The organism is Vitreoscilla sp. C1, assembly GCF_002951955.2.
GTDB classification, from domain to species: Bacteria; Pseudomonadota; Gammaproteobacteria; order Burkholderiales; family Neisseriaceae; genus Vitreoscilla; species Vitreoscilla stercoraria.
On the sequence record NZ_CP019644.2, the window covers coordinates 2,069,478 to 2,300,163 of the forward strand.

The 230,686-nt window shown below is 44.4% G+C and carries 199 protein-coding genes, 6 tRNA genes, 6 rRNA genes, 1 other RNA gene and 5 pseudogenes (2 of these 217 only partly in view); 93 read left to right on the forward strand and 124 right to left on the reverse strand.

Features of this window, described 5'->3' with window-relative positions:
* A protein-coding gene (locus tag ADP71_RS10155; protein WP_019957995.1) for a class I SAM-dependent methyltransferase crosses the window boundary here: on the forward strand, positions 1 to 637 show its 3' portion. 20 nt of this gene lie to the left of the window's left edge; 637 of the gene's 657 nt are visible here — the last part of the coding sequence; its start codon lies off the left edge, out of view; the stop codon is at positions 635 to 637.
* A gap of 56 nt (positions 638 to 693) precedes the next feature.
* On the opposite strand, the gene cysI is transcribed toward ADP71_RS10155, so the two are convergent.
* From cysI to ADP71_RS10190, 7 genes are all read right to left on the reverse strand, one after another.
* On the reverse strand, positions 694 to 2,439 hold the full coding sequence (cysI, locus tag ADP71_RS10160; protein ID WP_019957994.1) for an assimilatory sulfite reductase (NADPH) hemoprotein subunit: 1,746 nt from the start codon (positions 2,437 to 2,439) through the stop codon (positions 694 to 696).
* A 71-nt stretch (positions 2,440 to 2,510) separates the two neighbouring features.
* Positions 2,511 to 4,325 (reverse strand): assimilatory sulfite reductase (NADPH) flavoprotein subunit, encoded by a 1,815-nt coding sequence (locus tag ADP71_RS10165; RefSeq protein ID WP_019957993.1) that lies wholly within the window; start codon positions 4,323 to 4,325, stop codon positions 2,511 to 2,513.
* 79 nt (positions 4,326 to 4,404) lie between these two features.
* Positions 4,405 to 5,715 (reverse strand): sulfate adenylyltransferase subunit 1, encoded by a 1,311-nt coding sequence (locus ADP71_RS10170; RefSeq protein WP_104932129.1) that lies wholly within the window; start codon positions 5,713 to 5,715, stop codon positions 4,405 to 4,407.
* A gap of 76 nt (positions 5,716 to 5,791) precedes the next feature.
* A complete protein-coding gene (gene cysD / locus ADP71_RS10175) occupies positions 5,792 to 6,712 on the reverse strand; it encodes a sulfate adenylyltransferase subunit CysD (RefSeq protein WP_019957991.1) in 921 nt (306 codons plus the stop codon).
* Positions 6,713 to 6,785: 73 nt separating this feature from the next.
* Positions 6,786 to 7,511: a phosphoadenylyl-sulfate reductase gene (locus tag ADP71_RS10180; RefSeq protein WP_019957990.1), complete on the reverse strand. Its 726-nt coding sequence runs from the start codon at positions 7,509 to 7,511 to the stop codon at positions 6,786 to 6,788.
* A gap of 121 nt (positions 7,512 to 7,632) precedes the next feature.
* A complete protein-coding gene (locus ADP71_RS10185) occupies positions 7,633 to 7,992 on the reverse strand; it encodes a hypothetical protein (RefSeq protein ID WP_019957989.1) in 360 nt (119 codons plus the stop codon).
* Positions 7,993 to 8,033: 41 nt separating this feature from the next.
* Positions 8,034 to 8,522 (reverse strand): hypothetical protein, encoded by a 489-nt coding sequence (locus ADP71_RS10190; protein WP_155970418.1) that lies wholly within the window; start codon positions 8,520 to 8,522, stop codon positions 8,034 to 8,036.
* Positions 8,523 to 8,621: 99 nt separating this feature from the next.
* Between ADP71_RS10190 and cysG the strand changes: the two genes are divergently transcribed.
* A complete protein-coding gene (gene cysG / locus ADP71_RS10195) occupies positions 8,622 to 9,998 on the forward strand; it encodes a siroheme synthase CysG (RefSeq protein ID WP_019957987.1) in 1,377 nt (458 codons plus the stop codon).
* Between the two features lie 59 nt (positions 9,999 to 10,057).
* On the opposite strand, the gene ADP71_RS10200 is transcribed toward cysG, so the two are convergent.
* The 17 genes from ADP71_RS10200 to mnmG all read right to left on the reverse strand — a co-directional run bounded on the left by ADP71_RS10200 (position 10,058) and on the right by mnmG (position 24,526).
* Entirely contained in the window at positions 10,058 to 11,491 is a 1,434-nt protein-coding gene (locus ADP71_RS10200; protein WP_019957986.1) for an amino acid permease, read from the reverse strand.
* Between the two features lie 455 nt (positions 11,492 to 11,946).
* A complete protein-coding gene (locus tag ADP71_RS10205) occupies positions 11,947 to 12,279 on the reverse strand; it encodes an AzlD domain-containing protein (RefSeq protein ID WP_019957985.1) in 333 nt (110 codons plus the stop codon).
* Positions 12,276 to 12,974: an AzlC family ABC transporter permease gene (locus ADP71_RS10210; RefSeq protein WP_104932130.1), complete on the reverse strand. Its 699-nt coding sequence runs from the start codon at positions 12,972 to 12,974 to the stop codon at positions 12,276 to 12,278. Before ADP71_RS10210 ends, ADP71_RS10205 begins: the two co-directional genes overlap by 4 nt.
* 12 nt (positions 12,975 to 12,986) lie before the next feature.
* Complete coding sequence (locus ADP71_RS10215; protein ID WP_104932131.1) at positions 12,987 to 13,202, reverse strand: SlyX family protein; 216 nt, start codon at positions 13,200 to 13,202, stop codon at positions 12,987 to 12,989.
* Positions 13,203 to 13,277: 75 nt separating this feature from the next.
* A complete protein-coding gene (locus ADP71_RS10220; RefSeq protein WP_104932132.1) occupies positions 13,278 to 13,697 on the reverse strand; it encodes a F0F1 ATP synthase subunit epsilon in 420 nt (139 codons plus the stop codon).
* Positions 13,698 to 13,707: 10 nt separating this feature from the next.
* On the reverse strand, positions 13,708 to 15,105 hold the full coding sequence (gene atpD / locus ADP71_RS10225; RefSeq protein WP_019957981.1) for a F0F1 ATP synthase subunit beta: 1,398 nt from the start codon (positions 15,103 to 15,105) through the stop codon (positions 13,708 to 13,710).
* Positions 15,106 to 15,139: 34 nt separating this feature from the next.
* The gene (gene atpG / locus ADP71_RS10230) at positions 15,140 to 16,012 is read right to left on the reverse strand and encodes a F0F1 ATP synthase subunit gamma (RefSeq protein WP_019957980.1); all 873 of its coding nucleotides are present in this window, start codon (positions 16,010 to 16,012) and stop codon (positions 15,140 to 15,142) included.
* 21 nt (positions 16,013 to 16,033) lie between these two features.
* On the reverse strand, positions 16,034 to 17,584 hold the full coding sequence (gene atpA, locus ADP71_RS10235) for a F0F1 ATP synthase subunit alpha (protein WP_019957979.1): 1,551 nt from the start codon (positions 17,582 to 17,584) through the stop codon (positions 16,034 to 16,036).
* Between the two features lie 10 nt (positions 17,585 to 17,594).
* Positions 17,595 to 18,134, reverse strand: a complete 540-nt coding sequence (locus tag ADP71_RS10240; protein ID WP_104932133.1) for a F0F1 ATP synthase subunit delta — start codon at positions 18,132 to 18,134, stop codon at positions 17,595 to 17,597.
* 4 nt (positions 18,135 to 18,138) lie between these two features.
* The gene (locus tag ADP71_RS10245; RefSeq protein ID WP_026353493.1) at positions 18,139 to 18,609 is read right to left on the reverse strand and encodes a F0F1 ATP synthase subunit B; all 471 of its coding nucleotides are present in this window, start codon (positions 18,607 to 18,609) and stop codon (positions 18,139 to 18,141) included.
* Between the two features lie 58 nt (positions 18,610 to 18,667).
* Positions 18,668 to 18,901 carry a F0F1 ATP synthase subunit C gene (gene atpE / locus ADP71_RS10250; RefSeq protein WP_019957976.1) on the reverse strand — a complete coding sequence of 78 codons (234 nt, stop codon included), beginning with the start codon at positions 18,899 to 18,901 and terminating at the stop codon, positions 18,668 to 18,670.
* A 104-nt stretch (positions 18,902 to 19,005) separates the two neighbouring features.
* Positions 19,006 to 19,863, reverse strand: a complete 858-nt coding sequence (gene atpB, locus ADP71_RS10255; protein ID WP_171461138.1) for a F0F1 ATP synthase subunit A — start codon at positions 19,861 to 19,863, stop codon at positions 19,006 to 19,008.
* The gene (locus ADP71_RS10260; RefSeq protein WP_019957974.1) at positions 19,853 to 20,203 is read right to left on the reverse strand and encodes an ATP synthase subunit I; all 351 of its coding nucleotides are present in this window, start codon (positions 20,201 to 20,203) and stop codon (positions 19,853 to 19,855) included. The genes atpB and ADP71_RS10260 overlap by 11 nt, the downstream gene beginning before the upstream one ends.
* A gap of 173 nt (positions 20,204 to 20,376) precedes the next feature.
* Positions 20,377 to 21,234, reverse strand: a complete 858-nt coding sequence (locus ADP71_RS10265) for a ParB/RepB/Spo0J family partition protein (protein ID WP_104932135.1) — start codon at positions 21,232 to 21,234, stop codon at positions 20,377 to 20,379.
* Complete coding sequence (locus tag ADP71_RS10270; RefSeq protein ID WP_019957972.1) at positions 21,235 to 22,005, reverse strand: ParA family protein; 771 nt, start codon at positions 22,003 to 22,005, stop codon at positions 21,235 to 21,237.
* Positions 22,002 to 22,637, reverse strand: coding sequence for a 16S rRNA (guanine(527)-N(7))-methyltransferase RsmG (gene rsmG / locus ADP71_RS10275; protein WP_104932136.1), 636 nt, complete (start codon positions 22,635 to 22,637; stop codon positions 22,002 to 22,004). Before rsmG ends, ADP71_RS10270 begins: the two co-directional genes overlap by 4 nt.
* Positions 22,634 to 24,526: a tRNA uridine-5-carboxymethylaminomethyl(34) synthesis enzyme MnmG gene (mnmG, locus tag ADP71_RS10280; RefSeq protein WP_171461139.1), complete on the reverse strand. Its 1,893-nt coding sequence runs from the start codon at positions 24,524 to 24,526 to the stop codon at positions 22,634 to 22,636. The genes rsmG and mnmG overlap by 4 nt, the downstream gene beginning before the upstream one ends.
* Positions 24,527 to 25,021: 495 nt before the next feature.
* Here mnmG and ADP71_RS10285 point away from each other — a divergent pair, with 495 nt between their 5' ends.
* Entirely contained in the window at positions 25,022 to 25,840 is an 819-nt protein-coding gene (locus tag ADP71_RS10285; RefSeq protein ID WP_019957968.1) for an undecaprenyl-diphosphate phosphatase, read from the forward strand.
* A 75-nt stretch (positions 25,841 to 25,915) separates the two neighbouring features.
* Positions 25,916 to 26,359, forward strand: coding sequence for a GNAT family N-acetyltransferase (locus ADP71_RS10290; protein ID WP_019957967.1), 444 nt, complete (start codon positions 25,916 to 25,918; stop codon positions 26,357 to 26,359).
* A gap of 132 nt (positions 26,360 to 26,491) precedes the next feature.
* Here the strand turns inward: ADP71_RS10290 and katG are convergent, their stop codons facing one another.
* Positions 26,492 to 28,675 carry a catalase/peroxidase HPI gene (katG, locus tag ADP71_RS10295; RefSeq protein ID WP_019957966.1) on the reverse strand — a complete coding sequence of 728 codons (2,184 nt, stop codon included), beginning with the start codon at positions 28,673 to 28,675 and terminating at the stop codon, positions 26,492 to 26,494.
* A 500-nt stretch (positions 28,676 to 29,175) separates the two neighbouring features.
* Between katG and ADP71_RS10300 the strand changes: the two genes are divergently transcribed.
* Complete coding sequence (locus ADP71_RS10300) at positions 29,176 to 29,628, forward strand: hypothetical protein (RefSeq protein ID WP_019957965.1); 453 nt, start codon at positions 29,176 to 29,178, stop codon at positions 29,626 to 29,628.
* Between the two features lie 74 nt (positions 29,629 to 29,702).
* Here ADP71_RS10300 and pip read toward each other — a convergent pair whose 3' ends face one another.
* The 5 genes and pseudogenes from pip to ADP71_RS10325 form a co-directional block, all read right to left on the reverse strand.
* Complete coding sequence (gene pip / locus ADP71_RS10305; RefSeq protein WP_026353490.1) at positions 29,703 to 30,638, reverse strand: prolyl aminopeptidase; 936 nt, start codon at positions 30,636 to 30,638, stop codon at positions 29,703 to 29,705.
* A gap of 78 nt (positions 30,639 to 30,716) precedes the next feature.
* Positions 30,717 to 30,947: pseudogene (locus ADP71_RS10310) on the reverse strand (GIY-YIG nuclease family protein); the annotation flags it as partial.
* Between the two features lie 72 nt (positions 30,948 to 31,019).
* Positions 31,020 to 32,597, reverse strand: a complete 1,578-nt coding sequence (locus tag ADP71_RS10315) for a TerC family protein (protein WP_019957963.1) — start codon at positions 32,595 to 32,597, stop codon at positions 31,020 to 31,022.
* Between the two features lie 224 nt (positions 32,598 to 32,821).
* Positions 32,822 to 34,003 carry a c-type cytochrome biogenesis protein CcsB gene (gene ccsB / locus ADP71_RS10320; RefSeq protein WP_019957962.1) on the reverse strand — a complete coding sequence of 394 codons (1,182 nt, stop codon included), beginning with the start codon at positions 34,001 to 34,003 and terminating at the stop codon, positions 32,822 to 32,824.
* Positions 34,000 to 35,991 carry a cytochrome c biogenesis protein ResB gene (locus tag ADP71_RS10325; RefSeq protein WP_104932411.1) on the reverse strand — a complete coding sequence of 664 codons (1,992 nt, stop codon included), beginning with the start codon at positions 35,989 to 35,991 and terminating at the stop codon, positions 34,000 to 34,002. Before ADP71_RS10325 ends, ccsB begins: the two co-directional genes overlap by 4 nt.
* Before the next feature lie 222 nt (positions 35,992 to 36,213).
* Here ADP71_RS10325 and yihA point away from each other — a divergent pair, with 222 nt between their 5' ends.
* Complete coding sequence (gene yihA / locus ADP71_RS10330; RefSeq protein WP_019957960.1) at positions 36,214 to 36,870, forward strand: ribosome biogenesis GTP-binding protein YihA/YsxC; 657 nt, start codon at positions 36,214 to 36,216, stop codon at positions 36,868 to 36,870.
* Positions 36,871 to 36,945: 75 nt separating this feature from the next.
* Here yihA and ADP71_RS10335 read toward each other — a convergent pair whose 3' ends face one another.
* Positions 36,946 to 37,143 carry a hypothetical protein gene (locus ADP71_RS10335; RefSeq protein WP_019957959.1) on the reverse strand — a complete coding sequence of 66 codons (198 nt, stop codon included), beginning with the start codon at positions 37,141 to 37,143 and terminating at the stop codon, positions 36,946 to 36,948.
* Positions 37,144 to 37,283: 140 nt separating this feature from the next.
* Between ADP71_RS10335 and rlmF the strand changes: the two genes are divergently transcribed.
* Positions 37,284 to 38,213: a 23S rRNA (adenine(1618)-N(6))-methyltransferase RlmF gene (gene rlmF / locus ADP71_RS10340; RefSeq protein ID WP_019957958.1), complete on the forward strand. Its 930-nt coding sequence runs from the start codon at positions 37,284 to 37,286 to the stop codon at positions 38,211 to 38,213.
* A gap of 75 nt (positions 38,214 to 38,288) precedes the next feature.
* Here rlmF and ADP71_RS10345 read toward each other — a convergent pair whose 3' ends face one another.
* Entirely contained in the window at positions 38,289 to 39,251 is a 963-nt protein-coding gene (locus ADP71_RS10345; protein WP_237343010.1) for an AEC family transporter, read from the reverse strand.
* Positions 39,252 to 39,417: 166 nt separating this feature from the next.
* Entirely contained in the window at positions 39,418 to 40,311 is an 894-nt protein-coding gene (locus ADP71_RS10350; protein ID WP_026353486.1) for a LysR family transcriptional regulator, read from the reverse strand.
* Between the two features lie 188 nt (positions 40,312 to 40,499).
* Here ADP71_RS10350 and ADP71_RS10355 point away from each other — a divergent pair, with 188 nt between their 5' ends.
* The 4 genes from ADP71_RS10355 (at position 40,500) to ADP71_RS10370 (ending at position 44,204) form a co-directional block, all read left to right on the forward strand.
* The gene (locus ADP71_RS10355) at positions 40,500 to 41,603 is read left to right on the forward strand and encodes a 4-oxalomesaconate tautomerase (protein WP_019957954.1); all 1,104 of its coding nucleotides are present in this window, start codon (positions 40,500 to 40,502) and stop codon (positions 41,601 to 41,603) included.
* A 278-nt stretch (positions 41,604 to 41,881) separates the two neighbouring features.
* Positions 41,882 to 42,913: an amidohydrolase family protein gene (locus ADP71_RS10360; RefSeq protein WP_019957953.1), complete on the forward strand. Its 1,032-nt coding sequence runs from the start codon at positions 41,882 to 41,884 to the stop codon at positions 42,911 to 42,913.
* A gap of 2 nt (positions 42,914 to 42,915) precedes the next feature.
* Positions 42,916 to 43,611 (forward strand): 4-carboxy-4-hydroxy-2-oxoadipate aldolase/oxaloacetate decarboxylase, encoded by a 696-nt coding sequence (ligK, locus tag ADP71_RS10365; RefSeq protein WP_104932139.1) that lies wholly within the window; start codon positions 42,916 to 42,918, stop codon positions 43,609 to 43,611.
* A gap of 14 nt (positions 43,612 to 43,625) precedes the next feature.
* A complete protein-coding gene (locus ADP71_RS10370; protein WP_216604002.1) occupies positions 43,626 to 44,204 on the forward strand; it encodes an amidohydrolase family protein in 579 nt (192 codons plus the stop codon).
* On the opposite strand, the gene ADP71_RS10375 is transcribed toward ADP71_RS10370, so the two are convergent.
* Positions 44,155 to 45,408 (reverse strand): IS256 family transposase, encoded by a 1,254-nt coding sequence (locus ADP71_RS10375; RefSeq protein WP_104931213.1) that lies wholly within the window; start codon positions 45,406 to 45,408, stop codon positions 44,155 to 44,157. The genes ADP71_RS10370 and ADP71_RS10375 overlap by 50 nt on opposite strands.
* 100 nt (positions 45,409 to 45,508) lie before the next feature.
* On the opposite strand from ADP71_RS10375, the gene ADP71_RS10380 reads away from it, so the two are divergent.
* The 5 genes from ADP71_RS10380 (at position 45,509) to ADP71_RS10400 (ending at position 49,282) form a co-directional block, all read left to right on the forward strand.
* Positions 45,509 to 45,940: an amidohydrolase family protein gene (locus ADP71_RS10380; protein WP_237343011.1), complete on the forward strand. Its 432-nt coding sequence runs from the start codon at positions 45,509 to 45,511 to the stop codon at positions 45,938 to 45,940.
* 31 nt (positions 45,941 to 45,971) lie between these two features.
* Positions 45,972 to 46,382, forward strand: a complete 411-nt coding sequence (ligA, locus tag ADP71_RS10385; protein ID WP_019957950.1) for a protocatechuate 4,5-dioxygenase subunit alpha — start codon at positions 45,972 to 45,974, stop codon at positions 46,380 to 46,382.
* Positions 46,382 to 47,227, forward strand: coding sequence for a class III extradiol dioxygenase subunit beta (locus ADP71_RS10390; protein WP_019957949.1), 846 nt, complete (start codon positions 46,382 to 46,384; stop codon positions 47,225 to 47,227). Before ligA (ADP71_RS10385) ends, ADP71_RS10390 begins: the two co-directional genes overlap by 1 nt.
* Positions 47,228 to 47,242: 15 nt before the next feature.
* Positions 47,243 to 48,199, forward strand: coding sequence for a Gfo/Idh/MocA family oxidoreductase (locus ADP71_RS10395; protein ID WP_019957948.1), 957 nt, complete (start codon positions 47,243 to 47,245; stop codon positions 48,197 to 48,199).
* Between the two features lie 93 nt (positions 48,200 to 48,292).
* Positions 48,293 to 49,282 (forward strand): aldo/keto reductase, encoded by a 990-nt coding sequence (locus ADP71_RS10400; RefSeq protein WP_019957947.1) that lies wholly within the window; start codon positions 48,293 to 48,295, stop codon positions 49,280 to 49,282.
* 60 nt (positions 49,283 to 49,342) lie between these two features.
* On the opposite strand, the gene ADP71_RS10405 is transcribed toward ADP71_RS10400, so the two are convergent.
* The 4 genes from ADP71_RS10405 to pobA form a co-directional block, all read right to left on the reverse strand.
* Positions 49,343 to 49,735 carry a hypothetical protein gene (locus ADP71_RS10405; RefSeq protein ID WP_019957946.1) on the reverse strand — a complete coding sequence of 131 codons (393 nt, stop codon included), beginning with the start codon at positions 49,733 to 49,735 and terminating at the stop codon, positions 49,343 to 49,345.
* A gap of 189 nt (positions 49,736 to 49,924) precedes the next feature.
* Positions 49,925 to 51,994 carry a tetratricopeptide repeat protein gene (locus ADP71_RS10410; protein ID WP_019957945.1) on the reverse strand — a complete coding sequence of 690 codons (2,070 nt, stop codon included), beginning with the start codon at positions 51,992 to 51,994 and terminating at the stop codon, positions 49,925 to 49,927.
* 133 nt (positions 51,995 to 52,127) lie between these two features.
* Positions 52,128 to 52,829 carry a tRNA (adenine(22)-N(1))-methyltransferase gene (locus ADP71_RS10415; protein ID WP_158667253.1) on the reverse strand — a complete coding sequence of 234 codons (702 nt, stop codon included), beginning with the start codon at positions 52,827 to 52,829 and terminating at the stop codon, positions 52,128 to 52,130.
* A gap of 139 nt (positions 52,830 to 52,968) precedes the next feature.
* Positions 52,969 to 54,138: a 4-hydroxybenzoate 3-monooxygenase gene (pobA, locus tag ADP71_RS10420; protein ID WP_019957943.1), complete on the reverse strand. Its 1,170-nt coding sequence runs from the start codon at positions 54,136 to 54,138 to the stop codon at positions 52,969 to 52,971.
* 211 nt (positions 54,139 to 54,349) lie between these two features.
* Between pobA and ADP71_RS10425 the strand changes: the two genes are divergently transcribed.
* The 6 genes from ADP71_RS10425 to ADP71_RS10450 all read left to right on the forward strand — a co-directional run bounded on the left by ADP71_RS10425 (position 54,350) and on the right by ADP71_RS10450 (position 62,063).
* Complete coding sequence (locus tag ADP71_RS10425; RefSeq protein WP_019957942.1) at positions 54,350 to 54,604, forward strand: hypothetical protein; 255 nt, start codon at positions 54,350 to 54,352, stop codon at positions 54,602 to 54,604.
* Between the two features lie 300 nt (positions 54,605 to 54,904).
* A complete protein-coding gene (polA, locus tag ADP71_RS10430) occupies positions 54,905 to 57,697 on the forward strand; it encodes a DNA polymerase I (protein WP_104932141.1) in 2,793 nt (930 codons plus the stop codon).
* 316 nt (positions 57,698 to 58,013) lie between these two features.
* The gene (locus ADP71_RS10435) at positions 58,014 to 59,267 is read left to right on the forward strand and encodes an IS256 family transposase (protein ID WP_104931213.1); all 1,254 of its coding nucleotides are present in this window, start codon (positions 58,014 to 58,016) and stop codon (positions 59,265 to 59,267) included.
* 185 nt (positions 59,268 to 59,452) lie between these two features.
* Positions 59,453 to 60,982, forward strand: a complete 1,530-nt coding sequence (adh, locus tag ADP71_RS10440) for an aldehyde dehydrogenase (RefSeq protein ID WP_019957939.1) — start codon at positions 59,453 to 59,455, stop codon at positions 60,980 to 60,982.
* A gap of 121 nt (positions 60,983 to 61,103) precedes the next feature.
* Positions 61,104 to 61,652 (forward strand): hypothetical protein, encoded by a 549-nt coding sequence (locus ADP71_RS10445; protein ID WP_019957938.1) that lies wholly within the window; start codon positions 61,104 to 61,106, stop codon positions 61,650 to 61,652.
* A gap of 21 nt (positions 61,653 to 61,673) precedes the next feature.
* Positions 61,674 to 62,063 (forward strand): DUF779 domain-containing protein, encoded by a 390-nt coding sequence (locus ADP71_RS10450; RefSeq protein WP_019957937.1) that lies wholly within the window; start codon positions 61,674 to 61,676, stop codon positions 62,061 to 62,063.
* A gap of 236 nt (positions 62,064 to 62,299) precedes the next feature.
* Here ADP71_RS10450 and ADP71_RS10455 read toward each other — a convergent pair whose 3' ends face one another.
* From ADP71_RS10455 to metK, 4 genes are all read right to left on the reverse strand, one after another.
* Positions 62,300 to 62,989 carry a hypothetical protein gene (locus ADP71_RS10455; protein WP_171461140.1) on the reverse strand — a complete coding sequence of 230 codons (690 nt, stop codon included), beginning with the start codon at positions 62,987 to 62,989 and terminating at the stop codon, positions 62,300 to 62,302.
* Between the two features lie 59 nt (positions 62,990 to 63,048).
* Positions 63,049 to 63,744 (reverse strand): hypothetical protein, encoded by a 696-nt coding sequence (locus tag ADP71_RS10460; RefSeq protein ID WP_104932144.1) that lies wholly within the window; start codon positions 63,742 to 63,744, stop codon positions 63,049 to 63,051.
* 151 nt (positions 63,745 to 63,895) lie between these two features.
* Positions 63,896 to 65,212: an MFS transporter gene (locus ADP71_RS10465; RefSeq protein WP_026353484.1), complete on the reverse strand. Its 1,317-nt coding sequence runs from the start codon at positions 65,210 to 65,212 to the stop codon at positions 63,896 to 63,898.
* Between the two features lie 307 nt (positions 65,213 to 65,519).
* The gene (gene metK / locus ADP71_RS10470) at positions 65,520 to 66,689 is read right to left on the reverse strand and encodes a methionine adenosyltransferase (RefSeq protein WP_019957933.1); all 1,170 of its coding nucleotides are present in this window, start codon (positions 66,687 to 66,689) and stop codon (positions 65,520 to 65,522) included.
* Positions 66,690 to 66,768: 79 nt separating this feature from the next.
* Between metK and ADP71_RS10475 the strand changes: the two genes are divergently transcribed.
* On the forward strand, positions 66,769 to 67,662 hold the full coding sequence (locus tag ADP71_RS10475; RefSeq protein WP_104932145.1) for a lysophospholipid acyltransferase family protein: 894 nt from the start codon (positions 66,769 to 66,771) through the stop codon (positions 67,660 to 67,662).
* A 2-nt stretch (positions 67,663 to 67,664) separates the two neighbouring features.
* Entirely contained in the window at positions 67,665 to 68,537 is an 873-nt protein-coding gene (locus ADP71_RS10480) for a lipid A biosynthesis lauroyl acyltransferase (RefSeq protein ID WP_104932146.1), read from the forward strand.
* Positions 68,538 to 68,641: 104 nt separating this feature from the next.
* Here the strand turns inward: ADP71_RS10480 and ADP71_RS10485 are convergent, their stop codons facing one another.
* The 18 genes from ADP71_RS10485 to tpiA form a co-directional block, all read right to left on the reverse strand.
* Positions 68,642 to 68,941, reverse strand: coding sequence for a DUF2818 family protein (locus ADP71_RS10485; protein ID WP_019957930.1), 300 nt, complete (start codon positions 68,939 to 68,941; stop codon positions 68,642 to 68,644).
* Positions 68,942 to 69,006: 65 nt separating this feature from the next.
* The gene (nuoN, locus tag ADP71_RS10490; protein WP_171461141.1) at positions 69,007 to 70,461 is read right to left on the reverse strand and encodes an NADH-quinone oxidoreductase subunit NuoN; all 1,455 of its coding nucleotides are present in this window, start codon (positions 70,459 to 70,461) and stop codon (positions 69,007 to 69,009) included.
* An 11-nt stretch (positions 70,462 to 70,472) separates the two neighbouring features.
* Positions 70,473 to 71,969 carry an NADH-quinone oxidoreductase subunit M gene (locus ADP71_RS10495; protein ID WP_019957928.1) on the reverse strand — a complete coding sequence of 499 codons (1,497 nt, stop codon included), beginning with the start codon at positions 71,967 to 71,969 and terminating at the stop codon, positions 70,473 to 70,475.
* A gap of 32 nt (positions 71,970 to 72,001) precedes the next feature.
* Positions 72,002 to 74,029 (reverse strand): NADH-quinone oxidoreductase subunit L, encoded by a 2,028-nt coding sequence (nuoL, locus tag ADP71_RS10500; protein WP_171461142.1) that lies wholly within the window; start codon positions 74,027 to 74,029, stop codon positions 72,002 to 72,004.
* A gap of 27 nt (positions 74,030 to 74,056) precedes the next feature.
* Entirely contained in the window at positions 74,057 to 74,362 is a 306-nt protein-coding gene (nuoK, locus tag ADP71_RS10505) for an NADH-quinone oxidoreductase subunit NuoK (RefSeq protein WP_019957926.1), read from the reverse strand.
* Complete coding sequence (locus ADP71_RS10510; protein WP_019957925.1) at positions 74,359 to 75,000, reverse strand: NADH-quinone oxidoreductase subunit J; 642 nt, start codon at positions 74,998 to 75,000, stop codon at positions 74,359 to 74,361. Before ADP71_RS10510 ends, nuoK begins: the two co-directional genes overlap by 4 nt.
* Positions 75,001 to 75,009: 9 nt before the next feature.
* The gene (gene nuoI / locus ADP71_RS10515) at positions 75,010 to 75,489 is read right to left on the reverse strand and encodes an NADH-quinone oxidoreductase subunit NuoI (protein ID WP_019957924.1); all 480 of its coding nucleotides are present in this window, start codon (positions 75,487 to 75,489) and stop codon (positions 75,010 to 75,012) included.
* A 19-nt stretch (positions 75,490 to 75,508) separates the two neighbouring features.
* A complete protein-coding gene (gene nuoH / locus ADP71_RS10520; protein WP_019957923.1) occupies positions 75,509 to 76,555 on the reverse strand; it encodes an NADH-quinone oxidoreductase subunit NuoH in 1,047 nt (348 codons plus the stop codon).
* Between the two features lie 2 nt (positions 76,556 to 76,557).
* Positions 76,558 to 78,846, reverse strand: a complete 2,289-nt coding sequence (gene nuoG, locus ADP71_RS10525) for an NADH-quinone oxidoreductase subunit NuoG (protein ID WP_019957922.1) — start codon at positions 78,844 to 78,846, stop codon at positions 76,558 to 76,560.
* Positions 78,847 to 78,875: 29 nt separating this feature from the next.
* On the reverse strand, positions 78,876 to 80,171 hold the full coding sequence (nuoF, locus tag ADP71_RS10530; RefSeq protein WP_019957921.1) for an NADH-quinone oxidoreductase subunit NuoF: 1,296 nt from the start codon (positions 80,169 to 80,171) through the stop codon (positions 78,876 to 78,878).
* Positions 80,171 to 80,650, reverse strand: a complete 480-nt coding sequence (gene nuoE, locus ADP71_RS10535; protein ID WP_019957920.1) for an NADH-quinone oxidoreductase subunit NuoE — start codon at positions 80,648 to 80,650, stop codon at positions 80,171 to 80,173. Before nuoE ends, nuoF begins: the two co-directional genes overlap by 1 nt.
* Positions 80,650 to 81,903, reverse strand: a complete 1,254-nt coding sequence (locus tag ADP71_RS10540; RefSeq protein ID WP_019957919.1) for an NADH-quinone oxidoreductase subunit D — start codon at positions 81,901 to 81,903, stop codon at positions 80,650 to 80,652. Before ADP71_RS10540 ends, nuoE begins: the two co-directional genes overlap by 1 nt.
* Entirely contained in the window at positions 81,896 to 82,486 is a 591-nt protein-coding gene (locus ADP71_RS10545; protein ID WP_019957918.1) for an NADH-quinone oxidoreductase subunit C, read from the reverse strand. Before ADP71_RS10545 ends, ADP71_RS10540 begins: the two co-directional genes overlap by 8 nt.
* Positions 82,487 to 82,497: 11 nt before the next feature.
* Positions 82,498 to 82,977, reverse strand: a complete 480-nt coding sequence (locus tag ADP71_RS10550; RefSeq protein WP_019957917.1) for a NuoB/complex I 20 kDa subunit family protein — start codon at positions 82,975 to 82,977, stop codon at positions 82,498 to 82,500.
* Positions 82,968 to 83,324: an NADH-quinone oxidoreductase subunit A gene (locus tag ADP71_RS10555; RefSeq protein ID WP_019957916.1), complete on the reverse strand. Its 357-nt coding sequence runs from the start codon at positions 83,322 to 83,324 to the stop codon at positions 82,968 to 82,970. The genes ADP71_RS10550 and ADP71_RS10555 overlap by 10 nt, the downstream gene beginning before the upstream one ends.
* Positions 83,325 to 83,681: 357 nt before the next feature.
* Positions 83,682 to 83,768: transfer RNA gene (locus ADP71_RS10560), tRNA-Leu, on the reverse strand.
* Between the two features lie 9 nt (positions 83,769 to 83,777).
* The gene (gene secG / locus ADP71_RS10565; RefSeq protein ID WP_019957915.1) at positions 83,778 to 84,113 is read right to left on the reverse strand and encodes a preprotein translocase subunit SecG; all 336 of its coding nucleotides are present in this window, start codon (positions 84,111 to 84,113) and stop codon (positions 83,778 to 83,780) included.
* Between the two features lie 4 nt (positions 84,114 to 84,117).
* Positions 84,118 to 84,870, reverse strand: a complete 753-nt coding sequence (tpiA, locus tag ADP71_RS10570; protein WP_019957914.1) for a triose-phosphate isomerase — start codon at positions 84,868 to 84,870, stop codon at positions 84,118 to 84,120.
* A gap of 265 nt (positions 84,871 to 85,135) precedes the next feature.
* Between tpiA and pstS the strand changes: the two genes are divergently transcribed.
* The 11 genes and pseudogenes from pstS to ADP71_RS10625 all read left to right on the forward strand — a co-directional run bounded on the left by pstS (position 85,136) and on the right by ADP71_RS10625 (position 97,147).
* Complete coding sequence (gene pstS / locus ADP71_RS10575) at positions 85,136 to 86,242, forward strand: phosphate ABC transporter substrate-binding protein PstS (RefSeq protein WP_019957913.1); 1,107 nt, start codon at positions 85,136 to 85,138, stop codon at positions 86,240 to 86,242.
* 100 nt (positions 86,243 to 86,342) lie between these two features.
* On the forward strand, positions 86,343 to 87,293 hold the full coding sequence (gene pstC, locus ADP71_RS10580) for a phosphate ABC transporter permease subunit PstC (protein ID WP_019957912.1): 951 nt from the start codon (positions 86,343 to 86,345) through the stop codon (positions 87,291 to 87,293).
* Positions 87,294 to 87,307: 14 nt separating this feature from the next.
* Positions 87,308 to 88,159, forward strand: coding sequence for a phosphate ABC transporter permease PstA (gene pstA / locus ADP71_RS10585; RefSeq protein WP_104932148.1), 852 nt, complete (start codon positions 87,308 to 87,310; stop codon positions 88,157 to 88,159).
* Positions 88,160 to 88,177: 18 nt separating this feature from the next.
* Positions 88,178 to 88,366: pseudogene (locus tag ADP71_RS10590) on the forward strand (ATP-binding cassette domain-containing protein); the annotation flags it as partial.
* A gap of 98 nt (positions 88,367 to 88,464) precedes the next feature.
* Entirely contained in the window at positions 88,465 to 89,718 is a 1,254-nt protein-coding gene (locus tag ADP71_RS10595; protein ID WP_104931213.1) for an IS256 family transposase, read from the forward strand.
* A 26-nt stretch (positions 89,719 to 89,744) separates the two neighbouring features.
* A pseudogene (locus tag ADP71_RS10600) lies at positions 89,745 to 90,323 on the forward strand (phosphate ABC transporter ATP-binding protein); the annotation flags it as partial.
* A gap of 168 nt (positions 90,324 to 90,491) precedes the next feature.
* Positions 90,492 to 91,955 (forward strand): inorganic phosphate transporter, encoded by a 1,464-nt coding sequence (locus tag ADP71_RS10605; RefSeq protein WP_104932149.1) that lies wholly within the window; start codon positions 90,492 to 90,494, stop codon positions 91,953 to 91,955.
* A 410-nt stretch (positions 91,956 to 92,365) separates the two neighbouring features.
* Positions 92,366 to 95,194 (forward strand): ESPR-type extended signal peptide-containing protein, encoded by a 2,829-nt coding sequence (locus ADP71_RS13060; RefSeq protein ID WP_158667255.1) that lies wholly within the window; start codon positions 92,366 to 92,368, stop codon positions 95,192 to 95,194.
* Entirely contained in the window at positions 95,163 to 96,023 is an 861-nt protein-coding gene (locus ADP71_RS13155; protein WP_158667256.1) for a YadA-like family protein, read from the forward strand. Before ADP71_RS13060 ends, ADP71_RS13155 begins: the two co-directional genes overlap by 32 nt.
* Before the next feature lie 144 nt (positions 96,024 to 96,167).
* The gene (locus tag ADP71_RS10620; RefSeq protein WP_019957906.1) at positions 96,168 to 96,821 is read left to right on the forward strand and encodes a protein-L-isoaspartate O-methyltransferase family protein; all 654 of its coding nucleotides are present in this window, start codon (positions 96,168 to 96,170) and stop codon (positions 96,819 to 96,821) included.
* A 2-nt stretch (positions 96,822 to 96,823) separates the two neighbouring features.
* Positions 96,824 to 97,147 (forward strand): rhodanese-like domain-containing protein, encoded by a 324-nt coding sequence (locus tag ADP71_RS10625; RefSeq protein ID WP_104932152.1) that lies wholly within the window; start codon positions 96,824 to 96,826, stop codon positions 97,145 to 97,147.
* A 68-nt stretch (positions 97,148 to 97,215) separates the two neighbouring features.
* Here ADP71_RS10625 and ADP71_RS10630 read toward each other — a convergent pair whose 3' ends face one another.
* From ADP71_RS10630 to ampD, 5 genes are all read right to left on the reverse strand, one after another.
* Positions 97,216 to 98,676, reverse strand: coding sequence for an aldehyde dehydrogenase family protein (locus tag ADP71_RS10630; protein WP_171461143.1), 1,461 nt, complete (start codon positions 98,674 to 98,676; stop codon positions 97,216 to 97,218).
* A gap of 18 nt (positions 98,677 to 98,694) precedes the next feature.
* Positions 98,695 to 99,573: a UTP--glucose-1-phosphate uridylyltransferase GalU gene (galU, locus tag ADP71_RS10635; protein ID WP_171461144.1), complete on the reverse strand. Its 879-nt coding sequence runs from the start codon at positions 99,571 to 99,573 to the stop codon at positions 98,695 to 98,697.
* Positions 99,560 to 101,968, reverse strand: coding sequence for an NAD-dependent DNA ligase LigA (gene ligA / locus ADP71_RS10640; RefSeq protein ID WP_171461145.1), 2,409 nt, complete (start codon positions 101,966 to 101,968; stop codon positions 99,560 to 99,562). Before ligA (ADP71_RS10640) ends, galU begins: the two co-directional genes overlap by 14 nt.
* A gap of 15 nt (positions 101,969 to 101,983) precedes the next feature.
* Positions 101,984 to 103,234 (reverse strand): cell division protein ZipA C-terminal FtsZ-binding domain-containing protein, encoded by a 1,251-nt coding sequence (locus ADP71_RS10645; protein WP_171461146.1) that lies wholly within the window; start codon positions 103,232 to 103,234, stop codon positions 101,984 to 101,986.
* An 86-nt stretch (positions 103,235 to 103,320) separates the two neighbouring features.
* A complete protein-coding gene (ampD, locus tag ADP71_RS10650) occupies positions 103,321 to 103,884 on the reverse strand; it encodes a 1,6-anhydro-N-acetylmuramyl-L-alanine amidase AmpD (RefSeq protein ID WP_019957900.1) in 564 nt (187 codons plus the stop codon).
* A 205-nt stretch (positions 103,885 to 104,089) separates the two neighbouring features.
* Between ampD and ADP71_RS10655 the strand changes: the two genes are divergently transcribed.
* The 14 genes from ADP71_RS10655 (at position 104,090) to hpaR (ending at position 122,509) form a co-directional block, all read left to right on the forward strand.
* Positions 104,090 to 105,877: an acyl-CoA dehydrogenase gene (locus tag ADP71_RS10655; RefSeq protein ID WP_104932155.1), complete on the forward strand. Its 1,788-nt coding sequence runs from the start codon at positions 104,090 to 104,092 to the stop codon at positions 105,875 to 105,877.
* A 208-nt stretch (positions 105,878 to 106,085) separates the two neighbouring features.
* A complete protein-coding gene (locus tag ADP71_RS10660; RefSeq protein WP_216604006.1) occupies positions 106,086 to 107,069 on the forward strand; it encodes a TerC family protein in 984 nt (327 codons plus the stop codon).
* Between the two features lie 119 nt (positions 107,070 to 107,188).
* Complete coding sequence (gene parC, locus ADP71_RS10665; RefSeq protein ID WP_019957897.1) at positions 107,189 to 109,471, forward strand: DNA topoisomerase IV subunit A; 2,283 nt, start codon at positions 107,189 to 107,191, stop codon at positions 109,469 to 109,471.
* Between the two features lies 1 nt (position 109,472).
* The gene (locus ADP71_RS10670; RefSeq protein ID WP_019957896.1) at positions 109,473 to 111,071 is read left to right on the forward strand and encodes a two-component system sensor histidine kinase NtrB; all 1,599 of its coding nucleotides are present in this window, start codon (positions 109,473 to 109,475) and stop codon (positions 111,069 to 111,071) included.
* Positions 111,055 to 112,527, forward strand: a complete 1,473-nt coding sequence (locus ADP71_RS10675) for a sigma-54-dependent transcriptional regulator (RefSeq protein WP_171461147.1) — start codon at positions 111,055 to 111,057, stop codon at positions 112,525 to 112,527. The genes ADP71_RS10670 and ADP71_RS10675 overlap by 17 nt, the downstream gene beginning before the upstream one ends.
* Positions 112,528 to 112,667: 140 nt before the next feature.
* Positions 112,668 to 113,423, forward strand: a complete 756-nt coding sequence (locus ADP71_RS10680; protein WP_051082993.1) for an RDD family protein — start codon at positions 112,668 to 112,670, stop codon at positions 113,421 to 113,423.
* Positions 113,420 to 114,412 (forward strand): stage II sporulation protein M, encoded by a 993-nt coding sequence (locus ADP71_RS10685; RefSeq protein WP_019957893.1) that lies wholly within the window; start codon positions 113,420 to 113,422, stop codon positions 114,410 to 114,412. Before ADP71_RS10680 ends, ADP71_RS10685 begins: the two co-directional genes overlap by 4 nt.
* The gene (locus tag ADP71_RS10690; protein WP_171461148.1) at positions 114,409 to 115,917 is read left to right on the forward strand and encodes a DUF4129 domain-containing protein; all 1,509 of its coding nucleotides are present in this window, start codon (positions 114,409 to 114,411) and stop codon (positions 115,915 to 115,917) included. Before ADP71_RS10685 ends, ADP71_RS10690 begins: the two co-directional genes overlap by 4 nt.
* Positions 115,914 to 117,308 carry a DUF4350 domain-containing protein gene (locus tag ADP71_RS10695; protein WP_104932158.1) on the forward strand — a complete coding sequence of 465 codons (1,395 nt, stop codon included), beginning with the start codon at positions 115,914 to 115,916 and terminating at the stop codon, positions 117,306 to 117,308. Before ADP71_RS10690 ends, ADP71_RS10695 begins: the two co-directional genes overlap by 4 nt.
* The gene (locus ADP71_RS10700) at positions 117,305 to 118,309 is read left to right on the forward strand and encodes an AAA family ATPase (protein ID WP_104932159.1); all 1,005 of its coding nucleotides are present in this window, start codon (positions 117,305 to 117,307) and stop codon (positions 118,307 to 118,309) included. The genes ADP71_RS10695 and ADP71_RS10700 overlap by 4 nt, the downstream gene beginning before the upstream one ends.
* Positions 118,306 to 119,643, forward strand: coding sequence for a DUF58 domain-containing protein (locus ADP71_RS10705; RefSeq protein ID WP_104932160.1), 1,338 nt, complete (start codon positions 118,306 to 118,308; stop codon positions 119,641 to 119,643). Before ADP71_RS10700 ends, ADP71_RS10705 begins: the two co-directional genes overlap by 4 nt.
* Complete coding sequence (locus ADP71_RS10710) at positions 119,630 to 120,409, forward strand: class I SAM-dependent methyltransferase (RefSeq protein WP_019957888.1); 780 nt, start codon at positions 119,630 to 119,632, stop codon at positions 120,407 to 120,409. Before ADP71_RS10705 ends, ADP71_RS10710 begins: the two co-directional genes overlap by 14 nt.
* Positions 120,406 to 121,275: an NUDIX hydrolase gene (locus tag ADP71_RS10715; RefSeq protein ID WP_237343012.1), complete on the forward strand. Its 870-nt coding sequence runs from the start codon at positions 120,406 to 120,408 to the stop codon at positions 121,273 to 121,275. Before ADP71_RS10710 ends, ADP71_RS10715 begins: the two co-directional genes overlap by 4 nt.
* Positions 121,276 to 122,050: 775 nt before the next feature.
* Positions 122,051 to 122,509: a homoprotocatechuate degradation operon regulator HpaR gene (gene hpaR, locus ADP71_RS10720; RefSeq protein WP_026353474.1), complete on the forward strand. Its 459-nt coding sequence runs from the start codon at positions 122,051 to 122,053 to the stop codon at positions 122,507 to 122,509.
* Positions 122,510 to 122,569: 60 nt separating this feature from the next.
* On the opposite strand, the gene fba is transcribed toward hpaR, so the two are convergent.
* From fba to ADP71_RS10750, 6 genes are all read right to left on the reverse strand, one after another.
* Positions 122,570 to 123,634: a class II fructose-bisphosphate aldolase gene (gene fba / locus ADP71_RS10725; RefSeq protein WP_019957885.1), complete on the reverse strand. Its 1,065-nt coding sequence runs from the start codon at positions 123,632 to 123,634 to the stop codon at positions 122,570 to 122,572.
* A gap of 92 nt (positions 123,635 to 123,726) precedes the next feature.
* Positions 123,727 to 124,773, reverse strand: a complete 1,047-nt coding sequence (locus ADP71_RS10730; RefSeq protein WP_104932161.1) for a glycosyltransferase — start codon at positions 124,771 to 124,773, stop codon at positions 123,727 to 123,729.
* Positions 124,766 to 125,959 carry a glycosyltransferase family 4 protein gene (locus tag ADP71_RS10735; protein ID WP_019957883.1) on the reverse strand — a complete coding sequence of 398 codons (1,194 nt, stop codon included), beginning with the start codon at positions 125,957 to 125,959 and terminating at the stop codon, positions 124,766 to 124,768. Before ADP71_RS10735 ends, ADP71_RS10730 begins: the two co-directional genes overlap by 8 nt.
* 15 nt (positions 125,960 to 125,974) lie before the next feature.
* On the reverse strand, positions 125,975 to 126,907 hold the full coding sequence (locus ADP71_RS10740; RefSeq protein WP_019957882.1) for a hypothetical protein: 933 nt from the start codon (positions 126,905 to 126,907) through the stop codon (positions 125,975 to 125,977).
* Between the two features lie 221 nt (positions 126,908 to 127,128).
* Entirely contained in the window at positions 127,129 to 128,052 is a 924-nt protein-coding gene (locus ADP71_RS10745; protein ID WP_019957881.1) for a hypothetical protein, read from the reverse strand.
* Positions 128,053 to 128,217: 165 nt separating this feature from the next.
* Positions 128,218 to 128,742, reverse strand: a complete 525-nt coding sequence (locus ADP71_RS10750) for an ankyrin repeat domain-containing protein (protein ID WP_104932162.1) — start codon at positions 128,740 to 128,742, stop codon at positions 128,218 to 128,220.
* Between the two features lie 545 nt (positions 128,743 to 129,287).
* On the opposite strand from ADP71_RS10750, the gene hisD reads away from it, so the two are divergent.
* Entirely contained in the window at positions 129,288 to 130,586 is a 1,299-nt protein-coding gene (gene hisD, locus ADP71_RS10755; protein ID WP_104932163.1) for a histidinol dehydrogenase, read from the forward strand.
* A 70-nt stretch (positions 130,587 to 130,656) separates the two neighbouring features.
* Here hisD and ADP71_RS10760 read toward each other — a convergent pair whose 3' ends face one another.
* The 4 genes from ADP71_RS10760 to ADP71_RS10775 form a co-directional block, all read right to left on the reverse strand.
* Positions 130,657 to 131,478 (reverse strand): HNH endonuclease, encoded by an 822-nt coding sequence (locus ADP71_RS10760; protein WP_019957878.1) that lies wholly within the window; start codon positions 131,476 to 131,478, stop codon positions 130,657 to 130,659.
* Positions 131,479 to 131,483: 5 nt separating this feature from the next.
* Positions 131,484 to 132,197: an OmpA family protein gene (locus ADP71_RS10765; RefSeq protein ID WP_211206670.1), complete on the reverse strand. Its 714-nt coding sequence runs from the start codon at positions 132,195 to 132,197 to the stop codon at positions 131,484 to 131,486.
* A gap of 7 nt (positions 132,198 to 132,204) precedes the next feature.
* Entirely contained in the window at positions 132,205 to 133,617 is a 1,413-nt protein-coding gene (locus ADP71_RS10770; protein WP_155970415.1) for a hypothetical protein, read from the reverse strand.
* A 213-nt stretch (positions 133,618 to 133,830) separates the two neighbouring features.
* Entirely contained in the window at positions 133,831 to 134,625 is a 795-nt protein-coding gene (locus tag ADP71_RS10775; protein ID WP_019957875.1) for a thioesterase family protein, read from the reverse strand.
* Between the two features lie 185 nt (positions 134,626 to 134,810).
* On the opposite strand from ADP71_RS10775, the gene ADP71_RS10780 reads away from it, so the two are divergent.
* Positions 134,811 to 136,097 (forward strand): NAD(P)/FAD-dependent oxidoreductase, encoded by a 1,287-nt coding sequence (locus ADP71_RS10780; RefSeq protein ID WP_104932164.1) that lies wholly within the window; start codon positions 134,811 to 134,813, stop codon positions 136,095 to 136,097.
* 79 nt (positions 136,098 to 136,176) lie between these two features.
* Here the strand turns inward: ADP71_RS10780 and ADP71_RS10785 are convergent, their stop codons facing one another.
* Positions 136,177 to 137,169 carry an ABC transporter substrate-binding protein gene (locus tag ADP71_RS10785; protein WP_104932165.1) on the reverse strand — a complete coding sequence of 331 codons (993 nt, stop codon included), beginning with the start codon at positions 137,167 to 137,169 and terminating at the stop codon, positions 136,177 to 136,179.
* Positions 137,170 to 137,323: 154 nt separating this feature from the next.
* Here ADP71_RS10785 and ADP71_RS10790 point away from each other — a divergent pair, with 154 nt between their 5' ends.
* Together ADP71_RS10790 and ADP71_RS10795 are read left to right on the forward strand one after the other, a co-directional pair.
* Complete coding sequence (locus ADP71_RS10790; RefSeq protein ID WP_171461149.1) at positions 137,324 to 138,967, forward strand: FAD-binding protein; 1,644 nt, start codon at positions 137,324 to 137,326, stop codon at positions 138,965 to 138,967.
* Between the two features lie 129 nt (positions 138,968 to 139,096).
* A pseudogene (locus tag ADP71_RS10795) lies at positions 139,097 to 140,231 on the forward strand (IS30 family transposase).
* 90 nt (positions 140,232 to 140,321) lie between these two features.
* Here ADP71_RS10795 and ADP71_RS10800 read toward each other — a convergent pair.
* Positions 140,322 to 140,397: transfer RNA gene (locus ADP71_RS10800), tRNA-Arg, on the reverse strand.
* A gap of 256 nt (positions 140,398 to 140,653) precedes the next feature.
* Here ADP71_RS10800 and ADP71_RS10805 point away from each other — a divergent pair.
* From ADP71_RS10805 to ADP71_RS10825, 5 genes are all read left to right on the forward strand, one after another.
* Entirely contained in the window at positions 140,654 to 141,739 is a 1,086-nt protein-coding gene (locus tag ADP71_RS10805) for an anhydro-N-acetylmuramic acid kinase (protein WP_019957870.1), read from the forward strand.
* A gap of 24 nt (positions 141,740 to 141,763) precedes the next feature.
* A complete protein-coding gene (locus ADP71_RS10810; RefSeq protein ID WP_104932167.1) occupies positions 141,764 to 144,190 on the forward strand; it encodes a DNA translocase FtsK in 2,427 nt (808 codons plus the stop codon).
* Positions 144,191 to 144,192: 2 nt separating this feature from the next.
* Positions 144,193 to 145,209, forward strand: a complete 1,017-nt coding sequence (gene hemH, locus ADP71_RS10815; RefSeq protein WP_019957868.1) for a ferrochelatase — start codon at positions 144,193 to 144,195, stop codon at positions 145,207 to 145,209.
* Positions 145,210 to 145,283: 74 nt separating this feature from the next.
* Complete coding sequence (locus ADP71_RS10820; protein WP_171461150.1) at positions 145,284 to 146,453, forward strand: phosphoglycerate kinase; 1,170 nt, start codon at positions 145,284 to 145,286, stop codon at positions 146,451 to 146,453.
* A gap of 149 nt (positions 146,454 to 146,602) precedes the next feature.
* Complete coding sequence (locus tag ADP71_RS10825; protein WP_171461151.1) at positions 146,603 to 146,812, forward strand: hypothetical protein; 210 nt, start codon at positions 146,603 to 146,605, stop codon at positions 146,810 to 146,812.
* A gap of 191 nt (positions 146,813 to 147,003) precedes the next feature.
* Here ADP71_RS10825 and rrf (ADP71_RS10830) read toward each other — a convergent pair.
* From rrf (ADP71_RS10830) to ADP71_RS10850, 5 genes are all read right to left on the reverse strand, one after another.
* Positions 147,004 to 147,117: ribosomal RNA gene (rrf, locus tag ADP71_RS10830) — 5S ribosomal RNA — on the reverse strand.
* Between the two features lie 144 nt (positions 147,118 to 147,261).
* Positions 147,262 to 150,152, reverse strand: a 23S ribosomal RNA gene (locus tag ADP71_RS10835).
* Between the two features lie 400 nt (positions 150,153 to 150,552).
* Positions 150,553 to 150,628: transfer RNA gene (locus ADP71_RS10840), tRNA-Ala, on the reverse strand.
* A gap of 34 nt (positions 150,629 to 150,662) precedes the next feature.
* Positions 150,663 to 150,739: transfer RNA gene (locus ADP71_RS10845), tRNA-Ile, on the reverse strand.
* Between the two features lie 74 nt (positions 150,740 to 150,813).
* A 16S ribosomal RNA gene (locus ADP71_RS10850) occupies positions 150,814 to 152,355 on the reverse strand.
* Together the 16S, 23S and 5S rRNA genes with 2 tRNA genes alongside form the textbook arrangement of a ribosomal RNA operon.
* A 527-nt stretch (positions 152,356 to 152,882) precedes the next feature.
* Between ADP71_RS10850 and ADP71_RS10855 the strand changes: the two genes are divergently transcribed.
* Together ADP71_RS10855 and ADP71_RS10860 are read left to right on the forward strand one after the other, a co-directional pair.
* On the forward strand, positions 152,883 to 153,230 hold the full coding sequence (locus ADP71_RS10855) for a DUF7225 domain-containing protein (protein WP_104932168.1): 348 nt from the start codon (positions 152,883 to 152,885) through the stop codon (positions 153,228 to 153,230).
* Positions 153,231 to 153,336: 106 nt separating this feature from the next.
* A complete protein-coding gene (locus ADP71_RS10860) occupies positions 153,337 to 153,975 on the forward strand; it encodes a hypothetical protein (RefSeq protein ID WP_104932169.1) in 639 nt (212 codons plus the stop codon).
* Between the two features lie 96 nt (positions 153,976 to 154,071).
* On the opposite strand, the gene prfB is transcribed toward ADP71_RS10860, so the two are convergent.
* Positions 154,072 to 155,176 (reverse strand): peptide chain release factor 2 gene (gene prfB, locus ADP71_RS10865; protein ID WP_104932170.1). Its coding sequence is split into 2 segments (ribosomal slippage): positions 154,072 to 155,094 and positions 155,096 to 155,176, totalling 1,104 coding nucleotides; the frame shifts between segments, so codons are not numbered across the junction.
* A gap of 80 nt (positions 155,177 to 155,256) precedes the next feature.
* The gene (locus ADP71_RS10870) at positions 155,257 to 155,808 is read right to left on the reverse strand and encodes a hypothetical protein (RefSeq protein ID WP_019959154.1); all 552 of its coding nucleotides are present in this window, start codon (positions 155,806 to 155,808) and stop codon (positions 155,257 to 155,259) included.
* Positions 155,809 to 156,288: 480 nt separating this feature from the next.
* Between ADP71_RS10870 and ADP71_RS10875 the strand changes: the two genes are divergently transcribed.
* Entirely contained in the window at positions 156,289 to 157,752 is a 1,464-nt protein-coding gene (locus ADP71_RS10875; protein ID WP_019959156.1) for an alanine/glycine:cation symporter family protein, read from the forward strand.
* 62 nt (positions 157,753 to 157,814) lie between these two features.
* Here the strand turns inward: ADP71_RS10875 and ADP71_RS10880 are convergent, their stop codons facing one another.
* From ADP71_RS10880 to ADP71_RS10890, 3 genes are all read right to left on the reverse strand, one after another.
* On the reverse strand, positions 157,815 to 158,555 hold the full coding sequence (locus ADP71_RS10880; RefSeq protein ID WP_019959157.1) for a GntR family transcriptional regulator: 741 nt from the start codon (positions 158,553 to 158,555) through the stop codon (positions 157,815 to 157,817).
* 13 nt (positions 158,556 to 158,568) lie between these two features.
* Positions 158,569 to 159,300: an alpha/beta fold hydrolase gene (locus tag ADP71_RS10885; RefSeq protein WP_019959158.1), complete on the reverse strand. Its 732-nt coding sequence runs from the start codon at positions 159,298 to 159,300 to the stop codon at positions 158,569 to 158,571.
* Positions 159,301 to 159,361: 61 nt separating this feature from the next.
* Positions 159,362 to 160,699 (reverse strand): MFS transporter, encoded by a 1,338-nt coding sequence (locus tag ADP71_RS10890; protein WP_104932171.1) that lies wholly within the window; start codon positions 160,697 to 160,699, stop codon positions 159,362 to 159,364.
* Between the two features lie 296 nt (positions 160,700 to 160,995).
* Between ADP71_RS10890 and ADP71_RS10895 the strand changes: the two genes are divergently transcribed.
* Positions 160,996 to 162,048 (forward strand): aromatic ring-hydroxylating oxygenase subunit alpha, encoded by a 1,053-nt coding sequence (locus ADP71_RS10895; RefSeq protein ID WP_104932172.1) that lies wholly within the window; start codon positions 160,996 to 160,998, stop codon positions 162,046 to 162,048.
* Between the two features lie 3 nt (positions 162,049 to 162,051).
* Positions 162,052 to 163,002, forward strand: a complete 951-nt coding sequence (locus ADP71_RS10900) for a PDR/VanB family oxidoreductase (protein WP_104932173.1) — start codon at positions 162,052 to 162,054, stop codon at positions 163,000 to 163,002.
* Between the two features lie 70 nt (positions 163,003 to 163,072).
* Here the strand turns inward: ADP71_RS10900 and ADP71_RS10905 are convergent, their stop codons facing one another.
* Positions 163,073 to 164,641, reverse strand: a complete 1,569-nt coding sequence (locus tag ADP71_RS10905; protein WP_019959162.1) for a phospholipase D family protein — start codon at positions 164,639 to 164,641, stop codon at positions 163,073 to 163,075.
* Positions 164,642 to 165,141: 500 nt separating this feature from the next.
* Between ADP71_RS10905 and ADP71_RS10910 the strand changes: the two genes are divergently transcribed.
* From ADP71_RS10910 to ADP71_RS10920, 3 genes are read left to right on the forward strand one after another with little or no spacing between them, the layout of a single operon-like run.
* Positions 165,142 to 166,305 (forward strand): LLM class flavin-dependent oxidoreductase, encoded by a 1,164-nt coding sequence (locus ADP71_RS10910; protein ID WP_171461152.1) that lies wholly within the window; start codon positions 165,142 to 165,144, stop codon positions 166,303 to 166,305.
* On the forward strand, positions 166,302 to 167,126 hold the full coding sequence (locus ADP71_RS10915; RefSeq protein WP_104932174.1) for an ABC transporter substrate-binding protein: 825 nt from the start codon (positions 166,302 to 166,304) through the stop codon (positions 167,124 to 167,126). Before ADP71_RS10910 ends, ADP71_RS10915 begins: the two co-directional genes overlap by 4 nt.
* A 33-nt stretch (positions 167,127 to 167,159) precedes the next feature.
* Complete coding sequence (locus ADP71_RS10920) at positions 167,160 to 168,158, forward strand: aliphatic sulfonate ABC transporter substrate-binding protein (protein WP_104932175.1); 999 nt, start codon at positions 167,160 to 167,162, stop codon at positions 168,156 to 168,158.
* Positions 168,159 to 168,228: 70 nt separating this feature from the next.
* Here ADP71_RS10920 and ADP71_RS10925 read toward each other — a convergent pair whose 3' ends face one another.
* From ADP71_RS10925 to ADP71_RS10990, 14 genes are all read right to left on the reverse strand, one after another.
* Positions 168,229 to 170,094 (reverse strand): ATP-dependent nuclease, encoded by a 1,866-nt coding sequence (locus tag ADP71_RS10925; protein ID WP_104932176.1) that lies wholly within the window; start codon positions 170,092 to 170,094, stop codon positions 168,229 to 168,231.
* A gap of 134 nt (positions 170,095 to 170,228) precedes the next feature.
* Positions 170,229 to 172,295, reverse strand: a complete 2,067-nt coding sequence (metG, locus tag ADP71_RS10930; RefSeq protein WP_104932177.1) for a methionine--tRNA ligase — start codon at positions 172,293 to 172,295, stop codon at positions 170,229 to 170,231.
* 192 nt (positions 172,296 to 172,487) lie between these two features.
* Positions 172,488 to 172,979: a TlpA disulfide reductase family protein gene (locus ADP71_RS10935; RefSeq protein WP_026353668.1), complete on the reverse strand. Its 492-nt coding sequence runs from the start codon at positions 172,977 to 172,979 to the stop codon at positions 172,488 to 172,490.
* A complete protein-coding gene (locus ADP71_RS10940) occupies positions 172,979 to 173,392 on the reverse strand; it encodes an acyl-CoA thioesterase (protein WP_019959169.1) in 414 nt (137 codons plus the stop codon). The genes ADP71_RS10935 and ADP71_RS10940 overlap by 1 nt, the downstream gene beginning before the upstream one ends.
* Positions 173,389 to 173,769: a hypothetical protein gene (locus ADP71_RS10945; protein ID WP_019959170.1), complete on the reverse strand. Its 381-nt coding sequence runs from the start codon at positions 173,767 to 173,769 to the stop codon at positions 173,389 to 173,391. Before ADP71_RS10945 ends, ADP71_RS10940 begins: the two co-directional genes overlap by 4 nt.
* Before the next feature lie 35 nt (positions 173,770 to 173,804).
* Positions 173,805 to 174,716: an MlaA family lipoprotein gene (locus ADP71_RS10950; RefSeq protein WP_237343013.1), complete on the reverse strand. Its 912-nt coding sequence runs from the start codon at positions 174,714 to 174,716 to the stop codon at positions 173,805 to 173,807.
* On the reverse strand, positions 174,713 to 174,985 hold the full coding sequence (locus ADP71_RS10955; protein WP_019959172.1) for an STAS domain-containing protein: 273 nt from the start codon (positions 174,983 to 174,985) through the stop codon (positions 174,713 to 174,715). Before ADP71_RS10955 ends, ADP71_RS10950 begins: the two co-directional genes overlap by 4 nt.
* Before the next feature lie 3 nt (positions 174,986 to 174,988).
* Positions 174,989 to 175,585 (reverse strand): MlaC/ttg2D family ABC transporter substrate-binding protein, encoded by a 597-nt coding sequence (locus tag ADP71_RS10960; RefSeq protein WP_019959173.1) that lies wholly within the window; start codon positions 175,583 to 175,585, stop codon positions 174,989 to 174,991.
* A 69-nt stretch (positions 175,586 to 175,654) separates the two neighbouring features.
* Entirely contained in the window at positions 175,655 to 176,125 is a 471-nt protein-coding gene (gene mlaD, locus ADP71_RS10965; protein ID WP_026353669.1) for an outer membrane lipid asymmetry maintenance protein MlaD, read from the reverse strand.
* Positions 176,126 to 176,130: 5 nt separating this feature from the next.
* Positions 176,131 to 176,907 (reverse strand): lipid asymmetry maintenance ABC transporter permease subunit MlaE, encoded by a 777-nt coding sequence (gene mlaE, locus ADP71_RS10970; protein WP_019959175.1) that lies wholly within the window; start codon positions 176,905 to 176,907, stop codon positions 176,131 to 176,133.
* Positions 176,904 to 177,710 (reverse strand): ABC transporter ATP-binding protein, encoded by an 807-nt coding sequence (locus tag ADP71_RS10975; protein WP_019959176.1) that lies wholly within the window; start codon positions 177,708 to 177,710, stop codon positions 176,904 to 176,906. Before ADP71_RS10975 ends, mlaE begins: the two co-directional genes overlap by 4 nt.
* A 91-nt stretch (positions 177,711 to 177,801) precedes the next feature.
* Positions 177,802 to 178,782, reverse strand: a complete 981-nt coding sequence (pdxA, locus tag ADP71_RS10980) for a 4-hydroxythreonine-4-phosphate dehydrogenase PdxA (protein ID WP_171461153.1) — start codon at positions 178,780 to 178,782, stop codon at positions 177,802 to 177,804.
* Positions 178,783 to 178,848: 66 nt separating this feature from the next.
* Positions 178,849 to 179,766 (reverse strand): peptidylprolyl isomerase, encoded by a 918-nt coding sequence (locus ADP71_RS10985; protein WP_019959178.1) that lies wholly within the window; start codon positions 179,764 to 179,766, stop codon positions 178,849 to 178,851.
* Positions 179,763 to 182,132, reverse strand: a complete 2,370-nt coding sequence (locus ADP71_RS10990; RefSeq protein ID WP_104932179.1) for an LPS-assembly protein LptD — start codon at positions 182,130 to 182,132, stop codon at positions 179,763 to 179,765. Before ADP71_RS10990 ends, ADP71_RS10985 begins: the two co-directional genes overlap by 4 nt.
* Before the next feature lie 74 nt (positions 182,133 to 182,206).
* Here ADP71_RS10990 and amgK point away from each other — a divergent pair, with 74 nt between their 5' ends.
* The gene (gene amgK / locus ADP71_RS10995; protein WP_019959180.1) at positions 182,207 to 183,211 is read left to right on the forward strand and encodes an N-acetylmuramate/N-acetylglucosamine kinase AmgK; all 1,005 of its coding nucleotides are present in this window, start codon (positions 182,207 to 182,209) and stop codon (positions 183,209 to 183,211) included.
* Between the two features lie 68 nt (positions 183,212 to 183,279).
* Here the strand turns inward: amgK and ADP71_RS11000 are convergent, their stop codons facing one another.
* Positions 183,280 to 184,599, reverse strand: a complete 1,320-nt coding sequence (locus ADP71_RS11000; RefSeq protein ID WP_019959181.1) for an NCS2 family permease — start codon at positions 184,597 to 184,599, stop codon at positions 183,280 to 183,282.
* Between the two features lie 472 nt (positions 184,600 to 185,071).
* Here ADP71_RS11000 and ADP71_RS11005 point away from each other — a divergent pair, with 472 nt between their 5' ends.
* The 9 genes from ADP71_RS11005 to ADP71_RS11045 all read left to right on the forward strand — a co-directional run bounded on the left by ADP71_RS11005 (position 185,072) and on the right by ADP71_RS11045 (position 192,478).
* A complete protein-coding gene (locus tag ADP71_RS11005; RefSeq protein WP_019959182.1) occupies positions 185,072 to 186,004 on the forward strand; it encodes an ABC transporter ATP-binding protein in 933 nt (310 codons plus the stop codon).
* Positions 185,998 to 186,756: an ABC transporter permease gene (locus tag ADP71_RS11010; RefSeq protein ID WP_019959183.1), complete on the forward strand. Its 759-nt coding sequence runs from the start codon at positions 185,998 to 186,000 to the stop codon at positions 186,754 to 186,756. Before ADP71_RS11005 ends, ADP71_RS11010 begins: the two co-directional genes overlap by 7 nt.
* A 20-nt stretch (positions 186,757 to 186,776) precedes the next feature.
* Positions 186,777 to 187,025, forward strand: coding sequence for a BolA family protein (locus tag ADP71_RS11015; RefSeq protein WP_019959184.1), 249 nt, complete (start codon positions 186,777 to 186,779; stop codon positions 187,023 to 187,025).
* Between the two features lie 66 nt (positions 187,026 to 187,091).
* Positions 187,092 to 188,354 (forward strand): UDP-N-acetylglucosamine 1-carboxyvinyltransferase, encoded by a 1,263-nt coding sequence (gene murA, locus ADP71_RS11020; protein ID WP_019959185.1) that lies wholly within the window; start codon positions 187,092 to 187,094, stop codon positions 188,352 to 188,354.
* Between the two features lie 58 nt (positions 188,355 to 188,412).
* Positions 188,413 to 189,027 carry an SCO family protein gene (locus ADP71_RS11025; protein ID WP_237343014.1) on the forward strand — a complete coding sequence of 205 codons (615 nt, stop codon included), beginning with the start codon at positions 188,413 to 188,415 and terminating at the stop codon, positions 189,025 to 189,027.
* Between the two features lie 4 nt (positions 189,028 to 189,031).
* Positions 189,032 to 189,898, forward strand: coding sequence for a 1-aminocyclopropane-1-carboxylate deaminase/D-cysteine desulfhydrase (locus ADP71_RS11030; protein WP_104932180.1), 867 nt, complete (start codon positions 189,032 to 189,034; stop codon positions 189,896 to 189,898).
* 308 nt (positions 189,899 to 190,206) lie between these two features.
* Positions 190,207 to 190,863 (forward strand): ATP phosphoribosyltransferase, encoded by a 657-nt coding sequence (gene hisG / locus ADP71_RS11035; RefSeq protein WP_104932181.1) that lies wholly within the window; start codon positions 190,207 to 190,209, stop codon positions 190,861 to 190,863.
* 182 nt (positions 190,864 to 191,045) lie between these two features.
* A complete protein-coding gene (locus tag ADP71_RS11040; protein ID WP_019959191.1) occupies positions 191,046 to 191,375 on the forward strand; it encodes a lysozyme inhibitor LprI family protein in 330 nt (109 codons plus the stop codon).
* Between the two features lie 152 nt (positions 191,376 to 191,527).
* Entirely contained in the window at positions 191,528 to 192,478 is a 951-nt protein-coding gene (locus ADP71_RS11045) for an ABC transporter substrate-binding protein (RefSeq protein ID WP_104932182.1), read from the forward strand.
* Positions 192,479 to 192,598: 120 nt separating this feature from the next.
* On the opposite strand, the gene ADP71_RS11050 is transcribed toward ADP71_RS11045, so the two are convergent.
* Both ADP71_RS11050 and ADP71_RS11055 read right to left on the reverse strand, forming a co-directional pair.
* Entirely contained in the window at positions 192,599 to 193,288 is a 690-nt protein-coding gene (locus tag ADP71_RS11050; RefSeq protein ID WP_019959193.1) for an aspartate/glutamate racemase family protein, read from the reverse strand.
* Positions 193,289 to 193,317: 29 nt separating this feature from the next.
* Positions 193,318 to 193,695, reverse strand: coding sequence for a winged helix-turn-helix transcriptional regulator (locus ADP71_RS11055; RefSeq protein WP_019959194.1), 378 nt, complete (start codon positions 193,693 to 193,695; stop codon positions 193,318 to 193,320).
* 143 nt (positions 193,696 to 193,838) lie between these two features.
* Here ADP71_RS11055 and ADP71_RS11060 point away from each other — a divergent pair, with 143 nt between their 5' ends.
* The 6 genes from ADP71_RS11060 (at position 193,839) to ADP71_RS11085 (ending at position 198,673) form a co-directional block, all read left to right on the forward strand.
* Positions 193,839 to 194,075: a DUF896 domain-containing protein gene (locus tag ADP71_RS11060; protein ID WP_019959195.1), complete on the forward strand. Its 237-nt coding sequence runs from the start codon at positions 193,839 to 193,841 to the stop codon at positions 194,073 to 194,075.
* 75 nt (positions 194,076 to 194,150) lie between these two features.
* The gene (locus ADP71_RS11065) at positions 194,151 to 195,020 is read left to right on the forward strand and encodes a pirin family protein (protein WP_019959196.1); all 870 of its coding nucleotides are present in this window, start codon (positions 194,151 to 194,153) and stop codon (positions 195,018 to 195,020) included.
* 265 nt (positions 195,021 to 195,285) lie between these two features.
* Positions 195,286 to 196,113, forward strand: coding sequence for a glycosyltransferase family 2 protein (locus tag ADP71_RS11070; RefSeq protein WP_019959197.1), 828 nt, complete (start codon positions 195,286 to 195,288; stop codon positions 196,111 to 196,113).
* Between the two features lie 78 nt (positions 196,114 to 196,191).
* Positions 196,192 to 197,556 (forward strand): adenylosuccinate lyase, encoded by a 1,365-nt coding sequence (gene purB / locus ADP71_RS11075; RefSeq protein WP_104932184.1) that lies wholly within the window; start codon positions 196,192 to 196,194, stop codon positions 197,554 to 197,556.
* A 9-nt stretch (positions 197,557 to 197,565) separates the two neighbouring features.
* Positions 197,566 to 197,793: an exodeoxyribonuclease VII small subunit gene (locus ADP71_RS11080; RefSeq protein ID WP_019959199.1), complete on the forward strand. Its 228-nt coding sequence runs from the start codon at positions 197,566 to 197,568 to the stop codon at positions 197,791 to 197,793.
* Positions 197,777 to 198,673, forward strand: a complete 897-nt coding sequence (locus tag ADP71_RS11085; RefSeq protein WP_425316057.1) for a polyprenyl synthetase family protein — start codon at positions 197,777 to 197,779, stop codon at positions 198,671 to 198,673. The genes ADP71_RS11080 and ADP71_RS11085 overlap by 17 nt, the downstream gene beginning before the upstream one ends.
* Positions 198,674 to 198,742: 69 nt before the next feature.
* On the opposite strand, the gene ADP71_RS11090 is transcribed toward ADP71_RS11085, so the two are convergent.
* A complete protein-coding gene (locus ADP71_RS11090) occupies positions 198,743 to 199,882 on the reverse strand; it encodes an ABC transporter substrate-binding protein (RefSeq protein ID WP_019959201.1) in 1,140 nt (379 codons plus the stop codon).
* Between the two features lie 483 nt (positions 199,883 to 200,365).
* Entirely contained in the window at positions 200,366 to 201,478 is a 1,113-nt protein-coding gene (locus ADP71_RS11095; protein WP_104932185.1) for an ABC transporter substrate-binding protein, read from the reverse strand.
* 1,074 nt (positions 201,479 to 202,552) lie between these two features.
* On the opposite strand from ADP71_RS11095, the gene ADP71_RS11100 reads away from it, so the two are divergent.
* Complete coding sequence (locus ADP71_RS11100) at positions 202,553 to 203,050, forward strand: hypothetical protein (RefSeq protein ID WP_155970595.1); 498 nt, start codon at positions 202,553 to 202,555, stop codon at positions 203,048 to 203,050.
* Positions 203,051 to 203,205: 155 nt separating this feature from the next.
* The gene (locus tag ADP71_RS11105) at positions 203,206 to 203,658 is read left to right on the forward strand and encodes a hypothetical protein (RefSeq protein ID WP_158667265.1); all 453 of its coding nucleotides are present in this window, start codon (positions 203,206 to 203,208) and stop codon (positions 203,656 to 203,658) included.
* A gap of 147 nt (positions 203,659 to 203,805) precedes the next feature.
* Here ADP71_RS11105 and ADP71_RS11110 read toward each other — a convergent pair whose 3' ends face one another.
* Positions 203,806 to 204,645: an SDR family oxidoreductase gene (locus ADP71_RS11110; RefSeq protein WP_019959206.1), complete on the reverse strand. Its 840-nt coding sequence runs from the start codon at positions 204,643 to 204,645 to the stop codon at positions 203,806 to 203,808.
* Between the two features lie 176 nt (positions 204,646 to 204,821).
* On the opposite strand from ADP71_RS11110, the gene ffs reads away from it, so the two are divergent.
* Together ffs and ADP71_RS11120 are read left to right on the forward strand one after the other, a co-directional pair.
* Positions 204,822 to 204,919, forward strand: an RNA gene (ffs, locus tag ADP71_RS11115) — signal recognition particle sRNA small type.
* A gap of 172 nt (positions 204,920 to 205,091) precedes the next feature.
* On the forward strand, positions 205,092 to 206,186 hold the full coding sequence (locus tag ADP71_RS11120) for an NAD(P)-dependent alcohol dehydrogenase (RefSeq protein ID WP_019959209.1): 1,095 nt from the start codon (positions 205,092 to 205,094) through the stop codon (positions 206,184 to 206,186).
* Positions 206,187 to 206,252: 66 nt separating this feature from the next.
* Here the strand turns inward: ADP71_RS11120 and ADP71_RS11125 are convergent, their stop codons facing one another.
* Positions 206,253 to 206,999, reverse strand: a complete 747-nt coding sequence (locus ADP71_RS11125; protein WP_019959210.1) for an IclR family transcriptional regulator — start codon at positions 206,997 to 206,999, stop codon at positions 206,253 to 206,255.
* 130 nt (positions 207,000 to 207,129) lie between these two features.
* Between ADP71_RS11125 and fahA the strand changes: the two genes are divergently transcribed.
* From fahA to ADP71_RS11145, 4 genes are all read left to right on the forward strand, one after another.
* On the forward strand, positions 207,130 to 208,389 hold the full coding sequence (fahA, locus tag ADP71_RS11130; RefSeq protein WP_104932416.1) for a fumarylacetoacetase: 1,260 nt from the start codon (positions 207,130 to 207,132) through the stop codon (positions 208,387 to 208,389).
* A 50-nt stretch (positions 208,390 to 208,439) separates the two neighbouring features.
* Positions 208,440 to 208,988 carry a VOC family protein gene (locus tag ADP71_RS11135; protein ID WP_019959212.1) on the forward strand — a complete coding sequence of 183 codons (549 nt, stop codon included), beginning with the start codon at positions 208,440 to 208,442 and terminating at the stop codon, positions 208,986 to 208,988.
* 164 nt (positions 208,989 to 209,152) lie between these two features.
* The gene (locus ADP71_RS11140) at positions 209,153 to 209,725 is read left to right on the forward strand and encodes a DUF6036 family nucleotidyltransferase (protein ID WP_171461155.1); all 573 of its coding nucleotides are present in this window, start codon (positions 209,153 to 209,155) and stop codon (positions 209,723 to 209,725) included.
* A 133-nt stretch (positions 209,726 to 209,858) separates the two neighbouring features.
* Positions 209,859 to 211,748: a ribonuclease catalytic domain-containing protein gene (locus ADP71_RS11145; RefSeq protein ID WP_019959214.1), complete on the forward strand. Its 1,890-nt coding sequence runs from the start codon at positions 209,859 to 209,861 to the stop codon at positions 211,746 to 211,748.
* 142 nt (positions 211,749 to 211,890) lie between these two features.
* Here the strand turns inward: ADP71_RS11145 and rrf (ADP71_RS11150) are convergent.
* The 7 genes from rrf (ADP71_RS11150) to aroG all read right to left on the reverse strand — a co-directional run bounded on the left by rrf (ADP71_RS11150) (position 211,891) and on the right by aroG (position 219,274).
* Positions 211,891 to 212,004: ribosomal RNA gene (rrf, locus tag ADP71_RS11150) — 5S ribosomal RNA — on the reverse strand.
* A gap of 144 nt (positions 212,005 to 212,148) precedes the next feature.
* A 23S ribosomal RNA gene (locus ADP71_RS11155) occupies positions 212,149 to 215,039 on the reverse strand.
* 400 nt (positions 215,040 to 215,439) lie between these two features.
* Positions 215,440 to 215,515: transfer RNA gene (locus tag ADP71_RS11160), tRNA-Ala, on the reverse strand.
* A gap of 34 nt (positions 215,516 to 215,549) precedes the next feature.
* Positions 215,550 to 215,626: transfer RNA gene (locus tag ADP71_RS11165), tRNA-Ile, on the reverse strand.
* 74 nt (positions 215,627 to 215,700) lie between these two features.
* Positions 215,701 to 217,242 (reverse strand): 16S ribosomal RNA (locus tag ADP71_RS11170).
* A gap of 437 nt (positions 217,243 to 217,679) precedes the next feature.
* Entirely contained in the window at positions 217,680 to 218,111 is a 432-nt protein-coding gene (locus ADP71_RS11175) for a GNAT family N-acetyltransferase (RefSeq protein ID WP_216604009.1), read from the reverse strand.
* A gap of 98 nt (positions 218,112 to 218,209) precedes the next feature.
* Positions 218,210 to 219,274, reverse strand: coding sequence for a 3-deoxy-7-phosphoheptulonate synthase AroG (gene aroG / locus ADP71_RS11180; RefSeq protein WP_269467703.1), 1,065 nt, complete (start codon positions 219,272 to 219,274; stop codon positions 218,210 to 218,212).
* Positions 219,275 to 219,598: 324 nt separating this feature from the next.
* On the opposite strand from aroG, the gene murU reads away from it, so the two are divergent.
* Positions 219,599 to 220,291 carry an N-acetylmuramate alpha-1-phosphate uridylyltransferase MurU gene (gene murU, locus ADP71_RS11185; RefSeq protein WP_019958618.1) on the forward strand — a complete coding sequence of 231 codons (693 nt, stop codon included), beginning with the start codon at positions 219,599 to 219,601 and terminating at the stop codon, positions 220,289 to 220,291.
* Between the two features lie 73 nt (positions 220,292 to 220,364).
* Here murU and ADP71_RS11190 read toward each other — a convergent pair whose 3' ends face one another.
* From ADP71_RS11190 to ADP71_RS13080, 3 genes and pseudogenes are all read right to left on the reverse strand, one after another.
* Positions 220,365 to 221,135 (reverse strand): MBL fold metallo-hydrolase, encoded by a 771-nt coding sequence (locus ADP71_RS11190; RefSeq protein ID WP_019958617.1) that lies wholly within the window; start codon positions 221,133 to 221,135, stop codon positions 220,365 to 220,367.
* 587 nt (positions 221,136 to 221,722) lie between these two features.
* Positions 221,723 to 222,046, reverse strand: a complete 324-nt coding sequence (locus ADP71_RS11195) for an FKBP-type peptidyl-prolyl cis-trans isomerase (RefSeq protein WP_019958616.1) — start codon at positions 222,044 to 222,046, stop codon at positions 221,723 to 221,725.
* Between the two features lie 172 nt (positions 222,047 to 222,218).
* Positions 222,219 to 222,404: pseudogene (locus ADP71_RS13080) on the reverse strand (DUF2061 domain-containing protein); the annotation flags it as partial.
* A 121-nt stretch (positions 222,405 to 222,525) separates the two neighbouring features.
* Here ADP71_RS13080 and ADP71_RS11205 point away from each other — a divergent pair.
* Complete coding sequence (locus ADP71_RS11205) at positions 222,526 to 223,485, forward strand: D-2-hydroxyacid dehydrogenase (RefSeq protein ID WP_019958614.1); 960 nt, start codon at positions 222,526 to 222,528, stop codon at positions 223,483 to 223,485.
* Positions 223,486 to 223,560: 75 nt separating this feature from the next.
* On the opposite strand, the gene ADP71_RS11210 is transcribed toward ADP71_RS11205, so the two are convergent.
* The 3 genes from ADP71_RS11210 to ADP71_RS11220 form a co-directional block, all read right to left on the reverse strand.
* Positions 223,561 to 224,043 (reverse strand): GNAT family N-acetyltransferase, encoded by a 483-nt coding sequence (locus ADP71_RS11210; protein ID WP_216604010.1) that lies wholly within the window; start codon positions 224,041 to 224,043, stop codon positions 223,561 to 223,563.
* Positions 224,044 to 224,060: 17 nt separating this feature from the next.
* Positions 224,061 to 225,449 carry an NAD(P)/FAD-dependent oxidoreductase gene (locus ADP71_RS11215; protein WP_171461157.1) on the reverse strand — a complete coding sequence of 463 codons (1,389 nt, stop codon included), beginning with the start codon at positions 225,447 to 225,449 and terminating at the stop codon, positions 224,061 to 224,063.
* Between the two features lie 127 nt (positions 225,450 to 225,576).
* A complete protein-coding gene (locus ADP71_RS11220; RefSeq protein ID WP_019958611.1) occupies positions 225,577 to 227,046 on the reverse strand; it encodes an aldehyde dehydrogenase family protein in 1,470 nt (489 codons plus the stop codon).
* Positions 227,047 to 227,178: 132 nt separating this feature from the next.
* On the opposite strand from ADP71_RS11220, the gene ADP71_RS11225 reads away from it, so the two are divergent.
* Positions 227,179 to 228,201, forward strand: a complete 1,023-nt coding sequence (locus ADP71_RS11225) for an isopenicillin N synthase family dioxygenase (RefSeq protein WP_104932189.1) — start codon at positions 227,179 to 227,181, stop codon at positions 228,199 to 228,201.
* A gap of 218 nt (positions 228,202 to 228,419) precedes the next feature.
* Here the strand turns inward: ADP71_RS11225 and ADP71_RS11230 are convergent, their stop codons facing one another.
* Both ADP71_RS11230 and ADP71_RS11235 read right to left on the reverse strand, forming a co-directional pair.
* Complete coding sequence (locus ADP71_RS11230) at positions 228,420 to 229,958, reverse strand: class I SAM-dependent methyltransferase (protein WP_171461158.1); 1,539 nt, start codon at positions 229,956 to 229,958, stop codon at positions 228,420 to 228,422.
* Between the two features lie 37 nt (positions 229,959 to 229,995).
* On the reverse strand, positions 229,996 to 230,686 hold the final stretch of the coding sequence (locus tag ADP71_RS11235) for a class I SAM-dependent methyltransferase (protein ID WP_171461159.1). It continues 854 nt past the right edge of the window; the window shows 691 of its 1,545 coding nt (coding positions 855–1,545); the start codon falls outside the window, past its right edge; the stop codon is at positions 229,996 to 229,998.

Consider the following 230,686-nt stretch of genomic DNA (forward strand, 5'->3'; position numbering starts at 1 on the left):
ACAAGCCATCGAACAACAATTAGCCTGCCCTCAAGGCGAACAAGGTTTAGACATCGCCGACATGATGCACGCCACCAACATCAATATGACCTTAAATGGTTGGCAATGCATGCGTTTGGCGCCCAATGGGCGTGTCTTAGAACTCGGACATGGCAATGCTGCCCATGTCACGCCTTTATTAAAAAAACGCAGCGACATCCATTACACAGGCTTGGAAATTTCCGAATTGATGTGCGAACAAGCGCATCTGCTCAATCAAGAAATGGTCAACCATTACCGCGCCACGTTTTGGCATTACGATGGTCAATATATTCCTTCGTTCATACAAGCATTCGATGGCATTTTGAGCGTCAATACCATTTATTTTTGGGATCAACCCCAATTTTTGCTGCTCCAGCTCAAACAACAATTGAGCGCTTTAGGTCGCTTGGCTTTGGTGTATATGGATCCTGAATTTTTGCAAACCTTGCCATTTGTCGGTCATCAATTTAAGCCTTATGCACCCAACAAATTAGAAGCATTGCTTACGCAAACAGGCTTTCAAAATATCACCACCAAAAGCTTTCACGACGAAGTCACACGCAAAGACCAAAGCGTTGCCACACGTTTGTTTCATGTCACCACAGCGCAACGCTAAAAAAACAAGCGTCCTGTAAATACTTACAGGACGCTTGTGACACATCATCAAATGGCTTACACCGTCACTTGGCTGACATCCCAAAAATCTACGGGTGCATTCACCACAGGTTTCACAATGCCACTGCGAATGGCAAAATCACCAAAACATTCACCATCTAAACGCTCTTTTGCCCACGCGCCAATCCACGCATCCAAAATCAACAAAATTTCATCAGGCGTGATGTTTTCTTTGTACAAACGTGGAATGCGTGTACCCGCTGTGTTGCCGCCCACATGCAAATTGTAACGACCTTGCGCTTTGCCAACCAAACCCACTTCCGCGAGCATGGCTCGACCACAACCATTTGGGCAACCGGTGATGCGCAAAATAATCGCTTCGTCCGCCACACCGTGTTTGCTCAATAATTGCTCAATCGCTGTGGTAAAGTCAGGCAAGAAACGCTCCGCTTCGGCCATCGCCAATGGGCAAGTCGGATAAGACACACACGCCATCGACGCTTCACGCTGGCGGCTGATGTTGTCCGCCATCAAGCCGTGTTCACGCGCCAATTTTTCGATTTTGGCTTTGTCTTTTTTCGCCACGCCCGCCACGATTAAATTTTGGTTGGCAGTCAAACGGAAATCGCCTGTGTGAATTTTGGCGATTTCACGCATGCCTGTTTTCAATGGTTTGTTTGGATAATCGAGCAAACGACCGTTTTCAATGAACAAAGTCAAATGCCATTTTTTGTCTTCGCCTTCAACCCAACCTATGCGATCGCCACGATGCGTGAATTCGTATGGGCGTGTTGGCTCAAATTTCACGCCCATGCGGTTTTCCACTTCCTCACGGAATACATCCACACCCACACGTTCTAAAGTATAGCGGGTTTTGGCATTTTTACGGTCAGAGCGATTGCCCCAATCACGCTGTACCGACACCACGCCTTCAGCGGCCTTCAAAGTGTATTCCAAAGGCACATAACCCAAATCGCGCGCGGTGTTAGGGTACGTTTTGGTATTGCCATGTTCCATCGACAAACCGCCGCCGACCAACACATTGAAGCCGATCAATTTGCCATTTTCAGCAATCGCCACAAAGTTCAAATCGTTGGCGTGTACATCAATGTCATTGGTCGGTGGTACCACCACGGTGGTTTTGAATTTGCGTGGCAAATAGGTTTCGCCCAAAATCGGCTCACGCTCCACACCGTCTTCGCTGGACGCAAATTTTTCGCCATCGAGCCAAATTTCCGCATACGCATGCGTGCGAGGCAGCAAATGTTCCGAAATTTTCTTCGCCCATTCATACGCCTCTTGGTGCAAAGACGATTCCACAGGATTGGATGTACACAACACATTGCGATTCACATCGCCTGCGGTAGCAATCGAATCCAAGCCCAATTGGTTAAGCCATTGGTGCATTGGTTTGATGTCTTGTTTCAGGACGCCATGAAATTGAAATGTTTGACGGTTGGTCAAACGAATCGAACCATACATCGTGTGTTCGGTAGCAAACGCATCAATGCCCAACCATTGTTGTGGCTGAATGATGCCGCCGGGCAAACGGCAACGCAACATCACGTTTTTCAACGGCTCTAATTTTTGCTCAACACGCTCGGCACGAATGTCACGGTCATCTTGTTCGTACATGCCATGAAAACGAATCAATTGGAAATTGTCGCCATTAAAGCCGCCTGTCAATTCATCGCCCAAATCTTCTTTGATGGTGCCACGCAACAAATGGCTTTGACTTTTCAAACGTTCATTGTCAGACAACGGTGCATCGGGCAATTTGGCGCGAGGGTCTTTTGTGCTCATTTTGTGTTCCTTGTGTTTACAGGACGCTGACATTACAAGCGTCCTGTAAAATCTTCATTTTTTATTCAAATTTAATAAACATCACGTTGGTAACGCTTGTCTTCACGCAATTGGCTCAAATATTCGTCCGCGTCGTCCAAACTCATTTGACCTTGCTCACTGATGATGTCGAGCAATGCTTGTTCCACGTCTTTTGCCATGCGCAAAGCATCACCACACACATACACATGCGCGCCTTGCTGCAACCATTGCCATACCGCTGCCGCATTTTCACGCAATTTGTGTTGCACATACACTTTCTCAGAACCTTGACGGCTCCAAGCAGTCGATACAGCCGTCAACAAACCACTCTTGCGGTATTGCAACCATTCGGCTTGGTACAAAAAGTCGTCGGTGAATTTTTGATTGCCAAACACCAACCAGTTGGCACCGGTATCACCATTGTTATCACGCTGTTGCATGAAGGCGCGAAACGGTGCCACACCTGTGCCTGCACCAATCATGATAATCGGCGTGTCACCATTTTCAGGCAAACGGAAGTTTTTATTCGGTTCAACAAATACTTTGACATCACCGCCCTCTTGCAAGCGGTCAGACAAAAAGCCCGATGCACCACCTGTGTACGCATTGCCATGGTGCTCATACGCCACACGCCCGACCGTCAAATGCACTTCGCCATCGACTTCAGCTTGAGCAGATGCAATCGAATACATGCGTGGTGTCAATGGACGGAGCAAGCCGTGCAATTGTTCGGCAGTCAATGGATGTGGATAATCATTCAAAATGCCCACAATCGGTGTGCAATCGACAGCGGCCTGTAAAGCTTTATTGTCTTCAATCAAAGCCAATAAATCGGCATTTTGGCTGATTTGTGCAAAACCTTTGATAAATTGTGGCGTGTTTTGTGTCAATTCATCTTGATGAAGCAAAGCTTCACGAATGCTGACACTTTCACCATTGCTCAACACCACGTTTTCGCTGCCTTCTAACACCGACAAACGCAATACTTCATCGACCAAAGCCTCATCATTGCCAAACCACACACCCAAAGCATCGCCTGCGGTGTATTGAATACCAGAATCGCCCAAATCAATTTCAATGTGGCGCACATCTTTGTTCGCTTCATTGGCCGTGATTTTTTGGCTCACAGACAAAGTCGCTGTGAATGGATTTTCTTTGGTGTAATGCTGCTCAGTGACGGCTACAGCGACCGCGGCACTGCTGGCAACTGCGGCTGAAACCGATGTTTGCTGCGCCAAAGCGACCACGGTTTGCGCCACATCGTTGCGCCATGCATCTGCGGCAGCTTGAAAATCCAAATCACAATCTACACGAGGCGCCAAACGGGTTGCGCCCAATTTCTCTAGCACAGCATCAAAATCTTTGCCTGCTTGGCAAAAATTCGGATACGAGCTGTCACCCAAGCCCAACACTGCAAACGACACACCATTCAATTGTGGCGCTTTTTTGCCATGCAAGAATTTGTGCAAGCTCACGCCTTCTTCAGGCGCTTCGCCTTCGCCTTGAGTCGACGTCACCATCAAAACAATGTCTTCAGAGGCAATGTTTTTGGCTTTGTAGTCGCCCGCAGCAATGATTTGTGCATCCAACTGCGCTTCTTGCAATTGCACCAATAATTGTTCTGCCACACGGCGCGCATTGCCTGTTTGCGACACAGACAAAACAGTGATTTTGCGAGCAGGTGCAGCCGCAGTAGCTTCCACAGCAGTCGCAATGGCGTTTGGCGCTACGCCTGTGGCAGCGGCTACGGCATTGCTGTCTTGGCTTTTTGCCCAGCAATAACCTGACAACCATGCCAATTGCGTTGGCGAAAATTGCTCGAGTTGTTGCTGCCACTCAGGTGTCAACGGTAATACAGTTTGCATCGTGCGTTCCTTAATTCAAACTTTTTTATTTTGAAGCGTCCTGTAAACATTTACAGGACGCTCTTGGTTCATCAAGCAATCAAATCGCCCAATCATCTTGGTCTTGTGTCGCCACAATCATGCCCGCAGCCACGGTGTGATTGGTAGCATCATCAATCAAAATGAAAGCACCTGCCGCACGATTGTTGGCATATTCTAAAGCGGCAATCGGTTTCATCAAACTCAAACGCACATGACCGATGTCATTCATTTTCAAATCATTCGCTTCAGTCGTTTGACCCAAAGTTTGCATGTCCCAAACATAATCAATCGCTTTGACTTTGGCATAAACCGTTTGCGTACCATGTTTAAGCCAATATTTGCGCGCAGTATTGAGTGGACGCTCATCCAACCAGCTCAATGTAGCGGATAAGAATTTGGTTGGCACAACGATACTGTCCGATGCTACCAACACATCACCACGAGAAATGTCTACGTCATCGGTTAAAGTGATGGTCACCACATCGCCACGACTGGCTCGTGCGACTTCACCTTGCACACCATAAATGGCACTGATGGTTGAGGTGCGTGCGCTAGGTTCCACTCGCACCGCTTGACCCACACTGAACACGCCCGCCTCAATGCGACCTTGATAACCACGGAAATCATCTGCTGCGCTGCCATCTTGGCGTGCCACACGTTGCACAGGCAAATAAGCTTCTTCAGGCATATCGCTAATTTGTTCATCCGCTGCCGCAGGCAAGCCTTCGAGCAAAGTCAACAAAGGCGCACCTTCAAACCAAGGCATGTGCTCAGATGAATTGACAATATTGTCACCATTCAAAGCCGAGATGGGCACGTAATACACATCTTTTAAACCAATAGTATCAGCCAATTGACGGTAAGCTGTGACAATTTGTTTGAATTTTTCTTGGCTGTAATCAAGCAAATCCAATTTGTTCACCGCGACAATAATATGGCGGCAACCGATTTGCTTAAGCAAAGTAGAATGGCGTTTGGTTTGTGACAACAATTGCAATGGCGATTGCTCAAAATCCAAACGGGTGGCATCGACCAATACAATCGCAGCGTCCGCAGTCGATGCACCTGTAACCATGTTGCGCGTGTATTGTTCGTGTCCGGGTGTGTCGGCAATGATGAATTTGCGTTTTGGCGTGCTGAAATAACGATACGCCACATCAATGGTAATGCCTTGCTCACGCTCGGCTTCCAAGCCATCGGTGAGGCTGGCCAAATCCAACGTGCCACCAGCGCTGCGTTTGTTCAATTGTGCCACTTGGTCGGCAAGTAAGGCTTGGCTGTCGTAAAGCAAGCGACCGATCAAAGTCGATTTGCCATCGTCCACGCTACCTGCGGTGATAAAACGCAATACAGAAACAGGGGTTGTCATGCTGTGTCATCCTTTGTTCAGGGCGCTTAATGATGGATAGAAGCGTCCTGAAAAACATTCATATTCAGTGCAATAATCAGAAATAACCGGCTTTTTTGCGCTCTTCCATCGCAGACTCAGACACTTGGTCGTCCATGCGCGTGGCGCTGCGTTCTGAAATCGTGGTTTGGGCGGTTTCGGCGATAATGTCGACAGGATTTGCCGCAGTCGATGCCACAGGACAAGTACACGAAATATCGCCCACAGTACGGAAACGCACCGAACGAATCTCGCTCACGTCACCGTCTTTTTTCGGTGTCAAACGTGTCACAGGCACGAGCAAACCATTTTTTTCCACCACTTCACGTTCATGCGCAAAGTAAATCGGTGGCAAAGCCAAACCTTCACGCTCGATGTATTGCCAAATGTCCATTTCCGTCCAATTGGAAATCGGGAACACACGCATGTTTTCGCCTTTGAATAAACGCGTGTTGTACAAACTCCACAATTCAGGACGCTGAGCTTTGGGATCCCACTGACCAAACTCATCACGGAACGAAAAAATACGCTCTTTGGCACGTGCTTTTTCTTCGTCACGACGTGCGCCGCCCATCAAAGCGTCAAATTCATGTTCTTCGATTGCTTCAAGCAAAGTCACCGCTTGCGCTGCATTGCGTGAATCCAATTCACTGCGCAACACCACCGTACCCTTGGCAATCGAATCTTCCACATGTCCGACCACCAATTCCACACCCAAACGTGCCACGGTTTGATCACGAAAATCAATCACTTCTTGGTAATTGTGACCTGTGTCCACATGCAATAATTTGAATGGCAATTGCAACGCACGCTCACCATATGTGAACGCTTTGCATGCCAATGCGAGCAACACCACCGAATCTTTGCCGCCTGAAAACAACAAGGCAGGATTTTTCGATTCGGCAATCACCTCACGGATGATATAAATGGACTCCGCTTCGAGCCAATCCAAATGTTTGTTACTGATTGCATCACTCATGTTTGCTTCTTTATTCAAGTTAAATCGGTTGTGAAGCGCGTCCTGTAAAGCTTACAGGACGCTTAAAATGGTTTTATTTATGCAAACCACATTCTTTGGTGTCTTTGTTTTCCCACCACCAACGTCCTGCACGAATGTCTTCGCCCAAACGCACAGGTTTGGTGCATGGCTCGCAGCCTATGCTTGGATAATGTTGATGGTATAAATCATTGACAGGCACATCATAAGCGGCCACATACGCCCATACGTCTAATTCCGTCCAATCAAAAATCGGGTTGAATTTGGCAATATTGTGGTTGGCATCGTGTTGTTCCAATGGCAATTCTTCACGCGTGGCAGATTGCTCACGACGTTGACCGGTGAGCCACGCATCAGCGCCGACGATGGCACGATTCAAAGGCTCAATTTTGCGAATGCGACAACATTCACGGCGCAAATCTACGCTTTCATAAAACGCATCACGACCGTGTGTGTGCTCATATTCACTCACCGCCTCAGCCACAGGTTCCATCACTTTTAATGCAATGCCATAACGCTGTTCGGTTTGTGGAATCAAGGCTGAAGTTTCCACATTCAAGCGGCCTGTTTGTAAAGTGAAAATTTGAATGGGCAATTGCAAGCGGGCAATGACATCGGTAATGACCATATCTTCTACTGCCAAGCTAGAGGCAAAACGTGCCTCATCAAAACGTTGGGCAATGTCTTGTAGACGTTGTTCTAAAACAGCCGTTTTAGACAACACATTTTGGCGTGTAGCATCATCCACTTGTGGAATGACCCAACCTTGAAAAAAAGACATGACAAAGCCCCATATGTACAGATGGGGCTCAGTGTAACAATGTGCTCAGAAATTACGAAAGAATATCTGCTTATGTCTTTATAGCCAATTTATCTAAGCGACACAGAATATTACAGGACGCTTAACATTGGGTTTCGGGAATTTGTGCGCTTTGGCGATTGCTTTCGCTACAAGCTTGATCCAAAGCTTGGGCATCGGTACCGCTGCTGATTTGCCCACGCAATTGTTCCAACTCAGTGCGCAAAGCCAAACCTTCGGCAGGATTTTCTTTCTCGTATTTGACCACACATTTTTCAATATTGGCGATCATTTGTTGGCACGATGCAGGCAACGCCACCACAGGCGCGCTGGCCACCGCAACAGGTGTCGATGCTGCCACACCAGAAGCAGCTTGCTTGGCATTGGTTTTCGCTGCTTCATCGGCACCGCTACAAGCTGCCAACATCAAGCTCACACACACCCAGCTGATTGATTTCATCATTTGTTTTCCTTACTTTTTCGCTGTCCTTGTTTACAGGACGCTTAACAGCCCAAATCCTGCAAGACAGGCTCTACGTCTAGCAAAGCCAATTTGCAGGTTTGGTTCAATGCATTGCTATCAGATGTATTGAGCCAAGACGCTTGCATTTCTGACAATTGCATTTGCATGCTCGCCGTGCCTTCCATGCCCGCTTGATCCATCACCTTAATACATTGCAACACTTCATCAATATAGTCGTTACACGCATCGGGAAAATCAGCAGGATTGAATTCACGCACGCTCACATTGCGCGACTCTTCCGTCTGTATATTGGCAACAGCACTGCTGGACAAAATCTCAGCAGAAACTTGTGTAGCGTTCGGTTCTGACACTTGTGACAAAGGCGTTGATGCTGACGCTGTCACTTGGCTGCTATGGGAAGGCGCTTGAGCCGTCACTTCACTGCTGTCGGCGCAAGCACTCAACACCAAACCGCTCACCAAACACCAAACCATTGTTTTAAACGCCCGAGAAACAGGAAGTGATTTCACAGGCTTTATAACCATTCTGACTAAGTTCACAAATATTGCTTCTTTCCATTTCTCAAGGTGCATCACTTACAATGCCCGTCATGCTCTAAAGGATGATTTATGGATTACTACCCATTGTTTGCTCGTTTACAACAACGCCCTGTTTTGGTAGTGGGCGCAGGTCAAGTCGCTGAACGCAAGGTCGACAGTTTACTACAAAGCGGTGCCATCGTACGCCTCGTTGCGCCTGAACTCAATGCGGTGTTGCAACAATGGCTAGATGCAGGACGCATTGAACACATTGCAACCGAATTTGCACCAGAACACATTCAAAACGTGTTTTTGGTCGTTGCGGCAACCAATGATGCAGCATTAAACCAACAGATTTTCGCAGCAGCGGAAGCGGCGCATACTTTGTGCAATGTGGTGGATGATTTACAAAACTGCAATTTTATTGTCCCTGCGTTGATTGACCGAGGCGCATTGCAAATCGCGATTTCAACAGGTGGCAAAGCGCCTGTTTTGGCACGCATTTGGCGTCAAAAAATCGAAGCTTTATTGCCTGAACATTTGTCTGATGCAGCCAATATTGCAGGTCGTTGGCGTGGCAAAGTCAAAGAGCGCATTCATTCAATGAGCGCACGCCGCCAATTTTGGGAACGCTTGTTTCACAGCCGTTTTGATACCTTGACGGCACAAGGCAAACTCACTGAAGCGGAAAACGAAATCGAAACGCAATTGCAAAATCCACCGCAACAAAATGGTCAAGTGGTGTTGGTGGGCGCAGGTCCGGGTGATGTGGGTTTGATGACGCTCAAAGGCTTACAAGCTTTACAGGACGCTGACATTGTTTTGTATGACGCTTTGGTCAGCGATGACATTTTGAATTTAATACGCAAAGATGCGCAGCGCATCAGCGTGGGCAAACGTGCAGGCAATCACAGCGTGATGCAAGAAAAAACCAACGAATTGTTGGTGCAGTACGCCCTTGAAGGCAAACGCGTGGTGCGTCTTAAAGGCGGCGACCCATTTGTATTTGGTCGTGGTGGCGAAGAATTGCAAGTATTGCAGCAAGCAGGCATCGCTTACCGCGTCATTCCGGGCATCACCGCAGGCTTGGGTGCGACGGCTTACGCAGGCATTCCATTAACACATCGAAAATTGGCACAAACTGCAACCTTCATCACAGGTCACTGCCAAGCCGATGGTTCGGATATCGATTGGCAAAGTTTGGCTTTGAGCCGCCACACTTTGGTCGTATACATGGGCACGATTAATGCAGCGACTATTGCCGAACAATTACAACAACACGGACGCAGCAGCGATACACCTGTCGCAGTGATTAGCAATGGCACGCGCGAAAATCAAAGCACCAACAAAGGCGTCCTGAAAGATTTGCCGCAATTGACAAGCAACGCGCCATCACCTGCTTTGATTGTGATTGGTGAAGTGGTGTCTTTGCATGAACAATTGGCTTGGTTTGGCGAACACATTTGAACATCGATAAACATTAAAAAAGCCCGCTTCAAGCGGGCTTTGGTTTGGATGGTATTCGATTAAGACTCTTGTTTAGCGGCCTGTAAACGAACTTGCGCTTGCTCGTGTTCTAATTTCTCACGTTGCTCACGACCCCAGCCGTATTTTTGTGCCAACGCACCAATCACAATCAAGATGCCGCCAAAAATACTGGTGTAAACCACTTCAGTGCGGTACGTGCCCTCTACCACCATCGTAATCAAAGATGCAATGATGACAAAAATCACCGCATAAGTTAACCATGGGAACAACCACATTTTCAAAACCACCTCTTTGCCAGAAGCATCCAATTTGCGGCGCATGTTCAATTGCGATACGGCAATGCACAAATAAACCAACAAAGCGATAGAACCCGTAGCCGCCATCAATACATCGAATACATCCATACGGTCGGTTGCAGTCAATACGATGGTGATGAATGCCAAAACGGTTGATGCCAATACGCCAATATACGGTGCTTTTGAACTTTGACCCAAGATTTGGAAAGCTTTTGGTGCGTCTCCTCGGCGAGACAAAGAAAACAACATACGACTAGAAGTATACAAAGCTGAATTAAAGCAACTGCAAACCGAAGTCAATACCACAAAATTTACAATCGTATTGGCATATGGAATGCCCAAAGCTTTCAAGGTCACCGCATATGTACCTTCAGTCGACAATTTCAAACCAGGATCGGTGTAAGGAATCAAACATACCACGATGAAAATCGAGCCTACATAAAACAAAGAAATGCGCCATACCACTGAACGGGTGGTACGAATGATTTCTTTGCTTGGATTTTGAGATTCTGCAGCAGCCACAGTCACAATCTCAGCGCCAATAAACGCAAACATCGCACCGAGCAAAGCGACGACGACAGCATCAAAACCATTAGGCATAAAGCCTTGGCTGGTCAAATGGGTAAAACCACCAACTGCATCGCCCAAAGGCCACAAATTCACAATCGCCAAAGAACCGATGATGATGAAAGCGACAATCGCCACCACTTTGACCAATGCAAACCAAAATTCAAACTCACCATAGCTTTTAACAGGTAAGAAATTCACACACATCAAAGCCACAGTAACGATGGTCATATAACCCCAAAGCGGGATAATCGGGAACCACTGATTCAAAATTGCGCCTGCAACATATGCCTCCCAGCCCATGAGCAAAGACCAAAAGCTCCAATACAACCAACCGATGGTAAAACCAGCCCAACGACCAATCGCACGGTCGGCATACGTTGAAAACGAACCACTATCAGGTTGCGCGACAGCCATCTCGCCCAGCATGCGCATCACCAATACCACCAAAATACCACCACCCAAATAAGCCAAAATAGCAGCAGGGCCTGCATTGGCAATCACCTTGCCAGAACCAACAAACAAACCTGCACCGATTACGCCTGCAATCGACAACATGGTTAAATGGCGAGATTTCAATCCGCCTTGTAATTGACTAGAACCGCTCATACCGAAACTCCTAAAACGTGTGTCTGAAGCCTTGCTTAAAATACATATTTCTTAAAAAATCTATTTCAAAACCAACTGGTAGTGCCATTTACTGTCTCAAATTTGAGAAGCCAATATACGTACCAATAAAAAAACACGCAATATCAATATGATATGAAAAATCCCTTATTAATATATTCCGAAATACAAAATATCATTTCGCAAAGCGAAACGAGATTGATTTCATTGAACAATATTTTTCAGTCTATTTGTCCTATTTCCGCACAGCGAAATTTTCATAAAATTTTTATTAATATAAAAATAACTCAAAAATAAAACTTTTCTCATATTGAGAAAAAATGGGATTTTTAAGTAAAAAAAAGTCAATTTATGCAATTTTCATTAATAAAATGGTTTAAATTTCGCAAAAAAAGCGTCCGGAAGCCTTCAGGACGCTTGTCTCTTATTTCATCAATCTAAGTTAATAAATATAGCAAGCCATTCAAAGAAGCCACGCCCACAACCATCGCGACCAAAACATTGCGGCTGCGCATATAAATCAACAAAACCAATACCAAAGCCATGATTTGTGAGATTAAAAAAGTCCATTCTTGAGTCTTAATGGCGTTATTAAATGACAAAGAAGCCAAAATCAACACCACCATCACGCTCAAAGGCAGGGCAAAATTCAACGCACTTAACCAACGTGATTCGAGAATTTTTCTAGGCAATAAAGTTGGTGCGGCACGCAAAAAAAACGTCAACGCACTCATACACAATAAAGCGATTAAAAACGTGGTATCGTTCATGCCACTCCACCTTTATCAGAGGTTTTTAAGCGTCCTGAAGCTTCCCACAGCAAAATACAGGCCGCACATCCTGCCACCGCCAAAAGCAGCAAATAATTCACCGTCAACAAGCTGACAAACACAAATGCCGCTGCCGCAATCACGCAAGGCCACCACACTTTTTTAGCTTGATATTGCTCGTATGCCAACACCACAAACAAGCATGGCAATGCAAAATCCAAATGAGGAATCAATTGATTGAGTCCTGCACCCAAACCGATGCCCACTACCGTTCCTAAAATCCAATACGATTGATTGAGCAAAACGATTTTCACAAACAAACGTTTGGCTTGCTCGGGCAAAATCGTGGTTAAAACCGAAAAACTTTCATCGGTCAGCGCAAACAAAGCATACCAACGACGCAAACTGTTTTTAGGCAAAGCCTCTAGCAAAGGCAATGCATAAAAAATATGACGCAAATTAATCACCAAGGTATTGACGCTCAATGACACCGTCGGCGCACCAGCTGCCAACATCGGAATGGCGGCATATTGCGCGGCACCTGCATACAAACACACGCTCAGCAAAACCGACCACCACCAAGGCAAACCAGCCGCGCTGCTCAACACACCAAAAGCCATGCCTGCGGGAATGTAGCCCATAGCCACAGGCATGCTTAATCGAAACGCTTCCTTCCAACTGCTTGTTTGTACCATGTCTTGCCCTTTTTAATAATGCGGTGGTGGTTCATGACCACTGGTAGACATATTGTTTTCTGAGGCTTCGCTCATTTTTCGATACAACAATTGCAATTGCAGTTGCTGTGATTCCAATTGTTGGTATAACTCACTCACTTGCTTACTCAAGACATCAATGGTGTCGTCTTGTAAAGCCAAGCGGATTTCCAATTCCATAATATGGTCGTGTAAATCTTGTTCTGACATGGGATTACTCCAATTTTGATGGTGTGACACATAGCAAAAAACCGCCCGAAGGCGGTTTTTTCAAGCAACACAGTCTTAACGACGATTGCGCAAGTATTCCAAGGTTTTCAACTCAGCGATTGCTGCGGCCAAAGCGGCACGCGCTGCAGCAGTTGACTTGTCATCTGTTGCGGCTTTCAATTGTTGCTGAGCGATGTCCAAAGCTTTCTTCGCACGTTCGGCATCTAAGTTTTCACTGCGCACAGCCACGTCTGCCAAAACAGTCAATTTAGAAGGTTGAACTTCTAACAAACCGCCAGCAATCGCTACTGTCGTTTCTCCAGCTTGACCAGGCACTTGCATGCGCAAAACACCTGGACGAACCATACTCAAAATCGGCACGTGTTGTGGATAAATACCTAACTCACCGTTTTCGGTTGGAACCACCACAAAGCTGGCTTCACCCGAATAAATGGTGGCTTCGTTACTCACCACTTCAACTTGCATGGTTTTCATGCTTGCCTCCTTAGTTTAAGGTTTCAGCTTTAGCTGCAGCCTCTTCAATGCCACCTACCATGTAGAATGCTTGTTCTGGCAAATGGTCGTATTCACCAGACAAAATAGCTTTAAAGCCTTTGATGGTGTCACGCAATGATACATATTTGCCTGGAGAACCAGTAAACACTTCTGCAACGTGGAAAGGTTGAGACAAGAAACGTTGGATCTTACGAGCACGCATCACAGTCAATTTGTCTTCTTCAGACAACTCGTCCATACCCAAAATCGCGATAATATCACGCAATTCTTTGTATTTTTGCAACGTAGCTTGTACGCCACGAGCCACTGCATAGTGTTCGTCACCCAAAATTGCTGGGTCCAATTGACGTGAAGTTGAGTCCAATGGATCCACTGCTGGGTAAATACCCAAAGAAGCGATGTCACGGCTCAATACGACAGTTGCATCCAAGTGAGCAAACGTAGTAGCTGGAGACGGGTCAGTCAAGTCATCGGCAGGTACGTAAACGGCTTGAATCGAAGTAATAGAACCTGTTTGTGTAGAAGCAATACGCTCTTGCAAACGACCCATTTCTTCGGCCAAAGTCGGTTGGTAACCCACTGCAGAAGGCATACGACCCAACAATGCAGATACTTCAGTACCAGCCAATGTGTAACGGTAAATGTTGTCGATGAACAACAATACGTCACGGCCTTTACCTTCAGCATCTTTTTGATCACGGAAGTATTCAGCCATGGTCAAACCAGTCAAAGCAACGCGCAAGCGGTTACCAGGAGGTTCGTTCATCTGACCGTAAACCATCGCCACTTTGTCCAAGACGTTAGAGTCTTTCATCTCGTGGTAGAAGTCGTTACCCTCACGAGTACGCTCACCTACACCAGCGAACACAGACAAACCACTGTGAGCTTTAGCGATGTTGTTAATCAATTCCATCATGTTTACGGTTTTGCCTACACCGGCACCACCGAACAAGCCTACTTTACCGCCTTTTGCAAATGGGCAAAGCAAGTCAATCACTTTAATACCAGTTTCCAACAATTCAGATGCGCTAGACAACTCATCGAATTTTGGCGCAGAACGGTGAATAGCCCAATCAGCCTCAGCACCAATAGGGCCAGCCTCATCAATTGGGTTACCCAATACGTCCATAATACGACCCAAGGTTTTTACACCTACAGGTACGCTGATTGGGTTACCGGTATTGGTTACTGTCAAACCACGTTTCAAACCATCTGAACTACCCATGGCAATGGTACGTACCACGCCGTCACCCAACAACTGTTGGACTTCAAGGGTCAGATCAGTTTCAACCAATTTCAGGGCGTCAAATACATTTGGAATTGAGTCGCGTGGAAATTCCACGTCAACTACAGGACCAATGATCTGAACGATTTTGCCTTGGCTCATTATCGTATCCTAATTTAATGCGTTTACAGGCCGCTTATACAGCAGCTGCACCCGCCACAATTTCTGACAACTCTGTGGTAATAGCCGCTTGACGCGACTTGTTGTATACCAAACGCAAAGATTTGATGGCATTGCCTGCGTTGTCGGTTGCAGCTTTCATCGCAACCATACGCGCAGCTTGTTCAGATGCCATGTTTTCACTTACAGATTGATACACCACAGACTCTACATATCGACGTACTAAGAATTCAAGTACAGACAAAGGGTCAGGTTCGTAGTTATAGTCCCAGTTGTGAGAAGCTGTATCGCCCTCTTCCAACACATCGTCAGACAAAGGCAACAACTGTTCTACACGAGGCTCTTGGCGCATGGTGTTCACAAATTTTGAATACACCAAGTGAATTGAATCCAACTCACCTTTTTTATAACGCTCGAACAACACACCAATGGCGCCCAACAAAGGCTCCATACGAGGCGTATCACCCAAAGCCACTTCACTGGCAACCACGTTCACTTGCGCACGCTGGCATGCAGCCAAACCTTTGCTACCCAAACACACGACATCACTTTGGATGCCTTGCTCGTCAAATTCGCTGACTTTTGCGAAAAAACGTTTGAGTGAGTTGGCATTCAAACCACCACACAAACCTTTGTCAGTGGTGATTAAAATAAAACCAACACGGCCTGAACCTGTATGTTTTTCCAACAATGGAACCGTAATTTCATTGTTGGAATCAGCCAAGTGAGCCATGACGCTGCGAACTTTGTCTGCGTACGGACGCGCTTGGCGCATCCGCTCTTGAGTCTTACGCATTTTGGAAGTAGACACCATTTGCATCGCTTTAGTGATCTTTTGGGTATTTTGAACACTGCGAATCTGGGTGAGAATTTCCTTTCCTACTGCCATCTTAAGACTCCTTTTAGCTTATTACGCTTGAACGTAATCAGTTGACGCACGGAAAGATGCGACCGCTTTTTTCAAAGCTTCTTCATCAGCGTCAGACATTTTGCCAGAAGCATCCATGTCTTTGATTACATTAGGCAATTGAGTCTTAACATTTGACAAGAACTCAGCTTCAAATGCCAAAGCTTTGCTCACAGGAACGCCATCGTAAGAGCCATTGTTAATCGCCCACAAAGTCAATGCCATTTCGCCCGTAGACAAAACGTTGAATTGTTTTTGTTTCATCAATTCAGTCACGATTTCACCATGACGCAATTGTTTGCGAGTCGCTTCGTCCAAATCAGAAGCAAACTGAGAGAACGCTGCCAATTCACGGTATTGAGCCAATGCCAAACGAATACCACCGCCCAATTTTTTGATGACTTTGGTTTGCGCTGCACCACCTACACGAGATACCGAAATACCTGCGTTGATTGCTGGACGAATACCAGAGTTGAACAAGTCAGTTTCCAAGAAAATCTGACCGTCAGTAATCGAAATCACATTGGTAGGTACGAATGCAGAAACGTCACCTGCTTGGGTTTCAATAATTGGCAACGCAGTCAAAGAACCAGTTTTGCCTTTTACTTCACCATTGGTCAATTTCTCTACTTCAACTGGGTTGATGCGAGAAGCACGTTCTAACAAACGAGAATGCAAGTAGAATACGTCACCAGGATAAGCTTCACGACCCGGTGGGCGACGCAACAACAAAGAAATTTGACGGTAAGCAACGGCTTGTTTAGACAAGTCATCGTATACAATCAAAGCATCTTCACCGCGGTCACGGAAATATTCACCCATTGCACAACCAGAGTAAGGTGCAATGTATTGTAATGCAGCTGCTTCAGAAGCAGTCGCTGCAACAATAATGGTATGGCCTAACGCACCGTTTTGCTCCAATTGGCGCACAACGTTGGCGATAGAAGAAGCTTTTTGACCGATTGCAACATAGATACAAATAACGCCTGTACCTTTTTGGTTCACAATCGCATCCAAAGCCACTGCCGTTTTACCTGTTTGACGGTCACCAATGATCAACTCACGTTGACCACGGCCAACTGGAACCATAGAGTCAATGGCTTTCAAACCAGTTTGCATTGGTTCGTCAACAGATTGACGTGCAATCACGCCAGGGGCAATTTTTTCGATTGGTGAAGAAGCGGTTGCATTGATTGGACCTTTACCATCGATAGGCTGACCCAATGCATTGACAACACGACCAACCAATTCAGGACCTACTGGAACTTCCAGAATGCGGCCTGTACAGGTTACTTCGTCACCTTCTTTGATGTGCTCGTATTCACCCAAGATTACCACACCAACAGAATCGCGCTCTAAGTTCATCGCCAAACCGAAGGTATTACCTGGGAATGCAAGCATCTCACCTTGCATTACGTCTGACAAGCCATGTACACGAACGATACCGTCAGTCACAGAAATCACAGTACCACGGGTACGGATTTCTTCTGCAACAGACAAGCTTTCGATTTTGGCTTTAATCAAATCGCTGATTTCAGCAGGATTAAGCTGCATGAAACGTCTCCTAATTAGTCATTGCCGCGTACAGCTTTTGTAATTCAGCTTGTACGGACAGATCCAGCACTTGGTCACCCACTTCAACTTTTACGCCGCCGATTAATTCTGGGTCTACCTCTACTTTTGCATTCAATTTGCTGCCCAATTTGGCTTGTAAATCCAATACCAATTGAGAAAATTGTGCTTCCGTTAACGGGAAAGCACTGTAAATAACAGCTTGTTGAATGTTACTGGCAGACAGATACAGGGCTTGAAATTGAGTGAAAATTTCTGGCAAAGCATTCAAACGATCATTTTCAGCCACGGTGCTCAAGAACGCTTTAAAGCGTTCATCTGAAGCACCTTCAGGCAATAAACCCAACAAAACTTCCGCTTTCGCATCAGCACTTTGTTCAGGTCGATCAATGGCAGCGGCTACTTTTGGCACCGCAACGGCTTGAGCCAGATTTTCTAAGACAGTGACCCAATCACTGGTCTTATTGTGTTCTATTGCCAAACTGTACAACGCTTTCGCGTACGGTCTGGCTACGGTTGCCAACTCAGCCATAAGGTCACAGCTCCTGTTTCAAGGTGCTCAAAATGTCAGCATGTTTTGCCGCGTCAACTTCGCGACGCAAGATTTTCTCTGCGCCTTTCACAGCCAATAAACCTACTTGTTCACGCAATACTTCACGTGCACGGTTGGTTTCAGTTTCCACTTCTGCACGGGCTTGAGCCACGATGCGAGCCGCTTCTTCCTGAGCTTGTGTACGAGCTTCTTCGACAATTTGAGCTGCACGTTTGTCAGCGTTGGTTACCAATTCGGCAACTTGCTGACGACCTTCGGCTAAAGTTTCTGCAACACGTTTTTCTGCCGCTTCAGCATCGCTTTTACCACGTTCAGCCGCAGCCAAACCTTCAGCGATCTTGTTGGCACGCTCGTCCAACGCCTGCACGATTGGAGGCCATACGAATTTCATCGTAAACCACACCAATACAAAGAAGACGATTATCTGAGCGAATAAGGTTGCATTAATATTCACGGTCTTAACCTTTTGGTAGTGTTAATCAAAATAGCGTTTTTAGAAACACTTATTTGAATTAGCCTGCAAATGGGTTAACGAATGCGAATAACAATGCGATAGCAACACCGATCAAGAACGCAGCATCGATCAAACCAGCGATCAAGAACAATTTAGTTTGCAATGGACCCATCAATTCAGGTTGACGTGCAGAAGATTCCAAGTATTTAGAACCAACCATAGCGATACCAATAGCAGCGCCCATAGCACCAAAAGCAACGATCAAACCACAAGCGATAGCGATCAAACCCATTTTAAAACTCCTAGATAAAGAAAGGGATCAAAAAAAACTACAAAATATTTCAACTAATGAAATTCTATACAAAAATTCTATTCAACTCGTCACCAGCTTCAAGCTTAGTGATGGTCGTGGGCTTGGCCAATGTAAACAAAAGTCAAAACCATGAAAATGAACGCTTGCAAAACAATAACCAAAATGTGGAAGATTGCCCAAGCAGAACCTGCCAAGATGTGTACCAAGAACAAGAACGGATCCAAAATACCGATAGAACCACCCACTGCCCAAGAACCACCCAACAAAGCGATCAACATGAAAATCAATTCACCAGCATACATATTACCGAACAATCGCATACCGTGAGAAACGGTTTTTGAAATAAATTCAATAATTTGCATTAAAAAGTTAATCGGACCAACCGCAGGACCGAATGGTGCAGAGAACAATTCATGCATCCAACCGCCAAAGCCTTTGATCTTGATGTTGTAGTAGAAGCAAATCAACAATACGCCAATTGCCAATGCCAATGGCACGTTCAAGTCAGCAGTCGGTACCACACGCAAGTAAGCATGATGATCGCCTTGAATCATTTGCCAAGTCACTGGCAACAAGTCCAATGGCAACAAGTCCATGGTATTCATCGCGATGATCCATACAAACAAAGTCAAACCCAATGGGCCAATGGCTTTGCGTGATTCTGCGTTGTCGATAACCGATTTACACATATCATCAACAAATTCAACCATCAATTCACAAGCGGCCTGAAAACGTCCTGGCACACCAGAAGTTGCTGCTTTCGCACCACGCCACAATACAAATAAAGAAATCGCACCCAATACAATGGAAACAACAATACTGTCGATATTCCAATAAGAGAAATCAACGATGCTTTTTTGTGCTTCTGGCTGATTCGTGTAGTTCACCAAGTGGTGATTGATGTAATCCGCGGCCCAGTTGCCGCTGCTTTCACTCGCCATGATTTAATTTCCAAAAAACAATAAAAACGATATGACTGGAGATGATGAGTCCAATTATGAATGGTAGCCACATGATTTGCGTGTGGAAAAAATACATAATTAAGAGCATCATCACTGCTGCCAGTGTTATTTTTAAGCCTTCTGCCACCATAAATGCGGCATATGACATCACAGGATTGATGGAAAAAAGACTTAAAATTAACACCGCGACCATATTGGGAATAGCGTAACTTAATGCACCTGCTAATCCAGAGACTGCTGCCACCTGTCCCCAGACCAAGTAAAGGCCTAAAGCATAACAAGCAATAACAACAAGTTGATATGAAATTACTTTCTTCATGTCTTGGTAGGCCTTTCAAAGCCCCCGTACTATAATGAAAGCACTTTGCCTAGTCAAGATAATCAGTAAATTTTTGTGAACCCGATGCCGAAAAAAACAAGAAATTGAATGATTTATAGGCTTACAAAGGCATGGTTTGCAGTTGCAACAAAACGACACCTTTGCTTCAAAAATTAGGACATTTCCTCTAACTTTAACACGGACAATAAATGCTGAAATTCATCGATATTATTAAAATGTAAAACAAGTTTGCCTTTTTGTTTCTGATTGGCCTGAATACTGACTTTCAAACCCAACTGTTCTGCTAACATTTCTTGCAGACGCAACAAATCCTGATTAGGCATTTTTGGTGTTTTGTAAGCCGCAGTCGATTGACTCCAAGAAGCGGCCTGTTGCTCTATTTCACGCACGCTCCAGCCTTGCTCTACTGCCTTAGCTGCCAATTCCAACTGTCCTAAAATCGGCAATGCAACCAGTACGCGTGCATGACCCATTTCCAATTGATTGGCTGCCACCATGTCTTGTATTTGATTGGGTAACGACAACAAACGCAAACTGTTGCTCACGCCACTGCGACTACGTCCGACTGCATGCGCCAAAGCTTCGTGCGTCAAACCAAACTCATCAATCAAACGCTTAAAACCCATCGCTTCTTCAATCGGATTTAAATCGGCACGCTGAATATTTTCGATGATGCCCATCGCCAACGCCGCTTCATCATTGACAGCCTTAATCACCGCAGGGATTTCGGTTAAGCCCGCCAATTGACATGCACGCCAACGACGTTCGCCTGCAATCAACTCATAATCAGACAAACCCAATTCACGCACAATCACAGGTTGAATCAAACCTTGCGCTCGAATGGATTCAGCCAAATCTGCCAATTCATCATCATCCATCACCAAACGAGGTTGATAACGACCTGGGCGAATTTGTGCCACATTCAAACTGGTCAATTTATCATCCGCACCAGCATCGCCACTGGCAAGCAACGACTCCAAACCCCGACCCAACCCTTTTAATTTTGCCATTTACGCCTCTGCTCGAGCCAATAATTCTTGTGCCAAATCCAAATATGCCAAAGTACCACGCGCTTTCGGGTCATACATCAAAGCAGGCATACCATGGCTAGGTGCTTCTGCCAAACGCACGTTGCGTGGAATCACCGTCTCAAACAATTCTTTGCCAAAATGCTCAGTCAATTGCTCAGACACTTCTTGCGCCAACAAACTACGCTTATCAAACATCGTCCGCACCACACCACCAATCGCTAATTTAGGATTAATCGCCATGCGTATCTTGCGCACAGTCGCCACCAAATCCGAAATGCCTTCTAGCGAATAGTATTCGCACACCATCGGCACCAACACTTTGTCAGCAGCGACCAAGCCATTCAATGTTAATAACGTCAAAGTCGGTGGGCAATCAATCAATATATAGTCGTATTGATCGGCAACTTGCGCCAAAGCATTTTTCAAGCGCATTTCACGAGCAATTTCTTGCACCAACTCCACTTCCGCACCTGCCAAAGCTCGGTTGGCACCCAAAACATCGTAAGCACCTGTTTTGCTGTGGCTCACAGCTTCGTGAACCTCAGCCTCACACAACAACACACCATAAACACCGTGTTTGATGCTGGTTTTATTAACGCCACTGCCTGTCGTGGCGTTGCCTTGTGGATCGAGATCCACAATCAACACTTTCTTACCCAAGTGCACTAGGGAGGCAGCCACATTCACCACGGTGGTGGTTTTACCCACCCCACCCTTTTGATTGGCTACCGCCCAAACTTGGGCCGTCATACAGCTGCGCCTTGTTTAACAATGACCATGTGACGTTCTGCTTCCAAAGATGGCACCATCATTTTTTCCACTTTTTCCACATGCACACCTTCAGGCAATTGGGCAATTTCTTCGTATGGATACACGCCCTTCATCGCCAACCATGAACCTTCAGGACGCAATAATTGACCTGTCAAATTCACAAAGTCTTTCAACTCTGCAAATGCACGACTGGTCACAGCATCAAACTGCACACCTTCCAAAGCTTCAACGCGTCCTGTAATAACTTTGACGTTCTTCAAACCCAATTCAATCACCGCTTGGCTTAAAAACGAAGTTTTTTTGCTGTTGGCATCCAATAAAGTAATTTGAATTTCAGGACGGCAAATCGCTGTTGGAATGCCAGGCATGCCACCACCTGAACCAACATCAATCAAAGTATTGATGCCATCCAAATATGGCAACAAAGTCAAACTGTCCAAAACATGATGGGTCAACATTTGGTCTTCTTGACGCAAAGCAGTCAAATTGTAAGTGCTGTTCCACTTCAACAATAAAGCTACGTAATCCAATAATTTTTGTTGTTGTTCTGATGACAATTCAACTTGCATTTGCTGCAAGCCCATTTGCAAATACGGTAATGCTAAACTCATGATGAACGCGCTTCCTGAAAACCCCGTTTGATATGAACCATCAGCAAAGCCACTGCTGCTGGCGTGATGCCTGAAATGCGCGACGCTTGCCCCACGGTTTCAGGTCGATGTAAATTCAATTTTTGCTGTACTTCAGCTGACAATCCCTTGACTTTGGCATAATCGATGTCATTTGGCAAACACAAATCTTCCAATTCTTTGCGGCGCACAATTTCTTCGTTCTGTCTGTCGATATAACCTTGGTATTTCACCTGAATTTCAACTTGATCCATTACCTCTTCTGAAAACTCAGTTTCAGTATCGGCATTTGGTAAACTCATTAAACTTGCATAATCTACGTTTGGACGACGCAACAATTCATACAAATTGTATTCATGCGTAATGGTTTGACCCAAGACACGAACTTGATCCGCTTCCGGTAAGGTTTTCGGTGTAAACCAAGTCGAACGCAAACGCTGTACTTCTTGTTCAACGGCTTCACGTTTTTCGTTAAACGAACGCCATTGCGCCTCACCAATCAAACCTGCCTCATGACCAATTGCCGTCAAACGCATGTCAGCATTGTCTTCACGCAATTGCAAACGGTATTCGGCACGGCTGGTGAACATGCGATATGGTTCATTCACCCCTTTGGTAATCAAATCATCGACCAACACGCCTAAATATGCTTCTTCACGGTGCAATACCAATGGCTCCAAATCACGCACAAAGCGCACCGCATTGGCACCTGCTAACAAGCCTTGCGCCGCCGCTTCTTCGTAACCTGTCGTACCGTTGATTTGACCTGCAAAAAATAAGCCTGCAATCGTTTTGGTTTCCAAACTGGCTTTCAAATTGCGTGGATCGAAATAATCATACTCAATCGCGTAGCCTGGACGCAAAATGTGCGCATTTTCCAAACCTGTCATTGAACGCACCAATGCAATTTGAATGTCAAATGGCAAAGAAGTAGAAATACCATTTGGATAATATTCATGCGTATCCAAACCTTCTGGCTCTAAGAAAATTTGATGCGATTCTTTGTCGGCAAAACGGTTGATTTTGTCTTCAATCGACGGGCAATAACGCGGACCCACACCTTCAATTTTGCCGGTGAACATTGGACTGCGGTCAAAACCACTGCGAATGATGTCGTGCGTTTGCAAATTGGTGTGTGTAATCCAACAAGACACTTGGCGCGGATGCATCGCACGTGAACCACGCACCGAGAAAATCGGCGTTGGCGTGTCACCCGGTTGTTCGGTCAATTGTGAAAAATCAATCGTGCGACCATCAATGCGAGGTGGCGTACCTGTTTTCAGGCGGCCTTGTGGCAATTGCAATTCACGCAAACGGCTGCCCAAACCCATTGCAGCAGGATCCCCTGCACGACCACCTTGGTAGTTTTCCAAACCAATGTGAATTTTACCTGACAAGAATGTGCCCGCAGTCAACACCACTGAACGCGCTTTGAAAATCACGCCCATAGACGTGATCACGCCATCAATACGGTCGCCATCTAGCGTCACATCTTCCACTTGCTGTTGAAACAAATCCAAGTTTTCTTGGTTTTCCAACATATAGCGTATCGCAGCTTTATAAAGCACTCGGTCCGCTTGTGCACGAGTGGCTCGTACCGCAGGACCTTTGGATGCATTTAAGCGGCGAAATTGAATGCCGCTTTTGTCGGTTGCTAAGGCCATCGCGCCGCCTAAAGCATCCACTTCACGCACCAAATGTCCTTTGCCTATCCCGCCAATAGACGGATTGCACGACATGGCACCTAAAGTTTCAATATTATGGCTTAACAATAAGGTTTTGGCACCCATACGAGCAGCCGCCAAAGCCGCTTCTGTACCTGCATGACCGCCACCAACGACGATCACATCATAAACTGTGGGGTAAATCATGGACCCAAATTTCGCAAATAAAATGGGCTTTATTTTACGCCAAACTTAAGTTTCTGTCAGAGTTAATCTGTATCAAAACTCATGTTTAATATCTTTTATCAATTGCTTAAGTGCTCATTTAATACTTCATCATAGCCAATACCAGAAACAAAAAATACAATCCATCTTTACAGGACGCTTGGTTTTTCATGGAAATACACTCTTTTATGCAGCATTTCCCAAAACATTTTTCAGCACATGTCATGTTATTTCTGTGCAAAATATTTTCAATTCACCAACCCTGCCGCTACAATATCGACCCATCGACAAATTCCTCTTGGCATAGAGCCAGTTGTGCCTCACACCAAAAGCTTTGTCATCCACGAAAACAGCAAGACTGATACTTGCACTTTTAAAACAAACACCATACAGCCACTGTTTCAACTAGAAACCAACCTGCTTTGTTTGACCAAAACCCATTGGTCAAACACGCATTGACTGTATGAAGGAGCAGTTTTGGATATTTTGTTAGAGAGTTTGAAATACATCATCATTGGTTTGGTACAAGGTCTGACCGAGCCAATTCCCGTTTCATCTAGCGGTCATGTGATGATTGCCAGCCATATTTTAGGCTTTGCCGACAGCAGCTTTTTCTTTGCTTTGTTAACCAATACCGCTTCTTTGGTGGCGATTTTGTTTTTTTACCGCAAAGATTTATTGACCATCACCCAAGAAAGCGCACGCTATATCAGCCACAAGCGTCCTGAAGACCGTCATAGCTTTCGCTTTGTGTTGTGGGTCATCATCGGCACCATTCCTGCGGGCGTGCTGGGCATTTTATTCAAAGATGCATTGGAAACCGACATCACCCTGAGCGTCATTGCCGTGACTTTAACCATCACAGGCATTGCCTTATTGATTATCAGCCGCCAACGTGGTCAACGCCAAACGGACTCCATGACTATTAAAGATGCAATCATCATTGGTTTGGCTCAAGCAGTGGCTTTAACTCCCGGCATCAGCCGTTCTGGTGCGACGGTGGTTGCAGGTTTGGCGCGTCAACTCAATCCTGCGGCTGCTTTAAAATATTCGTTCATGTTGTACATTCCTGTCAGCATTGGTGGCTTGGTTTTAGGCGCTAAAAAATTGCTCGACATGAGCGTGAGCGGTGAGCAAATGTTTTATTACGCAGTCACTTTTGTCGTCACCACCATCACCACTTATTATGCTTTGCAATGGTTCATGGGCATCATGCAAAAAGGCAAATTGCTGTATTTTTCTTATTATTGCTTTGCCGTAGCCGCCATTTTAATGATTTGGCAATGGATGGTTTAAGCCTAAAAAAGCGTCCTGTAAACCTTTACAGGACGCTTTTTTTATCCCAAAATCTTTTTACAGGACGCTTTGAATATGGTCACCATCCGAGTTTTACAAGCCAATGATTTTGCAATGTGGAACAATTTGTGGCAACAATATTTGGTATTTTACGAAACGTCATTGCCAGAAGAAGTGACGCTACATACTTGGCAGCGTCTGACAGAAAATTCAAATACAGCCATGTTAGGCTTGGGCGTATTTGTCGATGGCGTGTTACAAGGTTTTACGCATTTGGTGTTGCATCCGAATACTTGGAGCACCCAACCTTGTTGCTATTTAGAAGATTTATTTGTCAGCCCTGACCATCGCTCCCAAGGCTTAGGGAAAACCTTAATTAAAGCCGCGCAACAAATTGCCATCGAACAAAATTGTTGTCGCCTGTATTGGGTCACCGCCAAAGACAATCACCATGCACAAATTGTGTATGACCAATTGGCCACTCAAACCAACTTCATCCAATACAAAATCAACTTATAACATCTGTTATCAAGATGCGCGTCAAGTAGATACCCAAAACGCTATCAAGCGGCCTGTAAACCATTTTTATGGTATTCCAATCCAAAAAAAACCGCCCTTTACAGGACGGTTGATGGATTGTGCTATGTTGACTTATACATCAAAACGGTCTGCATCCATTACTTTGACCCAAGCGGCAACAAAGTCTTTCACAAATTTCGCTTTGTTGTCGTCTTGTGCATACACTTCAGCGTAAGAGCGCAAAATTGAGTTAGAACCAAACACCAAATCCACACGAGAAGCGGTGTATTTGGTTGCGCCTGAAGCACGGTCAACAATGTTGTAAGAGTTTTTGCCCGTTGGTTTCCAGTTATAAGCCATGTCGGTCAACACTGCAAAGAAGTCATTGCTCAAAACGCCGACGTTGTCAGTGAACACACCATGTTTGCAATCGCCATAATTGGCACCCAATACACGCAAACCACCTACCAACACTGTCATTTCAGGCGCAGTCAAACCTTGCAATTGCGCACGGTCTAACAACATTTCTTCAGGCTGCACCACGTAATCGGCTTTGATGAAGTTACGGAAACCGTCTGCTTTAGGTTCCAAATCTTCAAACGAATACACATCGGTTTGCTCTTGTGTCGCATCACCACGACCTGCGGTGAATGGCACTACAATGTCAACGCCCGCAGCTTTGGCGGCTTTTTCAACCGCAGCCGTACCACCCAAAACAATCAAATCGGCAATGCTGACTTTTTTAGGCAAGCTCGCTTGGATTTCTTCCAATTTCGCCAATACTTTGTTCAAACGCTCAGGCTCGTTGCCTTGCCATTGGCGTTGTGGCTCCAAACGAATGCGCGCACCGTTGGCACCACCACGGAAATCCGAACCACGGAAGGTACGCGCGCTGTCCCAAGCCGTCGCCACCAATTCAGCCGTGCTCAAACCACTATTTAACAAAGTGGCTTTCAATTCTGCCACGTCGCTGTCTGACAAAGTGTAATCCACCGCAGGAATCGGGTCTTGCCAAATCAAATCTTCAGCAGGTACATCTGCGCCCAAGTAGCGAGATTTAGGACCCATATCACGGTGAGTCAATTTGAACCAAGCACGTGCAAACACTTCAGAGAAGTAAGCTGGGTCTTGATGGAAACGCTCAGAAATTTTGCGGTATTCAGGGTCAATTTTTAACGCCATATCCGCATCCGTCATCATTGGGTTGCGACGGATGTCTGGATTGTGAGCATCAACAGGTTTGTCTTCTTCTTTGATGTTCACAGGTTCCCACTGCTTGGCGCCGGCTGGGCTCAAGGTTTTTTCCCACTCATAACTCAATAACAAATGGAAGAAACCATTGTCCCATTTGGTTGGATGCGTCGTCCAAGCGCCTTCCAAGCCGCTGACCATGGTATTTGAACCATTGCCTGAGCCTTCAGGATTGTGCCAACCCAAACCTTGAAACTCAACATCGGCACCTTCAACGTCTGCGCCCAAGTTTTCAGCCTTACCATTGCCATGACACTTACCAACCGTATGACCACCTGCGGTCAAGGCCACAGTTTCTTCATCATCCATACCCATGCGATCGAAGGTCACACGCATGTCTTGTGCCGTACGCAATGGGTCTTGTACACCATCCACACCTTCTGGATTCACATAAATCAAACCCATTTGCACCGCAGCCAAAGGATTTTCCAAAGTGTCACGATTGTCTACATCGTCATAACGGTTTTTGGTTTCATCCAACCATTTGCGCTCAGTACCCCAGTAAATGTCTTTTTCAGGATGCCAAATGTCTTCACGACCGCCCGCAAAACCATAGGTTTTCAAACCTGCTTCTTCATAAGCGACCGTACCCGCCAACACAATCAAATCGCCCCAAGAAATCTTGTTGCCATATTTTTTCTTGATAGGCCACAACAAGCGACGACCCTTATCAGTGTTCACATTGTCAGGCCAACTGTTCAGTGGTGCAAAACGTTGATTACCCGTATTAGCGCCACCACGACCGTCTTGCTTGCGGTAAGAGCCTGCCAAATGCCACGCAGTACGCACGAACATACCGATATAGCTGCCATAATCAGATGGCCACCAATCTTGGCTGCTGTTAATCAACTCACGAAGGTCATTTTTAATGGCTTCCAAATCCAAAGATTGGAACGCTTGTGCATAGTTGAAATCTGGATCTAGTGGATTGGTTTTTTTGTCATGTTGCGACAAAATATCCAAATTTAAGGCATTAGGCCACCAAAATGCATTGTCTGGAGCGGCTTGAGTCGTTTGGGCACCATTTTGGAATGGGCAACCGTTGGCTTTTGAATGATCAGTCATCTCTAAAACTCCGTGAATTATGAGGAAATGTGTTCACTACCAATAAAACAACCTTTTGGACTCATCAAGATAACCTGATTATCTGACCTACAGAAAGGTTTTTTACCAATAAAAACAATTAAAACAATTTTGTTTGATGGAACTCATACTAAAAATATATGACTTAAAAATCAAACTCACAAGTCATATTTTTGATTGATTTTTATGATTAAGTTCATTTGTATTATCAGCTCGACATATATAAAAATATGTCATATGGTATATGGTTGATACATTCAGCTCATTAAGATTGAATTGAATAATAAAATCAATTATTTAATTGACACCAAACCGCCAAAAAATTTCTGTTTAAAAATTCCATTTAACTGCCTCAAATTCAAATTTTTCCAAACGCCATTTCTATCCCTATACGCTTCATATTGCCGTCCAACCTTGGAACTTTTGGCAGATGGTTTGCGCCTTAAAGAAACACCAACCCATTTCAAAAAAGAGCCGCCATCATGATACAAACGCAAGCCTTACAACTACACGACTACAACGACTGGCTAACACTTTGGCAACAATATCTACAAACTCACCAAGCCAATCTGTCTCATGACACCACATTAAATACTTGGAAATACATTTTAAGCGCCAATGAAACCAATTTAATTGGCTTGGGTGTGTATGCCAATAACAAGCTACAAGGTTTCGCCCACTTGGTGTTTCATCACAATACTTGGGATGCACGAGATTGTTGTTATGTAGAAGATTTACATGTTCATGCAGCCAGTGACAGCGACGCTTTGCCATTGGAAAAAGCGTTGATTACGGCAACAAGGCTGTTGGCACAAGAACGCAATTGCTGCTTGGTGTATTGGCACGCATCATCCAAACACCGCCCAGCCAACCTTGATTTGTACAATGAATTGGCGCAACAAACCGATTGCGTCAAATTTACCATTCATTTATAAAATCTTTATTTACATACAAAAAGCGTCCTGTAAAAATTTACAGGACGCTTTAAAATGGTTAAACCATATTGAATTTAAATATGTTGCGCAAACTCATCGGTAGCCGCTACCAATGCCTTGTTCACCTCAGTATCAAAGCTAGAATGCCCACCAATGACCACGCGCAAACTGGCTTCAGGAAACGCTTGCTTCAAATCATAAGCCGAGCGTATAGGCGTACAAATGTCGTAACGACCTTGCACAATAATGGTCGGAATGTGACGAATTTTATCGATGTGGTTCAAAATGATTTTGTCCTCACCAATAAAACCTTGATGATAAAAATAGTGGTTTTCCATGCTCGAAATGGCCAATACATGCGCATCATCAGAATCAGGCTCACGAGGATTCAAAAACACAATGTGCTCTTCCCACTCGCACCATTGACGAGCGGCCTGTATTTTCAAACTCGCTGACACACCCTCACCAAACAAAATATCGTGATACGCTTTGATCAAATCACCACGATGTTCAGGCGCAATGAATTGTTCAAATGCTTCCCATGCTTCAGGGAAAATTTGTGAAGCCCCGCCACGCTTGTACAACCAATCGCTTTCAAAATCACGGAACAAGAAAATACCACGCAACACCAATTCGGTTACCCGCTCAGGATGCGCTTGAGCATATACCAACGACAAAGTGGAACCCCAAGAGCCGCCAAACACCATCCATTTATCAATGCCCAAATGCTCACGCAAAGCCTCAATATCAGCCACAATCTTCCAAGTATCGTTGTCCTCTACACATGCATGCGGCAAAGATTGACCACAACCACGTTGGTCAATTTGAATGATGCGGTATACCTCAGGATTGAAAAAACCACGAGTAGCAGGTGACGAACCACCACCGGGGCCACCATGCAAAAAAATCACCGGTTTACCGTTGGGATTGCCACAATCTTCCCAATACATTTGATGGGTGTCGGATACCGCTAGCAAACCACTTTGGTTCACTTGATGGACTTGGTACATAAAATTCTTCCTATTAAGAATGGATTGAAAACACCATACCGCAGCATTCCACAATATCTGTTTGCGCGCACGTGGCAATTGCTTGATACGGTATTCTTGTCGCAAAGCGTCTGTGTGGCTCAAAGCGTCCTGTAACATTTTCATAGCCACAGGTCGATGGGCTCGGGTGTATTTGGCACCTTTGCCAGCCAAATGTTGCTGCCAACGACGCTTTACATCGGTCGTAATGCCACAATAATAAGCACCATTGGCACATTCAATCAAATAAACACACCATTTTTTCACTATCCACTCTGTGTTTTCAGACATCTGTAGTTCTCACAAAAAAACAGGCAGCCTCAGCCGCCTGTTATAGATAGATGCCAATGTTCTACATCTGCATCATTCGTTGTTTTGAAACCACTCTTCGTCAGAAATGCGTTCCACTTTGATGCGCTCAATGCGTTGACCGACTTTTTCCAACACAGTAAAACGGTATTGGTGGTAATCGACTTTGTCGCCCACATTGGCAATCGCTTGCAATTCATCCATCATCAAGCCTGCGACCGTGTGGTAATCGACAGAATCATCCAAAGGCGGCAATTGAATTTGCTGTGCCAAGGTGGTGTATTCCAAACTACCGTCAACGGTGAAGCTGTGGTCTTCATGCTCTTCCAAGCTCGGTGAATCTTCACGCTCGTATTCTTCCGGAAAATCACCTGCGATGGTTTCCATCAAATCTTTCATCGTCACCATACCCAAAATCGCACCAAACTCATCGACCACCAAAGCCAAATCAGCACTTTGCGCTCGGAACAATTCCATGGCATTCAGGACGGTTGCGTTTTCGGTCAAAATTAAGGGTTGACGCAAAGCTTTGTGCACACTGAAAGCGCCATCGCTCAACACTTGTGCCAACAAATCTTTTTTATTGATATAACCCAAAGGTTCATCAATACCAGCCTTACCCACCACCATCAAACGAGAGAACGGAGTTCTTTGCAATTGGGTATTTTGTTGCTCTTGGCTTTGAGAAATGTCCAAACGCTCGATTTCAGGACGCGGTGTCATCACGCCCAAAATCGGACGCTCAGCCAAGGTCAACACGCTCTTAATCATCCATTTTTCATTATCTTCAAAACGGCTGCTATCACCATTAACCGCACCGTCTTTGGCCAGTAAAGTTTCACGAATGCCCATCATACCCAAAACATTGTCAGCAGCACGAGAGCGCCAAGTTTTAACCGAAAAATCATTTTTCTTACGGTTTTTAGTCGATACTTGATTGAAGATTTCAATCAAAATAGAGAAACCAATCGCCGCATACAAATAACCTTTAGGAATCTTGAAGCCCAAACCTTCGGCAATCAAACTGAAACCAATCATCAACAAGAAGCCCAAACACAACATCACGACAGTTGGGTGTTTGTTGACAAAATCGGTCAATGGTTTAGATGCCCAAATCATGATGCCCATCGCCACAATCACAGCTGCCATCGCAATGGTAATGTGCTCTACCATCGCCGCAGCGGTAATCACCGCATCGACAGAAAACACCAAATCCAAGATGACAATTTGTGCCACTACAGAACCGAAAGAAGCATGACCTTTCTTTTGTTTCACATCTGCGTATTCAGCATGGCCTTCTAAACGCTCATGTAACTCGGTTGTCGCTTTGTACAATAAGAACAAACCACCACCAAGCATGATGAGGTCTTTGCCAGAAATTTCATTGCCCAACACTGTAAATAGAGGCTCTTGCCAAGTCATCACATACGCCATCAAACCCAACATGATGACGCGCATTACGACGGCCAAGCCCAAACCAATCAAACGGGCTTTGTCTCGGTGTTGGGGTTTGACTTTGTTCGCCAAAATCGCCACGAACACCAAGTTATCAATGCCCAGCACCACTTCTAAAATCAATAAGGTGAAGAAGCCTGCCAGTGTCGCAGGTTCCAATACCCAACTTAAATCCATGTGTATTTATTCCAAATAAAAATAAACAAAAACAGGCAACCTAATCACATAGATTAGGTTGCCTGCAAATAGTTAGGGCGCAACAACAAAAAAATAAAAGAAAACTGCTCGTATCGTCTGTCGACTCGAACCATCTTCGTTCATATTGCTGTCACCTCCCATGTAATAATCATGTTTAGAAGTGTAACAGCTTGTTTTCAATTTAAGCAAGTTTTGGGATAACTTTACAAACTACCATAAGAATGCAAGCCACTTAAAAGCATATTCACACCCAAAAAAGCAAACGCAGTGATAAAAAAACCAACAATCGCCCACCAAGCCAATAAGCGCCCACGCCAACCTGACACCAAACGCAAATGCAGCCATACTGCATAATTAAGCCACACAATCAAAGCCCAAGTTTCTTTGGGATCCCAAGACCAATAACGCCCCCACGCCTCGGCCGCCCACAAAGCACCCAAAACAGTGGCAATCGTGAAAAACAAAAATCCCACTGCAATGGCGCGGTACATGATTTCATCAATCACGTTGGCATCAGGCAAGATGGTTTGTTCAGGACGCTTCAAAACCCACAATTGCGCCACACCCAAAACCGCCGCAATACAAAAAGCACCATAACCGACAAAATTGGCGGGCACATGGATTTTCATCCACCAAGATTGTAAGGCAGGAATCAAAGGCTGAATTTGATGTGCGCCACGCACTGCGCTATACCACAACACAAACGCCACCAAAACCACCATCAAAGCATACACAAATGCGCCCAATTTCTCAGCCTGATGACGACGAGCGTAATACAAAAACATCAACGCCATCATCACCATGAACAAAATAAACACTTCGTACAAATTTGAAACAGGCATGTGACCAGCTTCAGGACGCAGCAAATAACTTTCATGCCAACGCACCAATAAGCCCACCATCCCAAAAACTGCTCCAGCCCATGACAAAGCAATCGCCAAACTCAAAGACAACGTATTTTGGTTTACAGGCCGCCACGCAGCTTGCAACAAAGCCAACACATAACACACAAACGCCAACACATTGCACACACACAACCACATCATCGCCGATTGACTGGCTACAAAATATTGCAATACAAACGCCGTTTGTGAGCGTTCAAAATCCCCGCCATACGCATACCAAGCCAAGCCAAATAACAATGTGCACGCTAGCGCAAAAGCTTGTAGCGGCCTGAAAAACCATGCCAAAGCAATGCCTGAAATAACTGACAACCACAACACGCCTGCGTCATAAACATCCATGTGAACATTGCCTGCAAAGCATTGCACCCACACTGCCACCAACAATACCGCACACGCAAACACCACATCTTGCACTTGCAAACGCTGCCACCAACGTTTTTGTTGTAAATACTCGTGTTCAAGCATCAAATCAGGCTTCATGATGACAAATCCTGCTGTAATTTTTGCAAACGCTGCACATGCTCAGCCAATTGAATTTCTGTACCGCTGTCTTTATTCGCGCTCATCGCCACCCGCATCGATCCCTTTGCAATCCATACCCAAACCCGTTTTTCACGCACATAAAACATACAAACCGTTCCCAAAATCAACAACAGCGAGCCCAAATATACCCAATAGCGTCCTGGAGATTTGGCCATTTGCAAACCAGATGCTTGAACTTGCTTGAAATCAGTCAATTGCAAATAAATCGGTGCTTGCATTTGACTAAAATCGGTCAATCCTTCCAAAGCCATCGCCATGAAATGCGCCCGTTCAGGCGTATCTTGCCAAGCTGCCTCACCATTGGCTTGCAACACTTCATTCAACACCACCACACTGCTGATTTGCAAAATGTCGGTGAATAATTTTTGCATGTGCGGCTGTTCTGTTGCAGTAAAATTCGTCGCAACAAAACCATTCAACGCCACATAACCGCCTTGCGAAAACAAATGCAACACCTGTTCGACCACAGGTTTCAATCTTGCCGCTGTCGCTGTGTCCATGTCTTGTAATGCCGCCGCCACCGCTTTGTCTCGCACCGCTGGATTGGCAAAGCCTTGGCGCAACCACATTACCGTTTTCAATTCACCCTCTTGGTCGGCTGGCAATTTCACCCAACGGTAATCCTCTGCCACCGATGCCCGTTCACCAATCACAAAATATCGCTCACCCTCACGCGTAAGCGGCAACATATAAGACAAATATTCATGCGCCACTCCTGTGGTATTTCGCACCTTATATGTGATAGTGGGACCCACATTGTGCAGCGTTTGCGCTGAATTGACATTGCGCACATCGTGCATGACAGGTTTCAGGACGCTTGCTGGCGTGTCATTGGCATCCTCTACATTCAAAACCCGCAATTGTTCCAATTCAATTTGATAATCTTGATTGTCCAAAACCAAAGGCAAGTTTTGCAATGATTTGGCTTGGACGCTTGCCGAGTTTGCCCAAGGTCTGCGCACATCCCAAGCTTGCAAAACCAAATCTGAACCGCCATCGCCAAAACTGGATTGAAAAATCGCCACGCCATCTTGAATAAACGGTTGATTGACTTTGATTGTTGCCTGTTCGGTTTGACCGCTTTGTTTATCGGTAATCAACAAATCGCTGGCAAAGTTTTTAGGCATGCCTGTTTCATAAAAATCCACATGAAACCGTTCCAATTGGACGACAAATGGCAAATCCTGCACCACCAAACCATCGCCCGCATTCAAAAACACCACATCGGTGGCTTGCCCTTCCGCTATGGTGACATTGCCACGAAACGACAAAGTTTTTGCATCCAAACGAGCTTCAGGCGCGAAATCTTTGGCTAGGATGGTTTGATTGTCAGGCACAATATTCCCAAGCAAACGCCCCCAATTCAAATCCATATTGCTGTCTATCAAGCCGCCAATACAAATCACCACAATCGCAACGTGTGCAAATATATAACCGAGTTTGCTGGCGCTGCCTTTTTTCGCTGCCACCATCACGCTGCCATCTGCATGGGCTTGGGTTTTGACTTGAAATCCTTGCACTTGCCAATAACGCTGCAATACCGCCACAGGCAATTCACCTTCTAACAAAACGGTGTGTTTCATGGCTGCCAAGGATTTGGCACTGGCATTCAAACGAAAAGAGCGCATTTGACGCAAAAATGCAGGCGTGTGCCGCCACACGCACAAACTGATAGACACCACCAAAAACAACAAAATAACCACAAACCAAGGCGCAGCATACACATCAAACAAGCCCAAAGTTTTGAAGATGGGAAACCAAAATGGACCAAATTTGACCACATAATCTGTCATAGGCTGATTTTGTTGCAACACAGTGCCTATCATGGACGCTATCGCCAACAAAGTTAGCAAAACCACCGCAAAACGCATGGAACTTAAAAATTCAAACCATGGACGGTGCCTCAAAGGTATTTTTTTCTTCATCACATTCAGTCTGTTTGAGCAGCGTTTGCTGCCTGTTTTCATCCTAACTCAAGCCATAGCAACAATATGTTTTTCATCACAATCGGCGGCAGTTTACCATTATTGCCCTTCAAAACCGCGACCACGCCGCCTTTTGCCAGCACACTTACAATAAAGTCAAAATTATCACAGGGTTAAAACGTGCTAAACTGTATGCCTTGTTTGATTGGTATATACCTCACTATGTCTTTATTCCAAAACGCCCAATTTTTTACCACAGTGAACCACTTAAAAGATTTGCCTTACACCAAGGCAGAAATTGCCTTTGTGGGTCGCTCGAATGCTGGCAAATCCAGTGCTATCAACACTTTGACCAACCATGTGCGTTTGGCTTACGTGTCCAAAACACCGGGACGCACGCAACACATCAACTTTTTTGAGTTGCGCAATGGTTATTTTTTAGCGGATTTGCCCGGCTACGGTTATGCGCAAGTGCCTGAAGATGTGCGTGCGCATTGGGTGCGTTTACTCGGTCAATACTTGCAAACACGCGAAAGTTTGATTGGTCTGATTTTGATTATGGATGTGCGCCATCCATTGAAAGAATTGGACAAAAAAATGTTGGATTTCTTTGCCGAAACGGGTCAACCTGTCCACATTTTGCTTTCTAAAGCCGACAAATTATCTAAAAACGAACAAATCAAAGCTTTGGGCGTGGTCAAAAAAGCGTTGAAACCTTATATGGAACGCCAACAAGTGACGGTGCAATTGTTCTCTAGCCTGAAAAAACAAGGCATCGAAGAAGTGGAACAAACCGTACAAAGCTGGTTTAATGCTTTGCCTGTTGTGTCCGACAACGATGATGTCATCGATACCGACACACCATCTGCATCAGAATAAAATCAAATCACATCAAACAGCGTCCTGTAAGTTACAGGACGCTGTTTTTCATGGGCTAAACAAATCCCAACACCATCATTCCAACCAACCTTGCTGTAACAGCCACACCAAGCCCGACAACAACACAACCGAAATACCCACACCCAACCACGGCTTACCATTCGTGTTTTGAGTCGATGTTTCTGGCTCTAATGATTGTGCATATTGTTGCAACACATAGCCTTGCAATGCTGTCACACTCACGGCAATCAATTCCATCCAAAACCACTGCATTTTTGTATACTTTCAATCACATCCATCTCAACCAAGCCATACATGCAAACCCAATGCCAAAGCGCTCGCCTCGCAGTAAGTCAACGAAGCCAACACGCATCCATGCTAAAATAAAGCCTTAATCGATTTGCAAACTGACCATGAAACCTGCTCAAACCTCTGCGCACAACACGCCACCTCAAGCCAAAACCAATACATTGCACCCTAACAATCCGCATCACGGACGTTATGATTTGGCTGCGTTGGTCAAAACCTTGCCTGAATTAAAAGGCTTCATCATCCAAACACCCAAAGGCGAAGCCAGTATAGCTTTTGCCAATGCCAAAGCGGTGGTGTGTTTGAACAAAGCCTTGCTCAAACATTTTTATGGCATCGACCAATGGACGCTGCCACAAGGATTTTTGTGCCCACCGATTCCGGGACGTGCCGATTACATTCACCACATCGCTGATTTATTACAACAGCGTCCTGTAAACCGCCAAGCCTTGCCAATTAAGGCTTTGGATATTGGCACAGGCGCCAATTTGATTTATCCCATCATCGCCCATCGAGCTTTAAATTGGGAAATGGTTGGCAGCGAAGTCAGCCCAAGCGCACTCAAACACGCTCAAAAATTGATTGATGCGCATCCATTATTGCAAAACATACAATTGCGCCAACAAAAGCGGCCTGAACACATTTTCAATAGCATCATTCAAACAGGCGAATATTTTGATATCACGCTGTGTAACCCGCCATTTTTCAGGTCGCAAGATGAAGCCAACGCCCAAGCAGCGCGCAAATGGCGCAATCTGAAAGGCGCAAAATCTTCTAGCGTGCGCAATTTTGGTGGTCAACAACAAGAATTGTGGTGCGAAGGTGGCGAATTGGCCTTTTTGCGCAGCATGATTGACGAAAGCGTGCATTATGCCAAACAAGTCGGCTGGTTCACCTCGATCGTGTCTAACCTCAACCATGTGCCGCCATTGAAAAAAGAATTGAAAAAGCGCAAAGTGCCGCACATTCAAGTTTTGGAAATGTCACAAGGACAAAAACACACGCACATTTTAGCGTGGTCGTTCCAAGCTTAAACCTTGTTGGATATTTACAAACAAGCGTCCTGTAAACGGTTTACAGGACGCTTGTTTTAATTGGATAACCATTTTTTACAACCAACCCAAAGGTCGCATCAAGCCCAAACCAATGGCTGCGCTGAACATCGCACCAAACGTGGTGATACCGACAATATTGGCAGCGGCCACATCGTTGCCGCCCATCGCTTTGACCATCACATAACTGGCTGCCGCCACAGGTGTGGCGCTCATCATGAACAACACGCCAAACTGCACGCCTTCCAAGCCCATCGCTTTGCCAACCATTACCGCCAACACAGGCGCTGCGACCAAACGCCCCACGCTAGACCCTTGTGACACGCCACTGACTTTCAGCACCGATTTGACATCAAATGCCGCTCCTGCGCAAAGCAAGGCCAAAGGCAATGCCATCGATGCCAAAAAATGTCCTGTTTGATTCAATACCATTGGCACAGGAACGGCAAAATATTTCCAAACAATCGCTATCAAAATCGATAAAATCAGCGGATTTTTCACCATTTGCAGCAACATGTGTCCCCATTGCACTTTTTTACCGGGGTTTAGCGAACGGGTTAAGGTAATGACCGCCAAAATATTGTACAAAAAAGTCATGGCTCCAGTCATCACCGCACCGATAGCAATCCCTTCTGCACCATAAGCATTGGCACAAAATGCCAAACCCACAATGCCCGTATTGCCTCGATACACGCCTTGCACAAACACTCCACGGTCTCGCACTTCGGGAATGATTTTTTTCGCCAACCATTCACATGCAAAAAACAAAATCAACGCACAAATCACACCCGCAATGACCATATCCACTTGAGAGCGGTAATCGGCATCCGAACCGACAATGCTGAAAAACATCAACAATGGCAACGACCAATTGAAGACCAAATTCGATGCTTGGGCACAAAAGTGATGGTCAACTTGTTGGCGATAACGCAACCACAAGCCCAAACTCAATAAAATCAAATTGGGCAAAGTCACCGACAAAGAAAATTGCGTGGCTTCCCACAAAGACTGCCAAGGCATATTGAAATCCATCAGGATAAATGAATCATAACAAAGATGTTACTCTCTTTATCCATGACATCGTAGTCAAAAAAGGCACCACCATCACACAACAAGCACATTCACCCACCAAAAAAATTACAGGACGCTTTAAGCGTCCTGTAAACCAGATGACAAATATGTTGAATTAAAAATACTTCTGACAAATTTCTTCTAATATTTTGAGCGTTTCTTTTTGCAAACGTGTGGTCGAACGTTTGGCAGAATAGCCAACGTACAAACGATTCACCAAGCTAGGATTTTGAATGCGCACCGCCATCATATCGTCGCCATTTTTCACCAAGGCCAAACAATATTTCGACAACACCGCACAACCGACACCTTCATTCACCAATTTGACGATGGTGCCGACGCTGTTAATTTCCCAATCGATTTTTGGCTTTAAGCCGATTTCTGCCAATTGCGCTTGCACCAATACTCGAAATGGATTGGGCAATGTCGGCATAATCAACGAAATATTGGCCAAATCTTTCAAATCAATCACTTCTTGTTCTTGTGGGAAAGCACCTTTTTGAGCAATCAAATACAGCTCTTCTTCGACAATCAATCTGGTATCGATATGGGGAGAGAAAGTCGGATTGTTGAGCAAACCAATATCCATGCGCCCCAAACCCAAATTTTCCTCAATGTGCACCGTCAAACCTTCTTCGATGGTCAAGCTCGCCAAAGGCAAACGCTGTTTGAACAAACGCACCAAATCAATGGCAATGAGCTTGGCGACTGTTGGCGGCAAGCCGATGGTGATGTGTCCTGACAATTTGCCATCAGACAAACTCAAGTCTTCATACGCTTGGTCGATTTGATCCATAATGACATTGACGTGTTGCAACAAAGTGCGTCCTGCATCGGTCAACACCACACCACGACCATGACGAATGAGCAGATTTTGACGCAACTCGATTTCCAATTGGCGAATTTGGCGGCTCAACACAGGCTGCGCCACATCAATCACCTCTGCCGCACGAGTGTAACTCCCCAATTCTGCCACGTGCATGAAATACTTAAGTTGCTTCAGCTCCACCGCTCACCACCACTTTCTATAACAAAAATACATAACAAATAGATTGTCACTGTGCTGTTTTGCCAAGCAGCCACCTTTGATAATACAAGATAGAATCGTTGCGACTGCATGTTCCGCCTTACAAAACGGCATCGTTGCAACATTATAAATGATATTGATGCAATAAACTTACATTGGAGCAATCGAAGATGGCCAATCAAACTGCTGTGCCTTGCCTGTTCATGCGTGGCGGCACCTCAAAAGGTCCTTTTTTCTACGCCAAAGACTTGCCTAGCGACATTGCCAAACGCGATGCGGTTTTATTGGCTGCGGTCGGCTCGCCTGACAAACGCCAAATTGATGGTTTGGGCGGCGCGCATTCGTTGACCAGCAAAGTCGGCATTGTGGATTTACATGACGGCTCGGACGCGGATTTGAGCTTTTTGTTTGCCCAATTACAACCTGAAAAAGACACAGTAGACACCACGCCTAACTGCGGCAATATGCTTGCAGCAGTCGTGCCATTTGCGTTAGAAAAAGGCTTGATTCAGGCGCAAGGCGACACCACCACGGTGAAAGTTTTGACCGTCAACACTGGCATGGTCGCTGAAATCACCGTACAAACGCCTAATGGCGAAATTGCTTACGAAGGCGATGCACGTATTGATGGCGCACCGGGCACCAATGCACCAATCAAAATCAATTTCTTGGACACCGCAGGCTCGGTAGCAGGTTCATTGTTGCCAACGGGCAATGTCATCGACACATTTGACATTGACGGCATTGGCGCATTGGAAGCGACCTGTATCGACAACGGCATGCCAATGGTTTTGGTACGCGCAGCTGATGTTAAACGCACTGCGTATGAAAGCGTGGCAGATTTAAACCAAGATGCCGATTTGAAAGCCAAAATCGAACAATTGCGTTTACAGGCCGCTTTGAAAATGGGTTTGGGCGATGTGTCAGGCAAAAATTATCCGAAAATGTGTTTGCTCAACCATCCTATTAACGGCGGCGCGATTCACACCCGTTGCTATATTCCGCATGTGTGCCACGATGCCATTGGCGTGTTGGCGGCAGTGACTGTGGCAACCGCTTGCGTGTTGCCTAACTCGGTTGCCGATGGTTTGGCCGTGGCAGGACAAGTTTCTGGTAACAGCAGCTTGATGTCAATTGAACACCCAAGCGGCGAATTCAGCGTGGAATTGACCACTGATGCCAACGATTCCACCAATGTTTTGAGTGCAGCCTTGCTTCGCACTGCCCGCTTGATTATGCGTGGCGAAGTGATGATTCCAAACCGACTGGCATAAAGCGTCCTGTAAAAGTTATCTCAAAAAATGGAACCGTTTGCATGAATTATGCAAACGGTTCTATGTCATTTCAGCATATCTAGTAGTCGCATCGTCTTCTTTTTTCTAAGCTTTGTTTGCGGCTAATATCAGCTAGCTTCGTTCATGCTCGATTTTTCTATTACAACAGACACTTAGTCGGTTATTTTCCAAATAAAAATCAGCAAGATAACGCTTCTTTCAGTTTGCCCGTTGTCCACACAACGAGCACACATTCACAATAAAAGGTTGAAGAGAACATGAGTTTAATCATTGACTGTCACGGTCACTACACGACCGCTCCTAAAGCTTTGGCTGACTGGCGTGAAAAACAAATCGCTGCGGTTAACAGCCCAAGTCAAATGCCTAAAGTGGCTGATTTGAAAATCAGTGACGATGAAATCCGCGAAACTTTAGAATCCAACCAATTAAAATTCATGAACGAGCGTGGCTCGGACTTGACGATTTTCTCACCACGCGCAAGCTTCATGGCACACCACATTGGTGACTATCAAGTGTCTGCCACTTGGGCGGCCATTTGTAATGAATTGTGCTACCGCGTCTCTCAATTGTACCCAGACCGTTTTGTGCCAGCTGCGATGTTGCCACAGTCTCCTGGCGTACCGATTGAGACGTGTATCGCTGAATTAGACCGTTGTGTGAACGAATACGGTAATGTGGGCTTGAACTTGAATCCAGACCCATCAGGCGGTCATTGGACATCGCCGCCGTTGACCGACAAATACTGGTATCCCATTTACGAAAAAATGGTCGAGCACGACATCCCTGCGATGGTACACGTGAGCACCAGCTGCAACCCAGCCTTCCACACCACAGGCGCGCATTACTTGGCAGCAGACACCACGGCCTTCATGCAATGTTTGACAGGTGATTTGTTCAGCGACTTCCCAACCTTGCGTTTCTTAATTCCTCATGGCGGTGGCGCAGTGCCTTACCACTGGGGTCGTTTCCGCGGCTTGGCGATGATTATGAAAAAACCAGAAATCGAAGAACATTTGATGAACAACATCTTCTTCGATACTTGCGTTTACCATCAGCCTGGCATTGATTTGTTGCTCGATGTCGTTCCAAACAAAAACGTGTTGTTTGCATCCGAAATGATTGGTGCGGTGCGCGACATTGACCCACGCACAGGTCATTACTTCGATGACACCAAACAATACATCGAAAAAGCCAAAATCACCGCTGAAGAAAAACACAATATTTACGAAGCCAACACCCGTCGTGTGTTCCCACGTTTGGATGCGCAATTGAAAGCGAAAGGATTGTAATCATGGAAATGACTTTAAACCAATTGGGCGTGGTTAAACGCAATATTGAACGTGCGGATGCTGCTGCAGTTGAAAAATTATCACGCTTTGGCGTGGCAACCATCCACGAAGCGATGGGCCGCATTGGCTTGATGAAACCTTACATGCGTCCTGTATACAACGGCGCGAAAATTTGTGGCACGGCGGTAACGGTATTGTTGCAACCAGGTGACAACTGGATGATGCACGTTGCCGCTGAACAATTGCAACCGGGCGACGTGGCTGTGGCTGCTTGTACTACTGACAACGCCGATGGCTTTTTTGGCGACTTGTTGGCGACCTCTTTCAAAGCGCGCGGCGCGAAGGGCTTGATCATTGACGGTGGCGTGCGCGACGTGGCGGATTTGGAGCAAATGGGTTTCCCTGTGTTTGCCAAAGCCATTCATGCTAAGGGCACGATCAAAGCCACTTTGGGTTCGGTAAACGTGCCAGTTGTTTGTGCAGGCATGTTGGTCAATCCAGGCGACGTGGTGGTTGCTGACGTAGACGGCGTGGTCGTGGTGCCGCGTGAACGCGCGCAAGAAGTCGCTGACGCGGCTGAAAAACGCGAATCGTTCGAAGGCGAAAAACGCGCACGTTTTGAAGCAGGCGAATTGGGCTTGGACATGTACAAAATGCGTGAGCCTTTGGAAAAAGCTGGCTTGAAATACATCGACTAAGCAAAGGACACATCATGAGCACAACATTTGAAAAAACTCCCGGTTGGTTAGACTGGTACCAAGGTCCAACCAAACCCTCTTTGACATTGCCAGTAGGCGCAGTAGATGCACATTGTCACGTGTTTGGCCCAGGCGACGAATTCCCTTACGCACCTGAACGCAAATACACGCCTTGCGATGCCTCCAAAGACCAATTGTTTGCTTTGCGCGACCATTTGGGTTTTGCGCGCAACGTGATTGTGCAAGCAACCTGCCACGGCAAAGACAACCGCGCTTTGGTAGACGCACTGATTGCATCCAACGGCAAAGCGCGTGGCGTGGCCACCGTTGGTGTGAACATCACCACCGAAGAAATCCAAGCCTTACATGACGCTGGCGTGCGTGGTGTGCGTTTTAACTTCGTCAAACGCTTGGTAGATTTCATGCCCAAAGCGGATTTGGAAGCGATTGCTGCTAAAATTGCACCGTTCGGCTGGCATATTGTGATTTACTTTGAAGCCCCAGATTTGCCTGAGAGTTATTGTCAAATCTGGTGTATGGCATTCAGGCCGCTTTCTCTGTTGATTGCTCGTCTTCCTGCTTGCCATCTTTGAAGATGACGTTGTTGACCACCAAGGTCAATAAGTTGAATCCTTGAATCCGGCGCCAACGCTTTTGGGCCGTTTCCAATAATTTGTACACCATCGCCAAAGTGGTTTCTCTGGAACCGCAGTTTTTAGCCCGCTTACTACGCAATCGTACGGTAGCAAACGTGGATTCAATCGGGTTGGTGGTGCGGATGTGCGTCCAATGCACATTTGGAAAGTCATAGAATGCCAATAACTCTTCTTCATCCTTCACCAGTTTGTTAATGGCTTTGGGGTATTTGTCACCAAAGCGAGCCACTGTTTGTTTGAAGGCTTGTTCTGCACTTTCTTTGGTTTCGGCCATCCAAATTTCTTTCAAAGCCTCTCGCAATTTGCCTTGTACCGATTTGGGTACGGCTGCCAACACATTGGCCGTTTTGTGCACCCAACAGCGCTGATGTTTGGTGTCTGGATAAGACTTGGCCATGGCATTCCAAAAGCCCAACGCACCATCGCCGACCGCCAATTTTGGACTGGTTTCCAAACCCCTCAAACGCAAGCCTATCAACACTTCTGACCAACTGACTTCAGATTCCCGATAACCATCTTCAACCGCCACCAACTCTTTATGTCCTTGATCAGTCACACCAATGATGACCAGCAAACACAGTCTATCGTCCAATCGCACATTGCTGTAAATGCCATCGGCCCACCAATACACATAGCGTTTGCCCTTTAAATCCCGCTGGCTCCATTGCCGATGTTCGTCCGTCCAATGTTGCTTCAAACGACTGATGGTATTGGCTGACAAGCCTTTGGCCTGCTCTCCCAATACAGCCGCCAAAGCTTGTTGGTGGTCACCTGTGGAAATGCCTTTCAAATACAGCCATGGCAGCAATTCTTCGATGCTTTTGGTACGTTTCAAATAAGGCGGCAACAATTGACTGTTGAAACACACACCGTCACCACTGCGATCTCGTACCTTCGGCACTTTCACCTGTACATCACCAATGCCAGTCTGCACTGTTCGTTCCGGCAAATAACCATTTCTGACCAATGCTTGGCGACCATCGGGAAGTTTCTTGGGTGAGTGTTGCTCCAGCAAAATCTGCAATTCGGTTTCAACTGCTTTGGCAATCAACTCCCTGGCTCCCTGACGCAGCAAATCGGTCAATGGGTCATTGAATGTTTGCTGTGGTTGTACGAATGCATTTGGGTTAGAATCAGTCATGGCGTATTCCTTTTGTTGGTTGAAATCTTTGGTCGGAAATCAATCAACAGGATACGCCTTCTTCATTTGTTCGTCATACACCAGAAATGACTATAGCTCTTTGCCTGAACTGTGGGACTTCTTCACCAACTTGCCAACAACAGTCGTGGTAGACCACATGGGTCGCCCTGACGTGAGCAAAGATGTGAACGGCGAAGAATTTGAATTGTTCGTGAAGTTGATGCGCGAGCACAGCAACATTTGGTCGAAATTGTCTTGCCCAGAACGCTTGAGCGTGACCGGTCCTAAAGCTTTGGATAGTGAAACCCGTCCTTACACAGATGTGGCACCATTTGCCCGTCGCTTGATGGAATTGTTCCCAGAGCGCGTGTTGTGGGGCACAGATTGGCCGCATCCTAACTTAAAAGACCACATGCCAGACGACGGTTTGTTGGTGGAATACATTGCACAAATTGCACCAACCGAGACTGAACGCCAACAATTGTTGGTCGACAATCCGATGCGTTTGTACTGGCCTGAAGAAGTCGCTTAAAACACTATGTTTTATATAGAAGAGAGATACCATGGCAATTGAAAAACCGTATAAAGACATTCCAGGTACCATCGTGTTTGACTCTGAGCAATCACGCAAAGGTTACCATTTGAACCAATTTTGCATGTCGTTGATGAGTGCAGAGAACCGTGCGCGCTTCAAAGCCGATGAGCGTGCGTATTTGGACGAATGGCCAATGAGCGAAGACCAAAAACAAGCGGTTTTGGCGCGCGATTTGAACCGCTGCATGGACTTGGGTGGCAACATTTACTTTTTGGCCAAAATCGGTGCAACCGATGGTCATTCTTTCCAACAAATGGCAGGCTCTATGACCGGTATGAGCGAAGAAGCATACCGCGACATGATGCTCGGTGGCGGTCGCAAAATTGACGGCAACCGTTACATCCATGAATGGGAAGACAAAGCAAAGGAAGACAAATAATGGCTAAAATCACTGCAAGCGTGTACACCTCACACGTGCCAGCAATCGGCGCGGCTTGGGACTTGAAAAAACACGAAGAACCCTATTGGAAAAAAGTGTTCGATGGTTATGAGTTTTCCAAACAATGGCACAAAGACAACAAGCCTGACGTGGTATTCTTGGTTTACAACGACCACGCCAACAATTTCAGCTTGGAATTGATTCCAACATTCGCGTTGGGTACCGCTGCCAATTTTGAAACCTGCGACGAAGGTTGGGGCCCGCGTCCTGTACCTGATATTGAAGGTGCACCTGATTTGGCGGCACACATTGCGCATTCTGTGATCACGCAAGACTTCGATTTGACTTTGTGCAACAAAATGAAATTGGACCACGGTTTGACCGTGCCAATGAGCTTGATGTTTGGCGATGTTGAACAATGGCCAGTGAAAGTGATTCCTTTGCACGTGAACGTGGTGCAATACCCGATTCCTTCAGGCCGCCGTTGCTACGAATTGGGCAAAGCCATTCGCCGCGCGGTTGAATCTTACGACGAAGATTTGAACGTACACATTTGGGGCACAGGCGGTATGAGCCACCAATTGCAAGGCCCTCGCGCAGGTTTGATCAATCCAGAATGGGACAACCAATTCTTGGACGATTTGATCAACACGCCTGCTGAGTTGGCTGAGAAAAACTACGTGGAATATTTGCGTGAAGCAGGTTCTGAAGGCGTGGAATTGGTGATGTGGTTGATCGCTCGCGGTGCCATGGACGAAGACAAAGCGCCAAAAGTGACGCACCGTTTTTACCATGTGCCAGCGTCCAACACCGCAGTGGGTCACTTGATTTTAGAAAACCAATAATTTAGGAAAGACGACATGACTCAAAAAGTACGTATCGCCTTAGTCGGTACCGGTGCATTCGGTATCAAACACTTAGATGGCTTGAAAAACATCGACAACGCAGAAGTGACTTTTGTCGTTGGCTCTTCCAAAGAAAAAGCACAAGTGGTTGCCGATCAATACGGTATTCCTAACGCTTCAGGCAGCTTGGACGAAGCTTTGGCTTCAGACCAAGTGGACGCGGTGATTTTGTGTACGCCTACACAAATGCACGCAGCACAATCTGTGGCTTGCTTGAAAGCGGGCAAACACGTGCAAGTGGAAATTCCATTGGCAGACACTTTGGCTGGTGCTGAAGAAGTGTTGGCGTTGCAACAAGAAACCAAATTGGTAGCGATGGTTGGCCACACTCGCCGCTTTAACCCATCACACCAATACGTGCACAACAAAATCACGGCAGGCGAATTGAACATCCAACAAATGGACGTGCAAACTTACTTCTTCCGCCGTAAAAACATCAATGCCAAAGGCGAACCACGCTCTTGGACCGACCATTTGTTGTGGCACCATGCCGCGCACACCGTTGACTTGTTCCGCTACCAAGCAGGCTCTCCCATTGTAAAAGCCAACGCGGTACAAGGTCCGATTCACCCTGAATTGGGCATTGCGTTGGACATGTCGATTCAATTGCAAGCTGAAAACGGCGCGATTTGCACCTTGTCTTTGTCGTTCAACAACGACGGCCCTTTAGGCACATTCTTCCGCTACATCGGCGACAACGGCACTTACATCGCCCGTTACGACGATTTGGTCACTGGCAAAGAAGAGCCAATTGATTTGACAGGCGTGACTGTATCCAACAACGGTATCGAATTGCAAGACCGCGAATTTGTGGCAGCCATTATCGAAGGTCGTGAGCCAAATTCATCGGTTCAATCGGTGATGGATTGCTACCGCACTTTGCATGCTTTAGAGCAACAATTACAGGCTTAAATCTTATTTAAGCGTGTAAACAAACACCCATTAGGTTGCGTACAGGTCGCCTAATGGGTGTTTTTTATCTTCATACATTCAAAAGGATTTGGCATGTTTGCACCACGCACTTTGGCCGACACTCAGGTTAACCCTATTGGTTTGGGCTGCATGAATTTGAGCCACGCTTATGGCGTCCCACCGACACAATCCGAAGCGCAAACCTTGCTCTTCAAGGCTTTGGATTTGGGTTACAACCATTTAGACACCGCCACACTTTACGGTTTTGGCAAAAACGAAACCTTAATTGGCAACACTTTAAAAAGCCAACGCCAACAATTTTTCTTGGCCAGCAAATGCGGCATGGGCGGCGTCGATGGCAAACGTGTGATTGATGGGCGTCCTGAAACCTTGCGCCGCCAAATCGACGAATCATTAAAACGCTTGCAAACCGACGTGATTGATTTGTATTACTTGCACCGCTTTGACAAAAGCGTGCCAATTGAAGAGAGCGTTGGCGAAATGGGTCGCATGGTCGAAGCGGGCAAAGTACGCTTTTTAGGCTTGTCGGAAGTCTCTGCCGAAACTTTGTACAAAGCGCACCAAGAACACGCCATTGCCGCCGTGCAAAACGAATACTCATTGTGGACACGCAATCCAGAATTGGGCACGATAGCGGCCTGTAAAGACATAGGCGCAACGCTGGTGGCATTTAGCCCTGTCGCACGCGGTTTTTTAGGCAATGTGTTGCACGACACAGCCACTTTGCCTAGCAATGACATTCGCTTGGGTATGCCACGCTTCAAAGGCGAAAATTTTGCTGCCAATTTGAATTTGTTGCCTGCTTACGTCGCGTTGGCACAAGAAGCTGGCTGCACGCCTGCGCAATTGGCTTTGTATTGGGTTTTGGCACAAGCAGACAACATCGTCGCCATTCCGGGCACCACCCAATTGCAACATTTGGCAGACAATATTGCTGTATCTGAATTGAATATTGCAGCTGACATTTTGACCCAAGCGGGCAAACTGATCAACCAACAAACCGTGACAGGTACACGCTATCCTGCGGCAACGCAATTAGAAATTGACACAGAAGAATTTTAATCGCTTTCCAATATGTAATAAGCGTCCTGTAATCTTTACAGGACGCTTTTAAACACTCAATTAATTCATGGTCACGACAATTCCAAATTTTCTCATGACCCAAGCACCCAACAACACGCCCAACAAACTCGTCACAAACCCGCCAAACAACACCACCACAAATACCATCGATGCCCCTCCGCCCTCATACGGGGCGATGCAATCGATGTAATATGCCAGCAATAACCACGGCACGAAAAATACACAACCGACAACAGCGCGCAAAGGATTCAAAAAAAGCCAAGCCACAATAGCGGGTAGCAAAGGTGGCAAAATAAAAAATCCGATGCTGCTGAGCAAAGTCAACATGTCTTGTTGATAACACGTGACGCCCGCCACTGTTTGGCTTAACAACACCGCCACCATCGCCACAAGTCCCCATTTTTTAGCTTGTGTGCGGTTTAAAATTTTCATGCTAAGCGTCCTGTAAAATGAGTATGCAATTGGATAAGCATCATAACAAAGCGCCAATTTAAATATACAAAAATCATAAAATAAGCATATAAAAATCCTCAATTCATGCATTTTTAAAACAATGGATAAAAAATCAGCGTCCTGTAAGTTACAGGACGCTGCTGTTTAAATGCCCATATTCGTGTAATTTCAAGAGCCCATTTTGTCAGCCAAACGATACCATTTGAGTGCTTGTTTGCGATTGACTTTCACCCCTTCACCAAACTCATATGCATATGCCAAATTGTATTGAGCATCTTCATGCCCTTGCGCTGCTGCCAAGCGATACCATTTCATCGCTTCTTTGGCATCGGTCAACACGCCCTCACCCGTATCATAAGCGTAAGCCAAATAATATTGGGCATCGGCATGACCTTGCTCTGCCGCCAAACGGTACCATTTCAATGCCTCTTGGGCATTTTGCCCCACGCCCTCACCAAAACTATACGAGCGACCCAAATCAAATTGGGCATCCATATGATTTTTAGCTGCTGCCAACAAATACCATTCTACGGCTCGTTGGGCATGTTCATTCACACCCAACCCAAAATCATATGCACGCCCTAAACGGTATTGAGCACCCGCATGATCTTGTTCCGCTGCCAAACGATACCATTTCACCGCTTCTGCAAAATCTTGTGCCACGCCTTCGCCCAACTCATACAAACAGCCCAAATCAAACTGCGCATCTACATCGTCTTGCATGGCCGCCAAGCGGTACCATTTGGCCGCTTCTTGCTGGTTTTTTACTACCCCCTCGCCCCAGTTATAAGCACAAGCCAAATTGTTTTGCGCATCCATATGACCTTGTTCGGCAGCCAATCGATACCAATACACCGATTTTCTTTTATCGGTGAGCACGCCATCACCAAAATCATATGCACATGCCAAACGGTATTGGGCATCGGCATGACCTTGTTGTGCCGCCAAAAGATACCATTTCACCGCCTCTGTGCTGTCCGCGGCCACACCCTCGCCTTCATCATAAGCATAGCCTAAATAATATTGTGCGCCGATATGGCCTTTTTCTGCCGCTTGCCGATACCACACCAAAGCCTCGTCCACACTCTCCAACACCACATGCCCATGCCCATACCAATTTGCCAATTGATACATCGCCTTATCCGAGCCTTGCTCAGCTGCTTGCGCCAATGTTTCCAAGGCCGCATAAGCATCTTGTTTGACGCCAACACCATTGGCATACATCATAGCCAATTGGTATAAAGCTTCGGGGTTTTGGCTTAAGGCCGCTTGTTTTAAAATGGCAAACGCCTGTTGTAAGTCTTGATTGATGCCATATCCTTTGGCATACATTTGTGCCAACTCCAATTGCGCCTCAATGCAATCTTGCTCTGCCGCTTCATGAAACCACAACAAAGCCACTTCAAAATGATCCGCCACAGCATCCAATTCTAAATACACCCGCCCCAATTCCAATTGCGCCACGGCATAACCGCTGTCAGCACTGCGCTCAATCCAATGCAAATACAAATCACGATTGGCTTTGATTTTTTGACCATCGGCATATTGCATTGCCAAATCATATTGGGCTTGAGCATGTTGGTTTTCAGCTGCTTTTTTCAACCAAATCAATCCTTTTAAAAACTGATTGTCTTGCCAATATTGTTGTGACAATTCGTATTGCATTGCGGCATTTTGCTGAGTTTGTGTCAATAATGTCGTTACAGTGGTTTCAGAAACAGGCGGTTTAAGTACGGCAATAGAAGCGTCATGTAACTCATCGTCTTCTTGCATTAAATCAGATACACGCTGCAAACTTGCAGACATGGTTTCGGTTTGAAGGGGTTGATTGGGCAAGCCTAATTTGGGCAAAGTGACAGGCAATTGCCTAGACATAATTTGTGCAAACCACAAAGCCAATTTGTCGGCTTCTTGTAACAATGATTGAATATCACTGTCGCCTATGTCTTGTGCATGAGCCGCTTTGTTGCCATGCAAACGGATTTGATGCATGCTGGCAATGATTTTTTCATCGAATAATTGGGTAAAACTGTGACTGCTCAAATGTGCAAACAGCGTATTTTCCACAGGCTTTTTCAAATACAAAACCTCATAGACCCGCTCTACAATGGCGCTCAAATAAGCTCGCAAACACAATAAAGCCACATCATTGCGCTGGGTTTTCGCCGCTTGCAAAGCGTGATGTCCATGCTTATAAGCTTCAGGCCACGTGCCTTTTAAAAGATTAAGATGGTTCATTCACGCCCCCAACCCATAAAAGAAATTTAAATCAATATCATAAACTTATGCAAAATATCTATTGGATTTTAAATCAACCATCTTAACGATACACGTTATCCAACCATAAAAACAATATTTACAATACATGTTTTTATGAAGATTGCAAAATCTGTTGGTATAACAAGATAAATTCGGTTTCCCAAGCCGCATCTTGACCCGCTTTGAACTTGGCTTGCTGCCATTTTTTCACCACTGCTTGACGTTTGCGAACGTATTGCAACAACACTTCGCTGCGCTGCGCCAAATTGATTGATCCTAATTCCGCTTCCATCAAACTGAGTGAATAAGGGCGGCCTGTAAATTGCACCACCAACGCTTGGTAAATACGTCCCTCGGCTGCCAAAATGGTTTCAGCCTCAACTTCAAAGCCTTGTTGCACCAAATATTGACGCAATGCAGCGATTTCGGTCTGTGGCTGCAAAATCAGGCGCACGCCTGCTTGCTTTAAGGACGCTTGCGCTTGCATCATGCGCACAATCGTGTCGCCACCCATCCCACAAATGGTAATATCGGCTTGTTCAGGCAGCTTAATTTGCGCCAAACCATCGCTCAAAATGGTACTGATTTGCGCAGACAAATTGGCAGCGGCAATATGTATTTGGGCTTGTTGCAATGGCTGTTTTGCAACATCTGCGGCAATCGCTTGCTGAGTTTTGCCGCTTTGCACCAAAGCAATCGGCAAACGTGCGTGATCGGTACCCACATCAATGACACACACATCAGAGCGCACTTGTGATGCCACCCAAGCCAAACGGGCATCCAAGCCCAAACTCTTCCAATCTTGTTCCATCATTTGCCTCAATCGCTTCTTATGCCGCAAAATCAAACATTGTAGCGCAGTCATTCTCAAGCGTCCTGTAAAGCCTGCGCCCACAAAAAACCGCTGCCTCAGCAGCGGTTTTCAATGTGTGTGTTTATTTATTGTATTGCAATTAGTATGGCAAACCTGCGTAGTTTTCAGCCAACAATTTGGCACCATTTTCTGAATTGATCAATTGATTGAATTCAGCTTCTTGCATTTTGTTGTCCCAAGCATCGTTTTCTGGGAAGGTGTGCAACATTTTCGTCATATACCAAGAGAAACGTTCTGCGCCCCAAATACGAGCCAAACAACGTGCAGAATAACCATCAATGCCTGCTTCGCTGTTATTTTGGTAGAAATCTTCAAACGCATCCGCCAAATACAAAACGTCACTTGCCGCCAAATTCAAACCTTTGGCACCTGTCGGTGGTACGATGTGCGCAGCATCGCCTGCCAAGAACAATTTTTTGTAACGCATCGGCTCAGACACAAAGCTGCGAAGTGGCGCAATCGATTTTTCCAAGCTAGGACCAGTGGTCACTTTAGCCGCATCTTCAGGCAACATGCGAGATTTCAATTCGTCCCAGAAACGCTCATCAGACCAGTCTTCTACATTTTCAGTCAAAGGCACTTGCAAGTAGTAACGGCTGCGGGTTTCAGAACGTTGGCTGCACAAATAAAAACCTTTGTCGCTCTTACCGTAAATCAATTCGTGGTCGCAAGGTGGCACGTCAGCGAGCAAGCCCAACCAGCCAAATGGATACACGCGTTCGTAAGTTTTCAATACATCGGCAGGAATGGTTGGACGAGAAACACCATGGTAACCATCACAACCTGCAATGAAATCACAATCCAAACGGTGGGTTTCACCATCTTTTTCATAAGTGACATATGGAGATTCACCATCTACATCATGCAAAGCCACATTTTTGGCTTCGTAAACAGTGGTTGCACCGATTTCTTCACGCGCTTCCATTAAATCGCGTGTCACTTCTGTTTGACCGTAAACAGTCACATTGCGACCGACTTGTGCTTTGAAATCCACACGGTATTCTTGACCGTTGAAAACCAATTTACAACCATCGTGCGGCAAGCCTTGCTCTTTCAAATTTTTAGTCACACCTGCACGGGTCAAACCGTCAACAGTCACGCTTTCCAACACGCCAGCTCGAATACGACCTAAAACATACTCACCTGTTTGACGCTCTAAAATCACATTGTCGATGCCGCTTTTCGCCAAAATTTGACCTAACAACAAACCTGATGGACCTGCACCAATGATGGCTACTTGAGTTTTCATCTTCTTTATGTCCTTAAAATAGTCTTTTAAGTTATTTGAAATTTTGTAATTTTTCATCCGCACGCAAGCTTCTGCGTATCGGAAATGCAGACAAATTATTCAAAAAAACGAAGCATCTATAAACCTCATAATTGTTCTAACAGATATATTTTTTAAATCACTTAATATGGATTAAATGCTTGACTTAACGCAATAGTTTGAAATATTCAATATGTTCATGATTCATCTGGCTAACTATTGTGAACCTTTTTTCAGCACAGAATTTTTTGGTGAAGTTAAATCTCTCTTCAATCCAAGACTTCATACAGCAACCGCTATTTTCATGCCGCAGCAAAAAACGATTGAATGGGATGATGGGATGGATAACAAAGATTTGAACCAATTGAATGAAGCATTTGGCAATTGGGTTGGAAACCCTCTAAATTCTTTCTTTTCGGTTGTACCCAAACCAACACCAAACCATTAGGATGCTTAAAAAACGAGCACTTTCACTGACTGCTTAAACCCCACGCAACGCCATGATTTAAAGTCAGCGTAAACTGATATCTATTTCAAATGCTGCAACCACATCGCATGACTTATCTGAGTATTTTATCCATCAAGACACCAGCACACACAATCGCCTCTGTGCCTATTTTTGAAGGCGTTTTCAAAGCCTATCCACCACAACATTGGTACTTTGATATGGACATCCGTTTTCAAAACCGACATCGTGAAAAGGGTTTTTCGGCTACAATCTAGCATGACAGATTTTAGAAACCCAGCCATGAAAACCTTGCTTTTGATAGACGGCACGTCTTACATTTACCGCGCATTTCACGCCATGGCACCACTGACTTCGCCAACAGGCGAGCCAACAGGTGCTTTGTTTGGCGTGTTGAACATGCTTAAAAACCTACACATCGACTACCCACACGATTACGCCACTTGTGTTTTCGATGCCAAAGGTCCCACATTTCGCAACGATATGTATCCCGATTACAAAGCCACTCGCCCGCCTATGCCTGACGATTTGCGCCCACAAATCGAGCGCATCCAAGAATTGGTGGCGGACATGGGTTGGCCTGTTTTAAGCATTGCAGGCGTGGAAGCGGACGATGTGATTGGCTCTTTGGCGGTCAAAGCCGAAGCGCATGGCTGCAAAGTCATCATTTCCACCGGTGACAAAGACATGGCGCAATTAGTGACGCCCAACATCACTTGCATCAACACCATGAATGGCGATGTACTGGATGAAGCGGGCGTGGTGCAAAAATTTGGCGTGCGTGCCGACCAAATCATCGATTATTTGACCCTCGTAGGCGACAAAGTCGACAACGTGCCCGGTGTGGACAAAGTCGGTCCCAAAACCGCTGCCAAATGGTTGGCGCAATATGACACTTTAGACAATATCATCGCGCACGCTACCGAATTCAAAGGCAAAGTGGGCGAGCATTTACAGGCCGCTTTAAGCCATTTGCCTTTGTCCAAAGCCTTAATTACCATCAAAACCGATATGGACTTTAGCGAGCATTTGCCCAATAAAATCGACGATTTATTGCGCCAAGAACCTGATTGGGACAAATTGGTGCTGCGTTTTGCTGAGCTAGGCTTCAAACGATGGCTGGCCGAAGCACAGAAAAAAGCCAATCGAACTGCTCCAAACCATGACGCACAAAATGATTTGTTTGGCGACCAAAGCCATTCAAGCAACACAACCATCACACCCAAAATCGACATTCCCGATTTGGGCAACCACATCGAAACCCATTACCAAGCCATTTTGAGCCAAGCCGATTTGGCCAGCTTGTTAATGCGTTTACAGGATGCTTTACAACACAAACAAGCGATTGCCTTGGACACAGAAACCACCAGTTTGAACGCCATGGATGCGCAATTGGTTGGCATTTCCATCGCTTTTGGCGCAGGCGATGCGGTTTATATTCCTCTGGGACACAGCATGACCGCTGCGCCGGAACAATTGCCAATGGATGACACTTTAAGCGTCCTGAAACCGTTTTTAGAAAATCCTGATTTGGGCAAAATCGGTCAAAACATCAAATACGACCAACACATTTTGGCCAATTACGGCATTTTGTTGCAAGGCGTGGTGGCGGACACCATGTTGTTGTCGTACGTACTCGAAAGCCACATGGGTCACGGCATGGACGAATTGGCGATGCGCCATTTGGGTATGGAAACGGTGACTTACGAAAGTTTGTGTGGCAAAGGTGCCAAGCAAATTTCGTTTGCGGATGTGGCTTTGGACGATGCGGTGCGCTATGCCGCAGAAGACGCTGACATCACTTGGCGTTTGAATGCGGTGATGTTGCCGCAATTGGACGAAAAACAACGCCATTTGTACGAAGCAATTGAATTGCCTGTCTCGCAAGTTTTGTGGCAAATGGAGCGCACAGGCGTCTTGATTGATAAAAAAGAATTGGATGCACAAAGCCATGAACTAGGCAGCCAGCTTTGGGCGCTCGAGCAACAAGCCTACGAATTGGCAGGTCAACCATTCAATTTGAATTCACCCAAACAATTGCAAGAAATTTTGTTTGATAAATTGGGCATTTCCACCAGCGGTTTGAAAAAAACCGCTTCGGGCGGCGTATCGACCAATGAAGCGGTGTTGGAAAAATTGGCACCTGATTATCCATTGCCAAAATTGATTTTGCAAAACCGCAGCTTAACCAAGCTCAAATCCACTTATACCGATAAATTGCCGCAATTGATTCGTGTCGATACAGGACGTGTGCATACCAATTATGCCCAAGCCGTTGCCATTACAGGACGCTTAGCGAGCAACAATCCGAATTTGCAAAACATTCCGATTCGCACCGCTGAAGGTCGCCGCGTGCGCCAAGCATTTATTGCACCAGAAGGCTTTCAAATCATGTCGGCCGACTATTCGCAAGTGGAACTCCGAATCATGGCGCATTTGTCAGGCGATGAAACCTTGATTGATGCGTTTGAACAAGGGCAAGACGTGCATCGTCGCACTGCTGCCGAAGTGTTTCATGTGGCGCCAAACGAGGTCACCAGCGAACAACGCCGTTATGCCAAAACGATTAATTTTGGTTTGATTTATGGCATGGGCGAATACGGCTTGGCAAACAATTTGGAAATTACGCCATTTGAAGCCAAAGAATTCATCAACCGCTATTTCGCCCGCTACCCTGCTGTGGCGCAATATATGCAAACGGCAAAAGACCGTGCGCATGAACAAGGTTTTGTAGAAACCGAATTTGGTCGCCGCTTATATTTGCCTGACATCAACCATAAAAACGGCAACATTCGCGCAGGCGCAGAACGTGCCGCCATCAACGCACCCATGCAAGGCACCGCTTCAGATTTGATTAAATTGGCAATGATAGATGTGGCCGCTTGGCTCCAACAAACAGATTTGCGCAGCCGTTTAATCATGCAAGTACATGACGAATTGGTATTGGAAGTGGCTGATGAAGAAATGGATTTGGTCAAAACCAAATTGCCTGAATTGATGGCAAATGTAGGCAAATTGCGGGTGCCGTTGGTGGCAGAAGTCGGCATTGGTGCCAATTGGGATGAAGCCCATTAACCTATTTTAAAACCCAATCCAAAGCGTCCTGTAAACTTTACAGGACGCTTTTTTCATTTGTGCGACAAAAAACAGGTTAAATTAAGTCAATCATCTGATTTAAAAATCATGAAATCATAATATTGATTGACCCAATGTATTTGAAAAAAATGGATAAAATTCAATGTTGGCTTTATCGAAAACCTTTTAGAACCATCCACCACAAGCTTTAAAAATTGAGCTATAGTCATTTCTGGTGTATGACGAACAAATGAAGAAGGCGTATCCTGTTGATTGATTTCCGACCAAAGATTTCAACCAACAAAAGGAATACGCCATGACTGATTCTAACCCAAATGCATTCGTACAACCACAGCAAACATTCAATGACCCATTGACCGATTTGCTGCGTCAGGGAGCCAGGGAGTTGATTGCCAAAGCAGTTGAAACCGAATTGCAGATTTTGCTGGAGCAACACTCACCCAAGAAACTTCCCGATGGTCGCCAAGCATTGGTCAGAAATGGTTATTTGCCGGAACGAACAGTGCAGACTGGCATTGGTGATGTACAGGTGAAAGTGCCGAAGGTACGAGATCGCAGTGGTGACGGTGTGTGTTTCAACAGTCAATTGTTGCCGCCTTATTTGAAACGTACCAAAAGCATCGAAGAATTGCTGCCATGGCTGTATTTGAAAGGCATTTCCACAGGTGACCACCAACAAGCTTTGGCGGCTGTATTGGGAGAGCAGGCCAAAGGCTTGTCAGCCAATACCATCAGTCGTTTGAAGCAACATTGGACGGACGAACATCGGCAATGGAGCCAGCGGGATTTAAAGGGCAAACGCTATGTGTATTGGTGGGCCGATGGCATTTACAGCAATGTGCGATTGGACGATAGACTGTGTTTGCTGGTCATCATTGGTGTGACTGATCAAGGACATAAAGAGTTGGTGGCGGTTGAAGATGGTTATCGGGAATCTGAAGTCAGTTGGTCAGAAGTGTTGATAGGCTTGCGTTTGAGGGGTTTGGAAACCAGTCCAAAATTGGCGGTCGGCGATGGTGCGTTGGGCTTTTGGAATGCCATGGCCAAGTCTTATCCAGACACCAAACATCAGCGCTGTTGGGTGCACAAAACGGCCAATGTGTTGGCAGCCGTACCCAAATCGGTACAAGGCAAATTGCGAGAGGCTTTGAAAGAAATTTGGATGGCCGAAACCAAAGAAAGTGCAGAACAAGCCTTCAAACAAACAGTGGCTCGCTTTGGTGACAAATACCCCAAAGCCATTAACAAACTGGTGAAGGATGAAGAAGAGTTATTGGCATTCTATGACTTTCCAAATGTGCATTGGACGCACATCCGCACCACCAACCCGATTGAATCCACGTTTGCTACCGTACGATTGCGTAGTAAGCGGGCTAAAAACTGCGGTTCCAGAGAAACCACTTTGGCGATGGTGTACAAATTATTGGAAACGGCCCAAAAGCGTTGGCGCCGGATTCAAGGATTCAACTTATTGACCTTGGTGGTCAACAACGTCATCTTCAAAGATGGCAAGCAGGAAGACGAGCAATCAACAGAGAAAGCGGCCTGAATGCCATACACCAGATTTGACAATAACTCTAAAAATTCGATATATTGTTTTCACAGATGTCTATTTGCTTCAAATCAATGATTTACTGTTGCACTGCAAAAAGCTTTTGTATTTTCAATATGCTATGTTAATTGCGTCCTGAATGTCATTCAGTCTTGTAAGTTTTCTGTTTTTCGATGAAGGAGATGCACACCATGAAGTATCCCGTACCGAACAGTCCTGACAGCCCCATTCAATTCAAAGCCCAATATGAAAATTACATTGGCGGTCAATGGGTCGCTCCCGTCAAAGGTCAATATTTTGACGACATTTGCCCGATTACAGGCAAAGCCTTTGCTAAAGTCGCCCGCTCCACCAGCGAAGACATCGAATTGGCATTGGATGCGGCTCACGCTGCCAAAGATGCTTGGGGCAAAACCTCAAGCACCGAGCGCAGCAATATTTTGCTCAAAATCGCCGACCGCATGCAAGAGAATTTGGAAAACATTGCCGTCGTTGAAACATGGGAAAATGGCAAACCTGTACGCGAAACTTTGAATGCTGACATTCCTTTGGCGATTGACCATTTCCGTTATTTTGCAGGGGCGGTGCGCGCCCAAGAAGGCGGTATTTCTGAAATCGACCATGATACCGTTGCTTACCATTTTCACGAACCTTTGGGCGTGGTTGGGCAAATCATTCCGTGGAATTTCCCCTTATTGATGGCAGTATGGAAACTCGCGCCTGCTTTGGCGGCGGGTAATTGCGTGGTCTTAAAGCCTGCCGAACAAACACCGATTTCGATTTTATACTTGATGGAATTGATTGGCGATTTGTTGCCTGCGGGAGTTTTGAATGTGGTCAATGGCTTTGGTGTGGAAGCGGGCAAACCCTTGGCCAGCAACAAACGCATCTCTAAAATTGCATTCACAGGCGAAACCACCACAGGCCGCTTGATTATGCAATACGCCACCGAAAACATCATTCCTGTGACACTGGAATTGGGTGGCAAATCGCCGAACATTTTCTTTGCCGATGTGATGGATGAAGACGACGATTATTTGGACAAAGCCATCGAAGGCTTTGTGATGTTTGCCTTGAATCAAGGCGAAGTGTGTACATGTCCATCGCGCGTGTTGATTCAAGAATCGATTTACGACCAATTCATCGAAAAAGCACTTAAGCGGGTGGCTGCGATTAAAGGCGGCGACCCACTCGACACCGATACCATGATTGGTGCGCAAGCGAGTGCCGACCAATTGGAAAAAATCTTGTCGTATTTGGATATCGGCAAACAAGAAGGCGCAGAAGTGTTGGCTGGCGGCCATCAGCGCAAATTGGAAGGTGATTTGGCAGACGGTTTTTATGTAGAACCGACGGTGTTCAAAGGCACCAACAATATGCGCATCTTCCAAGAGGAAATTTTCGGCCCTGTGGTAGCAGTCACCACGTTCAAAGATGCCGACGAAGCTTTGGAAATCGCCAACAATACTTTGTATGGCTTGGGCGCAGGCGTGTGGACACGCAATGGCACGTTGGCTTATCGCATGGGTCGTGGGATTCAAGCAGGACGCGTGTGGACCAACTGCTACCACGCCTACCCTGCTCACGCAGCCTTTGGCGGCTACAAACAATCGGGCATTGGACGTGAAAACCACAAAATGATGCTCGACCATTACCAACAAACCAAATGCTTATTGGTGAGTTATTCTGGCAAAGCCTTAGGCTTTTTCTAAATAAAAATAAGCGTCCTGTAAAGATTACAGGACGCTTATTCATCCAAACAACATATCAAAACACATACAAAATCAATATTTTGCTATAATTTTTCATCATGAATCGTCTTATTGAAAACCAATGAAAATGAAAACTTTAGCCTTAACAGCCTTACTTTTGACCAGCAGCCCATTGGTTTGGAGCCAAGCTTGTGAAATTCCCATGTCACAAATCAATGTAGCAGGCGTGGCTTTGAACGGCTCTTTTGCCCAATTCCAACGCCAACATCCTAGCGCCAAAAAACAAAGTTTTGGCAAGAATGATTTGCGCATTGAGTTTACAAATTCGAATACCGATGCTGCTTTAGAACGCCAAGGTGTCACTTCCGCCATGCACATTGCGCTCAATCCTCGTAACGAGCGGATTGAATCCTATGGATTGAATTTCACCGATGGCAAGTTTGCCACTTTGGACACGCCTTTAGAACACTTTCACCGCCGCTTGTTACAAACATTTCAATTGCCAAAACACGGTTGGAAAAAACACGGTCAAAGTTATGTCTATCGCTGCAATGATTACCACATCGATATCACTCAAGATCATGGCGATGGTCGTCAAACTTTAGGTGCGACCATTTTGGTCATTGGTAAAGATTCTGATATGTTCAAAGACGCCAGCCTCTATAATTGATACTGCAAAGGAAACCTGATCATGAGCCATGCCCGCATTGCCGCAACACCTGCTGCCTTGGATTGGATAGCCAAACTGACTGCCCAACATGGCCCATTAATGTTTCATCAATCGGGTGGCTGTTGTGATGGCAGCGCACCAATGTGTTTTCCTTTGGGGGAATTCAAAGTGGGCGCGGCAGATGTGTGGCTAGGTGATGTGGGCGAGGTGCCGTTTTACATGAGCGTGGCGCAATTTGAATATTGGCAACACACGCATTTGACTTTGGATGTGGTAGAAGGTCGGGGCGCAAGTTTTTCTTTGGAAATTCCTGAAGGCGTACGTTTTATCATTCGCTCACGCTTGTTTACCGAAGAAGAAACCAAAAAACTCAGCCCCATTCGCACAGGTATTTCTGAAGAACATGGTTAAAACAGGTGCTCATTTCAACATTTCAAATGTGCAATAAAACCAAACCATTAAAGTTTCACGAGGCAAAATGGCTATAAAAACCACTTTATCGTTGGTTTGAATAGCCGTTCGCTTGATTTTAAAATGATTGAGGCGATAAATATGGCAAGCACATTAAGCTTAAACTGCTTGAAATAACCCAGCATCAAAAAAAGCGTCCTGTAAACAGTTACAGGACGCTTGTTTAAATTCAAATATTATTTTTGTGCTTTGATGACGCGTTCGTCCACTTTGAACAAACGATCGCCCATCGCTGCAGGCGCAATATTCCAATCGCGGAAGGTTGAATTGCCCTCAGAAACCACTTTTTTGCCATCCACATCAAAACTCAATTGATAAGTGATGCCACCGCCAGAAGTTTCTTTAGGTTGAGGCATTTTCAACTCAGTCACTTTCAACTGTACATTTTTGATTTTGGCATCTTTTTTAATCAATTGCTCGCCACGTGGACGAATTTTGTCTTCTTCTTTGAATTCTCTATTCAAATCAGAAATCAATGCCACGTTCAAAACTTTGACATTGTTCAAATCCATTTTGCCATCCACAACAGGAATGCCAAATGCAGCTTTCACACCACGATGAATCATGCGGTCATCCGCAAATTGACCTTCTTTGTTCTTTTTAGATTCTACCAACACAGAAGCCGTGCGGCTCATGAACATCACACGGTAACCAGGCACTGCTTTTTTGCCTTGACCTGCCAAAATATCATCTACCAACACCGCTTGAGTGGCTTTTTCATCACCCAAAACACGACCTGAAACCTCTTGAATCACCAATGGTTGATTGTCATACGTCAAAGAAACCGTGTCATAAAATGCCATAGCATTCAAAGATGCCAAACCCAAGCTCAAGCCTAAAATGCTGGCCAATACTGATTTTTTCATATACTGTTTTCCATATCAAATAGCGTCCTGTAAATGCTTACAGGACGCTTTAAATACCATTAATTTGCTTTGAATACGTTTTCTTTAGCAGGGAACGCTTTCAAATGTTTTGGCTGACCTTTAGGTTCTACCACTGGGAATACGGTGTTGGCAGACACATCGTATTTGACACCATCAACGACCACGCTCAATTGGTAATTCACACCACCACCCACACGCTCACCTGCCACCAAATTAGGGAAGCTCAAGCTGTTCAATTTGTAAGACAATTGTAACACTTTGCTGTCATTGTTGAATTTTTGCTCACCAGATGGACGGGTATCTTTGTTATTGATGGTGAAAGTTTTGCCATCGTCGCTAATCAAACCCAAGCTCAATACTTTGGCTTCGTTCAATTGCATTTGACCATTTTTCACTGGAATACCGAACAATACTTTGCCGCCACGGTGTACGGTTTTCAAAGCTTCCACGGTGCCATCGTCTTTTTGACGTGCATTGTAAGCAGTTGAAATCGCGCGCGTCATCAACATTACTTTAAAGCCCGGGGTTTTCTTGCCCAAGCCATCGGTAATGTCTTCTACCAACAAAGGTGCAGTATTGTCTGGCGTAGACAAGAAACGCATTGAAGTTTCTGTTACTTGCATGTCTTTGCCATTGATTGAAAACTTGCTTTCATTTGCATAAGAAGATGCCAATACCGCACCGCTTACCAATGTCAAAGTTGCTGCCACTGCACTTTTTGCTAAGAAACTCATAATTTACCTTCCGCATCAAAATTGTGAATAGGTTATTAAATACAAACGAGAATGATTATAATCTATAAATGTCTACATTTGCACATCTATTTTGTATTAAGCGAGCATAAAAAAAGCGACCTGATGGTCGCTTTCTTAAATCATATGATGATTACATTTGATTGTTCACATCTTCTGTTTTGGTTTCTTTCAACAAGAAAAATGCCACCAAAGAAATGAACGATGCAATCGACAAATAATAACCAACATATTCCAAGCCATATGTGGCATTCAATTTCGCTGCGATAAATGGTGCAAACGATGCACCTAAAATACTGGCCAAATTAAATGTCAAAGCAGAACCAGTGTAGCGTACTGAAGTTGGAAAAATTTCAGACAACACCGTACCAATTGGACCGTAAGTCAAACCCATCAAACCCAAACCAATGCACAAAAATGCAATCACTGCCACAGGATTGCCTGAAGCCAACAACGGTTGGAAGAAGAAACCAAATACGATACAAATGGCACATACCAGCATGGATGTGGCTTTGCGACCCATTTTTTCAGCCATGATGGCAGACACAGGAATGAACAAAGCAAAACACAAAATCGCCCACAATTGCCACTCTAAGAACACTGCGCGCGGATAATTGCCACCATCAGGCGAAGTACCCCAAGTCAAAGCATAAACCGTCATTAAGTAAAACAATACGAATGTACAAATACCCGCAATCGTACCCAATACCAAAGTACGGAAATGATTTTTAAACACTTCTGTGAATGGGACTTTCACGTCTTTTTTGCTGTCCAAAACTTTTTGGAATGCTGGCGTTTCATGCAATTTCAAACGAATGTACAAACCCATGAATACCAACAATGCCGAAGCAATGAACGGCACACGCCAGCCCCAAGCAAAAAACTGTTCATCAGTCAAAAAATGACCCAACAATAAAAATGAGCTGGCTGACAAAATAAAACCAATAGGCGCACCCAATTGTGGGTACATACCATACCAAGCACGTTTGCCTTCAGGCGCATTTTCTGTCGCCATCAATACCGCACCACTCCACTCACCACCCAAGCCCAAGCCTTGGCCCATGCGACACAAAGCCAATAACAACGGTGCCAAAATGCCCACTTGTGCATACGTTGGTAATAAACCAATGACCACGGTTGAAATACCCATGGTCAACAAAGCCGCTACCAATGTCGCTTTACGACCCACACGGTCACCAAAGTGACCAAAAATTGCCGAGCCAATTGGACGAGCAAAAAAGGCAATCGCAAATGTGGCAAACGATTGCAATAATGCCGAAGTTGGATCACCTTGTTGGAAAAATAATTTTGGGAAAACCAATACTGCCGCAGTGGCATAGATGTAAAAATCGTAAAACTCAATGGTGGTACCAATCAAGCTCGCCATCAAAACCCGAGCTTTGGAGTTTTGAGGCTGCGCCTCTTGTGATTGTGTGGTAGATGCTGACATGAAAACTTCTCTTTCTGCTACATGGTATTTATTATCAGCAATATCATGCCAATTTAAATGCAATAAATCCACACTTTCGCAATATTCATTCACAAGAAAGGTAATTCATTTCAAAATGAATAATTAATTGTAAACAATCTGCCCAAGATTAAAAAAAACTTGGGTTTTGATGGTAAGAATCTGTTTAAAATTAACCATAATTAACAATCTAACCATTTAATACCGCATCACAGTCCTTTACAGGACGCTTCATATGCAAAAAGCCACACTCAAACCGTGTGGCTTTTATACTCAAACAAACTACAGATTACAAACCAGCTGCCGCGCGCAATGCCGCTGCTTTGTCGGTTTTTTCCCAAGTGAATTCAGGTTCTTCACGACCGAAGTGACCATAAGCTGCGGTTTTACGGTAAATCGGACGCAACAAATCCAACATTTTCACAATGCCTTTAGGACGCAAATCAAAATGCTCACGCACCAATTCAATCAAACGTGCTTCAGAAATCACACCAGTACCAAATGTGTCCACACTGATAGAAGTTGGCTCAGCCACACCGATGGCATATGAAACTTGAATTTGACATTGTTTTGCCAAGCCTGCCGCAACAATGTTTTTCGCCACATAACGACCTGCGTAAGCGGCTGAACGGTCTACTTTGGTAGGATCTTTACCTGAGAATGCGCCACCACCGTGAGGTGCCGCACCACCGTATGTATCCACAATAATTTTACGACCTGTTAAACCACAATCGCCTTGAGGACCACCAATCACAAAGCGGCCTGTAGGATTAATCAAGTATTTGGTTTCGTCCGTCAACATATCAGCTGGCAATACAGGCTTGATGATGTGTTCAATCACTGCTTGTTTCAATGTATCGTAATCGATTTCAGGATTGTGTTGCGTTGACAAAACCACGGTGTCGATGCGTTTGACTTGACCTGTTTTTTGGTCATACACCACGGTTAATTGGGCTTTGGCATCAGGACGCAACCAAGGCAATATGCCATTTTTACGCACTTCGCTTTGGCGTTGCATCAAGCGATGAGAATAATAAATAGCAAATGGCATCAAAGTATCGGTTTCATCACACGCATAACCAAACATCAAACCTTGGTCACCCGCGCCTTGGTCCAAATCAATGCCTTCACCTTCGTTCACACCTTGAGCGATATCGGGAGATTGCTGATCGTAACCCACCAAAACCGCACAACCATTGGCATCAAAACCCAATTCAGAGCTGTTGTAACCAATTTCAGTAATGGTCTGACGTGCCACCTTGATATAGTCGACCACTGCTGTGGTGGTCACTTCGCCAGCTAAAACGGCCAAACCTGTGTTCACCAAGGTTTCCGCTGCCACACGTGCCGTCGGATCTTGCTCTAAAATAGCATCCAAAATCGCATCGGAAATTTGGTCTGCCACCTTATCTGGATGGCCCTCAGAGACTGACTCCGAAGTAAATAAATATTCGCCCATTGTGCTTCTTTCGTATTCAAAAACTGTTAGCTTGCCTGTGTTAAAATAACCACTTTGCTTTTACAAGTGATCAACATCCATGCAAATTTTGCTTCGGCTGATTTTTCAATTTTTTGCAGCTTTACCACTGCCCATATTGCATTTTCTTGGAACATTACTCGGTTCGTTGACTTTTTATGTCAGCACGAAAACCCGCGCCCGCACTCAAGAGAATATCCGCATCAGTCAAATCAGTGAAGACTATCAAAGTATTAACTCCCTAGTCAAATCCACACTACAAGAAACGGCTAAATCGGGTTTAGAATTGCCGATTGCATGGTGTCGTGATTCTCAAGATGTGGTGAAATTGTTTCGCAATGTTCATGGCTGGGAGCATGTTGAAGCTGCAATTGCCCAAGAACAAGGCTTGTTATTCATCACACCGCATATTGGCAGCTATGATTTGGCAGGACGTTTCATTTCTGAACGTTTGCCATTCCCATTGACCGCCATGTACCGACCACCCAAATTGTCATGGCTAGAACCCATCATGCAATCAGGGCGTGAACGCGACCAAGGTCGCACCGCTCCTGCCAATGCTCAAGGGGTCAAAATCATTTTAAAAGCCTTAAAAAATAAAGAAGCCACCATAGTCTTACCCGACCAAGTGCCCACAGGCGGTGATGGTGTTTGGGCTAAGTTTTTTGGTCAAGACGCTTATTCTATGACGCTTGCGGCTCGCCTAGCGCAAATGTCAGATGTCGCCACTTTGTTCTTTGTCGGTGAGCGTTTACCCAACGGCCAAGGCTTTGATTTGCATGTTTATCCTCTAGAAGGCAAGATAGGACGGGATAAATTGGAAAATGTTCAAATAATTAATGACAATGTCGAAAAATTAATTCGCATATTTCCACAACAATATTTATTCAGTTACAACCGTTTTAAAACCCCTGCGGGTGCAGAACCCAAACCTTCAAGCGTCCTGAAAGATTAATTATGCGTGCTGCTTTTGCATTTTTATATGTATTACAACTGCTTCCTATCCAAGCCATTCATTTGTTGGCTCGTGTGGTGGGACGTTTGTGTTATTACTTGGTCAAACCTCGCCACAAAGTGGGTCAAATCAATTTGGCTAAATGCTATCCTGAACTGTCACAAACCGAGCGTGATCGTATTTTAAAAGACCATTTTTATCACATGGCATGTTTGATTTTGGAATATGGCGTGTGTTGGTATGGCAAAGCTGAGCGCCTGCAACAATTGGTGCGCTATGTGGACAAACACCATTTGGATGAGGTGTTAGAGCGCGGCGAAAAAGTGATTTTGCTATACCCACATTTCACCGCTTTTGAAATGGCAGTATACAAACTTAACCAAGATGTACCTTTGGTCAGCATGTATGGGCATCAAAAAAACCAAGCCTTAGACGAACAAATCCGTGTCGGTCGCCACCGCTTTGACAATGTGTTTTTGGTGGCACGCCAAGAAGGTTTGCGTGGTTTAATCCGCATGATGCGCAAGCGTCCTGATGCACCATTTTTGTATTTGCCTGACCAAGATTTTGGTGCCAAAGACTCCATTTTTGTAGACTTTTTTGGTCAACAAACCGCCACCATCACAGGTTTGTCACGCATTGCACAAATGACAGGCGCCAAAGTTATCCCTGCCATTCCGACGCGTTTAAATGATGGTACGTTTGAATTGCGTTTTTATCCTGCTTGGGAACATTTTCCATCCGAAGATGTGGTGGCTGATACACAGCGGATGAACGATTTTATTGAAGCGCGCGTGCGCGAACAGCCTGCACAATATTTTTGGCTGCACAAACGCTTTAAAACCCGCCCTGAAGGCGAAGCCCATTGGTATTAATCCAAGATGGTATGAAGCTTTAAAAAGCGTCCTGTAAGGTTACAGGACGCTTTTATAATGGATTTCAACAAACCATATAAGCTCACACCGTTTACAGGACACACTCAATCAGGGCTTTTAACATTCCAAAAATAACGCCACACCAAAGCAGGAAATGCCAATACCGCATATAAAGTAATGGCAATCACGAAAAACTCCCAGCCTTGCTGATGTACAGGTCCTGTTTGCGCCTCAAAAACATAAGCCAAAGCAGCGACCAATACCAAACCTGTCATCCATTCCAACACATGATGACCAAAATGTTTACGTGCAACGGTTTTAATGCCAAACCATTTAGTAGTTAAAAATGGACTATTGGCACACACTATGGCAATCAACAGCAAAACCCACATGGCAACTGTCATATTTATTCCTCATACAAAAACGGCAACCTTAAAGGCTGCCGTTTTGTTCAATGCGAAGCTGAGAATTATAAAGTCATTTGCAAAGCGCGTACACACCACTCAACCACTGATGTTGGCAAGATGCCCAACACCAACAAGGCCAAACCGTTCAAGCCCAAGAATACGATGGCATCAGCACGCATATCGCCTTTGATGTCATTTTCTGGTTCGTCAAAATACATCACTTTAACCACGCGCAAGTAATAGAATGCGCCAATCAATGACATCACTACTGCAAATACAGCCACCCACAAGTAAGCGCCGCCAGTAGCAACCAAAGCTTGCAACACGCTTAATTTGGCGTAGAAACCCATTAATGGTGGGATACCTGCCATAGAGAACATCGCCAACAACATCATCAATGCCAAGAATGGGCTTTTTTGGTTCAAACCAGCCAAATCGCTGATTTTTTCGCATTCATGTTCTTTGTTAGACAAAGCCATCAACACGCCAAATGCTACCAAACCAGTCAACATGTAAACAATGCTGTAATACAAAGCCGCTGCATAACCACCGTTTTGGAAGCCGCCCAAGAAGGCCAACATCACAAAACCCATGTGAGAAACGGTTGAGTAAGCCAACATACGTTTCATATTGGTTTGCATGATGGCTGCCAAGTTACCGACGAACAATGAAGCCACCGCCAACAAAGCGAACATGCCGCTCCAATCTTCAGCCAATGTTGGCAAAGCAGTACCGACGATGCGGAACGCAAACACTGTTGCTGCAATTTTAGGTGCAGAACCGATAAAAGCAGTCACTGCAGTTGGTGCACCTTCGTAAACGTCTGGTACCCACATGTGGAATGGTACCACGCCCAATTTGAACGCCACGCCTACCACGATGAAGATTAAGCCCAAAGTCATCAACCAAGGGTTAACATCGCTACCTTGCAATGCGCCCAATACCGCATTCAATTGCAAATGACCCGTTGCGCCATATACAAACGAAATACCGTATAACAACAAACCAGAAGCCAAAGCACCCAATACAAAGTATTTTAAGGCCGCTTCAGTCGCTTGCAAGTTGTCACGACGCAAAGCCACCATCGCATACATCGCCAACGACAACAATTCCAAACCCACATACAAGGTCAAGAAGTGGTTCGCTGACACCATGATGTTCATGCCCAACAAGGCGAACAAGGTCAAGGTGTAAAACTCACCTTTGAAGATGTCACGGTTGGCCAAGTAATTGCGGCTGTAAATGAACACTAAAAACACGCCCAAATACATCATCAATTTGGCAACTTGAGAAATGCCGTCGTTCACAAACAAGTTGTTAAACGCTTCAGCAGGTTGACCTTGCCATATTGCCAACTGAACCGCTGCAACCAAAGCCACACTCACCAAGCTCAAAGCGTAAGTGATGCCACGTTGGCGGTCTGTCAAAAACAAGTCAACCAGCAACACTACACCCAAAGCACACAAGAGTGTGATTTCAGGTATAGCGGGAGTTAAATTTAATTCTGCCCAATTCATTCAATACGTCCTTAAATTTTGCTTTGTGCGACTTGTTCAATTAAGGTATTGGCCGCTTGATGCACTACCGCAATAAACGGCTCAGGATAAATACCCATTCCCAATACAGCCGCAGCCAAAATCGATAAGATCAGCAATTCACGACCATTGACGTCTTTTAACTGACGCACTTCTTCGTTGGCAATCGCACCAAAAATCACACGTTTGTACATCCACAAAGTATAAGCAGCACCGAAAATCAAAGTGGTGGCAGCCAACATACCTACCCAGAAGTTGTACTCGGTCGCACCCATGATGACCATGAATTCACCGATGAAACCAGACGTAGCAGGCAAGCCTGCATTGGCCATGGCAAACAACATCATGAACGCAGCAAATTTAGGCATGGTGTTCACAACACCACCGTAATCGGCAATATTACGTGTGTGCATGCGGTCATACATCACACCGATACACATAAACATTGCAGCAGATACGAAGCCGTGAGAAATCATTTGCATGATGGCGCCTTTCAAGCCCCAATCATTCAAGTAACCGTTCACAAACAAGAACATACCCAAAGTTACAAAACCCATGTGGCTAATCGAAGAATAAGCCACCAATTTTTTCATATCGGTTTGTACCAAAGCCACCATACCCACATACACCACAGCAATCAAAGACAACACAATGATGACAGGAGCAAAGAAACGTGCAGCATCAGGAACGATAGGCAATATAAAACGCAAGAAACCATACGCACCGATTTTCAATGTGATTGCAGCCAATACCATAGAACCACCAGTAGGTGCTTCCACGTGAGCATCAGGCAACCAAGTGTGTACAGGCCACATTGGTACTTTTACTGCAAACGACATGAAGAATGCGATGAAAATCAAAATTTGCGTGGTTTGTGCAATTTGTGGAATGGCTTGCATGTCCAAGATGGCGAAACTGCCTGCCATGCGTGACAAGTAAACCAAAGCCACCAACATCAACAACGAACCCAACAAAGTGTACAAGAAGAATTTGATCGAAGCGTAAACACGACGAGCACCACCCCATACACCGATGATTAAGTACATCGGAATCAACATGCCCTCAAAGAACACATAGAATAAAATGGCATCCAACGCTGCAAACGCACCGTTAATCAAACCAGACATGATTAAGAACGCAGCAAAATACTGTGCAGGTTGTTTTTGAATCACCTGCCAGCCAGCCATTACAACCAAAATGGTTGTAAACGCATTCAAAATCACAAACAAAACAGAAATACCATCAACACCCAAATGGTAGTTCAAACCCAATGCTGGAATCCAGCTGGCAAACTCGACAAACTGCATGCCACCATTCAAACGGTCGAAACCGCTGAATAGAGGCAAGGTCACCAAGAAACCAGCAATGGCTCCCACCAAGGCTACCCAGCGCGCAATATTGGCGCGCGCGCCATTTGAGCCAACCAACGCCACGATGATACCAGCGATGATGGGAACCCAAATTGCCAAACTTAGTAAATGATCTAACATATTATTAGCCTAAATAACCCAATTCAAATTGATTAACCCAAAATCAATGGTTTCAACCAGTACACAGCCAATACCAACACACCGAATACCATGGCTGTTGCGTAGGTATAAACAAAACCGGTTTGGAAACGACGTACACCGCTGGCAATCAAGCCCACTAATTTGGCACTGCCATTTACGATGCAGTTGTCAATCAAGAAGCTGTCGCCTACTTTCCAGAACAAAGTACCCAAAGCACGTGAACCTTTGGCAAACACTGCAAAATAGATATCGTCCAAGAAATATTTGTTTTCCAACAATTTGTAAATTGGCTGAATATTGCTAACAATTTTGGCAGGAATGTGTGGCGCTTTGATATACAAGAACCAAGCTGTCAAAACACCCAAAGCTGACAAAATCACGGGTAATGCCAACAAACCATGCAAAGTCATTGCCCACCAACCGTGGAAATGCTCTGCCATCACACCCATTGCAGGATGTGCTTCCAAGTTGTTGTAAATCACACCTTTAAAGAAATCGCCATACACAAAATGGTCAATCAAGTAACCTGCCAACACAGATGGAATCGCTAACAATACCAATGGCAATGTCACAACCCATGGGCTTTCGTGTGGGTTTTGATCTGGTGTCAAACCATGATGGTGACCGTGGTCATCATGATGATCATGGTGGTCAGCTTTGTGTTCGCGCCAACGCTCTTTGCCCCAGAAAACCATGAAATATTGACGGAAACAGTACAAAGCAGTCACAAACACAGAAATGATCAACGCAACATAAGCAAAACCTGCTGCTGGCAAAGTCGATGCATGCACCGCTTCAATAATCGAATCTTTTGAATAGAAACCTGAGAAAAACGGTGTACCAATCAAAGCCAATGAACCTAGCAACATGGTAATGTGGGTAATTGGCATGTATTTACGCAAGCCACCCATGTTACGCATGTCTTGATCGTGGTGCATACCAATGATCACAGAACCTGCCGCTAAGAACAATAATGCTTTAAAGAATGCATGCGTCATCACGTGGAACATTGCGATTGAATAAGCAGAAACGCCCAAAGCAACCGTCATGTAACCCAATTGTGACAATGTAGAGTAAGCCACTACACGTTTGATATCGGTTTGAATCAAACCTAAGAAACCCATGAACAACGCAGTAATCGAACCAATCACAATGATGGTATTCAATGCCACAGTCGACATTTCATACAATGGTGACATACGTGACACCATGAAGATGCCTGCCGTTACCATCGTTGCCGCGTGAATCAATGCCGAAATTGGCGTTGGGCCTTCCATTGAGTCTGGCAACCAAACATGCAATGGAAACTGTGCAGATTTACCCATCGCACCAACAAATAACAACAAGCAAGTCACAGTCATCAAAGACCATTCCACACCTGGAATCAATTGAATAGTTGCATCTTTCAATGCAGGCGCTGCGGCAAACACATCACCGTAGTGCAAGCTGCCACCGAAGTAAGCCAATACCAAAGCAATACCCAAAACAAAGCCAAAGTCACCAACACGGTTAACCAAGAATGCTTTCAAGTTGGCGAAAATTGCCGTATCACGATTGAAGTAAAAACCAATCAACAAATAAGACACCAAACCTACAGCTTCCCAACCGAAGAACAACTGTACAAAGTTGTTACTCATCACCAACATCAACATTGAGAATGTAAACAATGAAATGTAAGAGAAAAAGCGTTGGTAGCCATCATCTTCGCTCATGTAGCCAATGGTATAAATGTGTACCATCAAAGATACGCTCGTTACCACCACCAACATCAACGCAGTCAAACTGTCTACTAAAAAGCCAATGCCAAAATCAATACCACCCATGGTCAACCATGTGTAGAGGTTTTGGTCAAAGACTTGACCTTTGCCTGTCCAGAAGTCGTACAAGACGCCACAAGACAGCACAAATGAAATGGCCACGCCCAAAATCGTCACGATATGGGCACCTTTGCGGCCGATTGCCTTGCCAAAGATACCCGCCAGTATCGAACCTACCAGCGGGGCAAGGGCAATCACTAAATATAAACTCATTTTATCCATAATGATTGATTTCTTCTTGGGTGAATGTTAGCCCTTCAGGCTGTCCAAATCTCGTACGTTAATGCTTTGACGATTACGGTAAATCAATACCAAAATAGCCAAACCAATTGCAGCTTCTGCCGCAGCCACAGTCAAGATGAAAAATACGAACACTTGACCTGCAATGTCGCCGAGATACTGTGAAAAAGCCACAAAGTTAAAATTCACCGCCAACAACATCAACTCAATCGACATCAAGATGACCAAGACGTTTTTACGGTTCATGAAAATACCCATGGCGCTGACGCCAAACAACAAGGCACCTAAAACTAGATAATGAGTAATCGAAATCATGATTTCACCTCTGTGTTGTCTGCGTCTGCTTCTGCCGCATCTTCGACTTGTGGCTTCATTTTAACCAAACGCATACGATCTTTGGCTTGTACTTTAACTTGATCAGCTGGATCAATATAACGTGGATTTTTGTTTGGACGATGGGTCAATGCAATCGCAGCAACCATACCCAATACCAACAATACCGCCGCCAATTCAAATGGCAACAAGTAAGTGGTGTACATTTCACGGCCTAATTCACGAACATTGCTGTAATCAGCAGGAATGGTTTCCATCGCACCAAATGCAGCCAAATTGGTTTTAGGATCAATCAATGCCAAAATCAACACGATGGCCAATAAAGCACCTACCGTACCTGATACTGGCAAGTTTTTCCAAAAACCCGCTCGCATTTCTTCGACGTCGATGTTCAGCATCATCACCACAAAGAGGAACAACACCATCACCGCACCGACATAAACCAATACCAATACAATGCCCAAGAATTCGGCCTGCATTAGCATCCACAACAACGCACTGGTACAGAAGGTCAATACCAAGTACAAGGTTGCATGAACTGGACTTTTGGTAGTGACAGTTTGCACCGCACCGAACAAAACCACAGCTGCAAAAATATAAAATAAGACTGTTTGAAACATGATCTTCCCTTAACGATATGGCGCGTCAGCTGCTTTGCGTTGGGCAATCTCTTCTTCATAGCGATCACCTACTGCTAACAACATCGGTTTGGTGTAATACAAATCACCGCGTTTTTCACCATGGTATTGAAGGATGTGCGTCTCAACAATTGCATCCACTGGACAAGCTTCTTCACAGAAACCGCAGAAAATACATTTGGTCAAGTCGATGTCGTATTGAGTGGTACGGCGTGTACCATCTTCACGTTTTTCTGACTCAATCGAAATGGCCATGGCAGGACAAACCGCCTCACACAATTTACATGCAATACAACGTTCCTCACCATTTGGATAACGACGTTGTGCATGCAAACCACGGAAACGAACTGACTGTGGCGTGGTTTCTTCAGGGAACATCAAAGTCAATTTCGGTGAAAAGAAGTTTTTCAACGTAATCGACATACCCTTGAGAAGCTCTGTCAATAAAAATGATTTAACTAAATTAGCCATTGCTCTACTCTCTTATTCCTTACCACAGTGACCATGGAGAAATCATCCATGCGCCCAACAAAATGACCGCCACTAAAGTTACAGGAATGAATACTTTCCAACCCAAACGCATGATTTGGTCGTAACGGTAACGCGGGAAGGTTGCACGGAACCATAAGAAGCTGTACAAAACCATCGCCATTTTGATGAACATCCATACAGGACTGGCAGCACCAATAATGCCCCAACTTGCTGGGAATGGAGACAACCAACCGCCTAAGAACAACAAAGCAGTTAAAGCTGCAATCAAAATCATGTTGATGTATTCAGCCAAGAAGAACAAGGCAAATGCCATGCCTGAGTATTCAACGTGGAAACCTGCCACAATCTCAGACTCACCTTCGGCCACGTCAAATGGTGCACGGTTGGTCTCGGCGACACCTGAAATCAAATACACCACAAACAATGGGAATAAAGACAACCAGTTCCAAGACAATACTGAACCACCTGCAATGCCTTGACCTTGTTGGTTCACAATCTCCACAAAGTTCAAGCTGCCTGTAACCATCACCACACCAACCAATGCAAAACCCATTGCGATTTCATAAGAGATGATTTGCGCAGAAGAACGCATTGCACCCAAGAAACCGTATTTAGAGTTAGATGCCCAACCTGCGATAATCACACCATAGACACCGAAAGAGGTGATAGCCATGATATAAAGCAAACCTGCATCTACATTGGTCAAAAACCAATCTGGTGAAAATGGAATCACTGCCCAAGCGGCAAATGCTGGCATCAATGACAACACTGGCGCCAACAAGAACAAACCTTTATTAGCCAAAGTTGGGCGAATGATTTCTTTCATCAACAATTTCACCACGTCGGCAAAAGGCTGAATCAAACCAAACGGACCAGTCACATTTGGACCCACGCGCAATTGCATGAAACCAATGACTTTACGTTCAAAATACGTCATATAGGCAACGCACAAAATCAGCGGTGCCAAAATGATGACGATTTTAGCCAACGATGAAACCACAAAGCCCCAAGTTGGACCTAATAAACCAATAAACCAAGCTTCCATGATTATCCTCTAACCAATTCAATTGTGTTCATCATGGCACCCAACGCTTTGTTTTGTGGATGTAATGTCAAAGACACCACATTTTCAGCCACGCTTGCATCTGCTTGCAATGCCACAATCACTTGTGCTTGAGCCGATTTCACCACAGCTTGTGCAGCATCACTCAATTGCAATGCCGCCAAAGTATTTGGATGAACCAAAGCCGTTGGCACTTGTGCGTGCACTGTTGCTTGCAATGGCAATGAGCGACGTACCACAGAATCAGTTTGGTAAATGCCCACACCACCCACACGAACCAAAGAAGCGGCCTGTAAAGTTTGTACAGGATTCACTTGTTTCACTTGGTTGTTCAATTGACTGGCGATAGTATCGCTGTTCAAACCAGAACGTACCAAAACTTCTTCGCTAGAGGTGTAATCAAAACCTTTTAAACCCAACTGATTGCCCAATACACGCAAGACTTTCCAAGTTGGACGAGATTGTGCGTAAGCTTTCACCACACCATGGAAACTTTGCAAACGACCTTCCATGCTAACAAAGCTGCCTGAAGTTTCTGTTGATGGCGCCACAGGTAACATCACATCAGCCACTTCACGCAAAGCTTCACTTTGATAAGGTGTCAAAGCAATCACAGTTTGTGCTTTTAACAATGCTTGGCGAGTCGCCTCACTACCAGCCCAATCCATATCAGGTTCGATGTTGAGCAACATCACCGCTTTTTGGCTGCCATTCAAAGCACTAACAGGATTCACTGCACCTGCTTTGGCTTTAAAGCCTAACAAGTCAGCACCCACGCTGTTTGCAGCTTGTGGCAATAAACCCAAAGTAGCACCTGTTGCTTGTGCCAAGCTTTGAGCTGCGGCATAGATTTGCGCAAACTGTGGATGGTTCATGGCTTCAGCACCCAAAACGATGCTGACTTTTTCACCATCCAACAATTGTTTGGCTGTACTCAAAATGAATTCTGAAGCATCTGCAGCTGGTGCCGCCAATTGAGCCAAAACATCCACCCAAGCGTAAGGATGCGATACTTGTTGAGCAGCTGGCATGCGCAATACTTGCTCTGCCGAACCCAACACGCTCAAGCTCATACCTTCTTTAACCGCTGCACGAATGCGAGCTGTCAATAAAGGTTGCTCTTGACGCAAATCTGCACCGACTACCAATACGGCATCGCTGGCTGCAAAATCAACCAAGCTTTGACCCAACCACAATGCGCCTTGTTGGGCAGCATCTAAATTGAAGTCTTGTTGACGCATGCGTGTGTCAATACTGTTCACACCTAAGCCTTGCGCCAATTGTTTGGCCAAATACAAATCTTCTACTGTGCTATTGGCATTGGCGAAAATCGATATTGCATCAGCACCATGATCGGCAGAAACGCCACGCAAACCTTTGGCAACGTATTCCAACGCAGTTGACCAATCGGTTTCATGCCATTCACCACCATGTTTAATCATTGGAACACCCAAACGATCAGCATGATTCAAGCCTTCGTAAGCAAAGCGGTCACGGTCTGACAACCAGCATTCGTTCACAGCTTCATTTTCCAAAGGCAAGACACGACGTACCACATGAGATTTCACTTGAACAATCAAGTTAGAACCCAAAGCGTCATGTGCCGAAATCGATTTACGACGTGACAATTCCCAAGAACGAGCGTCATAACGGAATGGTTTGCTGGTCAAAGCGCCTACTGGGCACAAATCAATGACGTTGCCTGACAACTCTGTTTCCAAAGTCGCGCCACGCATCGGCTCAATCGTTGAGAACTCACCGCGATTGGTCATTGCCAATTCTTGCCAGCCTGCCACTTCATCAGTAAAGCGCACACAACGGGTACAGTGAATACAACGTGACATCTCAGCAGCAGACACCAATGGACCCATGTCTTTGCCAACAACAGAACGTTTGTCTTCTTCGTAGCGACTGCTGGTTTTACCATAGCCTACAGACAAGTCTTGTAATTGACACTCACCACCTTGGTCGCAAATTGGGCAATCCAATGGGTGGTTAATCAACAAAAATTCCATCACGCCTTTTTGCGCATCTTTCGCCACTTTCGATTGCGTGAATACTTTCATGCCATCGGTCACTGGCGTTGCACAAGCTGGCAACGGTTTGCGTTGTTTTTCAACTTCTACCAAGCACATGCGGCAGTTGGCAGCAACTGATAATTTTTTGTGGTAGCAAAAATGCGGAATATAGGTACCGGATTTCAAAGCAGCTTCAATAACTGTGCTGCCCTGCTCTACCGATAATTCCTTACCATCAATTTCAATCTGTAACATATATTAGGTAATCCTATTTCACACGGGCCTTAGCACCATTCGTGGTTGCATTTACACTTTTTGTGTTCAATGTGGTATTCAAACTCATCACGGAAATGCTTCATCATGCCTTGAACTGGCATCACAGCAGCATCCGCCAAAGCACAAATGGTTTTACCCGCCATTTGATTACCCACTGAATCCAACAAAGCCAAATCTTCAGGACGGCCTTCACCATTTTCAATTCGATGAACAATGCGATACAACCAACCTGTGCCTTCACGGCAAGGGGTACATTGACCACAAGATTCTTCAAAATAAAAATAAGACAAACGTTCCAAAGCCTTCACCATGCAAACGTCTTCACCCATCACAATCACGGCACCAGAACCCAACATCGAGCCTGCTTTGGCAATCGAATCGTAATCCATATTGGTTTGCATCATCACATCACCTGGAATCACAGGAGAAGATGAACCGCCCGGAATCACAGCTTTCAATTTGCGACCATCTTTCATGCCACCACACATCTCTAACAACACAGAAAATGGTGTACCCAATGGCACTTCATAGTTGCCTGGACGCTCAACGTGGCCTGAAACCGAGAACAATTTGGTACCGAAGTTGTTTTCCAAACCAAATTGATTGAAGCTGCCTGAACCATCACGAACGATGAATGGTACAGAAGCAAATGTTTCGGTATTGTTGATGGTGGTTGGTTTGCCATACAAACCAAATGAAGCAGGGAATGGTGGTTTGAAACGTGGTTGGCCTTTTTTACCTTCTAAAGATTCCAACAATGCCGTTTCTTCACCACAAATGTAAGCGCCATAACCATGGTGAGCATACAATTCAAAGCTGAACTCTGAACCCAAAATGTTTTTGCCTAAGAAACCCGCAACGCGTGCTTGCTCCAAGGCTTCTTCAAAGCGCTCATAGTCTTCAAAGATTTCACCGTGAACATAGTTGTAACCTGCAACCGCACCCATTGCAAAACCGGCAATGATCATGCCTTCAATCAAGGCATGTGGGTTGTATTTCATGATATCACGGTCTTTGAACGTACCTGGCTCACCTTCGTCTGTATTACAAACGACGTATTTTTCACCAGGGAACGAACGCGGCATGAAACTCCATTTCAGGCCGGTTGGGAAACCTGCACCACCACGACCACGTAAACCTGAAGCTTTCACTTCAGAAATCACGTCGTCTTGAGTCATGCCGGTACTCAACAATTTTTTCAAGCCCTCATAACCACCGCGAGCAACATATGATTCCAAAGTCCAACAGTTAGGATCTTGAGTATCAACGCCATTGAAAATCACACCAGATTTAAAAATAGCCATTACTTCACACCCCACTCTGCCAATTTTGCATCAATTGCGTCTTTGGTCATGAAGCTGCACATTTTGTGATTGTTTACAATCAACACTGGCGCATCACCGCAAGCACCCATGCATTCGCCTTCTACCAAAGTGAATTTGCCATCAGCTGAGGTTTCACCATAGCCAATGCCCAATTTCTCTTTCAAATACTCACCAGCAGCCATACCGCCACGCAAAGCGCACGGCAAATTGGTACACACAGTAATTTTTTGTGCGCCAACAGGTTTCAGGTCGTACATATTGTAGAAAGTCGCCACTTCCAAAGCCTGAGCTGCAGGAATGCCTACATATTCAGCCACGTAGTCGATGGTTTCAACAGACAAATAGCCCAATTCTACTTGCGCAATGCGCAATGCACCCATAATGGCAGAACGATTGCGTTCTTTCGGGTATTTGGCCAATTCAAAGTCAATTTGTTTTAACGATTCAGCTGACAACATTATCGGTCAACCTCCCCAAATACGATGTCTTGGGTACCGATAATCGCCACCACGTCAGAAATCATGTGACCGCGTGACATCTCATCAATACCTTGCAAGTGTGCAAAACCAGGTGCACGGATTTTTAAACGGTATGGTTTGTTAGCGCCATCAGACACCACATACACACCAAACTCACCTTTAGGATGTTCAGTACCCACATAAATCTCGCCTTCAGGAATGTGCATGCCTTCGGTAAAGAATTTAAAGTGGTGAATCAACTCTTCCATGTTTTCTTTCATCGAAACACGGCTAGGCGGCGCAAATTTATGGTCTTGGGTAATCACAGGACCTGGGTTTGCACGCAACCATTGGATACACTGTTTGATGATTTTGTTAGATTCGCGCATTTCTTGGATACGGCACAAGTAACGGTCGTAACAATCACCATTAACACCTACAGGAATGTCGAAATCCATATTGGCATAAACATCGTAAGGTTGCGTTTTACGCACATCCCATTCAATGCCAGAACCACGCAACATCACGCCCGTGAAACCTTTGTTCAAAGCACGTTCAGGCGTTACCACACCAATATTCACCAAACGCTGCTTCCAAATACGGTTGTCGGTCAACAAGTTTTCATACTCGTCCACACACGCTGGGAAACGGTTGGTAAAGTCTTCGATGAAATCTAACAAAGAGCCTTCACGCGCTTGGTTCATTTGTTTCAATTGCTTGGCACTGTGGAATTTGTTGCTTTCATACTTAGGCATGAAATCAGGCAAATCACGGTACACACCACCTGGACGGAAATAAGCGGCATGTAAACGTGCGCCAGAAACAGCCTCGTACATGTCCATCAAATCTTCGCGTTCACGGAAGCAATACAAAATCACCGTCATCGCGCCCACGTCCAAACCTTGTGCACCAATATTCATCAAATGGTTCAAGATACGGGTGATTTCAGCAAACATCACACGGATGTATTGCGCACGAATTGGCACTTCAATGCCAGCCATTTTTTCAATCGCCAAGCAATAAGCTTGTTCATTACACATCATCGATACATAGTCCAAGCGGTCCATGTATGGTAAGTTTTGAATGAAAGTGCGGGTTTCGGCTAATTTTTCAGTACCACGGTGTAACAAACCGATGTGCGGATCCGCACGAACGATCGTTTCACCTTCTAGTTCCAAAATCAAACGCAACACACCGTGCGCAGACGGGTGTTGTGGGCCGAAGTTAATGGTGTAATTTCTAAGTTTAGCCACCGTACTGCTCCTCTCGAACGATGCGTGGGGTAATCTCACGCGGCTCAATGGTTACAGGTTGGTAAACCACACGTTCTTGTTCTTGATCGTAAATCACTTCTACGTAACCTGAGATAGGGAAATCTTTGCGGAATGGATGACCCACAAAACCATAATCGGTCAAAATGCGACGCAAGTCAGGATGGTTGTTGAACAAAATGCCATACAAATCGAAGGCTTCACGTTCATACCAATCTGCTGAGTTGTAAATGGCAGTCACCGAATCCACGATAGGCAAATCATCGTCTTCAGCAAAGACTTTCACGCACAAACGCTGATTCAAAGCCACAGACAATAATTGAGACACCGCTGCAAAGCGGAAACCATCCCAAGCTTCTTCACGGTATTGGCTGTAATCCATACCGCACAAATCAATCAATTGCTCAAATTGCAATTTTGGATGGTCACGCAAAATTTGCATCACATCCAAATAATCAGCAGCACGACATTCAATCGTCACACGACCCAAATCAGCCTTCATGTGGCTGATTTTTTCGCCCAACGCTTCTTTTAAGGCGGCCTGTAAAGTTTCTAATTTCGTCATACGTCTGCCTCTTAGTTACGCGCAATGGTTTGCGTACGTTTGATTTTGTTTTGCAATTGCAATAAACCATAAATCAACGCTTCTGATGTCGGAGGGCAACCTGGTACATAAACGTCCACAGGTACCACTCGATCACAACCGCGCACCACAGAGTATGAATAATGGTAGTAACCACCACCATTGGCGCAAGAACCCATAGACACCACCCAACGAGGCTCGGTCATTTGGTCGTATACTTTGCGCAATGCTGGGGCCATTTTGTTGCACAAAGTACCTGCAACAATCATCAAGTCAGCTTGACGAGGACTTGGACGGAAAATAATACCGAAACGGTCCAAGTCATAACGTGCCATACCGGCATGCATCATTTCAACGGCACAACAAGCCAAACCAAAAGTAACTGGCCACATAGAGCCAGTACGCATGTAATTCAAAACGGTATCAGCACTGGTGGTGATGAAACCTTTTTCTAAAACGCCATCTATTCCCATTCCAAAGCGCCTTTTTTCCACTCATAAACAAAGCCAACTGTTAGGATGACAAGGAAGACCAACATTGACCAAAAGCCAAATGCACCCAATTCCTTGAACACAACAGCCCAAGGGAACATGAATGCCACTTCCAAATCGAACAAAATAAACAGGATGGCAACAAGGTAATAACGCACATCAAATCGCATACGGGCGTTCTCGAACGCCTCAAAACCACACTCATAAGGAGAGAGTTTTTCTTCATATGGACGACTTGGGGCCAATAAAGAACCCAAAGTAATGAACGCGCCACCAGCAACAAGGCCGATGACTATAAACAGTAATACTGGAAAGTAATTCGCTAGCATGGCTGTACGACCTAAACGAAAATCAAGATAATCCTATCTATTGTATCTAATTAAATCAGTGATTTAAAGTCTTGTATTTTGATGGTATTTACCTATGCTAACATTTATTGCTTAAATTTTAAGCAATCGCAGAAAAGCAACCCATAACGGTTTAAAAAAATTCAAATAAATTCATATTGTTAATAAGTTGTTGATAATGATTATTATTTGAATTACTATTATGATTTTTTTAGATTTTTTTAAAAAGCGTCCTGTAATATACACAGGAAACCACACTTCATTGAAGATCACTTCATTTAGATAAACATAAATTAAAAATAAAAAAAAGACAGCTCAAAAGCTGTCTTTTTTTATTTTTGGTGCCGACGATGAGACTCGAACTCATACAACCTTACGGTCACCACCCCCTCAAGATGGCGTGTCTACCAATTCCACCACGTCGGCAATAATTGTTTAATCTGGTACGACTTGACCAGTCGCAGGTGCCGCAGCAGGCGCTGGCACGCTTTGCGTTGTTGGCGCTGGCTGGTCAAAATTCAAGCCGCTGCTTTGGTTGGCAGAAAAATAGCCTAAACCCAAGCAAGAAGCAAAAAATAAAACTGCTGCCAATGCTGTACCACGACTTAAAAAGTTGGCTGAGCCAGCTGCACCGAATACACCTTGTGCACTGCCAGAACCAAACGCAGCACCAGCATCCGCGCCCTTACCGTGTTGTAATAATACCAATACAATCACAGCCAAGGCTGAAAAAATGTTCACCAAAAAGATAATGGTTTTAAAGGCTTCCATGGCATCAATTCGCAGCACTAATGGCCGCTGTAATAATGTTCGCAAAACTGTCGGCTTTCAAAGACGCACCACCTACTAAGGCTCCGTCTACATGCGCAACAGCAAAAATGGCGGCACAATTGTCTGCATTCACACTACCGCCGTAAAGGAGGCGAATATTAGCAGCATTGCCAACCAGTGACAAGACATGCTCTTGAATAAAAGCATGCATTTGTGCAATTTGTTCGATGCTTGCAACCACACCAGTACCAATTGCCCACACAGGTTCATACGCCACCAAAACCGTTTGATTCAACAAAACAGCATCTTTTAACCAAGACAATTGCTCAGCAACAACCGCTTGAGCTTGATTGGCTTCACGCTGTTCTAAGGTTTCACCCACACACAACACGGGCAATACTCCAGCTGCCACCGCATTGGCATATTTTTGCGCCAAAACGGCTTCATCTTCTGCAAAGTATTGACGACGCTCAGAATGACCAATCAAGGTAAATTGTGCACCAATATCCGCCAATATCGCAGCCGATACTTCACCAGTATAAGCACCATCTGCCGCAAAACGGCTGACATCTTCTGCGCCTACTAAAACATTTTGAGCGGCCTGTAAACTTGGTAACAAATAAACAGATGGCACTGCTACGCCCACTGCCACTTTTTCATCCGTGTCAATTTGACCCAATTGTGACAACAATGCTTCATTTGTTGCCAAGCGGCCATTCATTTTCCAGTTACCCAAAACCCATTTTTGAATTGTCATATCCTGCCCCCACAAAAGATTTCGACCGCATTGTACGCAAGTGGCTTCTAGCCCGTCTAGCACAATCATGATGAAAAATGACCCAAAACAACTTATGTATCAAAAACGTCTTGTTACAAGCGGCCTGTAACTTTTTTATTCATTTATATCGATTGTCACACTGCTGAAACATTTGCTTTGTAAACTGCGAGCATTCTGAAATATAGCTGATGCGAATCACCAAAATTTTTCTTCATTCATTTATTGATTAAATACGGGGTAAACCATGCGTTTGATGTTATCTACTGCAGTTGTATTGGGTGCTTTGAGCTTGGCAGCTTGCGGCGGGGAATCTTCAGGTCCGGTGACACCGAAATCAGCAGGCGGTGCAACACCTCCTAGCACTACCAGCAATGTGACAATCACAGGCGCGGGTGCTTCATTCCCTCAGCCTATTTACGCGCAATGGGCGCAAGACTATAACGCAGCCACAGGCGTCAAAGTCAATTACCAATCTATTGGCTCTAGTGGCGGTGTCAAACAAATCAACTCTAAAACTGTCGATTTTGGCGCCACCGATGCACCTTTATCCAAAGAAGATTTGGATCACAATGGTTTGATTCAATTTCCAACTGTGATTGGCGGCGTTGTGCCTATTGTGAACATCGAAGGCATACAACCTGGTCAATTGAAATTAGATGGCAATACTTTGGCAAAAATCTATTTGGGTCAAATTACCAATTGGAACGATGCCGCAATCAAAGCTTTGAATCCTGATATCAACTTGCCAGACGCTACTATCACCACAGTATTCCGTTCTGATGGTTCAGGCACCAGCTTTAACTTTACCAATTATTTAAGTGCTGTCTCAGCTGAGTGGAAGACCACTGTGGGCGCAGCCAATGCCGTGAAATGGCCAACGGCTTCTAGCAATTCGGGTACAGCAGGCAAAGGTAATGAAGGTGTAGCGAATTTTGTTCGTACTGTGAAAAACTCGATTGGTTATGTTGAGTTTGCTTACGCCAAACAAAACAACATGTCACATGTGTCTTTGAAAAACAAAGCAGGCAACTTCGTACAACCTTCTTTGGAAACATTCTCAGCTGCGGCCAAAGCGGATTGGAACTCAGTTCCTGGCTTTGGTTTGATTTTGACTGACCAAGCCGATGCCAATGCATGGCCTATCGCAGCAGCGACTTTTATCTTGGTGCACACCAAGCCAGCTGATGCTGAAAAAACCAAAGCAGCGTTGAGTTTCTTTGATTGGGCTTACAACACTGGCGATGATGCTTCTGTGAAGTTGGACTATGTACCTTTGCCAGCTGAAACCAAGGCATTGATTCGTGAAAGCTGGAAACAAGTTGTGGATGCCAATGGCAAACCTGTCTTGTAATCAAACTTCATGAAAACCACACCCTTTCTTCAAAAAAACTGAAGGAAGGGCTGTGTTTTTTAGCAACAAACATGATTGATTCATAAAGAACGAAAACATTATGAGTAATTTACAGCAAAAGCTGGCAACACAGCGTAAATTGGATTGGCTCTTTGTTAATGTGACCAAACTGTTTGCCTTCTTGGTCTTGGCAAGCTTGGTTGGCATCATGATCACATTGATTGTAGGTGCGATGCCAAGTATGGAAAAATTTGGCTGGGGCTTTTTAACCAGCAAAAATTGGGATCCAGTTGCCGCTGATTATGGTGCTTTAGCACCCGTATTTGGCACACTTGTCACATCTGTGATTGCTTTATTGGTTGCCGTTCCTGTGAGTTTTGGTATTGCCATTTTTTTAACCGAATTAAGTCCTTCTTGGTTAAAACGCCCATTAGGCGTAGCGGTAGAATTATTGGCAGGTGTACCTTCTATCATTTATGGCATGTGGGGTTTATTTGTCTTCGCACCTTGGTTTGGTGAACACGTCCAACCACACATGATTCAATATTTAGGTGATGTACCAGTGATTGGCACTTTATTCCAAGGTGCGCCAATGGGCATTGGCTTATTCACCGCTGCTTTGATTTTAGCCATCATGATTATCCCTTTCATTGCATCGGTGATGCGTGATGTGTTTGAAGTCACCCCTACCCTCTTAAAAGAATCTGCTTATGGCTTGGGTTCCACGACTTGGGAAGTGATGCGACATGTGGTTTTGCCTTATACCAAAGCGGGTGTGGTTGGCGGCATTATTTTAGGTCTGGGTCGGGCTTTGGGTGAAACCATGGCCGTCACTTTTGTCATCGGTAACACTTTTAATATTACAGGCAGCTTATTCAGCTCAGGTGTATCCATTACCTCCGCTTTGGCCAATGAATTTGGCGAAGCCGTCGATGAAGCACATGTTTCTTCATTGTTATTTTTGGGCTTGATTTTGTTCTTGATTACCTTTGTTGTGTTGTGCATTTCTAAAGTCATGTTGTTGCGCATGCAGCGTCATGAAGGTCGTTAATTAGGAGATTACCAATGAATAACGCCTTATACAAACGCCGCCTGTTCATCAACAAATTCAACCTTGCAATGGCGTGGGGCACCATGGCTTTTGGCTTGTTTTGGTTGGCTTGGATTTTGATTACCTTATTCGGTAATGGTTTAGATGGCTTATTGGACATCAACACCTACACCATGAATACGCCTCCTGCTGGCATGGAAGGCGGCTTACGCAATGCCATTGTCGGCAGCTTATTGGTCACTTTATTTGGTTTGCTCATCGGCACCCCAATTGGCATCTTGGCCGGTATTTATTTGGCCGAGTTCGGTGGCAAATCATGGTTGGCATCTGCTACCCGTTTTATGAACGACATTTTATTGTCAGCACCCTCTATCGTGATTTGTTTGTTCATCTACGGTCTGATGGTCGTACCTATGGGTCACTTTTCAGGCTGGGCAGGTTCTTTGGCTTTGTCTTTACTGGTGATTCCAGTTGTGATTCGCACCACCGAAAACATGTTGCGCTTGGTACCAAATAGCTTGCGTGAAGCAGCTTACGCTTTGGGTACGCCAAAATGGAAATTGGTCACAATGGTGACTTTGCGTGCAGCCAAAGCAGGCGTGTTGACTGGTGTGTTATTGGCTTTTGCACGGGTTTCAGGCGAAACCGCACCATTGCTTTACACCGCATTGAACAACCAATTTTTCAGTACCGACATGAATGCACCGATTGCCAATTTGCCTAACACTATTTTCCAATTTGCCATGAGTCCTTACCAAGATTGGCAACGTTTGGCTTGGGCGGCAGCTTTGTTGATTACTTTGACCGTTTTGATTGCCAACATCGCTGCGCGCTTTTTGAGCCGCCAAAGTGCGAACAAACATTAAGATTTAGGAATTGATTTCATGACTGCTAAGATTTCTGCAAAAGACTTTAACTTTTACTACGGTGATTTTCACGCTCTAAAAAACATCAATTTGGATATTGCAGAGAAAAAAGTCACCGCCTTCATTGGCCCATCTGGTTGCGGCAAATCGACTTTATTGCGCACATTCAACCGTATGTACGACTTATATCCCGGCATGCGCGCTGAGAGCTATAGTCATTTCTGGTGTATGACGAACAAATGAAGAAGGCGTATCCTGTTGATTGATTTCCGACCAAAGATTTCAACCAACAAAAGGAATACGCCATGACTGATTCTAACCCAAATGCATTCGTACAACCACAGCAAACATTCAATGACCCATTGACCGATTTGCTGCGTCAGGGAGCCAGGGAGTTGATTGCCAAAGCAGTTGAAACCGAATTGCAGATTTTGCTGGAGCAACACTCACCCAAGAAACTTCCCGATGGTCGCCAAGCATTGGTCAGAAATGGTTATTTGCCGGAACGAACAGTGCAGACTGGCATTGGTGATGTACAGGTGAAAGTGCCGAAGGTACGAGATCGCAGTGGTGACGGTGTGTGTTTCAACAGTCAATTGTTGCCGCCTTATTTGAAACGTACCAAAAGCATCGAAGAATTGCTGCCATGGCTGTATTTGAAAGGCATTTCCACAGGTGACCACCAACAAGCTTTGGCGGCTGTATTGGGAGAGCAGGCCAAAGGCTTGTCAGCCAATACCATCAGTCGTTTGAAGCAACATTGGACGGACGAACATCGGCAATGGAGCCAGCGGGATTTAAAGGGCAAACGCTATGTGTATTGGTGGGCCGATGGCATTTACAGCAATGTGCGATTGGACGATAGACTGTGTTTGCTGGTCATCATTGGTGTGACTGATCAAGGACATAAAGAGTTGGTGGCGGTTGAAGATGGTTATCGGGAATCTGAAGTCAGTTGGTCAGAAGTGTTGATAGGCTTGCGTTTGAGGGGTTTGGAAACCAGTCCAAAATTGGCGGTCGGCGATGGTGCGTTGGGCTTTTGGAATGCCATGGCCAAGTCTTATCCAGACACCAAACATCAGCGCTGTTGGGTGCACAAAACGGCCAATGTGTTGGCAGCCGTACCCAAATCGGTACAAGGCAAATTGCGAGAGGCTTTGAAAGAAATTTGGATGGCCGAAACCAAAGAAAGTGCAGAACAAGCCTTCAAACAAACAGTGGCTCGCTTTGGTGACAAATACCCCAAAGCCATTAACAAACTGGTGAAGGATGAAGAAGAGTTATTGGCATTCTATGACTTTCCAAATGTGCATTGGACGCACATCCGCACCACCAACCCGATTGAATCCACGTTTGCTACCGTACGATTGCGTAGTAAGCGGGCTAAAAACTGCGGTTCCAGAGAAACCACTTTGGCGATGGTGTACAAATTATTGGAAACGGCCCAAAAGCGTTGGCGCCGGATTCAAGGATTCAACTTATTGACCTTGGTGGTCAACAACGTCATCTTCAAAGATGGCAAGCAGGAAGACGAGCAATCAACAGAGAAAGCGGCCTGAATGCCATACACCAGATTTGACAATAACTCCGCGCTGAAGGTGGTTTGACTTTAGAAGGCAAATCGATTTTAGGTAAAGATGTCGATTTGAATTTATTGCGTGCCAAAGTCGGCATGGTATTCCAAAAACCAACCCCATTTCCGATGTCAATTTATGACAATGTAACTTTTGGTGTGAAATTGTATGAAAAACTCAGCCGTAGCGATTTGGATGATCGTGTGGAATGGGCACTGAAAAAAGCGGCTTTATGGACAGAAGTCAAAGACAAGTTAAAGCAATCTGGTAACTCTTTATCAGGTGGTCAGCAACAACGTTTGTGTATCGCTCGTGCCGTTGCAACCAAGCCTGAAGTATTGCTACTGGATGAGCCAACTTCTGCCCTTGATCCGATTTCAACAGCCAAGGTCGAGGAATTGGTCACCGAATTGAAAAACGATTACACCATTGCCATCGTCACACACAACATGCAACAAGCAGCTCGCGTGTCTGATTTCACCGCTTATATGTATTTGGGCGAAATGGTCGAGTTTGACGATACCAAAGTGATTTTTACCAAACCAAAAGAAAAAGCAACTGAAGACTACATTACCGGCAAATTTGGTTAATTGATACAGTATTAACCAATAATTTATATTACAAGCGGCCTGAAGTCATAGGTCGCTTGTTTTCGTTAATAAAAATAATTTAATTAATATGTTATGTTACAATTTTCTCCTTGACTGTCATACTACAAAAGACCGACAATCTTATTATTCTGTCCATCCAATTTTATTATGTTAGAAATTTTTTCTACCTTGTCACCTACCATGGTGGCATTATTACTTTTAGCCCTTGGTTTGGTTTTCTTTTTTGAATTCATCAACGGCTTCCACGACACTGCCAATGCAGTTGCTACTGTCATTTATACACAATCTATGAAGCCTGTACATGCGGTAATCGCATCAGGTATTTTCAACTTCTTAGGTGTGGTTTTAGGTGGTTTGGCTGTTGCTTATGCAATTGTAAACTTACTACCCATTGACTTATTAGCCTCAGGCAATACCGAAGTATTGTTGGCTATGGTTTTCTCTTTGTTGATTGCCGCTATTTTATGGAATTTGGGTACTTGGTATTTTGGTTTACCCGCTTCTAGTTCACACACATTAATCGGTGCTATTTTGGGCGTAGGCGTTGCCAATGCTTTGATGGACGGCCAATCGATTGCAGATGGTGTCAATTGGAGCAAAGCCATGGATGTGGGCGCTTCATTGTTATTCTCACCATTGGCTGGTTTCTTATTAGCTTTCATCATGTTATCGGTATTGCGCAAAGTCGTACCTATTGGCAAAATTCACCAAACACCTTATTTACGCAATGGCGTACGCGGTAAAAAACATCCTCCATTTTGGACACGTTTTTTATTGATTATGTCGGCTATGGGTGTTAGTTTTGCGCATGGCTCAAATGATGGGCAAAAAGGCATTGGCTTGGCCATGTTGACCTTGATTTGTATTTTGCCAACTCATTTTGTGGTGAACTCCAACATCAGCCAATACGATTTAGAACGCTCATTGGCATCAGTGCAGCGCTTAGAAGTTTTTGTAGAACAAAATCAAGCAGCCATTCAAGCACATTTCCCTGCTGAAACAAAAGCAGTGGAAGCCGGCAAAGTACATTGCCAACCTGCTGACGCACTGACTTATGGTCAAAACGTACGTCAATTGATGTCAGGTAGCCACCAAATCAGTCAATTTACGACCGATCAACGTTGGGCTTTACGTACTAATTTATTGTGTTTAGAAAACACCGCCAAACAATTGGCAACCCTACCTAATTTGTCTGCTGAAGACAAACAATACTTACAACAAATTCGCAATGACTTTTCTTTACCAGTTGAATATGCACCATTATGGGTCATTGTCGCTGTGGCTTTGTCATTGGGTGTTGGCACAATGGTTGGTTGGAAACGCGTAGTAACCACTGTGGGTGAAGGTATTGGTAAATCACACATGACTTATGCCCAAGGCGTTTGTGCGCAACTGACTGCTGCCTTAGGTATTGCAGGTGCTAACCTATTAGGCTTACCGGTCTCTACAACACAGATTTTGTCTAGTGCTGTCGCAGGTACTGCTGTTGCCAATAAATCAGGCTTACAATGGTCAACCATTCGCAATATTTTATTGGCATGGTTATTTACCTTTCCAGTTGCAATGTCGTTGGCTGGTGCGTTGTTTTTCCTCATTCGTACTCTATTCTAAGCCATTATTTTTTATTGCAATCAAATACCTAAATCGAAAAACTGATGTAAAATAGCCACATTATGACGTTATTCTTTTTTTTTGTTGTATTCATAGCAAAAAATCAAGTAAATAAGGTCGTAGCATGGGCAAATCAAAGTTAAAAAAAAATTCTATGCTTATAATGATGCGCATCAAAGTTTCATTTTTATTTGATTTAATGGGCAAAATGTAAACCAATTTGAATACCTAAATCGAAATTAAAGTACACTGAACTAACGAGTTAGAAAAATATTTGCTTGCTGAAGTATGTTCTGTTTTGAGATTCATAGAATTTCGGCCTTCGCATTACTTTACATTTGGCTAAAATTCTCTTTCAAACCAACATCTCAGCATGCAACAGACATCACAATCTGGTGAGGGGATTTATCATGAATAAGCGTTACCGCGTTATCTTCAATGAAACGACACAAACTTATACCGCTGTAGCAGAAGACACACCTGCCAAAGGGAAAAAAGCATCTAAAGCCACAAAAGTTCTAGTAGCATCAGCTATTGGCTTGGGGGCAACTACCATTACTTACGCATCTTGGGTAAGTGCCACCAATGGTGGTGCTTCTGCACCAGGTGCATTGCTTGCTACTGGTGGTGCGGGCTCTGCACTACAAACAGGACAAACCAGCGGCAATGATGGTATTGCAATGGGTACTGGTACTGGCGCGAATATGGCATCAGCAGGTAAAGAGTCGATTGCTATCGGCAAAAACGCTAGCGCTGGATTTAATGCCTCTAATCCAGATAGCGGTAATGCTTTTGCCATCGGTCACTCTAGCATGGCTAGCGCCAATGCCATTTCTCTAGGCAACTCTGCAAGAGCTATCGGTGATAATGCTTTTGCATTAGGTCACAACACTTCTGCCACAGCCAACAATATTGCTCTTGGCAACAATAGCAATGCTATCGATTTAAATAACAATCAACTATCAGGTGTTGGTGTTACTTTAAACGATAAAAATTACGATTTTGCTGCTGCCAATATTCACAATACATTAAGCATTGGTAGCGAAAAAAATGAGCGCGTAATTACGCATGTGGGCGCAGGTCAAGTCACCTCTTCTAGCACGCAAGCCATCAATGGCTCTCAATTGTATGCTGCGTATGAAGCTATCGGTGGTTTATCTGAGCAAACTTGGAACATTCAAGTCAATGATGGTAAAGCAACTCCTGTCGCGGCTGATAACACAGTCAACTTCAGAGAGGGACAAAATATCAAAGTCACTCAAGACCCAAATAACCCAAATGCTTTAACCATTGCCACTGCTGACGATGTTGTCTTTAACAGCGTTGGTGTAGGTTCTGTTGTCATTGACTCTAAAGGTATCAATGCTGGTAACAAAAAAATTACCAATGTAACGGAAGCTACATTGAGCGATATCAGCAAAGATGCGGTGAATGGCTCTCAATTGTATGCTACCAATACAATTGTCAACACAACCAAAAACAGAGTGACTAATTTGGAAAGCCAAACTTGGAAAATCCAAGTCAACGATGGTAAAGCAACCTCTGTCGCGGCTGATAATACAGTCAACTTCAGAGAGGGACAAAACATCAAAGTCACTCAAGATTCAAATAACCCAAATACTTTAACCATTGCTACTGCTGCCGATGTTTTGTTTAATAGCGTTGGCGTAGGTTCTGTTGTCATTAACTCTAAAGGCATCAATGCTGGTAACCAAAAAATTACCAATGTAGCAAATGGTGCAATTACCAAAGATAGCCAAGATGCTGTGAATGGTAGTCAAATATATGATTTGATTGGTACAGGGGACTCTTCTTGGGACTTAATTGCTAACAATACCACTGGCACATCCACTACCACCACAATTGACAAAGATACACCACTGGCTATCAAAGCTGGCAATGCATCAACCAAAGTTGAAATCAGCCAAGATACAGACGGTAACAATACTTTGAACATTTCAACATCTTCACCATTACAATATGTGGATAGCAAAGGTGCAGCAGCAGCTGACCAATTTGCGCCAACTGACAATATTGTGTCTTTAATGGACAAAGGTGGTAAAACAGATGCTGCGGTGAAATTAACCAATGTTGCAGAAGCTACGTTGAGCGATATCAGCAAAGATGCGGTGAATGGCTCTCAATTGTATGCTACCAATACAATTGTCAACACAACCAAAAACAGAGTGACCAATTTGGAAAGCCAAACTTGGAAAATCCAAGTCAATGATGGCAACGCAACCTCTGTGGCGGCTGATAACACAGTCAACTTCAGAGAGGGACAAAATATCAAAGTCACTCAAGACCCAGCAAATGCCAACGCATTAACGATTGCAACTGCTGATAATGTAACATTTAAATCAGTACAAATCGGCAATGGCCCTATTGCTATTAATGGCAATGGTCCTATTATTATCAGTGAAAATGGTCTTAACAGTGGTGGTAAAAAAATCACCAATGTAGCAAATGGTACAATCGCTAAAGATAGCAAAGATGCTGTGAATGGTGGCCAAATATATGACCTAATTGGCACAGGTGGCGGCTCTTGGGACTTGATTGCTAACAATACAGCTGGCGCATCTACCACTACCACAATTAACAAAGACACTCCATTGGCCATCAAGGGTGGCAATGCATCAACCAAAGTTGAAATTAGCAAAGATGCAAGCGGTACCGATACCTTGAATATTTCCACATCTTCACCATTGCAATATGTGGATAGCAAAGGCGCAGTGGCAGCTGACCAATTTGCACCAACAGACAATATTGTGTCTTTAATGGACAAAGATGGCAAAACAGATGCTGCGGTCAAATTAACCAATGTTGACAAGGGTCAAGTTAACCCAACCAGCAAAGATGCTATTAATGGTAGCCAATTGTATTCTGTTGGTTCATCTATTGGTGACATCATTGGTGGTGGTACTTATATCACCAAAGACGGTGATATTGCATGGAATGATATTAAGTCAGATGGCGATACTTATGGTGGTATTGGTGGCACTGGTGAAACAACCATTCACGATGCTATTCAATCCCTAAATAATAAGACAACATCAGCTTCTGCAGGTTGGATGTATACGGTTGATGGCAAAGCGAACAGTGGTGGTCAAGTTAAAGCAGACTCAAATTTTGACTTTGCCTCTGATAAGTCAAGCATCAATGGTCAAGATTACGACAATATCACCATCAGCAAAGCTGACTCAGGCAATGGTATTAAAGTTGGTTTGGCTAAAGGCTAAAGATATTGGCGTAGATTCCATTACTGTTGGAGAGACCAAAATCACCAGCGCAGGTGGTAATTTGCAAGTCGGTCAAGGCACGATTGCTGCAGGTGTGACCGATGGTATTGGTTTGGGTAAAGATTATGCCATCAATGCGAAAAACTCTTTGGCTTTGGGCAATGGTTCAGTAGCAGATACGCCAATTGGTACAGCCAGCACAACCATTCGCGGTGACACATATAATTTTGCGGGTGCGAAGCCTGTCGGCACTGTCAGCGTAGGTTCTAAAGACAATGAACGTACGATTACCAATGTCGCCGCAGGTCAGTTAAATGCTAGCAGTACCGATGCGGTCAATGGTAGTCAATTGTATGCCACCAACCAAGCCCTCGAGAAAATTTCTAATGGTGGTGCAGGCGTGGTGCAATACGCAGATCCTAGCAAACCAACCACACCGAATGGCGGCACACCAACCAATACAGCAACGCTTGTGGGTAAAGATGCAGACAAACCTGTGACTTTGACCAATGTCGCAGCAGGTAAAAACGGCACGGATGCGGTCAACGTTTCACAATTGAAAGAAGTAGAAGGCAAAATTGGTGAAGTCGGTGATCGAGCCAATGCAGGTGCAGCTTCTGCCATGGCTACAGCCATGTTGCCACAAGCTTTCGACTCAGGTTCAAGCATGTTAGGCGTTGCAGCAGCTGATTTTGACGGTGAACAAGGCTATGCCATTGGCTACTCAAGCGTCTCTGAGGGTGGCAAATGGGTGGTACGTGCCGCAGGTACTGCCAACTCACAAGAGAAGTTTGGTGTGGGTGCTGGTATTGGTTATCGTTGGGGTTAAGCCAATTTGATACTTCAAAAGCGTCCTGTAACTTACAGGACGCTTTTTTATTGTTATCCATTTATGCAAGTACTTGCCTTTTATGGGATAATCGCAAGCATTGTTTAAACTTGCCGCAATGACGGCTTATTTTACGGAGTAGCTATGGATTTCGCGCACGCCAGATACAATATGGTGGAACAACAAATTCGTCCTTGGGACATCTTGAATTTTGAATTATTGGATGTTTTGTCTGAAATTCCACGTGAATATTTTGTGCTGCCTGAACACCAAGCATTGGCGTATGTTGACGAATCTTTGCCATTAATCAACGGTCAATTCATGCCCGAGCCACGCATCATTGCCAAAATGGTACAAGCTTTGGACATCCAAAAAACCGAACGCGTATTGGACATTGGCACTGGTTCAGGTTACGCCGCTGCAATCTTGGCAGGCTTGGCAGATTCGGTTTTAAGCTTGGATACCGATATCAAACAATTGGAATTTGCTCGTGATGCTTTGTTAAAAGCCCAAGTACAAAATGTACAATTGGACATGCGTGATGGTTTGACCGACATCAGCAATTTGGGTCAGTTTGACATCATTTATGTGGGCGGTTCTATCGAAAGCATTCCTGCTGAATTGTTCAATGCATTGAATGACAAAGGTCGCTTGGTTGCCGTAGTGGGCACTGGTTCTTTGATGTTTGCCACTTTAGTCACACGCCAAGGCAATTCATTCCAACAAGTGGCTTTGTTTGAAACAGCAACGCCTGCATTAACCGTGGCGCAAGCTGCTAAACCTGTGTTTGAATTTTAATCATGGGCGTTAAAAGCTTATCTGTACAAGACTTACAAGCTTGGCGAGAGTCTGGTAAAGCATTGGTATTATTGGATGTGCGTGAAGACAATGAAGTGGCTTATGCCCATATTCAAGGTCATATACACATTCCAATGAATTTGGTCACTTTGCGCCACAATGAATTGCCTGATGATTTGCCCATTGTAGTGTATTGCCATCACGGTATGCGCAGCATGCAAGTGGCCATGTTCTTAGAGCATGCGGGATTTGAAGACTTGTACAATTTAAATGGCGGCATCGAAGCTTGGTCTACCCAAATTGATGCCAGCGTACCGCGTTATTAAGTATATGAATGCTGTATTAAAAAGCGTCCTGTAAAATTTACAGGACGCTTTTATTTGGATGATGTCATTTAATGTATGCTGCCCACAATCAATTGATGGCGTGCATAAAACTGCCATCTGGCTGCATGTTGCCCACCGACCGCCAAAACATGGGTAATGTCGCCCCGTGGTAAATTCAAACTCGGCACCAATTCCATCCGATTAAAACTAATCACTTCTGCTTGGCGCAGACTTTGCTTGAAATGCCACATAGATGTGATATTGCTCGAAAACAAACTCACACCACCCACATTATGGGTTTGGTTGATGACATCTATCGCCGCATTCAAATCCGGTACACGCATCACCATCACCGCCAAACGATTGGATGCCACTTGATGCAAACCCATCTCAGGCGTAATGTTGCCAATCAAGCTTTTGCCCATATACCAACCTTGTTCAGGCAAAGGCATTTGGCTGCCATCAATCACAATATCCGCACCAACTTCGGCAGCTTGCTGTAACAAGCTGCTACAACATTTCAAGCCATCTTCACCAGACAAAACCACCGCTTTTTGATGTTGCAAATAATGTTGCCATTTTTCAAGCAATACATCTGCCTCATCACCGACCACCATCCAAATAGGCATGTTCAAACGCACACTAGGACCTGCCACAAATTGGCTCCAAACTTTGTCCATATCGACATTGTTGTCTAATACAATGAAGTTTTGCGCCAATACTGTTTGACGCTGACGCAAATGTGCTTGTTTGGTCACAGGCTCAATAAAGACATAACTGATGGCATCCACATCGGGATGATGGTGCAAAATATGCGTGACTGCGTCATCACCTTGCAGCACATTATAAGCCCCGTTAGGCAAACCAGATTGCGCCAACCAATCACCCAACAACACCGGCAATAAAGGCTGACACGGATGCGATTTAATCAATAAGGTGTTGCCACACAACAACGCCACCACCACCTCGCTGACCAAGGATTTCATGGTTTGGCGCTCATCACAGACCACCGTCACCACGCCCACAGGACCTATCGAGTGCTGAATCCAAGCATCGGCATCGCCCCAATTGGAATTGGCATTGCTTTTAAATTGCGAGGCAGTCAGAGCATAAATGATGGCTTCATTGGTCACTTCCATTTCAACTTTGACTTCCGCCTCACTCAAGCCACTTTCTTGCTGCAAAACCTCACTCAAAGCCTGTCTTTGTAAAGCGAACGCATTTTTAAAATGCTCAATCACACGCAAACGCTCTATATAAGGCGTACCTGACCATAAAAACAAGCTGTCTTTGGCAATCCTCACCGCATTGGCCACAGTGGTATCTTCAGCCACGCTGATGCGTCGCTCCAACTGTCCAGTGCAAGGATTTTTGACATCCAAATGACGCTTGGCATCAATCACCAATCGCTCACCATTGATAAAATGAGGGGCATAATTAAATGACTGCCCATTCACTATCAATGGCTCATTGACTTCATCATTTTTCGCATGATGCCATTGCTGCCATAACTTGTTTAATAGTCCCATTACGCTCCTATTTTCTGATTATTGTGCTGCATTGATTTGAAATTGTGCCACCATTTCCGTAAATGCCTCGCCGACTTCAGGATGCTTACAACCATAAGCCAAAGTGGCCTGTAAATAACCCAATTTGCTACCGCAATCATAACGCTGACCTTCAAATGCATGCGCTAAAACCACTTCTTTATCCAATAGCTTAGCAATGGCATCGGTCAACTGAATTTCGCCACCTGCACCAGCTTGAGTTTCACGCAACAATTGAAAAATAGCAGGCGTCAAAATATAACGTCCCACCACAGCCAAGTTCGATGGTGCATCTTCAGGTTTTGGTTTTTCTACGATGCTGGTCACTCGTGGCGATGCTTCACTGCCATCAGTTTCTACAATACCGTATGAACCTGTTTGGCTAGGATCAACCACCTCCACGCCCAAGACACTGCTGCCTGTGGCATTGTAAACATCCAGCATTTGCGCCAAAGCGCCTTTAGGTGCATCAATCAAATCATCTGCCAAAATCACCGCAAATGGCTCATCACCCACTGCAGGATGTGCACACAAAACCGCATGTCCTAAACCTAAAGCTTCGGTCTGACGGATGTACATTAAGTTCACGCCTTCAGGCAAAATATTTTGCGTCACTTTCAACAATGCTTCTTTTTGTTTGCGTTCTAATTCAGCTTCTAATTCATATGCTTTATCAAAATGGTCTTCAATGCTGCGTTTATTGCGGCCTGTAATGAAAACAATATCCGTACAACCTGCCGCAATAGCCTCTTCGACTGCATATTGAATCAAAGGCTTATCGACAATCGGCAACATCTCTTTAGGGCTTGCTTTGGTAGCAGGTAAAAAACGGGTACCCATGCCAGCCACAGGGAAGATGGCTTTTTTAATTTTTCTCATCACTTTTACCTAATAAAATTAACAATTGTTGTTCATTCAAAACGGCCACGCCCAAAGCGTTTGCCTTATCTAATTTACTGCCCGCAGCATCACCTGCCACGACAAAATCGGTTTTCTTAGACACGCTGCCACTGACTTTCGCACCCGCAGCCTCTAACCATGCTTGCACTTCATCACGCTTGTGTTGCAAAGTACCTGTTAAGACAAAAGTCTTGCCGGACACCGCTTCATTAACAGGCAATGCGGTTTCGTTGATAGAAGCGTCCTGTAACAATTTGTCTGTTTGTGCCTGACAAGCTTGTAAAGCAAGCTCTATGTGTTGTAACAATTGCAAATTGGCGGTGTTAGAGCGCCATGTCATCCATGCTGTATCGCTGACTTCTTGCTCACGCAAAGCATCAAATGTCGCCGCTTCTGACAACAATTGCGCCACTTTTTTGGCACTCATGCGCAAATCAGGCAAATGCAGCAACCATTCGGACATGCTCAAAACTTGCCACAATTGCGCATGCGGCATATTTTCTTGTGGCGCCACGCCTACATTTAACAAATCATCTAACTGTTGCTGATTTTTGGTATTAGCAAAATATTGCGCAATGCTCTTTGCAACCACTTCACCAATATCAGGCAAACACGCCAACAAAGGCGCAGGCATTTGGCGTATCAAAGCCAATTGACCAAAATATTGCGCCAAAGTCTTGGCAGTACGTTCACCCACATGGCGTATGCCTAAGGCAAAAATAAAGCGGGACAATAATGGCGCACGACTGGCTTCTAAACCTGCCAAAATATTCTGCGCCCATTTAATCGGCGTTTCACGTTTGTTGTTTTCAGTTTCATCATCAACTTGTTTTAAACGCTGCAAAGTCGGAATGTCCAAACGGTACAAATCGGCAAATTCATGCACCAAATCCAAATCCACCAATTGCTCAATTTGACGTGAACCCAAACCTTCGATGTCCATCGCTGTGCGTGAAGCAAAATGAATCAACGCTTGCGCACGCTGCGCTTGGCACAACATACCACCCGTACAACGTGCGATGGCTTCATCACCTTCTTTGACGATATCACTGCCACACACAGGACAAGCTGTTGGCAACTGATAACGTGAAAATTGTGGCAAAGACTCAGTAGCAAACAAATCACTTTGGCTAGGCACATCTTGCATTGGGCGTTTTTCAAACACCACCCGCACCACTTCAGGAATCACATCCCCTGCACGGCGCACCATGATTGTGTCACCCACGCGCACATCTTTGCGCTGCGCTTCACCTTCATTGTGTAGCGTGGCATTGGTCACCGTCACACCACCCACACGCACAGGTACCAAGCGCGCCACAGGCGTGACCGCACCTGTGCGACCAATTTGCACATCAATGGCTTCGACCAAAGTCGGCGCTTCTTCTGCGGGGAATTTGTGGGCAATGGCAAAACGAGGCGCACGAGAAACAAAACCCAAACGCTGCTGTAAAGCCAAATCATTGACTTTAATGACCATACCATCAATATCAAAAGGCAATTCAGGACGCTTGAGTGCCATTTGGGCATAAAACGCATTGATTTCAGCCATATTATCGCTGAGCAAACAGCAATCTGATGGTGGCGTCGGAATACCCAAACGCTCTAAAAACATCAATTCTTGCTGGTGACCTAAAGGCTGTATTGCCTCGTCTAACTGAGCAATGCTGTAAGCAAAAAAATCCAACGGTCGTTGTGCGGCAATTTTCGCATCCAATTGCCGCAAACTGCCTGCAGCCGCATTGCGTGGATTGGCAAACAATTTGCCACCTTCAGCCGCTTGACGCTCATTCAAAGCATCGAAATCGGCTTTGAACATCAATACTTCGCCACGCACTTCCAACAATCTAGGCGGCGTATCCGTCGTGAGTTTTAAAGGAATACTGCGTATGGTTTTGACATTTTGAGTGACGTTTTCACCACTCAAACCATCGCCACGCGTGGCAGCTTGTACCAAAATGCCATTTTCGTAAATCAGGCTCAGCGCCAAGCCATCGAATTTAGGCTCGATAAAATACTCAGGAGAAACATCCATATTCAGGCCGCTTTTGACCCGCTCATCAAATGCTTGCATCTGACTGTGGTCATACACGCCTTGGCTGTCTATGGGAGAAAAAGCATTGTTCAAGCTCAACATCGGCACTTGATGCACCACACTGTCAAATTGACTCAAAGCTTGACCGCCCACACGTTGCGTGGGGCTTTCAGGACGCATCAATTCAGGATGCGCCACTTCTAAAGCTTGTAATTGCAAAAACACCGCATCGTACTCGGCATCACTGACACTGGGATTGTCTTGCTCGTAATACTCGCGGTTATAACGCTCTAGCAAATGAATCAACTCATCCATTTGCTGTTGAATTGATTCATGATTCATCAATACACCTTTACATCAAGAAAACAATCGTTCCGCCAATTCACTGCCCGGCTCAATTTCCACACTGAGCATTTCTTCTTGGCGGCTGACCACATAAGTGCGAATGTCTTTGAGCCATTGAGTAGACAATTCATTCAATTGATCGTCCACCAAATCCAAGCCCAGCGTACTAGACAATTTCACCACCAAATCCATAAATTGGTTGAAAGTCTTTTCACCCACAGGCACTTTGGTCAAATCGTACAACATGCTAAAACCACGATAAGCATGGCTTTCTAAAGCAGTACTGATAAATGGCGTACTGTCCAAATTCACCGCATTGAACAGATTTTTACCATGTTCATCGCTAAACCAAAATACGCCTGCATCTAACTCAAAATGCAAGCTTTCCAAAGCTGCTTTGATTTCACGGCCGCTAATCGTTTCACGCGATACCAAATGAATGGCAATGGTTTGGTCTACGCGCATGCACAATTCGTCCATAGGCTCGGCCACTTGCATAAAAGCATCCACATTCGCTACCGCTACGCCACCACCCATTTGTGACGCAAACAAACGCACTTGCTCAGCAAACTGTACCAATTCTTCACGCTGCGCCAAACCTTGACGGCTGATACACTGCAAACCAATCACAAAACCTTGGTAATACACACTAGGAATCGGCTCTGCCAATTGAAAACAACCATCCAAAGTACAACCTGCCACACGCACTTGATGTCGATTGCTCAAACGTGGAATCGCTTGCAATTCTGTAGGTTCACGCAATGACACATACGCCATATAATCAATGCGACTGTCAAACCATGGCAATTCCATTTGCGTCAAATCTTGCAAATCCAATAACAAACTGTCTTCAGGTTTAACCGGATTCAACGCTGATTTCACATTGGGTATGTCCAAATCTTTGATGCTTCGAGGTGCGGCGGTCACCACAGGTTCCTCGTCTACAATTTGGAATATGGGTGCCGCTGCGGTATGGCTACCTGTATCAGCAGTTGCCAATAATTCTTTTTGCGCCATATCAGTGGCAGCGACTTTGGCTGCACCTGTCGGATGCAACGCATGATTCATCACACCTGAGTTCAAAACACCTTGTCCGTCACGCACTTCATGGCGAGCCGTGTCCAACAATGCGTCTTGGTCTGCATGGCCAAATTGACGTCTGACTTCATCTCGATAACGCTTTTCTTTATAAGCATTAAACAACAAGACCGCCAAGATGACTGCTAAACCGCCAACAATATAATAAAAAATGGTGTCGCTCATAAATGATGAATCATCCTTAAGTAATCAAAACCAGCCTAATGAATCGGCTTTTGCGCTCAGAAGTATAGCCCAAATAGCGGTATTTTTCAGCCATGTATGATGACTGTTTCATTAAAATCCACTTCAATCCCGACCTCTTGCAAGCGCTTCCAATCAAAAAAGTGTCCCGGATCGGTTTTCCGACTTGGTGCAATATGCTGATGCCCTGTGACCGCTCGAATAGGATACTGTTGCTGCAATTGCACAATTAACTTTAGCAAGCTGTCGTATTGCGCCCATTCAAATGGCTCAAAATCACAACCTTCTAGTTCTATCCCAATAGAAAAACCATTACAGGCCGCCTCATTGTGAAAAGAAGACACGCCCGCATGGTAAGCGGCATCGTCACAACTGACGCATTGATACACACAACCATCGCGCTCAATCACAAAATGGCTGGACACTCGCAAATGCTCAATCACACTGAAAAAAGGATGGGCGTTGCGATCAATTTGATTTTGAAACAAAGTTTGCGCGCTGTGTGAACCATATTCAAATGGCGGTAAAGAAATATTGTGGATGACAATCAAATCAGGTGTACGCGTTCGCACACCAAAATTAGGTGATGGACACGGCACAGCTTGCTCATACCAACCTTGCTTCCAAAGCATTTCTTATCTCTACATAAAAATCGAGGTTTCATTCTAACAAATTCAGTGACAAATATGTGTTTAGAGCTTTATTCTTGTATGGCTTCTTAATCTTGCAAAATAACCCATTTTTATGACAATATAGTTCGGTTATAACGATGTAAACGATAGACTGACATACCGTAATACCTCACAAAAACAAAGTAGATTCCAAGAAGGAGAAACCATGACGTACAAAGCACCATTAAATGATTTACGTTTTGCCTTACACACCCATGCGCAATTGCCACAAATTTTGGCTTTGCCAAAATCTGCAGGCTTAGACGATGAAACTGTCAATGCCATCTTAGACGAGGCAGCTAAATTCGCCGAAACCTTATTGGCTGAAACCAACCGCCAAGGTGATTTAAACGGCGCTAAATTGGTCAATGGCAAAGTCGTTTGTGATCCAGTGATTGCCAATGCATTTAATGAATTTCGTGATGCAGGCTGGGTAGGCTTGCGCGCTTCGCCTGATTTTGACGGTCAAGGTTTGCCAATGACTGTGGCGGCAGCGTGTGAAGAGATGTGGTGTTCTGCCAACTTAGCATTTTCTTTGTTACCGATGTTGACTTTGGGCGCATTCGAAGCTTTGCATCACCATGCCAGCGAAGCAGTACAGCAAAAATTCATGGCTAAAATGGCCAACGGTGAATGGTCAGGCACAATGAACTTGACCGAGCCACAAGCAGGTTCTGATTTGGCACAAGTGGCCGCCAAAGCCAAACCTTTGGGCAACGACACTTACGCCATCACAGGTCAGAAAATCTTCATCACTTGGGGCGATCATGAATTGGTCGACAACATCGTGCATTTGGTATTGGCACGTTTGCCAGACGCGCCAGCGGGCGTGAAAGGCATTTCGTTGTTTGCCGTACCAAAATACTGGGTAGAAGAAGATGGCAGCTTAGGCGCATTCAACCACGCACAAGCGGTGTCTTTGGAACACAAATTGGGCATCCACGCCAGCCCTACTTGCGTGATGTCGTTTGAAGAATCACGTGGCTATTTGGTCGGTGAAGCGGGTCGCGGTTTGAATTGTATGTTCACAATGATGAACCATGCACGTTTGGGTGTGGGTATTGAAGGTCATGCCGTAGCAGAACGTGCTTACCAACACGCTTTGGCTTACGCACATGAACGCGTGCAAAGCCGTGCCATTCAAAGCGACAGCATTGCACCTGTTGCCATCATCGAGCATCCTGATGTGTGTCGCATGTTGTTGCAACAAAAAGCAACTTTAGAAGCACAGCGTGCAGTTTACTTGAAAGCCGCTGCGGCTTTGGATGTGGCTGAAAGTCATCCTGTCCCTGATGTACAAAAACAGGCACAAGCCTTATTAGATTTCTTAATCCCGATTGTCAAAGGTTGGAGCACTGAAAACGGCACCACTTTGACCAATTTGGGCATGCAAGTATTCGGTGGCATGGGCTTTATCGAAGAAACAGGCGCAGCGCAATATGTGCGTGATGTACGCATTACTGCCATTTATGAAGGCACCAATGGCATTCAAGCTTTGGACTTCATTGGTCGTAAAACCGCAGCCAATGGCGGTGCAGTGGCGCAATACTTATTAGACGAAGGTCGTGCTTTGGCAGCGAAATTGCCTAGCGATTCGCCTTTGGTCACACAATTGAACCAAGCTTTGGATTTGGCAGCTGAATCGGTGCAATACGTATTGGCACAATTTGCAGCCAATACACCTAACAATGCAGCAGCAGGCAGCTTGGCTTATTTGATGCAATTTGGCTTCACTTTGGGCGCTATCGAAATGGCACGTGCTTATTTGGCAGCAGGCCAAGCCTTAGAAAACGAAAGCGAACAAGTTTTAGGCGAAGACTTCTACCGCCACAAACAACATACGGTTCGTGCTTATTTTGACTTGGTCTTGCCGCAAGTGTTGGGCTTACATCAACAAGTGATTCGCAGTGCGGACAGTGTGTTGGATTACCCAGCGGCAGCTTTGGCATTGTAAGCGTCCTGTAACACCCTCAAGCGTCCTGAAACTTTCAGGACGCTTTTTTATTCAAAACATTTTTCACAACAACTGTATTTTGTATTTTTACTACATAACTTCATAATATTGACATATTCTTCTGCTAAGCTTGAAAGCCACCGCTATGGAGTCTTGATGTCTATCAGCGGTCATTGTGTTTTTAACATTTAAACGGATAGGAACTTCAGTGAATCCTGATCAATACCCAGCCATAGGCACGCCACTGTTTTACGGTGTGTTTGCCATCGTCGTCGCCATCATGATTACGATAGACTTATTGGCATTGAAAAAAAATGGTGCTCATAAAGTCAGCATCAAAGAAGCCTTAACTTGGTCCATCATTTGGGTGATGGTTTCATGTGCTTTTGCAGGATGGCTGTATTGGTATTTAAATACCCATCCAGAATATGGTCATGCCATTGCAGTTGAAAAAACCATGGAATTTTTCACAGGTTATATTTTGGAAAAATCATTGGCAGTCGACAATATTTTTGTCTTCTTAATGATTTTTGCCGCTTTCAAAGTAGAGCCACAATACCAACATCGCGTGCTGTTATACGGTGTATTTGGTGCCATTATTTTGCGCACCATCATGATTGTAATTGGCGCCGCTTTGGTCTCTCGCTTTGAATGGATTTTGTATGTGTTCGGCGCATTCTTGTTGTTCACAGGTATCAAAATGATGCTGCCTGAAAAAGAAGGCGAAGACGATGACATTACCCATAGCGCTTGGTTTAAATGGCTAACCAAACACATCAAAGTCAGCCAAAACTTCGATGGCGAGAAATTTTTTACCATTGAAAATGGCAAACGCATTGCCACGCCTTTGTTATTGGTTGTCATCGTGATTGAATTGGCGGATGTGATTTTTGCCGTTGACAGTATCCCAGCCATTTTTGCTGTGACTACCGACCCATTCATCGTATTAACATCTAACATCTTTGCCATTTTGGGCTTGCGTGCCATGTATTTCTTATTAGCAGACATGGCTGACCGCTTTACCTATTTGCAATATGGTTTAGCAGGTGTGTTGTGCTTTATTGGTATCAAAATGTTGTTGTTGTTCTTCGATGTGCATATTCCAATTGCCTTGTCATTGGCCATCGTATTCAGTGCCATCATTGCCTCGATTTTGGTGTCTTTGCGAGTACCGCCTAAATCACACGAATAATGTTCACTCAGCCCACTGCCATGCAGTGGGTTTTTATTTGAATGGCCACAACTGACACAATTTTCAATAGATACATTACAATGGTCTCATTGCAATGATTGATAGATAGTGTACTGCCCATGTCTTTGACCCCCACCCACAGCTATGATGACGACAGTTTAAATTTAGGACAATACGCTGAAAAAGCTTATTTAGAATACGCTATGAGTGTGGTCAAAGGTCGCGCTCTGCCCGAAGTTTCCGACGGCCAAAAGCCTGTCCAACGCCGCATTTTGTTTGCCATGCATGATATGGGCTTGGTTGCTGGCGCCAAACCAGTTAAATCCGCACGCGTGGTTGGTGAAATTCTTGGTAAATACCATCCACATGGTGACTCTTCTGCCTACGAAGCCATGGTGCGCATGGCACAAGATTTTACTTTACGCTATCCGTTAATCGATGGCATTGGCAATTTTGGTTCACGCGATGGCGATGGCGCGGCAGCCATGCGTTATACCGAGGCTCGCTTAACACCATTGGCAAGCTTATTATTGTCAGAACTAAACCAAGGCACTGCTGATTTTATTCCCAATTACGATGGTGCATTTGATGAGCCGACTCACTTACCCGCACGTTTGCCTATGGTTTTACTCAATGGTGCATCAGGCATTGCTGTTGGCATGGCCACAGAAATTCCATCACACAATTTGAACGAAGTCACACAAGCAGCCATCGCCTTGCTCAAACAACCTTCACTGGGCATCAAAGATTTAATGCAATACATCCAAGGCCCTGATTTTGCTGGTGGTGCACACATTATTTCTAGCACTGAAGAAATTGAAAATATTTACACCACAGGCAAAGGCAGTGTGCGTGTGCGTGCTCGTTATGAGATTGAGAAATTAGCGCGCGGTCAGTGGCGTGCCATTGTGTCACAATTGCCGCCAGGAGTCGGCGCGCAAAAAATCTTGTCTGAAATTGAAGAGCAAACCAATCCTAAAATCAAAGCAGGCAAGAAAAAATTGACTCAAGACCAAGTCAATCAAAAAGAATTGTTGTTGGAAAAATTGGAATTTGTACGCGACGAATCTGATGGCGATGCCCCTGTACGTTTGGTATTCGAACCCAAATCCAGCCGCATCGACAGCGAAGATTTGATGAATACATTGCTTGCGCAAACCAGCTTAGAAATCAACGTACCAATCAATTTGGTGATGATGGGCATGGATGGGCGGCCTGCACAAAAGAACTTGCTCGATATTTTGAGTGAATGGCTGCAATTTCGCACCCAAACCGTGACTCGTCGCCTCAGCCACCGTTTAAATCAAGTCCAAAAGCGCATTCATATTTTAGATGGTCGTTTGGTGGTCTTTTTAAACATAGATGCCGTCATTGCAGTGATTCGTGAATCAGATGAACCAAAAACGGAATTAATGTCTAAATTTCAGCTGACTGACATTCAAGCAGATGACATATTAGAAATTCGCTTGCGTCAATTGGCTCGCTTGGAAGGCATTAAATTAGAACAAGAACTGGCCAAATTACAACAAGAACAAGAAGAATTCCAACACTTATTGGACAATGAAACCGCTAAGCGCAAACTCATTATCAAAGAGATGCAAGCCGATGCAAAAACATTTGGTGATGAGCGCCGCACCATGATTCAGGCCGCCTCTCGCGCGGCTTTGACTCAAACTGTTGCGGATGAAGCCATCACTTTGATTGTGTCTGAAAAAGGCTGGATACGAGCCCGTAGTGGTCATCATTTGGATTTGACGCAAACCTCATTCAAAGAAGGCGATGCCTTGGCGCAAATCATTGAAACCCGCACCATTTGGCCGATTTTACTGCTAGACAATCAAGGTCGGGTGTATACCATTGACTCGGCCGAATTGCCTAGCGGACGGGGCGATGGCGTGCCATTAGGTTCATTGGTTGACTTACAAAATGGTGCCACAGCAATTTGTATTTTGAGTAACACGCCTGACAGCCAATATTTAATGGCTCATAGCGGCGGCTATGGTTTTATAAGCGTCCTGAAAGATTTAACCAGCCGTGGACGTGGTGGCAAAGCCTGCTTGAGCTTACATGACGATGAAAAACCATTGCCAGCACTGTTATACCAACAACAAAATACTTTGGTTTTGGCTACCGAAAATAGCCGTTTATTGGCTTTCCCAAGCAACGACATCAAAGTAATGTCCAAAGGACGTGGTTTACAATTGATTGCCTTAGAAGCAGGAGATGCTTTGCAGCATTGCCATTTAAGCAATGCCGATAAAATATCACTGTGCTCACAAGGCAAACGCGGCGGCATGCACCAAGACAATATTGCAGTGAGCATGATTTCTTACAGACGTGGACATAAAGGCAAGCTTTTTGCTGACAACCAATTAACCATCCTCTCAATAGACAGCGATTAATATGCAAGCGGCGATTTCTACCTCAGAATTTGACCAAGCCATCAGCCGCATTCCGCTGATGGTCAACGCCACTCGTTTGGCCATTCTGATTTCGTTGCTCACCATTTTTTTCATGTTTCGAGAAACAGAACATGGCTTAATTAATTTGGCACGAGTGCCATTTATTGTCTGGGCCATCGTCTATGGCTCGGCCATTGTCTTTTCATTGTTTTCACCACGCTGGGGTATGTCATCCACACGCTATCCCGCTGCATCAGATTTATTTGATATTTTCATGATAGTCTGCTTAATGCATTTAACCGATGGTGTGAACAATGGTTTTGGCATTTTATTACTGCCTTTTGTTGCCACGGCATGTTTACTCAGCGAGGGCAGACATGCTGTTTTATATGCCAGCTTCGCCAGCATCTTGACTTTTATCAGCACCATTTCTTTACAATCTGTTGATTTTAATCACTGGTTTACAGACAGTACTGCCAAGCATGATTTGTTTTCCGCAGGTCTATTGTCTATTTGCTGTTTTTTAGTGGCCGCCCTGACCTCTTTTATTAGCATCAATATCAAACGCATCCATCCAAGCGTCCATACTCATGCCGAAGAAATTGTGCGTTTAAACCATTTAAGCGATTTGGTTTTAAACCGTTTACAAGAAGCTGTGGTGGTGGTGGATACAAAAAACACCGTTTGGTTATACAACAGTCAAGCCAGTTTGTATTTCCCCAATTTGGCCATCACCAACGATGGTAATTTATTTGCGCCGCTCATCAATATTTGGCAAGCAGCACCACAACAAGCTTTTGATGTCGAATACACATTATTAGATGAAGACTTACAAATTCGCGCCAAGCCTTTGTTAAACCAAACGCCACACTTATTGATTTTATTCATGCGACCGCAGCAAGAAATTGCTGCCGAGGCGCAATCCAATAAATTGGCATCATTAGGTCAACTCACAGCCAATATTGCCCACGAAATTCGCAATCCTTTGTCTGCCATTCGCCATGCCAATGAATTACTGAGCGAAAGTTACGAAACCCGACCGATGCAAAAGCTAGGCTCAATGATTGAGTCCAATGTACAACGCATTGATCAAATGGTAGAAGAAGTTTTGACTTTAAATCAGCGCGACCACTTGCGGCCTGAACGCTTAAATTTAAATGTTTTTATTGATGAATTCATGCAAGATTTTTTACAAATTCATCCCGAAGCCAAAGGATGTGTCCAAGTACACAGCCACAAGCGACAAACTATTGTGATTTTTGATGCCACCCATTTGCAGCAAATTTTGTGGAATTTGATGAGCAATGCATGGCGACACAGTTTAAAAAATGATATGGCCATACAAATCAGCCTAAAACCACATGTGCGCGAAGGTTTATTGTCCTTACAAGTTTTAGACAATGGCAGTGGGATTGCCGCAGAAAATACCGATAAAATTTTTGAACCGTTTTTCACCACCGAAGCCCGCGGCACAGGTCTCGGTTTGTATGTCGCTCGCACCTTAGCCCAAGCCAATCGTGGTGATTTGAACTACACCACCACAACCAAAGCTTTTGAACTCACCTTACCGATACAAAATCATCATGAATACACCTCTTAATGCCCCTGTACTCGTCGTTGACGATGAAGAAGATTTGCGTGATTTGATTGAAATGACCCTCAGTAAAATGGGCTTAACAGTCGAAACTGCGGATGGCGTCATTGCGGCCAAAAAAAAATTAAATCAGCAAAACTATGCACTGGTTTTAACCGATATGCGTATGCCTGATGGCTCTGGTTTGGAAGTCGTGGAATATTTACAAGAGAAAAATTTGGATATTCCGATTGCCATCATCACCGCTTATGGCAATGCTGATCAAGCGGTAATGGCATTGAAAGCTGGCGCATTTGACTACATTCAAAAGCCAGTCACTTTGGCACAATTGCGCAGCTTAGTGAAATCGGCTTTAAAAGTCCATGAAAATACTGATACTCCGACTACCAATACACATTCCAGTACACCAAGCCCTAACACTGAAACCATTGCCGATAATAACCCTACCACTTCAGCCTCTTTACCTTCATTTCCGCGTCTAAGTGGCAATGCGATACAGCTACAAGATGTTAAACGCATGATTGCCAAATTGGCAAAAGGCATGGTGCCCGTACACATCACAGGTGAATCAGGTACAGGTAAAGAGCAAGCTGCACGCTCGATACACGAGTTATCACCTCGGCGTGATGGTGCTTTTGTTGCCGTAAACTGTGGTGCCATTCCTGAAAACCTCATGGAAAGCGAATTTTTTGGTTATAAAAAAGGCTCGTTTACAGGTGCTGATTCAGACCGTGTCGGCTTTTTTCAGAGCGCTCATGGCGGCACCATTTTCCTAGATGAAGTGGCCGACTTGCCTTTGGCGATGCAAGTGAAATTATTGCGTGCCATTCAAGAGCGCGCTGTTCGTCGCATTGGCGAAAGCAAAGAAACACCTGTCGATATTCGCATTGTCAGCGCCACACACAAAGATTTGGTCAAAGAAGTCGAAGCAGGTCGTTTCCGCCAAGACTTGTATTACCGCTTAAATGTGGTTTCCATCACCATGCCATCTTTGCGTGAATTGCGAGATGATTTGCCTATGTTGATAGAGCTTTTATTGACCAAAAACCCAATGAGTGCAGGCATGTCTTTGTCACCAGCTGCACAAAAACAATTGTTACATTACAACTACCCGGGCAATTTTCGCGAATTAGAAAACATTTTAGAACGCGCTATCGCCCTAGCAAACGACAATGTAATTGAGCCTGAAGACTTACAAATCAACGCTTCTGAATTACAATATGAAGAAGACGATGATGCAGATGCTGCTTTCGAGCCCATCAATCCTTTGGCAATAGAAGCTTTGACCCATCAATTTACGTTTAACCAAACCATGTTACAAGATTATCTAGACAATGTTGAACGCACTATTTTGATGCAGGCTTTGTGTGCAACCCATCAAAATCGTACTCAAGCGGCCAAATTATTAGGCATCAGTTTCCGTTCTCTGCGCCACCGTCTAGAACGTTTAGAAATGAATTGATGACAACAAGCAATATACTTTTGGCATCTATTATCAAATAATAGATGCCTTTAATTTATGCCTTCTGACAGCTGTGATAATATTTGCACTGCGGTTTTATTTCAGCCAACAAACCATTCAAGCGTCCTGAAAGATTGCATGTGAGCACCTCTAAACTAGACACTTTGATTCAAGTGGAAACGCCCGAAGCCATTGACATTCAATTGCGTCCAGCGAGCTTGTATCAGCGCATCACTGCTTTTAGCCTAGACTTACTCATTCGTACTGTTTGGTTTGTATTGAGCACCATTGCCCTCATCATGCTTGCCGACAGTCTGTCTATCATTGCTGACGATAATAATTTCTGGTCGGTGATTGTAGGCTTGATGCTGATTAATTTATTTGTCACCACTTGGCTGTATTTTGTCTTGTTTGAAGTATTCAATAAAGGGCGCACACCCGGCAAAATGGTCGCCCATATTCGGGTTTTACATGACGATGGCAGTCCTATTGGTTGGTCTGCTTCAATGATACGCAATTTATTGCGTGCGTTTGACAGTCTGCCATTTGGCTACGCAATTGGCATTGTTTCCATATTGCTGACAGACAAAGGACAACGCTTTGGCGATTTGTTTTCATCCAGCATCGTGGTCGATGAACAAGTAGAACGTCGACAAAAAGACTGGCTCACTGGCTTGAAAAACATTGAAGTCATCACGCCACCTGTGGCTTTGACCCGTGAAGAGCAATATTCGATTGTGTCCTTTACCGAGCGTCATTTGCATATTTCTCGCGCCCGCCAACAAGAATTGGCTGAGCAATTGTGTTATGACTTGGGCTTGGTATCCGAGCAACCGATTCAAACCGTATTGGGCATGGGTAAATATTATCTTGGGCAGAAAAAAGAGGACTTATGAGACAACATCTGTTTGAGTCTGCCCATCAAGATTTTTGGCAACGCTTTGATGCCATGCTGACTTTATTAGAACGCAAAAAAAATCTACCTCAAAATGCCAATCAACAATTTGGTCAACATTATCGCACCATTTGCCATCATCTGGCTTTGGCCAACAGTCGCAATTATTCAGCGGGCTTATGTCAAAAATTACAAAAACTGGTCGATAGAGCCCACAAACAACTGTATCAAAGCAAAGTTTCTTTTTGGAATCAATTTTTAGAATTCATTCAAACCACACTGCCTCAAACCGTTCGCCAACAAAAAACAGTGATGTTGTGGGGGCATTTGCTGTTTTACGTGCCATTTTTATTGTGCTATCTCTTAACATTGGGCAACCCTGATTTTTTTGATCAACTGGCAGGACCGAATGCAGGCGCTCAAATAGGCGATGCTTACAGCGAGATGGCAGCATTACAGGCCGCTCAAAAAAGTCGTCCTTGGGGACAAAACTGGATGATGTTTGGCTTTTACATCATGAATAATATCAGCATTGGTTTTCAAAGCTTTGTTGGTGGTTTGGTATTGGGTTTGGGCGCCATTTATGTGGCGGTATTCAATGGTGCTGTCATTGGCGCTGCGTTTGGCTATATGAGCAGCCACCCTGCTGGTCCTGTATTTTTCTCGTTTGTCGGCGCACATGGTTCATTTGAATTAACAGGCATTGTGTTGTCTGTAGCAGGCGGCCTGAAAATAGGTTACACCTTAATCCATCCAGGCAATTATTCTCGTCGTGATGCGCTCAGCATAGAAGGAAAACCTGCAGCAACATTGATTTGTGGCGCATTTTTGTTTTTGTTTATCGCCGCCCTCATCGAAGGCTTTTGGTCACCCATCACCGTTTTGCCTTTGTGGCTCAAATACAGTGTGGCATTGATATTGTGGTTGGGTGTGTATGCCTATTTATTTTGGTACCAAGCTGCCCAATCTATCCAAAGGCGGCCTGAATGAATTTATCTCAATCTCGTTTAAAATTCAGACAACGCACACCTTGGGAAGCGGCTGATTTGGGTCGACGTCTCATCAACGAACACTTGGGTTATTACACTGGCTTGTACGCTGCACTGACATTGCCGATATTACTCATAGGTGTATTACTGTTTTGGGGTGATTTATTTTGGCTGTCTGTGTGGTTGTGGTGGTTAAAACCTTTGGCGGAATACGGCATTTTGTCGGTTTTGTCCATTCATGCTTTTGACACATTGCCACCTTGGAAAACCGCTTTAAAAAATGGTTTTGCTTTGATGTTCAAACGCCAAATCATAGGTGATTTGACTTGGCGACGTTGGCGCTTAACACGCAGTTTTCATCTTCCTATTCAACAATTGGAACAATTATCAGGCAAAGAATACCGCCAGCGCCAACGTGAATTAGGCCGCTACGGCAATACCACCGCCTCGACCTTAACCATTTTTGGTAATGCCTTAGAAAACACATGGATGTATGCCATTATGATTTTGGCGTATTGGTTTTTATATGGCAATTTCATTGAACAAGGTTTGGTACAACCGAGCCAAATGGATCAATTGCAGCATTTATTCATCCAAATATTCAGCAGTTGGCATGATGGCAAAGCCAATGATTTTTTGAATTATACGGCTTTGGCTTATTTTGTAACTTTGTCATTTTGGGGACCATTTTATGTTGCCAGTGGTTTTACCTTATATTTGAATGCACGGGTGCAAACCGAAGCATGGGACATTCGCCTGATTTGGCAACAATTGCGTGAACGCTTGCGTGGTGGCGTGAGATGGCATTTTGCATGGGTATTGGCTTTGTTTTTAACACTCCATCCCACAGACATCGCTTATGCACAATCTTTGCCAGACGCAGCGCAAGTGGAACAAAACCGCCAAGAAGTTTTAGAAAATTCGCCTTATTTTCACATACAAGAAGAAAAAAAATGGTGTTGGCTCAGTTGTGATGACGACTCCGTAGCGCAAAACTCACCCGCTGTGATGCCCAGTGCCACAACGAGCGGCGGCACCTTGATCCAGTTTTTAGGATACGCTTTATTATTGGCTTTGATTGCAGCAGCAGTATGGGGTCTGCACCAATGGCGACTCAATCTTCTGGCCAATGCACGCGCTCGCAATGAGATGGATACGCCAAGCCACTTGTTTGGTTTGGATTTGCGCCAAGAAACCTTGCCTAAAAATGTGTCGCAACATGTATTGAGTTTAGCCGCCACCGACCCGCGTGCAGCTTTGAGTGTGCTTTATCGCGCCAGCCTCGCACAGCTGTTAAAACAAAATTTACCCATCCAAGAACACTACACAGAAAGCCAAGTTTTACAACTGGTCAAACAGCGATTGCCACTGCTCAATGCTTTTTTCCAAGCCCTAACACAAGCATGGCTGTATACCGCTTATGGCCATCATAATGCAAGTACACAAGATATACACAATCTATGTCAGCAATATGCGCAACATTTTGAGGTGGGAAAATCGTCATGAAACCGATTCAACGCACCCATCACAAACCCAAAAAAACCTTATGGGTAGTATTGAGCATCGTTATTGCCATTGCGGTGATTTTGGCTTTGGGCATGACCAGCGAAAGCAAATCGGCATGGAAGCAACAAGACTCACAATGGCGTTTCAGTGCTTATGGCGACCTATACGCTTTACATCAGTTTTATCAAAAACAATTTCCATCTATGGAGCAACAAGCATGGCGTCATTTAACCGATATAGAACCAAAATTGGGCAACCAAACCCAACATTTATTATTTTTGCAAAACACGGCGCTAGACCAATCTCAGTTTGAAAAATTGTTAACGTGGACAGCCAAAGGCAATCATCTTGTGATGACGGTTTCGCCCTCTCAAACCGAACCATCGGCCATCCATCAAAACCATGATTTTGACAACGATGCAGAGTCTTCTTTTCAAGCAGCAAACATTGCGCAATGGGCGGGCATCAGTTTCATACCTCAAAAAAATTTAGACCAACGAACAACCCCATCCAACACAGCCTGCCAACGTCTCATTCAAAACATACAGGACGCTTCTGTCAGTTTAGATGCCCAATATAAGATACCAGCAGAATACTCACAGAAAATGTTGGCCAAATGCCATCAAAACATCAATGACATTGCTTTGCCCGAAGGCAAGAGCCTCACTTATTGGTCCGATACCAACAGTGGTTGGCGCGATGTAGACCGTGGTTTTGTCATCAAACCAAATAAAAACTTGTTGTGGCAAGGCAAAGGTATCAATGGCAGCCATATTGCCCACTTTGCCCATGGCAAAGGCAGCTTGACAGTAACCACTTCCATGAGTGCTTTTAGCACTCCGACAGACCCTCGCAGTTTCAGTAGTGACTTAAACCGTCTTGACCATGCTTATTTGGCCACTTATTTGGCACAAGGCAAAAGCCATGTTTGGTTTATCCAAAACAGTACCTATAAACATCAAACCGAAAACACGCCACTATGGCAAAAAGCATGGCAGTTTTCACCCTTATTAAGCCTATTGATTATCAGTATTTTCAGCCTGTTTGTTTGGCGACATGCTTACCGTTTGGGCAGCATTCAAATACCTAACACCCATCAACAGCGTCAATTAAGCCATTTTTTCCGCGCGCAAGGTGAGTTTTTATGGCAACGCAAACAACACCAACACGCTTTAAGCCCATTGCAGCAACAATTATGGCAACAATGGCAGCGACGTATACCAGGCTTAAGTTTGATGGACAAAAATGCCCAATTACAAGCTTTAAGTCGCATTTATCCTGTCGAGCAGACTGATTTGATGTTGTGGTTGCATCCGATTCCCACACAATTGACCGCACAACAATGGCGACATTATTTACAAGCGCATCAAAATATTAGGAATGCCTTATGAGCGAATTTGATTTAAACATTCCCGTCCACACCAGCCAAAATCCTGCCATTCAACAAGCAGCCAAAGCTGTGCAATATTTACAGCAACGTTTGCGCTCTGTGGTGATTGGACAAGAAGACGTCATAGACCAAGTCATTACTGCATTATTGGCAGGCGGTCATGTTTTGTTAGAAGGTGTACCCGGCGTTGGTAAAACCCTATTGGTACGCACATTGGCACAAACTTTTGGAGGCCATTTCAAACGCTTACAATTTACCCCTGATTTGATGCCTAGCGATGTCACAGGACATTATATGTTTGACCACAACAAACAATTTGTTTTGCGTGAAGGACCTGTGTTCACCAATTTATTGCTTGCAGACGAAATCAACCGGGCACCAGCCAAAACTCAAGCGGCATTATTAGAAGTAATGCAAGAACAAGCCGTCACTTTAGATGGCAAAACCCATACATTGAATGCACCATTCATGGTATTAGCGACACAAAACCCGATTGAACAAGAAGGCACTTATCCATTGCCTGAAGCACAGTTGGACCGCTTTATGTTCAAAATCATGATGCAATACCCCAACATTCAAGACGAAAAACGCATGGTCCAAGCGGTAACGAGCAGCCCTAACAATGATTTGCTGCAAAATCAAAATCAAAACAGCCCATTGTTAAGCAGCCAACAAATCATCAGTTTGCAAAAAGTGACCCAACAAATCACGGTTGATCCACAAATCATTGATTATGCCGTGCGCTTGGTTAATAGCACTCGCCAATGGCACGGATTGTCAGTCGGTGCGGGTCCTCGTGCCAGCATCGCTTTGATTAGCAGCGCTCGCGCTCAAGCTTTATTACAAGGCAATGGGTTTGTAACGCCTGACCACATACGCCAATTGTGGTTGCCCGTTTTGCGCCACCGTGTGCGTTTGTCTACTGAAATGGAAATGGAAGGCCAATCCGTAGACGATGTATTAAAAGACATTGCCAACCATACCGATGCGCCACGCTTATGAGACCGAGCGCCCGCTTGCTGATTGTGCTGCTTGGCAGCGCCATTTTGATTTTGGCGTTGCGACTGCTTGCTGGACAAGATGATAACTTTAAAGACAGTGTGGATTTTTTCATTGCAACCGCTATGGCAGCACTGACCTTGCTTGTGCTCATTGATGCGATTTTGGTAAAAAAAACACCAGTTTTAAGCATAGAGCGTCACTTACCTGAACATTTCTCAGTTGGCAAAGCCCATTCTATTGTCTTAAACATTGTGCCGCCCCAAAAAGCCAAAAAACCCATTAAAGCGGTGTTGCACGATTGTTATCCGCCTCATTGGCAAGTCAATCAGACGGCTTTGAATGTCGATGTGTTGCCACAACGCAGCCTGCAAATCTCATACCAAGCCACACCCTTACAACGTGGCGATGCCTTATTTAGCCACATTCAATACTGTACTTTCAGTCCGCTGGGGTTGTGGGAAAACCATCGCCGCATTCAAGCTACAACCTCCGTCAAAGTTCTGCCTGACTTTTCCAAAATCTTAGGTGCCAATTTATTGGGCATGCAAAAATGGTTGCAATTGATGGGTGCCAAACGCATCCGTCGTCATGGACAAGGACAGGATTTCCATCAATTGCGAGATTATGCAGAAGGCGATGATGTGCGCAATATGGACTGGAAAGCCACTTCCAAAATGCAAAAGCCCATCATCCGCACTTACCAAGAAGAGCGCGACCAACAGCTGATTTTTTTGCTCGATTGCGGACGCAATATGCGCAGCATGAGTGGCGATTTGAGTCATTTTGACCATGCATTGAATGCGATGTTATTGCTCAGTTATACCGCTTTGAAACACGGTGATGCTGTGGGTTTGATGACATTCAACCATCCACAAATGCGTTACATGCCGCCACGCAAAGGCACCAATCATTTACAACGTTTGATTAACTGCGTTTACGATGTAGAGCCGACCAAAATGGCAGCAGACTATGAAACTGCCATCAACCAATTGCTGCAACGCCAGCAAAGGCGGGCTTTGGTCATCGTGCTAACCCAGCTAGACCAAGAAAACAATGAGCATTTATTGGCCCAATTACAACGCCTGAAAAAACGTTGCGCCGTCTTGATTGCCAGCTTAAAACAAACCGAACGCAGCCATATTGCCCAAGAGCCATTGCAAAATTTACAGGACGCTCATACTTATTTGGGTGCACAAATTTATGACATGCAAGAGCAACAATTGTTAAAACAGCTCTCAGCACAACGTGTGTTACACTTAAACGTCACGCCGCAGCAAATGAGCACGGCTTTGATCAACCAATATTTAGAATTAAAACGCCATGGCAGTTGGTAACACCTCTTTATACCTCCCCTCTTCTCATGGTTTGGACACCGCTGTGTTGGATGCTTACCAACAACAGTTTCAATTGAGCATTGTCCACACTATCCCCGAACAAGGTTTGTACTTGCAATTTGACGCTGAGCAACGCTTAAGCTTGTTTCAAGCAGGCAGCAAAGGCTCGGTTTGCGTGGATTTTGTTTCAGGACGCTTGGATTATCGCCGTCAAAAAGGCGGTGGCGAATTGATTGCTAAAGCCGTCAATACCAAAGCCCACCAATCGATTATTGATGCGACCGCAGGCTTGGGACGTGACTCATTCATTTTGGCTTCTCAAGGCTGCCATGTGCGCATGTTTGAACGTCACCCGACAGTCGCCGCTTTGCTTGCTGATGGTTTGCAACGCGCGTTAAATCACACAGAAACCCACGACATCGCCGCGCGCATGACATTGATGCCCATGTCTTTTTTACAGGCCGCTTTAGATGACAAAGTGCAAGTGGTGTATTTAGACCCTATGTATCCACAACGCCAAAAATCTGCAGCAGTTAAAAAAGAAATGGCTTATTTTCATGATTTGGTCGGCGAAAGCGATGATGATTTGGGCTTGATGCAACAAGCAGCACGCTTGGCTGAAAAACGTGTGGTGGTCAAACGCCCACGCTTAGGCGAATTTTTAGCCGCCCAAAATCCTGATTACCAATACAGCGGCAAATCGACCCGTTTTGATGCTTATATCCCACAAAAATTACAGGACGCTTTTTCTAAGGAAACACTGTGACTCAATTGACCGCCATGGTTTCTGCGCAACAACACAATGATTTATTGGATTATTTGACCAATGCCTTTGCCGTCAACTTTACAAGCTGGCAAAACTTGTCGCTCAACGGTCGTTTATTGGGCTCACTCAATCCTCGCTGGCAACAACAATTGCAATCAGATTTGCCCACTTTGCTGCAAATCACGGAACAAGGCTTTCATTTAGAATGCCGTGATTGGTTGCATTGTGCTGACGTATTGCAAAACCTTGGGCGAGATTGGTATGACTTAGGCTTATTTGAAGGATGGCGCAACGAAGCTTTCGATGTTATGGATGGCGAGGAAGTTTTGTTTGCTCTCGAACGCTCTTTATTTCGCCCATTGGGCTTGCTCAGCAAAGCCGTACATATCAATGGCTTTACCGAGCGCGATGGCGAAACCTTAATGTGGATAGGCACACGCAGTCCTTTCAAAGCAGTCGATCCTGACAAATTAGACAATTTGGTTGGTGGTGGTGTCGGCAGTGGTGAATGCCTTACCGAAGCTTGCCTGCGTGAAGGTTTTGAAGAAGCTGGTTTAGGCAGCAACATCATGCAAACCTTAGCCGCGCCCAAGCGTATTTTAAGCCAACGTCTGGTTGAGCGTGGCTTACATCGTGAACATTTATTTTGCTACGATTTGGATGTTCCCGCGCACATTCAACCTGAAAACCAAGATGGCGAAGTTGCCGCCTTTCAATTAATGGGCATAGACGAGGTTGTGCAAGCCATTTTAGACCAACGTTTTATGCATGATGCGGCCTTAATTACCATAAATGGCTTATTAAACAAAGGCTTAATTGATTCAAAACACCCTTTAAGTTTATGGTTATACCAACAGTATTGCTAATTTAGAAATTGATTAAATGACATTAACATTAAAAATATAAGCTGCTTTTAAAGCCATTGTTTTTGATAAAATCAAATAAAAGTGCACTAATGTTGTAAATTCACCGCAATATTGAAAATAATTCTCTTAATATTTTCATTATCTTAAATCCAATAAACATTGAGCCATTCCGCCCATACAAAAAATATCACATTGGGGAAATGGCTCAATAAATTACATTATCATAAAGCATTTCAAGTTTTTTGCTGCATAGCAAAATTAACTTTAAGTCTTTTTCCATCATCGCTTTTCTTTAAATCCAGTTTCTTCTCATTAATATTTATTTACAATCGACATTCAAAATTATTATCTGTTTGGTTATATTTATTAATAATTTAAGACTTATAACTGCAAAGCCTCGCTATCTCATTAATATAACAATAATAATCAAATCGAAGATTTTATTATATAAGCGATAATTACAATTAACATATTATTTAAAATACATAAATCATAATATTCAATTGTCATTTAAATGAAACGAGTAAATACTATAAAATTCTATTTGTCTGATATGATTGTGGTCATATTGACGAACTCAATACAGAATGTGATGATGCAAATAGATAAATCATACAAAGAAATTTATTTCACTGAATGAAACTTTAACTGTCGCCATTTCAATTTATGACAAAGTCTTTTTGTTCATACTTAAACATTGCGAAAGCAATTGTATGCTGATAGTATTTAACAAGATATGTACTTGGGTAAACGCAACTCAAATCACAGGAAAAAAATGATGACGACCAAACGACACAATTCCATCAATATCGCCTTAATTCAAGCTCGTGAATCTATGATGGCTTTCTTCCGTCCCATTTTTAACCAACACAACATTACCGAGCAGCAATGGCGTATTGTTCGTTTATTGGCTGAAAATGGTACTTTGGACTTTCAAGATTTGGCCAATAAAGCCTGTATCTTGCGTCCAAGCTTGACTGGTATTTTAACTCGCTTAGAAAAAATTGATTACGTGGTTCGCCTCAAACCAACCAATGATCAACGTCGCGTGTTTTTGAAACTCACCAAAGAAGGCGAACAATTGTACACCGATGTACGCCGCAAAATTGATGAGCAATACGATGTCATTGAAGAATTGATGACTACCGAAAAAATGCAAGAATTGAATGAACTACTGACTTTGTTAACGCAAATTCACGACCCAAAACAAGCACACGAAGCAAATGCTTCGTAATAAATTTTAAAAGCGTCCTGTAAAACATTTACAGGACGCTTTGTTTTAAGCTTGTTTCAATTAACGCACGATTTGCGTCAATTGACCTTTGGCATAGGCTTCAGCCATTTTTTCCAAAGAAATTGGCTTGATTTTGCTCGCTTGACCTTCGCAACCGAATGCCAAGTAACGGTCAATCACGATTTGTTTCATCGCATCAACTGACGCTTTGAAGTATTTACGTGGGTCAAACTCTGATGGATTTTCAGCCAAATAACGGCGAATCGCACCAGTAGAGGCCAAACGCAAATCGGTGTCGATATTCACTTTGCGCACACCATTTTTGATGCCTTCAACAATTTCTTCTACTGGCACACCGTAAGTTTCGCCAATTTCACCACCGTATTGGTTGATGATTTGCAACCATTCTTGTGGCACAGAGCTTGAGCCATGCATCACCAAATGCGTGTTTGGCAAACGTTCGTGAATTTCTTTGATGCGATCAATGCGCAATACATCGCCATCAGGTTTGCGGCTGAATTTGTATGCGCCGTGGCTGGTACCAATAGCAATGGCCAAAGCATCCACATCGGTGTCTTTGACAAAAGAAACCGCTTCGTCTACGCTCGTTAACAATTGGCTGTGGTCCAAAACGCCTTCCGCTCCAATACCGTCTTCTTCACCTGCCAAACCTGTTTCCAAATTGCCCAAGCAACCGATTTCGCCTTCTACTGAAACGCCACAAGCATGCGCCATTTCCACCACGCGACGCGTCACGTCCACGTTGTATTCATAAGACGTTGGGGTTTTGCCATCTTCACCCAAAGAACCGTCCATCATCACTGAGCTAAAACCCAATTGGATTGAGCGTTGACACACAGCGGGACTCGTACCATGGTCTTGGTGCATGACCACTGGAATGTGTGGAAACTCTTCAATCGCTGCCAAAATCAAATGACGCAAGAATGGCGCACCTGCATATTTGCGCGCACCTGCACTGGCTTGCACAATCACAGGAGCATTCACTTGGTCTGCCGCTTCCATAATGGCGCGCATTTGTTCCAAATTATTGACATTAAAAGCAGGTAAACCATAACTGTTCTCGGCCGCGTGGTCGAGTAATTGGCGCATTGACACCAGTGCCATATGTATCTCCTAGACAGAAACTAAAGTGAAAAAAGCAAAGTTTGGCGTAATTATATCAGCTTATGCCAGTTACAATTTGAAGCTTTTTTCAATTAAGCCAATGTTTCAAACTTAGGCAAAACACTTTCTACGGCAAAACGCTCATAGTGTTTTAACTCAATCATGGGTTTGGTATTGACCACCTTGACAATGGCTTGCGCCAAAGCCGATTCATCTTGAACAGGAACCAAAAATTCTTGTAAATCGCCTGTCAAAATCTCAGCTGGTCCCGAAGGACAATCCACACTCACAATCGGTGTGTGACAAATCAAAGCTTCAATCAAAACGGTTGGTAAACCCTCTTGATCGGAACTGAGTAACAAAGCACAAGCGGCCTGAATATAAGGATAGGGATTGGCTTCAAATGGATGCAAAATCACTTGATTGCTTAAACCCAATTGTTTGATTTGCTGCTCAATTTCTGCTTGATGCGCACCTTGTCCCATCAAAACCAAAGGCATATTCACACCACTTTGTTGATAAGCTCGCAACAAACGGTCATGACGTTTACGCGGATTGAAACTGCCAACGTGTAATAAAAATGGTGGTGGAATTTGAGGCTGATAAGCTTGTGCCAAATGCTGGATTTTTTGCGTATCAAATGGGTTGTAAATCACCTCACAACGCAAAGGTCGAATGCCCAGCGCCTTAATATCGTCTGCAATCGCTTGTGCCACACAAATTAAACGTGCATTTTCATACAGCCGACACAAATCTTGTAACACGCGCGGCTTGCTGCCTGTAATCACACCATGAACCCAATGGTATAAATTAGGATGTGGGACAAATCGGCTCACATATTCTGCATTACAAGAAATCACCACATCGGCCTGAAAAACATCAATCACCGCATTGACTTGTTTGGCTTGCCAACGATTGACCCATGTATTGCGTCCCAAAGCTTTGGCAACTTTACCCAACACATTCAGATTTTGAACCGTCACATTGTCAGGCAATAAATGCTCTACCGTTCCACTTAAAGTCAAAACCAATACCGCATGACCACGACGCTGCAACAAAGACGCTGTTTCCAGCAAAACCTTTTCAGCACCGCCACCGCTTAAACTTTTGGCAATAAAAACAAAACGCTGCTTAATCATGGATTGCCTCTTTCACGCTGTCCATCACTTGCGCCACCAAAGTAGCAAATGGCTTGATGTCCCAAGCTGTTTTTAAGGCCGCTTGGCTCATGCTTTCATACAATACGGCATCTTGTTGCAGCAACTTAATTGCTTGCACCAATCCATCGACGCTGACTGATTTGGCGGCATCGATTTGGTCTTGCGCAGGTCGATAAGAAACAGTGGCATCAAAAGAAACAGGTTTGTGCATATATTGTGCATAAGTTTGCTCATCCCAAGTCGGTTCAATCACCAAACCATTCACACCATGTGTCACCACCTCCACCAAACCGTCACTTGCCGCACCAATCACAGGCAAACCATGGGCAAATGCTTCAATCGCCACCAAGCCATAGCTTTCCCAAATCGATGGACAAACAAACAAATCTATTTGCGCATAAAACCGCTTCATGTCTTGCACATAATCCAATAAGCGTACTTGTTCTTGTACGCCCCATTGTTCAATTAATTGCTGTAACACTTCTTTTTGTGGACCATTGCCAGCAATATCCAAACCCACTTCGATACCTTGCTGCTTCAAAGCAGCCACAGCTGCAATCAACACCATCAAATTTTTGCGTGATACCAAACGTCCTGCCGCACCCAAAATCAAACGACGCTGAGCAGGAAAAGCACGAGCCTCAGTTTGAACCGCAGGTTGTTCTAAAGCAGTATTGGTCACAATGGTAATCGGCTTGGTCACGCCATGATGCAATTGCAACATGCGCTTAGCCGCATGAGACACCGCCACACAATGATGGACAGAATCATAACAAGCACTTAATTGTGCCTGCGAAAAGACTTCCCAAGCACTACCATGTTCATAAAACACGACAGGCTGCTTGATACCGCCAACATCAACGATTTGGCTCCAATTAATGACAGCATCGGGCTGTAATTGCGCCACAATTTGATTGCGTCGCCATGTGCGCCAAGATTTAGGTAGACGTAAACTGCCCCAGTGTTTGCTGCTGTAAATACGGACATTGGGTAGATGTTGCAAAGAAGCTTGCAAAGTGGGATGTAACACACGATCAAAAACAATCAAACTGTGTTGGTATTGCGGCAAAGACAAGACAAAAGCCTCAGTCATACGCTCCACGCCACCAATCACACGCAAATCAACAATGTGTACCAAATGCAATGGATTTGAAGAAGAGGTCATAAAACGGGATTAAACTCACAAAGAAGGAATGTGATGACAAACAGTACGTGGAAAAATAGCATCATCCAAACCGCTGTCCAAACACAAATTATAACCTTCTATATTGTTTTGACGGTAAATATCCGCAGCCAATGCAAAAGAAGGATAAACGAATGTTTCAAACTCCAAATCCAATTTGGTATCAAGCCGAGTGGCGGCGGTTTCGTAAAAACGTGGCTGCTGGAAATTTTTCATGTCTACGCCAGCCAAATACACTTTTTGATAGCCCAAATAACAGGCAATTTGCAAAGCGATATACACCACCGTCCCACCACTAATATAACCACGCTTCAAATCCAAACTAAAACCCACGTCTAGTGTTTCATGCCAATGCAATGCGGCATCAACTTGCTGGCTCTGCAACCTCATTTGCGCGGCTGACATTTTGCAACCATATACAGGCAATTGCCTGTCTTCTAGCAAGACCAATTGTGCTTTAATATTTTCCAATGCCAATAAGCCCACTATCAAATGCATGCAAAAGACATTGGTAAATACCACCACATCAGGATTTTTTAAAACCTCTGCCACCATTTCAATGCGATTGAGCACAAAGCCTTGATCAACCACCACATAATAATTCAATGACTTATCTGCATATCTAGGCAAGGCATTCACCGCCCCATTGACTGCACACCAATGTACTTCATTCAATTCACTCAAATTCGTTTGATTGATAGATGGTCCGCTGGCCAAAATCAATAAATCTTTGCACACAGGATTTTTAAAACGATCGATATGAGCAATCGGCAACGGTTTTCCATGAATCGAAACTTCTTGCAAACTGCCATTTTCATGGCGTTTGATTTTGACATACGGCCAAATTTTTTCACTATGGCGGTAAGTACGAGCACGACTATAACGGTAAACTTGCTTAATCAAAGAGCGAAACGGGGAAGCGTGATTCATGAGGTCCAATCTCTTTTAAAACAATGACTCCAAACCATCATACAGTCCTTATTGGCATGACTCACCACAAAATGTTTCCTATGGTCCATCAGTGTTGGCAAACTTCACCAACATTCGATTTTAACCGCCCCAAAATCACTCCTACACAGAATGGTTTTTCAAAGCGGCGCGCTCACCAATCAGATGATTTGAGCAAAATCATCACGGAGTCACCTCCATCTTTAACGATCTAATGAAAAATCATCTTTCGAACCTTTCAGGCCGCTTTTCATTTTTTTCCAACTGCGAGATAGCCAAGATTTTGAAGAGCCTTCTTCTTGCTGTTGCCGCGTCACCCCATTACCCGTATAACCCACTTGCGAAGCCTTAGGAAATACGCCAAATGGACGCACTGCATAGTTTTCAGGACGATAACCCGCATCCACAGCTGCTTGGTAATATTCATCAAACAACGCGCTCAAATCTTGGCGAGGATGAGGCAAAATATCACCATCAAACCAATGTGACATACCAGCATCACGCAGTCGTGGCAAAGAATACGCATGGCTAAATTGCGTACCCATATCCGAATAATGCAAGATTTTGATTTGCTTAATATCCAAACCTTCGCCATCCACACAATTGTATGTATCTTGATAGTAATGAACCCATTGCGGATTTTTTTGCAAAACTTGCATCATTTTTTGATGCGCATCAGGGTCTTGCTTCATCTGCGCCAATGGCGGCAAATGATTTTTCGCCTCTTGGCAATCCCACACACAAGTACACAAACGCGCTACTTGTCCGCCGCCTTTACCCACCACCATCGTGCCTGCTGCCATTGGATGATTCCAAAGCTCAGCCAAATCACACAAGACCAATACATCTGCATCCATATAAATGGCACGACCTTTAAAACCGCAATACTCAGGAATTGCCCAACGAAATCCAGAAAATGGCGTTGCCCACTTTTCAGTATGCCAACCTTGTTGCTGTTTGGGATTGGAAAACCAAGCACTGTTTTCATCATGGCTCAACTGCATCCACACAATCTCAACATCGTGTTTTGTATGCTTGCGAATACTGTAATCGAGCACCATCATTTGCTCTAAATCACAATTATTCGGATCACACCCTACAAAAACCTTGATTGCTTCTTGTTCCATTTGATTTCCCATCTTATTGAAATCCCAAAAGATAAACGCCCAATATTTCCAGTCACATTACCAACAACACACCCACCATCTTATAGCCAATATTGGTAATAAAAAAGCACTCCACATTGATTTAGAGTGCTTTTTTGTCAAAATTTAATCATCCATCGACTTGCGTCAAATGTTTTTCTCGCCAGCCAAATACAATTCCAACCACGCCAAAGATTCCTCTGCATTCAAAATTTTCGCAGCGTCCATCGCATTGCGGCCTTCAGCATCGGCATGATGAATATTGGCACCATCGCTAAGCAAAACTTCCATCACATCGGTATGATTAGACATTGCCGCCAAGATGAATGGCGTACGACCAGATGCATCTTGTACATCAACCGCTGCGCCATGGTCTAATAATAATTTAGCCATTGTTGCCTGACCGTTTGCCGCTGCAATCATTAATGGGGTTTGACCCAAACCATTGGCAGCTTGGACATCAGCCCCTTTTTCCAATAACACACGCACCACATCTTCATGAGCAAGCTCACACGCCAGCGTCAACAAGCTCTGGCCATCGGTATGAATCAAATTTATTAAATCTACTTGCTGAATGCATTTTAATACGCCATCAGCATTACCATTGCGTACCGCCTCAAACATCTGATTAGCGTATTCTAATGGCACATTATCTAATTCTGGTATTGTCATTTTTCTCTCCACAATCGCATATTTTAAACCATCGAATCAGCTTGATAAATCAATATTTACAATGAAATCTTATACTTTACTCATAGCTAATTGCCTATAAAGTTTAAAAATTATACAAAACAAATAATGATGTTTGATTAAAATTTACAATAATTATTTTTATAACTTATGAATGAATATGAGTTCAATCTTAGCTAACACTAGATGTGGTATCAAAAAAATGCATAGTTTTAACATTAAGTATCACTTTGAAAAAAAAGTTGCACTGCAACAAAAACACCTTATAAAATGCTCCGACTTACAGCGGCTATCAACATCTTAGATATCTTCAATCATCTCTAAGCCATCCTCAATCTTCTGCCAAATATTCATCCTCATCCAAACCAATATCCGCAATGATTGTTCATTTCTATCAGTCCAACGACAAGTTTTCAAAATCATCATGGCAAAATTAACGGTATAATCAAACAAAATACAATGTTTATGCCGCTAAAACCGCTGTACATTGTGGCGCATGATTGGACTCTCATCATTTTGGACACACCATGAAACAACTGAATTCTGCTTCTGCTGATTTTTGGCAACAACTCAAAGATTTACAAGCTTTTGAAACGGCACAAGACCCTAAAGTCGACCAAATCGTGGCGGACATTTGTCATGATGTACAAACCCGTGGCGATGCGGCGGTGATTGAATACACCAACCGTTTTGATGGTATGAATGCGCAATCTATGGCGGATTTGACCTTGAGCCAAGCCGATTTACAGGCCGCTTTTGAGCGCTGCTCAAGCGACGTGCAAAACGCCTTGACCACTGCTGCCAAACGCATCGAGTCTTACCACCAACATCAAAAACAAGCTTCTTGGCAATATACCGATGAAGATGGCACGGTCTTGGGTCAGCAAATCACCGCCTTAGACCGCGTCGGCATTTATGTCCCTGGTGGCAAAGCTTCTTATCCAAGCTCGGTGATGATGAATGCCATGCCTGCTCACGTTGCTGGCGTCAAAGAAATCATCATGGTTGTGCCAACACCCAAAGGCGAGCGCAATGACATCGTGTTGGCTGCCGCTTATGTCGCAGGCGTGACGCAAATTTTCACTGTAGGCGGCGCTCAAGCGGTAGCAGCTTTGGCTTACGGCACTGAAACCATTCCACAAGTCGACAAAATCACAGGCCCAGGTAACGCTTTTGTCGCCGCTGCCAAACGCCGTGTATTCGGTATTGTCGGCATCGACATGGTCGCAGGTCCGAGCGAAATTTTAGTGATTGCCGACGGTTCAACGCCAGCTGACTGGGTGGCGATGGACTTGTTCAGCCAAGCCGAACACGACGAAATCGCTCAATCGATTTTGATTTCCACTTCGGCAACATATGCAGCACAAGTACAAGAAGCGATGAGCCGCTTGATTGAAACCATGCCGCGTCGTGACATCATCGAAGCGTCCTTAAACAACCGCGGCGCAATTGTACTCGTGAAAGATTTGGACGAAGCGTGCGAAGTGGCAAATTATTTGGCACCTGAACATTTGGAATTGTCGGTTGAAAATGCCGAACAATGGGCACCGAAAATCCGCCACGCAGGCGCGATTTTCATGGGTGCGTATACCAGCGAAAGCTTGGGCGACTATTGCGCAGGCCCCAACCACGTTTTGCCAACGAGCCGCACTGCCCGCTTTGCCTCTCCTTTGGGCGTGTACGACTTCCAAAAACGCTCTAGCCTCATTCAAGTGTCTCAAGCAGGCGCACAAAAATTGGGCAGCATCGCCAGCATCTTGGCACACGGCGAAGGCTTAACCGCGCATGCTCGCGCTGCCGAAATGCGCATGGAAACCGAAGCGTAAAGTTTTGGATTTTATATGTTTAAAGCGTCCTGTAAAGTTTACAGGCCGCTTTTTTAAATCGACATACCTATTAAGATTTTGCCAACATATGACCATGATAAGGTTGTTTTGCATGGCAATCATGGCACAACGCACGCAAATTTTTTGAAGAATTGTCATACTTCAAACCATTGACATGATGAACGTGCAATTGGCGCTTGTTGTGCCGAAAATCACCATCACACTCTTCACATTGCCAATTCATGCGCTCACGCACTTTCAACGAAATCTCTGCCCAGTTTTTATGATACACATTACTCGGTTGCGATTGCTCAGTATGCAGTTGCTCATACTCTTCTAATTTCAAGGTTTGTGGGTATTTTTCAAAAAATTCCACCAAACTGAATTCTGCCACAATTTGATTTTTCGCTGCCAACGTCATACCTCCATGATATCTTTTCCAGCTCAAAAGCCCCAAGCAATTGCGACACACATCCAATTCATGCTCATCTGAATTGACGGTTTGATTGTCTTTGACCACATTGATTTGCCGATTCATATGTTTTTCCATCGACACAATGTAGCGCTCAAAACGTGCATTTCTTTGCATTTCATCCAAAGTTTTACAATAGCCAATGTGAATTTTTGGCAAAGACAATTCACGTGAAGTATTGGCATTGATGTCACGAATGTTCAAAGTCACACGCACGTCTTTGTAAGACAAAGTACCGTCTTTGCCTTGTTTGATGAGTTTGGAGTCAATTTCCAAACCGCCATTACGCAATGCCACCCATTCTTGCTGTGTCAATCCCGCCACGTTCACAAAAGCATTGGTCGTTTCCAACAACGGTGCATTCATTTGCTCACGCAATTGATTGAATTCATCGTCCTGTAAAAAATCAAAAATATGCATAAACGCTATTTATCCCCAACCATTTCACGAATTTTGTCTTCGGTATTGGTCACTACACGAAATTCGACCCGTTGCGATTGCTTGGTGTCTTCTTGTTCATTTACCTGTAAATCTAAGCCTTTTGAATTGAGTAATTGCGAAGAAGAAAAACCAATAGCGCGGAATTTTTGTTTGAGCCATTGCCGTTCTTCTAGATTCAAACTAGGATGTGTGAGCAGATAAATCAAAGTTTCTTGCGCTCGTCCTTGAGACAAATTCATATTTTTAATGTATGCCTCATCTTCTGACATTCCCTCTACCCACAAAGACGAAGTATGTCCCTCAATACGAATCTCTTTGATTTTATCTCGATACTCTTCTTGCATTAAAATATGCAAATATTGCGGAAAAAACTCATCCAATGCACGCTGAAATTCAGGACGTAACTGCTGTGAGCCAGTAGCAAATTGAATATCTTGATGATTGAATCGCACCGTCAAATCAGGGTTTAACACCGCTCCCCATTTATTCAACTTATCTTTAAATTGCTCATGCATTTGCGCATGCATTTGCTGTTGGTCGGCTTTAAAAATACGAGGAATATCAACTGAATCCTGCACTTTAATCATATACACCACACTAATGAGTAAAAATAACATCATCAGCGCTGTCATCAAATCGCTCAAACTGATCCAGTGTTCTGCATCTGCGCTATCTTGATTTTGGTTATGCTTGAGCATCAACATATCACGCTCTCACATTCATTCTGACAATTTCTTTCAAATTATTCGTAATCGGACCGTAATCATTGGTAAATTGTGCTGACAACGATGCCAATTGGCGTGCCAAGCCTTGCAAAGAGGTATTGAGCGCATTTTCATGTTGTTTTTGCATCATGCTCATTTGCTCCAGCAAATGGGTTTGGGCACTGCTGAATTCTTGGTTAATTTTTTGCTGTAATTGCTCCACTTCTCTACTGGTGCGCTGCGCAAAATCACCTTGTTTTTGCGTCATTTGCGTGAAATATTGTACGCTACTGTTAGTCAAATCTAATATTTGCTGCTGATGTTCTTGGTGCATAGATTTGATATTATCAAATGAGTCTTGTAAATGCTGACGCAACTGTTCCACATCGTATGCTTTAGTCTGCATTTCTTGATAGAACGTGTTCAAGTGCCGCTCAATCGCCTCTTGGCGTTGTGCCAATGTACCCAATGCACCATCCAAAGCATCTGCCACTTTGGAAAAGCTCTGTGCTCGATGCGCAAAATGATTAAATTGATCTTTAGTGGTTTCCACATAGCCGACCATTTGTTCATAAGCCTCAGTTTGATGCTCAACATGCTGGGCATAATTTTCTTGCCAATTGGTCAACTTAAAGACTGCCTGATTCAACTCTCGGAAATTCTCACCCAATTGAGTTGCCAATTGCTCATTGAAATCTTTGATGGCTTGCTCCAAAGCTTGAATAAACAATTGTGCATTTTGCTCAGCTTGCTGTTTGGCAAACTCATCAAACGACAAACGCAACTTTGCCATTTCCTGATTCAAGAATGTGGTATGTGATTGGTTTTGAGAAACTTCCAAACGCTCTAAAGTTGGTAATATCTGTCCTTGCATGTGTTGCTTTAGAATACGCAATTCTTCCACTACCAAAGCTGTATGGGATTTGTTTTGTGAATCCTCTAAACGCTGCAAAATCGGTAAAATTTGTCCAAGTGTATCTTGTAAATTATTTTTGGCATTTGCAGAAAAACTCGCACCCAACTGACCTAATCCATCAACCAAATGCTGGTTATTTTGCTCCAAAGTCTTATTCATCACTATGAATAAATCATGATTTTGTTTTTGTAATTTGGCACTAGCAGAATGCTCTAACAAATATCTTTGCGTGGCTTCATCTTCTTTAGTCATTTTTTTAGGTAGATATTGCTTGAATACAGCATTGCTAATTCTCATTAGCAATGCTGCAACAACGCCCGCAAATGAACCCCAAAACACTGTTTTAATACCATCAATCAACGTACTTAAACTGGTGCTAGGATCATTAATATCAAAATCCTTCAAACCACTGGCAATGCCATAAAATGTGAACGCAATCCCTAAAGTAATTAAAAAGCTTGGTGCTTCTTTGAAAATTTTTTGAGTCTTGAAAGTCAAGATGACAAATATAAGACTGACCAGGGTAATTACCACAATAGCCACTAGATGATAAGACATACCACACTCTGCAATCATTTATTTAAAATAAAACGAGGCATATTATGAATGAAAGATATATTTATTCCAAATAATTAAATTATCAATTCAATATAAATATTCTAAAAGGCGTCCTGTAAGTTTTACAGGACGCCTTTTATTGATATCTTCCAATCACATTTGGCGCAAAGTCAGAATCTGTTCGCTGCGGCCGAAGACACCTAACTCATCGTGCAAAACCGAGCTCGTTAAGCCAATACCATCGCTGCCATATTGCTGTACCGTATCCAAACCCAGCCATTTGCCTTGTGGCAGACGCAGCAAATCAATGTTCAAATCCAAATTCGGAAATGCCCATTCATGCGGTTGGGCGCGAGTGACGATGCCATTGGCGGTATCGACCATGCCCATCAAACGCACCCAATCAGGCGTGGTTTGTCCTTCAATCATATCCAAATCATTGCTCAGCCATACAATACCTGCCCCAGCACGGCGTTCACTATCGGCTTTAAAACGCAAACTCTGAATAAAACCACCGCCCCAAACATTCATGCCATCCCAATCAGGCAAGGCATCAAAATTCACTATACCACGGTCTTCTGTACCCGCAATCGCACTCGTATCACTCGTTTGCATTCGCCACGCACGCGCCACGATGCACGCTCTGCCACCAACAGCCATGGTCGCTTCCAACAATTCAATTGTGCGCCCTGCCCGAATCACTTGAGTGGTAATGCTAAATGGCTTCAGCGGAATCATGCCCCAAATATCCAAATTGACTTTTCCAATGCGCACATCGCTGCGTGGCTGAAACTGCTCCAACTCGGCACAAATAATCCCTGTAGCCGCCGCCATGTGTTGCTCATGCTCGTTCCAAGCACCTTGAGCGGCCTGTAAAGGTTGGTATTGGGCAACGACTTGACCATGGTCATGGTGTTCACGATGAATCAATTGATAATAAGCTGTCATTTTCTTCCTTTGTAGTATGGATTTGATTTGGCTTGATTTTATTTTGATGCCAATCATCTAAATATTAACATCAAATAAATTTATGTTTTAGTCATTTTTAAATTTCAAATCAATATTTGTTGTGCATAAACAAGCCTTATCGCTACACTGATATTGGAATCAAACAGCCAATTTAAGGATATGTCATGTTTCAATCTGCACAGCAACACATCAATTCTTATTATGCTCAGAGCCAAAATTGGACTACTTTTCCACCATTACAGGACGCTTTAGAATGTGATGTTTTGATTGTGGGCGCAGGCTTCAGTGGTTTGCATACGGCATTAAAACTAATAGAAAACGGGCACACCGATGTGGCCATCATTGAAGCGAGCCGCATTGCTTGGGCAGCTTCAGGACGCAATGGTGGACAAGCGATTTTAGGCTGGTCTTGCGATATGGAACCGCTGGAACATGATTTGGGCTATGGCGATGCTTTGGCGTTGTGGCAAGACATGGAATGGGCGGGACAAGAAATTCGAGATTTGCCATTGCGACATGGTTTTGAAGTGGATTATCAAGTGGGACATTTGTGGTGTGCAGTCAAACCTTCACGTGTGGATAGTTTGAAAAAGTGGCAAGAAGACGCAGCCAACAAATGGCATTATGAAGGTTTGCAATTCATTGCCAAACAAGATTTGCCCCAATACATTGCGTCCAATCGCTATCAAGCGGGTTTGCTAGATAACAACGGTGGGCACTTACACCCAATGAAATTGTGTTATGGCATAGCCGATACTTTGCAACGCCATCATGTTCCGATTTTTGAACAAACACCTGCTTTGAATTACCAACGCCAAAAAAACGGTTTTTTGGTCAATACGCCCCAAGGTCAAATTCGTTGCCAACGTTTGGTTTTAGCATGCAATGCGTATATTGATGATTTGGATGCGACCTTGAAAAAACGCATTTTGCCTGTCGGCTGTTTGCAAGTGGCGACTGAAGTTTTGGATGAAGCTTTGTGGCAATCTTTATTGCCAACCAATGTTTGCGTTACCGACAACCAATTTATTTTGGATTATTTTCGCTTGAGCGCAGACAAACGTTTGTTGTTTGGCGGTGGTTGTACGTATATGGGTGGCTTGCCTAAAGACATTGCCGCATTCATGCAACCGATGATGACACGGGTTTTTCCACAATTGAAACACGTTAAAATAGATTATGCATGGGGCGGACATTTGGATTGTACGGTGCGGCGTACGCCTGATGTGGGTCAACACAACGATGTCTATTGGCTACAAGGCTTTTCAGGACACGGTATTTTGCCCACGCTAGCGGCGGCTCGCGCGGTTTCGGAAGCGATTTTAGGCAATACCACTCGCCTCCAACGCTACCAAGAATTGCACAATCCCAATTTCATTGGCAATGACCGTTTTGCCGCACCTTTAGAAGCTTTGGGCAAAATGTATTACCGTTTGCGTGATTGCATTTGACCACCCCCAACATTTTCAAAATATCTCAATTCAAGCGTCCTGTAACCTTACAGGACGCTTGAATACAACATACCAAAACTCAATTGGTATTGATCAACCATTTGTCCACATTCACATCTTTTTGGACAATTTTTTGCTGCAACAAAAAGCTTTTGGTGCCTGCTAGCAAAGCCATGCCTTTTTCAGGGAAAGTGTCTTCCAAATAAGTGCTCATCGGAAAAGATGCCCGAATGATGGGTTCTTTGTAATCGGTGTATTTCAAATAATATTGATAATACGCATCCGGTTGCGCTTGCAACTCTTTGACCGCTTGGCGACGCACTGAATCGAAGGTTTTGAAAAATTGTGGATTTCTGCTTAAAAATTCATCCGTCACCACAATCACACTGTTGTCCTCTAAACCATGTTTGCTCGCCAAATCAACGGTGTTGTAATTCAACGCTTGCAATTGCGGTCCCAATTGAATTGGCGCGGCAAAAGCATCGATGTCACCGCGACTTAACGCCGATTGTGCATCGCGGGGCAACAAATAGTTGAGCGTCACATTTTTAAGCAAGCCTTGTGAAATCAAACCACTGACGTAGCGGTGCATGTAAGAACCATTAGGCACACCGACATTTTTACCTTCCAAATCCGCCAAGGTTTCAATGCCTTCGCGTCCCATCAGCCACACATCGTGCCCTACTGCATTGAAACCAATCAAGGTACTGCCACCACGATTGGCTTGGGCGGTCAAAGCAGGCGTGTCACCAAAAATGCCCACATCCAATTTATTGCTCAACAAAGCCTCACTCAAATCTGGTCCATTGGCAAACACATACTCTTTCACACTACCAAAACCAATCGGTGCCACCGCTTTTTGCAAAGACCCTTGGTGCAATGCCCAACCAACAGCACCACCTGCGGTTTTACTAGGACCGATGTAACCGATGCGCAACTCTTCATTGGCAATGGCTTGGCTTTGCTTGGCATCCACAGCCGCTTTTTGTGGTTGGCACGCTGCCAAAGCCAACACACCCATTACCAAACCCAGCCATTGCTGCCATTTTTGTTTGTTTTGCCATTGCCTCATTTTATTTTTCCATCATCTTATATAACCAATACATATTAAAAATAAAAATTTAAAAACAAAAAGATATTTTGCTTCTATTTATATTCTAAAAAATTATTTGAAAAGTATATTTTATACAAAATAGAATATATAAATTCCAATCAAGGGGACCAAAATGGCATTTGCCTTCCAAGCAATAAAAGCAAGAGAACAAAAAGTCGATCATCGCATTCAAGCCGATGTTTTGGTTATTGGTGGCAGCATTGCAGGCTGTTGGGCAGCAATGGTGGCCAGACAAAATGGCGCTGAGCGTGTGGTGGTGTGTGACAAATCACGAGTCGGTGTTGCAGGTGTGGTGGCGCAAGCCAGTGGCAGCGCAGCTTATTTGATTCCAGGGGCGGATGAATACAATGAAAAGTTGGTTCACTCACGCCACCTCGCTGCCGAAGGCATGGACAACTTGGATTTTGTCCGATACGTTTTTGGTGAAAGCTACAAAATTGCACTGGAACTACAAAAATTGGGTTTTGTCTCCCCCGTCAATCGGCCTGACATCAATGGTGTACGCAGTAACTTATTGGCATTTGATGAGCACGAAGCGCTTGGTTTTTTTCGCCAACTATTGTTGAGTGCTGGCGTGACCATTTTGGATGAAAGTCCAGCTTTGGAATTGTTGCGGCACCAAGACGGCAACATTGTCGGTGCCAATGGCGTGCACAAAACAACTGAAAAAACATGGTCGGTTTTAGCAGGCGCAGTGATTTTGGCAACGGGCGGCAATGCCTTTCGCTCAGGAGCCATGGGCACACACGACACCACAGGTGATGGCCATTTGTTTGCAGCGGAAGCTGGGGCGCAATTTTCAGGCATGGAATTCAGCGGTCACTATGGCATTTCACCATTAGGCAGCGCCACCACCAAAGGCTTTTGGCTTTCAAGTGCTTCATTTTACGATGCCAATGGACAAGAATTGCAAGGCAATGGCTGGGAATCAGTCCACACCATAGGCCAAGCCATTTTGGACACTGGCGGTGCGTTTGCATCGATGAACAAAGCCAATGAAGGTTTGAAAATTTATGCCAAAAATGTCCCCAGCATTTACCACCATTTCCAAAACTTGGGCATTGACCCATACACCGAAAAATTTCCCATTGAATTGCGTTACGAAGGCTTGGTAAGGTCAGTCGGTGGTATTGTCGTGGATGAGCACGCTCAAACAGGCATACCCGGTTTGTATGCCGTTGGCGATGTCACGGAACGCTCCAAAATGACAGGCGCCGCCATGAGTGGCGCAGGTCCTGCCATTGCATGGTGTTTGGTTTCGGCCAAAAAAGCAGGCAAACATGCCGCCACTTGGGCCCAAACCCACACGCCTGAGCACCATGACAATATTGAAGGATTGGGTAAAACAGGTTTGCGACCAGAACATGCTATCAGCGTTTCAGGACAGGAAGTGATTGCTGAAGTACAAAAACATATTTTACCGATTGAACGCAATGTGTTTCGCACCACAGCTCAAGTGAACACATCACAGCAACAATTGGATGCCTTGTGGCAAGAGCAAGGTGGTTATTTGGGTGGACGCAACGCATCTGAATGGGTCAGCGCGCGTGAAAGTGCGGTTTTGCTTTTGGATGCTCACATGGTCTTTTTAGCCGCTTCACAACGCTTGGAAACGCGTGGTTTGCACCGACTAAAAGAGTACCCTAATTCAGACACACAACAAAATCACCACATAGTACTGCAAGGTTTGCATCAATTAAAATGGCACAAAACCCATACTTTGGACCATTTGCCAGCCAATTTGGTCATCGCCTGAAAATGTTGCTCTCACAAAAAAAGCGCCGACCTTGTCAAAGGATTGGCGCTTGCGGATTCAACCGGTCAGCGCAACACCAATCCTACTTTTTATGTTAAAAGGATTGTTATGGTTTCCATACATGGAGCAATGACTGATGAACGTAAGAAACGAATCTGGTTTCTATGGAAGCAGGGAAAGCCTATGGCCTTCATTGCCAAAGACATTATGAAACCACCTGCGACCGTTTACTCATTTCTAGAATACCATGGTGGTATTGAACCTGATATTCGACGCCGAAAAGCGACCGATTTAACCTTGCAAGAGCGCGAATGCATTTCTCGAGCATTGGTAGCAGGACTGAGTTTAAGAGCCATAAGTCGCCAATTAAATCGATCGCCATCGACCATTTCGCGTGAGGTTTCACGTAATGGAGGTGCTCATAAATACAGGGCTTATTTAGCAGAGCAATTGGCTTTAAAGAAAGCAAAAAGGCCAAAATCTTTTATTTTATAAAGCAATTCATTATTAAAACAGATGGTTATTGATAAACTGTCATGTTGTTGGTCTCCCGAACAAATAGCAGGCTGGCTGAAATTCATACAGTTTCCTCATAATCCATCGATGCATGTTTCTTATGAAACCATATACAAATCACTGTATCTGCTGAAAAAAAAACATTCTGCCTCCAAAGCTAAAAAGACATCTTCGCAGAAAAAGAATGTTTCGCCACGCCCGCAATCATCACAACTCTGGTAAGCAGCAGATTCCAAATTTAAAGTCAATTTGGGACCGCCCTAAAGAGATTAAAGACAGACAGTATGTTGGTCATTGGGAAGGAGATATGATTATTGGCACATTAGCTTCAGCAATAGTGACTTTGGTAGAACGCAAATCTCGTTATACATTGCTAGGTAAAACGGCTGATAAAAAATCCATATCTGTTATAAAGGCTGTCATTGACCAATTAGCTGGATTACCTTCATCCATCAGGCAAACACTGACTTGGGATAGAGGTCATGAAATGTCTAAACACCATCTTTTAACTGCTCAATGCAATATGTCTGTTTATTTCTGTGATGCTAGCAGTCCTTGGCAAAAAGGCACAAATGAAAATACAAATGGGCTTTTAAGACAATATTTACCCAAAGGTAAAAATCTTGGTCTTTATTCACAAGAACAATTAGATAAAATTGCTTTGCAACTTAATACTAGGCCGAGAAAAATCTTGGGCTTTAAAACACCTCTTGAGGTCTTTCAAACAGGTGTTGCGCTGACCGGTTGAATCCGCACTTGTCTTTTTTAGTTTTCCATCATTTGTGGCAAATCAAATGCCAAAATTGGCATCGCTTCAAAGCAATGCTTGAACATTCATTGGCGCACCCAACAGGGATCGAACCTGTGGCCTCCAGCTTCGGAAACTGACGCTCTTCCAACTGAGCTATGGGTGCATAAAAAGGAGGCTTATCCTACCTGAAATTTTGGCTTTTAGCAAAGTTTTCAGGACGCTTAATCTTCAAAAATTCTTGATTTTCTCCCCTTGCCCAACATCAGTTTGGCATTTCAATAGTTGACGGCGAAAAAAGCCTGATACAAGTCAGGCAATATGGCAGCAACACCGCATCAATCGGCGCAATCAGAGCATTTTGTAGTATGATAAACAGGCTTTTGTAACATATTTTTGATTGAGCTTGTAAAGAAGAATCCATGACTTATTATATTGGTTTGATGTCTGGCACCAGCTTGGATGGCGTTGATGCGGTTTTAATTGGCATGCAAGGCGCAACATGGCAAGGTGCGTTGGCACACAGTTATGTGCCTTATCCTGAATCTATCAAAACCCAAGTTTTGGCTTTGCAACAACAAGGCGCTAACGAATTGCATCAAACCGCCATTTTGGCGCAACAATTAAGCAAATTGTATGCACAAGCGGTCGCTCAATTATTACAAGCAGAACATTTAAACGCGGGTGACATTGCCGCTATTGGTTGTCACGGTCAAACCATACGCCATGTGCCTGAACAAGCTTACAGTTTGCAAATTGCCGATTGGTCTTTGCTCGCTGAATTGACAGGCATTGATGTGGTCGGTGATTTTCGCAGCCGTGATTTGGCCGCAGGCGGTCAAGGAGCTCCATTGGTGCCCGCTTTTCATGCTGCTTTGTTTGGCAACACGCCACACACGCGTGTATTGGCCAATATCGGTGGCATTGCCAACATCAGCGTGTTGCGTCCTGAACAAGCACCACTGGGTTTTGATACAGGTCCGGGAAACATGTTAATGGATGCTTGGGTGCAACGCCATTTTGGCATCGCTTACGATGACAACAGCAACCATGCCCAACAAGGTGAGGTTTTGCCTGAATTGTTACAAACTTGGTTAGCGCATCCTTATTTTCACACGCCTTATCCCAAATCAACAGGACGTGATTTATTCGATTTGGCATGGTTAGAAACTTATTTAAGCGGCAATGAGCGTCCTGTAAATGTTTTGCGCACTTTGCTTGAACTGACAGCGGTCAGCTTGAGTCAAGACATTGCACTATTCAATCCGCATGAAGTATATGTCTGCGGCGGTGGTGTTTACAATCCTTTGCTAATGCAACGCTTACGAGCATTATTACCCCAAGCTTCATGGCATAGTACCGAAGCTTTGAATTTACATCCACAATGGATGGAAGCTGCAGCATTTGCTTGGTTGGCGGCTCGTCGTCTTCTAGGTTTACCAAGCAATGCCGCTACCGTCACAGGAGCAAAAGGACCTCGCTGTTTGGGCGCGGTTTATTTGGCTTGATTTTAAAAAATATAGATGTTGTGTATGAGAAAAAAAACCACCTCACGTAAATCCTCACTCAACCCGCCCAAGCGTGGCGTGGTCAGTAACAAACAATTGGCGCAACAAAAAGATTTGGGCTTTCAAATTTTCACAGCCTTTAATGATGCCATTTGGTTGGTAGCTTTGTTAGCGACCTTATTTTTAGGCGCCGCTTTGTTCAGCTTTGACATGAGCGACCCTGCCTTTAGCCGCAGTGCCGATAGCGATAATATTCAAAATATTGGCGGCGTGGTGGGTGCTTATATTGCCGATATTGCCTATTATTTATTTGGTTTGTCCATTTGGTGGGTGATTATTGAAGCATGTATTTTATTGTTTCGCGCCTTTAAACCGTTATTGGTCGCCAAAAAAATCGATGACCACCATCATTTAGGTTTAAGTATTCTGGGTACCAGCATCATGATTGCAGGTAGCAGCTTATTAGAACATTGGCTATTGCCTATCACTTGGAACAGCTCATTACCGATTGGTACAGGCGGCCTATGGGGGCAAACCATCACGCCAATGCTAGACTATGGTATTGGTCGTTCTAGTGGTATCGCCATTAGTGTCTTATTAATGTTGCTTGGTTTGTCATTGATGTTGCAAATGACATGGCAAGAAATGGGTGACAAAATCAAAACCAATAGCCAATGGTTGTGGTTTCATTTGGTCAAACGCCCTAGCAAACTTATCCGTGAATTGCCTCAACCCAAAACCATGCGCCAAACAGTCGAAGCGGTAGAAGACATCACCGCCATTCCTGTGGAGGCACCAACAGGTGCTAACAGCAATCGCAAAAAAAATACCTCCACAACCAATAAAACAGCCTCAGAATCGACTTCAACAAATGAGGCTCATGCTCAAAACAGCCCTAAAACAGCCATTCCCGTACAAACTTCTTTGTTTGAAAACAATAATACCAAGGGCAAACAACAAGCAGCCCATTTGCGTACCGATTTGCCCTCATTGGATCTGTTACAGGCCGCTTCTACTCCCACAGCTGCGCTCAATCCTGAACAATTACAAGCCACAGCACAATTGATTGAAACCAAATTGGCAGAATTTGGCGTGAGTGTACAAGTGGTGAGCGCCACCACAGGACCCGTCATTACCCGTTATGAAATTGAACCTGCCTCAGGTATCAAAGGCAGCCAAATCGTCAATTTGGCCAAAGATTTGGCGCGCGCTTTAGCCTTACAAAGCGTGCGTGTGGTCGAAACCATCGCGGGTAAAAAAACCATGGGCATAGAATTGCCCAACAGCTTCCGCCAAGATGTTTCATTTCGAGAGTTGCTCAATGCTGCGGTTTTTGACCAAGCGCCATCCAAACTGACTTTGGCCATGGGCAAAGACATTGCAGGTGTGCCTGTGGTCGCTGATTTGGCGAAAATGCCGCATGTTTTGGTCGCAGGGACAACTGGCTCAGGCAAATCTGTGGCAATCAATACGATGATTTTGTCCATGCTCTACAAAGCCACACCTGCCGAAGTGCGTTTTATTATGGTGGACCCAAAAATGTTGGAGTTGTCGGTTTATGAAGACATTCCACATCTATTGGCACCTGTGGTCACCGATATGAAACATGCAAGCAATGCTTTAAATTGGTGTGTGGCAGAGATGGAACGCCGTTATCGTTTGCTGGCTCATATCGGTGTGCGTCAATTGAGCAGCTATAACGAGAAAATTCAGGCCGCTATTGCCAATCAAAAACCGTTGTTTAACCCATTTAGCCTCACACCTGATGAGCCTGAACCTTTGGAAGCGCTGCCGCATATTGTCGTCATCATCGATGAATTGGCAGACTTAATGATGGTGGAAGGCAAAAAAGTTGAGCAACAAATTGCCCGTTTGGCACAAAAAGCCCGTGCTGCAGGCATTCATTTGATTTTGGCGACCCAACGTCCATCGGTCGATGTGATTACAGGTTTAATCAAAGCCAATATTCCAACACGCATTGCCTTTCAAGTGTCTAGCAAAATTGATTCTCGCACCATTTTAGATCAAGGCGGTGCAGAAAATTTGCTTGGCAAAGGCGACATGTTGTTCTTGCCACCGGGCACTGCCGAGCCAACCCGCTTGCATGCCGGTTTTGTGCGTGATGAAGATGTGCATCAAGTGGTCAATTTCCTGAAATCACAAGCCCCTGCCCAATATGTAGAAGGCTTGCTCAGCGGTGAAGCAGGCTTGGCACTGGAAGCAGGCAGCGGCAGCGCAGGCGGCGCGGAGAAACACGATGAACTGTTTGATCAAGCAGTTGAATTCATTTTGAATACTCGTAAAACCTCGATTTCATCTTTACAACGCCATTTGCGCATCGGCTACAATCGCGCCGCCAATTTGATGGAAGAATTGGAGCGTGCTGGTATTGTGTCTGCTCCAGAACTGGGTGGCAGCCGCCAAATTTTAGCCAAACGAACGTTGGAGTGAATATGGCTTTATTCAAAAAAGAACCTCAGCGTACCCTCACTCAAAAAGTAGGGGTTTTGCTGATGAATTTGGGCACACCTGAGCGTCCTGAAGCTGCGTCCGTCAAACCATTTTTAAAAGAATTTTTATCTGATACACGCGTGGTTGAATTGCCTGCTGCTGTGTGGCAACCTATTTTGCGTGGTGCTATTTTAACCAGACGCCCGAAAGCCAGTGCAGAAAACTATCAAAAAGTGTGGACAGAACAAGGCTCTCCGTTGGCTGTGATTTTGCAAGCACAAACTGCCGCTATACAAACTTATTTTCAAGCCAAAAAATTAGATGTCACCGTTGACTATGCAATGACATATGGTCAACCCAGCATTGCCACACAAATCGAGCATTTTAAACAACAAGGCATAGGACGAATTTTCATCTTGCCTTTGTATCCGCAATACTCAGGCTCCGCCACAGGTGCAGCTTTAGACAAACTGTATGCAGACTTGATGAAACAGCGCAATATGCCATCGATACGCACGCTACGCAGCTATGGTGAACATGCAGGTTATATCAGTGCGATGTCGCAACATTTGCGCCAACATTTGCCTCAATTGCACACTTATGACCGCATTGTATTCAGTTACCATGGCGTGCCACAAAATCACATTGATGCAGGCGACCCTTATCAAGCAGAGTGTTTACAAACATCTCAATTGCTCGCTCAGCATCTGGGCTTAGACAATGAACATTGTATAACAGCATTTCAAAGTCGTTTTGGACGTGCCAAATGGGTAGAACCATCCACGCAAAATTTGCTTGATACTTTACCCAAGCAAGGCGTTAAAAAAATTGCCGTTTTTTGTCCAGGTTTCAGCGCCGATTGTTTAGAAACTTTGGAAGAAATTGCCATTGCAGGTAAAGCACAGTTTGAAGCTGCTGGCGGCACTGAATATACTTACGTACCCTGTTTGAATACCGAATCGGCATGGATAGAGACACTTTGCTCTATGATTTCAAATGAATTAATGGGCTGGATTTGATGTAACAACTTGGCTAAACCCTGTTTGATATAGGATAATTCCGCCTTTATACACAACCATAAACTACAAAGTCCATGAATTACGCTAGCTTAAAGAATATTGATGTAACCAATAAAACTGTTTTGATTCGTGTGGACATGAATGTCCCATTGAACGATGGTGTCATCACTGATGACACTCGCATTCGTGCATCTTTACCAAGCATTGAATACTGCTTAGAGCGTGGTGCAGGTGTGATTTTAATGGTGCATTTGGGTCGCCCAAAAGAAGGTATTTTGAAGCCCGAAGACAATGTTTTGCCTATTGCCAAACGCCTAAGCAAATTACTCAATCAAGACATTCAAATTGCTGAAAACTGGCGCGATGCCAAACCTGAACCAAAATCAGGTCAAGTCATCATGCTGCAAAACGTCCGTGTCAATGTCGGTGAAAAAGCCAACGACCCAGAATTGGGCAAAGCGTATGCGGCTTTGTGTGATGTGTTTGTGTTCGATGCTTTTAGTGCTGCTCACCGCGCCCAAGCCTCTACTCATGCCGTTTCTCAATTTGCACCGATTGCTTGTGCAGGCTTGTTGTTATCGGCAGAATTGGATGCATTAAGCCAAGCCATTGAAAGCCCGAAAGCACCTGTGGTAGCGATTGTCGGTGGCAGCAAAGTATCCACCAAATTGACTATTTTGGAAAGCTTAAGCCAAAAAGTAGACCAATTGATCGTCGGTGGCGGTATTGCCAATACTTTCTTATTGGCTCAAGGTCACAATATTGGTAAATCTTTAGTAGAAACCGATTTGGTAGAAGAAGCAAAAAAAATTATCGCAGCGATTGAAGCCAAAGGCGGTTCAGTACCATTGCCTAGCGATGTGATTGTAGCAAAATCTTTCAGCACCGATGCCGAAGCCATCACTAAGGACATCAATGACGTAGAAGACGACGACATGATTTTGGATATTGGTCCCAACTCACAAAAAGTTTTGGCAAACATCATTGCTCAAGCGGGTACTGTGGTTTGGAATGGTCCAGTTGGCGTCTTTGAATTTGACCAATTTGCCTCAGGCAGCCAATCTTTGGCACAAGCCATTGCTCAAAGCGATGCTTTTTCTATCGCAGGTGGCGGTGACACTTTGGCAGCGATTGCCAAATTTGGCGTCACCGACCAAATCAGTTATATTTCAACTGGCGGCGGTGCATTCTTAGAATTTTTAGAAGGTAAAGAATTGCCAGCAGTAGCCATTTTGCAAAATTAATCAATATATTGTCATTGAAAGCGTCCTGTAAATATTTACAGGACGCTTTTTTATCAAAAATTTATTATGTGATGCTATCGATAAAATTGGCATGAAGTTTGCTCTATATCAAATAACTTCCAAACAATTTGATTCTAAGGACTAACATCATGAAACTGCATGCTTCTCAAAAGGCTGGATTAATCGAACAACGTATCGAAATTTTAATCGCCAATTTCACAACCAAAAATAAAGCAGAATGTTTAGAATCTATCATGTCCTTAGAGCCTGAATACCGTTTGAAATATCTAAATATTTTTATTATTGCAGTGAATACCTTAGGCGAAGAAGCCATGGTAGATTTATTATCAGCAGCTTAATTTGAATATCTGAATCCGTTTTAATCTGTAATAACACCCTGTTTAAAATTGCTTGGAAGCATTCGATAAACCAACAAGCGTCCTGTAAAGTTTACAGGACGCTTGTTTATATGAATGTGTATTATATTTAAAGCTATCTTTAAGAATGAATAAAGCCCTGATGCGTTTGCATCAGGGCTTTAGAATGGGGCGTTTGACGATGACCTACTTTCACATGGGTAATCCACACTATCATCGGCGCTAAGTCGTTTCACGGTCCTGTTCGGGATGGGAAGGCGTGGGACCAACTCGCTATGGTCGTCAAACATAAACTTTAAAATCAGAAAGCTGTCTGTATTACAGAGCTTTGAAATAGGGCTGTATTATACTGTCTATTTCAATCTTAATCAACTGGGTAATAATTGTATGCTTTATGTAGTAAGCATTATCATTGAAGTTCTTCAAATGATAGAGTCAAGCCTCACGAGCAATTAGTATGGGTTAGCTTCAAGCGTTACCGCTCTTCCACACCCCACCTATCAACGTCCTGGTCTCGAACGACTCTTTAGTGTGGTTAAACCACAAGGGAAATCTCATCTTCAGGCGAGTTTCACGCTTAGATGCTTTCAGCGTTTATCTCTTCCGAACTTAGCTACCCGGCTATGCCACTGGCGTGACAACCGGTACACCAGAGGTTCGTCCACTCCGGTCCTCTCGTACTAGGAGCAGCCCCCGTCAAATTTCCAACGCCCACTGCAGATAGGGACCAAACTGTCTCACGACGTTTTAAACCCAGCTCACGTACCACTTTAAATGGCGAACAGCCATACCCTTGGGACCGACTACAGCCCCAGGATGTGATGAGCCGACATCGAGGTGCCAAACTCCGCCGTCGATATGAACTCTTGGGCGGAATCAGCCTGTTATCCCCGGAGTACCTTTTATCCGTTGAGCGATGGCCCTTCCATACAGAACCACCGGATCACTATGTCCTGCTTTCGCACCTGCTCGACTTGTTGGTCTCGCAGTTAAGCTACCTTTTGCCATTGCACTATCAGTCCGATTTCCGACCGGACCTAGGTAACCTTCGAACTCCTCCGTTACTCTTTGGGAGGAGACCGCCCCAGTCAAACTGCCTACCATGCACGGTCCCCGATCCGGATAACGGACCTGGGTTAGAACCTCAAAGTCACCAGGGTGGTATTTCAAGGACGGCTCCACACAGACTAGCGTCTGTGCTTCAAAGCCTCCCACCTATCCTACACAAGTGACTTCAAAGTCCAATGCAAAGCTACAGTAAAGGTTCACGGGGTCTTTCCGTCTAGCAGCGGGTAGATTGCATCTTCACAACCATTTCAACTTCGCTGAGTCTCGGGAGGAGACAGTGTGGCCATCGTTACGCCATTCGTGCGGGTCGGAACTTACCCGACAAGGAATTTCGCTACCTTAGGACCGTTATAGTTACGGCCGCCGTTTACTGGGGCTTCGATCCGATGCTTGCACATCTTCAATTAACCTTCCAGCACCGGGCAGGCGTCACACCCTATACGTCCACTTTCGTGTTAGCAGAGTGCTGTGTTTTTAATAAACAGTCGCAGCCACCGATTCTCTGCGGCCTGGCGTTGCTTACGGAGTAAATCCTTCACAATACCAGGCATACCTTCTCCCGAAGTTACGGTATCAATTTGCCGAGTTCCTTCTCCCGAGTTCTCTCAAGCGCCTTAGAATTTTCATCCCACCCACCTGTGTCGGTTTGCGGTACGGTTCGATTTAAGCTGAAGCTTAGTGGCTTTTCCTGGAAGCGTGGTATCGGTCACTTCGGTTCCGTAGAACCTCGTTATCACTTCTCGGTGTTGAATGAATTCCCGGATTTGCCTAAGAATTCCACCTACTGGCTTGAACAAACTATTCCAACAGTTTGCTGACCTAACCTTCTCCGTCCCCACATCGCACTTAAATCAAGTACAGGAATATTAACCTGTTTCCCATCGACTACGCATCTCTGCCTCGCCTTAGGGGCCGACTCACCCTACGCCGATGAACGTTGCGTAGGAAACCTTGGGTTTTCGGCGAGGGGGCTTTTCACCCCCTTTATCGCTACTCATGTCAACATTCGCACTTCTGATACCTCCAGCAGACTTCACAATCCACCTTCGCAGGCCTACAGAACGCTCCCCTACCACATGCACTAAGTGCACATCCGCAGCTTCGGTTATAGATTTGAGCCCCGTTACATCTTCCGCGCAAGACGACTCGACTAGTGAGCTATTACGCTTTCTTTAAATGGTGGCTGCTTCTAAGCCAACATCCTAGCTGTCTGGGCCTTCTCACTTCGTTTACCACTTAATCTATCATTTGGGACCTTAGCTGGCGGTCTGGGTTGTTTCCCTCTTGACACCGGACGTTAGCACCCGATGTCTGTCTCCCGAGGAATCACTTCATGGTATTCTTAGTTTGCCATGGGTTGGTAAGTTGCAATAACCCCCTAGCCATAACAGTGCTTTACCCCCATGAGTGTACCTCGAGGCACTACCTAAATAGTTTTCGGGGAGAACCAGCTATCTCCAAGTTTGTTTAGCCTTTCACCCCTATCCACAGCTCATCCCCTAATTTTGCAACATTAGTGGGTTCGGACCTCCATTACCTGTTACGGCAACTTCATCCTGGCCATGGATAGATCACTTGGTTTCGGGTCTACGCCCAGCAACTAATCGCCCTATTAAGACTCGATTTCTCTACGGCTCCCCTATTCGGTTAACCTTGCTACTGAACGTAAGTCGTTGACCCATTATACAAAAGGTACGCAGTCACGGAACAAGTCCGCTCCCACTGTTTGTATGCATCAGGTTTCAGGTTCTATTTCACTCCCCTTCCGGGGTTCTTTTCGCCTTTCCCTCACGGTACTGGTTCACTATCGGTCGATGATGAGTATTTAGCCTTGGAGGATGGTCCCCCCATATTCAGACAGGATTTCTCGTGTCCCGCCCTACTTGTCGTTAGCTTAGTACCGCAGTTGAGATTTCGAATACGCGACTATCACGCACTATGGTCATACTTTCCAGAATGTTCTTCTATCTCGACTACTATCACTAACAGGCTTTTCCGCGTTCGCTCGCCACTACTTGCGGAATCTCGGTTGATTTCTTTTCCTCCGGGTACTTAGATGGTTCAGTTCTCCGGGTTTGCTCCAGTGACCTATGTATTCAGTCAAAGGTACCTAATAAATTAGGTGGGTTTCCCCATTCGGACATCGCGGGATCAAAGCTTTATTGCCAGCTCCCCCACGCTTTTCGCAGGCTTACACGTCCTTCGTCGCCTATCATCGCCAAGGCATCCACCTGATGCACTTATTCACTTGACTCTATCATTTCAAGAACCTCTGACTTTGCAGAATTAGACAGTTGACGTGTCTTCCTTCTGCTTGATTCTCTTCATGTTAAAGCTTACTACTTGGTTGTTACAATCAACGCCTTTTGAATTCGTTGATTGCAGATACAATCATCACCCAAATTTACTGTGTTATTTAAGCGGCCTGTAAAGGCTGTCTAAACAACAACATTGTCTTTTGTTTGTTGATTTCGGCTTTCTAATTTTTTAAAGATCGATGCGTCGCTTTTGTGTGTTTCGCTTTGTACTGCTTGTCCGCTAACACGCTTCGCAAATCAAAGAAGACTGAGAGTATATCATCTCTTTATTAAGAGTGAAATAAAAAACAGCGTCAGCTGTCAATCGTCTTTGATTTGCAAAGTATTTTAGTTCATTGGTGGAGGCAAACGGGATCGAACCGATGACCCCCTGCTTGCAAAGCAGGTGCTCTACCAACTGAGCTATGCCCCCAATGTTCCACAACCTTACTTGTTACCAAGTTTGATGGTGGGTCTGGGAGGACTTGAACCTCCGACCCCACGCTTATCAAGCGTGTGCTCTAACCAGCTGAGCTACAAACCCAGGTCGTTGCTACTTGCATCTTTATTTACAGTTTACCGATAAGTGTGAATGCGTTAAGCCTCTTCTATCTCTAGAAAGGAGGTGATCCAGCCGCAGGTTCCCCTACGGCTACCTTGTTACGACTTCACCCCAGTCATGAAGCATACCGTGGTAAGCGGACTCCTTACGGTTATCCTACCTACTTCTGGTATCCCCCACTCCCATGGTGTGACGGGCGGTGTGTACAAGACCCGGGAACGTATTCACCGCAGTATGCTGACCTGCGATTACTAGCGATTCCGACTTCACGCACTCGAGTTGCAGAGTGCGATCCGGACTACGATCGGCTTTATGAGATTGGCTCCACCTCGCGGCTTGGCTACCCTCTGTACCGACCATTGTATGACGTGTGAAGCCCTGGTCATAAGGGCCATGAGGACTTGACGTCATCCCCACCTTCCTCCGGTTTGTCACCGGCAGTCTCATTAGAGTGCTCAACTGAATGGTAGCAACTAATGACAAGGGTTGCGCTCGTTGCGGGACTTAACCCAACATCTCACGACACGAGCTGACGACAGCCATGCAGCACCTGTGTTACGGCTCCCGAAGGCACTCCTCCGTCTCTGGAGGATTCCGTACATGTCAAGACCAGGTAAGGTTCTTCGCGTTGCATCGAATTAATCCACATCATCCACCGCTTGTGCGGGTCCCCGTCAATTCCTTTGAGTTTTAATCTTGCGACCGTACTCCCCAGGCGGACAATTTCACGCGTTAGCTACGCTACCAAGAGCTTTTAATCTCCCAACAGCTAATTGTCATCGTTTAGGGCGTGGACTACCAGGGTATCTAATCCTGTTTGCTACCCACGCTTTCGAGCATGAGCGTCAGTGTTATCCCAGGGGGCTGCCTTCGCCATCGGTATTCCTCCACATCTCTACGCATTTCACTGCTACACGTGGAATTCTACCCCCCTCTGACACACTCTAGTTATCCAGTTTCAAATGCACGTCCCAAGTTGAGCTCGGGGCTTTCACACCTGACTTAAATAACCGCCTGCGCTCGCTTTACGCCCAGTAATTCCGATTAACGCTTGCACCCTACGTATTACCGCGGCTGCTGGCACGTAGTTAGCCGGTGCTTATTCTTTAGGTACCGTCATCACTCTTGGATATTAGCCAAAAGCTTTTCTTCCCTAACAAAAGTACTTTACAACCCGAAGGCCTTCTTCATACACGCGGCATTGCTGGATCAGGCTTGCGCCCATTGTCCAAAATTCCCCACTGCTGCCTCCCGTAGGAGTCTGGGCCGTGTCTCAGTCCCAGTGTGGCGGATCATCCTCTCAGACCCGCTACTGATCGTCGCCTTGGTAGGCTTTTACCCCACCAACTAGCTAATCAGACGTCGGCCGCTCAAATAACGCAAGGTCCGAAGATCCCCTGCTTTCCCCCGTAGGGCGTATGCGGTATTAGCCACTCTTTCGAGTAGTTATCCCCCATTACTTGGTACGTTCCGACGCATTACTCACCCGTTCGCCACTCGTCAGCAAGAAAGCAAGCTTTCTCCTGCTACCGTTCGACTTGCATGTGTAAAGCATGCCGCCAGCGTTCAATCTGAGCCAGGATCAAACTCTTATGTTTAATCTCTAAGCTTACTATTTAATTTCTGGTCTGCTTCTCAAAGAAAAAGAGCGAGAAATGATTAAAAATCATATCTTGTCTTTACTTCTTTAGCAGTGTGAGGCTCTTCGCACTCACACTTATCGGTAATCTGTTTTTTAAAGAGCTGTGCTGTGAAACTTGCGAAGCTGACCGTTTGGTCTGTTTCGTTTCTGTCTCAGCAGCGAAGAAACCGAATATTACAGAAACACCGAAAACCCGTCAACACCTAATTGTAAAAATATGGCTATAAAAACACAAGCACGCTGAATTTAAAGGAAATCTTATTGCAAATTATTTTAACAACCTTCAAAAAAACCATGAATACCATAACAAACTTATTTCCAAACACCTCCAAAACAAACAAAATAGGTCAAATTCAATGATAAAAGCGTCCTGTAAACGGTTACAGGACGCTTACACAAGCCATATAACAATACCAATTTTGTTTTTGATTCTTATATGATGCTGGTTTATCAAAATCACTATATCAATACAAAGGAAGATATATGGAATTGTCTATTTACGCTCAAATTGTCAATTGTTGCCATGGCTCACAAAACGAATTATTGTCGCGCCAAGACATCATCCATGCCGTCCATAACAAATACGGCACCAATCCAAGCAGCGTGATTCCATCAGACTATTGCTACAACCGCACCAATAAAGGTGCTGCCGACAAGCCACTGTTTGAATGGTTGGGAAATGGACAATACCGCTATTTGGGTGAAGGCTTTGCTTATACAGGTCGCGTGTTCAGCCGCCCTTTAGGTGCAAAACAAGATATCGTCGTGAGGTGCAAAACAAGATATCGTCGTGGCAATGTGGGAAAACGGTGTACAAACACCCTTCACTGAAAAATCACTTTAAAGACTGAAGCAAGCGTCCTGTAAAACTTTACAGGACACTTATTGATCACATTTACTCTATATACATCCATAATACAATCATATTGAGTATGTGATGATGAACATCACAAATATCAAAACGTTTCCATTTGCAGCTATCACCCATCCCGAACAGGATACCCATGTCAACGATGCAGAAATTCTTACGTTCTGTCACTGTCATTGTCATCGCCATTCCGAGCGGGTCATCATCGTTGGACTGCTTTCTTCTCCTGCATATGCATTGAAAGAAAAAGGTTTCATATTGATATTGGTACTGTATGTATTGGCAGGCGTTGCGTGGGCGCTATTTTGGTATTTGTACAAAATTGAACCCTCAATGACAAAGCGCGAAGTGGATGCGTATTATCTCGTCCACCTGCTGTTCTTTATTTTTGTGAATTTATTTGCTCACCAAGGCAGCAAAGTCATCATCATTGCCTCTTCTTATTGGTGGCCCAGCACCGTCGTTACCGCGCCAATATTCTCCAAACACATAGACAAAAAGAACGGTTTTCGCGGCAGCCCTGACTATCTCATACATTACATCGTGGTTTCTGTACCTGGTGAAACCTCTATGCCCTTACAAGTCACACCCTCGTTTTACGCTCGTGTTAAAAAAGGGCAGCATTTGAACATCAGCTCAAGAGAAACGCCTCTTGCTTATGTATATAGCGGTTTTTACCAATTAGAATCCACCATTCTTTATGAGTGATACCTTAAATAGCAACACATGCCACTCATGAAACAAAAGCGGCCTGTAAAGTTTACAGGCCGCTTCTCAATTCAAATGATGTGTGACAAAACGCTGTTACACGCCTTTTTTCAAACTCGCTTGAATGAAATCATCCAAATCACCATCCATTACTGCTTTGATGTTGCCGACTTCATAACCTGTGCGCAAATCTTTGATGCGTGATTGGTCGAACACGTATGAACGGATTTGATGACCCCAACCCACATCGGATTTGCTGTTTTCCAAATCTTGCTTGGCTTCGTTGCGTTTGCGCATTTCCAATTCAAACAATTTGGCACGCAACATGTTCATGGCTTCGTCTTTGTTACGGTGTTGTGAACGGTCGTTTTGACATTGCACCACAATACCTGTCGGTTCATGCGTCAAACGCACTGCCGAATCGGTTTTGTTAATGTGCTGACCACCTGCACCCGAAGCACGGTAAGTATCGACACGCAAGTCAGAAGGATTGATTTCAATTTCAAACGAATCGTCCACTTCTGGATACACGAACACAGAAGCAAAAGAAGTATGGCGTTTGTTGTTCGAGTCAAATGGCGAGTAACGTACCAAGCGGTGAATGCCTGTTTCGGTGCGCAACAAGCCATAAGCGTATTCACCCTCTAATTTGATAGTGGCACGATTAACGCCTGCAATTTCACCTGAATCTTCTTCCAATACTTCGACTTTAAAGCCTTTGCGTTCAGCATAGCGCACATACATGCGATACAACATGCCCGCCCAATCTTCTGCTTCCGTACCGCCTGCGCCTGCCACAATATCAATAAAGCAGTTATTGGCATCGGCTTCTTGGTTGAACATGCGTTTGAATTCCAAATCTGCCATACGCTGTTCTAACGTAGCGATATCGTCCTGTACGCCAGCAAATCCATCCGCGTCTTCTTCTTCCACAGCCATTTCCAACAACATACGGCTGTCTTCAATACCTGTACTGATTTCATCCAAATTGACCACAATACCTTCGAGCAATTTGCGTTCTTTGCCAATTTCTTGGGCTTTTTTTAGGTCGTTCCAAAGCTCAGGATCTTCAGACAAACCAACCACTTCTTCTAAACGGTCTTTTTTGCCGTCGTAGTCAAAGATACCCCCTGATGTCTTGGTTGCGTTTGGCCAAGTCATCGAGAGTGTTGTTCAATTGATTGATAATTTCCGCTTCCATGTTCGGTTCTTTCGCGTAACGGTTTCAATATAAAGGCAGATATTGTACTTTAAATTGCCAAAATATCCCATTAGCAGTATTCAACGCACCAAGCGACCTGTTTTATCAATAATCAAAGCAGGTTCAGGCACACAGATTTCACCATCCCAACCATCTTCTTGTTCCAAGCGTCCTGTAACGCCTACCAACGCCTTGCCATTTTCAAATGGCTGCGCACAAAAATATTGCGGCGCAATCACTATTTGACCTGTTTGAGCATCAGCATACCCAATCAAACCTTGTGCATTGCGAATACGCACCAAACCATCTTCCACATAATCAGGACCGTTGTCATACCAATAAAGATGATAAACCACTCGCCCTTGCGCATTGATGGCTACTTTTTGTTGCCCCCGAAATTCAAACATATTCAATACTGCATGGTTTTGACTGTATTTTTGAGCCTCATTCATATCCAAATGTGGACGAATGGCATAACAATCTGTTTGATAATGCCCTTCAAACAAACGTTGACCTTGCTGATTGGTTAAATAACATTGCTCAGCATCACTCGCCTGTTGATGAATATACAAACCATCTGCCCAAGCTGAACTCACACAACATATTGCCAGTACCGCTGCCCATTTATTCATCACTATTTTTTCCTCAGCTCAAAATTCATACACATCAAAATAAAATCCATCATCATAGCTACTTTCATGACCAGCATGCTTGGCTCATTAGCCTCAGAATCCAAAACTTTCTTAAACATCATCAATTTGGATTGATTTTGGCATATTTTTTAAATCAACCCCTGTTCAATCCCAAAATTTAAATCAAACATCTTCAAAAAACCCACAAAATCAGCCACTTGTTTCAAAACATTGATTAGTATTTAAATTTCATACTTATATAAAAATTAGATAGTTATTTCAATAAATAAAATATATACGCACTCTTATAAGAAAAATTAACTAAAAATTAACTAAAAATTACTACATAATGTCATCTTTTTTAAGATAAAAGACACCGTCACTGAGCAATTCCCACCTATTCCGAGTCTGATTCATCAGCCATTTAGGTTTGCGCAGAAAACCAACTCTTTTGATTATTTTTACAAAGAAGATAACGATATGAATGAACAACTGAACGACACGCTGATGGCGATAGTCGATAAGCTCAACGGTCCCTTATGGGATTTCTTAGTCATATTTTTAGTTGCCATTGGCTTGTTTTACACCATCATTACGGGTGCAGTGCAATTGCGTTTATTTTTGCACAGCATCAAAATCATGAAAAACAGCCGTAAAATTGGCAATGACGACCACGGCATTACCCCATTTCAAGCTTTTGTGACAGGTTTGGCCAGCCGCGTCGGCGTGGGTAACGTCGCAGGTGTGGCGATTGCCATCGCTTTAGGCGGTCCAGGTGCTGTATTTTGGATGTGGGCAACGGCATTTTTGGGCATGAGCTCGGCATTCGTAGAATCTTCTTTGGCCCAGTTGTTCAAAATCCGTGACCCACGCAGCAAGCAATTTCGTGGTGGCCCTGCGTATTACATCACCCAAGGCTTGAAACAAAAATGGTTGGGCGTGGTGTTTGCCATTGCCTTGATTTTGACTTATGGCTTTGTCTTCAATGCCGTTCAATCCAATTCCATTGTCAGCGCAACCGACCATGCTTGGGGTTGGAACCAAGCCAATCCTATGTTGTTTGGCACTGAAATTTCATTGGTCGGCATCGCTTTGGTGATTTTGACTGCTGCCATCATTTTTGGCGGTATCAAACGCATCGCAACGGTTGCTGAAAGCTTTGTGCCTGTGATGGCGCTGTTGTATTTGGCTGTTGCGATGTACATCGCTGCAATCAATTTGCCAATTTTGCCAGACATGTTTGCCATGATTTTCCGTGAAGCATTCCAGTTTGAAGCTGCCGCAGGTGGTTTCTTTGGTTCTATGGTTTCTGCTGCCATGATGGCAGGCATCAAACGCGGTTTGTTCTCAAACGAAGCAGGTATGGGTTCGGCACCGAACGCTGCGGCCGCTTCTGATGTGAAACACCCAGTGAACCAAGGTTTGGTACAAATGTTGGGCGTGTTTGTGGACACTTTCATCGTGTGTACCTGTACGGCAGTGATTATTTTGTCATCGAATTTTTACACCGACGCCAGCTACAGCGGCGTGCAATTGACGCAAGTGGCGTTAGAAGCACAAATTGGCAGCTGGGGCGATGACTTCTTGGCCATCATTTTGTTCATGTTCTGTTATTCGTCTGTAATCGGCAATTACGCTTACGCCGAAGGCAACATGCAATTTATCAACAACAACCCAACGGTGATGAATGTGTTCCGTGTGTTGGTGTGTGTGATGGTGTATATGGGCGCTGTGACCAGCATTCCTTTGGTTTGGAACGCGGCCGATTTATTCATGGGCGTGATGGCAACCATCAACTTGTTCGCTATTTTGTTGTTGACGCCATACTTGATGATGTTGCTCAAAGACTATACATCGCAATTGAAACGCGGTGTGGAAGAGCCTGAGTTCAAATTGAAAAACCACCCTAAATACAAAAACAAAATCAAATCTGACATTTGGTAAGGTATTGTTAGTATCATGAGGTGATGAATAAGCGTCCTGTAAAGTTTACAGGACGCTTATTTTTATGATGATTGTGTGTCTTCATGGGGTAAGGATGGCGTTTGTATCACCTGCACGCCTTCGGCATTTTCACTAAAACCTTTGAGCAAATCATTGAACAAAATCGGTGAATTGGCATGCTCTTTCATCAATGCTTCTGCGCGCGCGCCTTGCCCTGCTTTGATGGCACCCAAAATGGCATGGTGTTGCAAATGTGCGTAGAGCAAACGTTTGCGCTCTGCGACCATATTGCGCGTGTCGACCACCAACGATTGCACCGATGCAAAAGGCAAACTCTCTACTTTCGTCAATGCCAGTTTGATAGCGGCATTGCCAGAGGCTTCTAAAATGGTTTCATGAAACAACATGTTGACACGGTGATAATGCTCAATGTGCGTCACTTCAAACGCATCGTCTTCAAACATCGCATCTATCTGCGCCAAAGCCTGCTCTAATGCTTGAACATTCTCAGCACTCAAGCCTTTTTCCGCAGCTTGCCGTGCCGCCAAGCCTTCCAATACACCACGGACATCCAATGCACCCAAAAAGTCTTGTGTGGTGATTTTGCGAACAGCAAAACCACGACGTGGCAATTTTTCCAGCAAGCCTTCTTGCTCTAAAATTCGCAACGCCAAGCGCACTGGCAAACGTGACACACCCAAAAGCTCCGCAGTAGGGATTTCAATGATACGCTCCCCCGGCTGCAATTGGCCCGAAGCAATCATTTCACGTAAACGCACCAAGACTTGATGTCCGTGTTGCATAAGCATCCTTTTTCTAATGAATTTTAAGTTCCTGTTGTACAGAAACCGCATCGACAGCCAGCCATTGTAATAAAGCTTGGTTGACCCGACCAGCATCTTCCAGTGGTGCCATATGACCACCATCATCAAACACCACCAATGGCGCTTGTGGCATCAATGCTTGTATCGCTTGGTGTTGCGCCACCGTACTCCAAGTGTCTTGCGCACCAACGCCCAAAAGCACAGGACAAGATACTTGCTTCAAACTTGCCTCAGCATCAGGACGGTTGAGCAAAGCATGTACATGTTTGCCAAAATCTTCTGGCGTGGATTTTAAAACCATCTGACGCAAAGGCTCAACGATGCTGTCGTCTTGTTGGTTTTTCGGTGCCAACATTGGCATCAACCAATGTTCTACCAAAAACGCCATGCCATGTGTTTGCGCCTGCTCAAGCAAATGGTAACGCTTTTGCGCTTCGCCCTCTTTCACACCATGCACACCCGTATCCAGCAAAGCCAACTTCAACACCCGTTCAGGCGCCATGCGCACCACTTCCAAAGCCACGCGCGCCCCCATAGAATGCGCCACCAATACAAATGGCGCATCGTCTTGTGCCAACACATGTTGCGCCATTACAGTCAAATCATCCAAGCCTAAAAAATCAAACACCTGCACATCGTAATACTCTTGCAACACAGGCACTTGACGCTGCCAAACCGTGGCATCACACAACAATCCACACAATAAATACAATTTGGTTTTCATTTGGTTTTTCCTGTTACAGGACGCTTAAAATACATTGGAAGCGTCCTGTAAAAAATGTGAATCAAACTTTTTGTAATTGTTGGCTTTGACGAGCAAATTGCAATTTGCGCAATTTCAACACCGCAAAAATCGCCACAATGAACACCACCGAATTCAAATAAAACAAACTCACAGGCGCCCAATTGGCATCTAACAACACGCCCGCAATCAATGGCGACACAATACTGCCCAAGCGACCGACGCTGATGGCTGTGCCCACACCACTGGCACGGTTGTTCGTGTCATACAAAGTGGGCGTGATGGCGTACAAACCTGCAACCGTACCATTGGCCAAAGTGCCTAAGAAAAATGCCACGACCATCGCCAACGATAAATAAGTGATGGATTGGGCAAACGTGATGGTCAAGATGGCAGTTAAAAACAAGAACACTGCATGCACCGATTTGATGTTGAATTTCGTGCCTAAAAAACCAATCAGAGCCGCACCAAACATAGAACCAAAATTCATCCACACACCTGTTGTGATGCCTTGGTCAGGCGTCATACCTGCACCTGTCAGCAATTTTGGCGTCCATGACAAAATGCAATAAAAGCCAAACATCACACAGAAAAACGCAATCCAAATACACAGTGTTGATTCGGCTTTGCCATCGGCAAACAAACTTTTGAAACTGCTTTTACTGGCCGCTTGTTGTGCAGGTTTGGCAGGCAAGGATTGTAAATGTGGCAAAGACAATTTTTGTGCCAATTTTTGTACTTTGGGCAAAGCGTTTTGCGGCTGTTTGACCAACAAATAATCCAAAGACTCAGGCAACAATAAAGCCACCACCACAATGAACACAGCCGACACCACACCACCGAACAAAAATACCGATTGCCAGCCATGGTCTTTGATCAAATACATCGCAATCAAACCGCCGCCTGCAGCACCTATGGCATAACCTGTCGATTGCAAACTGATGGCCAAACTGCGCCATTTTGCCGATGAATACTCACTGGTCAACACATTGCTACACGCCAAAATGCCGCCAATGCCCAAACCCGTAATGAAGCGCAAAATGCCCAACACCAAAGGCGATGGTGCAAACGCACTCAAAATCATGCCTATGGATGTGACAATCAAAGACATCAAAATAATCGGTTTGCGTCCGATTTTGTCTGCCCAAGGTGCAATCAACAATGAGCCAGCGCCCATACCAAACAAGCCTGAACTCAATAACAAGCCAATTTGCGAGCCGGTTAAGCCCCAATCTTTCGCCACCGCAGAGGCGGTAAACGCCATCACCAACACATCAAAACCGTCAATGATGTTCAAACAAATACAGATTCCGACAATCATCCATTGATAACGCCGCATCTGGCTTTGATCGATGTGTTCCTTAATTGCTTTTATCTCCATGATTTTTCCTTTGTTTTTAGGTGTTTTGTCATCTGCACTCTGAGGTGCAATGTGCTTAAAATAGCATTTTTGGATTCAATTATAAAAACAATGTTTGATTGTTTTTATTTTTATTTTTTTAAATGATTTAAAATCAAATACTTGTTATTTGCATAAAACTAACTGGTCACAAAAATGATGAAAATTGAATCCAATTATTGACCAAACCAACATTTTTATTTACATTTAAAAACACATAAATCGGCATCGACCGAACCATACCAATAAAGCAATCTAATGCTACAAAGGAATCCTTCATGACCAGCTCTACTTTCATCCGCAACGCATGGTATGTGGCAGCCCAAAGCGGCGAAATCACAGACAAACCTTTGGGTCGCACCATTTGCAATGAAAAAATCGTCTTGTTTCGAAGTCTCGATGGCATTGCCGCCGTCGAAGATTTTTGCCCGCATCGCGGTGCGCCACTGTCATTAGGCTTTGTACAAGATGGGCGCTTGGTATGCGGCTACCATGGCTTGGAAATGGGTTGCAACGGCAAACCACAAGCGATGCCTTTGCAACGCGTGCAAGGCTTTCCATGCATCAAAGCGTATGCCGTGGTCGAAAAATACGGTTTTGTATGGTTTTGGGCAGGTGACAAAGACGATGCAGATGAAAGTTTGTTGCCACACTTAGAATGGGCAGAAAGTGACGAATGGGCTTATGGTGGCGGCATTTACCACATCAATGCCGATTACCGCTTGATGATTGACAATTTGATGGACTTGACCCACGAAACCTATGTGCATGCATCAAGTATCGGTCAAAAAGAAATCGACGAAACCACTTCCAAAACCACCATCAAAAATGAAGTGGTCACCTTAGAGCGTCACATGGAAAACATTTATGCGCCACCATTTTGGCAAAAATGCATGCACTTGAACCATTTAGACAGCGAACAATTGGTTGACCGTTGGCAACGCTGCCATTTTCATTTACCAAGCAATGTGCACATTGAAGTGGGCGTGGCATTGGCTGGCAATGGTGGCTACCACGCGCCTGACGATAAAAAAGCCGCCAGCATTGTCGTGGATTTCATCACACCCGAAACCGACACATCACATTGGTATTTTTGGGGTATGGCACGCCGCTTTGGTGTGGACGATGCCAACTTAACCGACGTGATTCGCGAAGGACAAGGTAAGATTTTTGGTGAAGATTTGGACATGCTCGAGCAACAACAACAAAACTTGCTCAAATACCCTGATCGCAAATTGTTGATGTTGAATATTGATGCAGGTGGCGTACAAGCACGCAAGCTGATTGAGCGCAAAATCCAAGCCGAGCAAACCGTACAAGCAGAGGGTTAAAGCATGACGATGACTGTTTTGGTAGAACGTACAGAAACTTTGTGCAACGGCATCAAACTGTTGCAATTGATTCATCCTGAAGGTCAAAACTTGCCCACATTTGAAGCAGGTGCACACATTGATGTGCATTTGGGCAACAGTTTGATGCGCCAATACTCTTTGTGCAATTCGCCGTCTGAACAACACCGTTATCACATTGCAGTGCTGGAAGATGCCCAATCTCGCGGTGGTTCACAATACGTGCACCAACACATCCAAGCAGGACAAACGCTGCAAATCAGCGCCCCACGCAATGTGTTTGCACTTGCCCAAACCCACAGCAAAGCGGTTTTGTTGGCAGGTGGTATTGGTATCACGCCACTTTTGGCAATGGCAGAACAATTTCTGGTGAATCAGGTTGATTTTCAATTGGTTTATTGCTGTAAAAGTCCTGAACACATTGCGTTTACAGGACGCTTGTCGCAGCCTGATTTGCGTGACAAAGTCGTGTTTGTACATGATGATTTGATAAGTCATCCCGAATTGCTACAAGCCTTTTTACCATCAGCCCATGAACACCATCATTTATACACCTGTGGCCCCAATGGTTTTATGCAAACTGTTTTTGCACAAGCCAAATCAATCGGTTGGCAAGATGCACAATTGCATCAAGAATCGTTCAAAGCCGATTTAAACACCCAAACACACCGACATTTTCAAATCCAAATTGCCAGCAGCGGCGATGTTTTTGATATTCCCGCCACGCAAAGCATCACCCAAACACTGGAAGAAAACGGCTACTTTATTCCTGTTTCATGCGAGCAAGGCGTCTGCGGCACATGCATCACCCATGTGATTGAAGGCGAAATCGAGCATTGTGACCAATTTTTAACCGAGGAAGAAAAAGCCTCCAACAAAATTCTCACCCCTTGTTGCTCACGCGCCAAATCGGATTTGTTGGTATTGGACTTGTGATTTCAATAGCCATAATAACCAACAAGCGGCCTGTAAACCTTACAGGCCGCTTGTTTTGATTCAATCATCTTTACAACAACCAATCAATGGGCAACCATCCCAAAACCGTCACCACCCAGCGTTGATACCATTTGGATAAAGGCTCTTGGTGGAGTATTTCTCCTGTTTTGCCATCGTGCCATTCTAATTTGTCCGCATCAGGATTTTTGACCACTAACCAAGCACTTTGGGGCACCTCGGCTTTAAAAATGTCATCCAAATCGCGCGCCAACTGCGCATCATCTGAAACAATGCCCATTTCGGTATTCAATTTGGCGGAGCGCGGATCAAAATTGAACGAGCCAATAAACACGCGATTCATATCTGCACTGAAAGTTTTGGCGTGTAAACTGGAACCTGAGCTGCCCAAAAAGCCAACATTGTTGATGTTTTTACTGCCAATTTCAGGCTTCATTTCATACAACAACACACCATTTTCAACCAAGCGTTTGCGATGTTTGGCATAACCTGAATGCACCGCCAACACATCGGTTGCCACCATCGAATTGGTCAAAATGCGCACTTGTTTGCCTTGTCTGGCCAAATTGACAAAATAATCGGTACCCGAATTGGTCGGTACAAAATAAGGTGAGACGATGTCTAGCGAATGTTCAGGCTCACCTAAAGTCTTGGCGATGCTGTGTAAAATCAGCTCTTCTTTGTCATAAATACCCAAACCCTTGCTCGCAGGGTCAACCACAAATTGCGTCGGCACCCAATGCCACAAAGTTTGATTTTTCAAAATTTCATCCAAATCACCCAGCTCTTCTTTGGCTTGAATGTAACGCACCGCTTCAGGAGATGCCTGCGCTTGTAACAAACTGACTAAGACCAAATCATGTTCCGCTTGCGTAATCGGCTCGACAATCAAATCAATCGGATAAGCAGATTGGCTGTCCCAATACTCATCAAATGATTTGGAAACCATTTGCACCAAATCGCCACTGACCAAATTGTCCAAATCGGCAAACAACACGCCGTCTGTTGCGCCAAAATACTCATCGCCCACATTGCGCCCACCCAAAACACTGATGCTGTTGTCGGCAATGAAACTTTTGTTGTGCATGCGGCGGTTAGAGCGCATGAAGTCCGTCAAAAAACCCACCTGTTTGAATGGACGAAACAAAAATGGGTTAAATAAACGCACTTCAATATTTGGATGTGCATTGAGCGCCATCAATTCTGTATCCAAACCATTGGTACCATTGTCATCCAACAACAATCGAACTTTGACACCTCGGTCGGCAGCCTCATACAAAGCATGCAAAAGCAACATGCCTGTGGTGTCTTTTTTCCAAATATAGTATTGAATATCCAAAGTTTTTTCAGCATCTTGAGCCAAAATCGTGCGTGCTGCAAATGCCAAACGGGGGTCGGGCAATAGATAAATCCCTGCCAAATCAGGATGGCGTTTTTGTTCTGAGCCAACAGATTGACCCAAGTAAGTTAGATTGATTTCTTCAACGCTCAGCGATTTGGAAACGCTGCGCCCTTGTAATGATGGCAATGAGCAACCCAACATAGACACTCCAATGATGACAAAAATCACCAATATCAAGCGAAATAAATATTTCAATGCCAACTGTAGCCATTTTTTCATTTGAATACTCCAAACAGTCTTTGCTCCAGTCGAAACGCTCACTTGCTGCATCGCAATCAAAAAAGCGTCCTGTAATGATTACAGGATGATTGAAGAGTTTCATTTTAATACCGTCACATCAACCAATTTTCATATCAGCTTGCACACCGACACCACCTCCAACAACCATCATTGACTATGGTCTTTATTGGCAGCAGAAATCATTTGGGCAATTTCCCTAAATATGAAGACCAATCAAGCGTTTGGTAATTATTATATTGTGATTGAAAGCCAAATTCAGCGTCCTGTAACAGTTTACAGGACGCTTTTTATCGCTCTGACAAATCTGCAAATTTTAATTTAAAAAGACATTGAGCACGCTTGTTCATTCACATGTCACGACTCAGATAAAATTTTTATATTCCTAAATAGAATTAAAATATCAAAATATATTATTTCACATTATAAAGAAGTGTCATTATAGTTTTAGCATATTTTATTTGGGTATATGGAATCAAAAAATGCAAATCTATTGGTATTTAACCGCGCCCGATGGCGCCCGCCCTTGGTCTAAAGATGGCAACCGCACAGTGAATTTTCCATACTTAAAACAAGTCGCCCAAGCGGTAGACCATTTGGGCTTCACAGGTGCATTGCTGGCCACGGGTGCGCACGACGCTTGGACTTTGGGCTCGGCCTTAATCAATGAAACCGAACGCATGAAGTTTTTGATTGCCATTCAACCGGGCATGATTTCACCGACGTTGCTGGCCAAAATGGCGGTGACGTTCAACCAGTTTTCCAAAGGCCGCTTGCTGTTGAACGTGGTTGGCGGCGACAAAAACACCTTGGGCGCGTATGGCATCCATTTGGAACACGACGAACGTTATGTGTTGAGCGACGAGTATTTGCAAGCGTTGCGCCCACTTTTGAACGAAGAAGGCGTGACGGTCAAAGGCAAGCACGTGCACATTGAAAATGCCAAATTGGCAGTCGACAACGGTGGTTACGCGCCACCTGCTTTGTGGTTTGGCGGCTCGTCACCAGCAGCGCACCAAGTCGCTGCCAAACATGTTGATACGTATTTGAGCTGGGGCGAAACGCCGCCGCAAGCAGCTGAAAAAATAGCCGAAGTGCGCGATTTGGCTGCCTCTCACGGTCGAAAATTGAAGTTTGGCATTCGCTTGTACGTGATTGTACGCGAAACCGATGAAAAAGCGTGGCAAGCAGTGGACGAGTTATACGAATCGATGGACGAGGAAGCCATCAACGCGCGCAAAAATTTTGCCAAAGACTCGGATTCGGTTGGTCAAAAGCGCATGAGCGAGCTGCACAACAACGTCAAACCTGAAAACCCACGCGATTTGGAAATTTACCCAGGCTTGTGGGCAGGCATCGGTTTGGTGCGTCCAGGTCCTGGCACTGCGATTGTCGGCAGCCCAGAAACAGTCGAACGCGTCCTGAAAGAATACCAAGCCATTGGCGTGGACGTGTTCATTTTGTCGGGCTTTCCATTGCTTGAAGAAGCGTACCGTTTTAGCGAATTGGTGTTGCCACGCTTGCAACTGGACCACGACAACCCTGCTGCCGCACCTGAAAGCAAACAAAATTACACTTGGGGCAATATTTGGGACCGCCCGATTGACCACAGCGCACAAGAAGCCTCTTTGGAGCAAAACGCATGAAAACCGTGACTTTGGGCAGCCACCCAAACAACTTGTCCTTGTTCGTGCTGCGCCACCGCGGCGTACTTGAAGCGCTGGCAAACGATTTGGGCTACGCCATCAAATGGTACGATTACGCCAATGGCGGCATCAGCGCGGATTTGTTGGCAGACGGCATCGCCGACGTGGTTGGCACAGGTTGCACGCCGCCCGTGGTCGCTTCAGCACAAGGCGTGGCGATTCATTACGTTGCTGCTTCTTTGCCTCGCCCTGCCAACAGCGCATTATTAAGTTTACAGCACAACCAATTTACCGATTTGCGCGGCAAAACCATTGCCGCGATGGTCGGCTCGTTCACCGACCATTTTTTGGCAACTTTGCTCAATGAGCACGGTTGGAAAAAGTCCGATGTGAAGCTCGTCGATTTGCGCGGCGAAGCGCCGTTGTTGGCCTTGCAAAACGGCACGATTGACGCGTGGTTGGCGGTCGATCCGTGGTTGCAACCGGGCTTGGCTTTGGATAGCGTGCACGTTTTGGCACAAGTGGGAACCCACATTCCCAACCGCTCGATTTTTTGGTCACACCAAGCTTGGTCAAACGAAAATGCCACATTTGAAGCGTGGTTCGTGCAGCAATTGGCAGAAAACGATTTGTGGATTGCGCAAAACCCCGAACAAGCCGCAGCCTTATTGCAAGAACATTTGCCGAACAATTTATCACGCGAACATTGGCTCACAACCATTTCACAACGCCAATGGGGCATTGAAGCGGCAAACGACACCGTTTTGGCAGAACAAAACCAACAAAGCTTGGATTTGAAACAAGCAGGCTTCATCGCCTAAACGTCTTACACACATTAAAAAGAATGAAGAATCATGCGTAAATTAGTTTGGAGCGCCTTGCCACTTTTGTTGGCAGGCTTGGTGGCTTGTTCTGGCGACAACAACAAAGCCGCTTCTGAAAATACCGACAGCCAAAATGCAAAAAAAGTCGTGCGCATTGCCACGTTGAACGGCACATCTGACGTGGTTTTGGGTCGCGACCGCGGCACATTGGAACAATATTTGGCCTCGAAAAACATCGAAGTCAAATGGGAAGGCCCGTTCAATTCGGCAGCGCCAGCTTACGAAGCCATCAACGCCAAAGCCATCGACATTACCGTCGGCAGCAGCTCGGCGTTTGCCAACGTGATTGCCAATGGCGCGCAAATCGACATTTTCGCTTACCAACCGATGCCAGCATTTGGCGAAGGCATTGTCGTGGCCAAAGACAGCAACATCAACAGCGTGCACGACTTGGTTGGCAAAAAAGTCGCGGTCAACAAAGGCGGCACGGGCGAGTATTTGTTATCGATTGCACTGAAAAACAACAATATTCCAGAAGACAAAGTCGAAAAATCCTACATGTTGCCGTCTGACACAGGCACCGCATTCTCAGGCAAACACGTCGATGCGTGGGCGACTTGGGACCCTTATTTGTCGGTGGCGCAAGACTTGTACAACGCCAAGATTTTGGTTGGCGGCGGCGATTTAAAATCGTCCAACGCGGTTGGTTATTTTGCTGATTCAAATTACGCCAAACAAAATCCCGAAGTGATTCAGGCGGTGTTTGAAGGCTTGAAACAAGAAAACGATTGGGCCAAAGCCAACCAAGAAAAAGCCGGCAAAGTTTGGGCGAACCGTTTGGGTTACAAAGACAACGCCAACATCGCTTCGAACTTGGGCAAAGTCAACACCGTGCCACTTCGCAGCTTGAGCGATGCCGACGTCGAAGACATTGTCAAATTGGCCCATTGGTACCATGAAAAAGGCATCATCAAAGCCGTTCCCGATGTCAAAAAGCACGTGATTCAATTGCCTGCAAGCAAGGCTTGATTTAAGCATGTGCAACAAACAAGCGTCCTGTAAATGTTTACAGGACGCTTAAACTTAAACATAAATATAACTATTCACTCAGCACTTCATTTTCAAAAACATCACTTAAATTTTGATTGTTAACTTGACCATTATTGTTTTCTTGTAAATTTTTTAATGGCACTACAGGTACAATCCACTCCATCAGTTTTTTAATTTCCTGATAATCTGCGCAACTTTGTTCCAAACCTTCATTTTTCAATTTATGATTAAATTCAGCCCAAACCTCTTCTTTCTTGCCAATCAGATTCAAAGGCTTTTCAATAGCACCTTGAGTCCAAATCCAAATGTTTTTTTGTTTAAAATACTCATGTAAGTTTTGAATGTGCGGTTTAATTTCTTCATCGCATGCTAACTCTTCAATGATTTGGTATCGTTCTCGTTTAGAACTTCCAATGTCTTTGAAAGTAACCGCTCCTTTTGAATTATCAACTACAATATTATATGTATCTTGTTTACTTTTTATAGCATCAATACAATCCTTTAGCGCCACATCAGCAAGGGAAATAATTTTGTGTTCAATCGCCCCTTTAAAAACATAATCCAAATCACAAATGGCTTTAAAAGGAATTCCCATATCCTGTAAAACAGCTATTGTTTTTGCCGTATTATCAACACCACCTTTGGCTACAAGACTGTAATTTTTTTGAGCCAAGGTTTTCCCAAAATATTGGTAAAAGATCTCGGGTAGTAAACGCTTTTCCGTTTTTCCTTCGGTTAATAAAACCTGTTCAGAAAATAGAATTTGTGAAGAGTTTGTTAATGAAAACAGTAAAGCAGCTTGAGACTTATAGTCTTGCACCACTTTTTTAACGGCATCACTCAGACGATTTCTAACGCAAGTGCCTTTAGTTTGATTTTTATAAATCAGTAATGCATCTTGAGCCAAACTTTCAGTAACCATTTGAGCAGAATGGGTGGAAATGATCACTTGATATGCCCCATTTGAAAGTTTCAATAAAGCCTCTCGCAATTGCTCAATCGCAAATGGATGCAAATACAATTCAGGTTCATCAATCAGCAATAGCGTTTTTTTAGTCTCATCGATAGTTTGGGAAGATGCAGCCAAATATCGAATTAAGCCCATCTGTATTGAACGCTGAGCCCCGTGACCATAGCTGGTAACATCCCGTTCATTTAACCCATTTTCTACCACTTTAATTGTTCCTGATTTGAACAGTTCTTGAAAAGAGGGGCTTTCAAAATGAAGCTTAATTCCAATATCAGGAAAAAAATCTTGAATATTGGTATTCACATCATTATCTATTTGAGTTAAAGCTGCCAATCTATTTGTACCATTGGCAGACAAATAATCATTAACGCTGTCCAAATGAGTAGAAATTTGTTGTGCGTGTTGCTGCTGAAAATTTTTTGTTAACAATTCTAGTAACTTACCTAATGTTGTGGAAGTTTTCGCTTTACTGGCATCTTCGGCAGCGTTTTCCATAGCACCCACTCGAATTGGCTCAGGAAACAAATCATCAATCGCGTTGTCAATGCCTCCTGGATTTGGAACCCACTTGGAATTCGCCCAATCCCAAACAAAAAATTTAATCTCAGCAAGTTTACAACTTGGTTTTTGTTGAACTCTTTTTATTTTTAAGACGTGGCCTTGTAAATATTTTTCAATTGATTTTCTGTGTTTTTCTTCTAAAACACATAAATGCTTTTCTTCAATACCTTCAATTGTTCCAAATATTTCAATTGGTTGATTTTCATCATTGAAATCTTTATGCTGTAAAACGAACCTGCGCAACAACCATTGAATGGCAGTTAAGCAATTGGATTTACCTGCATTGTTATATCCAATCAAAGGCGTGAAATTAGAAAGAGATAAAGTAATGTCACGGCAAGATTTAAAATTTGTAATTATGATTTCTGAAAGTTTTAAAGACATTTCTTACTCCTCAAACTGAATATTATATGACGATATAATAAAAATTAATCGTAAGCAAATGAATTTAAATAAAAACAAGGCGTCCTATAATATTTACAGGACGCCTTGTTAAGCCATTTTAACTGTCTTTAAAATCAACCAATTTTCATACCCGGTTGCGCACCTGAATCCACATCCAACAAGAACAATTGGCTGTGGTCTTTGTTGGCAGCAGAGGTAATCATGCCTTCAGACATACCAAATTTCGCCATTTTGCGTGCGGCAAAGTTTGCTACCACTACCACCATGCGACCAATCAATTTTTCAGGTTCAGGATAGCTTGCCGCGATGCCTGAAAAAATCGTGCGCTCTTCAAAGCCCAAATCCAATTGGAATTTGAGCAATTTGCTGCTGCCTTCGACTTTTTCACAGTTCAAGACTTTCGCCACGCGCAAATCGACTTTCATGAAGTCATCAAACGTGCAGTTTTCCGCCACAGGCTCATAATCCGCTGCATTGGCCGCTTTGGCTTCCGCTGCTTCAGACGCTTGCTTGTTGTTTTCAATCAATTTGTCCACTTGCTCAGGCTCAATGCGCTGCATCAAATGGTTGTATTTGTTAATCGTATGATCGGCTAACAAGGTGTTGGTCGAATCCGCCCAAGTAAATGCTGCGGTATTCAAGAACTCCGCCACGCTCGCTGCCAATTTTGGCAACACAGGCGACAAATAAACGGTCAAAATGCGGAAGGCATTGATTAATTCAGAACACACTTGTTGCAAGCGCGCTTCTTGACCTTCTTGTTTCGCCAATTCCCAAGGTTTGTTCGCATCCACATATTCGTTCACCACATCGGTCAACGCCATCACTTCACGCAAGGCCTTGGCGTATTCGCGCTCTTCGTAGCTGTTTGCCAATGTTTCTGATGTGGCCTGTAACTTTTGAATCAATTCGCTAGAAGATACGTCTGACAATTTGCCTTCAAAACGCTTGTGTACAAAACCTGCGGCACGAGAAGCGATATTGATGTATTTGCCAACCAAATCACTGTTCACGCGCGCGATGAAGTCTTGCAAATTCAAGTCGATGTCTTCGATGCGGCTATTCAATTTTGCAGCGATGTAATAACGCATCCACTCAGGATTCAAACCTTCGTCCAAATACGATTTGGCGGTGATGAATGTGCCGCGAGATTTAGACATTTTTTGACCGTCAACGGTTAAGAAACCGTGAGCAAACACGCCTGTTGGTGCGCGCAAACCTGAGAATTTCAAGGTTGCAGGCCAGAACAAAGCGTGGAAATACAAAATGTCTTTACCAATGAAATGGTACATTTCGGTGTCGGTATCAGGTTTTAAGAAGCTGTCAAAATCCACGCCTGTGCGCGCACACAAGTTTTTGAATGCCGCCAAATAGCCAATCGGTGCATCGAGCCATACATAGAAATACTTGTCTTTCGCACCCGGAATTTCAAAACCAAAGTAAGGCGCATCGCGGGAAATATCCCAATCTTGCAAGCCGCCTTCAATCCATTCGTTCATTTTGTTCAAAGCTTCCGCTTGCAAATGCGGTTGCACACGGCCGTCTGCCAATTCGGTTGAGCCTTGCGTCCATTCTTTCAAATAGTCTTCACATTCGCCCAAACGGAAGAAAAAGTGTTCCGATTCACGCAAAACAGGGGTTGCACCTGAAATCGCTGAAAATGGGTTAATCAATTCGGTTGGATTGTAAGTTGCACCGCACACTTCGCAGTTGTCGCCATATTGGTCTTTAGCGTGGCAGCTTGGGCATTCGCCTTTGACAAAACGGTCCGGCAAGAACATGTTTTTTTCAGGGTCAAACAATTGTTCAATCGTGCGAGACACGATTTTGCCATTGTCTTTCAAAGCCAAGTAAATTTGGCTCGACAACTCGCGGTTTTCTTCAGAATGGGTCGTGTAATAATTGTCGTAACCGATGCCAAAACCCAAAAAGTCCGCCAAATGCTCTTCACGCACTTGTGCAATCATGTCTTCAGGGCTGATGCCTTTTTTCTGAGCTGCCAGCATCACAGGCGTACCATGTGTGTCGTCAGCGCAAACATAATGACATTCATGACCACGCATTTTTTGGAAACGTACCCAAACGTCGGTTTGGATGTGTTCCACCATGTGACCCAAGTGAATGTTACCGTTGGCATAAGGAAGGGCGCTGGTTACCAGCATTTTGCGTTTTGTGGTCATGATTGATTGTTTTGAATAAAAATAGATGCTTGGATTATAACAGACATCAATTGTTTGCTCAGTTGTCTTATACAAGGCAAACCAAATGCTTACAGGACGCTTAAATATTCATCTATCAATATTTAAATTCAAAACTGAAAGACCAAGCAGCGTCCTGTAAACCATGTAACAAGACGCGGATAAAATGAATGATTAAGGATGCAATTGTTTTTCAATCAAGGCATGTAAGGCTTGCCAATCAAGCTCACCAATATAAGTTTGAATGATTTGCCCTTGCTGATTGACCAAAAAAGAATTGGGTGCCACTTGGACTTGGTATGTCTTGCCCACTTCACCACTTTTGTCTATCGCAACGATAAAAGGCAAACGGTATTGCGCCACATAAGCTCGCACTTCGGCTTCGGTATTGTAAGGCAAGGAGATAGCAAGGGTTTGATAGGCACTGTCTGCAAATTTGGCTTGTGTTTCAATGAGCTTGGGCATTTCTACCACGCAACCTACACAAGAGGGATACCAAAAATTAATCAGCGTCACTTTACCTTGTAGGCTTTGTTCAGAAACAGTTTGACCGTTTAAGTCCGTCAATAAAAAAGATGGTGTTGGCCGAGTTTGATTGTGCGACAAGGCAAAAACCACCAAGCCCATTAACGCCACCACAAACATCGGTACAACCCATCTTTTCATTATGCAATAGGCTCCAGTAAGCCGTTTAACACATCCAATACTTCGCCTTCCAACGTCACTGCTTTACTGGTTTTGATGTCTATCACCACGAAAGTGATTAACGCATCGGCAACAACGGTATCAGTGTCTTTTAAATAAATCACTTGCTCCATTACCGCACTGCGGCCACCAATTTTTTTAAAACAGCTGCGGATGTCCAACACTTCATTATTGTAAGCACCGCGGCGGTAATTGATGTTGATGTTCACCACCGCCAAACCCAATTTGCTGCCATCGAACACATGCATCATGTTCGATTGTTCCATAAAACCCCAGCGCGCTTCTTCTAAAAACTCCAAATAACGCGCGTTATTCACGTGGCGATACAAATCCAAATGATAGCCGCGCACAGTGATTGTCGTGCTGTGTATCATGCTGATGCGCCCTTATTTTCCCAATCGATCGCTTCAAATGCTTCACGCTCTAAAGGCTGTGCGCTCAAATCGGACACAATGCTAGAAACACGCAAATCAAACCATTCAAAGAAAATATCCGCATGCAAATCAGGCCATACCGTGCTGTCTTCACACCAATCAGCCAATTCAGCGCTGAATAACGTTTGCACTTGCGCAGCCGCCAAATCCCAAGCTTCGTCTAATTCTTCAATAGGATCGATTAAATAAGAATTAGGATCGGCCTGTAAATCTTCCAATTCCAAACCATCTAATTCAATTTCTGGCAAATTAGACAACCAATACCAAAATGGCGCTTGTGGTACCAATACCACCAAACTGCGATTGACTTCGTACATGGGATGCTCCTTTAAATAAATCTAAGCTTGACGCTTTAAATGGCAACATCTGCCACATTCAATTCCAATTCGCCCACTAAGCTTGGCGAGACGGTCTGATCAATAGGCTCTATAAACACATCATGGACGGCATGTAACTGTGTTTGTTCCATTCCCATTGGAAACACTTCTAGTTCCATACCCTCGGGCTGTAAGTGTGATGAGTCTTGCTCATGGCTATCAGCAGGGACCAAATCGTCAATATTGATGTCTTCAGAAACCGCACCACTGTAAACACCATTCACTTGCTTAGCACGCACGCTCATAAACACATCGCGCATATAAGCATAGCGATCCACTGCCGCCATATCCAAACCATCGGTGTATACCAACATTTTAGCGCGCTGATCCACGCCTTTAAGCGCAGTAGCCGCATAACCCCAACCTTCGGAATCAATGAGCGCACCTTCGACCGAATAAACCCGCACAACCGTATCGGCTACGGCATCACGCACAGTTGAAGGACCTAACAAGGGATACACCAAATAATTGCTGTTTTTCCAACCCCAAGAAGCAAAAGTATCACCCAAAGAGTTTTTGTTATTAGGCATTTGCGCGGCATCGGCAATATTAATCAAACCACCCAAGCCAAACGTCGTATTAATACCCACTCGTACCAAATCAGTACTGGCTTTTTCAACGTCTAAACGCAATACATTGCTGCCAAAGCTGACCACATCACGCAAATTGTCAAACACATTTGTCACACCTGCTTGCACAGGCTTAGGTGTGATTTTTTGATAACCACGTGCTACAGGTACCAATACTGTGCGATCAATGCCATCATTCACCCCATACATAAAGCGGTTATAAGGCTCATAAGGATCATGATTTTCGGCCCATGCCGAAACCGAAACACTTAGCAACATGGTCATCAATACAACAGTTTGTTTGGTTTTTATACTCATGCTAACCATTCTAATTCATACAATCCTAGTAACGCCGTTACCGCCTCAGGTACGGCACGCAATTGCCAACTTCCTTGCTCCAGTTGTCGTTTAATCAACAACAACACAGCCACGCAAGCAGAATCAGCTTGCGTAACCTCAGATAAATCCACGACTTCAATCGGCTTTGCACAAGCTTGCAACAATGATTTTTGAGACAATTGCGTTACTGTAGAAACAGTCACCACACCTTGCAAAAACAATATGCCATCTTTTTGCATCAGCTGCATGATTTATCCATTTTTCTTTTTCAATTCAGCAATCAAACCATCTATACCCGATTTGCGGATGGTTTCATTAAATTGATTGCGATACACGGTTACCAAACTCGCGCCTTCCACAGACACATTGTACACACGGTATTGATTACCGCTTTGGTACATGGTGTAGTCCATTTTCACAGGTTTGCCTTGAGAACTGGCTGTCACGCTGGTTTTAACAACCACTTCTTTGCCGCCATTGTTCACCACTGGATTGCCATTGACTTGAATTTGAGCACCTTTGAATTTCAACATCGTGCCACTGTAAGTACGAATCAATAAAGTTTTGAACTCATTGCTCAATGCTTTTTTCTGCGCTGCAGAAGCAGTACGCCAAGGAGCGCCTACCGCCAAGGCGGTCATACGATCAAAGTCAAAATAAGGAATGGCATAGTTTTCTGCTTCACGACGCACTTGAGCATTGTTATTGCCATTGGCTTTGTCCAAAATATTCAAAACTTTATCAGCATTACCACGCAATTGCGTCACTGCTTGTTGTGGTGTTGCCATTGCCATGCCGATGCTCAATACACCTACCGCCAAGGCATTTAAAATTGCCATTTTTTTCATGATACTTCCTTCAATTGTGTTCTTTTAATTCAATACCGAGATGTTTTCCCAACATCTGATAATTTGTTATTATTCGCCTGCATTTTTCTCAGCAAAACTGGTCATAAACTTGCCAATCAGCTGCTCTAATACCAATGCATCACTGGTCAAATCAATGTTATCACCATTGGCCAATGTAGCCTCTTCCGCACCTTGCATCAAACCAATGTATTGTTCGCCCAAAATACCCGAAGTCAAAATTTGTGCCGAAGCATCACGACTGAATTGGTATGGCTGTTGCAAATGCATTGTCACTTTGGCGCGGTAATCTTCAGGATTCAGAACAATACTGCCCACACGCCCCACCACCACGCCTGCAGATTTCACAGGCGCTTTCACTTTCAGGCCGCCAATATCATTGAATGAGGCTGTGACGGTGTATGTTGCTGAACCGCCAGTTTGTTCCGTACCGCTTGCCACTTTAAATGACAAAAACAACAATGCGGCAACGCCCAAAGCCACAAACACACCTACCCATAACTCCAATACATTGCGTTTCATAATCATCACTCAGTAAACATAAATGCAGTTAAAACAAAATCCAAAGCCAAAATTGTCAAAGCACTGGCCACAACTGTTTGTGTGGTTGCGCGCAAAATACCTTCTGGCGTCGCTCGACTGGAAAAACCGTTGTACACCGCAATCAAAGTCACTGCCACACCAAAGACTATGGATTTAATCAAGCCATTAAGAATGTCATACGACCAATCAATATTGCTTTGCATTTGCGACCAAAAAATACCACCATCCAAGCCCAAATGATGCACACCAATAAAATAAGCACCCAAAATACCACAAACATTGAAAATCGAAGCCAGCAAAGGCATTGCCACCACACCCGCCCAAAAACGAGGTGCAACCACTCTCGAAACAGGATCAACCGCCATGACACTCATCGCCTCTAGTTGCTCTGTGGTTTTCATCAATCCAATTTCACTGGTCATCGCACCACCTGCACTGCTGGCAAACAACAATGCTGCCAACACAGGTCCTAGTTCACGCAATAAACCTGCTGCAACGGCAAAACCCAACGCATCTGCGGCCTTAAATTTGTTCAATTGCGTATAACCTTGCAAACCCAAAACCATGCCCACAAACAAACCTGAAACCGCAATAATTAAAATCGACATCACGCCTGCAAAATACATTTGACGCACCGTCAAACGCGGACGGGTAAAACTAGAGCCCGAAGCCCTCAATACTGCGAAAAAAAACAAACTGATGCTGCCTAGCTGCTGAATCAAATTCAGGGTATGGCGACCAATGTTCTGGAAAAAATTCATGGTTTTGCCGTCATAAGTTGTTGTTCTAAACTTTGCGTGGTTGGATAGCGAAACTGTACCGGTCCGTCAGGTTCACCATGCACAAACTGATGCACCCATGGCGAATCGGTTTGGCGAATTTCTTCAGGCGTACCACTAAAAATCACCTCGCCACCTGCCAAAAAAATCACTTGGTCCACAATTTGTAATGATTGATGAATATCGTGCGTCACCATCACACTAGTGGCCTGTAAAGCTTTGTTGATACGAGAAACAAGTAACGCAATCACACTCAATGAAATCGGATCCAAGCCCGTAAAAGGCTCATCAAACAACATCAATTGCGGGTCTAGCGCAATGGTGCGCGCCAAAGCCACGCGCCTAGCCATGCCGCCTGACAATTCAGATGGCATCAAAGCCTCAATGCCACGCAAACCCACTGCATTCAATTTCAAAGCTACCAAATCTTGAATCATGGCTTCTGATAATTGAGTATGCTCTCGTAGTGGAAAAGCCACATTATCAAACACCGACAAATCGGTGAACAAAGCGCCAAACTGGAACAACACACCCATTTGACGGCGATATTCATGCAGCTCTTGGCGACTGAATTCACGCAAATCTTTACCGCCAACCAAGACTCGACCACTGTCAGGTTGCAATTGTCCTGTCATCAAACGCAATAAAGTGGTTTTACCGCTGCCAGAACCACCCATAATGGCCGTAAAATGACCTTGCTCAATACAAAAACTCACTCGATGCAAAATTGGACGTTCTGCATAAGCAAAACTAACCGCATCGAACTCAACAAATGGTTTTGTCATAAAATAATAGGCAGTAATAATCAGTGCATTATGTTAATGAAATAAAGCAGATAAAACAATGCTTTTAGCCGTAAATTGCCGTAAATAAAAATTAATCGCTTATATTGCTCATTAATAACGCACTTTCAATGGCTGCTTTCAGGCTACCTGACAAAGCCTGACCTGTACCAGCCAAATCTAAAGCCGTTCCATGGTCTACCGAAGTACGAACAAAAGGCAGACCCAAAGTGATATTGACACCATTACCAAAACTGGCAAATTTCAACACAGGCAAACCTTGGTCATGGTACATCGCCAAAACCGCATCACCATGTTTTAAAATAAAAGGTTCAAATACTGTGTCGGCAGGATACGGCCCTTTGACATCCAAACCTTCTGTGCGCAAAGCCTCTAAAGTCGGAATAATCACATCCAACTCTTCCATACCCAAATGTCCGCCTTCGCCTGCATGAGGGTTTAAGCCTGTCACCAAAATACGTGGCTTGGGTAAATGGAATTTGGTTTGTAAATCATGGTTCAAAATTCGTACAACTGAACTCAATAATTCAGGTGTAATTTGTGCGGCGACATCTTTTAAGGGTAAATGTGTCGTCACCAATGCCACTTTCAGGCCGCCTCCTGCCAACATCATCACCACTTGCTCGGTAGCACTAATGTCTGCCAAATATTCAGTATGGCCACTGAAAAAGCGGCCTGCATCATTGATAATGCCTTTATGCAAAGGTGCGGTCACCATCGCTGCAAATTCACCCGCTTCAATACCTTGATAAGCACGGTCTAATAATGCAATCACATATTCAGCATTGTTCACATTCAAAGTGCCTGCCACACAAGCCTCAGGCAATGGCACATGCAAAACCTCAATTGCATGGTTTACAGGACGCTGATTGGATGCGTCGTATTCAATGACTTCAACCTCTTTGCCCAACATTTGCGCACGCTCACGCATCATGTTGATGTCTGCCAACACCACACAACGCACATCCAAATCAAATGTTGGAATATCCAAACAAATATCTGGACCAATGCCAGCAGGTTCTCCACTGGTAATGGCCAAAACAAGGTGTTTCATTTTGATTGCCTTTAAAAAATAACAGCCGCCATCAGGCAGCTGCTTCTATTTCACGAAAAATATCATTTAGCGTACAGACACATAAGCTTGTTTGCGCAATTGATTAATCCAATCGCCATACAATTCTTGTGATTTGGCTTCGGTGATATTCTGACGCACTTGCGCACGCAATTGTGCATCACCCGCATCTTGTTGGCGGGTCTGTAATACTTTGATTAAATGGTAACCATAAGTCGTACGCACAGGCTCACTCAAAGCACCTTGAGGCAAAGATTTCATGGCTTTTTCAAATTCAGGCATGAACATACCATCAATGGCCCAGCCCAACACACCACCATTGGCAGCACTGCCTGGATCTTGCGAATGAGCACGCGCCAAAGCTTCAAAAGACTCGCCTTGATTCAATTGCGCACGCAATTGACGAACTTTTTCCAAAGCTTGTGCATCGGTTGTTTGCGCATTGACTGCTACCAAGATATGTTGCGGCATGTAAGCCGTAATCATATTATTCGAATGACCTTTTTTAGCCGATGCAGGCAATTGATCAATGGCTTGCATGATTTCAGCATCGCTCACACGCACACGACTGTGCAAATCACGCTGCTTCACTTTCTCAATCAAAAGCGCATTGCGAATGCTTTGATGCCATTGCGCCTCTGTTTGACCTTCTTGGCGAGCCACAGCATTCAAATTTTGCTGAATCTCTGCATTGCTCACTTGAATGCCCGTACGCTGTGCCAATTGCACCATTAAAGATTGATCGACCAAATCGCTCAAAGCTTGGCTTTGAATTTGCTGTTCAGTGACATTGCTACCTTTAGGCAAGCTTGCACGAATTTTCTTGCTTTGCACTGCCAATTCACTCACGGTAACCACTTGTTGATCCACTACGGCCAACACTCGATCTACACTTTGAATGGGTGCTGCCCACACACTGGTACTGAGTGCCAACAATGCGGCCACTGCCAATGGTTTTACATTCATTTGTTTGCCTTTTCATCGGTTAAAGGTTGATAACTTGGGATGCTATCGTGCAAAACTTGCGTAGGATTGTTACCCAAATTACTCAAATTACGCAATTGTAATTGGAAAAATATCGCATTTTTGCTTTTATCCAAATCGCTAACATAGCGCTGTGCGACCATACTGGCATTCCAACAACCACAATCACTCTTATATTCCACCCCAACAATTTGGTCTAAAGGCTTGCTTTCAGACAAAGAATAATACTGTCTTGCTACCACAGAATAATTGTTATTCAATGCCCATTGCGCACCAATGTCTATTTGCTTATTTTCACCATAATGGTTGGAATAAATTTCATCATTGCGCTCATAACGGTAACGCGCACTCACATTGCGCCCTGGTGCATGTTCATAACGCGCGCCAACACTAAAGCTTTCGGTTTCTGCCACTTCTTGACTGTAATGCCATTCACTCTCTGCATAAATTTTTTCATGCACTTGACCACCACCAAACACAAACACATCCGACTTACCTTGTTCGCGCTGGTATTGTCTGCCACTTAAGTCCACATCATCGTCTTTAAAATAAATACGTTGTCCCACCGCCGCTTTGAAACGTTCTTTACCTGTATTCATTTCCAAAAACTTGGTCATCAATGCCGTTGTAACTTGATTGGCAGCATTGATACGGTCTTGCCCTGAGAAACGATTTTCACGAAATAACGAGTCATACGTTTGGCTGTCTTCACTGGTATCAAAATTCGGGAAATGGCTTTGATCTTTACCCGGAATATAAGTGTAAAACAAGCGTGGCTCTAAGGTCTGTACATAATCTACATTTTGAAATTGATAAGGACGGTCAAATATCAAACCTGTATCCACACTCAATATCGGCAATGTTCGGCTTTTACTGCTATCGATTTGTTGAGAATCTTTTTCCAAAGCATATTGGGTCATGTGCATGCCAAACTTCGGACGGAAATAACCCCAAGGTCGCGTGACATCCCAAGCCACTTGCGGATACAACACGGCACGCTGACCAGATGCTTTTTTATCGTGCTCAAAATTGGTAAATTGACCAAATACACTGGTAGTCACGTTTTGGTCAAAATCACGCGACCATGTCGCACTCAGGCGTGGCATCAACTGATATGGCTCATCAATGGTTCGAGCATCATTTTGCAAAGTCTGGAATTTTTGCACTTGCAAGCGTGAATCAAAATCGCCACCTAGCCATTGATCGTTGAAATCCAACCAAGCTTCACGACGCAAATGGCGACCATCCATCACATCAGAGCGTCCACCAAAATCTTCACGATAATCATCATCTGAAACTTGGTTAAAATTGACGCCACCATTTAACTTGGGCGTAAATTGTTGTTCATGTTGCCAAGATATTTCATAGCGATTTTTTTCATCATTTTTACGGTCGTCTGGTAACCACTCTCCCGCAACACGCCCATAATATTCAGGCTGCAAATAACGAAATTCACCACCAATGGCCATACCACGATCACTCATCCAATGAGGCGTCACCGTAGCATCGTAATTCGATCCCAAATTCATATAATAAGGTGTGCTCAGTTCAAAACCATTAGAGCCGGTTTTTACCATAGGCAATAACAAACCACTCTTACGCTCACCATGTAACGGAAAATCCATCCACGGACTATAAAGCAATGGCACACCTTTAAAAATTAATGCCGCATTTTTCGCCACACCCACATTTTGATTGTAGTCAGCAGTCACTGAGTCGGCTTTGATATACCAACTTTCATCACCAGGGTCACAAGTATTGACTTTGGTTTGCTCCAAGCGATAACGATTGTCGCCCAACATTTGCATGCTGCCACTCACACCTTGTAAGCGGCGGCCATCTTGTTGCGTTTCAAAACGCGCACCACTGGCTTCACCTTGTTTGGTATCTAAATTAAATACCAATTGCTCACCACTAATATGACTGTTATTCACCGCATCGCTCAAGGTAAATTCATTACCAGCACGAGCCACATTGTTCACCAAATCCACATCTACCCACTGTGCATTAATGACTTGGCCGTTACGCTCCAAAATCACATCGCCTTCGGCTTTGGCACGATTGTTGGTTTGACCTGCTGCTAAATCAGCAGTCAAACGGGTATAGTCCTGAGGCAATGCAGCTTCGCCACTGGTTTTAGCAGGTGTCACCATGGTGGCATTCGGTGCGACACAATGAGGATTTTTGTCCCCCAACGCTAACGTTGGCGGCTTTGCGCTCTCTGCTTGCGCATAAGATGCCAAACCGACTAACAAAGCGGCATATAAAGAGGTATGGGTAAACTTGGAAATAGCCATGATGACCTTAAAAAAACGACCCGTTTCGTCAAACTGTGAACAGCTTACCATCGACACCGCCTGATTGACGACGCTGATTACAGCAAACTAGGATAAAATGGTGCTTATTTTAACGTGAAAACACCATGCAACGACAACAAGCCTTACAAACTTGGCTCGAAAGCCAATATCCAGCACAAGCATTTGAATTGACTTTTGCTGCAGCCGATGCGGACTATCGTCGCTATTTTCGCGCCACTTTCAGCGATGGCAGCACGATGATTGCCATGGATGCGCCACCTGAAAAAATGTCGATTGAGCCATATTTGAAAGTGCAACAATTGTTTCAAATGGTCAAAGTGCCACAAGTGTTGCATTACAGCATCGAAAACGGCTTTATGGCATTGGAAGATTTAGGCAACGTCCCTTATTTGGCAGCTTTACAACACGATGAGCGTCCTGAAGTGCAACGTTTGTTGTTGCTAGAGGCCATCGATCAATTGATTATCTTGCAAAAAGCCAGCTTGCCAGACCAATTGCCTGAATACGACGAAGCCACTTTGACATGTGAAGTCAATTTGTTCCCTGAATGGTTTATGGCCAAAGAATTGAACAAAAAAATGAATTTCAAACAACGTCAATGGTGGGATCAAAGCATGCAAGCGTTGATGCCTGTGATTTTGGAGCAATCCAAAGTCTATGTACATCGCGATTTCATCGTACGCAACTTGATGTTAACACGAGAGCGTCCTGGCGTATTGGATTTTCAGGACGCTGTGTATGGTCCGATTACTTATGATTTGGTGTCTTTGCTGCGTGATGCTTTCATTGAGTGGGAAGAAGATTTTGTCTTGGATTTGGCAATTCGTTATTGGGAAAAAGCCCGTGCTGCAGGCTTGCCAGTTGCCGAGCAGTTTGACGACTTCTATCGCCAATTTGAATACATGGGCGTGCAACGCCATTTGAAAGTCGCAGGGATTTTTGCCCGCTTATACCATCGCGATGACAAAGACAAATACCGTCCTGAAATCCCACGCTTCTTGAACTATTTGCGCCGCACTACGCGCCGTTACACCGAATTACAACCTTTGTATGCTTTGATTGTAGAATTGGTGGGCGACGATGAATTGCAAACGGGTTACAGTTTCTAACCCAATCGATATCCATTAAAAAAGCGTCCTGTAAATATTTACAGGACGCTTGTTATTTAACGGATGAACTAACCGCCAAAGAATGTAAACTTCAACGCCCACAAAACCGCCACAATCCACACCATATACGGTACGGTTTTGGCTTTACCTGTGAACAATTTTACCAAAGCATAACTGATGAAACCCATTGCAATACCATCTGCAATTGAATAAGTAAACGGCATGAAAGCAATGGTCAAGAACGCAGGCAAAGCCTCGGTAATGTCTTCCCAATCAATGTTTTTAATGCTGTGCATCATCAAGACGCCCACATAAATCAATGCAGGTGCAGTGGCAAATGCAGGGACGCTGCGTGCCAACGGTTCAAAAAACAAACACGCCAACAACAACAAGCCCACAATCACCGCGGTCAAACCAGTACGACCACCCGCAGCCACACCTGAAGCCGATTCAATATAAGGCGTACTTGAAGACGTACCCAATACCGCACCTGCTGTAATCGCAGTAGAATCTGCCAATAAAGCACGTTTCAAACGTGGCAATTTGCCATCTTTCAACAAGCCTGCACGGCTAGATACACCAACCAACGTACCTGTCGAATCAAACAAATCAACCAAGAAAAATACGAAAATCACACCAACCATAGCAGGCGTGAACAAATCAGAGAAATTCATTTGCATGAAAGTCGGTGCCATAGATGGAATCGGACCCACGATGCCATGAATGGTATTGATACCCATCGCCGTTGCGATAACAGTCACTACCAAAATGCTGGCAATAATAGCACCACGAACTTTGAAATGGCTCATCACCGCAATCAACAACAAACCTAAAAATGCCAACAATGCCGCAGGCTCTTTCAAGCTGCCCATCGCCACCAAAGTGGCTGGACTGTCCACAACAATGCCCGCATTTTTCAGGCCGATTAAAGCCAAGAACAAGCCAATGCCTGCACCAATCGCCAACTTCAACGACATCGGAATCGCATTAATCAAGGCCTCACGAATGTTGGAGAAACTCAATGCGAAAAACAACAAGCCAGATACAAAGACCGCGCCCAAAGCTGTTTGCCACGGCACACCCATGCCCAAACACACCGCATAAGTGAAATAAGCGTTCAAACCCATACCCGGTGCCAAAGCAATCGGATAATTAGCAACCACGCCCATCACAAAACAACCGATGGCAGCAGTCACGCATGTGGCAACGAAGACGGCACCATGATCCATGCCCGACTCAGACAAAATCATCGGGTTCACAATCACGATGTAACACATGGTTAAAAAAGTAGTGAGTGCGGCAAGGGCTTCGGTTTTGACCGTGGTGCCGTTTTGACTCAATTTAAAATAGCGCTCAAGAAAGCCGCCTGAAGGGGGCGTTTGGCTCATGGATTATCCTTAAAATACAACAATGCAAATGCGGTTAAAAAGTGTAAACAAAACGAATTATAATGCGCTTTGTTCGAAATCGCCCGAATATTTGCCCACGTATATGGCTAAAATTAACCATTGTTGCGTTACTAGCTCTGTTATCAAGTGATTGTTTGCGCGGCTTGTTGTAAAAATCAAACGATTATGAATGATATTTGTCTCATTCAAGCGACAGGTTTTTTGTAAAGCATTGCTTTATTAAGCATTCATTCGACTCCCATCTCATCATTAATTTATTCTCAAAATAACGCTTTATTCATCCCTACAATCCATATTGCACTGCAAACCAGCCTTATTCTGACTCAGCGTCCTGTAAAATTTTGTTTTCATTGGCATACATTCAAGCGCATGCGAGCAAGAATGCCGATTGTGTTATGATGCGCCTCTGCTTTTGAGCCCTATTTTTGATTTTTCTAAAGAATACCAGCACATGAATACACAATCTGACAGTGCTTTGGTCATCGCAAACGCCCAAAAAACCTATCGCAATGGTTTTACAGCCTTAAAAGGGGTGAGCTTTGACGTGAAACAAGGCGAGTTTTTTGGTTTGCTCGGTCCCAATGGCGCAGGCAAAACCACGCTCATTTCCGCCATGGCAGGTTTGGCACATTTAAGTCAAGGTCATATCAATATCATGGGCTTTGATACGCGCAAGCAGCCCAACCAAGCGCGCATGAGTTTGGGTGTGGTGCCACAAGAATTGGTATTTGACCCATTTTTCACCGTGCGTGAAACCTTGCAATTTCAATCAGGTTATTTTGGCATACGCAAAAACGATGCTTGGATAGACGAATTGCTGCACAAATTGCATCTGTCCGACAAAGCCAATACCAACACGCGCAATCTTTCAGGCGGCATGAAACGCCGTTTGATGGTCGGTCAAGCCTTGGTACACCGTCCGCCTGTGATTGTATTGGATGAGCCGACTGCGGGCGTAGACGTAGAATTGCGCCAAAGTTTGTGGGCTTTCATCAAAGAATTGCATGGACAAGGTCACACCATTATCTTGACCACGCATTACTTAGAAGAAGCGCAAAGTTTGTGCAATCGCATTGCCATGATGAAAAAAGGCGAATTGGTGGCATTAGACAGCACCGCCAATTTATTGCGCTCTAGTAATGGTGTGCGCATTGCCATGACTTTATCTGCTGCACTGCCTGAAGCGTTGCGCAAATGGCAAATTCCAAGCACTGGAACAGAAATCATTTTGCAATTGAGCGAATATGCCCAATTGGCGTATGTGTTATCGACTTTACAATACGAATATGTGGCTGTGAAAACTTTGAACATTTTAGAAAACGACTTGGAACAAGTGTTTTTACGATTGATGCAAGACAACACCAAAGGAGTTGTCACATGTTAACAGGCTTTCCTACCCTCTTAAAAAAAGAAATTTTGCGTTTTTGGAAAGTCGGTTTTCAAACGATTTTTGCGCCTGTAATGACAGCTTTGCTCTACCAATTGATTTTCAGTCATGTGATGAAAGGTCAACCTGATATTTTACCGGGCGTGTCTTATGCGGCATTCTTGATTCCAGGTCTGGCCATCATGTCGATGACGCAAAATGCGTTTGCCAATGCCTCCAGCTCGTTGATTCAATCGCGCTTAAGCGGCAATTTGATTTTCATTTTGCTGCCGCCGATTTCTACTTTCTCGTTTTACTTGGCTTATGTCTGTGCGGCAATTGCCCGTGGCTTATTTGTTGGGGTCGGGGTCTTGGCGGTCTGCGCTTTCTTCGGTTTGACCATGCCAGTATCACCATTGTGGGCGCTGATGTTTGCGGTGATGGGCTGTGCCATTATGGGCTCTTTGGGTTTGCTCGCTGGCATTGTGGCAGAGAAATTTGACCAAATGGCCTTGTTCCAAAATTTCATTATTATGCCTTTAACATTTTTGTCAGGCGTGTTTTACTCCATCAACAGTTTGCCTGAATTTTGGCGCACATTGAGCCATTTCAACCCGATTTTTTACATGATAGATGGCTTTCGCTACGGCTTTTTCGGTCACAGCGATGTGTCGCCTTGGCTATCGCTGAGCGTGGTGACGATTTCTTGGCTCGCCACCTCTATCGGCATCTTAATGCTGTTAAAATCAGGTTATAAATTGAGACATTAGAATATGAAAAGGACACTCCCATGCTAACTCCTGAACAAGTCAAACAAATGATAGGCAATGTTTTGCCATGCGAACACATCGAAGTCGAAGGCGATGGTCATCACTTTTATGCTCACATCGTGTCTAGCCAGTTTGAAGGCAAAGCCCGTTTGGCACGCCACCGCTTGATTAAAGATGGCTTGGCTGACAAAATCGCCAGCAATGAGTTGCATGCGTTGTCGATTGCCGCAGCAGCCACTCCAACCGAATGGGCAAGCAAAGCCCGTTAATATTCAATCACAATTACTTAACCGCCCTGTAAACTGTTATAGGACGCCCATTTTTGAAAGATTCACATGGATAAATTAGTCATCCGTGCCAATGGCCCATTGAACGGTGAAATCACTGTTTCAGGTGCTAAAAATGCCGCTTTGCCTTTGATGTGCGCGGCTTTGTTAACCAAAGACACTTTGCGTTTGACCAACGTGCCGATGTTGCGCGATGTGAAAACCACGCACAAATTGCTCGAAGGCATGGGCGTGACCGTATCGACCAATGATGTTGATACTTTTGACATCACTTGCGGCACCTTGAACAATGTTTGCGCACCATACGATTTGGTACGCACCATGCGCGCGTCGATTTTGGTTTTGGGTCCGACTTTGGCACATTTTGGTGAGGCTGAAGTGAGTTTGCCTGGTGGTTGCGCCATCGGCTCACGTCCTGTTGACCAGCACTTAAAAGGCTTGGAAGCGATGGGCGCGGACATCGTGATTGAAAATGGTTACGTCAAAGCCAAATGCAAAGCCAAACGCTTGCAAGGCACGCGCATCGTCATGGACATGGTAACCGTTGGTGGCACTGAAAACTTGATGATGGCAGCGTGTTTGGCTGAAGGCACCACGGTTTTGGAAAACTCAGCCGTTGAACCTGAAGTGGTGGATTTGGGCGAATGTTTGATCAAAATGGGCGCCAAAATTTACGGCTTGGGCACCCAAACCATCACCATCGAAGGCGTTGAAAGCTTACATGGTGCAGAACATGCTGTGGTGGCTGACCGCATCGAAGCGGGTACGTTCTTGTGTGCAGTGGCGATGACAGGTGGCAAAGTGGTTTTGCGCAACGCAGCGCCTAAAACCATGACGGCTGTTTTAGACAAATTGGTCGAAGCAGGCGCACACATTGAAGCGGGCGATGATTGGATTTTGATCGACATGCAAGAACGCCCTCGCCCTGTCAACATCCGCACTTTGCCACATCCTGCGTTCCCAACCGACATGCAAGCGCAATTCATGACCATGAACGCCATTGCCAGCGGTGCTTCAAAAGTGACCGAAACGATTTTTGAAAACCGCTTCATGCACGTGCCAGAACTCAATCGCATGGGTGCCAACATCACTACCGAAGGCAATACCGCTTTGGTGCAAGGCGTCGACACCTTGTCAGGCGCAAGCGTAATGGCAACCGATTTGCGTGCGTCAGCAAGCTTGGTCATTGCAGGTTTGGTGGCCACAGGCGAAACCACAGTCGAACGCATTTACCATCTAGACCGTGGTTACGAACACATCGAAGCCAAACTCGGTGGCGTCGGTGCCAATATTGCCCGCATTAGCGAATAATCTCTTCTAAATAAGCGTCCTGTAAACTTACAGGACGCTTGATTTTGGAAAGTCGTGTATGAAAACTTATCTTTGTGCCGCACTCATGGCACTGGGCTTAATCGCTTGCAGTGCTGAATCCACTTCCAACAAAACCCCAGCGACTCAAAATGCAGCCGTCAATGTGAAACTCCATGGCAGTGCCATCGAAGAATCTTTGGGCGACGATTTGCGCTTAATTGATTCCAATGGTAACCCTGCCTCATTACAAGATTTTCAAGGCAAAGTGGTGGCAGTCTCGTTTGGCTATACCCATTGTCCTGATGTGTGCCCAACCAATTTATTGGATTTGGCCAAAACGATGAAATTATTGGGCGAAAATGCGGCAAAAGTACAAGTATTGTTTGTGTCAGTCGACCCAAGCCGCGATACGCCTACGGTTTTGAAAGAATATGTGCCATTGTTTGACGAGCGCTTCATTGGCTTAACGGCACCAGACGACGCCGCGATGGCACCTATTTTGAAAGCATGGAAAGTCGCTGCAACCAAAGTACCGGTCAGTGACGGGCATTACACCGTAGACCACAGCGCAGGTTTGTATTTGGTTAATCCACAGGGCAAAGCGGCAGTATACTTGCCTTATGGCAGCAAAGCCGAAGCCATTGCCCAAGACATCCAAGCTTTGTTGCGATAAAACCATGTTGGTTGCACGTCCAATACCTTATCAAAATGTGGCTTTGACTGATAATGTGTGTGTCACTGTCAAACGCTTGGATTTGGTACATCCACACATTTCAGGCAACAAATTTTTCAAACTCCAATACAATTTACAGGCCGCTCAAGCGCAAGGCAAAACCTTGCTCATCAGTTTTGGTGGTGCGTATTCCAACCACATTCACGCTTTGGCGCACGCGGCACATGAATGCGGCTTAGACAGTCTTGGCATCATTCGTGGGCAAGAATTGGCAGACAAACCGCTCAATCCCACCTTACAGGACGCTTGTAATTTGGGCATGCAATTGCAATTTGTCAGCCGTGAACAATACCGCCAAAAACACACGCCAGAATTTTTAAACGCCTTGCAACAGCGTTATCCGCAGGCTTACATCATTCCTGAAGGCGGCAGCAATTTGGCGGCAGTGGTCGGCTGTGAAGCGATTTTATCGGCATACGACCGACAAAATTTTGATGTGATTGTGTGTGCAGTCGGAACGGGCGGAACGGTGGCGGGCATCATCAACGCCAGTGAGCCAACACAACGGATTGTGGGTTTTGCGGCCTTAAAAAGCGAACATTTGTCACACACCATCACGCCATGGGTGACGCAAAACAATTGGGAAATTTTATCGGAAAATGTGTTTGGTGGTTATGGTAAATTCAATGCGGTGTTATTGGATTTCATTCATGACATGCAACAACAAAATCTGCCTTTAGAGCCGATTTACACTGCCAAAGCCTTATACCGTTTGCGTGATGATTTGCTTACAGGACGCTTGTCTCAACAGCAACGCATATTATTTATTCATACAGGCGGTCTGCAAGCAATGCGTGAAAATTTGCATTAAAACCATCGTGTCATCAAGCAGTCACCATCAAACAAAGCAAGTTTGTTAAAATGTTGCATGGTGTACCAAGATGTGTGTGTTGGGTCGGTTTGTGGGAAGCTTGATACAACAAGCTTCATAAGCGGCCAGCGTCCTGTAACATAGACAAAGCTTGGTCAGTTTGGTGTAATGGGCCTATCCATTGGCTTGGGAAAAACACTGTTTTTTGTGTTCTAATCACACCAAGCATGAGCTTCTCCTGCTACGGCAGAACGATTATTTGCGCTTGGGCACGTCCCACCCGCCACTTTTTTGACTGAATTAAGAACATGACTGCATCCCAAAATTTGACCATCGCCTTGTCTAAAGGGCGTATTTTTGATGAAACCTTGCCTTTGTTGGCAGCTGCGGGCATCGTGCCTGCGGAAGATCCTGAAAAATCTCGCAAACTGATCATTGATACCAACCATCCCAACATTCGCTTGGTGATTGTGCGTGCCACAGACGTACCAACCTATGTGCAATATGGCGCTGCGGATTTGGGTATTGCAGGTCGTGACGTTTTGACCGAACACGGTGGCGATGGCTTATACCAACCATTGGATTTGCGCATTGCCAAATGCCGCATGATGGTCGCGGTACACAAAGATTTTGATTATGCCGCGGCTTCACGCGCTGGCAGCCGTTTAAAAGTCGCCACCAAATACCCTAATATTGCGATGGAACACTTTGCCAAAAAAGGCATGCACGTAGACATCATCAAATTGTATGGTTCTATGGAGTTGGGTCCGTTGGTGGGTTTATCAGATGCCATCGTCGATTTGGTTTCTACAGGCAGCACGTTAAAAGCCAATGATTTGCAAGCCGTCGAACACATCAGCGACATTTCTAGCCGCTTGGTCGTCAACAAAGCTGCTTTGAAATTGAAGTTTGGCGAAATCCAGCCGATTATCGATGCTTTTCGCGATGCGCGCCAACCTGAATAATCAATTGGTATCACGCTCACACATGCGCCAAGCCACCATTGCGGTGGCTTTTTGTTTGCCCACAATTTGCTACTGCAAGCAGCATTTCAACAGCTTTACCATCGCCACATTTGCAACGGCAAATAATTGTTTTATCATCAATCAAGCATACCAATATTGGTTTGATAACTAAGGAGAAAACCATGAATAAAGTCATTATATTGAGTCTGATTGCAGCCAGCGGTTTGATGCTTTTGCCTACGACACAAGCGGCCAGTTTCAATTGTAACAAAGCTGGTAACGCCACCGAAGAAACCATTTGCGCCAATGCCCGTTTGAGCAAAGCCGATGTCAAACTCGCCAATACCTATGAAATTGTAATGCGTTTGAGCGACCAAAGCCCTTATATTCGTGGCGAGCAATTGCAATGGTTACGAAATCGCAATCAATGCGGCTCACGCGTGGCTTGCATCAGCGAAGAATACCAATATCGCCAACAAAGCTTGGAAGATTATTTACAAGCCAATCATTGAACCCAATTCTCCGAACAGCGTCCTGTAAACATTTACAGGACGCTGTTTTTAAATAACAGTCTGTACTCTAAATTTTTCATCTTATTAAATTGATAATCATTATTATTTAGATATATACTGTGCGCACTTTTCTAAAATGACATTAAACTAATATGAAACAAAAGACTGTGATTGCCAGTGCATTAATCAGTGCCACTTTGTTGTTCGCTCAAACTGCAACCGCTCAAAATATGGTTTGGAAAGAGCAAACCATTCAACTTAAACAAACGCCTCAAAAATTGGCAGTATATGAGTTGTCCGCTTTGGACACTTTAAATGCATTGGGCATCCAAGCACAAGTTATTCCTGACACCAGTTTTCCAAATCAATTGAATGTTTACAATGGCAATATTGCCACCAAAGCAGGCACTTTGTTTGAACCTGATGTGACCGTCTTAAGCGCACAAAAACCCGATTTGATTGTTTTGGGCGGCCGCTCACAAGCCAAAGCCGATACACTTCAAGGCATTGCACCTGTTTTAAATTTAAGCCCAGATACCGATAATTTGATGCCTGATTTGAAAGCGCGCACCGAACTATTTGCCGATTTGTTTGGCAAACAAGCACAAGCTGCCAAGCGTTTGCAAATCATCGACACCAAACAAGCCAAACTCAAAGCGCAAACCAAAGGCAAAACCGCTTTGATGTTGTTTACTAACAAAGGCAATTTCATGCCACACGCTGAAGGCGAGCGTTTTGGTTATGTGTATGAATTTAGCGGCCTGAAATCAGTATTGCCTGTGGTGCCACCAAAAGACCCTAACGCCCCTGCCACACCTCGTCCTGAAGCAGGTTCTCCAGAAGCTTTGGCAGCCAAAGCCAAAGCCGATGCACGTTTACAGGCCGCTGTGGCAGCCCAGCCTGATTATGTGATTGTTTTGGATCGTGGTGCGGTCAATACCAATGAATACACCGCTTTGGAAGAATGGAAAAAAAATCCGATTTTGAATCAATCAAAAGCCAAAATCATTTTGGTAGATGCCAATGCTTGGTATTTGGTGGGTCCGGGCTTGAGCAATACCGAATTCATGTTGGATGAATTGATTAAAGGTACGCAACATTAAAACCAATTGTATGTTTTTTTAAACCCTGTATCGCCTGTCCAACAAGCGTTTTGTCAGTGGTTTTAAAACAAATCAACTGTATCATCAGCGTCCTGTAAAAAAGTTTACAGGACGCTGATTTTAATTCAACGAAAATGCCACTGCTTTTTGAGCATGCAACGCAGTCGTATCAAAAAGCGGTACGCCCACATCCACATCACCGACCAACATCACAATTTCGGTACAGCCCAAAATGATGCCTTGCGCACCTTCGGCCACCAAACGCTGCATGATATCAGTATATATTTGGCGACTTTCGGGCAAGACTTGACCCAAACACAACTCTGCATAAATAATGCGATGAATCTCGGCACGTTCTGCTTCATTGGGCAACAACACTTCCAAACCTTGTACATGCAAACGCTCACGGTAAAAATCTTGTTCCATCGTGAATGCCGTACCCAATAAAGCCACTTTTTGGATGTCTTGCGCCACAATTTGGTCAGCAGTCGCATCGGCAATGTGCAATAAAGGTACGGTAATGGCTTGCTCTATCGCCTCAGCGACTTTGTGCATGGTATTGGTACACAACACTATCGCTTCTGCGCCTGCTTTTTGCAAAGACTGAGCGGCATTGGCCAGCATCACGCCCGCTTCTTCCCAACGTCCTTGTTGTTGCAAATAGGCAATTTTTGCAAAATCCACACTGATTAAAATCAATTGTGCCGAATGCAAACCACCCAAAGCGTCCTGTACGCCTCGATTGATTTGCTGATAATACAAAGCCGTCGATTCCCACGACATCCCACCAATCAAACCCAAAGTACGCATGCATGGCTCCATGTGTTTGGACGAAAGGTTTAACTGTGTTCTTTCGCCAATTGTTTGTAATGTTGGCACTCACATTGGTATTGCATACCCCAATCGTGCATGACTTGAATCACAGGCATCAAAGTTTTGCCAAACTCAGTCAAAGAGTATTCTACTTTTGGCGGCACTTGCGGATACACTTCTCGATGGACAATACCCGCTTGTTCTAACTCACGCAACTGCAAGGTCAACATGCGTTGCGTAATGTCAGGCAACAAACGGCGCAATTCATTGAAACGCTGCGTTCCTTGGCACAAATGGTATAAAATCAAGACCTTCCATTTGCCACCTATCACATCCAATGTCACATGCACAGGACAAGTTGCCGCCTGTGCCTCTAATTCATAGTTTAAATTTATTGTGTTCATATTCATTTAACAGTATAAAAAATGTGCGTACTATCTAAAAAAAATGTATGGGCTATAATACACCCATCGAAACAAACAAACCAATGAAATTTAACCACGCACAGAACCAATGTTGGTTCTGCTTCACTCGAAAGGAAACTCTCATGCGTATTATCGAATTGGATCGCATCAACACTTTGGCTCGCAAAGCACGTGCAGAGGGTTTGAGCGCAGCAGAATTGGCAGAACGTGACGCATTGCGCCAAACTTATTTGCGCCAAGTGCGTGGTCAAATGACCAATACTTTAGCCAATGTGACCGTATTAGACCCAGAAGGTACTGATGTAACGCCATTGAAATTGCGTGCACACCAATGGGCAGGCACGATGCAAGTGAATTAACCAAGCTTTGACAAGCGTCCTGAAAGCGTTTGCCAAAAGCGCACAGAATCAATCATTGAAGAAAAGAGAAAAATCATGCGTGAAGTTCGTCAAGTTTATGCTAAAAATCCGCGTCACTGGGTGGGTGATGGTTTTTGGGTAGAACCTTTGTTTTCTCACACGAGCTTGGATAAAAATACCAATCCATTTTTGATGTTGGATTATGCCGCACCTTACAATTTCCCACCTAAAGCAGGTGCCAAACGGGGTGTGGGCGCTCACCCTCACAAAGGTTTTGAAACTGTGACCATTGCTTACCAAGGCGAAGTGGCTCACCGTGATTCCACTGGTGGCGGTGGCGTGATTCAAGAAGGCGATGTGCAATGGATGACTGCAGGCAACGGCATTATTCACGAAGAGTTTCATTCTGAAACATTTGCCCAAGCAGGCGGCATGTTTGAGATGGTGCAATTGTGGGTAAATTTGCCAGCCAAAGACAAAGCCACACCAGCGCGTTACCAACATTTGGCTAAAAAAGACATTCCTGTGGTGGAATTTGCCGATGAAGCGGGTCATGTGCGTTTGATTGCAGGCGATTATGCAAACGTGGATGGTGCTGCCGATACATTTACAGAAATGAATGTGTGGGACATGGTGTTGCATGCAGGCAAACAAACCGATATCAACGTGCCTGATAACCACACTTTGAGCATGGTCGTTTTGCGTGGCGAAGTATTGTTTAACGGCAAAGACGTTGCCAAAGCAGGTCAATTGGTGGGCTTTCACGATGGTACTGGTGCTGTGAATTTGGCAGCGCAAGGCGATGAAGATGCCAAAGTTTTGGTGTTGTCTGGTGTGCCGATTGATGAGCCGATTGCCGCTTATGGTCCGTTTGTGATGAATACTGAAGACGAAATTCGCGCTGCTATCCATGATTTTAACAGCGGTAAATTCGGTCGGATTTAAATTGATTCATCAATAAAATGTCATCAAGCGTCCTGTAATTTACAGGACGCTTATTTACATCCATTGCCATCGTTTCTTTCATTTTGTTTTCAAACTGTACAGACACTCTTGATGGCCATTTTTAAAGCTGGAACAAAAATTGATTAGTCTGACCATCGGCCAAGCAAACTCACCAATTCAATCTCATCTTGGAATCAAATATGCGTTAAAATAACGGTTTATTTGATTCCAATTTACCATCTGTCATCCTCTGACCCTATCTATTATGAGCCAAACCAACAAAATCGATGTCATCATTCCCTGTTATAATGCTGCTGCTACTTTGGCGCGTGCTTTAGAAAGTGTATTGGTACAAGATTATTTGGGGCGCATCATTATTGTGGATGATGCTTCTAGCGATGCCAGCGTCGCTATCGCACAATCTTATCAAGCTCGTTTTCCACAACACATCGTGATTGAAAAACTGCCTCAAAATAGCGGTGTGGCTCGGGCACGCAATTGGGGTATGTTGGTTAGTCAAGCCGACGTCGTTGCTTTTTTAGATGCCGATGATGCATACGAGCGCCATGTTTTGGGTTTTGCGAGTGCGGTGATGCAGTTTCGACCTGAAATTCCTATGTTGCGCTTGGGCTTAAAACCCGTGGATTTGGATGAAAAATATGCCCAACATCCTAATTTTTCCTATGGTTGGCGACATGTAGAAATGACGGTTGGCGGCAATATGATTTTCAGGCGTGCATTTTTACTCGCTTGTGGTGGTTTCCCGCAAGACCAATTGTTTCGCCGCTTAGGTGGTGAAGATGTTGCGCTGGGATTGGCGGTATTACAAGTCACCCAAATGGGTGTGGCATTTGACAATGTGGGTTTGAATGACATTACAGTGTTGCATTATTGTCGCCCCAACATGCATGCTTATCGGCTTTTGGATACGGTTTTATTTGCCCAATCTCAAAACCACATTACGCAAGCCGATCATGATGCAGCTCAAAATGTGACTGACAATATTGTTTCACGGCTACAAAACTTACAAACTTGGTTGAGCGTTCAACCCAAAGGCAAAATTCCATTACAAGTGGAAACAGCGCCTCAATAAACAAACTATTTTCCTGCTGATGCTGACAGGATACTTCAGCTTTAAGCTTTACTTTAGTACAACGAAAGAAACGCAAAAATGGACAGTATTTACGCTCTTAGCCCACTTGATGGTCGTTACGCGAAATCAGTAGAGGCTTTGCGCCCTATTTTCTCTGAATATGGTTTGATGAAATTCCGTGTACAAGTGGAATTGTCTTGGCTCAAAGCCTTAGCAGCAGAAGAAAAAATTGCCGAAGTGCCTGCTTTTTCAGATTTGACCATCAAAGAAATCAACGATGTGATGGCAAACTTCTCTTTGGCAGACGCTGCAGTGGTTAAAAGCATTGAAGCGACCACCAATCACGACGTCAAAGCGATTGAATATTGGTTAAAAGAACGTTTCAGCGGCGTGCCTGAAGTATTGGCTGTGAGCGAATTCATCCATTTTGCTTGTACCAGTGAAGACATCAACAACTTAAGCCACGCCTTGATGTTGAAAGCTGCACGTGACGAAGTGGTCTTGCCAGCTTTGCAAGACATCATCGCCAAATTGACCGAAATGTCACACGAATTTTCAGCGATGCCTATGATGGCACGCACCCATGGTCAACCTGCAACGCCAACGACTTTGGGCAAAGAATTGGCCAACGTGGTGTTCCGCCTGCAACGCCAAGTAGAAGGCTTAAAAGCGCAAGAATTCTTGGGCAAAATCAATGGCGCAGTGGGCAATTACAATGCACATATGGTCGCTTACCCAGAAGTGGATTGGGAAAAACATTGCAGCACATTCGTGAAATCTTTGGGCATCACTTTCAACCCATACACCATTCAAATCGAACCACACGATTACATCGCTGAATTCTTCCAAACCTTGACGCGCGTAAACACCATTTTGGTGGACTTTAACCGTGACGTTTGGGGCTATATTTCTTTGGGTTACTTCAAACAAAAAGTCAAAGCTGGCGAAGTCGGTTCTTCAACCATGCCGCACAAAGTCAATCCAATTGACTTTGAAAACTCAGAAGGCAATTTGGGCATGGCCAACGCTGTGTTGAGCTTCATGGCTGAAAAATTGCCTGTATCTCGCTGGCAGCGTGACTTAACCGACTCAACGGTGCTACGCAACATGGGCGTAGGCTTGGGTTACACCATTTTAGGCTGGTCTGCTCATTTGCGTGGCTTGAACAAATTGGAAACCAATCCAGCAGCTTTGTTAGCGGATTTGGATGCAACTTGGGAATTGTTGGCTGAGCCGATTCAAACAGTGATGCGTCGCTTTGCCGTGCCAAATCCTTACGAGCAATTGAAAGATTTGACCCGTGGTAAAGGTGGTATCACACCTGAAACATTGAAAATTTTCATTGAAAAATTGGATATTCCACAAGCCGAAAAAGAAAAATTGTTGGCTTTGCGTCCTGAAACCTACATCGGTAAAGCCGTTGAATTGGCCAACCGCATCTAAGGATTTTGCATGAAAAAAGCCGTAACTGCCAAAAGCTTTGAAGAAGCTGTGGCACGTTTGGAAGCCATTACCCAAGCGATGCAAGGCAACGAGTTGAGCTTGGAAGATGCTTTGGCTGCTTACAAAGAAGGCAATGAGTTGGTGCAGTTTTGCCAACAAAAATTGGCCGACGTGGAGCAGCAATTGCAAGTTTTGGATGGCGACGAATTGAAGGAGTTGCATCTCAATGACGATTGATTTTCCAGCATGGCTACAAGCCACTCAAGCGCAAGCTGAAGCTGCTGTTGAGCGTTATTTGCCCACCGAATCCACAGGTCAAGAAACCTTACATGAAGCCATGAGCTATGTGAGCGTGGGCGGTGGCAAGCGTTTTCGTCCTTTGCTGGCGGCTGCGGCTGCCCGTTTGGGTGCGGCAGATGCCGATGCTTTGAGTGCAGCGATGGCAGCGATTGAATATGTGCATGTGTATTCTTTGGTGCATGACGACATGCCAGAAATGGACAATGACAGCATGCGTCGAGGCAAACCGACTTGTCATATTCAATACGACCAATCTACGGCTTTGCTCGTGGGTGATGCGTTACAGACTTTGGCATTTGATGTTTTAAGCCGTCCTGTAAACTTGCCTGCAATGCAACAATTAAAACGTGTGCAAGTGTTGGCGCGTGCTTCAGGCAGCTTAGGCATGGCGGGTGGTCAAGGCATTGATTTGGCCAATGTCGGCAAAGATTTGACGCTTGAACAATTGCAACACATGCACAGTTTGAAAACAGGTGCGTTGATTCGTGCAGCAGTGGCTTTGGGCGGTTTGTCTTGTGCCGATGTGTCTGAAACTTTGTTAAACGCTTTGGATGTGTATGCCGACAAGCTCGGCTTGGCATTTCAAGTGATTGACGATGTATTGGATTGTGAACAAGACAGCGCCACTTTAGGCAAAACCGCAGGCAAAGACGAAGAAGCCAACAAACCCACTTATGTGAAGTTGTTGGGTTTGGAGCCAGCTCGTGCGCAAGCGATTGCCTTGGCGCAAGAAGCCAAAGCCGCAGTCGCATCTTATGGCGAAGCTGCCGATGCGCTGCTGGGTTTGGCAGACTATGTCATTCAACGCAATCACTGATTCCTAGCCACACCAAGCGTCCTGTAAAGAGTTACAGGACGCTTTTTATTCCATCTGTAACATCCATGATTAATTTGCAGCCCAAGCATTAAAACGCTTGTTCAAAACCTCAGCATTTTTAATCCAAAAATCCACATCCAACGGCATGGTGCCACGCATATTGGCGTGTGTGGTTGGCAACAATTTGGCAAACTCCAACGGCACTTTCGCTGCCGCTTCTTTGTTTGGCAAACCATACGCAATATTATTAGCGGCCAATTTCGATTGATTATCGGCCTCACTGGTAAAGGCAATCAAATCCATCGCAGCTTCTTTATTCGATGCATTTTTCAAAATCACCCAGCTATCAATCGCATAAATACTTTCAGGCCACACCATTTTAAAATTGCGTTTTTCCGCGGCATTCAAAGCAGGAATGCGACCACTGTAAGCGGATGCCATCACCACGCGACTTTCAGCCAAATATTCCAAAGGTTGAGACCCTTTTTCCCACCAAATAATATGGGGTTTTAAAACCTCCAAACGCTTAAAGGCTCGATTCACCCCTTCTGGTGTCGACAAAGTTGGATAAACCTTATTCAGCGGTACGCCTTCTGAGAGCAGCGCAAATTCCAAATTGTATTTGGCACCCTTGCGCAAAGCACGCTTGCCTGGGAATTTTTTCACATCCCAAAAATCAGCCCACGACTTAGGTCCATGCGCCATTTTGTCACCGTCATATGTCAAAACCGTTGACCAAACAATACTGCCCACCCCACACTCACTGCTCGCGCCATCGACAAACTTAGCAGGGCTGCCCAATTTAGACCAATCCAGTTTTTCAAACAAACCTTCATTGCATCCCAAAGCCAATTCTTCAGCCTCAACTTGCACCAAATCCCAATCTGGATTGCCTTTAGCCACTTGATTTTTCAAAATATCATAGCCGCCATCATACGATTTATCGACCACAGGCGTGCCCAATTTTTGCGCAAAAGGCTGAAAGAAAATTTTACGTTGTACATCTTGATATGCCCCACCCCAAGATGCCACCGTCAAGTAACGCTCTCCACTTGCCGATCTTTCAGAACCAGAGTAAGCCTCACCTGTAATATTTTTAGAAGCGGGTACCGGTGCATCAGAGTCTAGTCCTGTTAACGATGCTTCGCCACCACAAGCTGCTGTGACAATCAACGTGCCGATTACGAGTGCCAAATTTGTCAATTTCATTATCAGACTTCCTGTATCTTAAACAAACTACTGATAAAAACAGGTATCACACGATTTTTTCATTGAATTTAAACCATCTCAATTCAAGGTCTCCTCCCCCAAAACACCGACCTTCTCTACATGTTATACCCCTCTTGATTGATTACATTTCATACAACATCACACCTCAATCAATCTTTACTAACATTCTAATTCTACCCACACTTACAATTTATTTAATTATCATAAATAATTCAAGAATAATCATTAAAATCATAGACAATTCAGCAAAAAAGAAATTAACTTCTATATAAAAATTTTAAAAATACACTTATACAACACAGAAAATACCACCAAAAAACTGTTTAAGCGCCATATAAACTGACATCAATAAGGTAAAAATCACCCTAGCTAAAACCTAATTTCATTTTCAACGACCATAAAAAAACGACTTGAAAATCATTCAAGTCGTTTTAGATATTTCTCATCAATAAAACAGCTATCTTAACTACCTAGCCAAGCATTAAAGCGCTTGTTCAAAGTCTCAGAATTTTGTACCCAGAAATTCACATCCAATGGAATCGCACCTGGCATATTTGCTGGTGTGGTTGGCAAGTTTTTCGCAAACTCTAACGGTACTTTCGCGCCAGCTTCTTTATTGGGTAAACCATAAGCAATTTGATTGGCAGCCAATTGAGATTGTCGCTCTGCATCACTGGTGAATTGAATCAAATTCATAGCAGCTTCTTTGTTGGCTGCATTTTTCAAAATCACCCAGCTGTCAATGGCATAAATACTTTCAGGCCATACTACTTTGAAATTGCGCTTATCTGCTTGATTCAAAGCAGGAATACGACCACTATAAGCCGATGCCATAACCACTTTACCTTCAGCCAAATATTCCAAAGGCTGAGAACCTTTTTCCCACCAAATAATATGTGGTTTCAATGTATCCAAACGCTTGAAAGCACGATTCACGCCTTCAGGCGTAGACAAGGTTTTATAAACCTCATGCGGTGGCACACCATCTGATAACAAAGCAAACTCTAAAGTATATTTAGGACCTTTGCGCAAAGAACGCTTGCCTGGAAATTGACTCACATTCCAAAAATCTGCCCAAGATTTAGGTGCTTGCGCCATTTTGTCTGCGTCATACGTCAAAATGGTAGACCAAACAATATTACCGACGCCACATTCATGAATTGCCCCATCAATATATTTAGCAGGGTCTCCCAATGGGCTCCAGTCCATTTTTTCGAACAAGCCATTTTCACAACCCAAAGCCAATTCTTCGGCTTCCACTTGTACCAAATCCCAATCAGGATTGCCCGTTTCCACCTTGGATTTTAAAATGTCATAACCACCATCATAAGATTTGTCCACCACTGGCGTACCCAATTGTTCGCCAAACGGGGTAAAGAAAATTTTACGCTGTGTGTCTTGATAAGCGCCGCCCCAAGAAGCAACTGTTAAGTAACGCTCTCCACTGGCCGATCTTTCAGGACCAGAATAAACTTCACCACTGATGTTTTTAGAAGGTGGTGCAGGTGTTTGTGATTCTGCTCCCGTAGATGATGCCTTGCCGCCACATGCTGCCAGTGTCGCGACTGTCCCCATAATAAGTGCTAAATACGTCAATTTCATTGTAAAACTTTCTGTATCATAAAAATAAAACAACTTACGAAAACAGGTATCACACGATTGTTATATTGAACTTTAAGCATCCAAATCCAAGGTCTCACTTTCACACAGCCGACCTTTTTCTACATGTCATACCCCAATTGATTTACTGCGCTCCAAACCACACACCTTTAAAAAATCTTTGGCACTCCAAAATCACACCATAAAATGCCCATAAAGCGAAAAAACTCATATAGCCTTAGCGGTTCACAAAAATCACTTAATCAGCCATGCGCTTAAGACACGCCTTCAACTAAAAAACCACTATGCCTCCAATCGCCTTATTTATTCCAAAAGAATAATTTTATTTTGACTAGCATTAAAAAGCGACCTTAAATCATTTCAGATCGCCATTTTGAAAAAAATCCGTATAAAATTACACATAAAAATGATTTTGTCATTTATTTTTATGCTAATAAAATAAACATTATTGAAATATACATGACTGATTTTAAAAATACAAATTGCAATAAATTAATCTCAATTTAAGATTTAATTCTAGAAATAACAAAAAATAAAAATAGTCGATTTATTTTGTTTTGATTTGAAAATTATGAATATATAAACATAAAAATATATGATATTAGTATATTTAAAATACATTTTGAATTGGAATAAAAACCAAATACTAACCATTATTTATATAATAATTTATTGTGACTTTATAAATTAATTTGCATAAAATTATTACAATGTATTGAAAAAACAATAACAACATTATAAAAATTATAAATTATGGCTTTTAGATATCACTTTTAATAAATACCTCTTATTTCATCAAAGTGTCTTCTACCTGCGCTATCTCAAATGAGCGTAGCCATCAATAAATTATAATATTAAATGAAACAATTGCTTACTTATTTAAACACAGGTTGAAAAAAGTTCATGTATCCATCCATCACTCTTCATCTGCTTACTTCTGCTGCCTGATAAACACACTATTTAAAAACAATTAAAGAAAATATTATGTGGAAAAAATACGCATTATCTTGCTTATTTGGCGCAATTTCTGTGCTCACTTATGCAAATACAACACAAATCAATCCCAATCATCATACTTACGGTCATTGGCAGATGCAGTTTGGCAAACAAAATGCCGCCATTCCCAACAACATCCATGTTTCAGCCATGGGTTTTGACAGCGGACATTTAAGCACTGAGGAGGACACTTGTCGCCATCAAAACGCCGCACTCAGCATACAAACCACGACTTTTACAGGTGCTGCCTTAAAACAAGCCTTGAGCCGTCATTTATTCCATTTGACCTCTCAATATGTTGATATTCTCAAATACCAAAGCACGTCGAAAAATCTACAAGACAACACAGCGCAAACGGGACAAGTGCGAGCCTTATTACAATATATAGATACCAAAAACACTTATTCAGGTATGCACATTCAATATTGTTCAGGTTATAGTGAATATTTCATCCAACTAACGCCTAACAAAGCATTGTATTTATTCACCAATCAAGATAATGAGCGTTACGTTTTATTCAGTAAAAAATAAGTTGCTTGGCCACGTATCTCTCAGATACATGGATGTTAAAAAAGCGTCCTGTAAGCCTTACAGGACGCTTTTTTATAATACGTATTTCATGTATATGGACTAAATTCAATCACAAATGAAATTTAAGTACTCATTCAGTACAGGGATCAATGGCTATGAAACATATTCAATATAATTATCAAATCATGCGCTATTGTTTGATGATTGGACTGATTGCGGCCATTCTTTCATTTTCCTTAATGGCATTAAAGGGTTCTGGATATTCTCATATTATCCAAAATATTTTGTTTGATATGATAACAGTGACCGCTTTTCCCATGCTTTTATGGCTGTTTAAAGTCAATGAGCAAGTTATCAAAGGCATTGTGTTGGCTCATGCCGCCTTTTTAGTCATTTTTAGTTTGTGGCTTTACTCGTTGACTTATCCCGAATCTATGCTATGGATTCACTATATTTTTTCACTGTTAGGTGGTATTACAGGTGGCATAATAAATGTGTCATATGTATCTGCCAATCGAACCCATTTTAACCAACTCATTGCATTCAGTTTAACGATCTTGGGTATGTTTTTGGTGTTAATCAGTATGATTATTCCGATATTTTTATGATAATAAAAACATTTTTATTAGCGCAAAAAAATCAATATGGGGTGTTTTTCAATCATGTTGCGCTCGAATGGATGCAAATATTTCAAACTTCACAATACGCACATTCAAAGCGTCCTGTAAACTTTACAGGACGCTTAAAAGTTCATATTACTGCTCTTGCCTATCGGTCATCTTAGAAACATTTAACCATTCTTGCGCCAAACGATTCATGTCATGGGCTTTGTGCAACACCGCCTCCACAGCATCACTGCCTGCTGCAAAACGCACAGGCGGCGAAACTTCTTCTGCCAATTGCATCAAAATTGCTGCCAATCGCACAGGGTCTCCCATTTGCTGATGGTTCAACGCCTGCTGTTTTTGCTTAAAATCCAATTCATATTCCATATAATCAGGCACATGCCATTCACCATAGGTTAACGAGGTTTCATCTAAAAAATCGGTTCGAAATGAACCCGGCTCAACCAAAGTTGCATTCAATCCCAAAGGTGCAATCTCCTCGGCCAAGCCTTCCATCCACCCCTCTAAAGCAAATTTAGACGCACTATACACACTATAACCTGCTTGAGATTTCACGCCAGCCAAACCCGATATGGTAAAAATTTGTCCACTTTTTTGCGCACGCATAATCGGCAATACCGCACGAGTCGCATGCATACTGCCAAAAACATTGGTGGCAAATTGTTGCTCAATTTGTTCCGGGCTGATGTTTTCAAACCAGCCCATTTGCCCATACCCTGCATTATTCACCAATACATCAATGCGCCCAAAATGCGCTTGTGCGATGGTGATGCCTGCTTGAACTTGCTGTTCATCACTCACATCCATAGGCACAATTAAAAAGTTCTCGCCATGTTGGCTCAATTTTTTGTGCAACGCATCCGTATTTCTGGCCGTTGCCACCACAGAGCGACCTGCATTCAATAAAAATTTGCACAAACTTAAACCCAAACCTCGACTGGCTCCTGTCACCATCCATACTTTTTTCATAATGCTGCCCTTTGCCTCAATGTCTCAAAAATACCATCCGCTGCCTTGCCCTTAAGCCTACGCATGATATAGACAATACTCACGCTGCAATGCAACAGAAATGACGCCACCATCTTCATTCATGCAAATAAATACTTGGGTTTTGTTCTATTTAATGGTATAGTCACGGCTTCTATGGCGGGTCTCCTCGCATGGTTTTTTGAAGCAACGGGTCAGGGGCGGAAGCCAGCAGCCCACTTTGAAGTCGCCAGTGCCGAGGGTCGGGCTCGCCACCTTATTAAAAAAAGCCGTTCTGCTTACAGGACGGCTTTTTTGCATGCTCAATACCATTTTCACAGCATAAAAGCACTGACCTATCACGTCAATTCTCGTATGATTCACCTTGCTATGTTGAGACTTCATCAACGTAGCCATCACGATAAAACATTCATAGAGAGATTTTACCAATGGATATTACTGCTGCAGTCACTGCCGCCCAAGGCGCAGAATTTGAATTACAAACGGTACAATTAGGCGAACCCAGTGCTGATGAAGTTTTGATTCGTGTTGTTGCCTCTGGTGTATGTCATACCGATGCCGTTGCTCGTGATTTGGCCATTGCACCGTTACCTGCGGTATTAGGTCATGAAGGTTCAGGTGTTATTGAAGCCATAGGCAGCAATGTTCGTGGCCTAGAAGTTGGCGATCATGTGGTATTGTCATTTGCCCATTGTGGTGAATGTGAAATGTGCTTGTCAGGTCACCCGACTTCTTGTTTGGAATTCAATCCTTTAAATTTTGGTGGTTGCAACCACGACCACACTCACCGCATTCACCAACACGGTAAGCCTTTATCCACCTTCTTTGGTCAATCTTCTTTTGGCACTTACGCCATTGCCCACCAACGCAATGCAGTCAAAGTCGATAAAGATGTGGATTTGGCATTATTAGGTCCTTTGGGCTGTGGCATCCAAACAGGCGCAGGCACCGTATTAAACCGCCTAAAACCTGAATTTGGTTCTTCGATTGTGATTTATGGCGCAGGTGCGGTGGGTTTGAGTGCTTTGATGGCTGCTAAAATCATGAATTGCAAACACATTATTGCTGTCGATATCCATGATAACCGCTTGGAAATGGCGCAAAAATTGGGTGCAACAGCAGTAATCAATGGCAAAACCGAAGCCGATGTGGTCGCAAAAATCAAAGAAATCACAGGCGGCGGCAGCCATTACGCCGTTGAAACCACAGGCGTACCACCTGTTGTAACTCAAGCTTTGCAAGCGTTACGTCCATTGGGTACTTGTGCGATTGTCGGCATCACGCCCAAAATGGAAATCGATGTGTTCACCGATATTATGGCAGAAGGCAAATCCATGATAGGAGTGATTGAAGGCGATGCCATTGCCAAAACCTTCATTCCCAATTTGGTGGATTATTACAAAAAAGGTCTGTTCCCATTTGATCAATTGGTACAATTTTTTGAATTTGACCAAATCAATGAAGCCTTTGAAGCCTCTGCCAATGGTTCGGTCATCAAGCCTATTTTGCGCATCCACAAATAAGCACAGCTAGCATCCATAAGCGTCCTGTAAAGTTTACAGGACGCTTATTTGACTTTGAATGCCCCGCTAACCAATCAAATAACGGCTCATTGCTTGAGTCGATTTTTTCAATTGCTGCATCGGATCGCTGTCTAATTGAACCGCAATTTGTTGCGGACGACCCAAACAAGTCACCACATACAATAAATCCCCATTGGCATCAAAAACAGGTGCGGCAATGGCATTGATGCCCGCCATCATTTCCCCTTCCACCACACTGACACCAGATGCCAAAATCGCTTTTTTATGCGGTTCAAATTCTTCTAGCGAACAAAAACCTTCTTGCTCCGCCAGTTGCCGCCAATGTGATTTGTCCAAATAAGTGGCAAACACGCGTCCTGTAGCCGAACGAAACAAAGGCATCAAAGACCCTACTTTCGCACCAATAGGCACGCCAAATTCATCGTCCCAAAATTGCACAACCAAAGGTCCTAAAGCCGTCCAACGTGTCACTTGCAAATAACCGCTGACACTGTTTTTCAAACTTTGTAATTGTGGTTGTAACAATTGCAAAGCATCCGTTCGCCGTGTGGCTGCCAAACCCAAAGACAAAGCCTTATCACCCAACACATACAAACCTTTTTCAGTTTGCTTGGCATAATCATAACGCACCAAACTGACCAAGTAGCGGTGTGCTTTTGCAGGCGGCATATGCGCTTGTTGTGCCACCTCTTTCAACATCAACGGCATGGCAGCCTCTACCAAAACATTCAAAACACTCAAACCAACTTCTAACGACTGTACGCCATGGCTGTTTTTGTTTTTATCTTCCATATCTCTTCCATCTTTAAAATTACACTATGCATAATTAAATAACAATTTGCGTAATTTTTCCAGTGACTATATGATAATCCGTAGAAATAAAACCAATCACACCCATTTGTTGCCACAGGATAAAGCCATTATGAATTTGAATTTGCGTTCTTTTTTAGACATTGCACCCGACAGCGATTTTTCTATGCACAATTTGCCTTATGGTGTTTTTTGCCCACCACAACAATCTGCACGTGTTGGTGTCGCCATTGGGGAATATGTATTGGATTTGTCGGTTTTAGAAACCGCAGGCTTGTTACCTATCCACACTCAACCACCTGTTTTCAAACAAGACAGTTTGAATGCCTTCATTGAATTGGGCGCAGGTGCATGGCAAGATTTACGGGACCGCTTACAAGAAATTTTATCCCACGATTGCCCTGATTTGCGCGACAACGCCACTTTGCGCAAACACGCTTTGCGTCTACAAAGCGACGTCACCATGTTATTGCCTGTGAAGATTGGTGGCTATACCGATTTTTATTCATCCAAAGAACACGCTTACAACGTCGGCTGCATGTTTCGTGATCCTGCCAATGCATTATTGCCCAATTGGAGCGAATTGCCTGTCGGTTATAACGGCCGCGCCAGTTCAGTCGTGGTCAGCGGCACCGACATCGTTCGTCCTAATGGGCAAATCAAACTGCCCAATACAGAACGCCCGATTTTCAGTGCTTGTCGCAAATTAGATTTTGAATTGGAAACAGGTTTTATCGTTGGCAAAGCCACCGCTTTGGGTGATGCCATCGCTTTACAGGACGCACCATCCCACATTTTTGGCATGGTCTTACTCAATGATTGGTCTGCGCGTGACATCCAACAATGGGAATACGTGCCATTAGGTCCTTTCAATGCCAAAACATTTGCCACATCCATCAGCCCTTGGGTCGTGACCATGGCAGCTTTAGAACCATTCAAACAGGCAACGCCCATTCAAGAACCGAAACCATTGGATTATTTATCCACTTGCGAACAATACACATTTGACATTGATTTACAGGTCGCCTTAAGCATAGACAATGACGAAACCATCTTGGCCAATACCAATTTCAAATATTTGTATTGGAGCATGGCGCAACAATTAACCCACCATACTTCAGGTGGTTGCAATGTTGAAATTGGCGATTTGATGGGTTCAGGAACGATTTCAGGCGCAGAAAAATACGAGCGTGGCAGCATGTTGGAATTGACATGGAACAATACTGAACCATTCTTATTAAACAATGGCTTAAATCGTGGCTTTTTAGAAGATGGCGACACGGTCATCATGCGTGGCGTGGCGCAAAAAGACGGCATCCGTGTTGGTTTTGGCGACGTGCGTGGCTGTGTTTTGCCTGCCAAAACTCTCTAAATTCAGCCTCAAAAACGATAAAAAAACAATCTCTACAAAGGAGTCACAACATGAATTTTCAAATTGAAAAAATCCACCATGTCGCATATCGCTGTAAAAATGCCAAACAAACTGCGGCTTGGTATAAAGAAATGTTGGGCATGGATTTTATCTTGGCATTTGCCGAAGACCACGTGCCATCGACCAAAGCATTTGATCCATATATGCACATTTTCTTAGATGCAGGCAATGGCAATGTTTTGGCTTTTTTTGAATTGCCGCATCAACCAGAAATGGGACGAGATGAAAACAGCCCCAAATGGGTACAACATTTGGCTTTGAAAGTGGCAGACCGCAATGCTTTAATCGCCGCCAAAGACCATTTAGAAAGCCATGGTATTGAAGTGTTGGGCATCACCAATCATGGTATTTTTCATTCGATTTATTTCTTTGATCCCAATGGTCATCGCTTAGAATTGACGTATGACGATGAAAAAGCAGCCGCAAAAATTGCCCAAATTACCGAGCAAATGAAGCAAGAAATGTTGGATGAATGGGATGCAACCAAACGTGCACCACACCATACCCAATTTTTACATGCTGAAGAGTTTGGCTCATAAAGATTGCCAATATCATCTCAAGCGTCCTGTAAACCTTACAGGATGCTTGATGTGTTGGCTATGGTCTGAACGACATAAAATACATTTTTAATACATCAACGTGGGAATTAATCAGATTTTTGCATGTCTTCCATTCATTTGCATCATATCGACCGACTATCATCATGATTCAAATTCTTGACAAGATTCATCAATCCGATGCTTTGTTTGTGGCACTCAAAAATTTTCTCAGCAAGATTGATCAAACCTTACCGCCCAACAAAAATGTAAAACTGTTTTTGTTTGGTGGCATGTTGGTATATTTGTACACAGGTTTAGAGCGCTCTTACTATATTGAAGGCGAATTCAATCAAAAAGTCTATATTCCAGATGGTTTAAATTGGCTCTACACCCATCACACAGGTCAAGAAAAACAAATTCGCTTCAATAAAAATGACAACAGTCGCTTTAATTTGCTTCACCAAAACTATTTACAGGACGCTCAAATTATTCCTTTTACGCATCTGAAACACATGCAAGTGTATGCTTTAAGCCCTGTTGATGTTTGTGTCAGTAAAATCGCCCGCCTTTCTTTAATCGATATCGAAGATATACAATTGTTGGTCAAAACAGGTCTTTGTAGTCCTCAAAGCATAGAGCAGCGTGCCAAAGAAGCATCCAGCGACTATATTGGCGATTTGAGTCAATTTCATACCAATCTTAATTTGGCCATCCACTATGCTCGCCTTGCCAAATAAACAGTATCAAGACTTTGCATCCAGATTTGATTAAAAACTCTTCGGTTTCCACACCACATCAATACGGCTACAACGCCTTTTCATGTAGAATGTTTGGTTACTTTTTACAGCTTAATAAGCACATCGCACAAACATGAATATTTTTTACGAAGAGTCTGGCCAATTCAAACTTGCTCACATCGTCCAAAAAAACGATACCACTTATCAAGTGGATACTCAGTTTGGCAAACGTACCAAGATCAAGACCAACAATGTGTTTTTAGAATTTGATGGCGATATGGCGCAATTCATGCAACAAGCCGAAGCCCATCGAGATGACATTGATACCGACTTATTATGGGAAGTTTGTGGCGATGCCGAATTAAGTGCAGAAGACATTGCAATCGATTATTTTGGCGGCAAACCCAGCAAATCACAATTGGCAGGTACTTATTTGGCTTTGTATGCCGCACCCGCTTATTTCTACAAAAAAGCCAAAGGCATTTTCAAAGCTGCACCTGAAGAAACTTTAAAACAAGCTTTGGCTGCCATTGAACGTAAGAAACAACAAGAAGCACAAATGGCAGCATGGTCGGAAAGCTTACAGGCCGGTCAATTGCCAGAAGCCATTGCTGCGGATATCAAAACCATTTTATACGCGCCTGACAAACAAACCCTAACTTACAAAGCTTTCCAACACGCTTGTGAGCAAAGCAAAAAAAATCCTTTGCAATTGGCGCAACATATTGGTGCGGTCACATCGATACCACAATATTTGCAAGATGGTTTTGAATTTGAATACTTCAAAAAAGGCACAGGTTTTCCAGACATGCCCGTGCCTGCCAATCCTCTCAACTTGCCTATTAACACCACCATCAAAGCGTTTTCCATTGATGATGCAGAAACCACCGAAGTGGATGATGCTTTGTCAGTACAACATTTGGAAAATGGTCATACCCGCATCGGTATTCATATTGCCGCCCCAAGCATTGCCATTCAAGCGGACGATGCCATGGAAAAAAATATTTTCCAACGCCTCTCGACAGTTTATTTTCCTGGCAACAAAATCACCATGCTGCCTGAAAATTGGGTACAAGCTTTTAGCCTAGACGAAGGCAAAACAGTCCCAGCTTTGAGCATTTATTTTGATGTTGATGAAGCATGGCAAGTAACTAGCCAAGAAACCGTTTTGGAACAAGTAGATATTCAAACCAATTTGCGTATTCAAAACATCGAACCTTTATTCAACCATGAACAAGGCACCGATTTAACCCACGACGACCAAGAAGCTTTCGCACACCACCATGACATGGTGTATTTGTTGCAATTGGCGATTGAATTGCAAAAACAACGCAATAAATACGATCCAACCCGCGCGAAACAATACGATTACAGCATTGTATTAAACGATGATGATACCGTTGCCATTTCTACGCGCGAACGTGGTTCTCCTATTGACACTTTGGTGTCTGAAATGATGATTTTGGCCAACAGTACTTGGGCAAAAATGTTGCACGAAAACGAATATGCGGGCATTTTCCGCGTACAACCTGCAGGTAAAGTGCGTTTTAGCACACAATCTGAAAGCCATATCGGCATGGGTGTTGAGCATTATGCATGGTGTACCTCGCCATTGCGTCGTGCCACAGATTATTTTAACCAACGCCAATTGCTCAGTATTATTTTACCCGAACAATTTACAGCTCGTTTTGCGATGCAATCGAGCGATGTGTTTGCTTTGATGCGCGATTTTGATACCACTTACGGTGCTTATGCAGATTTTCAGCGCAAAATGGAAAGTTATTGGAGCTTGGTATACATCCAGCAACAAGACATTCGCCATTTAAAAGCCACCGTTTTAAAAGAAGATTTGGTACGCATCGAAGGTTTACCATTGATGGGTCGTGCAATCGGCATTCCTGTTTGTATGCCACGTTCACGAGCATGGTTAAATATCACTGGTATTCAATTACCACAACAACATATCAGCTTGAATTTCAATAAATTCATTCACAGTCCCGAGGATGAAGTCCAACCTGTTTAATCAGATACTGAGCATCTAAAACCAACAAGCGTCCTGTAAAGTTTACAGGACGCTTGTTTATGTGAATGTGTATTATATTTAAAGCTATCTTTAAGAATGAATAAAGCCCTGATGCGTTTGCATCAGGGCTTTAGAATGGGGCGTTTGACGATGACCTACTTTCACATGGGTAATCCACACTATCATCGGCGCTAAGTCGTTTCACGGTCCTGTTCGGGATGGGAAGGCGTGGGACCAACTCGCTATGGTCGTCAAACATAAACTTTAAAATCAGAAAGCCGTCTGTATTACAGAGCTTTGAAATAGGGCTGTATTATACTGTCTATTTCAATCTTAATCAACTGGGTAATAATTGTATGCTTTATGTAGTAAGCATTATCATTGAAGTTCTTCAAATGATAGAGTCAAGCCTCACGAGCAATTAGTATGGGTTAGCTTCAAGCGTTACCGCTCTTCCACACCCCACCTATCAACGTCCTGGTCTCGAACGACTCTTTAGTGTGGTTAAACCACAAGGGAAATCTCATCTTCAGGCGAGTTTCACGCTTAGATGCTTTCAGCGTTTATCTCTTCCGAACTTAGCTACCCGGCTATGCCACTGGCGTGACAACCGGTACACCAGAGGTTCGTCCACTCCGGTCCTCTCGTACTAGGAGCAGCCCCCGTCAAATTTCCAACGCCCACTGCAGATAGGGACCAAACTGTCTCACGACGTTTTAAACCCAGCTCACGTACCACTTTAAATGGCGAACAGCCATACCCTTGGGACCGACTACAGCCCCAGGATGTGATGAGCCGACATCGAGGTGCCAAACTCCGCCGTCGATATGAACTCTTGGGCGGAATCAGCCTGTTATCCCCGGAGTACCTTTTATCCGTTGAGCGATGGCCCTTCCATACAGAACCACCGGATCACTATGTCCTGCTTTCGCACCTGCTCGACTTGTTGGTCTCGCAGTTAAGCTACCTTTTGCCATTGCACTATCAGTCCGATTTCCGACCGGACCTAGGTAACCTTCGAACTCCTCCGTTACTCTTTGGGAGGAGACCGCCCCAGTCAAACTGCCTACCATGCACGGTCCCCGATCCGGATAACGGACCTGGGTTAGAACCTCAAAGTCACCAGGGTGGTATTTCAAGGACGGCTCCACACAGACTAGCGTCTGTGCTTCAAAGCCTCCCACCTATCCTACACAAGTGACTTCAAAGTCCAATGCAAAGCTACAGTAAAGGTTCACGGGGTCTTTCCGTCTAGCAGCGGGTAGATTGCATCTTCACAACCATTTCAACTTCGCTGAGTCTCGGGAGGAGACAGTGTGGCCATCGTTACGCCATTCGTGCGGGTCGGAACTTACCCGACAAGGAATTTCGCTACCTTAGGACCGTTATAGTTACGGCCGCCGTTTACTGGGGCTTCGATCCGATGCTTGCACATCTTCAATTAACCTTCCAGCACCGGGCAGGCGTCACACCCTATACGTCCACTTTCGTGTTAGCAGAGTGCTGTGTTTTTAATAAACAGTCGCAGCCACCGATTCTCTGCGGCCTGGCGTTGCTTACGGAGTAAATCCTTCACAATACCAGGCATACCTTCTCCCGAAGTTACGGTATCAATTTGCCGAGTTCCTTCTCCCGAGTTCTCTCAAGCGCCTTAGAATTTTCATCCCACCCACCTGTGTCGGTTTGCGGTACGGTTCGATTTAAGCTGAAGCTTAGTGGCTTTTCCTGGAAGCGTGGTATCGGTCACTTCGGTTCCGTAGAACCTCGTTATCACTTCTCGGTGTTGAATGAATTCCCGGATTTGCCTAAGAATTCCACCTACTGGCTTGAACAAACTATTCCAACAGTTTGCTGACCTAACCTTCTCCGTCCCCACATCGCACTTAAATCAAGTACAGGAATATTAACCTGTTTCCCATCGACTACGCATCTCTGCCTCGCCTTAGGGGCCGACTCACCCTACGCCGATGAACGTTGCGTAGGAAACCTTGGGTTTTCGGCGAGGGGGCTTTTCACCCCCTTTATCGCTACTCATGTCAACATTCGCACTTCTGATACCTCCAGCAGACTTCACAATCCACCTTCGCAGGCCTACAGAACGCTCCCCTACCACATGCACTAAGTGCACATCCGCAGCTTCGGTTATAGATTTGAGCCCCGTTACATCTTCCGCGCAAGACGACTCGACTAGTGAGCTATTACGCTTTCTTTAAATGGTGGCTGCTTCTAAGCCAACATCCTAGCTGTCTGGGCCTTCTCACTTCGTTTACCACTTAATCTATCATTTGGGACCTTAGCTGGCGGTCTGGGTTGTTTCCCTCTTGACACCGGACGTTAGCACCCGATGTCTGTCTCCCGAGGAATCACTTCATGGTATTCTTAGTTTGCCATGGGTTGGTAAGTTGCAATAACCCCCTAGCCATAACAGTGCTTTACCCCCATGAGTGTACCTCGAGGCACTACCTAAATAGTTTTCGGGGAGAACCAGCTATCTCCAAGTTTGTTTAGCCTTTCACCCCTATCCACAGCTCATCCCCTAATTTTGCAACATTAGTGGGTTCGGACCTCCATTACCTGTTACGGCAACTTCATCCTGGCCATGGATAGATCACTTGGTTTCGGGTCTACGCCCAGCAACTAATCGCCCTATTAAGACTCGATTTCTCTACGGCTCCCCTATTCGGTTAACCTTGCTACTGAACGTAAGTCGTTGACCCATTATACAAAAGGTACGCAGTCACGGAACAAGTCCGCTCCCACTGTTTGTATGCATCAGGTTTCAGGTTCTATTTCACTCCCCTTCCGGGGTTCTTTTCGCCTTTCCCTCACGGTACTGGTTCACTATCGGTCGATGATGAGTATTTAGCCTTGGAGGATGGTCCCCCCATATTCAGACAGGATTTCTCGTGTCCCGCCCTACTTGTCGTTAGCTTAGTACCGCAGTTGAGATTTCGAATACGCGACTATCACGCACTATGGTCATACTTTCCAGAATGTTCTTCTATCTCGACTACTATCACTAACAGGCTTTTCCGCGTTCGCTCGCCACTACTTGCGGAATCTCGGTTGATTTCTTTTCCTCCGGGTACTTAGATGGTTCAGTTCTCCGGGTTTGCTCCAGTGACCTATGTATTCAGTCAAAGGTACCTAATAAATTAGGTGGGTTTCCCCATTCGGACATCGCGGGATCAAAGCTTTATTGCCAGCTCCCCCACGCTTTTCGCAGGCTTACACGTCCTTCGTCGCCTATCATCGCCAAGGCATCCACCTGATGCACTTATTCACTTGACTCTATCATTTCAAGAACCTCTGACTTTGCAGAATTAGACAGTTGACGTGTCTTCCTTCTGCTTGATTCTCTTCATGTTAAAGCTTACTACTTGGTTGTTACAATCAACGCCTTTTGAATTCGTTGATTGCAGATACAATCATCACCCAAATTTACTGTGTTATTTAAGCGGCCTGTAAAGGCTGTCTAAACAACAACATTGTCTTTTGTTTGTTGATTTCGGCTTTCTAATTTTTTAAAGATCGATGCGTCGCTTTTGTGTGTTTCGCTTTGTACTGCTTGTCCGCTAACACGCTTCGCAAATCAAAGAAGACTGAGAGTATATCATCTCTTTATTAAGAGTGAAATAAAAAACAGCGTCAGCTGTCAATCGTCTTTGATTTGCAAAGTATTTTAGTTCATTGGTGGAGGCAAACGGGATCGAACCGATGACCCCCTGCTTGCAAAGCAGGTGCTCTACCAACTGAGCTATGCCCCCAATGTTCCACAACCTTACTTGTTACCAAGTTTGATGGTGGGTCTGGGAGGACTTGAACCTCCGACCCCACGCTTATCAAGCGTGTGCTCTAACCAGCTGAGCTACAAACCCAGGTCGTTGCTACTTGCATCTTTATTTACAGTTTACCGATAAGTGTGAATGCGTTAAGCCTCTTCTATCTCTAGAAAGGAGGTGATCCAGCCGCAGGTTCCCCTACGGCTACCTTGTTACGACTTCACCCCAGTCATGAAGCATACCGTGGTAAGCGGACTCCTTACGGTTATCCTACCTACTTCTGGTATCCCCCACTCCCATGGTGTGACGGGCGGTGTGTACAAGACCCGGGAACGTATTCACCGCAGTATGCTGACCTGCGATTACTAGCGATTCCGACTTCACGCACTCGAGTTGCAGAGTGCGATCCGGACTACGATCGGCTTTATGAGATTGGCTCCACCTCGCGGCTTGGCTACCCTCTGTACCGACCATTGTATGACGTGTGAAGCCCTGGTCATAAGGGCCATGAGGACTTGACGTCATCCCCACCTTCCTCCGGTTTGTCACCGGCAGTCTCATTAGAGTGCTCAACTGAATGGTAGCAACTAATGACAAGGGTTGCGCTCGTTGCGGGACTTAACCCAACATCTCACGACACGAGCTGACGACAGCCATGCAGCACCTGTGTTACGGCTCCCGAAGGCACTCCTCCGTCTCTGGAGGATTCCGTACATGTCAAGACCAGGTAAGGTTCTTCGCGTTGCATCGAATTAATCCACATCATCCACCGCTTGTGCGGGTCCCCGTCAATTCCTTTGAGTTTTAATCTTGCGACCGTACTCCCCAGGCGGACAATTTCACGCGTTAGCTACGCTACCAAGAGCTTTTAATCTCCCAACAGCTAATTGTCATCGTTTAGGGCGTGGACTACCAGGGTATCTAATCCTGTTTGCTACCCACGCTTTCGAGCATGAGCGTCAGTGTTATCCCAGGGGGCTGCCTTCGCCATCGGTATTCCTCCACATCTCTACGCATTTCACTGCTACACGTGGAATTCTACCCCCCTCTGACACACTCTAGTTATCCAGTTTCAAATGCACGTCCCAAGTTGAGCTCGGGGCTTTCACACCTGACTTAAATAACCGCCTGCGCTCGCTTTACGCCCAGTAATTCCGATTAACGCTTGCACCCTACGTATTACCGCGGCTGCTGGCACGTAGTTAGCCGGTGCTTATTCTTTAGGTACCGTCATCACTCTTGGATATTAGCCAAAAGCTTTTCTTCCCTAACAAAAGTACTTTACAACCCGAAGGCCTTCTTCATACACGCGGCATTGCTGGATCAGGCTTGCGCCCATTGTCCAAAATTCCCCACTGCTGCCTCCCGTAGGAGTCTGGGCCGTGTCTCAGTCCCAGTGTGGCGGATCATCCTCTCAGACCCGCTACTGATCGTCGCCTTGGTAGGCTTTTACCCCACCAACTAGCTAATCAGACGTCGGCCGCTCAAATAACGCAAGGTCCGAAGATCCCCTGCTTTCCCCCGTAGGGCGTATGCGGTATTAGCCACTCTTTCGAGTAGTTATCCCCCATTACTTGGTACGTTCCGACGCATTACTCACCCGTTCGCCACTCGTCAGCAAGAAAGCAAGCTTTCTCCTGCTACCGTTCGACTTGCATGTGTAAAGCATGCCGCCAGCGTTCAATCTGAGCCAGGATCAAACTCTTATGTTTAATCTCTAAGCTTACTATTTAATTTCTGGTCTGCTTCTCAAAGAAAAAGAGCGAGAAATGATTAAAAATCATATCTTGTCTTTACTTCTTTAGCAGTGTGAGGCTCTTCGCACTCACACTTATCGGTAATCTGTTTTTTAAAGAGCTGTGCTGTGAAACTTGTGAAGCTGACCGTTTGGTCTGTTTCGTTTCTGTCTCAGCAGCGAAGAAATCGAATATTACAGAAACACCGAAAACCCGTCAACACCTAATTGTAAAAATATGGCTACAAAAACACAATGCTATTGAATTGAAAGAAAATTATATATTAATAAATTTCAAATTGATTTGAAAAACAAGCAAATTACAATATTAAAGCGTCCTGTAAGGTTTTACAGGACGCTTTAATATTAACAATGATGTGGTATTTCACTCCACTTCACTCATCTAAACTCAATTCAACGCTCATAAATATTGGCTACATTGATTTCCATGAACACTTCAGGTGCTTGCAACGGCTTAAATTCAAATTTGCTATATAAGCTATGTGCATCTTTGGTCGCCAATAAAAAACGGCGTAAACCTTGTAACTGAGGATGGCGCACAATCTCATTTAACAAAAACTGCGCCAGACCCTGTCCTTGCATCGACTCGACGATAAACACATCTGCCAAATATGCAAATGTGGCTTGATCGGTGATGACACGTGCAAAGCCGACTTGTTGTGTTTCATAAAACAACGCAAATGACAAAGAATGTTGTACCGCTTTTTGCATCACTGCAAATGGAATATTTTTTGCCCAATAAGTGTTACTTAATACTTCGTGCATCAACTGCCAATCAAACTCTTGCCAATCGGTTGAAACTCGCAGCTTGTTTTGCTCCATCATCTATTTTCCTGTCATTGCCATCATTAACAAATAAAGCGTCCTGTAAACGCTTACAGGACGCTTGTCATCATGCGCCATACTATAAAGATGAAAAGCCTTTAAGCTTGTTTGGCGGTATTGCGCTCTTTAATAGCAGCAGCCAATTCTTCCAAAATGATTTCGGTGTCATTCCAACCAATACATGCATCGGTAATGCTTTGACCGTAGCACAACTCTTGGCCTTCGACCAAATCTTGACGACCTGCAATCAAATGGCTTTCAATCATCACACCCATAATATTGTTTTCGCCTGCTTTGATTTGCGTCGCTACATCACGACCGACTTCCATTTGCAATTCGTATTTTTTGCGGCTGTTAGCGTGAGAACAATCGACCATCAATTTAGGCGTCACACCTGATTTGTTCAAATCAGCAACGGCATTGGCAATCGATTCGACATCGTAATTGGTATTTTTGCTGCCACCGCGTAAAATGACGTGACAATCAGGATTGCCAGCCGTGCGCACAATCGCCGAATGGCCGCTTTTGGTGACAGACAAAAAGTGATGCGGATTGCTTGCTGCACCAATGGCATCAATCGCAATTTTCAAATTGCCGTCTGTGCCGTTTTTGAAGCCCACAGGACAAGACAAACCAGACGCCAATTCACGATGCACTTGGCTTTCTGTCGTACGTGCGCCAATCGCGCCCCAGCTAATCAAATCAGCATAATATTGTGGCGTAATCATGTCTAAGAATTCGGTAGAAGCAGGCATGCCCATATTGTTCAACTGCAACAACAACTGACGCGCTTGGCGCAAACCATAATTGATGTCGAAAGAACCATCCAAATGCGGATCGTTAATCAAACCTTTCCAACCGATTGTGGTGCGTGGTTTTTCAAAATACACACGCATTACAATCACCAATTCGTTTTTGTATTTTTCTTTCAATGGCAACAAACGCTCAGCGTATTCTAAAGCCGCTTTGGTGTCATGAATCGAGCAAGGACCCACTACCACCAACAAACGCTGATCTTCACCATGAATCAAATTCGAGATTTCCACGCGGGTATCATGTACCAACGTGCTAGCAGGTTCAGTCAATGGCAGTTCATACAAATGTGCAATTGGTGGCAACAATTCTTTAATTTCTTTAATTTTAATGTCATCAGTATTTTTCATATTGCTATTCATGCCCAAACCCTGTTTTTAAAAAACTCTTAGTGATAGAGTTAGGCTAACGCCTTTAAACTTAAAAATCAAGCATTGTTTTACAAGATTATTGAAATATAATTTCAATATTGGCTTATTTTATCTATTTAATTAAAATTAAATGATTCAAAAAACCATTTTTTTATAAATTTATTTCCAAAAAATGAAAACTTCTTCATAGAAATGGCATGATAAGCACGTAAATTCGATTACAGGACGCTTGAGCCATAGTGTTGATTTTCAGCAATTTGGATTACACTTTCACTCTCTTTTTTCAAGTTGATGAAACCACTTATGAAAGCCATGATTTTGGCAGCAGGACGCGGCGAACGCATGCGCCCTTTGACCGACTCCACGCCCAAACCATTATTGCAAGTTGGTGCAGAACCTTTGATTGGTTGGCATTTGCGCCGCCTCAAACAAGCTGGCTTCAGCGATATTGTGATCAACCACGCATGGTTGGGGCAACAAATTGAAGATGTGCTACAAGATGGCAGCCAATATGGCTTGAACATTCAATATTCAGCCGAAGGCACGCAAGGCTTGGAAACTGCTGGCGGTATCGCAACGGCTTTGCCTTTATTGGGCGATGAACCGTTTTTGGTCATCAATGGCGATGTGTTGACCGACATTGATTTTGCCATTGCCAAAAATAAAATGGCACAAATCGATGGCAAGCAAACGTTGGCGCATCTTTGGTTGGTGCACAATCCCGACCACAATCCGAATGGCGATTTTGGTTTACAGGACGCTTATGTGGTGAGCCAAGCCACCAAACAATATACTTTCAGCGGTTGTGGCATTTATCATCCTGCTTTGTTTGCTCATACACCTATGCAGCAAGCAGCAAAATTAGCGCCTTTATTAAGAGCTGCCATGAACGAGCAACACATCACAGGCAACGTGCATCAAGGCTTGTGGTTAGACGTGGGTACGATAGAACGTTTGGAACAAGCACGCCAAATCATGGCGACAACATCTATATAGTTTTTTCAATGCCACAAAAAAATACAGGACGCTTCATAATAAGCGTCCTGTATTTGTTTTGTCTGAGTTCAGATTAAATCAGCGGTTTGAAATCATCTTGGGTAATCAAATCCACGCCACACTCTAATTCTTCAAACCAATCCAAGAAACGGTTGACCATTTCCTTGCCTTTGAACGAAGCACCATGCTGCGGCACAATCCATTCCACATCCAATTGGCGTATCATGTTGACCCAATAACGACAAGCGCGATTGCCACTCATATAACGCTTGTGGAAACCCAACATGCCATTGTGTTCCAAATGGTAGTCGAAGTCTTCAATCGGTTTGCCCGCAGTTTCCGCATCGACCAACGAAGCACCCACGTCACCTGAGAACAAAATTTTGCTGACAGGGTCATAAATGTGGAAATTGCCTACTGGATGCAAAAAGTGCGCAGGTAAAACCTGCAATGCCACACCATTCAAGTCTACAATCATGCCTTCTGCAGGAATGCTGGTCAAACGACCAACCGTCGCACCCTTCAAGCAAAAATGCGGAATGAAGCGTTCCCATTCTTTTGCAATCAACACATTGGCATCGGTAATCAACAACCAGCCATTAATCGACGCAATGATATCTGGGTCTGCGTGGGAAGCAAACACGTAACGGGTATGTGATGGCAAAAAATAATCCGAAATTTCTGCCAACAAATGTTTATAAGTTAAATTGCCACCGGGATCAAGCAACATGCCATCACCATTATTAACGATAGCAAACTGATTTGATTGTACGCCTTCACCTGATACCAAATCTGAAAATGCGACGCACTTGTGCGAACCGTCATCGTATAAAACTACTGCCATGATGTGACACTTCCCATTTATATTTAGTGTGGAACCCAATATATAGCACAAAGGCTATATTTAAGTCTGAATAAATTTAAGTTGCTTGATTTAAAGTAAAAAAATTTCACAAAAAATGGTGCTTTTTGCATGCATCATAAGTCAATATATATACTACTGTCATCATAAATATTTAATTAACTTATCATATATGCAATCAATCATATATCAAATTGATGATAGATTCATTTCATCCTGATGCATCATGGCATGTCTTATCATGATGGGTACTGACTCCATCCAAATAAGATACAAAAATTGAAGGTGGGAGGAATTTGACAATAAAAAGACTGTCATTTAGATACAATCAGGAGAACAGTTAGAAGCGGTTACGCGGCTTTCATGACTTTTAGAAGATGAACAACAACAAAGAAAAAAATGGAATGTGACAATGATGCATTTCAATTGCCGCATGAAGTTGAGAATGCCTTTGCTTGCTTCAAACATTTCAAAGGCATTACAACCAGATTGACTAAACATACCACTACAAAACGATATTGCGTTTAGCACGTATGTTCATTGAATGCGCCTCAGAATGAGGACACGTCCTAATATACTTTCAATAATTCCACTTCAAATACCAAAGTGGCATTGGCAGGAATAACACCACCCACTGCACGACTACCATAGCCTAATTCAGGTGGAATGGTCAGAGTGCGCTTGCCGCCAACTTTCATACCCACGATGCCTTGATCCCAACCCTTAATGACTTGGCCGACACCCAAAACTATGCTTAAAGGTTGTTTTCTGTCTACGCTAGAATCGAATTTGCTACCATCAGTCAAATAACCTGTGTAATGCACAGTAATTTCTTTACCTGCAACAGCTTCCGTACCTTCGCCTATCAACACATCTTCGATTTGCAAACCCATGTGTTCACTCCCAAACTCAAAAGAGTTTACTGTATCACACAATTTTTGCAGGCATGGGGTTGGGAGTATTATTTTTCACCGCCTCACCCGCTTCTTGTGCTCCTACAAACAATTGATGATGAACACAACAAGTGGCCGCTGTTTGATGGTCTGTGTGTTGTTGCGCCATATCTTGTTTCAAACGGCGCTTGCTTTCAAAACGCTGCCATGCTTTTTCATGGAAAAAGAATGCCACTGTATTCACAATAGGCTCTACCAATGCTACGGTACTTGAAATGGCGATGCTGCCAGTCAACAGATAAGCCACGCTGAACGCGACAGTAAAATGCAAAATGGCAAAGGTAAGGGTTTTAGTCATTTGTTTTTCCTAGAATTGTCGGTTAAGGAAGTAGTTAAATGATAATTCATATCACTTAGATTTGACTAATATTAATTTTCAAAATTCGATTAATTTTAACTATAAAGATACAAGGAGCGATATGAGCAGTCGTCACATTGTGGTTTTAGACCGTGGTACTTTAATGCCTTTGCCATGGCAATTTGATTTTGAACACACCCTCACCGAATACGACAGCAGCACCGATGAACAAGCGCTAGAACGTTGCCGTGATGCCCACATTGTCATCACCAACAAAGTCAAAGTCAGCCGCGACACCATCGCTGCTGCCAACCACTTGGAAATGATTGCCATTGCCGCCACAGGCTATGAACATGTGGACATTCAGGCCGCATCAGAACGTGGCATCACCGTTTCCAACATTCGTGCTTATGGCAATGATACGGTTGCCGAACATGCTTTCATGTTGATGATGGCTTTGATGCGCCAATTGCCCGCTTACCAACGTGATGTGGCAGCAGGTTTGTGGCAAAATTCACCGTATTTTTGTCATTTTGGTGCACCGATTCATGATATCAATGGCAAAACTTTGTTGATTTTTGGCAAAGGCGGCATCGGTTCGGCATTGGCACAACGTGCCGAAGCATTTGGCATGAAGGTGATTTATGGCGAACACAAACACGCGAACATTTGCCGTGAAGGTTATGTACCGTTTCAGGACGCTTTAAAACAAGCAGATGTGATTTCTTTGCATTGTCCATTGAATGCGCAAACTTACCATTTATTGGGCGAAGAAGAGTTGAAACAATTGAAAATGGGTTGTGTCATCATCAATGTCGGACGTGGCGGTTTGGTCGATGAAAAAGCGTTGATTGCCGCGTTGAAATATGGTGGTTTGGGCGGTGCAGGTTTTGATGTGATTACCAATGAGCCGCCTGTCGATGGCAATCCTTTGGTCAATACGCGTTTACCCAATTTGATTGTCACGCCACACATGGCTTGGGGCAGCCAAGAAGCGATGACGCGCTTGTTTAACATGTTGATAGACAACATCAATGCCCATACCAAAGGCGTACCGCAAAACCAAGTTTTACCAAAATAAATGTTTCACGTGAAACAAAAAACCAGCGTCCTGTTTATGTTTACAGGACGCTGGCTTTTCATTAATCAAGCATATTTACAACGTCTTAAGCATATAAATTTCACAAGCTGCACTGTGTCCCGTATTGCCCAAAGGCTCATTCACATATTCAAATCCCATACATTCGTACAAGGCAATAGCGGCCTGTAAATTGGCGGTGGTTTCTAAATAAAACTGCGTTTTGCCAATAGCACGACCCAACTCAAAACAGTGCTGCACAATCTGTTTTGCCAAACCTTGTCCACGTGTTTGCGGCAGAAAATACATTTTTTGAATTTCCAAAATCGAATCATCGCCTCGAAGCGGTGCCACGCCACCACCTCCAACGATTTGTTGATTATCATCGACCACAACCCAATACGCCGCTTGCGCTTGCGAATACACCGCATGCAAATCATCCAACACACTGTCACCAACTGCAAAACCCTTGTCCGCACCCAAACCATATTCAGCTGATACCGTTCGAATCACTGCAGCCATAGCCGCATTGTCTTGTTGTTCTATCAAACGCAATTGCATGATTGTTTCTCCAAATTTCATTCTAAACCACAAATTTGATATGCCGTATTGGCAAAAAACACCGATTTTTTCAGCTGTAAACGGTTTTCCACTTGGTCAGCCAAACCCAATAATTGGTACATCGATTGTATTCCCAACCAACGCCACGGCTCGCCCTCCCAAGTCGGACACACATAATCGTTCCATGGCAATGTCGTTAGCGCAGTGTGCTTGCCTAAGATTCGGTCTGTCATGGTACGAGCGGCCAAATGGGTCGGCGCCACGCCATTGCCACCAAAACCATAAATGAATCCCAAGCCTGTTTTATCATCGAAAGTCACCGATGCATTCCAATCGCGCGTCACACCAAGCGAGCCTTTCCATGCTGTATCGACTTGAAAATCTTGTCGTGGAAACAATTCTCGCAAACGCTGTAACAATTGTGCCGTGGTGACATGATCAAGTTCACCATCGCCCGCATCACGGCTGCCATATTGATATGGCGCACCACGCCCACCGAATAAAATCCGATAGTCAGCCGTTTTTTGTGCATACATATACACGTGCGCCATATCACCCAACAATTCATTGTTCTGCCAACCCACTCGTTCCCAAAACGATGCAGGCAACACTTGTGTCATGATGATAGAAGAATTCACCGGAATGACTTTACCGTCCTGTAACAATTGATCGGTATAGCCTTCGGTACAAGCAATGATATGTTGGGCTTTGACAGCTTGATGCGACAAATACACAGTATGAGTGCTCAAGTTTTGCACAGGCGTGTTTTCAAAAATATCTACACCCAAAGCGATGACTTTGCGCGCCAAACCCAACACCAATTTGGCAGGATGAATGCGTGCGCCATATTGGTAATGCGTTGCCGCTTGCATGATGTCTATATTGATATGTTGCTTGGCTGCATCAGCACCGAGCCATTGGATTTCATGCGGCAAAAATCCATGTGCCAATTCTTCAGCATGATAGTCTTGCAAACGTGATGCTTGCGCATCGCTGGTGGCAATGAACATCAAACCGCCTTGATGCAAATCGCAATCTATTTGCTCACGCTCACACACATTGGCCACTTCGGCAATGGTATCAATAATCTGTCGCTGCAAATGCACCACATCTTGCTTTGCCCAACGGGGATTTTTAAGCAAATTGCCAATCACAATCGGAATATTGGTCGATAACCAACCACCATTGCGGCCTGAAGCACCATAACCAATGTGCTTGGCCTCAAAAATGGCAATCTTCCATTCAGGCTGTGCTTGCTTCAAATAATAAGCCAACCACAAGCCCGAAAAACCTGCGCCCACAATCGCCACATCATATTCACTTTGCAAAATTGGCTGCGGAAATTCCAACATGTTTGCAGGCAAAGATTGCATCCAAAACGACAAATTTTGTGCATGATTTTTCATGAATTCCATTTCATAGCCATGGCAAACAATCATATTATGACAATGGCAGTCATTAAAAAAGCGTCCTGTAAACTTTACAGGCCGCTTGAAACATCATTTCATCTCTAATAAATGAAAAATAAAACGCTTAAATTGGGTAAGGACGTGGTTGGGTTTGAACAGTCACCCAATGCGTGCGAGTGAATTCATCCAAAATCCAATGACCGTTAAAGCGCCCCAAACCTGAGTTTTTCTCACCACCGAATGGTGCATGTGCTTGGTCATCGACAGAAATATCATTCACATGCGTCATACCCGCTTCGATGCCCAAAGCAAACTGTACACCGCGTTCGTGATTGCTGGTCACAACCGCACTGGACAAACCGTATTCGGTGTCATTCGCCAATTCCAAAGCATGCGCTTCGTCACGCGCTTTGATGACAGGTAAAACAGGACCGAAGCTTTCTTCTTTGGCCAAATCCGATTGAGGATCCACATTGATGAATACGTGTGGCGGCAACACATTGTTTTCAATCTCACCACCGACCACCAATTGCGCACCTTGCGCATGTGCTTTGGCGATGATGTTTTTCAAGCTGTCCAATTGTGATTGGTTGATGATAGGACCAACAAACGTTTCCATGCTGTCAGGATTACCATAACGAATGGTTTTCACTTTTTCAATCAATGCTGCCACAAATTCATCGTGGATTTTTTCGTCCACAATCACACGGTTGGTGCTCATGCAAATTTGACCTTGGTGTAAGAAGCGACCCATCACTGCGATGTCTACCGCTTGCTTGATATCGGCATCATCCAACACCACCAACGGCGCATTACCACCCAATTCCAAAGCCACACGCTTGATATAGCGACCACCTACTGCCAACGCGCCCACACGTTTACCCACATCGGTCGAGCCGGTGAACGAAACCATGCTTGGTGTTTTGTGCTCTACAAAATAATCGCCAATTTCACGACCTGAACCCACCACCACGTTCAAAACGCCTGCCGGCAAACCCGCTTCTTCAAAAATTTTCGCAAGCAACAAACCACCTGTCACTGGTGTGTCGCTCGCAGGCTTCAATACCACGCTGTTGCCACAAGCAATCGCTGTAATCACCGAGCGCATGCTCAAATGAAATGGGAAATTCCATGGGCTAATCACAGCGACCACACCCAAAGCTTGGCGGTAATAACGACTGTCTTGATTGGGAATATTAGAAGGTAACAATTCACCCACCATACGAGTAGGAAAGGTCGCTGCTTCCGCTGTAATGCCTTGCGCCGCACCCAATTCAATCATCGCTTTCAAACGAGTACTGCCCGATTCACGAATAATCCAATCGATGATTTCGCCAGCACGTTCTTGCAAAATTTGACCCACGCGATTCACCAAAGCGGTGCGTTCATTGTGCAAGGTTTGTTCCCAAGCTTTTTGAGCATTTTTGGCCGCTTGGTAAGCATCATTCACATCCTCTTGGTTCGCCAATTGAATGGTGTTAATCACTTCTTGTGTGTACGGATTGGTGTTATCGGCACGGCTTGCAGATGCACCATCACGCCATTGGCCATTGATATATTGTTGGTTGATATCTGCGTATGCTTGAGTGGTCATTTCTCTTCCTTCTAATCAATCACAAAAGATGTGGTTATTTTCATATGAACATGGGTTCTTTGTCGCCTTGCTCAAAGTAAAGCTATACTAAAACACACTTGAAACTTACCTGAATTGATGAAGACTGTCACCATGAAAAATACACTACCTGTTATAGATTTAAGTAAAGTGGATCATCCTGAAGAACGTGCGGCTTTTTATACCGAATTGCGCCAAACTGCCAGAAATATCGGCTTTTTTTATTTGGTCGGTCATGGTGTTAATCTTGCCCAAATCCGTCAAATGGAACAACAAGCTCGGGCTTTTTTCGACTTGCCACAAGCACAAAAAAATCGCTTGAACATGGTACATTCACCGCAATTTCGAGGTTATACCGGCAGCAAAGAAGAAATCACCCGCAATCAACCCGATCATCGCGAACAAATTGATTTAGGGGCAGAATTGCCAGTTTTGGAACATATTCCAGAAGACAAACCATGGTTACATTTACAAGGACCCAATTTGTGGCCAGATGCAACCGCTTTGCCTGAATTCAAATCAACGGTTTTGGATTATCAACACACTTTGCGCCAAGTAGCCATCAAGTTGCTACGGGCATTTTTGGTGGCGTTGGGGCAGCCTGAAAACGCTTTGGATGATTTGATTGCCGATCCTGCTGTGCATTTATTGAAATTGGTGCGTTACCCTGCTTCTGCTGCACAAGCCGATGCGCAAGGCGTTGGGGCGCACAAAGATACTGATATTTTAACCTTGTTGCTACAAGATGAAGTCGGTGGCTTACAAGTGCAAACCGATGAAGGTTGGATAGATGTTCCACCTTTACAGGACGCTTTTGTGATTAATATTGGTGAGATTTTAGAATTGGCAACCAATGGCTATTTGCGTGCAAATGTACATCGCGTAATCACGCCACAAGGACAGCAAGACCGTTATTCCATTGCTTACTTCTTGGCACCAAATCTGAACAGCCATGTGACTTTACTCAACTTATCCACAGAGTTAAAGCAATTGGCTCTTGGACCTGAGGCTGACCCGAATAATCCGATGCTACAACAATTGGGTGCCAACTCTTTCAAAAGCCGCTTGCGCTCACATAAAAATGTGGCTGACAAATATTATCCACAAACTTATCCACAAACACGCAATGCCTCTTAATACATTTACAGGACACTTATTGTGATGTGCATGCCATCAAAATCTGTGGATAAGTCTGTGGAAAACCTATCATCAAGCAGCATAATCGCCATGAAGGAATAGGTTAACATCTTGATTATCAATCATATTGCATTAATAAACAAATTGGGCATAAACGCGATATTTGAGCAAAAAAAACCTCCCGATAAGGAGGTTTTTGTTTTTTAAACCAGCACACTTTACAGCAAACCCAATTGTCGCCAAATGGGCACATACGATTTAGCGTAAGGTAAAATATGTTCCAAGAAAAAAGTTTTCTCATCTTCTCGTGACAATATGGTTTTATCAAGATTGAAAAATTGCTTTTTATTTCGGCGTAATTGCGCTATGAACCGAGTCAAAACAACGTCATCAGCCATATGAATGTCTTCTAACCAAAGCTGCAATACCACTCTATGACTCCAATCAACCAAAACACCTTGTCCTGTGACTGGGGAGACTAAAGTATCTGTTTTAAATTGATAATCATCTGATTCTAATAAAACTTTATTTAATGCTTGTGATTGCACAAACAATGTCTGATTCACTTTTGATGCGCAAACTTGCACTTGACCTACCTGCATTTTAGATACTAAAAATATCAATAAATCCGTCTGACTGCTGCCCAATGCTTTGACCGATTCATACAATTGTAAAAATGTTTTAGGCTCATAATCTTGAGCTGAAAAAGTCTCTTGCAAAGCCTTGAATACCTCTTCATCATATTCATAATCAGATTGAAATATATTATTTTTAAGCTCCTTAGCAGGTACCGTCAGCACAAAGCGATAACAATTCAACTTTGCAAAAATAGCCTGCTCGGATAAAAATTGACCACCTTTGACATACAAATCACTTCGAAATGAAGTACGTAACAACAAATCACGCCAAGAGCTATACAATAAAGGACTGGTCTGATTGAGCATGAACTGTAATGTATCACCTGAAAACTCCAAAAATTTCCAAACATGCCCACAATTTGCAGGACCTATGAGTGTTAATTTCGCTTCTTCAAAATAGGCTGCCATTTCAGATGTATCACAACTATCCCAATACTCATTAAAATACTCTTGTAACAAATAATGCGGGTCTTGACTAACGCTCGTCATATGATTCCACTTATTTTGTAAAGCCAGATTGTCTTGCATGATATGAGGATTTTTATCAAATATCTCTTTAAAATATTGAATGGTTGCCTCAAAACGATCGATTTCACTGCCTTTTTGACAATCATAAAAACGCTTCATCATGTCTCGCCACGGCTTCCAAATCATAGACCCTGCATTGATATTGTAGCTGTTATAAACCACACCTCCGGGCTTAAGACAACGCTTGATAATATTCAATATATGCAGGCGATTTTGATCAGAAATCCAACTCCAAACACCATGAATGCTAATGCTATTACACATAGGTAAATCTGGACGATTCAGCATCTGTTCAAAGCTGTCATCGGTCAAATCAATTTTTAAACCACTTCTTGCCGCCAATTGCTGTGCATGTAAAGCATGACTAGGATGAAAATCATTGCCAATAAAAGAACCTAGATTACAGGCCGCATGAAAATTAATACTCAATCCTTGTCCTACCGCCAACTCCATATGCACAGCATCTTCCGAAGCTGGCGGTAAGTCATAACCATTCAGCAACGCGGCAAACCTTTGATAAACTGGACTGAGATAAGCGAAATATTTAAATGTATATTCAACGTCAATATTATAACCATCAGACCAATTCATCACTCGTCCCTTAACTTATAACATCACAAAGTATTGTTTAAATCACACCCAATTGTTTCCAAATTGGCAATAATTGATGTGCGTCTTGAATGATTTCTTTTAAAAATGCATAAGTCGCTTTTTCATCATTCAATTGATTGCCATTTTTATCAATCAAAAAGCGATTATTGGCTTGTAAACATTGCCAGATTCTTTGGCAAATCACTTGGTCATTGGCATTGATATCTTCTATCCATACTCGCAAAGCCCAAGCATAAGCAAAATCCAATACCAAGCCAGAACCTGTCGTTGGACAAGCAAGATAAACATTGGCAATGTTGTAATCCAGTTCTTTTAACAAAGCCGTATTTAAATTTCGTGCTTGTGTCACCAGCTCATTGCTGACTTCATGCGTTGCGCACACATGCAATTGTGAACTGTCTATCTTGAACAAAAGAATTTGTAAGATGTTTGACCAGTTATATTTGTTCAAGTCTGTGACATCCAACAACTCTTGAAACGATTTAGGTCGATAATCTTGTTGAGCCAAAAGATTTCGAATCGGCTCAAACAAATCTTGACTGAATTCACGTCCATCGCTTTCTGAATACAGCTTGCTGCCAAACTTATCCACATTCACAGCCATCACAAAACGATAGTTTTTCAAACGTGCCACAATCTCACTTTGTGACAAACGACGACCACCTTTGACATACAAATCACGACGGAAAGTATTGCCCACCAAAACA

What these genes read in the sequence shown, in the direction of transcription:
- cysI (WP_019957994.1), bottom strand. Translation starts at nt 2,439, where the DNA reads ATGAGCACAAAAGACCCTCGCGCCAAATTGCCCGATGCACCGTTGTCT.
- ADP71_RS10165 (WP_019957993.1), bottom strand. Translation starts at nt 4,325, where the DNA reads ATGCAAACTGTATTACCGTTGACACCTGAGTGGCAGCAACAACTCGAG.
- ADP71_RS10170 (WP_104932129.1), bottom strand. Translation starts at nt 5,715, where the DNA reads ATGACAACCCCTGTTTCTGTATTGCGTTTTATCACCGCAGGTAGCGTG.
- cysD (WP_019957991.1), bottom strand. Translation starts at nt 6,712, where the DNA reads ATGAGTGATGCAATCAGTAACAAACATTTGGATTGGCTCGAAGCGGAG.
- ADP71_RS10180 (WP_019957990.1), bottom strand. Translation starts at nt 7,511, where the DNA reads ATGTCTTTTTTTCAAGGTTGGGTCATTCCACAAGTGGATGATGCTACA.
- ADP71_RS10185 (WP_019957989.1), bottom strand. Translation starts at nt 7,992, where the DNA reads ATGATGAAATCAATCAGCTGGGTGTGTGTGAGCTTGATGTTGGCAGCT.
- cysG (WP_019957987.1), top strand. Translation starts at nt 8,622, where the DNA reads ATGGATTACTACCCATTGTTTGCTCGTTTACAACAACGCCCTGTTTTG.
- ADP71_RS10200 (WP_019957986.1), bottom strand. Translation starts at nt 11,491, where the DNA reads ATGAGCGGTTCTAGTCAATTACAAGGCGGATTGAAATCTCGCCATTTA.
- ADP71_RS10205 (WP_019957985.1), bottom strand. Translation starts at nt 12,279, where the DNA reads ATGAACGATACCACGTTTTTAATCGCTTTATTGTGTATGAGTGCGTTG.
- ADP71_RS10210 (WP_104932130.1), bottom strand. Translation starts at nt 12,974, where the DNA reads ATGGTACAAACAAGCAGTTGGAAGGAAGCGTTTCGATTAAGCATGCCT.
- ADP71_RS10215 (WP_104932131.1), bottom strand. Translation starts at nt 13,202, where the DNA reads ATGTCAGAACAAGATTTACACGACCATATTATGGAATTGGAAATCCGC.
- ADP71_RS10220 (WP_104932132.1), bottom strand. Translation starts at nt 13,697, where the DNA reads ATGAAAACCATGCAAGTTGAAGTGGTGAGTAACGAAGCCACCATTTAT.
- atpD (WP_019957981.1), bottom strand. Translation starts at nt 15,105, where the DNA reads ATGAGCCAAGGCAAAATCGTTCAGATCATTGGTCCTGTAGTTGACGTG.
- atpG (WP_019957980.1), bottom strand. Translation starts at nt 16,012, where the DNA reads ATGGCAGTAGGAAAGGAAATTCTCACCCAGATTCGCAGTGTTCAAAAT.
- atpA (WP_019957979.1), bottom strand. Translation starts at nt 17,584, where the DNA reads ATGCAGCTTAATCCTGCTGAAATCAGCGATTTGATTAAAGCCAAAATC.
- ADP71_RS10240 (WP_104932133.1), bottom strand. Translation starts at nt 18,134, where the DNA reads ATGGCTGAGTTGGCAACCGTAGCCAGACCGTACGCGAAAGCGTTGTAC.
- atpE (WP_019957976.1), bottom strand. Translation starts at nt 18,901, where the DNA reads ATGGGTTTGATCGCTATCGCTTGTGGTTTGATCGTTGCTTTTGGTGCT.
- atpB (WP_171461138.1), bottom strand. Translation starts at nt 19,863, where the DNA reads ATGGCGAGTGAAAGCAGCGGCAACTGGGCCGCGGATTACATCAATCAC.
- ADP71_RS10260 (WP_019957974.1), bottom strand. Translation starts at nt 20,203, where the DNA reads ATGAAGAAAGTAATTTCATATCAACTTGTTGTTATTGCTTGTTATGCT.
- ADP71_RS10265 (WP_104932135.1), bottom strand. Translation starts at nt 21,234, where the DNA reads ATGGCAAAATTAAAAGGGTTGGGTCGGGGTTTGGAGTCGTTGCTTGCC.
- ADP71_RS10270 (WP_019957972.1), bottom strand. Translation starts at nt 22,005, where the DNA reads ATGACGGCCCAAGTTTGGGCGGTAGCCAATCAAAAGGGTGGGGTGGGT.
- rsmG (WP_104932136.1), bottom strand. Translation starts at nt 22,637, where the DNA reads ATGAGTTTAGCATTACCGTATTTGCAAATGGGCTTGCAGCAAATGCAA.
- mnmG (WP_171461139.1), bottom strand. Translation starts at nt 24,526, where the DNA reads ATGATTTACCCCACAGTTTATGATGTGATCGTCGTTGGTGGCGGTCAT.
- ADP71_RS10290 (WP_019957967.1), top strand. Translation starts at nt 25,916, where the DNA reads ATGGTCACCATCCGAGTTTTACAAGCCAATGATTTTGCAATGTGGAAC.
- katG (WP_019957966.1), bottom strand. Translation starts at nt 28,675, where the DNA reads ATGACTGATCATTCAAAAGCCAACGGTTGCCCATTCCAAAATGGTGCC.
- ADP71_RS10300 (WP_019957965.1), top strand. Translation starts at nt 29,176, where the DNA reads ATGATACAAACGCAAGCCTTACAACTACACGACTACAACGACTGGCTA.
- pip (WP_026353490.1), bottom strand. Translation starts at nt 30,638, where the DNA reads ATGTACCAAGTCCATCAAGTGAACCAAAGTGGTTTGCTAGCGGTATCC.
- ADP71_RS10315 (WP_019957963.1), bottom strand. Translation starts at nt 32,597, where the DNA reads ATGGATTTAAGTTGGGTATTGGAACCTGCGACACTGGCAGGCTTCTTC.
- ccsB (WP_019957962.1), bottom strand. Translation starts at nt 34,003, where the DNA reads ATGAAGCCTGATTTGATGCTTGAACACGAGTATTTACAACAAAAACGT.
- ADP71_RS10325 (WP_104932411.1), bottom strand. Translation starts at nt 35,991, where the DNA reads ATGAAGAAAAAAATACCTTTGAGGCACCGTCCATGGTTTGAATTTTTA.
- yihA (WP_019957960.1), top strand. Translation starts at nt 36,214, where the DNA reads ATGTCTTTATTCCAAAACGCCCAATTTTTTACCACAGTGAACCACTTA.
- ADP71_RS10335 (WP_019957959.1), bottom strand. Translation starts at nt 37,143, where the DNA reads ATGCAGTGGTTTTGGATGGAATTGATTGCCGTGAGTGTGACAGCATTG.
- rlmF (WP_019957958.1), top strand. Translation starts at nt 37,284, where the DNA reads ATGAAACCTGCTCAAACCTCTGCGCACAACACGCCACCTCAAGCCAAA.
- ADP71_RS10345 (WP_237343010.1), bottom strand. Translation starts at nt 39,251, where the DNA reads ATGCCTTGGCAGTCTTTGTGGGAAGCCACGCAATTTTCTTTGTCGGTG.
- ADP71_RS10355 (WP_019957954.1), top strand. Translation starts at nt 40,500, where the DNA reads ATGGCCAATCAAACTGCTGTGCCTTGCCTGTTCATGCGTGGCGGCACC.
- ADP71_RS10360 (WP_019957953.1), top strand. Translation starts at nt 41,882, where the DNA reads ATGAGTTTAATCATTGACTGTCACGGTCACTACACGACCGCTCCTAAA.
- ligK (WP_104932139.1), top strand. Translation starts at nt 42,916, where the DNA reads ATGGAAATGACTTTAAACCAATTGGGCGTGGTTAAACGCAATATTGAA.
- ADP71_RS10370 (WP_216604002.1), top strand. Translation starts at nt 43,626, where the DNA reads ATGAGCACAACATTTGAAAAAACTCCCGGTTGGTTAGACTGGTACCAA.
- ADP71_RS10375 (WP_104931213.1), bottom strand. Translation starts at nt 45,408, where the DNA reads ATGACTGATTCTAACCCAAATGCATTCGTACAACCACAGCAAACATTC.
- ligA (WP_019957950.1), top strand. Translation starts at nt 45,972, where the DNA reads ATGGCAATTGAAAAACCGTATAAAGACATTCCAGGTACCATCGTGTTT.
- ADP71_RS10390 (WP_019957949.1), top strand. Translation starts at nt 46,382, where the DNA reads ATGGCTAAAATCACTGCAAGCGTGTACACCTCACACGTGCCAGCAATC.
- ADP71_RS10395 (WP_019957948.1), top strand. Translation starts at nt 47,243, where the DNA reads ATGACTCAAAAAGTACGTATCGCCTTAGTCGGTACCGGTGCATTCGGT.
- ADP71_RS10400 (WP_019957947.1), top strand. Translation starts at nt 48,293, where the DNA reads ATGTTTGCACCACGCACTTTGGCCGACACTCAGGTTAACCCTATTGGT.
- ADP71_RS10405 (WP_019957946.1), bottom strand. Translation starts at nt 49,735, where the DNA reads ATGAAAATTTTAAACCGCACACAAGCTAAAAAATGGGGACTTGTGGCG.
- ADP71_RS10410 (WP_019957945.1), bottom strand. Translation starts at nt 51,994, where the DNA reads ATGAACCATCTTAATCTTTTAAAAGGCACGTGGCCTGAAGCTTATAAG.
- ADP71_RS10415 (WP_158667253.1), bottom strand. Translation starts at nt 52,829, where the DNA reads ATGATGGAACAAGATTGGAAGAGTTTGGGCTTGGATGCCCGTTTGGCT.
- pobA (WP_019957943.1), bottom strand. Translation starts at nt 54,138, where the DNA reads ATGAAAACTCAAGTAGCCATCATTGGTGCAGGTCCATCAGGTTTGTTG.
- ADP71_RS10425 (WP_019957942.1), top strand. Translation starts at nt 54,350, where the DNA reads ATGTTCATGATTCATCTGGCTAACTATTGTGAACCTTTTTTCAGCACA.
- polA (WP_104932141.1), top strand. Translation starts at nt 54,905, where the DNA reads ATGAAAACCTTGCTTTTGATAGACGGCACGTCTTACATTTACCGCGCA.
- ADP71_RS10435 (WP_104931213.1), top strand. Translation starts at nt 58,014, where the DNA reads ATGACTGATTCTAACCCAAATGCATTCGTACAACCACAGCAAACATTC.
- adh (WP_019957939.1), top strand. Translation starts at nt 59,453, where the DNA reads ATGCACACCATGAAGTATCCCGTACCGAACAGTCCTGACAGCCCCATT.
- ADP71_RS10445 (WP_019957938.1), top strand. Translation starts at nt 61,104, where the DNA reads ATGAAAATGAAAACTTTAGCCTTAACAGCCTTACTTTTGACCAGCAGC.
- ADP71_RS10450 (WP_019957937.1), top strand. Translation starts at nt 61,674, where the DNA reads ATGAGCCATGCCCGCATTGCCGCAACACCTGCTGCCTTGGATTGGATA.
- ADP71_RS10455 (WP_171461140.1), bottom strand. Translation starts at nt 62,989, where the DNA reads ATGAAAAAATCAGTATTGGCCAGCATTTTAGGCTTGAGCTTGGGTTTG.
- ADP71_RS10460 (WP_104932144.1), bottom strand. Translation starts at nt 63,744, where the DNA reads ATGAGTTTCTTAGCAAAAAGTGCAGTGGCAGCAACTTTGACATTGGTA.
- ADP71_RS10465 (WP_026353484.1), bottom strand. Translation starts at nt 65,212, where the DNA reads ATGTCAGCATCTACCACACAATCACAAGAGGCGCAGCCTCAAAACTCC.
- metK (WP_019957933.1), bottom strand. Translation starts at nt 66,689, where the DNA reads ATGGGCGAATATTTATTTACTTCGGAGTCAGTCTCTGAGGGCCATCCA.
- ADP71_RS10475 (WP_104932145.1), top strand. Translation starts at nt 66,769, where the DNA reads ATGCAAATTTTGCTTCGGCTGATTTTTCAATTTTTTGCAGCTTTACCA.
- ADP71_RS10480 (WP_104932146.1), top strand. Translation starts at nt 67,665, where the DNA reads ATGCGTGCTGCTTTTGCATTTTTATATGTATTACAACTGCTTCCTATC.
- ADP71_RS10485 (WP_019957930.1), bottom strand. Translation starts at nt 68,941, where the DNA reads ATGACAGTTGCCATGTGGGTTTTGCTGTTGATTGCCATAGTGTGTGCC.
- nuoN (WP_171461141.1), bottom strand. Translation starts at nt 70,461, where the DNA reads ATGAATTGGGCAGAATTAAATTTAACTCCCGCTATACCTGAAATCACA.
- ADP71_RS10495 (WP_019957928.1), bottom strand. Translation starts at nt 71,969, where the DNA reads ATGTTAGATCATTTACTAAGTTTGGCAATTTGGGTTCCCATCATCGCT.
- nuoL (WP_171461142.1), bottom strand. Translation starts at nt 74,029, where the DNA reads ATGGATAAAATGAGTTTATATTTAGTGATTGCCCTTGCCCCGCTGGTA.
- nuoK (WP_019957926.1), bottom strand. Translation starts at nt 74,362, where the DNA reads ATGATTTCGATTACTCATTATCTAGTTTTAGGTGCCTTGTTGTTTGGC.
- ADP71_RS10510 (WP_019957925.1), bottom strand. Translation starts at nt 75,000, where the DNA reads ATGTTTCAAACAGTCTTATTTTATATTTTTGCAGCTGTGGTTTTGTTC.
- nuoI (WP_019957924.1), bottom strand. Translation starts at nt 75,489, where the DNA reads ATGGCTAATTTAGTTAAATCATTTTTATTGACAGAGCTTCTCAAGGGT.
- nuoH (WP_019957923.1), bottom strand. Translation starts at nt 76,555, where the DNA reads ATGGAAGCTTGGTTTATTGGTTTATTAGGTCCAACTTGGGGCTTTGTG.
- nuoG (WP_019957922.1), bottom strand. Translation starts at nt 78,846, where the DNA reads ATGTTACAGATTGAAATTGATGGTAAGGAATTATCGGTAGAGCAGGGC.
- nuoF (WP_019957921.1), bottom strand. Translation starts at nt 80,171, where the DNA reads ATGGCTATTTTTAAATCTGGTGTGATTTTCAATGGCGTTGATACTCAA.
- nuoE (WP_019957920.1), bottom strand. Translation starts at nt 80,650, where the DNA reads ATGTTGTCAGCTGAATCGTTAAAACAAATTGACTTTGAATTGGCCAAA.
- ADP71_RS10545 (WP_019957918.1), bottom strand. Translation starts at nt 82,486, where the DNA reads ATGACGAAATTAGAAACTTTACAGGCCGCCTTAAAAGAAGCGTTGGGC.
- ADP71_RS10550 (WP_019957917.1), bottom strand. Translation starts at nt 82,977, where the DNA reads ATGGGAATAGATGGCGTTTTAGAAAAAGGTTTCATCACCACCAGTGCT.
- ADP71_RS10555 (WP_019957916.1), bottom strand. Translation starts at nt 83,324, where the DNA reads ATGCTAGCGAATTACTTTCCAGTATTACTGTTTATAGTCATCGGCCTT.
- secG (WP_019957915.1), bottom strand. Translation starts at nt 84,113, where the DNA reads ATGGAAGCCTTTAAAACCATTATCTTTTTGGTGAACATTTTTTCAGCC.
- tpiA (WP_019957914.1), bottom strand. Translation starts at nt 84,870, where the DNA reads ATGACAATTCAAAAATGGGTTTTGGGTAACTGGAAAATGAATGGCCGC.
- pstS (WP_019957913.1), top strand. Translation starts at nt 85,136, where the DNA reads ATGCGTTTGATGTTATCTACTGCAGTTGTATTGGGTGCTTTGAGCTTG.
- pstC (WP_019957912.1), top strand. Translation starts at nt 86,343, where the DNA reads ATGAGTAATTTACAGCAAAAGCTGGCAACACAGCGTAAATTGGATTGG.
- pstA (WP_104932148.1), top strand. Translation starts at nt 87,308, where the DNA reads ATGAATAACGCCTTATACAAACGCCGCCTGTTCATCAACAAATTCAAC.
- ADP71_RS10595 (WP_104931213.1), top strand. Translation starts at nt 88,465, where the DNA reads ATGACTGATTCTAACCCAAATGCATTCGTACAACCACAGCAAACATTC.
- ADP71_RS10605 (WP_104932149.1), top strand. Translation starts at nt 90,492, where the DNA reads ATGTTAGAAATTTTTTCTACCTTGTCACCTACCATGGTGGCATTATTA.
- ADP71_RS13060 (WP_158667255.1), top strand. Translation starts at nt 92,366, where the DNA reads ATGAATAAGCGTTACCGCGTTATCTTCAATGAAACGACACAAACTTAT.
- ADP71_RS13155 (WP_158667256.1), top strand. Translation starts at nt 95,163, where the DNA reads ATGGTATTAAAGTTGGTTTGGCTAAAGGCTAAAGATATTGGCGTAGAT.
- ADP71_RS10620 (WP_019957906.1), top strand. Translation starts at nt 96,168, where the DNA reads ATGGATTTCGCGCACGCCAGATACAATATGGTGGAACAACAAATTCGT.
- ADP71_RS10625 (WP_104932152.1), top strand. Translation starts at nt 96,824, where the DNA reads ATGGGCGTTAAAAGCTTATCTGTACAAGACTTACAAGCTTGGCGAGAG.
- ADP71_RS10630 (WP_171461143.1), bottom strand. Translation starts at nt 98,676, where the DNA reads ATGGGACTATTAAACAAGTTATGGCAGCAATGGCATCATGCGAAAAAT.
- galU (WP_171461144.1), bottom strand. Translation starts at nt 99,573, where the DNA reads ATGAGAAAAATTAAAAAAGCCATCTTCCCTGTGGCTGGCATGGGTACC.
- ligA (WP_171461145.1), bottom strand. Translation starts at nt 101,968, where the DNA reads ATGAATCATGAATCAATTCAACAGCAAATGGATGAGTTGATTCATTTG.
- ADP71_RS10645 (WP_171461146.1), bottom strand. Translation starts at nt 103,234, where the DNA reads ATGAGCGACACCATTTTTTATTATATTGTTGGCGGTTTAGCAGTCATC.
- ampD (WP_019957900.1), bottom strand. Translation starts at nt 103,884, where the DNA reads ATGCTTTGGAAGCAAGGTTGGTATGAGCAAGCTGTGCCGTGTCCATCA.
- ADP71_RS10655 (WP_104932155.1), top strand. Translation starts at nt 104,090, where the DNA reads ATGACGTACAAAGCACCATTAAATGATTTACGTTTTGCCTTACACACC.
- parC (WP_019957897.1), top strand. Translation starts at nt 107,189, where the DNA reads ATGTCTTTGACCCCCACCCACAGCTATGATGACGACAGTTTAAATTTA.
- ADP71_RS10670 (WP_019957896.1), top strand. Translation starts at nt 109,473, where the DNA reads ATGCAAGCGGCGATTTCTACCTCAGAATTTGACCAAGCCATCAGCCGC.
- ADP71_RS10675 (WP_171461147.1), top strand. Translation starts at nt 111,055, where the DNA reads ATGAATACACCTCTTAATGCCCCTGTACTCGTCGTTGACGATGAAGAA.
- ADP71_RS10685 (WP_019957893.1), top strand. Translation starts at nt 113,420, where the DNA reads ATGAGACAACATCTGTTTGAGTCTGCCCATCAAGATTTTTGGCAACGC.
- ADP71_RS10690 (WP_171461148.1), top strand. Translation starts at nt 114,409, where the DNA reads ATGAATTTATCTCAATCTCGTTTAAAATTCAGACAACGCACACCTTGG.
- ADP71_RS10695 (WP_104932158.1), top strand. Translation starts at nt 115,914, where the DNA reads ATGAAACCGATTCAACGCACCCATCACAAACCCAAAAAAACCTTATGG.
- ADP71_RS10700 (WP_104932159.1), top strand. Translation starts at nt 117,305, where the DNA reads ATGAGCGAATTTGATTTAAACATTCCCGTCCACACCAGCCAAAATCCT.
- ADP71_RS10705 (WP_104932160.1), top strand. Translation starts at nt 118,306, where the DNA reads ATGAGACCGAGCGCCCGCTTGCTGATTGTGCTGCTTGGCAGCGCCATT.
- ADP71_RS10710 (WP_019957888.1), top strand. Translation starts at nt 119,630, where the DNA reads ATGGCAGTTGGTAACACCTCTTTATACCTCCCCTCTTCTCATGGTTTG.
- hpaR (WP_026353474.1), top strand. Translation starts at nt 122,051, where the DNA reads ATGATGACGACCAAACGACACAATTCCATCAATATCGCCTTAATTCAA.
- fba (WP_019957885.1), bottom strand. Translation starts at nt 123,634, where the DNA reads ATGGCACTGGTGTCAATGCGCCAATTACTCGACCACGCGGCCGAGAAC.
- ADP71_RS10730 (WP_104932161.1), bottom strand. Translation starts at nt 124,773, where the DNA reads ATGATTAAGCAGCGTTTTGTTTTTATTGCCAAAAGTTTAAGCGGTGGC.
- ADP71_RS10735 (WP_019957883.1), bottom strand. Translation starts at nt 125,959, where the DNA reads ATGACCTCTTCTTCAAATCCATTGCATTTGGTACACATTGTTGATTTG.
- ADP71_RS10740 (WP_019957882.1), bottom strand. Translation starts at nt 126,907, where the DNA reads ATGAATCACGCTTCCCCGTTTCGCTCTTTGATTAAGCAAGTTTACCGT.
- ADP71_RS10745 (WP_019957881.1), bottom strand. Translation starts at nt 128,052, where the DNA reads ATGGAACAAGAAGCAATCAAGGTTTTTGTAGGGTGTGATCCGAATAAT.
- ADP71_RS10750 (WP_104932162.1), bottom strand. Translation starts at nt 128,742, where the DNA reads ATGACAATACCAGAATTAGATAATGTGCCATTAGAATACGCTAATCAG.
- hisD (WP_104932163.1), top strand. Translation starts at nt 129,288, where the DNA reads ATGAAACAACTGAATTCTGCTTCTGCTGATTTTTGGCAACAACTCAAA.
- ADP71_RS10760 (WP_019957878.1), bottom strand. Translation starts at nt 131,478, where the DNA reads ATGCATATTTTTGATTTTTTACAGGACGATGAATTCAATCAATTGCGT.
- ADP71_RS10765 (WP_211206670.1), bottom strand. Translation starts at nt 132,197, where the DNA reads ATGCTCAAGCATAACCAAAATCAAGATAGCGCAGATGCAGAACACTGG.
- ADP71_RS10775 (WP_019957875.1), bottom strand. Translation starts at nt 134,625, where the DNA reads ATGACAGCTTATTATCAATTGATTCATCGTGAACACCATGACCATGGT.
- ADP71_RS10780 (WP_104932164.1), top strand. Translation starts at nt 134,811, where the DNA reads ATGTTTCAATCTGCACAGCAACACATCAATTCTTATTATGCTCAGAGC.
- ADP71_RS10785 (WP_104932165.1), bottom strand. Translation starts at nt 137,169, where the DNA reads ATGAGGCAATGGCAAAACAAACAAAAATGGCAGCAATGGCTGGGTTTG.
- ADP71_RS10790 (WP_171461149.1), top strand. Translation starts at nt 137,324, where the DNA reads ATGGCATTTGCCTTCCAAGCAATAAAAGCAAGAGAACAAAAAGTCGAT.
- ADP71_RS10805 (WP_019957870.1), top strand. Translation starts at nt 140,654, where the DNA reads ATGACTTATTATATTGGTTTGATGTCTGGCACCAGCTTGGATGGCGTT.
- ADP71_RS10810 (WP_104932167.1), top strand. Translation starts at nt 141,764, where the DNA reads ATGAGAAAAAAAACCACCTCACGTAAATCCTCACTCAACCCGCCCAAG.
- hemH (WP_019957868.1), top strand. Translation starts at nt 144,193, where the DNA reads ATGGCTTTATTCAAAAAAGAACCTCAGCGTACCCTCACTCAAAAAGTA.
- ADP71_RS10820 (WP_171461150.1), top strand. Translation starts at nt 145,284, where the DNA reads ATGAATTACGCTAGCTTAAAGAATATTGATGTAACCAATAAAACTGTT.
- ADP71_RS10825 (WP_171461151.1), top strand. Translation starts at nt 146,603, where the DNA reads ATGAAACTGCATGCTTCTCAAAAGGCTGGATTAATCGAACAACGTATC.
- ADP71_RS10855 (WP_104932168.1), top strand. Translation starts at nt 152,883, where the DNA reads ATGGAATTGTCTATTTACGCTCAAATTGTCAATTGTTGCCATGGCTCA.
- ADP71_RS10860 (WP_104932169.1), top strand. Translation starts at nt 153,337, where the DNA reads ATGATGAACATCACAAATATCAAAACGTTTCCATTTGCAGCTATCACC.
- ADP71_RS10870 (WP_019959154.1), bottom strand. Translation starts at nt 155,808, where the DNA reads ATGAATAAATGGGCAGCGGTACTGGCAATATGTTGTGTGAGTTCAGCT.
- ADP71_RS10875 (WP_019959156.1), top strand. Translation starts at nt 156,289, where the DNA reads ATGAATGAACAACTGAACGACACGCTGATGGCGATAGTCGATAAGCTC.
- ADP71_RS10880 (WP_019959157.1), bottom strand. Translation starts at nt 158,555, where the DNA reads ATGCAACACGGACATCAAGTCTTGGTGCGTTTACGTGAAATGATTGCT.
- ADP71_RS10885 (WP_019959158.1), bottom strand. Translation starts at nt 159,300, where the DNA reads ATGAAAACCAAATTGTATTTATTGTGTGGATTGTTGTGTGATGCCACG.
- ADP71_RS10890 (WP_104932171.1), bottom strand. Translation starts at nt 160,699, where the DNA reads ATGGAGATAAAAGCAATTAAGGAACACATCGATCAAAGCCAGATGCGG.
- ADP71_RS10895 (WP_104932172.1), top strand. Translation starts at nt 160,996, where the DNA reads ATGACCAGCTCTACTTTCATCCGCAACGCATGGTATGTGGCAGCCCAA.
- ADP71_RS10900 (WP_104932173.1), top strand. Translation starts at nt 162,052, where the DNA reads ATGACGATGACTGTTTTGGTAGAACGTACAGAAACTTTGTGCAACGGC.
- ADP71_RS10905 (WP_019959162.1), bottom strand. Translation starts at nt 164,641, where the DNA reads ATGAAAAAATGGCTACAGTTGGCATTGAAATATTTATTTCGCTTGATA.
- ADP71_RS10910 (WP_171461152.1), top strand. Translation starts at nt 165,142, where the DNA reads ATGCAAATCTATTGGTATTTAACCGCGCCCGATGGCGCCCGCCCTTGG.
- ADP71_RS10915 (WP_104932174.1), top strand. Translation starts at nt 166,302, where the DNA reads ATGAAAACCGTGACTTTGGGCAGCCACCCAAACAACTTGTCCTTGTTC.
- ADP71_RS10920 (WP_104932175.1), top strand. Translation starts at nt 167,160, where the DNA reads ATGCGTAAATTAGTTTGGAGCGCCTTGCCACTTTTGTTGGCAGGCTTG.
- ADP71_RS10925 (WP_104932176.1), bottom strand. Translation starts at nt 170,094, where the DNA reads ATGTCTTTAAAACTTTCAGAAATCATAATTACAAATTTTAAATCTTGC.
- metG (WP_104932177.1), bottom strand. Translation starts at nt 172,295, where the DNA reads ATGACCACAAAACGCAAAATGCTGGTAACCAGCGCCCTTCCTTATGCC.
- ADP71_RS10935 (WP_026353668.1), bottom strand. Translation starts at nt 172,979, where the DNA reads ATGAAAAGATGGGTTGTACCGATGTTTGTGGTGGCGTTAATGGGCTTG.
- ADP71_RS10940 (WP_019959169.1), bottom strand. Translation starts at nt 173,392, where the DNA reads ATGATACACAGCACGACAATCACTGTGCGCGGCTATCATTTGGATTTG.
- ADP71_RS10945 (WP_019959170.1), bottom strand. Translation starts at nt 173,769, where the DNA reads ATGTACGAAGTCAATCGCAGTTTGGTGGTATTGGTACCACAAGCGCCA.
- ADP71_RS10950 (WP_237343013.1), bottom strand. Translation starts at nt 174,716, where the DNA reads ATGAGTATAAAAACCAAACAAACTGTTGTATTGATGACCATGTTGCTA.
- ADP71_RS10955 (WP_019959172.1), bottom strand. Translation starts at nt 174,985, where the DNA reads ATGCAGCTGATGCAAAAAGATGGCATATTGTTTTTGCAAGGTGTGGTG.
- ADP71_RS10960 (WP_019959173.1), bottom strand. Translation starts at nt 175,585, where the DNA reads ATGAAAAAAATGGCAATTTTAAATGCCTTGGCGGTAGGTGTATTGAGC.
- mlaD (WP_026353669.1), bottom strand. Translation starts at nt 176,125, where the DNA reads ATGAAACGCAATGTATTGGAGTTATGGGTAGGTGTGTTTGTGGCTTTG.
- mlaE (WP_019959175.1), bottom strand. Translation starts at nt 176,907, where the DNA reads ATGAATTTTTTCCAGAACATTGGTCGCCATACCCTGAATTTGATTCAG.
- ADP71_RS10975 (WP_019959176.1), bottom strand. Translation starts at nt 177,710, where the DNA reads ATGACAAAACCATTTGTTGAGTTCGATGCGGTTAGTTTTGCTTATGCA.
- pdxA (WP_171461153.1), bottom strand. Translation starts at nt 178,782, where the DNA reads ATGAAACACCTTGTTTTGGCCATTACCAGTGGAGAACCTGCTGGCATT.
- ADP71_RS10985 (WP_019959178.1), bottom strand. Translation starts at nt 179,766, where the DNA reads ATGAATGTAAAACCATTGGCAGTGGCCGCATTGTTGGCACTCAGTACC.
- ADP71_RS10990 (WP_104932179.1), bottom strand. Translation starts at nt 182,132, where the DNA reads ATGGTAAGCTGTTCACAGTTTGACGAAACGGGTCGTTTTTTTAAGGTC.
- amgK (WP_019959180.1), top strand. Translation starts at nt 182,207, where the DNA reads ATGCAACGACAACAAGCCTTACAAACTTGGCTCGAAAGCCAATATCCA.
- ADP71_RS11000 (WP_019959181.1), bottom strand. Translation starts at nt 184,599, where the DNA reads ATGAGCCAAACGCCCCCTTCAGGCGGCTTTCTTGAGCGCTATTTTAAA.
- ADP71_RS11005 (WP_019959182.1), top strand. Translation starts at nt 185,072, where the DNA reads ATGAATACACAATCTGACAGTGCTTTGGTCATCGCAAACGCCCAAAAA.
- ADP71_RS11010 (WP_019959183.1), top strand. Translation starts at nt 185,998, where the DNA reads ATGTTAACAGGCTTTCCTACCCTCTTAAAAAAAGAAATTTTGCGTTTT.
- ADP71_RS11015 (WP_019959184.1), top strand. Translation starts at nt 186,777, where the DNA reads ATGCTAACTCCTGAACAAGTCAAACAAATGATAGGCAATGTTTTGCCA.
- murA (WP_019959185.1), top strand. Translation starts at nt 187,092, where the DNA reads ATGGATAAATTAGTCATCCGTGCCAATGGCCCATTGAACGGTGAAATC.
- ADP71_RS11025 (WP_237343014.1), top strand. Translation starts at nt 188,413, where the DNA reads ATGAAAACTTATCTTTGTGCCGCACTCATGGCACTGGGCTTAATCGCT.
- ADP71_RS11030 (WP_104932180.1), top strand. Translation starts at nt 189,032, where the DNA reads ATGTTGGTTGCACGTCCAATACCTTATCAAAATGTGGCTTTGACTGAT.
- hisG (WP_104932181.1), top strand. Translation starts at nt 190,207, where the DNA reads ATGACTGCATCCCAAAATTTGACCATCGCCTTGTCTAAAGGGCGTATT.
- ADP71_RS11040 (WP_019959191.1), top strand. Translation starts at nt 191,046, where the DNA reads ATGAATAAAGTCATTATATTGAGTCTGATTGCAGCCAGCGGTTTGATG.
- ADP71_RS11045 (WP_104932182.1), top strand. Translation starts at nt 191,528, where the DNA reads ATGAAACAAAAGACTGTGATTGCCAGTGCATTAATCAGTGCCACTTTG.
- ADP71_RS11050 (WP_019959193.1), bottom strand. Translation starts at nt 193,288, where the DNA reads ATGCGTACTTTGGGTTTGATTGGTGGGATGTCGTGGGAATCGACGGCT.
- ADP71_RS11055 (WP_019959194.1), bottom strand. Translation starts at nt 193,695, where the DNA reads ATGAACACAATAAATTTAAACTATGAATTAGAGGCACAGGCGGCAACT.
- ADP71_RS11060 (WP_019959195.1), top strand. Translation starts at nt 193,839, where the DNA reads ATGCGTATTATCGAATTGGATCGCATCAACACTTTGGCTCGCAAAGCA.
- ADP71_RS11065 (WP_019959196.1), top strand. Translation starts at nt 194,151, where the DNA reads ATGCGTGAAGTTCGTCAAGTTTATGCTAAAAATCCGCGTCACTGGGTG.
- ADP71_RS11070 (WP_019959197.1), top strand. Translation starts at nt 195,286, where the DNA reads ATGAGCCAAACCAACAAAATCGATGTCATCATTCCCTGTTATAATGCT.
- purB (WP_104932184.1), top strand. Translation starts at nt 196,192, where the DNA reads ATGGACAGTATTTACGCTCTTAGCCCACTTGATGGTCGTTACGCGAAA.
- ADP71_RS11080 (WP_019959199.1), top strand. Translation starts at nt 197,566, where the DNA reads ATGAAAAAAGCCGTAACTGCCAAAAGCTTTGAAGAAGCTGTGGCACGT.
- ADP71_RS11090 (WP_019959201.1), bottom strand. Translation starts at nt 199,882, where the DNA reads ATGAAATTGACAAATTTGGCACTCGTAATCGGCACGTTGATTGTCACA.
- ADP71_RS11095 (WP_104932185.1), bottom strand. Translation starts at nt 201,478, where the DNA reads ATGGGGACAGTCGCGACACTGGCAGCATGTGGCGGCAAGGCATCATCT.
- ADP71_RS11105 (WP_158667265.1), top strand. Translation starts at nt 203,206, where the DNA reads ATGAAACATATTCAATATAATTATCAAATCATGCGCTATTGTTTGATG.
- ADP71_RS11110 (WP_019959206.1), bottom strand. Translation starts at nt 204,645, where the DNA reads ATGAAAAAAGTATGGATGGTGACAGGAGCCAGTCGAGGTTTGGGTTTA.
- ADP71_RS11120 (WP_019959209.1), top strand. Translation starts at nt 205,092, where the DNA reads ATGGATATTACTGCTGCAGTCACTGCCGCCCAAGGCGCAGAATTTGAA.
- ADP71_RS11125 (WP_019959210.1), bottom strand. Translation starts at nt 206,999, where the DNA reads ATGGAAGATAAAAACAAAAACAGCCATGGCGTACAGTCGTTAGAAGTT.
- fahA (WP_104932416.1), top strand. Translation starts at nt 207,130, where the DNA reads ATGAATTTGAATTTGCGTTCTTTTTTAGACATTGCACCCGACAGCGAT.
- ADP71_RS11135 (WP_019959212.1), top strand. Translation starts at nt 208,440, where the DNA reads ATGAATTTTCAAATTGAAAAAATCCACCATGTCGCATATCGCTGTAAA.
- ADP71_RS11140 (WP_171461155.1), top strand. Translation starts at nt 209,153, where the DNA reads ATGATTCAAATTCTTGACAAGATTCATCAATCCGATGCTTTGTTTGTG.
- ADP71_RS11145 (WP_019959214.1), top strand. Translation starts at nt 209,859, where the DNA reads ATGAATATTTTTTACGAAGAGTCTGGCCAATTCAAACTTGCTCACATC.
- ADP71_RS11175 (WP_216604009.1), bottom strand. Translation starts at nt 218,111, where the DNA reads ATGATGGAGCAAAACAAGCTGCGAGTTTCAACCGATTGGCAAGAGTTT.
- aroG (WP_269467703.1), bottom strand. Translation starts at nt 219,274, where the DNA reads ATGAAAAATACTGATGACATTAAAATTAAAGAAATTAAAGAATTGTTG.
- murU (WP_019958618.1), top strand. Translation starts at nt 219,599, where the DNA reads ATGAAAGCCATGATTTTGGCAGCAGGACGCGGCGAACGCATGCGCCCT.
- ADP71_RS11190 (WP_019958617.1), bottom strand. Translation starts at nt 221,135, where the DNA reads ATGGCAGTAGTTTTATACGATGACGGTTCGCACAAGTGCGTCGCATTT.
- ADP71_RS11195 (WP_019958616.1), bottom strand. Translation starts at nt 222,046, where the DNA reads ATGGGTTTGCAAATCGAAGATGTGTTGATAGGCGAAGGTACGGAAGCT.
- ADP71_RS11205 (WP_019958614.1), top strand. Translation starts at nt 222,526, where the DNA reads ATGAGCAGTCGTCACATTGTGGTTTTAGACCGTGGTACTTTAATGCCT.
- ADP71_RS11210 (WP_216604010.1), bottom strand. Translation starts at nt 224,043, where the DNA reads ATGCAATTGCGTTTGATAGAACAACAAGACAATGCGGCTATGGCTGCA.
- ADP71_RS11215 (WP_171461157.1), bottom strand. Translation starts at nt 225,449, where the DNA reads ATGAAAAATCATGCACAAAATTTGTCGTTTTGGATGCAATCTTTGCCT.
- ADP71_RS11220 (WP_019958611.1), bottom strand. Translation starts at nt 227,046, where the DNA reads ATGACCACTCAAGCATACGCAGATATCAACCAACAATATATCAATGGC.
- ADP71_RS11225 (WP_104932189.1), top strand. Translation starts at nt 227,179, where the DNA reads ATGAAAAATACACTACCTGTTATAGATTTAAGTAAAGTGGATCATCCT.
- ADP71_RS11230 (WP_171461158.1), bottom strand. Translation starts at nt 229,958, where the DNA reads ATGAATTGGTCTGATGGTTATAATATTGACGTTGAATATACATTTAAA.